The sequence below is a fragment of the Candidatus Thiodictyon syntrophicum genome (assembly GCF_002813775.1).
In the GTDB taxonomy this organism is placed as follows: Bacteria; Pseudomonadota; Gammaproteobacteria; order Chromatiales; family Chromatiaceae; genus Thiodictyon; species Thiodictyon syntrophicum.
Genome location: NZ_CP020370.1, coordinates 897,501 through 1,127,098 on the forward strand (window position 1 = coordinate 897,501; position 229,598 = coordinate 1,127,098).

The window sequence follows — 229,598 nt, forward strand, 5'->3', positions numbered from 1 at the left end:
TAGCTTTGCACTGGACTTTGAACCTACTTGTGTAGGATAGGTGGGAGGCTGTGAAGCGGCGACGCCAGTTGTCGTGGAGCCATCCTTGAAATACCACCCTGGTATGTTCGGAGTTCTAACCTCGACCCGTGATCCGGGTCAGGGACAGTGCATGGTGGGTAGTTTGACTGGGGCGGTCTCCTCCTAAAGTGTAACGGAGGAGCACGAAGGTACCCTCAGCGCGGTCGGAAATCGCGCGATGAGTGCAAAGGCATAAGGGTGCTTGACTGCGAGACAGACAAGTCGAGCAGGTACGAAAGTAGGTCTTAGTGATCCGGTGGTTCTGTATGGAAGGGCCATCGCTCAACGGATAAAAGGTACTCCGGGGATAACAGGCTGATACCGCCCAAGAGTTCATATCGACGGCGGTGTTTGGCACCTCGATGTCGGCTCATCACATCCTGGGGCTGAAGTCGGTCCCAAGGGTATGGCTGTTCGCCATTTAAAGTGGTACGCGAGCTGGGTTTAGAACGTCGTGAGACAGTTCGGTCCCTATCTGCCGTGGGCGTTGGAGACTTGAGGGAAGCTGCTCCTAGTACGAGAGGACCGGAGTGGACGTACCCCTGGTGTTCCGGTTGTCACGCCAGTGGCATTGCCGGGTAGCTATGTACGGACGGGATAACCGCTGAAAGCATCTAAGCGGGAAGCCCCTCCCAAGATGAGGTCTCCCTGGACCCTTGAGGTCCCTGAAGGTCCGTCGAAGACCACGACGTTGATAGGCGGGGTGTGGAAGCGCGGTAACGCGTGGAGCTAACCCGTACTAATTGACCGTGCGGCTTGACCATATAACACCCAAGTGCTTTGGGTGACAGCGCAACGCGCCATTTACGATCACACGAAATTGGGTCATGCCGCCGGCGGCGGGGTGACTGACGTTTTTCCTGGCGGCCATAGAGCACTGGAACCACCTGATCCCATCCCGAACTCAGAAGTGAAACGGTGTATCGCCGATGATAGTGTGGGGTCTCCCCATGCGAAAGTAGGTCACCGCTAGGGCCTTTTCCTGACAACCCCCGCGCCTCACGGCCCGGGGGTTTTCTTTTGGCGGCGCCGCAGCGCGCGGCGGCGCGGGTTGTAAGTGCGGCGGCGCGCCGCCAGTCCAGCCTGGCCTGGGATCGCCGCACCCCAGTGCGGAGCGATTTCGCAGATAGCCCGGGCGGTATGGGTTGAGCAGAGGCCGCGCCGCACTGGGGTGCGGCGCTCCCAGTAGCCGTTGCAAATGGCAGTGACGCGGAAGCAGGGGCATGCACTGCGGGATTTAGGTTGACCACGTCGCCGCCGGTGGGTGCGCCGTGCGCACCTTGGGGCTGCCCGACACACTGATTTCGGCGCTGCCTCTGAAGGTGCGCGCGGCGCACCCTACGCCCAATGGTTTGAACCATTGCGGGCGATGATACTAGTTCAATTCCTGGTTCATCGCTGGGTGTATCGGTTCAGTTCGCTGCGGCCTGGCTTGCGGGTCGATCACATACCAGCCTGACCCGAGTAGGGCCACGAGAAGCCAAAGGGCGAATTTCGGCCTTGAGGCGAAGGGATTTTTCAATCTCATGGCTGGCCTCCCGGTGACCTGGGTCATGGCAAAGGCGTCCAGGGAGCGATGCTTAGACTAAGCGGGCTTCATGCTGCTTATCCTATCCCAAGACGATCCGCCGTGACCTGATGTCCGCGTCAGAAGGTCAACTATCGGCGATAGACGGCGCGTTGCGTCGCCGGGTCCCGCGGGTCAGGCGTGGAGTATGCCGCCGTCTCGCTCGGTTGTTGGTCCGAGCTATTCAGCCTTGGCGGTCTTGGCCCCGGGCTTTGCGGCCTTGGCGTCGACCTTGGCGATCTTCGTCACGGGCTTTGCGGCCTTGGCGTCGACCTTGGCGGTCTTTGCCTCGGGCTTTGCCGCCTTGGCATCGGCCTTGGCGGTCTTTGCCTCGGGCTTTGCCGCCTTGGCATCGGCCTTGGCGGTCTTTGCCTCGGGCTTTGCGGCCTTGGCGTCGACCTTCGCGGTCTTGGCCACGGGCTTTGCCGCCTTGGCATCGGCCTTGGCGGTCTTTGCCTCGGGCTTTGCGGCCTTGGCATCGACCTTGGCGGTCTTGGCCTCGGGCTTTACCGCCTTGGCATCGACCTTGGCGGTCTTCGTCTCGGGCTTTGCCGCCTTGGCGTCGACCTTGACGGACGCTACCTCAGGTTTCGCGGCCCCCCGAGCGGCCGTCGTCTCGCTCCTGGCCGCGGGCTTAACGGTCTTGGCTTGTTGCGTCTGCGTCGGCCTTTGCTCCAGCCGCGCGCCCTCCTCGCGGACCTTGGGTCCGGGTGTCTTGGGCTCACGTTCCGACGTGCCCAGTCCACGGCAGGCGCCGTTCTGACATTTCAGCAGATAACTGTCGGAGCCGACACAGGACACCTTGAGAATCTCGCCGTCGGCGCCGCTGTTGATCAGCTGAGCCCCCGCGTCGGTCACGTTGCAGCCGCGCAGACGCGCGTACTGTTCCGCGTAGTAGGCCCAGACCCCGGTCCCGTCGGTTTGATTCAGGCTAAGCATGTTGTCTTTTGGTTCAACCGGTTCGGGGGTCGGCTGCGACGGCATCGTTCGCTCCGCCGGGCGCGGATCGGGGACTGAGTTGCTGCCATCGACCACCGGCGCCGGCGACGGGGTTGACGGCCGTGGGGCGGGCGTCGGCTGGGATGGGGAGGGGGCCGTCAGTGTGGTCGCTGCCTGATCCAGTCCCGGTGCGGGTGGCGTGGCGGTCGGGAAGGTGGACTCGCGCGGCTGAGTTGGTGCGCGAGAGGGCGTGGGTGCGGGGACGGGGTCGGCTGCCTGTTTCGGCGCGGTCCCGTCGGCCACCGTCTGGCCCCATGCCTGCACGAGGGGGGTGTTGTTACCCGCGTCGGTGCCGGTGGCGGGCGGCCCTGTGTTGGGTGATTGCGTCGGCATCGAGTTGGCGACCCGCTGCCGGTTGCTGGTCCAGTTCGAGCGCAGCGATGCGAGTGATTGCTCCAGCGCGTCCCGATAGTTCTCAGTATAGTCCACCCGTTTGGGTGACGGCTCCCCTGGGGGCTGGGAGATCAGCGTTGCGGCCAAGGCAACATTGACCCCGCCCGACTGCTCCGCGAAGGCGGAGGTAACCTCAATGACCGGCGGCACGGCGCTCTTGGCGACGCCCAAGGCCAGTGCCGATGGGGAGGCAGGGTCCAAGGGGCGCTGCATGACCAAGCGGTCGTCGGTGGAGGTGACGATGTTCCAGCCCTTGGCCCGTGCGGAACCCATGGCTAAGCCCTTGACCTCCGAGCGGGTCGCCCCTGGTATCAGGACCTGTGGCTGGTTGCCGGAAGCAAAAACATCGGAACGCATCTGGTTGCCGGCACATCCGGCGAGTAACCAGATGCCGAGCACGCACCAGCTGACAATCGTGAACCAAGGCCCCTTCACCTCTACCTCCCGCCGAACGACCAGCGCAGAACCTAATGAGTGCCGAGACACGGCACCCCAAAGCCCTGAATCTTATCACAGTGGGCGCGTCGGCAGGGCGTGCGGGGAGGGCTGTACGCCAACGGCACGGCGGTGGGTTATACCGGTTGCCAGCTGCCGGGGCCTGGCGACCTCTGCACCGGCCGCCGACGCGGCAGCCGGTGGCTGGCGGCCCCGGTGAGGCGGGTGCACCCCGGCGTGGACAGTTGGACGGGGCCTATCGCGCTGGCGCTCAGGTTTCGTCCCAAGAGCCGGAGAGTCCGTCCGTGGTCCACCAGACGATTGCCAGGAGCCCGCCTAAGACGACGGCCGTGAAGAGAGCAAAAAGTGTCCAGATCATGTGCGTCTACCCTAGGTTATTGGACTGGCGGAGCGTGCCACCGCGGTGGGGATGGTCGTCTGAGGCGATGCTCGGGTCGGCCCGGGCGCCGCTATCGATGCGTCTTCGCGCTGTGGCAATACTGGACAAAATGTCGACACACTTCCGAGGACTGGTTCGCAAAACCGGGGGCGAAGTGTGACTTAGTTCGCGGTGTGGCGAAGTGTTCGTTGTGGGCCTGGTTAGTCAGGGAGCTTGCGTCTGGTCAGCACTTGGCGGTGCCGCGGTGTTAGCATTGAGGTTTCTGGCGACCACAGAGAGAACCGTAAAGATGGCCTACGAGAAAATCAAAGTCCCGGCGGATGGAGCAAAGATCCGGGTCAACGCGGACCTGTCCCTGTCCGTGCCCGACCAGCCCATCATCCCGTACATCGAGGGCGACGGGATCGGGATCGACATCACCCCGGTGATGATCGCGGTAACCGACGCCGCCGTTCACCGCGCCTACGGCGGGAAGCGCCGGATCACTTGGATGGAGATCTACGCCGGCGAGAAGTCCACGCGCATCTATGGAGAGGACGTGTGGTTGCCGGCGGAGAGCCTGCGGGCGGTCAAGGAATTCGTGGTCTCCATCAAGGGACCCCTGACCACCCCGGTGGGCGGCGGCATCCGTTCGCTCAACGTTACCTTGCGCCAGGAGCTTGACCTCTATGTCTGCCTGCGGCCGGTACGCTACTTCACCGGGACCCCGAGTCCGCTCAAGGAGCCGCAGCACACCGACATGGTGATCTTCCGTGAGAACGCGGAGGACATCTACGCCGGCATCGAGTGGCAGGAGGGAACCCCCGAGGTCAAGAAGGTCATCGAGTTCCTGCAGCGCGAGATGGGTGTCACCAAAATCCGCTTCCCCGCGACCTCCGGGATCGGCATCAAGCCGGTCTCGCGGGAAGGGACCGAGCGGCTGGTCCGCCGGGCCATTGCCTACGCCATCGACAACGATCGCGCCTCGGTGACCCTGGTCCACAAGGGCAACATCATGAAATTTACCGAGGGCGCCTTCAAGCAGTGGGGTTATGATCTGGCAAAGTCCGAGTTCGGCGCGGTGGAGATCGAGGGCGGACCCTGGTGCCGCTTCAAGAACCCCAAGACGGGCCGCGACATCGTGGTCAAGGACGTCATCGCGGACGCCTTCCTCCAGCAGATCCTGCTGCGGCCCAAGGACTATTCGGTGATCGCCACGCTCAACCTCAACGGTGACTACATCTCCGACGCCCTGGCGGCGCAGGTTGGGGGTATCGGGATGGCCCCAGGGGCCAACCTGTCGGACTCGGTGGCTATGTTCGAGGCGACCCACGGTACCGCTCCCAAGTACGCGGGCAAGGATCAGGTTAACCCCTGTTCCCTGATCCTGTCCGCCGAGATGATGTTGCGGCATATGGGCTGGACCGAGGCGGCCGACCTGATCATCAAGGGCGTAGAGGGCGCGATCGCCGACAAGACCGTAACCTATGACCTGGAGCGGCTGATGCCGGGGGCCACCAAGCTGAGTTGCTCGGCCTTTGGCGCGGCGATGATCGCGAAAATGTAGGGTGCGCGCGGCTGGTCCCGCGCCGCCCGCACGCGGCGAGGCGGGCGTGCCGATCGGTCGGCACGCCCGGTGGCGCGGCGTCGGCCCCGGCGCCGCGAATCGCGTCGGGTGGGCGCTTCAGCCCACCCGGTGGACCTGGGCGGCGTGCAGGCCCTTGGGGCCCTGGGTCACTTCAAATTCAACTTTTTGCCCTTCTCTCAAGGTCTTATATCCGTCCATGTCGATTGATGAGAAGTGCACGAAGACGTCTTCTTCGCGACCGTCGGGCTTGACGAACCCGTAACCCTTCGCGTTGTTGAACCATTTCACAATACCGGTGATCATTTGGGGCATACTCCTCCGGGAGGCTCCGAGGTGTGCTCGGTGTAGTCTTTATCGTGTCGTCCGGCGCCATACCTTGATTCCGGCGAGCGGCGCCATACGTCGCTAGTATAGTGGGCTGATTTGTCTGGTCAAACCGGCCCGGCGCCGGGGTCCCTGGCCACGCCCGGTCGCGCCCTTGCCCGCGAGTCCGGTCCCCGCCGACGGCGGCGGCGAGGGCGGGGACGGATGACTGACCGTAACAGCGCGACCAGCGCGAGTCACACTCAGACGAAATATGTCCAGAATCCCGAACCATGAGTGATCAGATCCCCAATGAGGAGCGAGAGTCCGGGCTGGCCGTGCAAGAGGCGCGGCCCAAGCTGCGTCGGCCGCCGCTCTTCAAGGTCATGCTGCTGAACGACGACTACACCCCGATGGAGTTTGTGGTGCAGGTACTGGAGACCTTTTTTGCGATGACCCGGGAGAAGGCCACCCAGATCATGCTGCATGTGCACACGCGGGGCGTGGGTGTGTGCGGCGTCTATACGCGGGACATCGCCGAGACCAAGGTCATCCAGGTCAACGATTTTTCTCGCAGTCATCAGCATCCGCTGATGTGTACTATGGAGGAGGCATGAAGCAGGTCGGCGCTGTCGGCGCGAATGCCCTGGAGTCCCGCGCGCGGCAGTGGTCCACAAGTAACGCCGCGCCCGCGTCAAAGCAGATAGAATCGGTTTCCTTAACCCCGCTTGGACGAGTCCGATGCTGAGTAAAGAGCTTGAGTTCACGTTGAACCGCGCGTTCAAAGAGGCGCGTGAGAAGCACCACGAGTACATGACCGTGGAACACATGCTCCTGTCCCTCCTGGATAATCCGGCGGCGGCCAAGGTCTTGCGCGCCTGCGGTGCCGACGCGGAGCGGCTGCGCCGGGAGATTACGGCCTTCATCGACGAAACAACGCCGTTGATCCCGGCCAACGAGGACCGCGACACCCAGCCGACCCTGGGCTTCCAGCGGGTGCTTCAGCGGGCCGTCTTTCATGTGCAGTCCGCGGGTAAGAAGGAGGTCACGGGTGCCAACGTCCTGGTCGCCCTGTTCAGCGAGCAGGACTCGCAAGCGGTGTACCTGTTGAACCAGCAGGACATCACCCGGCTCGACATCGTCAACTACATCTCGCACGGGATCTCGAAGGTCCCGGGTGAGAGCGCGGAGGACGAGGGTCACGGGGACGCGGACGAAATGCGCGGGGACGAGAAGGGGGGTTCCAGTCCGCTGGAGAGCTTCGCCACCAATCTCAACGAGATGGCCCGTCAGGGCCGGATTGACCCACTGATCGGACGGGCGGCGGAGGTCGAGCGCACCGTGCAGATCCTGTGTCGTCGACGCAAGAACAACCCGTTGTTCGTGGGCGAGGCCGGGGTCGGCAAGACCGCTATCGCCGAGGGTCTGGCCAAGAAGATCGTGGATCGGGAGGTCCCCGAGGTGCTCAAGGATGCGGTGATCTATGCCCTCGATCTGGGTGGGCTGGTGGCGGGCACCAAATACCGGGGCGACTTCGAGAAGCGCCTGAAGGCCGTCCTCGCCCAGCTCAAGCGGCTGCCGCGCGCCATCCTGTTCATTGATGAGATCCACACTATCATCGGCGCCGGGTCGGCCTCCGGCGGGGTCATGGACGCCTCCAACCTGATCAAGCCGGTCCTCGCCTCGGGCGATTTACGCTGCATCGGCTCGACGACCTATCAGGAGTACCGGGGCATCTTTGAAAAAGACCGGGCGCTGGCCCGGCGCTTTCAGAAGATCGACGTCGAGGAACCGAGTGTGGAGGAGACCATCGAGATCCTGAAGGGGCTCAAGTCTCGCTTCGAGGCCCACCACCAGGTCACCTACACCAATCCGGCCCTGCGTGCCGCGGCGGAGCTCTCCAACCGCTACATCAATGATCGGCACCTGCCCGACAAGGCCATCGACGTCATCGACGAGGCCGGGGCCAATGTGCAGTTGATGAGCCCGGCGAAACGCAAGAAGCGCATCGACGTGGCGGACGTCGAGTCGATCGTCGCCAAGATCGCCCGCATCCCGCCGAAAAAGGTCTCGGTGTCGGACACCGAGTCGCTGCGTAATCTGGACCGGGACCTGAAGATGGTCGTCTATGGGCAGGAGGCGGCCATCGACGCGCTGACCTCGGCCATTCGCATGAATCGCTCCGGGCTGGGGCACGAGGAGAAGCCGATCGGCTCCTTCCTGTTTACCGGCCCCACCGGGGTGGGCAAGACCGAGGTCACCCGCCAACTCGCCCGCATCCTGGGGATGGAACTGATCCGCTTCGACATGTCCGAGTACATGGAGCGGCACACGGTATCACGCCTGATCGGCGCCCCGCCCGGCTATGTCGGTTTCGACCAGGGCGGCCTGCTGACCGAGGAGGTCAACAAGCACCCCCACGCGGTGCTGCTGATGGACGAGATCGAAAAGGCCCACCCGGACGTTTTCAATCTGCTGCTCCAGGTGATGGACCACGGCACCCTGACCGACAACAATGGCCGCAAGGCGGACTTCCGCAATGTGGTGTTGGTGATGACCACCAACGCCGGCGCTGAGGAGACCGCGCGCCGCTCCATGGGCTTTGCCGAGCAGGATCACTCCACGGACGGTCTGGAGGCACTCAAGCGCTACTTCACCCCCGAGTTTCGCAACCGGCTCGACGCGGTCGTGCAGTTCAGTCCCTTGAGTGCGGAGACCATCAAGAGCGTGGTCGACAAGTTTATCTTTGAGTTGGAGCATCAACTCCTGGACAAGAAGGTCTTCCTCGCCGTAGATACTGACGCCCGTGCCTGGATCGCCGCGAAGGGCTATGACCCGCGCATGGGCGCGCGCCCGATGGCCCGGGTGATCCAGAACCACATCAAGAAGCCCCTGGCGAACGAACTCCTGTTCGGATCGCTGGTCGGTGGGGGCTCGGTACGGGTCTTCGTGGAGGACGGTGAACTGGGCTTTGCCATCGATTCGGCCAAGGCCCTGGCCTGATCATCCGCGCGCGCCATTTGCGCGCGAGGCATTCATTCTTTCCAATATACCCAAGGCGGCAGCCTCAGGATATTTTTCAGGTATGTGCTATTGGGTATCGCGTTTTTCGCTTTCGACGACTCGCAGAGATCATGGATCTCCTTGATGTCGGCTTTGGCAAAGATGCGCAAAGTGTAATCTTTTGACCAGTAAACATCGCATAGTTCCATAAATCCCTTCTTTTTTCCCCAATGGAGGATTGCTTGTTGGTGATAGTCGCCAAGACGGATTGCGTCGGGCTGCGCGTGGAGCGCAATCACATCGAGATTGTATTCGTCCAGCAGTGCGGGATCGATCCCTCGTTCAGTAACCTTGGCGCTGCCAAGTCCGACATTGTCAAGCGCGATCAGGCCGGAGTGATAGGCCGCCATGCCTGCATCGCCAAGCGAAAAGCTCCTGATACCCTCGTTTTGCGAAATGCGATGTAATAGTTTTCCGAAAGCGGCGTGTGAGTCAAGGGCGCGCGGGTAGTAAGCAGCGATGGCGGCTGCTTCGCGGATACTCAGGCTGGTGCTCGCGAAAACCGCAATATAAAGCAATAACATGGCGTTGATCAGATAGCGAATCGGCACCAAGAAGGCGGGCGGTCCGTTTTCCCTTTCGGACACAAAAAAGACGCGGTTGCCTTGCAGCGAGGACAGATAGGCAACAAATAAGAACACTGGGGCGAAAATATGGAAAAGAAACCTGCTCGAATAATTCATCTGGAGGTTTGATGTCGAGTAATTGAGGATGATTATCCCAAAGGTTGCGACCAGCCAAAGAAGCAACACTCGTCGCCCATAGATAGCAAGAAGCAAGAGCGGCATTAAGAATGCAAAATAGGTGAAGAACGTGGTAAAATTGAAATGATGGCTGGCTTTTGCATAGAATGTATTAGGGAGAACGTTCCCGAAGTGGATGAAGTTAAGGACAAAATACAGCGATAAGGGTATGCCCAGCCATAACAGTGCGGTTGCGGATCGCTGCCATGTCAATGAGATGCCTGTCGGGTGTCGATTCATCCGATAACAATTGAAAGGGTGCGTTGCTGATTTCTCATCAATCAGGTAGTAGGTTGGCACCAGGGCCACCAATATCCATGACTCGGGCCTTGTGAGAAAGAGCAACAGCGTTACGGCCAGCGATGACTTCAGGTCTTGTTCGTACATTGAAATCATAAGCGCGGCAAGAAGGAAAACGAAGAGAGTCGTTTCTAAACCTCCAAAGCCATGAATCATCGTCGCAGGCAGGGCAAGAAAGACAATCAATAGCAGCCACGAGGCTCTTGCCTGGAAATAAAACCATAAGCAGAAAGCGCCGACGACAAGCAGGGAGAAAACCTTGAAAAATAGAACGACGTCGAGGTTCAGTGCGCTGGGTAAGGTGCTCAGCAACGCGTACAGCGGATTCGTATACGCCTGAGTCAGATCGATAGCGGCGGGATTATAGTTCCATACGCCTGCATCGACCAAATTCTTGCCGTATCGCCAGGCGAGAAAAGCGTCATCGACCGTAAATCTTGAAAATACCCAGAAGGATGTAACTGCGGCGGCGGGAAGGCAGATAATAATTGCCAAGTACGCAGTTTTCGGTATTTCCAGTCTAGCGATGCTTGAAGTCACAATTGAGCGCCGATTCCAGCATGCCGGGCGAGTCGCCAGAGTTTACACCAGCGGCAGGTCATCGACGGCCAGCGAAGTCGCAGTATGTGGCGACCAGCGCCAGGATCAGGAGGAGATTTTTCGCCCACTGATGGGGCGGCAAGACCTGCGGCAGGGGCGTCGCGCGACCCCGTTCGGGTGCGAAACCCCGCTCCCTCTCGGCGGGCCTGCCGCCAAGTTCGTGCGTCCGTCACGCGATAGTGTGGCGGCCGCTCTTGTCCCGGCGGGCGGCGACCGGTTCGGCCGCCTTGGTTTCGCCCTTGACTTCGCGCCCCGCATCGCTCGCCAATATCGCGTCGAACTGACAACCGCGCGCGATCCGCCGGTCCGGCGAGCAACGCCGCCACGCCCGTCGCTGGCATCACCGGGCCGGAGGACTGAACTGGTCCGTCGGGTCGCGATCCTCGGGCGGCGGTCGCAGACTAGCGCGCCCGATAGACGATGCGGCCCTTGGTCAGGTCATAGGGTGTGAGTTCCACCGTCACCTTGTCGCCGGTGAGGATTCGGATGTAGTGCTTGCGCATCTTGCCGGAGATGTGGGCGGTCACGATGTGACCGTTCTCCAGTTGTACTCGAAACACTGTATTGGGGAGGGTCTCCGTGACCGTCCCTTCCATCTGGATAACGTCGTCTTTAGACATAGTTCATGTGTACTGGAAAGCAGTTCCGGTGTCGTAAAGGGCTGGAAGTATAGCACAGGGCACCCCTACGGGCCCGGTGGCAATGACTGGCGCGGCGCCGTGACGGCCGGGCGGTCCCGCCTCAGGTGAGATCGGGGTCGCGCGCGGCGTCCAGGCCCGTCCAGCGGCGGCCATCCCAGGCCTCCATCGGCCTGAATGTCGCCTTGTAGGCCATTTTTCGTGACGCCTCAATCCAATAGCCAAGATAGACATAGGGCAGTCCGAGCCGTCGCGCGGTCGCAATCTGGGCCAGTACCGCGAAGGTTCCCAGTCCCCGCGCGGACAGCTCGGGGTCGAAGAAGGTGTAGACCGCCGACAGCCCGTGGGGGAGCAGGTCGGTGACGGCGATGCCGACCAGACGGCTGCGCAGGCGCAACTCCAGAAAGCGGGTCTCCCCGCCCCAGGGATCGACCAGGAACCGGCGGTAGCTCTCGATGCTGGCGTCGTCGGCCATACCCCCATCCGGGTGCCGGTGCGCGAGATAGCGCAGATACAGGGCAAACTGGTCCGGGTCGAAGACCGCCGGGGTCTCGATGACGGCCAGTTCCGGGGCATTGCGCGCCCAGTTGCGCCGTTGGGAGCGGTTGGGCCGGAAGTCACCGACCGGCAGGCGCACCGGCACGCAGCGGGCGCAGCCCCGGCAGGCCGGGCGGTAGACGTGGGCGCCGCTGCGGCGGAACCCCTGGTCTACCAGGGCCTGGTAGGTGGCGACGTCAATGCGGGCCAGGGGATCGACGAAGAGGGTCCGGGCGCGCCGTCCATCCAGGTAGGAGCAGGGGTGCTCGGCGGTCAGATAGAGTGCGAGTTGCCGCTCGCGATTCCCCTCGAACCCCGGGTTCATGGCCGCCCCTGCCGCTGCTGTCGCGGTGCGTCGGGCGGGCGATCCACGGGGAAGTGCAGCGCTCCGTCGTCCCAGGTCCCGATATCCCCGGGGGCGTCGCAGTAGCGCCCCAGCCGGGTGACGAACTCGGCGCGCGGCAACTCCAGCGCCCCCAGGCTCATCAGGTGCTCGGTGCGCAGTTGGCAGTCGATCAGCCCGAAGCCGCGTCCGGCAAGGAACTGGCAGAGATAGACCAGGGCCACCTTGGAGGCGTCCGCGATGCGGCTGAACATGGACTCGCCGAAGAACGCCTGACCGATGGCCACCCCATACAGGCCCCCGACCAGGAGCCCGCCATCCCACACCTCCACCGAGTGGCTGATCCCCAGGCGGTGCAGGTTTTCATAGGCGTCGATCATCTCCGGCAGGATCCAGGTGCCGTCCGAGCGGTCATCCGCGCCGCCGCCCCCGCGGTGGCGCGCGCCCGCGCAGGCGCGGATGACGGCCGCGAAGTCGCGATCCATGGTCACCCCGAACTGGCGGCGCCGCAACCGCTTGGCCAGGCTACGCGAGATGTGGATGTGCCCCGGCAACAGCACGGTGCGCGGGTCCGGGGACCACCACAGGATCGGGTCCCCGACGCTGAACCAGGGGAAGACGCCGCGCCGGTAGGCGCTGGTGAGGCGCCCAGGGCTCAGGTCCCCGCCGACCGCGAGCAGCCCGTTGGGGTGACGCAGGGCGCGCCGCACGTCCGGGAAGGGCCGCGGGTCATCGGGCGTGAGCAGCGCGATCATGAGCTCAATCAAGGGCAGCCAGCGGCCGGTGGGCGTCCGTAGCCGGCGGCTCGCGAAACGGGCTGTGGGCGTGCATCTCCTGGTGGTACTCGTTCATCCCCTGGGTCTCCTGGGCGAGAAAGCGCCCGATGGCCTCCCGAAAACGCGGGTCCGCGATCCAGTGAGCGGACCAGGTCGGCGTCGGCAGGAAGCCCCGGCTGACCTTGTGTTCACCCTGGGCGCCCGGCTCGAAGCGCGTAAGCCCCGCCGCGATACAGTGCTCCAGGCCCTGATAATAGCAAGCCTCGAAATGCAGACTGTGAAAGTCCTTGAAGCAGCCCCAGTGACGCCCGAACAGTGAGCGCTCACCCACCAGATTGAAGGCCGCGGCGACGACCTCGACTCCCCGCTGCGCGAACACCAGGAGCAGGTTGCGCCCCATGGTCCGCGCGATCTCCTGAAAGAAGGGCAGGGTCAGGGTCGGGACCCCACCGTGCTTGTCGAAGGTATCCCGGTAGAGGCGATGGAAGGTCGCCCACTGCGCCTCGCTGACCTCATCCCCGGGGATACGCCGGATGCTGACCCCGGCCTCCTGCACCCGGCGCCGCTCGCGCTTCACCTTCTTACGCTTCTGCGCGGTGAAGGTCGCCAGAAAGTCGTCGAAGGAGCGGTAGCCCGGGTTGGTCCAGTGGAACTGGCAGCCCACCCGCCGCATCAGCCCCCGTGCCTCCAACAGATCGGTCTCCGCGGCGGTGGTAAAGAGCCAGTGCAGCGATGATACCCCCAACTGCTGCGCCACCTGTAGCGCCCCGTCCGCCAGTGCCTGGGCGAACTGAGTCCGCGCCGGGGTGTCCCCGATGAGCAGCCGCGGGCCCGTCGCCGGGGTATAGGGTGAGCCCAGGACCAGCTTCGGATAATAGGCCAGCCCGTGGCGGCGGTAGGCGTCCGCCCAGGCCCAGTCGAACACGAACTCGCCGTACGAGTTGAACTTGAGATAGCAGGGGGCCGCCGCGACCAGGGCGCCCGCCGCGTCGCGCAAGGCCAGGTGCCGCGGGACCCAGCCTTGGGCCTCCCCCACGCAGCCGTGCCGCTCCATCGCGCTGAGAAACTCATGGCGCAGGAAGGGCGTGTCGGGGTCCGCGAGGCGGTTCCAGTCCGCGGCCGGAAGCTCGTCGATAGCGTCGTGGGTGCTGAGGCGGTACATGGGCCCGGGCCAGTGGTCGGTCGGTAGCGGGGAAGATGTGGGCGCATCGGCACGGTAAAACCGGTCGGATAGACGGGGGCATAGACCGTTGGGCCCATGCCTGCAGCGCCGCCGTCTCCCACCCGGGCGCAACCGTTGCGCCCCCCGACCGCCGCCCGCCGCGTCGGCGCAACCCGCTGGTCTTCTTTGACCGTGAAAGTCGCGCAGCGACGCCGTGGGAGCGGCTTCAGCCGCGCCGGGTCGCCCCGGGAACGCAACGTCCGCGTTCCCCGCGGCCTCGCATCGCGGTCCCAGGCCATAACGCTCGACCTGTGCCGCCGGCGTCAGATCCTCTGCCACCAAGACCCGGCCGCCGGCCCTATACCAAGCCCCAATCGACCCTTATTTTCGCCTGGGATTTGACCTGGATCAACCAAGCTTGACGAGAACATTCCGACTCGACTGATCGCCGACCTCGCGGCATTGGGTCACGAGGCGGACTCCGTGATGCAAGAGGACCTCACTGGACATCCCGACCCCAACGTCTGGTTCGACGACCAGGAAAGCGGTCGGCTATTGATCGCCCAGGATCTTGCTTTGTTCTGATATCCGGGACTTTCAACCGGGAACTCACTGCGGCATTGTCTTGGTTCGCCCGAGAAAACCAGGCCGTAGAGCGGTGACCCGGCGCGTACTTGCCTTGTCCATGGCTAAGGCAAGACCTTACCCCCTGTTCTCACTTACCCAAAATTAGCCTATGACTCGGTCGTCTGACCGTTGAAGTGTTCGTGGTCCGCCTGCGCGTCGGCGCGGGTGTGATGGATCACGCCGTCGCGATGATTCGGCGGTGCATAGAGGGTATAGAGCTTTAGTGCAACGGTGCCGGTATTGATAATGTTGTGCTGGGTCCCGGCGGGGACGAGTACCGCAAAACCCGGGCGGATAGCCGTGGAAACCCCATCGACAAGGGCCACGCCCGACCCTTCTTTTACATGAAAGAATTGATCCAACTGGTGCACCTCCATGCCGATATCCTCCTTTGGTTTCAAGGCCATGACAACGAGTTGACAGTTCTTCGCCGTGTAGAGCACCCGGCGAAAATCTTCGTTTTCGACAGCGACGCCTTCGAGGTCTTTGACATAGCCTTTCATAGCAGTTCTTTCAGTTCACGGCGACCTGCTGCAACAAGGTTCAGCAGTTCGGCTGCGGGTTTCGGATCGACGTGCATGGTGCGCCTGAGAGCATCGCCTTTCTGTTCGCTACCGCACTGAGCCGTTTCGGTTTTCGGTGTAACGTGCCGCGGTAGCGGTGGAAACACAGATTCCACGCCCGGGTCATGACCAGCGTGGTTATGGCTCAATACACTGAAGGAGACTCTCATGAACAAAGAACAAGTCAGAGGCCGCGTCGAGGAAGTGAAGGGCAAGATCAAGGAAGTCGCCGGACAGGTCGTCGGCAATAAAGACCTAGAGGAGAAGGGTAATAGCCAGAAGAACGCCGGTAAGGTGCTGGCGGATCTCGGTGATTATGCTGTGGATGCCAAGCGCCACCACTAAGACGGCACCGACAAGGGTCGGTAACGGACCGCCTATCGAGGATCGGTGATGACGATGCATCAACGACCGAACGCCTGGTAACAACGGCCTCCGCCCATATTGACCGATCCCTTGTTGCGTGTGCTGCATGCCGTCGGCCGCGGGCTCCGCCGCCTGGCTGTTGGCTCGCTGGCGCTGCTGATGTCTGTTCGGGGAATGGGGTTGAGGGGGGACAGGTCTTGCCTTTTGCCTCCTGTCAGGTAAAAGGCAAGACCTGACCCCTGTCCTCTGACCCCCTGTCCTCCTGAATGGGCAGAGCGGCAGCGATGCCCATCATCTCGGGGTCGCGGCGGGTTGATGGGCATCGCTGCGCTCTGCCCGCCCTACGAACTGCGCATCATGCGATCTTTCTTTGTGTCTCCGTGTCTTTGTGAGAGAACCTCTTTCTTCGAGCGATGGGGTATAGATAACGCCGTCCGAGCGGGACCCGGGCGCTAACCCGCGGCCCGCAACTGGGTCACCTTGTCCTTGGTCTCGATGAGCTCCGGCTCCGGGGCGGGCTCCAACTCCGGCCCCTTGCCCTTCAGAATGCGCTCGACGTTGCGGGCATTGCGGGCCAGGTAGATAGTCAATTCCTCCAGGTCGTGCTCGGCGAGCCCCGGCAGGACCCGGTCGCGGCGCAGGAGGTCGGCCAGGCGTTCGGCCGTCTCAAGGGCCCGGTCGTAGGCGTCCGCGGCCTTTTTGTCGGTGGTGCGCAATCTCTCGATCCCCTTCTGGTCTCTGACGACGTATTCGATCTCGATCACGGTGCCGGGCTCCCGATGCGTTGAGGCGGCGCGCGGCGAACTGCCGCGAGCGGCGCCGACAAGGGGTCAGTGTACTGTCGATAAAGTCAGTTTGAAAGTGGGGACGATGGGTTTCGCCGCGCTCTACCCATCCTTCGGGGATACCTGGCCGCTCGCTGGGGCGGCGCCTGTCCCCATCCCAACAACGCGGCCGCCGCGCACCTGTCGGATTGTCGACAACCCACCCAAGGCCCAGGCGGCAACTGCAAAAAAAACAGGGGCTTCGTTGCCCCTGCCAAACCCGGCACGAGGTTTGCTGTAGTCACTCCAGAGTCAGTTTGAAACCCACGGGCCGGGCGCCCGGGACTTCTGGAGACATGCGATGGCGTTGAAGGTCATAGGTCCAGGTGCAGGCGCACCCGCCGCGGGTGGCTGCGCGTCGAGCGGTTGCGGCGGCAGTTCGGATGCGCTTGCGCACCTGCCGGAACATATCCGGGCCAAGGTCCACAACCACCCCTGTTACTCGGAGGAGGCCCACCATCACTATGCCCGAATGCATGTGGCGGTGGCCCCCGCGTGCAATATCCAGTGTCACTACTGCAACCGTAAATACGACTGCGCCAATGAGTCGCGCCCGGGGGTGGTCTCCGAGGTGCTGACCCCGGACCAGGCGGTGAAGAAGGTGATGGCGGTAGCGGCCAACATTCCGCAGATGACGGTGCTCGGCATTGCCGGACCCGGCGATCCACTGGCCAACCCCGGGCGCACCCTGGATACCTTCCGGCAGCTGTCGGAGAAGGCCCCGGACATCAAGCTGTGCGTTTCGACCAATGGGCTGGCGCTCCCCGAGACGGTGGATGAACTGTGCGCGCACAACATCGACCATGTGACCATCACCATCAACTGCGTGGACCCCGACGTGGGGGTCAAGATCTATCCCTGGATCTTCTGGAAGGGGCGTCGGGTCAAGGGCCGCAAGGGGGTGGCGATTCTGATCGAACAGCAGCAGAAGGGGCTTGAGATGCTGGTCGCCCGCGGGGTGCTGGTGAAGGTCAACTCGGTCCTGATTCCCGGGGTCAATGATGAACACCTGAAAGAAGTCAGCCGCGTGGTCAAGGCCAAGGGGGCCTTCCTGCACAATGTGATGCCGCTGATCGCGGAGCCGGAGCACGGGACCTTCTATGGCGTCATGGGCCAGCGCGGGCCGACCCATGAGGAGCTGCAGGCGCTCCAGGACGCCTGCGCCGGGGATATGAATATGATGCGCCACTGCCGCCAGTGCCGGGCGGATGCGGTGGGGATGCTCGGGGAGGATCGCGGTCACGAGTTCACGCTCGATAAGATCGAGACCATGGAGATCGATTACGGCCAGGCCATGGAGCGGCGGCGCCAGGTCCACGCCGCTATCGAGGCCAATCGGGAGGCGCAGCGCAAGAAGAGCGGTGAGACCTTCATCTCGCCGGCATCGATCAAGCGGACCAGAAAGGAGACGCGCCCGGTCCTGATGGCGGTGGCGACCACCGGGGGCGGGGTGATCAATCAGCATTTCGGTCACGCCCGGGAGTTCCTGATCTATGAGGCGGGCGCGGCCGACGTGCGCTTCATCGGGGTGCGCAAGGTCGATCTGTATTGTGCCGGCGGGGATTCCTGCGGGGATGCGCAGACGGCGCTGGCGAAGACCATCCGTACCCTGTCCGGCTGCGAGGCGGTGCTGTGCTCCAAGATCGGCTTCGAGCCCTGGGGGCAACTGGAGGCGGCGGGGATCGCCCCCAACGGCGAGCACGCCATGGAGCCCATCGAGGAGGCGGTCGCAGCGCTTTACCAGGAACTGGCCGCGGCCGGGCGCCTGGAACAGCAGGCACCCGTCGCGGAACGGATGCGCGCCTGAGGCCGCGACCGCGGACCGACCGTCGCAAGATGACCCATCTTCTTGCGGCGGCCTTAGACGCCACCCGACCCCGAACCCCGCTACGCCGCAAGATTGAGGAGATTGACCGATGGCATTCCAGATCGTTGAAGGCTGTGTGAACTGCTGGGCCTGCGAGCCCCTGTGCCCGAGCCAGGCCATCTTCGCGGCCAAGCCCCATTTCCTGATCGATGCGGCCAAGTGCACCGAGTGCGAGGGCGACCACGCCGAGCCCCAGTGCGCCGGCATCTGCCCGGTCGAGGGGGTCATTCTCGATGCGCTCGGGGTGCCGCTGAACCCGCCGGGGTCGCTGACCGGCATCCCCCCGGCACGCTTGGCGGCGGCCATGGCCGAAATCAGGGCGCGCTGATCATGGCCACTTTCGCCCTGACCGCACCCGCTGAACTGGTCTTCTACGAGAAGCCCGGCTGTCTCTCCAATGCCCGCCAGAAGGCCCGGCTGGTCGCGGTGGGGCACTGTCTGGAGGTCCGCAACCTACTCGCCGAGGGCTGGACGGCGGAGCGTCTGCGGCCCTTCTTCGGCGCCCGGCCGGTGGCGGAGTGGTTCAACACCTCGGCACCGCGGGTACGCAAGGGCGAAATCCATCCCGAGGCGCTGTCCGAGGCGCAGGCCCTGGCCCTGATGGTTGCCGATCCGCTCCTGATCCGCCGGCCCCTGATCGAGACCGCGGGGCTCTGCGACTGCGGTTTCGAGCCCGGCCCGGTGCTTGCGGCCCTGGGCGTCGAACTGGAGGCGGGCGAGGACCTGCAATCCTGCTCGCGGGGCGGGGAGGCACCGACCTGTCCGGAGGTTTCCACCTCGCAGTTGAACTCGGGGCGCAGCCCCGCGGGGGTGCGCCTGTGACCGTCGGCAACGGCGTCGCCACGGCCCCGGCCGCTGGCCAGGGCGGGGTCCAGATCGCCCCCGGCGTGCATTGGATCGGCGCCCTGGACCCGACGCTGCGCACCTTCGACATCATCCTGCGCACCGCCAACGGGACTACCTACAACTCATTCCTCGTCCGCGGCGATGAAGGGGTCGCGGTGGTGGATACGGTCAAGCTCGAATTCGCCGACGAGTTCTTCCGGCGCCTGGAGTCGGTCGCGGACTATGCCGAGATCCGGGTGATTGTCCTCAACCACCTGGAGCCGGACCACAGCGGCGCGCTCCCGGAACTGATGCGCCGCGCACCCCAGGCGCGACTCTATATCTCGAGTCGCGCCACCTCCATGCTCAAGGCGCTCTTGAAACCCAAGGAGGAGTCACGGCCCTTCGAGTACGAGACGGTCGGCACCGGTGACGAGGTATCGCTCGGCAACCGCACCCTGCGTTTTCTGCATACCCCCTTCCTGCACTGGCCCGACACCCAATGCACCTATCTGGTGGAGGAGGGGGTGCTGTTCTCCGGGGATATCTTCGGCTGCCACTATTGCGACAACCGGCTCTTCAACGACCGGGTCGGCGATTTTCGCTTCTCCTTCGATTATTATTATGCGCATATCATGAGGCCCTTCAAGGCCCATGTGGTCGAGGCCCTGAAGCTCATCGAGCCGCTGGCGCTCAAGATCGTGGCACCCACCCATGGCCCGATCCTGCGCGACCGCCCGCGCCGGTATGTGACCCACTACCGGGAACTGTCCACCTCCAGTCTGGTGGATCAGATCGGCAATGAGGAGCGCTCACTCGTGGTGTTCTATATGAGCGCCTACGGCAGCACCGCGCGCATGGCGGAGGCGATCCGCACCGGGGCCGAGGAGGAGGCCGGGGTGCGGGTTTCGCTCTATGACCTGGAGGGCGGCGAGACGGCGCCCTTCGTGGACCTGATCGAGGAGGCCGACGCCCTCGCCTTCGGCTCGCCCACCATCAATGGCGATGCGGTCAAGCCAGTGTGGGACCTGCTGTCCTCACTGGCGGTGATCAATCTCAAGGGCAAGCTCGGTGCCGCCTTCGGCTCCTACGGCTGGAGCGGGGAGGCGGTGCGCATGATCGAGGACCGGATGCGGGGGCTGAAGATGCGCGTGCCGGTGCCGGGGCTGCGGCTCAAGCTGATCCCCACCGATGATGAACTCATCGAGTGCCGCGAGTTCGGCCGTAAGCTCGCCAACGCCCTGGTGGGGGGCGAGCAGGGGCGGGTGATCGATTTCTCGGAGCTTGGGTAGTGGGCTGGAACTCGATCATCATTCCGGCCGCTCAGGTCATTTCGAGGTTGTCGGTCCGCGCTACGGCACTCGTCGCGTCGTTGTCGTTGTCGCTGTCGTAATCGAGGTTATCGTAGCGCCCCGGATTCTCTCGCATGCTGAATTGCATCGCTTCTACGATTACGACAACGACAACGACAACGATTGTGTTGGGTTCAACTTGTTCTTGACGCGTACTAACCACTAACCACTAACCACTAACCACTGACCACTAACTACCGGAGTCTGACACATGGCAAAAGCGAAGGTCACTTTCGAGGATATCAACCAGACGGTCAACGTGCCGGCCGGCACCCGGGTCATCGAGATCTCGGAGAAGATCGGGGCCGGGATCATCTATGGCTGCCGGGAGGGCGATTGCGGCACCTGCATGATGCATGTGATCGAGGGCTGGAACAATCTGACCGAGCCCTCCGTCCTGGAGGAGAAGGTCCTGCGCGAGAACATGGCCAACCGTCATGACCGCCTCGCCTGTCAGGCGCAGGTCCTGGGGGACTGCAAGGTCAAGCCGGCCTGATGGCCGGCGTCACTCTCACTACGCACACATTGCCGGAGTAAAACTATGGCACTCGTTACTTTTTCAAGCCCCGAATACAAGGACAAGACCGTTTACGCCGTGGCCGGGAGCCACACCGAGACCCTGCTGAAACTCGCCAAAGAGAACAAGGTCCCGGTCCACCACGACTGCCAGGACGGTGAGTGCGGCAACTGCGTGGTGCGCGTCACCAGCGTGGACAGCAAGAACCAGCGCATGGGCGGCCTGCTGACCGAGAAGGAGAAGGTGGTCCTGCGCCAACTGGGAAAGATCACCCCGGAGGATATCGATCGGATGGCGGTGGATGACCTGCCCTCCGAGTGGCGCCTGGCCTGCCAGATGATCGTGCGCGATGAAGACATCCTGGTGCAGTATTGAGTCAGGCCCAGGCACCGGTTGAGCCGCGATGCTCGTCTTGGACCTGAGCACTGAACTGATCGGGGCCGCCGTCCCCGCCGACCGGCTCCGGGCGCGGGCGGCGGGCGCCTATCTGGGGCTCGCCGTGGGGGATGCCTTGGGTGCCACGGTCGAGTTCCTGATCCCCCGGGAGATCCTCGAGCAATACGGGGTCCATCGGGAACTCCTGGGTGGCGGCTGGCTCAAGCTGCGCAAGGGCCAGGTGACCGACGATACCGAGATGAGCCTGGCCCTGGGTCAGGCCATCCTCAGCGCCGGTACCGTGGCGGCGGGACCCATCGCCACTGCCTTCAGCGACTGGATGAGGCGCAAGCCGGTCGATATCGGCAACACGGTGCGGCGCGGCATCGCCCACTACCGCCAGACCGGTGAGACCCAGGTGCCGGAGAGCGACTATGACGCCGGCAATGGTGCCTGCATGCGCGCGCTCCCCATCGCACTCGTCACCCTGGGCGCGGACCTCGAACAGGTCGCCGCGGCCAACCGCATCCAGTCGCACACCACCCACCACAACGCCTTGGGGGACGCGGGGACCCTGACCGTGCTGCGCATGGTCCAGGCCGCTCTGCAGGGCGGCCGGCGCGATCACCTGAAGGACCTGGCCGACGCCCTGGTGGCACAGGCGCCGGCCTACCGCTATGACCGGCGGCGCATGGAGAACCCGGGCGGCTTTCTGGTGGAGACCCTGCGCGCCGTCTTCCAGTCGCTGTTCGCCACCGATTGCTTCGAGGGGGCCCTTATCGACGTGGTCAACCGCGGCGGGGATGCGGACACCACCGGGGCCATCCTCGGCATGATCGCCGGCGCCCTCTATGGCGTCGAGCAGATACCGCGACGCTGGCTCGCGGCCCTGGACCCCAAGGTCGCCGCCGCCTGCCGTAGCCAGGCGGGCGCGCTGCTCGCCATGTCGCCCCAGTGTCGGGGCTGATGAGCGTGGGCCGCCCGGTGCGGGCCTGATGGTCGTCGCGGCCGCCCTCCTGGAGCGCCGCACCCCCCAGTGCGGCGCGGGCTCTGCTCAATCCGCACCGCCGGTTCACTTGCGGGATCGCGCCGCACTGGGGGGCGGCGCTCCCAGCCGGGCCGGGCTTAACGTAACGGCATTGGGGGCACCTGCCCCGTTCGGCGCTGGGCGGCGATGCCTGGCTTCGCGCCGACCGGACTTCCAGGCGAAAAAAAGCCCCGCCGAGGCGGGGCTTCGTGCATTCAGGAGGCGATTGACTTACGCGCGGACTCGCCGACGCACGGCGCCCAGGCCCAGCAGGCCGATGCCCATGAGCGACAGGATGCCCGGAATCGGGGCGTCGTTCGAGAAGGCCGGGGTACCCCAAGAGAACGAGGCGGAGATGTTCCCGCCAATCTCCTGTGCGGTCATGCGCCACGATGCGGTCGCGGGATTGGCTTGGTCGCTGAACGGAGCCGCAGTACCGAGAGCGGTTTGCGTAAAGGTGCCAATGCCATAGAGGTCCATGGCGCCCGGCGAGGTGGGATTGCGGACCAGAGAGGTCAGACTGAATTGGAACGCGGCGCCGTTTTCGCCAACCCAGTTCATGAAGTTGGCGATACCGGGCGCGGGGGTGATCGTCAGGGCTGAGGACCAGATGTTGCCGATGGTCTGAGATCCAAACGTATCGTCCATCTCGTTGCTGATGAAAAAATCGTTGGGCGCAGCACCGGTGCCGGGATTGTAAGTCGCCGGTACGTTGCTCGTCTGCCATAGCCCGGTCGTGAAGGTGATCGAGCTGGCGTTATTCAGGTTGTCCCCCAAGGGGATCGTAACGATGCCGCCGACGGTGGCGGCGAAGCCCGCGTTGGGGTCGAAATTGGCGGAGGCGTTGAGGGAGACGAGGGCGCTGGCGCCCAAGACCAGCGCGGCGAGGAACCTTTTCATGAATTTCTCCGGTTGACGAGCTGAAATCGTGAAGAACTGGGTATGGTATCTGTCGAGCGATTATTTCGCACGAATCGTGCCAAAACAAAATACCGCAAATAAATAATTACTTAACATGAAGGCTCTTTTGGAAGTGTAAAATTTCCTGACACCTGTCGTTGGGTCTGCGGGAGGGAAACGGGGGCCCAGCGTCCGGCGCCTGCGCTCGCCAACGGCGTCCGCCCGGCCGGATGGCCTTGCGCCTGGGCGTTGTCACGTGGGCTCGCGCCGCGGGGCGGCTTTAAAGCGGGGTCGGCCCCGGGCTAACGTAGCCTACGCCGTGCGGGGGCGCGCGGCAAGCCGCTCGCGCGTCAGGGGCTAAGGCCGGCCTTCGGGCATCCCCGCGCCCATCGATCTCTGCCCCTGCGCTGCTGGGCCAGGTGCGGTTCGCGGCGGCGCGCGGCGAGCTTGATGCGGCCCGGGCGCTCCTGACGGCCGCCGGCCAGGCCGGCAGCAACCCGGATGCGGCCTGGTTGGCGTTGGGCTTCCTGGAGTATAGCCACCACCGCTACGCGGCGGCCGAGGCCGCCTATACGCGGGCGGCCGAGCACGCCACGGACCGCTGGCAGGCCTAATCTGCGGCGCGCCGAGGCGCGCCTGGACGGCGGCGCTGGCGGCCGAGGACCCCGCCACGATGGCGCAGGAGGCCGCGCTCGGCTTTGAACGCGACCCCCGGCATCCGCTGGCCATGCCGACGGTCCTGCGGGTCTATGCGGCGCTCACGGACCCGCAAGCGCAGGCGGCGTTCATGGCGCGGCTCAAGGCGGTGGTCCCGCACGATGTCGACCTGGCACTGGTCGAGGCCCGGTCACTGGCCGCTGCCGACGATCAGGCGCGAGCGCTGCAGCGGCTCGCGGACCTCCATCGCTCCTCCCCGCAACACCAGGGCGCCTACCATGCGCTGGTGCAGGGCCAACTCGGGCAGGGGGACCTGGTCGCGGCGACGCGCACGGTCTAAGGAGTGGCTGGTCCAACACCCGCAGGACCTCGAATCCATGGCAGTCCTTCCCCGAGAAGGATCAGGCCGCGGCGCTGCTGGGCCGGCTTTCCCGCTAGGCCGGGACGGCGAGCGGGGTGGGCTTCTTGGGATTGGCGCGGTAGAGGACGGCGATGTTGCCGATGCGGGTGACGAGCGTTGCCCCGGTGCGCTCGACCAGCGGCACGATGAGCGCGTCGCGCAGTTCACGGTCCCCGGCGCTGACCTTGACCTTCAGCAGTTCGTGGTGGTCGAGTGCCAGGTCCAATTCGGCCAGCACCGCCTCCGTGAGCCCGGCTTGGCCGACCATGACCACGGGTTTGAGTGGATGGGCCTCGCCCTTGAGCCAGCGGCGCTGCTTGTTGGTAATGGGTGGGTGGTTCGCCATGGTCTGTCGTTCCGGGGGTCGTTGGGGTGTGGTGCGGTCGCCGCCGGGCATTCTAGCGCCTAAACCCAGGGCCGAACTTACTCTGAAGGTCGCGCCGCGACGCTGTGGGAGCGGCTTGCGCCGCGACGGGCCTGGGGGCGCCGCCGCGGCCTTGCAGGTTACCGCGGCGTCGCGTCGCGGCTGAAGCCGCTCCCACAGGCCCGGCGTCAGCGGTGCCTGGCCCCTAACCCCTTGTGTGATCGGAGCGGAGCCGGGCAAGTCGCGGTTTACCCAGCGGTCCCGGGGGGCTAGAATGCCCGGCTTTCCCCCCCATCCCATCGCGGCCCCCCCGGAGCATTCTTGGATTCCCAGCCCGACCTTCGATTCCTGGTTACCCCCGCTGCCGCCGGGGTCGGCCTGCGCGGGCGGCTGCGGGTCCCGGGGGACAAGTCCATCTCGCACCGCGCCATCATGCTGGCGGCGATCGCCACGGGTGAGACGCGGATCGAGGGCTTCCTGGAGGGCGCCGACGCGCTGGCGACGCTGCGCGCCTTCCGCCGCCTGGGGGTCGCGATCACGGGGCCGGACGCGGGCCTGGTGCTGGTGCAGGGGGTGGGGCTCTCCGGCCTCAGGGCCCCCGACGGGCCGCTCGACATGGGCAACTCGGGTACCTCGATGCGCCTGCTGGCGGGGCTCCTGGCCGGGCAGTCGTTCGCGACCACGCTCATCGGCGATGAATCGCTGTCCCGACGCCCGATGCGCCGCGTCACCGAACCATTGGCACTGATGGGGGCGCGGATCGAGACCAACGCGGCCGGTACCGCACCGCTGCACATACTGCCGACGGCCGGCCTACAGGGGATCGAGTATCGGATGCCGGTGGCGAGCGCCCAGGTCAAGTCGAGCCTGCTCCTGGCCGGGCTCTGCGCCGCGGGCGAGACCTGCGTGACCGAGCCGGCGCCGACCCGCGACCATACCGAGCGGATGCTGACCGCCCTGGGCTACCCGGTGCGGCGCACCGGCCCGCGCGTCTGCCTCACCGGAGCAGGGTCCGGCGGCGGCCAACTGACCGGCGGCCGGATTGCGGTGCCGGCGGACCTCTCGTCGGCCGCCTTCTTCCTGGTCGGGGCAAGCATCGCCGCGGGCTCGGACCTGACCCTCACGGGGGTCGGCATCAACCCGACGCGCCTGGGCGTGATCGACATCCTGCGCGCCATGGGGGCGGATATCGCGGTGCTCGATGAGCGCCTGGCCGGGGCCGAGCCGGTGGCTGATCTGCGGGTGCGCGCGGCGCCGCTCAAGGGTATCCGCATCCCCGTGGAGCAGGTGCCGCTGGCTATCGATGAGTTCCCCGCCATCTTCATCGCGGCCGCCTGCGCGACGGGCGAGACGGTGCTGACGGGGGCCGAGGAACTGCGGGTCAAGGAGAGCGACCGCATTGCCGTGATGGCCGCGGGCCTGTCCACCCTGGGGATCGAGGCCGAGCCGCGACCGGACGGCATCCGCATCGTCGGCGGTTCGCTCGGGTCGGGCACGGTCGCAGCCCACGGCGATCACCGCATTGCCATGTCCTTTGCCATCGCCGGGCTGCGCGCGAGTGGACCGATCGAGATCCGCGACTGCGCCAATGTGGAGACGTCCTTCCCGGGCTTTGCGCGGTTGGCGGGGTCGGTGGGGTTGGGGATCGAGGAGCTTGGGGGATGACGGCCGGCGACACGACGGATGCCCAGCCCGGCGGTGGGCTGGCCCCGAACGGGGACCCGGCGGTCCCGGTGATCACGATCGACGGCCCCTCGGGGACCGGTAAGGGCACCCTGGCAGCGCGCCTGGCCGCGCACCTGGGTTGGCACTGCCTGGACAGCGGGGCACTGTATCGCGTGCTGGGTCTGGCCGCCGGGCGGCGCGGGATCGACCTGGACGATGAGGCGGCCCTGGCCGGGCTCGCCGCCAACCTGGGGATCGGCTTCGCCGCGGGCCGGGTCCTGCTCGAGGGTGAGGACTTGGGCGACCTGATCCGCACCGAGACCGCCGGCCTTGCCGCGTCGCGGGTGGCCGTCCATCCGCTGGTGCGCGCGGCGCTCTTGGACTGGCAGCGGCGCCAGGCGCGCCCCCCGGGCCTGGTGGCGGATGGCCGCGACATGGGGACCCTGGTGTTCCCGCGGGCAGGGCTCAAGGTCTTTCTCGATGCCAGTGCCCAAGAGCGCGCCGGGCGTCGATATAAACAGTTGATGGGAAAGGGGTTGGATGCTAATCTTCCCGACCTCGTGGAGGCTGTCCGCCAACGGGACGCGCGTGATCGCGACCGGCCGGTGGCGCCGCTGCGGGCGGCGACGGGGGCGGTGCTGGTCGATTCCACCGCGCTGTCCGCCGATGACGTATTTGAATTGGTCCTGGAAGAGGTGAGGCGCGTCTTTCCGGATCAGTTCCATCAGGCGGCCGCCGATTGAATCGGCGGCGGTCTGGCAGCGGTGCCCGGTTCATCCCGGCGCACCATCGGAAGGACCGGCGCGGTGCGCGCCGGCCTTGAGTTCAACCCACTTCCCCCCCGCCCCGGAAGGGACGGGACAGCGTGCCTCCCCCAGGTAAACAGTTTCCCATGACCGAAAGTTTTGCTGATTTATTCGAACAAAGTCTGAGTGCCACCCAGCTCCAGCCCGGGACCATCGTCATCGGCACCGTGGTGGAGATCACCAGCGACAGCGTGGTGATCAATGCCGGATTGAAGTCCGAGGGCGTGATCCCCAAGAGCCAGTTCATCGGCCCCGATGGTCAACTGGAAGTGGCGGTCGGCGATGAGGTACAGGTCGCGCTCGATGCGGTGGAGGACGGCTTCGGGGTCACCCGGCTGTCGCGCGAGAAGGCCAAGCGCTTCGCCGCCTGGGACTATCTGGAGAAGGCGTTCGAGGCCGGCGATACGGTCAAGGGCCTGATCAACGGCAAGGTCAAGGGCGGCTTCACGGTCGAATTGGGTACCGTGCGCGCCTTCCTTCCCGGCTCCCTGGTGGACGTGCGCCCGGTGCGCGATACCACTTACCTGGAAGGCAAGGAGCAGGAATTCAAGGTCATCAAGCTGGACCGCAAGCGCAACAACGTGGTGGTCTCCCGCCGCGCGGTCGTGGAAGAGGAATACAGCGCCGAGCGTGACCAGCTCTTGAAGAACCTGGAAGAGGGTCAGGAGGTCACCGGTGTCGTCAAGAACCTGACCGACTACGGCGCCTTCCTGGATCTCGGCGGCATCGACGGACTGCTGCACATCACCGACATGGCCTGGCGGCGCGTCAAGCACCCCGCCGAGGTGGTCGAGATCGGTCAGGAGATCCAGGTCAAGGTTCTCAAGTTCGACCGCGACCGCCAGCGTGTCTCGCTCGGTTTGAAGCAGATGGGCGAGGACCCCTGGGTCAATATCTCGCGCCGCTATCCCGAGCACACCCGGGTCTTCGGCAAGGTCACGAACATCGCCGATTACGGCTGCTTCGTGGAGATCGAAGAGGGTGTCGAGGGCCTGGTGCACGTCTCCGAGATGGACTGGACCAATAAGAACATCCACCCCAGCAAGGTCGTCAATCTGGGCGACGAGGTGGAGGTCATGGTGCTGGACATCGACGAGGAGCGTCGCCGCATCTCGCTCGGCATCAAGCAGTGCGCCATGAATCCCTGGGACGAGTTCGGCGTCACCCACAAGAAGGGCGACCACGTCTCCGGCAAGATCAAGTCGATCACCGACTTCGGCATCTTCATCGGCCTGGACGGCGGGATCGACGGCCTGGTGCATCTCTCCGACATCTCCTGGGACGAGCCCGGCGAGCAGGCCCTGCGTCGCTACAAGAAGGGCGACGAACTGGAGACCGTGGTCCTGTCCGTGGACCCGGAGCGCGAGCGGATCTCCCTGGGCGTCAAGCAACTCGACCGCGACCCCTTCTCCAGCTTCGTGGCCATCCACGAAAAGGGCAGCTTCGTCGTCGGCGCCATCACCGAGCTCGATGCCAAGGGGGCGACCATCGCCCTGGGCGACGGGGTCGAGGGCTACCTGCGCTCCTCCGAGATCTCGCGTGATCGGGTGGAGGACGCCCGCGCCGTGCTCAAGCTGGGCGATGAGATCGAGGCCAAGTTCATGGGCGTAGACCGCAAGAACCGCACCATCTCGCTCTCCATCAAGGCCAAGGATCAGGATGAGGAGCAGGCGGCGATCAAGGGCTATGCCCGCGACATCTCCGGCGGTGCCACGACCTTGGGCGACCTCCTGAGAGAGCAGATGGAAGAGGCCGGGCGCGACTGATACGTGCCGGGTCCCTTCAGGTCTGAATCGGGGGGGCCGCTCGGCCCCCCAGATTTTCCCTGGTGACCCCCGCCGGTTTTCCGCGGGCTACCTTCACTAAAAGGAATCGACACCATGACGAAATCCGAGCTGATCGACGTGCTGGCGGCCGAGCAGGATCACCTGCCCTATAAAGACGTGGAAGAGGCCGTGCGTAAGGTCATCGACCGCATGAGCGCGGCCCTGGCCGGCGGCGAGCGGATCGAGATCCGCGGATTCGGCAGCTTCTCACTGCACTTTCGCCCGCCGCGGATCGGCCGCAACCCCAAGACCGGGGACGCCGTTTCCCTGGCCGGCAAGCACGTCCCGCATTTCAAGCCCGGCAAGGAACTGCGCGATCGCGTCAACGATGCCTTCGAGGCCGGCCGCGAGGACGAGTCACCGTCACCGACTGAGCCCAAGCGCACCGCCGCCGCGCGCGGCTGAGGCCGCCATTGCCAGGGAGAGGCCCGATCATCTTCAGGAGTCCAAGGCTTCGAGCCTTGGCTCCCCCCATCCAAGGCGCAAGCCTTGGACTCCATTGCGCCGTCAGACGCCCGGACGCCGCTAACAGGAATTCAAGGGTTCAGCTTTGCGTACCTGGTGTCCGTACTCCAAGATCCGCCGGGCTGTCATCTTGGCCGGGTTGCTCGACACCAAGCTCCCCGCGCGAACATTGGTAGCTAATCGACCGGTGGCGCGGCGGACGCCGCGCAGCGACATGACCTACCTGGCGTCGCACCCGCGATGATACTGCCGTGCCTTCCAATTCATCCCCTGATCCCAAGACCTTGGCTGTTCTCACGGAGTTTCGTGAGCGCTTGGCGGTGCGCTTTGGTGAGCGGTTGCGCGGACTGGGGCTTTCGCGGAACCTTGGCGCGACCCGACCGCAGCCGGGCTCTACCCCTCTTAGAGTCAGTGTGTTCCGAGGGCGTTTCGCTTTACCCCCCGGGCGTCTGCGGTACCGCGGTTATGCGCCCGCTGCCGTTCGCCGTGCCCGACCAGCCCGGTAGGTAGGGGTGACGCAGGAACCCCAACAGGCGCCGGCCTTGGGGTTCGGCGTTCCTTCGTCACCCGAAAGGACTGCTCCACGAGTCAGACCAGGTCGTAGCCGGACGTCGCTCGCAACCGGTCGTCCGGCGTCCAGGGCGGCGGCTATCACTTGGCCGCGCTCGAAAAACGCCTCTACCGTTCCTGTCCCGATGCCCGCTGTGGCGAGGGTGAAATCCCGGGGTTGGTCTAGCGGCCCTGGGCCCTTAGGCCGGTCAGCGTCAGCGGTCGCAGCGGCTGTCGTAGAGTGCGCGAAATTCGGACTCGAAGCGGCTTTCGATCTGCTCATAGTTCTCGAACTCTACCTCTGATCACTCCCCGAGTGTCTCAGTTACCGCGGTCATGCGCCCACTGCCGCTCGCCGTGCCCGGCCAGCACACAATTTGGCAACCTACGGACTTGGCTTGTCCCTCCAAGGCTGAAGCCGTGGACTCCAGTCCGCCCCGCCGACCTTGCCCGCCGCCCGCGGCGCGGCTATGCTCGCGCTTCTAACAAAGGTCGACAGCGACGAGGAGCGAGACGATGAAATTTCCTGTCCTGATGCTGGGCCTGGCCCTGTCCATCGGCGCACTGACCGGCGCCGACGCCGCCGAGCCGCCGATCGTCATCAAGTTCAGCCATGTGGTGGCGGCCGATACGCCTAAGGGCAAGGCGGCCGACTTCTTCGCCAAGCGTGCCGCCGAGCTGACCGGGGACAAGGTGAAGGTGGAGGTCTACCCCAACAGCGCGCTGTACAAGGACAAGGAGGAACTGGAGGCGCTCCAGATCGGCGCGGTGCAGATGCTGGCGCCCTCGCTCGCCAAGTTCGGCCCCTTGGGTGTCAAGGATTTCGAGGCCTTCGATCTGCCCTACATCTTCGGCGACTATGACGATCTGCATACGGTGACCCAGGGTCCGATCGGTGCGGCGATCCTGAAGAAGCTGGAGGCCAAGGGTATCGTCGGACTGGCCTTCTGGGACAACGGCTTCAAGTCGTTCTCGGCCAAGTCCCCGATCAAGACGCCGGCCGACATGAAGGGCAAGAAGTTCCGCATCCAGTCATCCAAGGTGCTCGAGGAGCAAATGCGGGCACTCGGCGCACTGCCCCAGGTCATGGCCTTCTCCGAGGTCTACCAGGCGCTCGACACCGGGGTGGTGGACGGCACCGAAAACCCGCCATCCAACATGTTCACCCAGAAGATGCATGAGGTGCAATCCAATCTGATCATGACCCAGCATGGCTATCTGGGTTATGCGGTGATCGTGAATAAGAAATTCTGGGATGGTCTGCCGGCGCCGCTTCGCGGCCAACTCGAACAGGCCATGAAAGAGTCGACGGACCTGGCGAACCGGATCGCCCAGGAAGAGAACGACAGGGCACTGGAAGGCATCCGCGCCAGCGGCAAGACCGCTATCTATGAGCCGACCGCCCAAGAGAAGCTGGCCTTCAAGAAGCAACTGGTCCCGGTGCACAAGACGATGGAGGGTCGGGTCGGCAAGGACCTGATCCAATCCATCTACGAGGTCACCGGCTTCAAGCCCGACTCTTTATAAACCGCGTCCCGTCTTACCGGTGAGGTCTATGCATCGGTGCAACCTCGCCTGAACCAACAGGCCTCATCGCTGACGCGGTTTATGTTGTCAACTGCTTTCATTTTTTGAACCGCGTCACGCCGGGCGCTTCCGGGGGTACTGAGGCCCAGGCCACTTACAACCACGAATGTCACTCCGGACGCGGTTCAAAAAATGAAAGTGCTGGATCGTCTTGAGGAATGGCTCATCGTTCTGCTCATGGGCGGGGCGACGGCGATCGTGTTTGTCGCGGTGATTCACCGTTATACCTCCGGCTTGGCCATTCCCGTGGTGCAGGACTGGCTGCTGTCGCTCAACTTCGGTTGGACGCAGGAGCTGTGCATCATCATGTTCGTCTGGATGGCCAAGTTCGGCGCGGCCTACGGGGTGCGCACCGGCATCCATGTCGGGGTGGACGTGATGGTCAACCGCCTGGCGGACAAGAACCGCGCCCGGGTGATCCTCTTCGGCCTGCTCTCGGGCGCGCTCTTCACCGGCATCGTCGCCACACTCGGCGCCCGCTTCGTCTGGGAAAACGGCGCGCACTACGGCATTTTCAATCTCTTGGGTCTGAGCACCGGCGATCTCCCGGAGGGCCCGACGACCCCTGACCTGGAATGGCCGACCTGGGCGGTCTATCTCGCGGTTCCGCTGGGCTCGGGCCTGATGTGTTTCCGCTTCCTGCAAGTGGCCTACGCCTTTTTCCGCACCGGCGCCCTGCCGCAGCACGACCACGGCCATGTCGATGGTCTTACCGAAAAGCCGCTGCCGGTCGATGTCAATATCTATGATATGGACGACAACCTGCATTTCCGCGATTTGACTCACCGGCAGTTGGGCAAATCCGCCGAACAGGACGCGGCCGACCGCAAGGACGGTCAATCATGAGCGCGGCGATCATCTTCGGGCTGCTGCTGGCGCTGATGCTGACCGGGATGCCGATCTCCATCGCGCTCGGCCTCACGGTGCTGACCTTCCTCTTCACCATGACGCAGGTCCCGCTCGAGGCGGTGGCGCTCAAGCTCTTTACCGGCATCGAGAAGTTCGAGATCATGGCGATCCCCTTCTTCATCCTCGCCGGCAATTTTCTTACCCACGGCGGGGTGGCGCGACGCATGATCGCCTTTGCCTCGGCGATGGTCGGGCACTGGTACGGCGGGCTCGGGCTGGCCGGTGTGGCGGCCTGCGCACTCTTCGCGGCGGTCTCGGGCTCCAGCCCCGCTACGGTGGTGGCCATCGGCTCCATCCTGTTGCCGGCGATGATCAAGGCCGGTTTCCCCAATCGGTTCGGGGCCGGCATCGTCACCACCTCCGGGGCCCTGGGGATACTGATCCCGCCGTCCATCGTCATGGTGATGTATTCGGTGGCGACCAATACCTCGGTCGGCGCCATGTTCATGGCCGGCGTCGTCCCCGGTATCGTGCTGGCCGGCGTGCTGGGCGGCGTCACCTGGTGGCGGGCGCGCAAGTTCAATTACCCGCGTCAGCCTAAGGCGAGTCTCGGCGAGCGCCTGCGGACCTTCAAGGATTCGCTGTGGGGCCTCCTGCTGATCGTCATCGTGATGGGCGGCATCTATGCCGGGCTCTTCACCCCGACCGAGGCCGCGGCCATGAGCGCGGTCTATGCCTTTGTCATCGCGGTCTTCGTCTATAAGGACCTGCGTCTTACGGACGTGCCGCGGGTGCTGCTCAACTCGGCGAACATGAGCGCCATGTTACTCTATATCATCACCAACGCCGTGATGTTCTCCTTCATCCTGACCAACGAGAACATCCCGCAGTCACTCGCCGACTGGATGCTGGCCCAGGGACTGGGGCCGATCGCCTTCCTGCTGGCGGTCAATGTGCTGCTGCTCATGGCCGGCAACTTCATGGAGCCCACCTCGATCGTGCTGATCTTCGCGCCCATCCTCTTCCCGGTGGCGATCAAGCTGGGGATCAACCCGGTGCATTTCGGGATCGTCATGGTGGTGAACATGGAGGTCGGTATGTGCCATCCGCCGGTGGGTCTCAACCTCTACGTGGCGTCCGGGATCACCAAGATGGGCATCACCGAGCTGACCGTCGCGGTCTGGCCCTGGCTGCTCGCGATGCTGGGCTTTCTGATGGTCGTCACCTACTGGCCGGGCCTATCCATCTGGTTCCCGCGCTGGCTGGGGATGATGTAGCTCTCAGTAACGAGTCAAGAACAAGTCAAACACAGACACAATCGTTGTCGTTGTCGTTGTCGTTGTCGTTGTCGTTGTCGTAATCGTAATCGGAGAAGCGATGCAATGTGGCGTGCGAGAGGGCCTTGATCATAACTCCGGCCATAGGTCCTTGCAGCAACCCGTCGCGGCTAGGGGGCAGCTCCTACGGCGTAGGAGCGGCCCCCCGGCCGCGACGGACGTCACCCTCGAGGTGGGCGGAATAATGATCAAGGTAGGTGAGAGAATCCGGGGCGCTACGATAACCTCGATTACGACAACGACAACGACAACGACAACGACAACGACAACGACGTGATAAGCATTCGCTAATGAACTTGTTTAACTCATTAGTGAGCCGTCCTACGATCCCGACTCAATCGACTAAAGGCCCGCCCATGACGTCCGACCCCCTCTCGCACCTGCTCTCGACGCTCGACTTCGCCTGGCGGCATGAGCCGCCGGGTGGACCCGCGCTGACCGACATCCAGTGGCGCGCGGATACCTGCGGCCCCGGCTCGATCCTCTTCTTTCAGCGCTTCGACGATGGACGCAGCGACGCCGAGGTCTTCGAGCGCTATCTGGCGGCCAGTCCCTTCGCGGTCCTGGTCACCAACCGCATGCTCGACTGCTTCGATCGTCTGCCCTTCAAGGGAATCTATGTCACTCGGGCGGATGCCTGGCCCCAGGTGGTGGGCCGGTTCTGCGACCTGGTCTACCCCTTGAAGACCGCCGGCCTGCGCTTCATCGGCGTGACCGGGACCAACGGCAAGACCACGACGGTAAAGTACCTGGAGTCGATCCTGGCTGCCAATGGGCAGCGGGTGCTCAGTGTCGGCACCCTGGGGGTCTCGCTCGACGGGCAGCCGCTCGCGACGACCGGCTTCACCTCGCCGCCCCAGATCGAGTTGCGCCGCCTGCTGTTCGCGCGGCAGGACCAATGCGACGTGGTGGCGATGGAGGTCAGCAGTCACGCACTCGACCAGGGGCGCACCTTTGGCCTGCCCTTGATGAACGCGGGCTGGACCAATTTCACCCAGGACCACCTGGACTATCACGGCGACGAGTCCGCCTACTTTGCCGCCAAGGCGCGCATCCTGGAACTCATCCAGGACGGCGGCCGGCTCTACTGCACCAGCCCCGAACTGGCCGGGCGGCTCGCGGCGCTGGGGGCGCCGCGGGTGCCGGTCGAGACCCTGGACGCCGCACCGCTGGGGCCTGAGGCGATCGGGGCCAAACCCTTCCTCGCCCTGGAATACAATCGCTTGAACTATGCCCTGGCGACAGCCCTGGCGGACGGCGTGCTGGGTCCCGGGCCGCGCGAGGACTGGCGGCATCTCACCCCGGTCGCCGGGCGCTTCGAGTGTCGCACCTGCGCCAACCGGACCATCGTCATCGACTTCGCGCACACCCCGGACGCACTGGAGACCATCCTTGCGGCGATCCGCACCGGCTTTCCCGGCTATCGGGTCCTGACCCTGTTCGGCTGCGGCGGCGATCGCGACCGCGCCAAGCGCCCCCTGATGGGGGCCGCGGTGGCGCGCCACTGCGACCACACCATCGTCACCTCGGACAACCCCCGTCACGAGGACCCCGAGCGGATCATCGGCGATATCCTTGCCGGGATGCCGCGGGAGGGCCGGGAGGTGGTGGTGGACCGCCCGGCGGCCGTCGCGCGCCTCTTCGACCTGCTGGCCCAACGCCCCCCGGAGGAACCCTGGGTGGCCCTGATCGCCGGCAAGGGCCATGAGCGCTACATCGACCGCAATGACCGCAAGACCTATTACAGCGACCAGGACGAGGTGGAGCGCAATCTGCGGCGGCTCGGGTGGACTTGAGGCCAGCCCTGTCGGGGGAGGCGTGCGGTTGCATGGAGATCGAGCTGCTCGATCAGGTCCCGGGGCAGACCGGCAGGCGCTTCGATAAGGACGCGAACGAGGTCCTGAACGCGGGGCTGCACCTCATGGAGCAGCATGAGCAACAAGCAGCGGCGAAGGTGTAAGCCCTGCGGTGTCGGCTGGACGCGGCCGAACGCGATCTGGCGGCTGGCGATGTGGTCGACTACACGCCGACACTGCTCGACGAGATCGACGCGCAGGAGCAGGCCGCCTACGTGGACTCCCAGGGCCGATGAGTGCGGTACGCCTCACCAGAACCGCACGGTCGGACATCGCGAGTATCCTGCGATGGAGCGAGCAACGGTTTGGGGGTTCAGATGCGCGCCCGCTACCGGGCCTTGCTCGACCAGGCCTTTTGCGATCTGGCCGACGATCCGGCCGCATCGGTGTTCAGGGAATTGATGATATTCGCGCTGGATACCGCCCCTACCCCGGCCGCCAATTCACATCGATCTTCCCATCGACAATCCCGATCCGCCGGTCCGCCGCCGCGGCAAAGGCGGGGTCATGCGTGACGGCGACCACGGTCTTGCCCAACTCGTGCGCCAGGTCGCGCAGGATCTGGCGTACCGTGCCGCCGGCGGCGGAGTCGAGGTTGCCGGTCGGCTCGTCGGCCAGGACCACCAGCGGGTCATTTGCCAAGGCGCGGGCGATGGCGACGCGCTGGCGCTGGCCGCCGGAGAGTTGGTGGGGGTGCTTTCCGGCCTGGTCGGCGACCCCCAGGCGGTCCAGCAGGTCCAGGCCGCGCGCGCGGGCGGCGGTCTCGTCGAGCCGGCCCAGGCGGCGCATGGGCAGCGTGACATTGTCGAGCACGGTGAATTCGGCGAGCAGGAAGTGGAACTGGAAGACGAAGCCGAGCTTCGAGAGGCGCCGGTTGGCCAGCGCATCCTCCCCGTAGGCGCTGGTGTCCTCGCCGTCGAGCCAGACCCGCCCGGCGGTCGGGACATCGAGCAGGCCCAACAGATAGAGGAGCGAGGACTTGCCGGAGCCCGAGGGTCCCATGATGCAGATGAACTCGCCCCGCTCGATGGTGATGCACACGTCGTCGACCAGGGTCACCGGGACCTCGCCGGGCAGGATGCGCACCAGGTGCTCGGCGCTCAGGATGGTGCTCACGCGGCCCCCCGCAGGATCTCGACCGGGTGGACACGGCCCGCACGGCGCGCCGGCAGGTAGGCCGCCAGTAGACAGGACGCCATGGCAAAGGCGGCGGCGAGCGCGAACTGGCCCGCCCCCCACCAGATGGGCAGAAAGACCCGGTCGGTGACGCCGGGCGGTTTCAATTGCACCTGCGAGAGGGCATACATGAGCCCGGCCCCCAGGGCCAGCCCGAAGAGGCTGCCGATCACCCCGATGATCAGGCCCTCGAAGAGGAAGATGAGCCGCACGTCGCGGGCGTGGAAGCCCATGGATTTGAGGATTGCGATGTCGCGGGTCTTCTCCAGCACGATGGTGGAGAGGGTGTTGTAGATGCCGAAGGAGGCGACCACGAGGATGGCCGAGACCACGCTGTACATGATGGTGTTGCGCACTACCAGCACGCTCAGGATGTCCTCGGACGCCTCGACCCAGGAGACCGCCTTGTAGCCGATGACCGCCTCGATCCGCTGGGCGAGGGCGCGGGCGGCGTAGGCGTCGTCGAGCTGGATCAGGAACCGGTTGACCCGGTTGGAGCGCCCGAACAGGACCTGGGCGCGCTTGAGCGCGGTGAAGGTCTGGCTCTCGTCGTAGTTGGCATTGCCGGTTCGGAAGATGCCGACCACCTTCATGGCGCGGGTGCCGCCGCCCGCGGCCGTCACGCTGAGATTACGGCCCAACCCCAGGTTGAACTTCTTGGCGAGCCCCTGGCCGATGATGATCCCGTTGGGATTGGCGTCCAGGGCGCCGAGCGACCCCGCGATCATCTTCTCCTTAATGGTCGATACGCTCTCCAGCGACTTAGGCACCACGCCCCAGAGGGTCACGCCCTGCTCGCGCCCGGCAAAGGTGAGCACGGCGGAGCCCGCCAGTACCGGCGCCGCCCGCAGCCCCGGGAGCGACTCGACGAAGGCGAGCTTCTCGCGGTAGCCGCGGATGCCGCGGGTTTCGGTCTGCGGCTTTACGTTGCTGATGCCCACCGCGCCCGCGGCCCAGCGCAGTTCCGCCGGCTGGGTGCGCGGCCGGCGATAGTCGTCGGAGACGGTGACGTGCGGGCTGTTGTCGACCAGCCGCTTGATGAAGTCGCGCTCCGAGCCGGCCATCAGGGATGAGACCGCCAGGAAGAAGGCGACCCCGAGCACCACGCCGGTGAGCGACACCAGCGTCTGGCGCCGCCGGCCGGTGAGGTGGGTGAGTGCGACCTGGAGTTGGATCATCATTCATTGGCGTTCATTGGCGGCTGATCCTCTTTCATGGGTCGGGCGGCGGCGCCCTCGCGCAGGGTCTCGGTGGGCACGGCGACGACCCGGGCATCCGGTGCGAGCCCGTCCAGGACTTCGGTCCGCACGGCGCCGGCGACCCCGGTCCGCACCTTTTGGCGGTGTAGCCGACCGTCCGTCAGGACCCAGAGGTTGCCATCGACAAGGGCGCTGGAGGGCACCAGCAGGGCGTCCCGGCGCTCGGTGACGATCAGGTTGGCATCCACCGTCATGCCGATGCGCAGCCGCGCCGGGTCGGCGAGCCTGATCCGCACCCGAAAGCTGCGCGCCACCGGGTCGCCCTTGGGGGTGATGGCGGCCACCTCGCCGTCGAAGACCTCCCCGGGCAGGGCGTCGGCGTGCAGCACCGCCTTCTGACCCACCCGCACCCGGGGGATGTCCTCCTCGTCCACCTCGGCCGTGACCCGCAAGGGCGCGCAGCAGGAAAAATAGAACAGGGCCTGCCCGGCCGGGATGAACTGGCCGACCTCCCCGTCGCGCCGGATGATCAGGCCGTCGGCCGGGGCCGTCAGCGTCATGAAACCGCGCAGCGCGGTGGCGCGCTTCTGCGTCGCCTCGGCCGCCTCCAGGTCGGCGCGCGCCTGGTCCAGATCGGCCTTGGCGAGCCCGTTGCGCCCGGCCAGTTCCTGCTTGCGCTGGAGATTGAGCCGGGCGAAGCGCACCCGCGCGTCGAGTTCCTCGATCGTATTGCTGAGATCCGCGTCGTCGAGCCGGGCCAGTGCCTGTCCCTTGCGCACACTGGCGCCTTCATCCACATTGATCTCAGCCAGCTTGGCCCCGGTACGCGGGGCGATCGGCAGCATGACGGTCGGCTCCACGGTGCCGGTGGCATAGACCGCCTCCACCGCCGGGCCGCGCGTCGGCGTCACCAGGGCGAGGGTCAGCGGCGCCGTGCGCCACCACAGCAGGGCGGCGCCCGCCAGTGCGCCCACGCCGAGCACCCACAGCCATCCTTTTCGCATCATTTGGTCATGTCACTGGTCTTGCCCGTGAAAGTCGCGCAGCGACGCGGTCCTGTCCGCGCGGCCGCTGGTCCGCACAGCGGACCCTACGGGCGCGCGGCCGTAGGGTCCGCTGTGCGGACCAGCGAGCCCTCCCCAAGGAGGGAGGCCGCGATCATGATCGAAACCGCTCAGCGCGAAGGCCTCTCTCGCCCGCGGGCCCGTGCGGATCGGCCGCCTCGGCCGTCTGTGCGTCACCCGCGGCCGGCTCCGCAACGTAGGTGAGTTGCCCCCGCGGCACCTGTTCCTCCAGCCACTCGCGCCACACCGCCAGCAGCACGGCGATGACGATGGGGCCCAGGAAGAGCCCCAAGAGGCCGAAGGCACCGATGCCGCCCAGGACCGCGAACAGCACCAGGAGGTAGGGGATGCGGGTGGAACTGCTGATCAACATGGGGCGCAGCACGTTGTCGATCTGACTCACCACCAGGGCGCCCCAGAGGGCCAGCCCGAGGCCGGCCCAGGTGTGGCCGCTGGCGACCAGCCAGATACTTACGGCCCCCCACACCAGGGGGGTGCCGAAGGGGATCAGGGCCAGGATGGCGGTCAGCACGCCCAGCAGCACCGGGGCCTGGACCTCGGTCGCCCAATAGCCGAGCCCCGCCAAGACCCCCTGCGCCAGCGCGGTCAGCACCAGGCCGTAGAGGACCGCCCGGGTGGTGCTGCCGATGGCGAACAAATAGGCCCCGGAGCGGGCGCCGATCAGGCCGTAGAGCAGGCGCCGGACCTGGTCCAGCAGGGACTCGCCGTCGCGGTAAAAGAAGAAGGCGGTGAACAGGGCGAAGATGAACTTGAAGGCCGTGGCCCCGATGTTGCCCAGGATGTCGAGTGACCCATCCACCCAGGGCTTGCCGAACTGCGCCACCTCCTTGCGCAGGGTCGCGGGGTCCTCGGCGGAGAGTGCCAGCACGCGCTCCACCTCGTCCCCGAGCCAGGGGATGCGGGCGATGGCGGGCGGCACCGCGTCCGGCCCGCTCAGGAGGATCTCGACCGCGCGGTTATAGGCGGCCGGCACCTCCGCGCGCAGCATGGCGACCATGGACAGGAGCGGCAGCGCAAAAGTGAGCATCAGAAAGAGGGTCATCGCGAGCGCGCTGAGGTTGACCAGGCCGCCGAAGAGGTCGCGCAGCCGGCGGTAGATGGGCCAGGTGACATAGACCAGGATGGCGGCCCAGGCGACCGGGACCAGGAACAGGCTCAAGACCCGGTAGCTCAGGAACAGCAACCCGGCGAGGAAGAGTCCGAGCGCGATGCGGGCGCCCAGGATGTTGGTGAAGTTGGTTTTTTTCATTTCTTTCTAATGACCTAGCCGGGACGTGCGGGTGAGGGCGGAGAAGCGCACCCCCTTGAGTCCGCCGATCGTCTGGCTCAGGCGCTCGATCTGCGCCGGCAGACCGCGCAGTATGATGGTTTCCAGACAGTTGTGATGGTCGATGTGGACGTGGGTGCTGGCCACGACATGGACGTACTCCTGGTGCTGGACCTCGAGAATGTGCTGGGTCAGTTCCCGCTGATGATGATCGTAGACGATGGTGAGGACGCCGGCGACCTCCTCGTCGCCGCGCTCCCAGGTCTCCTCCACCAGCCGCTCGCGGATCAGGTCGCGCACCAGTTCGGAGCGGGAGGCGTAGCCCTTGCCGACCACGCGGCGGTCCAGTTCGTCGAGCAGCGGGCGGGGCAGCGAGACGCTGAAGCGGATGGTTTCTTCTGGGGTGGACATGGGGTTTCCGCGGATCTAAGGATGGGCTCGTTAGGGGTTTAAGCATAACGCTGGAGCGACCAGGTGCGCCGCCGGGCCTTAGGCCCCGCCCCTGATACCGTACGGCGGAATCCCCAATACTACTCTGACAATCGAGCAAGACCCAAGAAATTAGATAGGATTAACAGGATTTTGCAGGATTAACAGGATGAGCAGGGTGCGCTGTGCATCAACGAGACACCTGTTAATCCTGAGAAATCCTGTTAATCCTGTCCAATTTTCCTCAAACTGCTTGATCGTCTGACTGATATTGGGTTTCGCTTCGCGGCACTAAAACCACCCGCCGCGCCGGAAGCGCCACAGCATATACCCGGCGATCGACAGGCAGAGGCTCCAGAACACGGCATAGCTGTAGTCCCAGTGGTTTTCCGGGATATACATGTTCATGCCGTAGACCCCGGCGAGGAAGGTCAGGGGGATGAAGATGGTCCCGATGATGGTCAGCACCTTCATGATCTCGTTGGTGCGGTTGGAGAGCATGGACACATGCATGTCCGCCACGTCGGAGGCGATCTCCCGGTAGGTCTCGATCAGGTCGATGATCTGGACGCAGTGGTCATAGACGTCGCGAAAATAGGTCTGGGTGACCTCCGAGAGGCACTCGTGCCGCTCGCGCTGGAGATCGGAGATGAGTTCGCGCATAGGCCAGGCGACCCGGCGCAGCAGGATCAGACCGCGCTTGATCCGGTGGATGGAGTGCAGGGTCTGGGGTTCGGACTGATCGATGGCCGCCTCCTCGGCCTCCTCCAGGTGTTGCGACGAGTCTTCCAGGATCGGGTACATGCCGTCCACGATGGTGTCCAGGATGGCGTAGAGCAGGAAGCTCGCGTCGTTCTCGCGCAGGCGCGAGTGCGGGCCCTCCAGGCGGCGGCGCACCGTCTCGATGGCCGGACAGGCGCTCGACTGGAAGCTCAGGAGCGTGTGGCGCCCGAGGAAGAAGTTGACCTGCTCGGCATGCAGGTCGTCGTCGCGCAGGATGACGCGCCGCGCCACCACGAACAGCCGTCCGGGCAGGTCCCCGGAGCCCGGGTAGTCGTCGACCTTGGGCCGATGCTGACCATCGAGCACGTCCTCGATGGCCAGCGGGTGCAACTGGTACTTCTCCGCCAGGGCGCGGATGGTGTCGTTGTCCCCGAGCCCCTCGACATGGATCCAGCGTACCTCCGACCAGTCCGGCCGGTGCACGGCGAGGAAGGCGGCCATGTCCGCCACCTTCTGGACCTCCCAGCGGTCCGGGGCATAGTCAGTGCAGGTGATCTGCGCCGCGCCCGCGCCCGGCGCCTGGACCAGTTCGTGGTACTCGATCCCCGCGGGGGCGCCCGGCGGGCGCCGGTGCAGCCGCGGCAGCTTCGCCTTGGGCGTGACCAGCGGACGGCGCCGTCGGGCGTGTTTGGGGGCGGCCGGGCGCGGGTAGACCGCGGCGGTCTTGGCGGGCGCCGCCGTGGCGTCGGTTGCGGTTCGCGCAGCCGCTGCGGGATCGGGATCAGGACGCGGATGCGCCGCGCCGGCGGGACGCGTCGAGGTCTCGGACGGTTGGGGGTCCTGCATGGCCTGGTTCCGGTGGTGGACGATGTTGTCCCACTATCGGACCGCGGCCGGTTTTGGGCAAGGGGCAGTCGCGGACCTCGACTCGCAGCGGGTACTGGAATCTGACGATAGAAGAAAATGTCACTTCGATCGGTTGACAGTGTCTGGCCTGTGAACCACACTCAGGCAGGTCCAAGTCCCGGCGAACTGAGATGGATGACCTTGATGAATATCGACCTGCGCACGCTTGCGATTCTCTTGGCCCTGACCAATCTCCTGCAAGTCCTCGCCCTCTTTGCGCAATATCGGTTGAATAACAGCTACTCCGGGCCGGGCTGGTGGACCGCGGGCACTGCTCTCGTGGCGCTCGGGTTCGCCTCCGCTTTCCTGCAGGATAATTCCACCATCGGGTCCATTGCGATCGTCGCTGCCAGCGCCCTGTTCTCGTCCGGCATGGCGCTGTACTATGTCGGCCTGTTGCGTTTCCTGGGTCGGCGCGAACGGCCTTGGCCGCTCATCCTATTCTGCACGGCCGTCACCCTGGTCGCTGCCTATTTCACTTACATCGACGTCAATGTGGCTGCGCGTCTGATCAATCTTGCGCTTGCCATGGCCCTGTTGTCATTCCTGAACGTCCATGCGATCTTAGCCAATAGAACCCGTTCGATCGCAACCTCTGCCTATTCCGTCGCCCTGGTATTTCTGGTCCAGGGCCTGGTCCTTATCGGTGTCGCCCTGGCGGCCGCCTTCAGTGATGCCGAGGGTCTCTATATCGCCTCGCCGGCGCACACTGCGCTGTATCTGGACGGACTCATGGTCAGCGTTCTGCTGACGGCTTATTTCATTATCATGATCAATCAGAGGCTGAATGCCGAAACCCGGGAAGCGAAAGAGACTGTCGAGTTTATTTTCAATGCCAGCCCCGATCCGGTTGTGCTCACGCGTTTGGCCGACGGTGCGGTGGTCACCGCCAACGACGGATTTGCGGCACAGAGTGGATATGCCGGTGCGGAGGCGATGGGTATGACAACCCTGGAGATGAATCTCTGGAAAAACCCAGTGGATCGCGAGAGGCTTGTCGGCGCGCTTCACGAGCACGGTCATTGCGACAATCTGGAAGTCGTTCTCTTGCGCAAAGACGGCAGTGAATTCACCGGGTTGCTGTCTGCCAAGATTACACAGATGAAGGGGGTTCCCCACATTGTCACGGTCATCCGTGACGTCAGTGCCCGCAAGCGCGCGGAAGAGGCGCAGCGTAGAAGTCAGGAGCTCTTGACACTCTTTATCCGTCAGTCACCGATCTACGCCTTCATCAAGGAGGTAACGCCCACCGGGAGCCGCGTGCTGCACGTCAGCGATAACTTTCAACAGCTGCTCGGTAGTTCCGTCAGCGATATGTTGGGAAAGACCATGTCGGAGCTGTTTCCGCCCGAATTTGCCGCGACGATGACCGCTGACGACCGGGCCGTCATAGCTAATGGCTTGGTGCTGAAACAGGATGAGGATTTCAATGGTCGTCACTATACCTCGATCAAGTTTCCGATCATCCAGGGAGAACGGGTGTTATTGGCGGGTTACACCATTGACATCACCGAGCGCAAGCGCCTCGAGGCGCAGTTGCGGCAACAGGCAACCACTGATGATCTCACCGGAGTGGCCAATCGGCGTCATTTCCTGGAACTGGCACAGACCGAAACCAGCCGCGCGCTGCGTTATCAGCACCCGCTGGCGCTGGCCCTGATCGACATCGATCATTTTAAGAAGATCAACGATGCCCATGGGCATGCGGCAGGCGATCAGGCGCTGTTGCTACTCGCTGACATCTGCCGGAGGAACATCCGCGACATCGATGTATTCGCGCGCTTCGGCGGCGACGAATTCGCAGTACTCTTACCGGAGACCAGTCGCGAAGAGGCCGGTGCAGTCATGCAGCGCGTCTGCCTCGCCGTAGCGGCCCGGCGGCCTGACCTTGGCCGCGGTCCCGTTGCAATCACCATCAGTGCCGGCATCGCCGGTCTGGCAAGCGACGGGGATTCACTGGACGCGCTTCTGCGGCGGGCCGATCAGGCGTTGTACCAGGCGAAAGAGGCAGGGCGCAATCGGGTGATGACTGAACCAGCGTCGGAATGAGCATTGGTGCTTCTGCTATCGTCCCATCCGGGTTAGGAACGGTTCGCTAATAGATTAAACAAGTTCATTGGAGAATGCTTTTTAGCGTCGTTGTCGTGATCGAGGTTATCGTAGTGCTCCGGATTGCATCGCTTCTCCGATTACGACAACGACAACGACAACGATTGTGTTTCACTTGTTCTTGACTCGCTACTCAGCAACCACCGGCCACCACCCCCTTGACCCAACGAGAGGTATCCCCATGGCCCCAGAGACCCCCGCCGACCGCCAGTTCATGGACCGGGCGATCGAGACCTTCATCCGCCTCGCCCTGATCGCGATGCTGGCCGCCTGGTGCTTCGATATTGTGCGGCCCTTCATCGTGCCCTCCCTGTGGGGCCTGATCATCGCCATCGGTCTGCACCCGCTGCATGCGCGACTCCGCGCGGCCTTGGGCGGCCGGCCCGCGCTCGCGGCGATCCTGCTGTCCCTGCTGACCTTCGCGGCCCTGATGGTCCCGGCGGCCTTGCTCAGCGGCTCCGTGCTGGACGGCGCCCATGTACTGATGCGCGATTATGAGGAGGGGATGCTGGCGGTTCCGCTGCCGCCCGACTGGGTGGCGGGCCTGCCGCTCGTGGGCCAGTCCATCGACGGCTTTTGGCGCGATGCCTCGGACAACCTGGCGGACGCCCTGCGCCGCGCCCTGCCGGAGATCAAGATGGCCCTGCACTGGCTGGGCGGGGTCGCGGCGGGGGCGGGGGTGGGCATCCTGCAATTCGTCTTCGCCATCGCCATTGCCGGGGTGTTGCTGGCGCACGAGGGCGCCGGACGCCGGGCGGCCCTGACCTTCGCCCGGCGGCTCGCCGGGGTCCGGGGGGTGGAGTTTGCGGAGCTGGCGACGGCGACCGTGCGCAGCGTCACCCGGGGCATCCTGGGGGTGGCCATGATTCAGGCGATCCTGGCGGGGCTCGGCTGGCTGGCGGCCGGGATCCCGGCGGCGGGGCTCTGGGCGATCCTGGCCCTGCTGCTGAGCGTGGTGCAGGTCGGTATCTTTCCGCTGGCCATCCCTATCCTCATCTATTGCTTCTTCACCGCCAGTACCCTGACCTTCGTGCTCCTGCTGATCTGGACCCTGCTCGTGGGCAGTATCGATAATGTCCTGAAACCCATCCTGCTGGGTCGCGGGGTGGAGGTGCCGATGGCGGTGATCTTTGTCGGGGCTATCGGCGGCTTTCTCGGCGCGGGCATCATCGGGCTCTTCGTCGGCGCCGTGGTGCTGGTGCTGGGCTACAAGCTGTTCGTCGCCTGGCTCGATGAACGGCCGGAGCCGGCGGCGGAGTCATCGGATGCCCCGGCGTCTTGATCAGCAGAAGATCATTCAGCCGCAAATGAACGCAAATAAACGCGAATGGGATGATGCGCCGCACCTGGAGTCTTCGCCGTGAAACGTCGTTCCATCCTTGTGCTCGGTGCGCTGGCCGCCGTGACGCGGGTCCTCCCGGTCGCTGCGCAATCGGTGGTGATGATCGGCGGGCCCATGGCGGGCAGCGTCTTTTTCACCCGTGACGATCCGGGCCTGTGGGCGAGCGAGATCGACCGGCACCTGCCGGAGATCAAGACCGAGGCGGCGCCCGGGTCGACCACGTCCGTCAGCATCCGCACGCCCCACCCGATGGACGGCTTCAAGCACTACATCTTAAAGCACAAGCTCCTGGACGCGCGTTTCCGGCTCCTGAGTCAGAAGACCTTCAATCCGGAGCGCGACCAGCCGTTCTCGCGCCACGTCCTGCCCGCCGGTTACCGCGGCCCGGTCTATGCGGTGAGCATCTGCAACCTGCACGACACCTGGATCGAGGGCGTGATGATCGAGGGCGACGGGCTCTCACCGGCCCGCTGAGATGCGCGGGCGAGTATTCGCCGCACCCTGCCGTAGCCCGGATGCAGCGCAGCGGAATCCGGGTCAGGTCACACCGACATGAAATCGTTTGTTAAAGCGAAGACCTGGATTCCGCTGCGCTCCATCCAGGCTACGGGGATGGCGTCACGGAACACTTGTCCAGCCTAGCAGCAGCATTACGAGCGCGAAGTGGAGTGCTGTTCGGCGCCGCTCGGCAGCATTGTCTCCCGGTGCCAGGTGCCATCGCGATGGACCAGCACCTCGCCGCGGTCGTCGTGCCATTCGGCCAGAACGGTGCGCCTGGCGGCCTGACCCTGGTGCGTCAGTGTGTGATCCGCCGGGCGATGGGTATGCCCGTGGATCAAATGGACGGCGCGGAAGCGGGTGAGGTAGTCCGTGACGGCGCCCGGATCGGCATCCATGATGGCCGCGCTCTTGTCGGTCTTGGCGGTGCCGCTTTGGCGGCGGTAACCCTCGGCGAGGGCCCGGCGCGCCGCCAATGACTTCCATAAAAACATGGCTTTCACCAGTGGGTTGCGCACCCGGCGACGGAAGCGCTGGTAGTCCAGGTCGGCGGTGCAGAGCAGGTCCCCGTGCATCAGCAGGGTCGGGACACCGGCGAACCTGGTGAGGGTCGGGTCCCGCCCGAGTGTGCAGCCGGTGTCGCGGCAAAAGGCGCGCCCGAGTAGAAAGTCCCGATTCCCGGGCAGGAGCGTGCAGGCGGTGCCGGCACTGGTGAGGCCGCGCAGCCCGGCCCGGATCGCCTGATAGGGCGCGCTGTCGTCGTCGTCGCCGATCCAGGCGTCGAACAGGTCGCCCAGGATGTAGAGGTGCCTCGCCCGGCGTGCCCGGCCGTCCAGAAACTCAAGGAACAGGCGGATCGTCTCCGGGCGCCCCGGCGTCAGGTGCAGGTCGGAGATGAACAGGGTCTCCCCGTGGTCGGCTGCCCCCGCGGGGTGGCGCGGTGGCGGCCCGGCCGTGTCGCCCCGGCGGGTCCAGATCACGGCGCGCCCCCGGCCTAGTCGGCGAGGACCTTGGCGTGCTCGATCAGCACGTTCTCCTCGGGGACGTCCTGGTGGCCATGGTGACCGCCGGTCTTGACCGCCTTGATGGCGTTGACGGTGTCCATCCCATCGACGACCCGGCCGAAGACGCAGTAGCCCCAGCCATCCTGCCCCGGGTGGTCTAGAAAGCCGTTGTCCGCGACATTGATGAAGAACTGTGAACTGGCCGAGTGCGGGTCCATGGTGCGGGCCATGGCGACGGTGCCGCTCAGGTTTTTGAGCCCGTTGGCGGCCTCGTTCTGGATCGGGGCGCGCGTGGGCTTGGGCAGGAAGTGCTCGCTCACCCCGCCGCCCTGGATCATGAAGCCATTGATGACCCGATGGAACAGGGTGCCGTCGTAGTGACCATCGCGCACATACTGCTCGAAGTTGGCGCAGGTGAGCGGGGCCCGCTCGTGGTCGAGAGCGATCAGGATGGGGCCGAAGTTGGTAGTGAGCTTGATCATTGGGGGTCTCCAGTGGCGTCCCGGGGCCCGCAGGGGGCCGGTCGACCGGGCCTGCGGTTGGCATAGCGGCCATGTTACGGGCTTTGCCGGTGTCCGCAAAGCCGGGCGGGACCCGCGGCGGCGCGGACTCGGCCGCGATCATCGTTCCAGCCGCCGCCCAGGCGTCCCACACTGGAGGTCGAGGCTTAGCCGGACCAGAGCCGCGCCGATGGGATTTCGATCGGCTAAGCCTCGACCTCCGGTCTTCTTGCGGTCGCAACGACGATCGAGGCCGCGGATTCTTCGCGTACGCCCGGATCCGCCTTTGTTACCATGATGGGCTAAGACCGTCCTGACCCTTGGGACCACTCGGAACCGTGGGTCCCCCGGGTCCCGGGTGCGGACCGAACCTTCTACCCGGAATGCGTTGCGATGCTTGAGATCTATAACAGCCTGACCCGTGAGAAGGCGCCCTTCACCCCGCTCGTCCCCGGCCAGGTCGGGATCTATGTCTGCGGCATGACCGTCTACGACCTCTGCCACCTGGGCCACGCCCGGGTCATGGTGGTCTTCGATGTCGCCTACCGCTACCTGCGCCACCTCGGCTACCAGGTCAACTATGTCCGCAACATCACGGACATCGACGACAAGATCCTGCGCCGCGCCCAGGAGCGGGGCGAGCCCTTCACGGCGCTGACCGAGCGCTTCATCGCCGCCATGCACGAGGACGCGGCCGCCCTGGGCTGCCTGGCGCCCACCGCCGAGCCCCGCGCCACGGCGCACATCCCCGAGATCCTGGCGATGATCGGGACCCTGATCGGCCGCGGCCTGGCCTATGCCGTGGACAACGGCGATGTCTACTACTCGGTCGGCGCCTTCCCCGGCTACGGCAAGCTCTCCGGCAAGGACCCGGCGGATCTGCGTGCCGGGGCGCGGGTGGAGGTGGACGAGGCCAAGCGTGATCCGCTGGACTTCGTCTTGTGGAAGGCCGCCAAGCCCGGCGAGCCCTCCTGGGACTCGCCCTGGGGGGCAGGTCGCCCCGGCTGGCACATCGAGTGCTCCGCCATGTCGACCTGCTGCCTGGGCAATCACTTCGACCTGCACGGCGGGGGGGCGGACCTGCAGTTCCCCCACCACGAGAACGAGATCGCCCAGTCTGAAGGGGCCACCGGCGAGCCCTTCGTCAATGTCTGGATGCACAACGGCTTTGTGCGGGTGAACGAGGAGAAGATGTCCAAGTCGCTGGGCAACTTCTTCACCGTGCGCGAGATCCTGGAGCGTTACCAGCCCGAGGAGGTGCGTTATTTCATCCTCGGCAGCCACTACCGCAGCCCGCTCAATTACGACGACGAGCACCTCAATAATGCCCGCGCCGCCCTGACCCGTCTCTACATGGCTCTGCGCGGCCTGCCGAGCGCCGCGCCGGCGGGCGGGGAGAGCTTCAGGGAACGCTTCACCGCCGCCATGGACGACGATTTCAACACCCCGGTGGCGCTCGCGGTGCTCTTTGATCTGGTGCGTGAGATCAATCGCGTGCGGCCCCAGGACGAGGTCGCCGCCGCGGGGCTGGGGGCGGTACTGCGTTCATTGGGTGGGGTGTTGGGCATCGTCCAAGGCGATGCCGATGCATACTTGAAAGCCGAGTCAAGGAGTGTGGTAACCCCTCCTGGCCTCATGACATCGGACGTCTCTCTGTCTGGTTCGGCGGTAACCGGTCCTGGGCTTTCAGAACAAGCGATCGAGTCCCTGATCGCCGAGCGCATCGCCGCCCGCAAGGCCAGGCAATGGGCGCTGGCCGACCGGATCCGCGAAGACCTGGCTGCCGCCGGCATTGTGCTGGAAGACGCGCAGGGCCGGACCACTTGGCGACGGGGCTGAGCCCAAAGGAGTCCAAGCATGGCGGTGTTGCTGGCCTACCTGCTGAAATGGCAGTCTCAACCGCGGCGGCGGGGCAGCAGTTGGCAAGGCACCAACCTCGGCAAGCAGGGCGCTTGTCCCTCAGCCCTTGGGCCCGAACAGTAACCACAGGATCAGCCCGAGTACGGGCAGCAGCAGGATCAGCACGATCCAGATGACCTTGGTGGCGGTACCGGCACCGCTCTGGACGATCTTGACCATGGCATAGACCGTCAGGATCAGATGGAGCAGCCCGAGCAGGCCGCCGACTTCGATGCTCATGGAGGGTCCCCAGTTGGTCTGCAGCCACCCGGGGGTGTGCTGAGACCATTGGAAGTTGATCATTGGCGGCCCTGAGGGGCCGACCGGCGGCGCGCCCGTCCGGGCAGCGCTTCGCCGGAGCGGCGGCGGGGCTTGGTAGCGGGGTCAGGCGGGCGGCTAGAACACGACGTTGATACCGAGCTTGAACAATCCAAAATCGTTGTTGCCAGTGACGCGGTCGGTGTATGAGTAGTTGCCGTTGGTAACGGTGAGGTCGCCTTTGAGTTCGAGGGCCGTGTAGCGGTATTCGAGGAACAGTTCCACATGGTCGGCAAGCCTCAGGTTGAGTCCGCCCCCGAAGTGGCCGCCGAAGGCGTCGTCCAGGTTCGCGCTGGCGTGCCATCCCGGACCATAATACCCCGGGTCGAGCGTGACATGCGTATTCGGCATATTGTAATCGAGACCGATGAGGCCATAGCCGCCGAAGCGCTGGTTGAACTGGCCCCGGAAGACCATCGAAAGACCGATCGTGGTGAGGTCCTGCGTGATCTCGATGCCGTCTTGCGTCGAGTCGTCACTGAACTGATCGACCGCCAGTTCGATCCCGAAATTGCGGTTGATGGCGAACTCGCCCTGCGCCCCGAAGCCCCCTTGGGGGTTCTGGACCTCGCCCCCCGTTGAATAGGAGCCATTGACCCCGATGCGGTTCGTACCGATGGTATCGGCCTGGGCCGCCAGGCCGAGGATGACGAGAGGAAGTCCGGCCAGCGCACACAACCTATTCATTTCGTTCACCATTATGCTAAGAGAAATTGAAGAAATCCGCGCCCGGGCTAGCGCCCGGCTGCCCCGGCTGCTGCCGCGGCCCTGATCGAATCGCTTACCGATCCACCCCCGTTGGACGAATGGTGATCCGAGTCCGATTTGTGCCGCTGCGGGCAATCGCGCGACGACGAGTATGAGGAGGAACTGTAACTGGAGCCGGAGTAGCCGGAACCGTAGGAAGGTCCCGAGGAATATCCCGAGCCGTAGGCCGGACCCGAATAGTATCCGGGGTTGTAGACATTGCCCGACCTCGCTTCGCTTGCCGCGGGTTCAGGGGTCAATGCACAGCCGGCCAGGCAAGCGAGCGTGACACCAGCGATGATCGCGACGACGGATCTGAACATCTGAACCGCTCCGAATGAATTTTAGGCGTAGGCGTTCTTCTGTCTATACGCGAGAACAACCGTCGCGGGTCTTGATCACAATTGCGGCCACCGGGAGCGCCGCACCCCAGTGCGGCGCGGTCTATCCGCAGAACGCAACGCTGCGGTCGCTTGCGAGGCCGCGCCGCACTGGGGTGCGGCGCTCCCAGCGTCCGAGCGGGCAAAAACGCGTGCGCTCGCCGGTGCGACTTGGCCGGGGTTATGATCAAGGGCCCCCCGTCCGGGGCCTGGTATCGTAGCGCTCTATTGTCCGCCCGGTGCGCCCGGTGCCATTGTCTGATCCGCTCCAGCGTCCTGCGGGGCCGCGCCTTCATTGGTCTCTTCCGGGGCGGACGCGTCATCCAGGTCCACCGCGGCGGCCGCCTGTTCGGCCTCCCGCTGGGCCTCGGGGTCCTGCGGGGTCTGCGCATCGGCCGCGGCGGCGTCTTCCCCCGCTGCCGCGTCGTCCGTCTCCTGGTCCTGGTCGCCCGCGGCGGGCGGGACGGCCGGCGGGGTCAGCCCCAGGAGCCGGTCGCGGTCAAGACCCGCGATCCCCTCCAGGTCAGACGCGGAGAGCTTGAAGTACCAGGGCCGGTCCGCGGCCTTGAGGATCGAGTCCTTGCTGTCCTTCGCCGGGGAGATCCGATAGACGCGGTTGCCGCCGTCGGCCAACTGCACTGTCAGTTCCAGGGTGGGGGCGGCCTGATTGTACTCCGGTTTGTCTTCGGTCCCCAGCACGCCGCGGTAGCCCAGGGCGCCGATCCGGCCCAACAGGTTGATGACGGCCGCGGGGTCCGGTTTGTCCGTGGTGCCCGCAAGACTCCAGGCATCCTTCTCCTTGGTCAGCGTCCAGTCGGCGGTGGCGACGCCGGTGATCTGATCCTGATCGACCTGGAGCAGGTCGCGCCGCAGCCAGTCGTCCCGGCGGTTGCCGACCTCGAAGAGCGGCAGGTCCAGGTCATAGACCGCCGGGTCCCCGGCCGGGCGGGCGAACTGGCGCTTGAAGCCCGGTGAGTCGCCGAGCAGCAGGGTGGCAAGGGTCTGGTCCCCGGCCTTCAGGGTGACCTTGCGCTCGAAGCCGTCGTCGGCCACCTTGTGGCGCTGCTGGGCCGCCGCGCTGGTGGCCACCGGGCTCACGCGCTTGAGTCCGGCGAGCCGGTCGATGAGTGCCGTGACCTTGGCCCCCTCGGCGGGGAAGTCGGCCAACTCCGGGATCAGCCAGTCCTGGCCCTTGCGGGCCAGGGTCACGGACTCGCCGGCGCCTTCGATGCGCAGGCTGGTGACGGCCTTGGGGTCGAAGGCGAGCAGGGGACCCTGGGCGGCGCCCGGGTCCAGGGTCCCGCGGGCGGCCCAGGTCAGGGCGATGGCCAGGACGATCTGGAGGCCGAGCAGGATGGCCGGGTAGAAGGCGGCCGGGGTGCGCAGGGCGAGGAGCCAGGCGCGCGTGGTAGTGCTGGTATGGTGGTCCATGGATCAGGCCCTCCCTTCGGGATTGGTGAGGTAGCGCGCCTGGGCCAGGTCGCGGCGGGTGCGCGCCCGGCGGGCGAGCCAGTACATGAGCCCCACGCCGCCCAGGGCCAGGGCGTAGTTCAGATACTCATAGAAGATCCGCCCCTGACGGCTCAGCGGGACCAGGAGTCGGCTGAACTGGCCGCGCCCGCGCAGGGCCAGCAGGCCCCGGTCCTCCAGCGACCACTCGACCGCGTTCTGGATCAGCTCGATGGGTTTGTCATAGCGGGTCTGGGTCGCCTCGCTGGCGAGCCCGATGGCGGTGTCGGTGAGGAAACTCGCCGAGCCCAGCAGGATCAGCCGCGCCGAACTCGGGGACGACTCGATGACCCCGGAGACCACCGCCGGCTGGGCGTCCGGCTTAGCCGGTGTCGCCGCGGCCTCATCCGGTGCGTCCGCCAACGGCTGCTTGTCGTCCGCGGCGGCCAGCAGGGGCGAGGGCTGGCCGGCGAAGGCCGAGTTGAAACGCCCCTCCATCACCAGCCCCAGGACCTTGGTGCCGCGGTCCTTGCCGCGCGCGAAGCCCAGGTCCCCATGGGCCTTGAAGTCCGGCTGCATGGCGGCCGAGTCGCTGGTCCAGGCGCCGCTGGAACTCCGGATCAGGGGCGTGACGGTACGCCCCTTGGTTTTGTCCTGGTCGATCTGGATCGGGGAGGACCAGTTCATGGTGATCTGGCCCAGGTTGCTGGTGATGCCTGAGTCGGCGGCCAGTCCGCCCTCGCGCACGTCCGGGAAGTAGGGGTAGTCCAGCGTCTGGACCTCCTCCACCAGGTAGCCGCCCAGGTTGCGCTGGACCGGAATCGGGAAGGGGGTGTTCTGGGGGTCGAGCACCAGTGACTTGCCCAGGGTCAGCCCCTGGGTCGCGAGCCAATCCTCCAGCCCGGTCGCCTGGGGCCGGGCGCTGATGCCCCCGCGGCCCAGATCGACCTTGAAGGTCGCCGCGGCAACCAGCGCCGTGCCCCCCTGCATCAGGAACTGGTCGATGGCGAACTGCTGTTTCTGGTCCAGGTTCTCGGGTCCCAGGACCAGGAGCAGGTCCGCGTCCCCCGGCACCTGGCCGGACTTGAGATCCGTCTCCTGCAGGGTGAAGCCGTCGCGCAGGCGCTGCTCCAGTTGGCCATAGGCGGGCCCGCGGGCCGCCGGCATCCCGAACTCACCCCCGGCCTGGGGTGGGGTGTAGACCGCGAGCGTGCGCAGGACGCCGGGGGCGAAGCGCTTGATTCCGGCCTCGATGGTGCGTTGGAGCCCGGCCTTATCCAGTGACTCGGGCAGCGGCACGGACTCGGTCCGTCCATTGGACTCCAGGGCCAGATAGAAATAGAAGGGGGTGGGTTTGAGCAGGTCGACCACCAGCGGCTTGAAGCCATAGCGTTCCTCGATTGCGCGCGCCAGGGCCTTGTCCGCCCCCGGGTCCTGGACCTCGAAACTGAAGCGGCCATTGGACTTGGCCTGCAGCTCATTAAGCAGCGCCTCCAACTCGGTGCGCAGTGTCGGCAGCGGGTCGGGCAACTGGGCCGGGGCGGAGACGAAGGCGCGCAGTTTCACCGGCGCCTTGAGCCCGGCGAACAGGTCGCCGCCGCCCTGATAGCCGTAGAGGACCTTCTTGACGGCGCGGGTCAGGTCGTACTCGGGGTTACGCAGGCGCACGTCCAGCTCGGTCTCCCCGCGCACCTTGACCTCGATCAGGTCCTGGAAGCCCAGGTGCTCGAACTGGTCGCCGTACTTCACCACCAAATCGAAGTAGGAGTTGACCACCCCCGCCTGGTACTTGCTCGCGGTCTGGAAGGCGACCGGGTGGATGCCGTACTGCTCGCCGGCCTCGCGCTCCAGGTCCGGATGGTCCGCCGGGTCGACGAATTCGACCCGCACCCGGCCGCCGCCGGCGATCTGATATTCCTTCAGCAGGTCGCGGATCTGCGGCACCAGGGGGCCAGCAGGGGATGGGTCTGGGCGCTGAAATAGCCGCGGATCAGCAGCGGTTCCTGGAGTTGGTCGAGATAGGTCCGGGTGGCGTCCGAGATGCTGTAGACCCGGCCCTGGGTCAGGTCGGTGCGCGCCCCGTCCACGCCGTTGAGCCACAGGTTGGCCGCCAGCAGGTTGGCGACGGCCAGCCCCGTGATCAGCGTCAGGCGACGGTGACCCTCCGGCCGATCCGTGTCCGGGGCCCAGCGCAGCCGCTCCAGGCTATAGACGGTGAGCGCCAGGAAGGTGCCGACGATGCTCAGATAATAATAGAGGTCACGCAGGTCGATGACCCCGCGGGTGATGGAGTCGAAGCGCGACCCGCTGCCCAGCAGGCGCAGGACCTCGCCGCCGCGGTTGCCGAAGAGGTTGGTCAGGGCGTCGGAGCCCAGCAGATAGAACAGCGCACACACCAGCACGCTGCCGATCAGGGCCACGATCGGATTGTCGGTGCGTGACGAGACGAAGAGCCCGATCGCCAGATAGGCCGCCGCCAGCATCAGGGTCGCTACATAGGCGCCCACCACCGGACCCCAGTCGAGCGGTCCGAGCACCGCCACCGTCAGCGGCAGCGGCAGCGTGAGTGCCAGCGCGATTGCGACCAGCGTCAAGGCCGCCAGGAACTTGCCCGCCACCAGGCGCCAGGTGGGCACCGGGAGCGTCAGCAGGGTCTCGAGCGTCCCGGCGCGCCGCTCCTCGCTCCACAGGCGCATGGTGAGCGCGGCGCACAGAAAGATCAGCAGCACCGGCATCCACTCGAAGAGCGGGCGGGTGTCGGCGATATTGCGGGCGAAGAAGGCCGAGACCCAGAAGAAGACGAACAGACACACGGCCAGAAAGCTGCCGATGAAGATATAGGCGACCGGAGAGCCGAAGAAGGCGGCCAGCTCCTTGCGCGCGATTCGCAGGATGTCAGACATGGACGGCCTCCGTGGGTGCGGCGGTGCCCGTGAGGGCGGCGGAATCGGAGACGGCCCGGAACAGGGCCTCCAGGTCGCGGCGCTCCGGCTCCAGGGCGAACAGGTCCCAGCCCTGGGCCCCGACGGCGCGGGCGACCGCCGGGGCCGCGGCCCCGGCATCGGCCACCGTCAGTGCAAAGCGGTGCCGCTGCGCGTCCGAGTCGAGCAGGGTCACGCCGCTCACGCCGGGCAGCGCGCCCAGCATCGGCCGCGCCTCAACCGCGGTGCGGTCCAGGGTCACCAGGAGGCGCGGGCTGCGCCCGACGGCCGCGAGTTGGCTGTCGAGCGCCAGGCGCCCGCCGCTCATGATCAGCACCCGGGCGCAGACCGCCTCGACCTCCTGGAGGATATGGGTGGAGACGATGACGGTGGCGTCCCGGGCCAGTTCCTGGATCAGTTCGCGCATGTGCTGGATTTGGGTCGGGTCCAGGCCGTTGGTGGGCTCGTCCAGGATCAGGATCTTCGGTGAGTGCAGGATCGCCAGGGCCACCCCCAGGCGCTGGCGGTAGCCGCGCGACAGGGTTGCCACCTGGGCACTCGCCTTGGCCTCCAGGGCCGTACGCTCCACCGCCCGGCGGATGGCGGCCGGGCGCGCGTCGCTGGGAAGGGCGTGCAGGACCGCCTGGTACTCGAGCGCGTCCAGCACCGTCTGCTCCGGGTACAGGGGGCAGTTCTCCGGCAGGTAGCCGACCCGGCGCTGGACCTCGCGGCGGTGCTCGGCGATGTCCAGGCCGTCGATGCGGATGGTCCCGCCGCTCGGCTCAAGGTAGCCGGTCAGCATCTTCATGATGGTGGTCTTGCCGGCCCCGTTGTGGCCGAGCAGCCCGACGATCTCACCGTGGTCGATGTCGAAGGAGACCCCCGACACCGCCTTGAGGTCGCCGTAGCTGCGACTTAAGTTCCGAACCTCGATCATGTTGACTCCCGTGTCTGGTTCTTTTGATGGATGGCCGGGTCCGCGGGACAGACCGGCCGCGACTGTAAGGGGGCATAGCGTCAACAGCAGGGCGGGCAGGGTCAAGTGACCAAATGTTCAGGTTCCCCGCCCGGCGTCCCCCGGGTCCAGGTCGGCGCCCGTGGCGGCGGCGAAAGGATTGCGGACGCGCAATTGCCCATCCAGGACCTGGCCGTCCTGGACAAGATGACATTGGTGTCGAAAAAGTCCGTCTCGGTAGTCACCCGCGGCCCTCGTGGGCATCCAGCCGGTCGAACCGGAAGTCTGCCGGCAGCCGCCCGCGATAGGCGCGCAGCCGCTCCAACAGTTCGGCCGGGGTGGGCTTGCGTTGAACCTCGAAGCGGCGCCCGGCGGCCACGACAATCTCGATGTCGTCGCCCTCCTTGAGCGCCAGCGTGTCGATCACCGCCGCGGGTAGACGCACGGCGAGGCTGTTGCCCCATCTGGAGACGCGCATGGACCTGAATCGCGCTTGGATAGACGTGCATCAGAGTGTATATGCAGGTGCGGTCCGTGTCAGCGGGCAGTAATGCCGCCGGATGGCCGTCGACAAGTCCCCAACCCAAGCCTTCGGGCTGGCCGGAACTTGGGGAGTTGGATCTTCCCGCGTTCGGCTTACCAAGCTGGGAGTGACATCCGTCGCGGCCTGGGGGCCGCTCCTACGCCGTAGGAGCGGCCCCCAGGCCGCGACGGGTTGCCGCAAGGGCGCGTGGCCGGAGCTACGATCAAGGCCCCACGATGGCTGCCAACAGGCATTTAGACAGGATTAACAAGATTTACAAGATGTTATTCGTTTTCAATCTTGTGAATCCTGGCGAGCTTGGCGCCTTGGCGTGAGCAACTGCCGGATTTACCGTGACAGTCGCGCAGCGACGCTGTGGGAGCGGCTTCAGCCGCGACGGGCCGCGCGGGGAACGCGGCAGCGGCGTTCGGCGCGGCGCCGCATCGCGGCCGCAGTCCGCTCCCACCAGGGGCTTTCATGTTTCGGGGTGACGGACGAGCCTTCATGGCCGTCAGGTTGAGACCTCCGGCGCTGCGGCGCGGGCGGCGAGGTGCTGTTGGAACTCGCCATGGATGGGCAACCAGCCGCCGCCCGCGCGTTGCAGCAGGATCAGGCCCGCGCCGCTCCTGCTCCACCGCGAGCCGCGTCAGCCAGCGCCGGGTCTGGGCCTCGGTATAGCCCCGTTCGGGCAGGTAGTCCTTGCGCCGCAGGGCCTCGTTCAGATAGGCATCGCACACCGCGGCGTGGTGGCCCTGCACCTGGTCCGTTCCGGCCGGCGCGGGCAGGGTGGCGATGACCTGCGCGACCGTCTGGTCGCGGTACGCGAGGCCCATGGCACGGAGCCAAAAGGGGGAGGTCGCCATCTCGGCCAGCCAGCGGTCTTGCGCCATGGCCTGGCGCAGCCCGTCCAGGGCCGGGCTCGCGCCCTGCAAATAGCCCTCGATCTGTGCGTGCTCCAGCGGCAGCAGCCGGATCGCGTCCCCGTGCTGGAGTGCGCGGGGCAGCTTCCGGTACTCGGCGGTGCGGCAGGTGACGACCAGGCTGACCCCGGGGTGTTCCACGCGAAAGGCGTCGATCGCCTCGGCGCAGGCCGCCCGGTGCGCCTCGGCCACCTCGTCCAGCCCGTCGAGCAGCGGCAGCAGCCGGCCGCGGGCGAGCCAGTCGGCACCGACCCTGGCGGTAATGCCGTAGAGCCGTTGCACCTCAGCCGCGATCCATTGCCCGAGGGGCAGGCGCTTTTCGTCCCAGGACGAGAGGTACAGCAACACCGGTGCGCGCGCACTGGCGCTGGTTATGGCCGCGGCCGTCGCCGCCGGGCCGGCGCCGGCAGGGTCCGCCGACCCCGGGCCGCGCTGGGCCGCCCGCGCCCGGGTGAGCAGCGACCGGGCCAGCAAGACGACCTCGACCGACTTGCCGGCGCCGGGTTCGCCGAGGATCAGCAGTAGGCTGCCGGGACCCGCGATGAATCGCTCGGTCGGCTCATCCGCGGCCACCGGGACCGCGGGCGCCGCCCCGCGCGTCAGCTCCCGCCGCCAGGGGCGCTGGATGGCCGTGGGGTCCGACACCCGGCGGATCGCAAGCTCCGCCTTCAGGTGCAGCGTGTCCGCGATTCGATCGTTCACATGGCTGTTGACGTGGTCCAGAAGAACGGCGAAGTCATCCTCTTCCGCGGTCCGTGGCGGGGCGCCGGCGGGGGTCGCGCCGGTCCGGCGCCGACTGGACCGCTTGAACCATCGGACAGTTCCACCGACGGCGGCGGCGACCACCCCGCCAATCACGGCCAGGGTTTGGATATCGGTTCCATTGGCTTGCAGCCAGGTATGGAAGGGTCCGCTGAGCCAACTGACCACGGGCACCCCATACCAATCCCAAACGGACGGTACCCACCAGAACGCAGTGAGTATCAGTGTCAAGGCCAATACGAGCAGGGCGACGAGTATCCAGCGCGAGCGGTGCGGGTTAAACATCCGGCGAATCCTGCGGGTTGAGCGCGAAGGGATCGCGTCACCGGCGGGTGCCGGTCCGCGCTTCAGGTTTGGATAACAGTTCTCGTGCGGCCCGACGGTGAGCCTGCACTTGCCTGGCCTGTACCACTATACTTTGGACCTCAAGGCCCAGCCCACCAGGAGCCATCGCAATGGCCGACGAAATCCAACGTCTTGTCCTGCCCATCCTGCGCGACATCCAGGCGCGGCTCGGCCGCGTGGAAGGGCGCATGATCGACCTGGAACCGCGCATGACCGCACAGGAGCAACACCTGGGCGGCTTGCTGACGAGCCTCCCCGCCAGCCACGATCGGATCGACGACCTCACCCGGCGACTGGAGCGGGTCGAACGCCGCCTGGAACTTGCCGAATCGGTTTGAGCCGGTGCCGTCCTCACGCCGCGGCCGGTGGTAGGTCCCATCCGCAGGCCCCGCCGACCGCGGCGCGGGGTCGACCGGCTGAAGCCTCGACCTCCGGTGGGGCTGACCGGCCCCCTCAACCGGAGGTCGAGGCTTCAGCCGGACGGGCCCGACGACCCCACCAGGCTCACGGAATCCCCGGCGTCAGCCGATCCGGATGCTCGAGCCAGGTATCTTTTCGCATCCGATCAGTACCCCATTCCACCTTCTGTTGCATACCGACCCCAACGGGGTCGAATAGACCAGCCCAGGGCAACGCCCTGGGTTAGCGTTGTTGTTTCGGTCCAGCCCTGAAAGGGCGTGACACAACGGCGGGATTCGTTATGTCACGCCCTTTCAGGGCTGGGGTCTGTTATCCGTCATACCCAGGGCGTTGCCCTGGGCTGGTATGTCGCGCCCCTGCGGGGCTTGAGCGGCGCAAGATTGCGCGAAACAACGTACGAAGGCGTCGGGGTAATCCGCCGCTTGGAGGTGGTGGTGACGTGATGGGCCAGCGCGTAACACGGTTTGGTGCAGCCGTTATCGGGCGTGGGCGTGATCGCGACCGCGAGGTCGGCAATGGCAAGGTGGGCATCCTCTGCCAGGGGCACGAGGATGAGGTTCGGATAGGTGTCGTCGAACAGACCACGATCCTCGACCACGACGGCGGCGCGGCGCTTGCTGGGCTCCTTCGGCAAGGCGTCGCGCCAGTCCACCAAGACGATCTGCCCCGCGTCAAAGCTCACTGTGTTTCGCCGCTACTAAAAACCTATGAAAATCTCACAGGTCTGTATACGCCGTCACTGCCGCTGCCATGAAAGGGATTCAAGGTCTTACGCGACTCTTGCGTACGGATTAACGTCCAGCCGTAACGTGTCTGGACGGTCTTTGCAGGCGGTATCAGTATAGCCGAACAGCGAGTTTTCATCAACGATCTGTAGAAATAACAGTAGATTTTTATAGGTAAACAGAGATTTTAGTAAACAGTTATGAGCCCTCGCCGGAGGGAATCCCCCAGTCCGAGTAAAACTCCCGGGCCTCGGCGCAGGCCTCGACATAGGCGCCGACGGTCCGGCTTTGGGCGCGGATGCGCTCGCGCCGCAGACGCTTGGCCTCAGTCGCCGCCACCTCCCGCAGATAGGTGGACAGGCCGACGCCGCGTTCCCGCGCCGCGTCTTCCAGCGTCAACTGGGTGTCTTCGTCTAACCGAACTGAAATCGGATGGCCCATGGTCTTCCCCCAAAGCGGCTACTTCAGCATAGGACAGGCGCGCGCTACCTGCCCGTAGTGATCCCCGTCGACCGCACCGGTTCCACGCGACCACGCATTCATGGGATAACCAGCGTCAACCCCGGCGTCAGCCGATCCGGATCGGCCAGGACGTGCCGGTTGGCCTCCCGGATCGCCCGCCAGCGCGCACCATCACCATAGATACGGTTGGCGATCAGGACCAGGGTATCGGCCGGCCGCACCTGGTAGACGCTGTGTGCCTCGGCCACCTGCGCGGCGGTGAACTGGGCGCGGTGCAGGGCCTGCTGCGCCTCCCGCACCGCGCGCTTGAGTTGGGCGTCGCCGCCGGCCTCGGCCCGGGTGAGTGCGTTGCGCAGGGCGGCGGCGGCAGTGGCCGACCGTGCCTGCGCCGCCTCCAGGGTGAGGGCGCCGCCCGCGGGGGTCGGGACCAACGCACTCAGGGTCTTGAGCCGTTCGTCGAGGGCGTCGCGCTGCGTCTTCACGGCCCCCAGTTCGGCGTTCAGGCGGGTCAGGTTCCCTTCGCGTTCGAGCAATTGGGCGCTCAGGCCGGCTTGGGCCTCCTCGGCTGCGCGCAGGCGCCCCAGGAAGTCCGCCTCGTCGCGGCGCTGCTCTTGCCTGTGCTGTTCGAGTTGGCGCTCCAGGTCCGCGCCGCGCTCGGTCTGGGCCGCGGCCGCAGTGGTAAGGTCGCGTACCTGATGCGCGGTCGCCGCCAGTTGCGCGGCGGTGTCGGCGTTTTGCTCCTGTGCGCGCCTGAGTTGGGTCTCCAGGTCGGCCTTGGCCTCGCGCAGCCGGACGAGCTCGGCGCTCAGTCGGGCGGCCTCCTGGGTGCCCTCCGCCAGGCGCCGTTCCGCCTCCATGCGCGCCTGATCCGCGGACTTGCGCGCCGCCGCGGACTCCTTGAGCTTGCCCTCGATGCCGCGCATCCGCTGGGTGAGGATATCGACCTGGGTCGCCGGATCGACCGGCGGCTCGACCTGGGCCTGGACCCGCTCGGGTGCCGGGGGCGCCGTCCCCGCGGGCGCGGCGGTGCCGCCGACCGGCGCCTCATCGGCCCAGGCGTCGACCGGCACCGGGGGTGTCCCCGGCGCCAGGGCGAGCAGCACCAGCCCCAGGGTCAGGGTGCCCCAGCGCCGGGGGAGGCCCCGCCCGCCGCCCTGCGTCAGGCGGCGGGCGGGCGGGTGGTGCCCGGTGTCAGCCAACCGACGGCAGCCCGGCCAGGGCCATGGCGACCTCGGACTCGGCATAGACCAGGTCCTTGAGCTTGCCGCCCAGGTAGTCCGTGTAGGCCTGCATGTCGAAATTGCCGTGACCCGACAGCATGAAGAGGATGGTCTTGGCCTCGCCGCTCTCGCGGCACTTCTCGGCCTCCTCGATCGCCGCGCGTACCGCGTGATTGGCCTCGGGGGCCGGGATGATGCCCTCCGCCTTGGCGAACTGGAGGCCGGCGGCGAAGCACTCCAATTGGTTGTAGGAGCGCGGGGCGATATAGCCCAACTTGGCCAGGTGGCTGACCTGGGGCGCCATGCCGTGATAGCGCAGTCCGCCCGCGTGGAAGCCGGGGGGCACGAAGCTGGAGCCCAGCGTGAACATCTTGCACAGGGGGGTCAGGTGGGCGGTGTCGCCGAAGTCATAGGCGAACAGGCCCTTGGTGAGCGTCGGGCAGGCGGAGGGCTCCACCGCGATGAACTCGATGTTGCCGCCCTCGCGCAACTGCTTGCCCAGATAGGGGAAGGCCAGCCCGGCAAAGTTGCTGCCCCCGCCGGTGCAGCCGATGATCATGTCCGGGTGGGCCCCGGCCATCGCCATCTGCTCCATGGCCTCGATCCCGGTGACCGTCTGGTGCAGCAGGACGTGGTTCAGCACGCTACCGAGCGCGTACTTGGTGTCGTCGCGCTGGGCCGCCACCTCCACCGCCTCGCTGATGGCGATCCCCAGGCTGCCGGTGCTGTCCGGGTGCTCGGCCAGGATGGCGCGCCCGGAGGCCGTGGTGGTGCTGGGGCTCGCGATGCACTGGGCGCCGAAGGTCTCCATGAAGGCGCGCCGGTAGGGCTTCTGGTTGAAGCTGACCTTGACCATGTAGACGACGATCTCAAGGCCAAAGAAGGACCCGGCGAGCGCGAGCGAGGAGCCCCACTGGCCGGCGCCGGTCTCGGTGGCGATGCGCTTCACGCCCTCGATCTTGTTGTAGAAGGCCTGGGGGATGGCGGTGTTGGGCTTGTGGCTGCCGGCCGGGCTCACGCCCTCGTACTTGTAATAGATTTTAGCCGGGGTGTTGAGCGCCTTCTCCAGGCGGCGGGCGCGAAAGAGCGGGGAGGGGCGCCACTGCCGATAGACCTCGCGTACCGGCTCGGGGATCGCGATTTCGCGCTCCGTGCTCATCTCTTGCTCGATCACCGCTCGCGGGAAGATCACCGCCAACTCGTCCGCCGTGATCGGCTGCTGGGTGCCGGGGTGCAGCACCGGGTCCAGCGGGACCGGCAGGTCCGCGTTGATGTTGTACCAATGCTTGGGCAGGTGTTCTTCGTCGAGCTGGTACTTGACCGTGTCGCTCATGGTGCTCTCGGGCCTCGTGGGTGCAGGAGTCGGAGGCGGGTGCCGGTGACTCGTCGGATCTGCCCAGTTTGCCAGGTTCTTTGCGCGCGCGCTTCATGGGCTGTCCGGACGGCAGGGCTCCGTCGAGTTCACCCGTAGCCCCTTGAGCTTGTGACCGATGTTCGCAGAACTGGATTTTCGGCCCGAAATGTCTTACAACAGTCGGCATGGCCGAAATTCCTTGCCAGTCCTGCCGCCCCGCGTCGGAGTTACTCCGGCGTCTGGAGGTCCGCCTGATCCTGCCCGGGGAGCGGGACGCGTGGGATGCGCTGGTCGAGGCGCATCATTACCTGGGCCTACGCTCGTTATTCGGCAAGACCTTACGCTACGTTGCCACGCTTGATGGGTGCTGGCTGGCGCTGCTCGGCTGGCAGGCGGCGGCGCTCAAGTGCGCGGCCCGCGATGCCTGGATCGGTTGGCCGCGGGTGCTGCACTATCAACGCCTGCATCTGCTGGCCAACAACGCCCGGTTCTTGATCCTCCCCGCCACCGGGCGCGTCCCTAATCTGGCCTCGCGCATCCTGGCGCTGAACCTGCGGCGCCTGTCCGACGATTGGCTGCGCGTCCATGGTCACCGCCTGTTGCTGGCCGAGACCTTCGTCGATCCAACGCGTTTTACCGGTGCCTGTTACCGCGCCGCCAACTGGCAGGTGGTCGGCACCACGCGCGGCTTTGCGCGCTGCAACGGCCGCTATACCCCCCATGGCGAACCCAAGCAGGCACTCGTCTATCCGTTGCACCCACGCGCCCGGGCGCTGTTGTGCGCCCCCGTGCTACCCGCCCCTTGGAGCACGCCAATGCAATCCGTCACCCTGACCACGGCCCAGATGCAGGACCTGCAGCAGCGTCTGCGCGCGCTGCCCGATCGGCGCCGTCCGCGCGGTAAACGCCATCCCCAGGCCACGGTGTTGAGCATCGGCCTCGCCGCCGTACTCGCCGGCAACCGCGGCTATACCGCGCTCGCCGAGTGGGCAGCGCGCCTGACCCAGGCCCAACTCAAGCGTCTACACGCCCGCTACAATCCCCGCACCGAGCGCTTCGAGCCACCCTCCGAGCCGACCTTGCGCCGCGTCCTGCAAGCCAGCGACGTTGCCGCCATTGATGCCACCTTGAGTGACTGGCTGCTCGGCCTCGTCGCTGCCGACGATGCCGTGGCCGTCGATGGTAAGGCCCTGCGCGGGGCGGTGCGCCCCGACGGCACCCAGGTGCATCTGCTCAGCGCGTTCCTCCAAGATCAGGGCGTGACCGTGGCGCAGCGCGAGATCCCGGCCAAGACCAACGAGATCCCGGAGCTCAAACCGCTGCTCGCACCCTTGGACCTCACGGGACGGGTGGTCACCGCCGATGCGCTGCATACCCAACGCGAGACCGCGCGCTTCCTGGTCGAGGAGAAACAGGCCCACTATTTTTTCACGGTCAAAGAAAATCAGCCCACCCTCTATGCCGACCTCAGCGCCCTGACCGAGGCGCATTTCCCCCCTCTGCACCACGACCCTCGATAAGGGCCATGGGCGCCTGGAGCAGCGCCGCTTGATGGCCTCCACGGCCCTCAACGACTACGTCAACTTCCCCCACGTCGCCCAGGTCTGTCGCATCGAACGCGCCGTCACCGAACTCACGTCGGGCAAGCAACGCGACGAGACGGTGTTCGCCGTGACCAGCCTGCCACCGCAGTTGGCCGACCCGCCGCGACTCCTGCAACTCAACCGCGGCCACTGGGGCATCGAGAACCGCTCCCATTATGTCCGCGACGTCACCTTCGACGAGGATCGCTCGCGCGTGCGCGTCGGCCACGGACCGGCCATCATGGCCAGCCTGCGCAACTTCGCCATCGCCTTGGCTCGTCTGCACGGCTTTACCAATATCGCCAGCGCCCTGCGCGCCTTCGCTCACCAACCGCGCCGGGCCCTGGCCGCCATCGGCGTCTGACACCCGACGCCGCTGACGCTGACGCACGGCCGCTCCGGCGGAGGCTGGCGCTCGCCTGCGCCCGCGCACTTCCCCTTCGCGCGCCTCGCCCAACCCCGCGATCGTCTTCGCCAGATCTACCGCCCGACCGTCACCCGCGCGCTTCGCATCGCCCGAGGCCCCCGCCGCTACGTCAAGCCCCCGGACTTTGACGGGACCCTGGTCCGGACGGCTGGTGTGGCGGATGGGGGCAGGCTTACCGGCCGCCCCGGGCCGCAGTCCAAGGCTTCAGCCTCGGAGGTACAGAACCAAGGCTGAAGCCTTGGACTCCAGAGGGTGGCCGCCGGCCGGAACGCCGAGCCGGAAAGGGGTCGCGAAGTCGCCGATCAGGGACCTGGGTCAGTGCTCAGCGGTCGGCCTCGTGATGGGCGGGGAACGATTACGCTGCCCGGTCGGCCGCTCCCTCACTCGCGGCGCCCGCTGCCCTGAGCAGGTCCGGGATGTCGGCCGCGATGATCTCGATCCCTAGACGCTCGCAGAAACGCTGCTCCTTCTGGGTCGGCTCCGGGATCAGGGCCCAGCCGGGGGGCGCGGCGGCCGCGTAGATCATGTCCGACATGACCATGCGGTCGGTATCCCTCAAGAATCGCAGACCCAGGAAGGCATAGCGCCGGCCCTGCCGGTAGGTCTTGAGGAAGGAGGGGATGGCGAAACCGCCCATCAGTTCGGTAATGTAATCCACATAATCGGCGTCGGAGGCGATGTAGGTCGCGTCCGGGCGCGGGCTTCCCATGGGCTTGAAGAGGACCGGCAGGGCGGGGTCGACGGCGTCCTGCTCCAGTTCACGGTAGGTTTCGCCGTCATAGTGATCGAGGCGGAAGCGGTAGTCGGTCCCGCCGATGCGGCTGATCCCGCGCACCAGGGTGTGGGGGCGCGCGGCGTAGGAGTCCTGGAGTTGGGTGTCGCGGTTGATGTCGATCACATAGGGCGGCAGGCAGGATTGGAGCCAGTCGTGCAGGGGGGCGCGGGTCCAGGCGCGCTGTCCGTAGGTCGTGTCCAGGAAGCGATGGACGGCCTTGCGCCCACGCTTGAGTTCCACGTCCATGGCCGCCCGGGGGAATTCCCACATGAGCCGGGCAGACATGGGTTTGCCGTTGTTGAGCGCAATGATCAGGCTGTCACTGTCGGCCGGGATGGGTTCCCCGTTGGCGGGGTCGCGCACCCCGGCGAGCGCCCCGGGGCCGAGATAGGGGACGATGTCGCCGGCGGCGATGCCGCGCGCCAGTGTTTTCAGTTGTTCTGTGACCATGATCAGTCGCTCGTTGCTGCCGTTGGTCCAATACTTAAGCAAAACTGATGCCAGGTGGGGTGTTCGGCGGCCGACGATGCTAACCAGCCGATTTATTTGCGCTCATGTGCGTTCATTTGCGGCCAAATACTCTTTTTGGGTTAAAGTACTTCCCAAGCCGACGATGAGTCTGCGACGGTATCGGGGGCTGCGCCTCGCGCTGCCAGGTCCGTCCCGGATTGCCGCGCCGACAGGCCGCGGGGGGCGCGACCCTCTCAAGCGCCTTGTCGTCTTCCGGACAGGCCGGGGTGCGATCAGAACTGATGTTTTAACGCATATATCGTAGGGTACGCCGCGTACCCGCCAAGCTGCCACGACCGCCGGAGCCGGGTACGCGATGCGTACCCGACAGCTACGGGACGTTCTCACGGACGGGGCGTCGTTGTCGTTGTCGTTGTCGTTGTCGTTGTCGTAATCGTGGTCGGATTATTCGATTACGACAACGACAACGACAACGACAGCGTACCCGGGATCTCGGTCACCACATCAGTTTTGACCGCACCCGACAGGCCGGGGCGGTTGCAGGGGCCTGATGTCCTGTGCTTTCGTGTACATCGGCGCCCGTCCGGCGGCGGGAACGGCCGTGGTTGGCGCAGGAAATATGCGCTTAGGGTGATCTGAGTCAACGTTTCGGTCTCTTTCGGCGTTAAACTGAAAGCAGACGTGCTCGCTGAACACCGGGGGGTCGCGGACCCGCCCCCCGTCAATTCGCAACGATTACGATGCCGCCGGCGGACCTCGGAGTGGGGCCGACCAGCGCTCCAGGCGCCCTCATGCACAGCGATTCAACCAATCGTGCGGCCCCGGCCCCCTCTGTTGCCTATTTTGGTAGCGACGCCGACCTGCCGCACCGGATTCGCCCCTTGCTCGAACGCGCGGGCATCGCGTTGCGCACGGTCGGGGGGCCGGGGGAGGCCCCGTCCGTCCCCGCGGACGCGGGCGGCTGCACCGTCCTGATCCTCGACACTGCCTTGCTCGGCGCCGACCAGACGATCAAGGCGTTCGTGGACGCTGTGCAGCCACCGACGAGCAGGCCGCCGCTGCTGGTGGTCATCGCCCATTCGCGCGCCATCGAGTGGCGTCTCCAGGCCATGCGTGCCGACGCCGCGGCCTTTTTCGTCGCGCCACTGGCGGGCGGCGAATTGGTCGAGCGGCTGATTACCCTGTGTCGGCCCGGGCACGGGGAGGCGTCGCGGGTCCTGGTGGTGGACGACAGCGCGACCCAGGCCCTGCTCACCGAACGCGTGCTGATGGCCGCGGGTTTTGTCGTACGGACCCTGATCGATGCCGCCCGGGTGCTGGACGTCGTCGCGGCCTTTGCGCCCGATCTGATCCTGATGGACCTGCACATGCCGCTGGCCAGCGGCGCCGAGTTGGCCGCCATCATTCGCGACGAGGCGGCCTGTCGCTGGGTGCCGATCCTGTTGTACTCGGTCGAGCGTGACCCGGAGCGTCAGGCCGGCGCCCTGAGCCTGGGCGGCGATGCCTTCATCTCCAAATCGATCCGGCCGGCCCTCCTGGTCCGTGCCGTGACCCACCGAATCGAGGTCAATCGAACCCTGCGCCGGACCTTCGGTGATGCCGATCACCTGGACGCCGAGACGGGCCTGGCGACCCGCCGCCATTTCTTCAGTCACCTGGAGCGGGCCCGCACCGAGTCGGACGCCCCGCCGCCCGGCCAGGGGCTCTTGGTGGTTACGCTGGAAGGGGCGGGCCGGCTCGATGAACAACGCGGTACCGGGGCGGCGCTCCTGGCGACTGACCGCATCGGCAGCCTGATCGTCGAACGCCTGGAGCCGGCTGACCTGGCGGTCCGGCTGGACGACTATCGTCATGCGCTGTTGGTCCGGCGTGAATCGGACGAGGCCCTGCGCACCCTTGCCGAGGGGTTGCGGGCGGCGGTCGCGGCGACGCCCATCCAGGTCGCGGGCAGTAGCGTGACGAGCGGCGTCAGCGTCGGGGTCGCTCTGTTGCGATCCAACCCGGTGGATGCCGTCGCCCTCATCGCCCGGGCCGCGGACGCCTGTGACCGCGCCCTGGCGGCCGGCGGCGGCTGCACCCTGGCCGACGAGCCGCCGGCCGCGGCGCCGGTGGACGAGGTTCACGAGGGACGCATCACCGCCATGGTCGCACGCGCGCTGGGCGGTGCCGACCGCGCGAGCGGCTTCCGCCTCTTCTACCAACCCATGGTCGCCGTGCAATACCAGGAGCTGCGGTTTGTGGAGGTCATGCTGTGCCTGGCGGCGGGCGACAGTGCCCTGATGGCCGCGGCGGACTTCCTGCCGAGCGCCGAGCGTGCCGGGCGGGTGGCCGAGATCGACCGTTGGGTCATGGTGCGCGCGCTCACGGTCCTGATGCACCAGTGCCATGCCCAGCCGGGCTTGCGGCTCTTCGTCCGCCAGCACATGGCGAGCCTGACCCAGGACGGCTGCGTTGCCTGGTTGCGCGCCCAGGTGCTGGCGCACGGTCTGTCCCAGCGCCGCCCGATCCTGCAACTGAGCCTGGACGACCTGTTCAGTCACCGTCAGACGGGCGCCCTCCTCGTCGGTGTGCTGCGCAAGATCGGGATCGAGGTCTGCGTGACGGACCTGACCGACAGTCCGGCCGCCCTGGACCTGATATCAGAAATCCGGCCGCCCTTCGTCAAGCTCGCCGCCGCCATGGCGCGGGAGACCAAGCCGGCGCGTCTGACCGAACTGGTGGGGCAACTGACCCGTGGCGGTGCCGAGGTGATTGCCTCCGGGATCGACGCCCCGGCCCTGGTCGGCGCGGTCTGGGCCAGCGGCGTACGCTTCGCCCAAGGCGCGGCGATCCAGGCGCCGCTGCCCGAACCGGTGTTCGATCTGGGGGAGGTGGAGGCGGGGTAGGGGCTCCAGTACGGCGCAGCGCAGTGGCCGGATGGGTATGACGCCGATGCAATGCGGCGACCGGGACCGGCCCCTCACCCCAACAAAGTGACCAGCGACCACAGGCCCAGCGCCAGGGTCAGCACCCCGACCCCCGCACGGAGCCAGGTCTGTGGCAGGTGATCCACGCCGAGCGTCGCCCAGGGCACCGCCAGCAGTGCGCCGCCGGCCAGGGGCAGGGCCAGGGTCCAGTCCGGAGCGCCCTTCACCGCGACGTAGCCCATCAGCACGACCAGGCAGGTGAGCGCCTCCGCAATGGAGGTGATGGCCACCGCCTGGCGGGCGGGCATTCCGCAGACGATCTGCCCGGAGGTGACCAGGGGCCCATAGCCGCCGCCACTCACCCCCTTGCTGAAGGCCGCCATCAGGGCGATGGCGAGGATGCCCCAGCCGCGGAAGCAGGCCGGTTGCCGGGCCTTGGCGAGGGTCAGCAGGCCCAGGACGAGGACGACCGCGACACCCCCGAACGCGAACCACCGACTCCCGAACTGGATCCCGAACAGCACCGCGGCCACGGCGCCCGCCGCGCTCAGCGTCGCCAACAGGATCAGGGTGCGGCGGGCACGCCGGTCGCGGATCAGGTCGATATTGCCGTCGTAGCGATGCAGGAGGCCGGCGGCCAGGCCGGTCACGAGTTCGGAGAAGAGCACCGCCGGGACGATGTCCTGGGGCTCGAATCCAATGATCAGCAGCAACGGCGCCATCAGGGTGCCGAAGCCCATGCCCAGGCCGGTGTCCACGAATTCACACAAGAGTGCTGCGGTAAAAACCATGAGCACGGTGCCCGGGACCAGGGCGACGGGATAGGGGGCGCCCGTCCACTCGGCCAGCCAGACGCCCTCCCAGCGGCCTTGGGTCAGCAGCAGGGCTAGCGAGATGCACAGCAGCGTGAGCCACAGGAGCACGCGGCGCAGATGCGCCGGGGCGAAGGGTGCGGGGCGGTCCATAGGCGGTTTCCGGATGGGCGGGCGGCACGCGATTATGCGCAAAACGAGGTCCGAGCGCGCCGGGTTTTCATCCTGGCCGCATCAGGAGCGACGCTGGTTGGTCACCGCAAACAGGGCTTGGCATGGGAACGCGAGAACGGGTAAGATCGGAAGCGCCGACAGAGTGGAACAACGCATCAGCATATAAGTTATAGCTAATAGCTGGGCACCACTCAACGTCTGCTTATATTCTAACGTAAATCGGTCTTAATCATACTGCCGGCCAACCGCCTGGGGCCGCGGCCGTGCACCCGCGCGGCCTGGGGCGCAGCCCATGGAGCAGTGGGGCGCAACGATGATCAGGACCGGCAGGATACGGAGGAAACATTCAGTCTCACGATAGACGGGCATCCCAACCTCAGTCACATTCGGAGTCTACATATGGCGCGTATCGTCATCCTCGGCGCCGGTATTGCCGGCCACACGGTGGCCAGATACCTGGGCAAGTGGCTCGGCAAGCAACACCAGGTCATCGTGGTGTCACCGCGGCCGACCTGGAACTGGGTCCCCTCGAACATCTGGGTGGGTGTGGGTGAAATGACGGAGCCGCAGGTGAGCTTCGAACTGGCCCCGCTCTACAAGAAACTCAACATCGATTTCCGCCTGGCCGGGGCCCTGTCCATTCACCCGGAAGGCGACGGCGAGCACGCCAAGCCCTTTGTCACGATCCAATATGCAGACGGCGCGCGCGCCGGGCAGACCGAGGCCGTCGAGTACGACTACCTGGTCAATGCCACCGGACCCAAGTTGAATTTCGCCGCCACCCCCGGGCTGGGCCCCGAGACCGGCTACACCATGTCCGTCTGCACCCCACCGCACGCGCTGGAGGCGAATCGCCGCCTGCAGGCCGCCATCGCGGCGATGAAGAACGGTCAGGACCAGACCTTCGTCATCGGCACCGGACATGGCATGTGCACCTGCCAGGGCGCGGCCTTCGAGTACATCTACAATGTCGACCACACCCTGCGTCAGGCCGGGGTGCGGGAACGGGCGCGCCTGATCTGGCTCAGCAACGAGTATGAGCTGGGCGACCTTGGAATGGGCGGCATGCACGTCGCCAACAGCGGCTATGTGACCAACAGCAAGCTCTTCGCTGAGTCGCTGATGGCCGAGCGGGGGGTGGAGTGGATTACCCGCGCCCATGTCACCAAGGTCGAACCCGACAAGATCCACTATGAGCAGCTCGACGGCACCTACCACGAACTCCCCTTTGATTTCGCCATGCTGATCCCGCCCTTCGCGGGGGTTGGGCTCAAGGCCTGCGACCGCGCGGGCGCGGACATCACCGCCGCGGTCTTCGCCCCCAACGGCTTCATGAAGGTCGACGCCGATTACACCGCCAAGCCCTTCGAGGAGTGGCGCGCACGCGACTGGCCGCGGACCTACCAGAACCCGAACTACCGCAACCTCTTTGCCGTCGGCATCGCCTTCGCCCCCCCGCACGCCATCAGCAAGCCGATGAAGAGCCCCAACGGCACCCCGATCAACCCAACCGCACCGCGCACCGGCATGCCCTCGGCCGCGATGGGCAAGGCGGTGGCGGCGAGCATCCGCGACATGCTCAAGGGGGCGCCGGCACCGACCCACACCGCCTCGATGGCGGAGGCGGGCGCGGTCTGTGTGGCCTCGACCGGCGCCCACCTCTTCAAAGGCAGCGCCGCCAGCATTACCGTCTTCCCCGTCGTGCCCGACCGCGACACCTATCCCCAGTATGGACGCGATGTCGATCTCACCTTCTTCGAGGTCGGGCTCGCCGGGCACTGGATGAAGTTCCTCCTGCATCATGTCTTCATCTATCAGGCCAATCTCCGTCCGGGGTGGTCCTTCCTCCCCGATTGATGCGTCCCCTGTCCACACCAGCGAGGCACCATGCAATGACCGGCGAAACCCACGAGCCCTACCGCCAGGATTACTATCCCCCGATCCCCACCGGCTTCACCAAATACCGGCGCAACTCCATCATCTGGCAGTTCTTCCGTTTCATTGCCATCAATGTCAAGATCCTCAGGGTCATGACGAAATCCATCCAGACGAGCGGGAGTCAGCGATGACCGGCGGGGCCGGCGCGGCCGGCAACGCCCACCAGTAAGCACCGGCCAGCCCGGCCGCTGCGAAGTTGCGCCGGGTCTTGATCATCGCTGCGGCCACCGGCCCTTGCGGTAACCCGTCGCGGCCGGGGGGCCGCTCCTACGGCGTAGGAGCGGCCCCCCGGCCGCGACGGATGTCACCCGCAGAACCGCGGAACTCGCGGCGTAATCGGCGAGATTGATCCCCGCATGCAGATCAATCATTAGTAAACGGCCCTCGGAATTCGCGGAATTTGAATGCCGGGATGCCCTCCTGATATTACCTCCTGCGACGGCAAGAATGGCCTTCCCCTGCACTGGGTTGTCATGCACACATCGCATGCATTCAACGTGACAGCGGTGGTCAGCACCCAAACCACCCGCTGCATAAGCCTGCTTTCCGGTTCACGGCGCTCGCTCCTGCTCATATCGCTGAGTTCCTCCAATAAATGCTCGAGATCCGATTCCGCGTAGCGCCCGGCGCGCAGGATCTCGGCGGAGTGACCGCGCCGACTAACCGACAGTCTCGCCGACCCGTCGATCCCTTGCAACACCTACCGTTTGATTTGCGATTGTTTGCGCCCAGTTGCGGGCAAGCCCCTTCCTGATCTTCGTGACAAGCCCCGGAGACCCCGATGTCCAGTTGGTTCCCCGACAACGCCCGCTCGATCGGTCACACCCCGCTCGTACGGCTCAACCGGGTCGGTGACGGCGCCCCGGCGACCATCCTCGCCAAGATCGAGGGGCGCAACCCGGCCTATTCGGTCAAGTGCCGGATCGGCGCCGCCATGGTGTGGGACGCCGAAGAGCGCGGCCTGCTCGGGCCCGGCAAGGAGTTGATCGAGCCCACCAGCGGCAACACCGGCATTGCCCTCGCCTTCGTCGCCGCGGCGCGGGGCCTCCCGCTGACGCTCACCATGCCCGAGACCATGAGCATCGAGCGGCGCAAGCTCCTGCTGGCCTACGGGGCCAAGCTGGTACTGACCGAGGGCGCCCGCGGCATGAGCGGCGCCATTGCCAAGGCCGAGGAGATCGCCGCGTCCGACCCCGCGCGCTATGTCCTGTTGCAGCAATTCAAGAACCCGGCCAATCCGGCGATCCATGAAGCGACCACGGGCCCGGAGATCTGGGACGCCACCGACGGCAAGGTGGACATCTTCGTCTCCGGGGTGGGGACGGGCGGGACCATCACGGGCGTTGCGCGCTATCTCAAGCACACCCGCCAGGCGCCGGTGTTCACGGTCGCGGTGGAGCCGGCCGCCAGCCCGGTGCTGTCGCAGGCCCGCGTCGGGGAGCCGCTCAAGCCCGGCCCGCATAAGATCCAGGGGATCGGTGCCGGTTTCGTCCCGGACGTGCTCGATCTCTCGCTGGTGGACGCCATCGAGACCGTCACCAACGAGGACGCCGTCCTCTTCGCCCGGCGCCTGGCGCGCGAGGAGGGCATCCTCGCCGGCATCTCCTGCGGGGCGGCGACCGCGGTGGCGGTGCGCCTGGCCCAACGCCCGGAACACGCCGGCAAGACCATCGTCGTGGTGCTGCCGGACTCCGGTGAGCGCTACCTCTCCTCCGTCCTGTTCGAGGGGACCTTCGACGCCCAGGGGCTGCCGATTTGAGTGACCTCGTATCCGGTTCAACCCAGCTATGCTTTGATCGGCGGACCGTGCGGCGCAATGCCTGACCCTTTAAGGAGCAAACCATGCTGATCGGCGTCACCCGAGAGATCAAACCCCAGGAGTTCCGCGTCGGGCTGACCCCCGAGTCGGTGGCCGAACTGGTCCATCACGGCCATCGGGTGCTGGTGCAGACCCAGGCGGGTGCCGGCATCGGGGCGCAGGATCAGGACTATCAGGCGGCCGGTGCCGAGCTCGCAGCGGACGCGGCGACGGTATTCGCCCGCGGCGAACTGATCGTCAAGGTCAAGGAACCCCAGGCGGCGGAGCGGGCCTGGCTCAGGCCCGGCCAGGTGCTCTTCACCTATCTGCATCTGGCGCCCGACCCCGAGCAGGCGCGTGACCTGCTGGCGTCCGGGGCCGTGTGCATCGCCTACGAGACGGTGACCGATGCCCAGGGCGGCCTGCCGCTCCTGCGGCCGATGAGCCAGGTCGCCGGCCGCCTGTCAGTGCAGGCCGGGGCCTGGGCGCTCCAGGCGGGAAACGGCGGGCGCGGCCTGCTGTTGGGCGGTGTCCCCGGGGTGGCGCCGGCCCGGGTCCTGATCCTGGGCGGGGGCGTGGTGGGCTTCAACGCCGCGCAGATGGCGGTGGGTTTGCAGGCGGACCTGACCATCCTGGACCGCGCCCCGGCGGTGCTGGAGCGGCTGGCGAACCATTTCGGGGCGAGTGCGCGGGTGCTCTTTTCCAGCCGCGCGGTGCTTCAGGCGCAGGTGGCGGCCGCGGATCTGGTCATCGGCGCCGTCCTGATCCCGGGGGCGGCCACGCCGCGGCTGGTGAGCCGCGCCCAACTCGCGACCATGAACCCGGGGGCGGTCCTGGTGGACGTGGCGATCGACCAGGGCGGCTGCTTCGAGACCTCCCGGCCAACCACCCATGCCCAGCCGACCTATGTGGTCGACGGCATCGTGCATTATTGCGTCGCCAACATGCCCGGGGCGGTGCCCCGCACCTCCGCCTATGCGCTCAACCACGCGACCCTGCCCGCGGTCCTGGCCCTGGCGGACCAGGGCTGGCGCCGCGCCCTGGCGGATGATCCACACCTGCGTGCCGGGCTCAATTGCTGCGCGGGCCGGGTCACCCACCCCGCGGTGGCGGCGGCCCTGGGCTATGACCTGACCCCGGCGCAGACGCTGCTGGGGGAGGGCTGACATGCCCCACATCGACACCCTCCTGGCCCAGGCCGGACGCGGGCAAGACCCGCGGACCGGGGCCATCAGCACCCCCATCTATCAGACCTCGACCTATGCCCACCCGGGGCTCGGTCAGAGCACCGGCTTCGACTACAGCCGCACCACCAATCCGACACGCGGTGCCCTGGAGGAGGCCATGGCGGCGCTCGATGGCGCCGCCGCGGCCTGCGCTTTCGCCAGCGGCCTGGCGGCCCTGACCACCCTGCTGTGTCTGTTCAAACAGGGCGATCACCTGGTGGTGGCGGAGGGTTGCTACGGCGGCACTTACCGGCTGCTCGATCAGGTGATGGCGCCCTTCGGGCTCACGGTGACCTATGTTCCGGTCCTGGATGCGGCGGGTTACCGGGCGGCCCTGCGGCCCCAAACGCGGGCCATCCTGGTGGAGTCCGTCTCCAACCCCTGCCTGCTGGTCCCGGACCTGCCGGTGCTGGCGGGGATCGCGCGGGCGGCCGGGGTCCTGCTGGTGGTGGACAACACGCTCCTCACCCCCTATTGGCAGCGACCCCTGGAACTGGGGGCGGACCTGGTGGTGCATTCCGCGTCGAAATACCTCGCGGGGCACAACGACTGTATCGGCGGGATCATCGCGGTGCGCGATGAGGCCCTGGCCGGGCGGCTGAAGTTCCTGCAGAACGCCGTGGGTGCGGTGCTGGGACCCCAGGACGCCTGGCTCACGCTGCGCGGCCTCAAGACGCTGGCCCTGCGCCTGGAGCGGCAGCAACGCAATGCACTGGTGATCGCCCGCTGGTTGCAGGAGCAACCGCAGGTCAGACAGGTCTATTACCCGGGGCTCCCGGACGACCCCGGACATGCGACCCTGGCGCGCACCGCCAGCGGTCTGGGTGCCGTGCTGTCATTCGAGGTCGCGGACCGCCCGACCCTGGAGCGCCTGATCGCGGGCGTGCGCCTCATCGCCTATGCCGAGAGCTTCGGCGGCGTAGAGAGCCTGATCACGGTCCCGGCGGTGCAGACCCACGCCAACCTCGCTCCCGGGGAGCGCCAACGCCTGGGCGTCACCGACACCCTGGTGCGCCTCTCGGTCGGGATCGAGGACCCGGGGGACCTGATCGCCGACCTGGCGGCGGCCTTGGGTGATCCGGCGGTCATCCCCAAGACCCCTGTATCACATCACGTCACGAGGCGATAGGCGTGAGGACAGCTATCGTGCTGACGGCGACCGGCGGATGTTTCTCAGCCTGCTCGCCGATGTCTGCGAGCGCTTCAACTGGTGGGGCCACGCCTACTGCCTGATGACCAACCATTACCACCTGTTGATGGAGACGCCGGACGGCAACCTGTCGAAGGGCATGCGTCACCTCAACGGCGTCTACACCCAGCGCGTCAATGACGTGCATAGCCGTTGCGGGCACGTTTTCCAGGGCCGCTATAAGGCGATTATTGTCCAGGAGGAGGCCTACCTTAAGGAACTGGCGAGGTACATCGTCCTTGACCCGGTTCGGGCGCAAATGGTCAGCCAGCCGGAGGATTGGCCTTGGAGCAGCTTCCGCGGCACTAGCCACATCGGCAAAATTGTTTATCGGACATAGCGCACTGCTTGTTCCAGAGAGTGAAGGGATTGGTCGGAAAGCAGACCCGCATTATTCAATTGCTGCGCATACTCAAAAACCTGTGGAGTCACTATATTCTGCATCGACCGGTTGAGGTTTGACGGCGTGAGCCGGAGGTTAGCCAGCACAGTTCCGATTTCGCCCGACAAGTCAATAATTTGGCTATTGCCCAGAGAAATTTTGATGGGTACGAGGTGATCAATATCAAGCTTCAAGCCGTTAAGATCGAGTGTCGCGGAAAAGCCAAACTTCATCCGTATTAAATTCCAATCGGTAAACACATTCGCTTCACGAACCCTTTTCCAGTTTTCCACCAAGTTTCGGAGCGCAAGCTCTTTTGCCGGGCCTGTGTAACCATTCGCGTCCAAGGCGGCCGACAACATTTCTGCTGCTTTGCCGCCTTCCTTCCTTTCGATCACTTCAAGTTCATAAACGATTTTGTTGATCCTGGCATTGGCCCCCCGCTCTTGGTTGCGCAATTTCGATAGCTTTTGTAAGTCGGTGAGTGTCTCAAGCCGCTTATTGACTATGGCGTTTGCAATTGCAATATCCTCAGCCTCCTCGGCAACAACCAGTGTTGGCGCAAGCTGCCGTTCCAACAGGGAAGGGGTCTTGGAAACGAGGTTCTTTAATTGTGCAGCCCCTGCTTTTAGGACGGTTTTTCCCGCCACGCCAGCAAGTGCTTGGGCCTCGCCAAGCAAGGTATCCCTTATCAACCTAAGCCCGGCATCCGGCGAGGCAGCCATGTTGTAATCGCTCTTGATTTGGTCGGCCATTTGTTGGGTGACCGCCTCGCCTGTGATTAATGCCTGCTCTAATCCAGGGAATTTATCGACCACATAATTGATTGCATCGACTACCGGGCGTAATGCACCACGTTGGTTGGTGGCTCCCCTTTGTCCTTGGGCGTTGTTAGCGGTTTCGCCGGCTTGGGTGTTGGTGTCACAACCTATGCCACCTTCTGGGGTAACCCGACAGCCCAAGGGTTTGAGCTCACCAGTTTCAGAGGGCACCCCCGGACAGCCGGGAGGTGGTGAAGGATTGAGGCAGGGATCATAACCGCCGGGGACGCGCGGTGTATTGTCGCTCCAGCGTGGGGTCCTGCTGGATTTGCACCAAATTTCGCCATTGCCCCGAATCACGCAACCGCGCTCCGACATTTGCTGCTTCAAAGCAGGAGGCCAATTAGGAGGAAATCCGCCCGAATTCAAATCCAGCGTATTAGCCCCGGTGTTTCCTGTCGATGATCCACTGTATTCATCCTGATTGACTTGGGGGCTTGGGTCGCGTGAATGCGGCGCACCTTGCCTTGAACTTGACTGCACGATGGCTTCGTCCGTGCAATTGGCTTCTTGCGCAATCAGTGCATTCGCGGACTCGTGATGTCGTTTGGCCTGTTCGAGTGGGCCTCGGCTCGCGGGATGCCCCCGCATTCGGTCGGCTTCAAGATAAAGCGACGATGCCGTTTCCATTTCCCGTCTGGCAGCATCGACCAAGCTCCAGCATTCCTCGACAATTGCCTTGACGGCAAGATTAAGCGGTTTTATTTGCCGATATTGATCACAACTTTTCAATATTTCAGCGGCATGATAGGGCCCACCACTTGCATTGCGCAAGCTATGGTCACAGCTCATCAATGCCCTCACAGCCGGGTCGGTGGCAATCCCGCTCCACTCTCCATAACCGCCATGGTATTGGACGCCGCCACGAAGTGGGCCATTCGAACCCGAACTGAACACCTCGCCTGATTTTGGCGTTGGGTTTTGCGCCGACACCGATAGGGCAAAAAACGTTGTGAGGGCAAAGCTCATAACTACGAGAATGGAAAAGATGCGCAACGGATAGCGTTCTTTGTTTCGCATGAGCATTGCCTTGGGAAGTGTGACAAAGGATTTGTCAGTTCTTGCAATGGTGCCGGTTTATCAAAGCTCGTCAGCCTTCTCATTACCAGCCATCACCCGTTTATCTGTTACGGATTGGGCAGACTATCTATCGATCAGGTTCGCATTGATGTCTTTGCGGGAGATAAGCCCCGCTCTTCTGTAAGATCTCGATCTGATCAACAGGGTCTTGGAGGGTGATGCTGGCAGCTCTGGCGTTATTATCCGACGCATCCACAACCAAGCCAGTCGCGCAGGCAACACTGCCGTACAGCTTAGCAACGTCAGTTTGAGGGGTAGCGTAAACGCGCAGACTGTTTCCGATCACGAAGGTGTGGTCTTTGAGATTGAAAAAACCCACTCTTCCACAGGCGGAGACGGTTTTCCCAATGTAATTCAGTATCTGGCTGGAATCGATTTTACCGCATCCGTAGTCAACGCCATTTTGGGAAGCGGCCGACGTGAATCCGTATGACACCGGACAACTCATGAGAAGCGCTAGTGCCAAGAATCGGCGAGACAGAAAGACCATGATAACCTCCTCAGGGGCGAGTGAGTGTTTTTTGCAATCAACCGATGCGAAACCATTCGCTTGACTTGGTAGAGGTTTCTCTGCTGGATTAACACATCCAGCATGGTTCTTGTACCTACGTCAAAACCCGCCGCAATGGCATCCAAGACACTTTGAACGGATAGGAAATTCAACCACGCGAAACCAGATATGGTCCGGATCTTGGCCGCGCGGAAGGTGCCTGTCAAGGATCGAGCGACGCGGCTGGTGGGTGAGTCGAGCGGTCTGAGGGTGGGACGGGAGGTGCAGCGAGACCGGCAGCGGGGTGGCGCGTGACGATCGGCGTTGGGGCGCCGTGGAGTGGCGCAGCCGGGGTCGTCCGGCGCCGTGTCGGCGGTGGCGGACCCGTGGCAGTGCTCACCAGGAAATGCGCTGATCGAACTCGAACTCCGGTGCGGGTTGCGCCAGCGCGTCCCAGTCCGGCAGCGGTGCGAGGAGATCATCCCAGGCGGGCGGTCCGCGGGCCGGGGCGATCCGTGGGGGCTGGGCTGGCTCGCCCAGGTGCGTCAGGATACGTGCCACCGGCTCGGTGGCGGTGACGAAGGCGATCAGGCGCAGTTCGGCGCCGCACTGTGGGCAGCGCAGCGGGAAGGTCGCGAGCCGCTCGCGCAGTGCCAAGGGGGTGAGGGACAGCGCGGTGCGGCCGTCGGGATCAGGTTGCGCTCCCGGGATCAGTCGTGATAACGGCAGGCGATGACGGTCAGGAGGGCTGCATCGACCGCGCAGACGAGCCGGTTGCTGTCGTCGATACGGCGCGACCAGAAGCCGGAGAGGTTCTCACGCAGGGGCTCGGGCTTGCCGATCCCGGCGAAGGGTGTGCGCAGGGCATCCGCGATCAGGGCGTTAACGTCTTGACTCAGGCCACGGCCGCCTTCGCGCTGCGCCACAAGGCCGTCCTGGACACCCAGACCCAGGCCATCCGCGCCGAGCGGGGCCGCCTCTTCACCGCACTCACTGCCATCCCCGGCGTCCACCCCTACCCGAGCGACGCCAACTTCATCCTGCTGCGCCTGCCCGCCGGCCGCGCCGATGCCGTCTTTGCCGGCCTCAAGCGGCGCGGCGTACTGGTCAAGAACCTCGATGCCGCCCACCCCATGCTGCACGACTGCCTGCGGGTCACGGTGGGGCTGCCGGAAGAGAACCAGGCCTTTCTGGCGGCGCTGACGGCGGAGTGCTGAGGCTCGCAGAAACAGTGGCGTAGGATGGGCAGAGCGGGAGCGATGCCCATCATCAAGGGTCGCGGCAGCCGATGGGCATCGCTGCGCTCTGTCCATCCTACGAACTCGTCACGGTGTCGGCATCGGCGTCGGGGGACTGCGGCAAACCCCGACCGACGGCTCGCGTGAACGCCAGCCCAGTTCCCCCACCCCAGCCCCAAGCGCAAACCCCTTGCATGAAGGCCCGCCCCGGGTACACTCGCGCAAACGCCAAGAACCACAGGGGAGGCCGCCAGGCATGGCCGGAACACCGCGGGTCTTCATCAGCTACAGCCACGACTCGGACCACCACCGGGCGCGGGTCCTCGCGCTCTCCGAACGCCTGCGCGAGGACGGCATCCCGACCGACCTGGACCGCTACGTCAACGGCACCCCACCCGAGGGCTGGCCGCGCTGGATGCTCGATCGGCTGGACGAGGCCGACCGGGTCATCCTGGTCTGCACCCGGACCTATTACCGCCGCTTCCGCGGCCACGAGGAGCCGGGCAAGGGCAAGGGCGTCGACTGGGAGGGCGCCGTCGTCACCCAGGCGATGTATGACGCCCGCAGCCGCACCACGCGCTTCATCCCGGTCTTGTTCGACCCGGCGGACGAGCCCTGCATCCCCGAACCGGTCCGCGGCCAGAGCTTCTATCGCCTGGACTCGGAACCGGGCTATCTGGCCCTGTACGACGCGCTGCTCGAACAGGCCGGCGTCGAGCCCGCGCCGCTCGGCCCGCCCAGGCGCCGGCCGCGCGACCAGGCCCAGCCGCTGCGCTTCGCGGACCCGGGCGGCACGGCCCCGGCGCCCCGGATCGACCTCTCCAAACTCCCCGCCGGCGCCCCGGACTTCCTCGGCCGCGGGCCTGAGCTTGCCCTGCTCGACGCCGCCTGGTCCGGCGACCAGTCCGGCGCGGACCTGCAGATCCTCACCCTGATCGCCCCCGGCGGGGTCGGCAAGACCGCGCTCGTCAAGCGCTGGCTGGACCGGCTGCGCGCCGACGGCTGGCGCGGGGCGGAACTGGTCTTCGGCTGGAGCTTCTACAGCCAGGGGACCGGTGAGGACCGCCAGGCCTCGGACGACCTGTTCCTGAGCGAGGCGCTCACCTGGTTCGGGGTCGCGCACGACCCGGCCGCCTCGCCCTGGGACAAGGGTCGACTCCTGGCCCAGGCGGTGGCCGCGCGGCGCACCCTGCTGGTGCTCGACGGCTGCGAGCCGCTGCAATACCCGCCCGGACCGCTCGCCGGGCAACTGCGCACCCCCGGGCTCAAGGTGCTGCTCACCCAACTCGCCGGCGCCGGCCAACCGGGGCTGACGCTCCTGACCAGCCGCGAGGCCGTCGCAGACCTCGCCGAATACGCCCGCGGACCCGAAAACCCGCGGGGCCCGGTCCTGACCCACGACCTGGGAAACCTGAGCGACCGCGACGGCGCCCAGTTGCTGCACCGGGTGGGCTGCGTCCGGGCCGGGGCCGCCGCCATCGGGCCGGACGACGCGGAGCTGTGCGCCGCCAGCCGCGAGGTCCGCGGTCATGCGCTGACGCTCAGCCTGCTCGGGCGCTATCTGGCGGAGGCGGAAGGGGGCGATTGCCGACGGCGCGATACCGTGGACCTGATGACGGCGAACGACGGCGCGGGCGGGCATGTCGCGCGGGTCCTGGCCGCCTATGAACAGTGGCTTGGTCGCGCGGGCGACACCGTTGAACTGGCCGCGCTGCGGTTGCTCGGGCTCTTCGACCGGCCGGCCGCGGCCGGGTGCATCCGCGCCCTGCGGGAGGCGCCGCCCATCCCCGGGCTCACCGAGCCCTTGCTGGACCTGACTCAGGCCCGGTGGAACCAGGCCCTGAGCCGGCTCGCCGCGTGCGGTCTCATAGAGCGCCCTGGGCCGAGCGGAACCGGAGACGGTAGCCCGGATGCAGCGCAGCGGAATCCGGGGGCGACCTCTCAGATACCCGCGGCATCAGCGGATTCCCGCGGGGACCTGGATTCCGCTGCGCTCCATCCAGGCTACGCCTTGCGCTCAGTCCCGGCCACCGGCACCCCCGGGCTGGCCGGGTCCGGCGCGCTTGACGCCCACCCGCTGGTGCGCGAGTACCTGGGCAGGCGCCTGCGCGAGGCGCACCCCGACGCCTCGCGCGAGGGCCACCGGCGACTCTACGAATACCTGAAGTCCAGCGTCCCCTGGTGCCCGGACGGGATGACCGGGCTCCAGCCGCTCTACCAGGCGGTCGCGCACGGGTGTCTGGCGGGGTTGCAGCAGCAGGCGTGCAAAGAGGTCTATTTTGACCGCATCGGCCGCGGCGCCGAATTCTATTCAACCAACAAACTTGGTGCATTCGGCGCCGAGTTGGGCGCGGTCGCCTGCTTCTTCGACGAGCCCTGGCGGCGGGTCTCCGGCGCCTTGACCGAGCCCGACCGGGCCTGGCTGCTCAACCAGGCCGCCTTCCGCCTGCGCGCGCTGGGCCGGCTGACAGAGGCGTTGGAGCCGATGCGGGCGGGGCTGGAGATGCACGTCGAGCAGAAGAACTGGAAGAACGCCGCTGCCAGTGCGAACAACCTCAGCGAACTGGACCTGACCCTGGGCCTGGTGTCGGACGCGCTAGCGGACGCCGGGCGGTCGGTGGAGTACGCCGACCGCAGCGGCGATGCCTTCTTGCGCATGACGATGCGCACCACCCTGGCGGATGCGCTGCACCAGCAGGGCGAGCGGGGGCCGGCACTCGGGCGCTTCCGCGAGGCCGAGACCATGCAGGCGGAGCGTCAGCCCCAATACCCGCTGCTCTACTCGCTCCAGGGCTACCAGTATTGTGACCTGCTGCTGGCCGGACCCGAGCGCGCCGCCTGGCGAGCCTTGCTCGCCCTGTGGGAGCGGCTTCAGCCGCGACGCGAGGCCGCGGCAACCGGCGAGGCCCAATCGCGGCCGGAGGCCGCGCCCACAGGGCCTCGGCGTGACCTTGGCGGTCAGGGGTCGGCCGGGTCCGTCGATTGGGCTGAGGAACGAAGCCCAACAAACACCCCCGCGGACGTAAGCGCCCCGTTGGGCTTCGTTCCTCAGCCCAACCTGCGGGCTCAGCCAATCGACGGGCAGAGTGCGACGCGGTGGCAAAGCGGGCGGGGCAGACGCTCGATTGGTGTCTAAACCACTTCACCAATGCCAATCTGCTCTCGGCGGCCCTCGACCACCTCACCCTCGGCCGCGCCGCCCTGTTCCTGGCCCTGCTGGACCCCGCCGGTCCGACCTGGCCCGCGCTCGACCGGGCCGCCCGCGACCTCACCGCCGCGGTCGACGGCCTCCGCGCCGCCAGCCAGCAGCAATACATCCCGCTGGGCCTCCTCCCCCGCGCCCTTCTCCACACCCTGCTGCAATCCCCCGCCGCCGCCCGCGCCGACCTGGACGAGGCCGAGCAGATCGCCTCCCGCGGCGGCATGAACCTCTTGCTGGCCGACTGCCACCTGCACCGCGCCCGCCTCCTGCGCGACCGCGCCGAGCTGGCCCGCGCCCGCGCACTGATCGAGCACTGCGGCTACCGGCGCCGCCGCGAGGAACTGGAAGACGCCGAAACCGCCGCCCCGGGCTGGTCGTGACCTAAGGATGGGCAGAGCGGGAGCGATGCCCATCACCACAGGGCACTGAACTGGTGCGCCCACCCTCGGTGGAGCCGCTGAAACCGCGGACTTGCACTACGTTGATGCGCGTCGCCCCATGGCATACCATGCCGCACCCGCGTGGTGCGCAGCGGTCCGGGCGACCGGCCGCCCGCGTCCGGCGGGTCCGGCGTGCGAGGGCCCCGGTCGGCCGCGTGGCGGCCGCATCGCGGTCTCGCAACGATCCCGTTCCCGGGGATCAGGCCCCGCGCCAGGCGGCCAGGCCGTTGCGCGTGCGGCGCAGGCCGTGCCGACGGGCGCGGGCGCGTTCCTCTCCACCACGACATGCGCGCAATGAGGCAGAACGATGTACGAAGCACCCAAGCAGAACGATGCCCTGGGCACGACCAATCGGGGCAATCCCTGCGAATCCGGCCTCTGTACCCTGTGCAGCAGCGAGTGCAAGGGCAAGTGTGAGACCTGGCTCTCCTCGCTCTTAGGCCGCAAGCTCCTCTACCCGCGCGACTTCGGTCAGACCACCGCCGGGTCCGCGAATGGCGGCGCCGAGGGGGTCGGCTATTACTCGCTGCGTATTCAGGGCTACGCCTATGGCGCCAAGGGTCTGACCGAGCGGCTGTCCACCTCGGCCGACGATCGGATCTTTCCGAACGTCGATATCAGCACCACGTTCGGGCGCGACGTCAAGACCACCTGCCGGCTGCCGATCATGACCGGCGCCCTGGGTTCCACCTTCATCGCCGCCAAGTATTGGGACGCCTTTGCCGTCGGCGCCGCCCTGTGCGGCTTCCCGATCGTCATCGGGGAGAACGTGGTGGGCGTCGACAAGGCGGCGGTCATCGACAATGGCCGCGTCACCTCCTCCCCGGAGCTGGACCGCCGGATCGATATCTTCAAGCGCTATTATGACGGCTACGGCGCCATCATCATCCAGATGAATGTGGAGGACACGCACAATGGCGTGGCCGAATATCTCATCGACAAGTATGGCGACGACCTCATCATCGAACTGAAGTGGGGCCAGGGCGCCAAGTGCATCGGCGGTGAGATCCAGGTGAGCGATATCGACTATGCCTGCTTCCTCAAGGCGCGCGGCTATCTGGTGGACCCGGACCCGACGGACCCGGCCGTGCGGACCGCCTTCCAGCGCGGGGCCATCACCAGCTTCGCCCGCCACAGCCGGCTCGGCGCCACCGATCTGAGCTCGGCCGCCCAGGTGCGCGAGTCCTTCATGGACGAGGTGGCACGGCTGCGCGCCCTGGGGTTCCGGCGGATCTCGCTCAAGACCGGCTCCTACGGGATGGAGGCCCTGGCCATGGCGATCCGCTTCGCCGCCGATGCCCGGCTCGATCTGCTGACCATCGACGGCTCCGGCGGCGGGACCGGCATGAGCCCCTGGAATATGATGGATCACTGGGGCGTGCCCTCGCTGCCGCTGCACGCCAAGGCCCGCGACTACTGCGAAATCCTGCGCGCACGCGGCATCACCCCGCCGGATATCTCGCTGGCGGGCGGCCTGGCACGCGAGGACCACGTGTTCAAGGCCCTGGCCCTGGGGGCGCCCTTTACCCGCCTGGTGTGCATGGGCCGGGCGCCGATGATCCCGGGCTTCCTGGGCAGCAACATCGAGGGCGTGCTGCGGCCGGAGCGCCGGGCCGCGGTCAACGGCAACTGGGACACGCTGCCCGCCACGGTCAAGAGCATCGGTGAGACCCCGGAGTCGATCTTCGCCGGCTGGGAGGCCGTGCGCAGCAAGGTGGGCGAGGCGGAGATGGCCCGGGTGCCGTTCGGCGCCGTGGCGATGTACGGCTATGCCGACAAGCTCGCCTGCGGGCTTCAGCAATTCATGGCCGGGGCGCGTAAGTTCTCGCTCGACGAGATCTCCCGGGAGGACCTGATGTCAGCCAATCACGAGACCGCGCAGGTCACCGGGATACCCCATATGATCGAGGCCCAGGAGGAACAGGCGATGGCGGTTCTGAACGCCTGAGCCGCCACCCCGGGCGCCGGGCCCGGCGCCCGTCACGGGCGCCGGGGTGGGGCACGCCTCGCCCCTGACCCTGACCCTGACCCTGGCCCCGGCCGTCCTCTTGGTTACGAGCCGGCCAACACGAAGATCTTCCGTGCAGCATCGATCGCCTGGCTGAGCTGCCAACTCCCCTTTAGAGCCGGACTGCGGTCCAGCTTCTCCAGCTACGCATCCACCGCGGCGGGGGTCTGCCCGGCCAGGCACCGGTCGGGATGGGGCGCGCTGTACTGCTCGGCGCGGCGCACCATCCAACGGTCGAAGGGGCCTTCACGCTTGAATCGCTGACCATTTCTGTGTGGCGGCGCCGGCAGGAGCCAACTTTCTCCTCGTAGCTTGACCGGTTGTAGGGTATGTACTAAGCTGCGTGAGGACCTGCGGGGGCCAGCAGGTGGGCGCCGATCCTGACAGTGCGGAAACTGGACAGGATCTGTCGGTTATACTCTAAATTGAAATTATTTGAGATTTTCTAATGCGCTGAAACTTTAAAGAAAACAGGGTCTTCATTTCGCTTTTGCATTGAGCGTTCGCATCGCTCAAGCAGTTTGATATTGCGCTCTTGAATTTCGGAAAATCCTCGTAATATTTTGAATAAAGTGCTTTTTTCTTTACGTATCTCCATAATCTTTCGATCAGATTAAGATTTGGTGAGTAGGGAGGTAGATAAAGCAGATCGATTTTCAGCTCTTGTGCAAGCTCAGCCACAATGCGACATTTTTGGTATTTTGCATTATCTAAAATCAGTGTGATGGCTTCGCCAATGTGACATGCAGCAATCTTACGTAGGAGCGCGCAAACACTGATCGCGTCAATATATGTATCATTGGTGACCGTGACGATATCATGGGTCACAGCATTCAGGGCACCCAAGACATTAAATCGCTTACGGCCAGCAGGCGCTTTGATAAATAGGCGCGTAAATGACCACAGGAAACCCAAAAATGGAGCAAGTACAAAATGGGCGGCATCAACGAAATAGACGTGACGATTCCCGGCTATCGCCTCATTCAGAATTGGTTGTAACTTGTTGTTTATAAATGCTTCCTGTTCGTCGGGATCACCTTTTGCTGGAACCATCCCGACTTTTCTCCGATACATGCCGATAGAAAGCAAGAAGGTGCGAACGCTACCGAGACTACGCTTGATACCGGTTAGTTTTTCAATTTCAGAAGCGGTCTCCTTTAAGCTGCCAGGCGGATGTTCAGAAAAATGTTTCTTTAGGAGATAACGGTGGTCTTGTAATTCGCTTTGAGGGCGATACGGTCGCCGCTTCATAACTTTGTCGAGCCCACCATCTATATAGCTACGAATCGTGGTTATAATCGTATTTCCAGAAGCACTGCTAAGCCGAGCGATTTCATGATTAGAATATCCAAGTGACTTATACCAAAGAATACTCATGCGCTTGCGAATTACCGGAGATGAATCGTAGAGACGAGCCTTCTCAATGATATCCTTATCTCGATTAGGGAACTCGCAATTGTACATGTCATGGCTCCATAAGAATTCAAAGATTGGGAGGGGCTACCTCCCTAGCTTGCTCGGGCAGCAGGGAAAATGCTATTTATAATACCGCAACCTATGCCTATAGCAAGTATACCCCAACAGCCTGACGTCGCCGTTCGTCCAAGATAAGGCGTAAGCCTCATAAAGAGCCCGAATACGAATCGGGTATGAACCGAAAGTCAACCGGGGTGATATTCCATGCTGAAGAAGCTATTGTTCTATGTCAATGCCGGCATTGTGCTGATGCTGGCGTCATCGAGTGCTTTTGCACTGACTTGCCAGATCAGTTTTCAATTATCCGGCGGTGGCAGCGGCGTCGTCACTTACTCCGTGGCAACACCAACCTGTGAATTGCCGACATCCTATATCAGCACGCTCGCTGGTTTCACTGCAACATTCACCGTCGGTTCGACAACATGGACGCAAGCGCAACTGACTGCGAAGTACGGGCCCGCGCCGTTTGGTAGTCTGTACTTCAGTGGAGCCCCCAATGATGTATACTGGGATGACCCTGACAATGGCAGTGGCGATACTGATATTGCAATATTCACCAACGGAGCAAACGTCCTGACCTTCGATGAGGGTGACTTGGGTTCGCGCGTTTACCGAGTCAATGGACAAGCTGGTACCTATACCGCCCAGCTTGCACAGCAACAGAGCCCGGGAGTTGCCGCGGCAATCCCGACCTTATCGCAGTGGGCACTGGTACTGATGGGGTTGCTGGTGGGGAGTCTGGCTTGGCGCCAGTTGCAACGCAATGGACGAACGCCGCCATTCAGCTGACCCCGGTCAGAGGGCACGAGCAATTTGCTCGTGCCCGAACACGCTGGTCGTCATGCCGCGCGGCGCTGGGCCGTTACAGGCGCCCCGTCGGTTCTCTTCAGAAGGAAAAGGGGTCCGGAAAAGAGGGTCAGTACCTGACCCGGCGTTTCCTTCTTTCAATAGCGGGCGTTATTAATTGTTCCGGCGATGTCTTTCACCGCACCCAATCCCCGCGAGGGTGGACGCAACCCCTATGTTCCAGCGCGCTGGCCTCAGCGATGAGCACAGCCGGCCGCGTCGGCATATAAGCAGCCACTAATAAAGACCGCCGATTAGTGTTTCCGATATGGTGTTTGGCTGTCGGCGGACCTTTGACCACGCGGCCAAAACCAATCAGAGCCAGCATCTCTGGGCTCAGACCATCGTCACCGTCGGCCTGCCGCAGGTGATTCATGGCCGGTGGATCTGCCTGCCCTTGGCCTTCGCCTTCTATTTATTACGCCGCTTGACGCGAGGTCCGCGCTGCATGCGGGTGCGCGGCGTAGCACTGACCTTTGAGACCAAGTTTGCCCAAGGGGTCGCCCTGATCCGGGGGCTGACCGCCGTTCTCCCCCTGGTCCCAATCCTCGTGGTCTGCGATAGTTGGTTTGGTAGCAATGGGTTACTCCCTTTCTTGGCTACATTTGCAGACTGCCCAACAAACTCGTGGAACATCGCCATGCGCCGAGTCGTCTTCAATCAGAAAGGGGGGGTGGGCAAGTCGACCATCGCCTGCAACCTCGCCGCCATCAGCGCCGTGCGGGGGCGGCGGACACTCCTGGTCGACCTGGACCCGCAGGCCAACGCCTCGCGCTATCTGCTGGGCAAGGCGCTGGACACGCAGGCGAAGACGCTCGCCCACTTTTTCGACGATATCCTGGGCTACCGGATCTTCGGCGCCCGGCCGGTCGAGTATGTGGTGCCGACGCCCTTTCCCAACCTGAGCGTGCTGCCGTCCGATCCGCGGCTGGAGGAACTGCAGGTCAAGCTGGAATCGCGCTACAAGATGTACAAGCTGCGCGAGGCGCTCGATACGCTCAAGGACTTCGATGAGGTCTTCATCGATACGCCGCCGGCGCTCAATTTCTTCACCCGCTCGGCGCTCATTTGCGCCGACACCTGTCTGATCCCCTTTGACTGCGATGATTTCTCGCGCCGCGCACTGGTGACGCTGATGGACAGCGTGCGCGAGATCCAGGCCGATCACAATCGCGCCCTGCGGGTCGAGGGTATCGTGGTCAACCAGTATCAGGCGCGCGCCAACCTGCCGTTGCGCCTGGTCGATGAATTGCGTGCCGAGGGGCTGCCGGTACTGGACGCCTTTCTGTCGGCCTCGATCAAGATCCGTGAATCACACACCCAGGCCTTGCCGATGATCCATCTGGATCCCCGGCACAAGCTCAGCCGGGAATTCGAGGCACTGTACGATCTGCTGACCGCCTGAGCCCGGGGCCGGCGCCCATTAGTAGCGACTCAATAATCAAAAACAACCCAATCGTTGTCGTTGTCGTTGTCGTTGTCGTAACCGAATAAGCGCTGCAATTTGGCGTGCGAGAGAATCCGCGGCGCTACGATAACCTCGATTACGACAACGACAACGACAACGACAACGGCGCCGAAGGCACTTCCTAACGGACTTGTTTCACTTATTAATGAATCGTTCCTAAACGAGGCATTCCCATGCGCAATGTACCTGATCCCAACATCGTCGTGCGCATCGCGCAGACCCTGCGCCGCGCCCGCCGCCTGCTGTTCATCACCGGCGCCGGCATCTCGGCCGACTCCGGCCTGCCGACCTATCGCGGTATCGGCGGCTTGTACAACAACCAATTGACCGCGGAGCAGGTGCCGATCGAGACCGCGCTGTCCGGGGCGATGCTGGCGGCCAATCCGGCCATCACCTGGAAATATCTGCATCAGATCGAGGAGAGCTGCCGCGGGGCCCAGTTCAACGACGCCCATGCCATCATCGCGCAGTGGCAGGAGCAGTTCGAGGTCTGGGTGCTGAGCCAGAACATCGACGGCTTCCACCGCGCCGCCGGCAGCCGCAATCTGATCGAGATCCACGGCGATATTCACGACCTGTTCTGCACCCGCTGCGACTATGAGACCAGCGTGCCGGATTATGCCGGGCTCAGGCTGCCGCCGACCTGCCCGCGCTGTCATGCGCCGGTGCGCCCGCGGGTGGTGCTGTTCGGCGAGAACCTGCCGCCCGCGGCGATTGCGCAGTTGTATCGGGAACTGGAGCGGGGCTTCGATCTGGTGTTCAGCATCGGCACGACCAGCGTCTTCCCCTACATCGCGGGACCGGTCGTGCAGGCAAGCCGGCGGGGCGTCCCGACCGTGGAGATCAATCCCGCCGACACGACCGTCACCGACGTCGTCGACTACAAGCTCGCCGCGGGCGCGGCGGTCAGTCTGCGGGCGATTCACGAGGCGTATCTCAAGGCCGCGTCCCGGTAAACCCAAATAAGAGCAGTTTAGCCGCAAATGAACGCAAATTGACGCAAATAATCAGAGACGTGGCCTTTACTGTATGTTCACTGTCCGGGTGACGCCCGCGACGATGCTAACCAGCAGATTTATTTGCGCTTATTTGCGTTCATTTGCGGCCAAATACTCTTTCTGGGGTAGAGGGCCCGCCGGCCGCGTCCAAGTCAGACCGGATCAACAGGGCGTTCCCGGACCGACCGGATCCAGGATGACGGTCAGCACCCCCGGCCCCTGACCGGGACGGTGGGCCAGGGCGCGGACCCAGGGCAGGCGCAGACGTGCCGCGAGCAGGGGCGGCAGCGGATGGATGGCGGCGGCGGGCAGTCGCACCCGGGTGACCGGCTCCTGGACCCGGATGCGCAAGGTCCCGTCCGGCCCCGCGACCAGCAACAGGCGCATCAGGCCCGGCGCCGCGGCGGGTAGTCCCAGCAGGTCGCCGATCGACGGCTGGCACGGGTCCCGGTCCGCCTCCAGCGCCTGCACCCGGTCGCGCGGCAGCGCCAGTTCGAGGGTGCCCCAGCGGAACAGGACCAACTCCAGCGCGCCTTGCGGGCTCATGGTCCGTCGCGCCAAACCGTGAACAGGCGCTCCAGGTCCAGGGCCAGGACCGCGCGGGCGCGGTGTTGGAAGACCCCGGTGACGAGCCCCGGCAGGCGTCCGGGAAGGTCGGGGGGCGGGGCCAGGATGGCGTCGGGGGCAAGGTCGAGCACATCGTCCACCGCATCCACCCGCAGGCCGCTCTGCATCGCGGCGGCGCGCCCGAGCAGGATCGCGTTGCGGCGGGTGACGGGTCCGGGTGCGGTCTCCAGCAGTTCGTCGAGCCGCAGCACCGACCAGATGGTGCCGCGGACCTCGATCACCCCTTCCAGGGCCGGCGGACAGCCCGGGACGAAATGGATGGGCGGCGTCTGCAGGATCTCGAGCACCTGCCGACCGGGTAAGGCGAAGGGTCGCTCACCGATGCAGAAGACGACCCACTGCGCGGTGACGGCGGCGACGGCGACACCTGCCCCCCCGTCATGGGTGCGTTGGTCGAGGATGGCGTCCAAGGTCGCGGCTGGGGTGGGCGGATCTGCGGGGAGGGGCGGGCCGGGCTGGTGCGCGGCGCTCCCCGGCTGCGCGGCGTTCCCGGTGTCCCCGGTGTCAGCGCCCATCCGCACCCTCCCGCCCACCCGGCGCGAAATCCGCGGCGGTGGCGAGCTCGACCCGGTCGCGCCCGCCCCGCTTGGCCCGGTACAGCGCGAGATCCGCCGCCTCGACCAGGGTGTCGGCACCGGCAAAGCGGGGAAAGGCGGCCACCCCGGCGCTGAAGGTGCAGGTGAAGGTGGCGTCCCCGGCGTAGAACAAGACCTCGGCGAAGCTCGTGCGCAGGGCATCGAGGATGACCCGGGCCTGGTGCTCGTCGACCCCGGGCAGGACCACCGCGAACTCCTCCCCGCCGTAGCGCCCGACCACGTCGGACTCGCGCAGGCGCATCCGCAGGCCCCGGCTGAGCGCCATCAGGACCTGATCGCCGGCCGGATGGCCGTAGGTGTCGTTGACCCGCTTGAAGCGGTCCACGTCGATCATGGCAAAGCACATGGGGCGCCCGTCGCGCCGGGCGTTGGCCACGCCCAGCTCCAGGAACTGCATGATCGTGTTGTGATTGAATAGCCCCGTGAGCCCGTCACGCACCATCAAGGCGTGCAGGGTGCGCATCCGCTCGGCCCGCAGGCTGACCTCGGCGACCAGCCGGCGCGGCTCCACCGGCTTGGTCAGGAAGCCGTCCGCACCGACCTCCAGGGCCTTGAACTGGCGCTCCCGATCGGTCTCGGAGGACAGGAAGATGATGGGCAGACTCACATGCCCCGGCATCTGGCGCAGCACCCGCGCCAGCTCGGGCCCGGAGCACTCCGGCATATACATGTCCATCAGCACCAGGTCCGCATTGAACCCCTTGAGCAGGGTGACGACCTGCGCGGGGTCGGTGGCAACGGCCGTGGTCATGCCCGCCTCCTCCAGGATCAGGGCGTGCAGGGAGGCGATGTTCGGCTCGTCGTCGACGACCAGGACGTGGAAGGGGGTCGCCAGCTCCCGATTGGTCAGGGTGTCCAGAAACTCGACCATCTCGGTGGTCTTGACCGGCTTGGTGCAGTAGGCGCTGCCGCCGGCCTTGACCGCCTGCAGGCGCGCCTGGAAGTCGTCCCGACAGGAGATATAGAGGCTCGGGATGGACTGCCCGGTCGCGGCGCTCAGGGCCGCGAGTGCCGCGGGACCGGCGTGCTCGCCCTCGGGGAACATGACATCCATGATGATCGCGGCGGGCGGGTGCGCGCGCACCGCCGCGCGCATCTGCTCCAGGCTGGTCAGGGCCGTGACCGGGTAGCCGAAGCACGCCAGTTGGGCGCACAACTGCTGGGCCAGATCGCCGTCGTCGTCGCACAGATAGACCAGCTTGTCCCGCCGCTGGGTGCCCGGCTCGGCTGCCCCGTCCGTGGTCGGCCGCGGCGCCTGGGCCGCGGCCCCCGGGGCCGGCGCGAGCGGCGCCGACAGCGGCTCGAAGCTGAAGTGCTCGGCCTGATCAGCGGGAGCCGCGGGTCCGAGCGCCAGCGCCTCCAGACGCTCCAGGACCGCGGCCAGGGCCGCGCTGAGCCCCGGCGGGGGCGGGGCGTCGGCGGTCAGGGTGGCTTGGAGCAGATCATCGCCCTCCCGTGCCAACTCGCTGATCGCCGTCAGACCGAAGGAGGCGGCGCTGCCCTTGACGGTGTGCAGCGCCAGGTGCAACTGCACCAGGCCCGCCCGGTCCCCGGCGTCGGTCGGCGGCGCCGTCAACAGGGCGCGCGCGGCGTGCAGGCGCTGGGGCAACTGCTCCAGGAAGGCGGCTCGCAGCCGGGCCTTGCGCGCCTTGAAGGTTTCCGGTGGGACTGGTGCCATGGTCGTCGAATCGCCGCTTGAGTGCTGGGGAACGGTTCACTGATAAATTAAACAAGTCCATTAGGGAATGCTTGTTGCGCCATTGTCGTCGTTGTCGTTGTCGTTGTCGTAATCGTAATCGGAGAACCGATGCCATTTGGCGTGCGAGAGAATCCGGGCCGCTACGATAACCTCGATTACGACAACGACCACGACCACGACCACGACCACGTTTGCATTGTGTTTAACCCGTTTCTGACTCTTTACCAGGTCTACACGCCGCGCCGCGCCAGCCCCTCCACCAGGGCGGGGAGCGACTCCTCCAGTGCCTCGTCCTTCATCAGCACCGCGCAGAGCCCCGGCGTCCGGGCCGCGATGGGCGCGGGGTCGTCCCCGGTCAGGAGGATGAAGGGCTGCATGTGACCGCGCTCGCGCAGTTCCCCGAACAGGTCTAGGCCGCTGATCAGGGGCATATTGAGATCCGAGATCACCAGCGTAATCCCGGCGTCCGCGGCCAGTCGCTCCAGGGCCTCAAGTCCGTTCTCGACCCAGCGGCAGGCGTGGCCCAGGTCCTCGAGCAGGGCCGCGACCAACTCGCCGGCCAGCGGATCATCATCGACGATCAGTATGTTCAAGGGCTGGCCCTCGGGTGTCTGGCGCGGTCGGGGCGAGCCCGACGGTTGGGTGAAGGTTTCCGCGGCCCCGCGGTCGGCTGTCACGCCCTTTCAGGGCTAAGAGTATTCCTGGGCACCACCCAGGGCGTTGCCCTGGGCTGGTATATGTGACCCCGTTGGGGTCAATTCTCCCGCCCAGACGCCTGGGTTTCGTGCGCCGGGAATACCTGCTATCGCGGCGACCCTCAAGCCCCGAAGGGGCGCGACATACCAGCCCAGGGCAACGCCCTGGGTGGTTTGTTGTCAAGGATACTAGCCCTGAAGGGGCGTGACATCGCCAGGCCGTGGTGGCTGGCTGAGTTTCGGCGCTAATCACCTTTCCTCCAATCAGGGTTGTTTTCAAATGGTATCGGAGATTTGATCTTCGCGGTACTGGGCTTCGGTTCACTCCTGTTCACCCAGGAGGTTGCGCAGGGTGTCGAGCAGGCCGGCCTGGTCGAAGTCACCCTTGACGATATAGGCGTCGGCGCCGACCTCGATCCCGCGGCGCTTATCTTGCTCCGTTTCCCGCGAGGTAATGATGACGATCGGCGTGGTCTGATAGTGCGGGTTGGTGCGCAGCCGGGCGGTGAGCGCAAAGCCGTCCAGGCCGGGCATCTCCACATCGGTCAACACCGCGTCGAAGCGCCCGCCCAGGGCCTTCTGCCAGCCGGCGAGCCCGTCCTCGGCCGTGGTGACGCGATAGCCATAGGCCTCGAGCACCTCCTTGACGATCTCGCGGGTATTGAGCGAGTCGTCCACCACCAGGACCTGCCAGGGCGCGGCCCGCTCCGCATGGGTGCGCGCGCGGGCCGCCCCCGCGGCGGCCGCCGCGCCGCGGGCACGCCGCGCCGCGTCCAGGAGGCCCGCGGCCTGCAACACACTCACCAGTGTATCGTCGTCGGTGACCACGAGCCCGGCGACCAGGCCGGTACCCGACCCGGCCCCGCGCAGGTGTTCGGGCAGCGGCTTGATCACCATCGCGCGCTCGTCGACCAGGCGCTCGACCAGGAGACCGAGCTTGGCCTGGCGCACCCCGATCACCACGGCCAGGGCGGCGGCCCCGGTGACCCGTTGGTGGTCCGGTCCCGCCGGGCGCGGCGCCAGCCCCAGCAGTTCCGCCAGGGGGATCAGCGGCACGAACTCGTTGCGCAGCACCAGGGCCGGCCGCCCGGCCAGGGTCACGGTGTCATCCGCACCCACCCGGATCAGCTCCACCACATGCTGGGCGGCCAGACCGAAGCGCTGACCGCCGCTCTCGAACAGGAGCACGCGCATCACCGCGAGCGATAGCGGGAGCCTGAAGGTGAAACTGGTGCCCGCGCCCGGGCGGCTGACCAGCGAGACGGTGCCGTGCAGGTCCGCGCCGATGGTCCGGCGGATCACGTCCATGCCGACCCCCCGTCCGGACAGGTCGGTGATGATTTCACTGGTGCTCAGGCCCGGGGCGTAGATCAGCTCCCAGACCTGATCGTCGGTCAGGGCTGCCGCCCGGGCCGGGTCGATCAGGCCCTTGGCGAGCGCCCGGGCGATGATGCGCTCGCGGTTCAGGCCGCGCCCGTCGTCGCTCACCTCGACCTCCACCCCGCCGCCGGCATGACGCGCCGCGATGCGCACCTGTCCGAGCGGCGGCTTGCCGGCGGCCCGGCGCCCGGCCGGGTCCTCAAGGGCGTGGTCGACGGCGTTGCGCAGCACCTGCACCAGGGCCTCGCCCAGGCCCTCGATGACCTGCCGGTCGAGTTCGATCTCACCGCCCTGGACCTCGCACCGAACCTCCTTGGCCGCGGCGCGTGCCAGTTCCCGGACCATCCGCGTGGCGGGCTCGAAGACCGTGGTCAGCGGCAACATGCGCAGCTTGAGCGCCCGCTCGTTGAGCCCGGCGGCGAGTTGCTCCTGGGCCAGCAGGTCGTCGCGCAGGCCGCGGACCAGGTGATGCAGGGCCTGGGCCTGGGTTTCGGCCTGGGTCTCGGCCGGGGTCTCGGCCGGGGTCTCATCAGGCCGCCCCACCGCCGCGGGGGTCCCGGCGGACGCGAGCGCCTGGGCCGTCCGGTCCAGGGCCTGGGCCTGGGCGAGGCGCCGCCGCTGTCTGGCCTGGACCCGGTTCACCTCCCCGATCAGGCGGATCAGCTCATCGAGCCGGGCCAGCGGCACCCGCACGCTCTCGCGGGCACGCGGGCGATCAACGGGGGCGGCCGCCGCCGGTTGCGCCGGCCGCGCGGGCGCTTGAGTTGGCGACGGCTGGGTCGGTGCCGGAGTGGGCGCCGGCGCGGCTGCCGGTGTCTCGGCCGCGTCCGTCGGCGCAACTGCACCCGCCGCCGCCCTGGCCAGGGCCGCACACAGGGCTGGGTCCGCCGGCGGGTCACCGCCGTCGGCCGCGACCCGATCGAGCTGCGCGGCGATGGCGTCCACCCCTTGCAACAGCAGGCCGATGCCGGCGGGCTCCGGGCGGTATTGGCCGGAGCGCAGCGCCCCGAGCAGGTCCTCCATCCGGTGGGCCGTCTCGCAGATGCCGGAGAGCTTGAGCATCCGCGCCGAGCCCTTGATGGTGTGGGCGGAGCGAAAGAGCGCGTTCACCGCCTCCGGGTCGTCCGGCGCCCCCTCCAGCGCGGCGAGCCCGGTCTCCAGCCGGGTCAGATGATCGCGCGCCTCGCCGCAGAAGCGGTCGATGAACTTGCGCAGGTCCAGGGCCATGGCGGGCCTGCCTCAAGTCGGCTCGCCGAGCCGCGCCAGGCGCGCCCGGCACAGGTGCCGCAGGTCGGCGACGGGCAGGGCGGCGGGCAGAGGGCCGGTCTGATCCGCTGTCGGACCCGCCTCCCCCAAGAGCCGCAGCGCGATCCGGTACTCGCGGCGGGCGGCCTCGGGATGGCCGTCGGCGGCGCGACACTGGGCCAGTTCGAGATGGGCCGGCCAGTGGTCCGGACGGGCATAGATGGCCCGGCGCAGGTGGGCGACGGCCTCCCCCAGGTCGCCCTGGGCGCGGGCGATGCGCCCGAGCAGCACCAGTGCATCCACCGACCAGGCATCCAGGGCCAACACCCGCCGCGCCGCCGCCGCCGCCCCCTCCTGGTCGCCGCCTTCGAGCAGGAGTTGGGCCAGCAGCCGCAGGTGCAGGGGGAGCGCCCGCGGCGCGGCACACAGCGGGGCCAGGACCTCCAGGGCGGCGGCGAAGCGCTCGGCCCGGGCCAGGGCCAGGGCCTGACGGTAGGACTCCTCGTGGTCAGAGCGGTGCGCCTCCCGGCGTGCCTCGTCGAGGATCGGCGCGGGGACGCCGGCGGCCTGGGGCAGGGTATCGCGGGCGGGACCCGGGTCGGCGGGAAGCGGCACCATCGCGGGCGCCGGGGGCGCGACGGGGGGCGGACAGCGGTCCGCGGTGCCGGGACCCGCGGTCGGCAGCGTCGGCGGGGGCGGGGGCGAGGCCTCCGCGGCTGCGTTGGCGAAGTACCAGACCCCCTCCCGCTCACAGAGGGCGAAGATCCCGAAGCCGTTGGCCAGGGTCTCGGCCAGGCCGACGATCAGGTAGCCGCCCGGTCGCAACAGGGTGCGCAGTCGGCGCAGCACCGCCGCGCGGGTGGCCGCGTCGAAATAGATCGAGAGGTTGCGATAAAAGATCAGGTCCTGGCCGTGCAAGGCGTCCGGATAGGGGTCGGCCACCAGGTTCAAGGGGCGAAAGGCGACCCCCTGGCGGATGGGTTCGGTGACCTGGTGGGTGCCGTCGGGCGCCGGGGTGAACCAGCGTGCCTTAAGGTCTGGGTCCAGGGCGCGTAAGGCGTAGGGCCGATAGCGGCCGGCGCGGGCGCTGGCGATGGCCTGGGGGTCCAGATCGACGGCCTCGATGCGGAACAGCCGTGCCGCCGATGCCGCGTAGCGCTCGCGCAAGGCGATGGCGATGGAGTAGGGCTCCTCCCCGGTCGCGCAGCCCGCCGAGAGGATGCGCACCGGTACCCCCGCGGCGCGCCCGCGCAGCAGCAGCGGGGCCAGGTGCCCGGTGAGCAGGCGCAGGTGTTGGGGCTCGCGATAGAAATAGGTCTCCTTGATGGTCAAGAGACCGGCCAGGGCTGTAAGCTCGGTCGCGTCGGTGTGCAGCTGTGCCAGATAGGCGGGGCCGGCGTCCATCCCCAGCGCCGTCATCCGCTGTTGCACCGCCCGCTGCAATCGGGCCTCGTCCTGGCCCTCCAAGCGCAGCCCCAGCCGCACCTGGAGCAGCCCGCGGGCGGCCTCCAGGTTCACGCCTCGAGCCCCAGGTCGCGACCGGCGGCGACCCCGGGTCCGGCCGCGACCAGTCGCACCAGTTCCGCGGCGATCGCGTGCAGCGGCAGCACCCGCGCCACGGCGCCGCTTGCGATCGCCTCGCGGTTCATCCCGAAGACCACCGAACTGCCCTCGTCCTGGGCGATGGTGGTGCCGCCGGCGGCGGCGATGGCGGCGATGCCGCGGGCGCCGTCGCGGCCCATGCCGGTCAAGATGACACCGATCGCCCGGCGGCCGACCACCGCGGCCACCGAACACAGGAGCCGGTCGCAACTCGGGTGGTAGAGATCGCTCGCGGCGCACGGGGAGAGGCGCAGACGGCGCCCCGGCAGCAGGTCCAGATGGGTGGCGGAGTCGGCCAGATAGACCCGGCCCGGCAGCAGGACCTCGTCATCGCGGGCGAGGCCGACCGGGAGCCGGCACAGGGTCGTCAGCCAGGCCGCCATGCCGGCGGCGAAGCCGTCGCAGATGTGTTGGGCGATCAGCACCGGGGCCGCGAGCCCCGCGGGCAGGGCCGGCAGCAAGGCCGCCAGGGCCGCCGGCCCGCCGGTGGAGGCGGCGATGGCAATCACGGCGCCGTCCGGCGGGGTCGGCGCGCGGCCCGGGTCCGGCGGCCGGGCGGGGGGGACGGTGGGCGCGCCGAGGGTCCGCGCGGCCGGGCCGCCGGTCTCGCCGCGGGCGCGCAGATGCCGGATCACCGGGACCCCGGACAGGAGATAGAGCCGATCGGTAAAGGCGGCCCCATCGGTCAGGCCGGGCTTGTAGGTCGCGTCCAGGGCGCCGCCGGCCACGGCGGCCATCGCATGGGCGGCATCCGCGCAGTCGGAGACCACCAGGATGCGGGTCGCGCACTGGTCCATGATCTCGGCGATGGCCCCCAACCCATCGAGCACCGGCATGCTGAGATCCATGGTGATGAGCGCGGGCCGCAGCCGCTGTGCCTGTTCCACGGCCGCCCGGCCGTCCGCCGCCTCGCCGCAGACCGTCAGGCGCGGGTCGTCCTCGATCAGGGCGCGGATCAGGTCCCGGGCGGTGGCGCTGTCGTCCACCACCAGGACCCGGACCGGCGCCGGCACCGGGGGCAGACTCATGGCGAAGCCGCCGCCTGAGCATTCGGCTGGCCCGGCGGCTCGGTGTGCGCCGGCGCCAGCGTGAAGAGGCCCATGCGCTCATCGAGCGCGGCGGCGAGCCGCGCCATCTCGGCGGCGATGTCGGCGATGCGCCGCACCGAGGCGGCGGTGTCGGCGCTGGCCGCGACGATCTCGCGCAGGGCCATCACGACCTGGTTGCTGGCGGTGCGCTGTTGCTGGCTGGAGAGGCTGATCTGCTGCGCCGCACGGGTGGTCTCGCCGGCCCCGTCCACCATGGTGTCGAGCAGCCGCGCCGTCGCGGCGGACTCCTGCATCCCCTGCTCGATCCCCGCGGTGCCCTTCTCGGAGGTCACCACCAGGCGGCTGATGGACTCCTGGGTCTCGGCGACCTTGCGGGCGATCTCCCCGGTCGACTCGCTCACCGAGTCGGCCAGGCGCCGGATCTCGGTCGCGACCACCCCGAAGCGCCGCCCGGCCTCACCGGCGGAGACGGCCTCCAGGGCGGCGTTGAAGGCGATCAGCCGGGTCTGATCCGCCACCGTATCGATGATCTCCATCACCCGGGAGATCTCCTTGGACTTGCGGCCCAGGTCGAGGATCTCGTTTAAGGCCCGCTGGCTGTCCCCGCCGATGTCCGCCATCCGGGTCACCAGCCGCTGCATCGCCTGGGCGCCCTCGCGGCTGCTGTCGAAGGTGCGCCCCGCCACCCCCACCACCGACTCCGAATACTCGGCGATCTGGCTCGAGGAGGCGGACAACTCCTCCATGGTCGAGGTGATTTCGGCCACCGATGCCGACATCTGGGTCGAGTTGGCCGCCTGCCCGTCGACCGCCTGCGCGATGTCCTCGGCCGCCCGGTGGACCGCGCCGGCCTGGGTCTCGACCTCGGTCACCAGCACCTGCAGGCGGCGGCGCATCTCGTTGGCAGCCCGCGCCAGCCCCGCCAACTCGTCGTGCCCGTCCTGCGGGACATCACGGCTCAGGTCGCCCGCCGCTACGCGCTCCACCCCCGCGGCCAGGCCGCGGATGCGCCGGCTGAGCGGGCGCGCGGTCAACTGCGCAATCGCCAGGCTCAGGAGCAGCGCCAGACCCCCGATCAGCCAGGCCTCGCGGGTGGCGGCGCGCACCGCCGCCTGGTAGGTCGAACTGTCCTTGGCCACCTCCACCACCCCCAACGGGGCGCCCGAGTAGTCCCGGATGACGGCGGCATAGACGGCCAGCGGTCGGCCGTCCTGTTGCATCTGTTCAAACTGGGGTGTGCCGGCCAGGGCCGCCCGCAGCGTCGCCGCGTCGAGAAGCGGCCGCTTGCCGAGGGTCCCGGCAAAGGTCTCGAAGGCCTCGTTGCGCAGCACATGCAGGCCGGCATCCACCCCGAAGCGCGCCTTGAAGGCGTCGAAGAAGGGTTGGCCGAAGGACATCCCGAACTCGACCACGCCCAGGTGCCGGTCGGCCTCGCCGAGCGGCACCATGCCGCGCACCCCGAGCCCCGCAACCCCGACCTCCAGACCCTCCTGGGGCTTGCGGGTCCGGTTGGCATCCACCACCGAGTGGCGGATCGCGGACAGGTCGTCGCCGAACTTCTCGGGCAGGTGCAGGCGCAGGAAGGAGGTGGCCGGCGGGGTGTGGAACTGGAACTGCACCGCCCCGTAGTCCTTCGCCAGGACCTGATAGGCCGGCAGCAGCGTCGCCTGCAGCCAGGCCCGGTCGCCTGCCGCGAAGCGCTGCCGCACCTCCGGGAGGTTGGCTACCAGCGCGCTCAGGGTCTCCGCCAGCCGCGCCTGCCCCGCCACCGCCGCCGTCAGGCTTTCCATCGACTGGTGCAACTCCGCCCGCTCCGCCTCGCGCACCACCGCCCGCAGCCCGAGCAGACTCGCGTAACTCAGGCCCCCGATCGCCAGCAGGATCGCGAGCCCCATGCCCAGCATGATGTTGGCCCAGAGGTGCAGGTTCTTGAACATCGTGGCAGCCTTGGTTCGGGGGGACCCGGTAAGTCTAAGCGATCCGCGCCCGCCGGGCATGGGGAGCGGCGACATCGGGTACGCCTCCCCGGTCCGGGCCGCGTCGGCGGCGACCGGGCTTCAGGCCCGGCTGTCGGCGCTCGCGGGCTCACAGGGCCAACGCCAGCACCACCGCGTCCTCCCGCCCGTTGCGCGCGGGGTAGTAGCCGCGGCGGGTGCCGATCTCACAGAAGCCCTCGGCGGCATAGAGCCCGCGGGCGCCCTGGTTCGAGACCCGCACCTCCAGGAAGGCGGTGTCGGCGCCGCGCCGCCTGGCGAGCCCCAGGAGCCGCCGCAGCAGCCGCCGCCCGTAGCCCAGGCCCTGTAAGTGCGGATGGACGCAGAGATTGAGTATGTGGCACTCGTCGGCCCCCACGGACATGACGCCATGGGCGACCACCACCCGGCCCAGCTCCGCGACCCAGCAGTTGTAGCCCACCCGCAGACATTCCACGAAGACCTCCTCCTGCCATGGGAACTCGTAGTTGGCCCGCTCGCACGCCATCACCGCGTCCAGATCGGGGGCTTGCATGGGACGCAGGTGCAGGGTTGGGTCCACGGCGGCGTTCATCCTGGGAAGGCCTGTTGACAGGCCAATAAGCCATTGTTTTCAATCTGATCAACGGCGGTGGGCGAGTGGCCCGCCGGGTGTCTGGAAGAGCGCGGGCACGGTGTTGTCGTTCTTTGCATCTTGGCGTCTTGGCGGATTGGCGCGGCACGACGGCCGCGGCGGTGACCGGTGCGCACCTTAAGCCACCGGATAAAGATCGCGCCAGCCTGCAATTTTCCGCCGAACCGGCGTGCGACGGCGCCCCCCGCGGGCGACTTTCGGTTTATAGTTCCCCACCAAATTTTTGGGGGACGTGGATCGTCGTCCGCCCCCTCGCCCCGGTCCTTCCACACTTACGAGAGCAAGCGATGTCGCAATCTGCTGAACTGGTCACCCTCGACGGTAACGAGGCTGTCGCCTATGTCGCTCACATGACCAACGAGGTCATCGCGATCTACCCGATCACCCCCTCATCGAACATGGGTGAATGGGCGGACGAGTGGTCTGCCCAGGGGGTCAAGAACCTCTGGGGCACGGTGCCGTCGGTGGTGGAGATGCAGAGCGAGGCGGGCGCCGCCGGGGCCCTGCACGGCGCCCTGCAAGGGGGGTCGCTGGCGACCACCTTCACCGCCTCCCAGGGCCTGCTGCTGATGATCCCCAACATGTACAAGATCGCGGGTGAGCTGTCCCCGGCGGTCATCCATGTGGCGGCCCGCGCCCTGGCGGCCCAGGGGCTGTCGATCTTCGGTGACCACTCGGACGTGATGGCGACCCGCGCCACCGGCTTTGCGATGCTCTCCTCGGCCTCGGTCCAGGAGGCGATGGACTTCGCCCTGATCGCGCAGGCCGCCACCCTGCAGAGCCGCGTCCCCTTCGTGCACTTCTTCGACGGCTTCCGCACCTCCCACGAGGTGGTCAAGGTCGAGCGCCTGTCGGTCGAGACGGTCCGCGCCATGATCGACGAGGACCTGGTGCGCGCCTGCCGGGACCGCGCCCTGAACCCCAACCACCCGATCCTGCGCGGTACCGCCCAGAATCCGGACGTCTATTTCCAGGGTCGGGAGACGGTCAACGGCTATTACTCGGCCGTGCCCGCCATCGTCCAGCAGACCATGGACAAGTTCGCCCAACTCACCGGCCGTCAGTACAGCCTCTTCGAGTATGCCGGGGCGCCGGACGCCGAGCGGGTGATCGTGATCATGGGCTCCGGGATCGGCGCCACCGAGGAGACGGTGAACGACCTGGTCGCCCGCGGCGAGAAGATCGGGCTCATCAAGGTGCGCCTCTACCGCCCCTTCGATCCGTCCTACCTGCTGGCGGCCCTGCCGGTCACCGCCCGGCGCGTGGCGGTGCTGGACCGCTGCAAGGAGCCCGGCGCCGACGGCGAGCCGCTCTACAAGGACGTGGTCACGGGTCTCGCGCAGGCGCTGGCGGACGGGCGCATGGCCACCATGCCGCGGGTGATCGGCGGGCGCTACGGACTTTCCTCCAAGGAGTTTACCCCGGGCATGGTCAAGGGGGTCTTCGATGAACTCAAGAAGGACACGCCCAAGAACAACTTCACCATCGGCATCCACGACGACCTGACCCACCTGAGCCTCACCTGGGACCCGAGCTACCGCCCCGACGCCCCCGGTGTCACCGCCTGCGTGTTCTTCGGCCTGGGCTCGGACGGGACCGTCTCGGCCAACAAGAACTCGATCAAGATCATCGCGGAGGAGACGCCCAACTACGGTCAGGGCTATTTCCAGTACGACTCCAAGAAGGCTGGCGCGGTCACCATCAGCCACCTGCGCTTCGGTGCCAACCCGATCCACAGCAACTACCTGGTCGGCGATGACGAGGCGAAGTTCGTCGCCTGTCACCAGCCCAATTTCCTCAGCCGCTACGCGATGCTCAACCACGCCTGCCGCGGCGGCGTCTTCCTGCTCAACTCCGCCACCCCGGCGGATCGGGTCTGGAACGACCTGCCGCGCACCATGCAGCAGGCGATTCTCGACAAGCAGTTGAGCTTCTATGTGATCGACGCCTACGGCATCGCCGAGGCGACCGGCATGGGGCGGCGCATCAACACCATCATGCAGACCTGCTTCTTCGCCATCTCCGGCATCCTGCCGCGCGAGGAGGCGATCGAGCACATCAAGTATGCGGTGAAGAAGACCTACGGCAAGAAGGGCCAGCGCCTGCTCGACCGTAACTATCAGGCGATCGATGCGACCCTGGCGGGGCTGCATCAGGTGCAGGTCCCGGGCCAGGTGACGAGCACCTTCGACCGCCCGGCGACGGTCCCGGGCAACGCGCCTGAGTTCATCCGCAACGTCACCGCCTGCCTGATCGAGGGCCATGGCGACAGCCTGCCCGTGAGCCTGATGCCCGTCGACGGCACCTGGCCGACCGGCACCACCAAGTACGAGAAGCGCAACCTGGCGCTCAAGCTCCCCGAGTGGGATCGGGACCTGTGCACCCACTGCGGCAAGTGCCCGCTGGTCTGCCCCCATGCCGCGATCCGCGCCAAGGTCTTCCCGGAGGCGCTGACGGCGGATGGCCCGGCCACCTTCCAGCACGTCCAGATCAAGGGCAAGGACTTCCCCGCCGGGATGCACATCAGCTACCAGATCGCCCCGGACGACTGCACCGGCTGCGGGCTGTGCGTCGACGTCTGTCCCATCCGCGACCGCAAGGACCCCAACCACAAGGCGCTCAACATGGTGGACGCCCATGAGCGTCACGCCATCGAGCAGGCCAACTGGGACTTCTTCCTGACCCTGCCGGAGTACGATCGCCGCGAACTGGACCCGACCAAGATCAAGCACGCGATGATGCTCGAGCCCCTGTTCGAGTTCTCCGGGGCCTGCGTGGGCTGCGGTGAGACCCCCTACATCAAGCTCGCCACCCAGCTCTTCGGCGACCGCATGATGGTCGCCAACGCCACCGGCTGCTCATCGATCTATGGCGGCAACCTGCCGACCACCCCCTACAGCAAGAACCCGGACGGCCGGGGGCCGGCCTGGAACAACTCGCTGTTCGAGGACAACGCCGAGTTCGGGCTGGGGATGCGGCTCGCGGTCGACAAGCAGGTGGAGCAGGCGCGGGAACTGATCAAGACGCTGGCGGAGCCGATCGGTACTGAACTGGTCACGGCCCTGCTCGCCGCGGATCAGAGCACCGAGGCCGGGATCTTCGAGCAACGCGAGCGCGTCGCCCTGCTCAAGACCCGCCTGGCCGGGATCGACCGGATCGAGGCGCGCATCCTGGAGGGCATCTGCGAACAGCTCGTCAAGCGCAGCGTCTGGATCATCGGCGGTGACGGCTGGGCCTATGACATCGGCTACGGCGGCGTGGACCATGTCCTGGCCTCCGGGCGCAACGTCAATCTGCTGATCCTGGACACCGAGGTCTATTCCAATACCGGCGGCCAGAACTCCAAGTCCACGCCCATGGGTGCGGTCGCCAAGTTCGCCGCCGGCGGCAAGGCGTCATTCAAGAAGGACATGGCGATGATGGCCATGGCCTATCAGAACGTCTATGTCGCCTCGGTCGCCTTCGGTGCCAAGGACGTGCAGACCGTGCGCGCCTTCCTGGAGGCCGAGAGCTATGACGGCCCCTCGGTCATCATCGCCTATGCCCCCTGTATCGCCCACGGCGTGGATCTGTCAAACAACCTGCGCCAGCAGGACCTGGCGGTCAACTCCGGCCATTGGGGCCTGTTCCGCTATGACCCGCGGCGCACCGCGGCCGGGGAGAATCCGCTGCTGATCGACAGCAAGGCGCCGAGCATCCCCTACCGGGACTTCATCAACACCGAGACCCGCTTCTCGGTGCTGACCCGCACCCACCCGGATGCCGCCGAGCACTTCCTGCAACTGGCGCAGAAGCATGTGAAGACCCGCTTCCAGCTCTATGAACAGCTTGCGCACCTCGCGGTGCAAGAGGCGGGCGTCACGGAAGGGGCCAAGCCCAAGGAATAAGAAAGCCAACCGCAAAGGCGCAAGGCCCGCAACCCATGCCGACGAGACCCCCGGCGCACCCGACAGCGAACCGGGTCCGGGGTCCCGCCGACAGCCCGTTGCGCAGCCCTGGCGCTCTTTGCCTCCCTTGCGGTTAACCCTCATCACACCCACTTCGGAGTAATTGCCGTGGACCTGACTACCAAATACCTGGGCCTCGACATCAAGAACCCCCTGGTCCCCTCCGCCTCGCCGCTCACCCGGAGCATTGCGATGGCGCGTGAATTGGAAGACAACGGCGCCGCTGCCGTCATCATGTGGTCGCTCTTCGAGGAGGCGGTCACCGCCGAATCCGAATCCATGGTGCGCTTCCTCCACCACCAGGACACCGGCTTCGGCGAGGCCGAGGCCGGCTTCCTGCCCGCCTGGAGCGACTTCGAGAACGGTCTCGACCTCTATCTGGAGAACGTGCGCCGTCTCAAGGAGTCGCTGGCCATCCCGGTGATCGCGAGCCTCAACGGCGTCACCCCCAGCGGCTGGATCAGCGCCGCCAAGGACCTGCAGCAGGCCGGTGCCGACGCACTCGAGCTCAATGTCTATTACATCGCGGGCGATATCGCGCAGACCGGGCCCCAGGTGGAAGACCGCTATCTCACCCTGTTGCGCGAACTGCGCGGCCAGGTCGCGCTGCCGATCAACATGAAGCTCTCCCCCGCCTTCAGTTCACTCGGCAACACCATCAAGCAGATGGCCGCCGCCGGGGCCAACGGGGTGGCGCTGTTCAATCGCTTCTACCAGCCGGACATCAACATCGAGGGCCTGCGCCTGCAGCCCAGCCTGCAACCCTCCACCTCCGCCGATGCCCTGCTCGCCATGCGCTGGATTGCCATGCTCTACGGGCGCATCGACGGACTCTCGCTCGGCGCCACCGGCGGCGTGCATACGCCCGAAGACGCCATCAAGCTCCTGCTGGCCGGGGCCGACGTGGTCCACCTGTGCAGTTCACTGCTCAGCCGCGGCCCCGGGCACCTGTCCCACATCTTAAGCGGCCTCACCGAATGGATGGAGGAGCAGGGCTTCGAATCGCTCGACGACTTCCGCGGCCGGGTCAGCGCGCTCGCCGTGCCCAACCCCGCCGAATTCGAGCGGGCGAACTATGTGAACGTCCTCGACAGCTTCAGTTTCTCGGCGGGGGTGATGGTTTAGCAGGCGGCGCCGCCGGCGGTTGCAGGCGGTACGATAGGGATGGGTCGCCGCCGCCTTAGGGACCGCGCACAGCGCGGTCCCTGCCTTTGCCGCAGATCCTAATCAAGGCGGTGGTGGCTTGGCGCAACCGGCGTCGCTCGGTTAGTATCCGAAACAATGAAACACCGATTGCTTGCCCTGCTCTGCGGTTTCCTGTTACACCCATTGCACGCAGCCGAAGTGTATAAATGTATCGATGACAATGGGCGCCCGGAATTCAGTCAGAGGCCCTGCTCCCCCGACGCCACTACCACCAACTTGTCACCCATCCCGCCCATCGACGCTGGGGCAGCCCGGGAGCCGGGTATCAGTGAGCAGTACGACACCGTCACTGCGAAACTTGATGATCGTATAAACAAAGCGAGCATTGCGACCGCGGAAGATGACATCAATGCCTATATCAAGGAAAGGGACTTAAAGATCAGTGTCTATGAAAAACAATGGGTCCCCGAAGGTGGTGACCGCGTTTACCATGCCTTCGCAGTTTCGCGCAATCGGTGGTTACGCGATCAGATCAGGGACCTTTTCTCCCAATACGATAAGCAAATCGCTGCCAAGACAGCGGAGATCCGGAAATTGCAGAAAAAACTGCACACTCCGGATCCCGACTCCGATCGGCCCCCGGGGATGCTGGATACGCCCGCAGAGTGGAATAAGAGATATCGAATAGAGTCGGGTACTTGGCGACGCAGCAATTAGGTGATCGAACCAAGACCACTCTCTAACTTCGCTACGACCAGCAACCAATTAAGCCAAACCTGGTTGGAGACAGCGAAGTCGAGCACCGGCTCGGGCAGCGGCGTCTGAAGTGCTGCGCCGTGGGCAAGGCGGCTGCGTTTAGCGCACTTTATCACTCACCCCTGAACCGCACCGAACGCATCTTCCGACTGCACGCCCTGCGCAATGACAAACCGCGCCCGCTCGCGCGGCTGCAAGAGGAGCTGGATACGTCGCGGGCCACGGTGGTACGCGATCTGGCCTACATGAAAGACTTCATGGGCGCGCCGAGCGAATACGACCGCGCCACCAACGGCTATCGTTACCGCAGCACCGAGGCCGGGTTCCAACTCCCGGGACTCTGGCTCAATGAAAGCGAACTCTATGCCCTGCTCGCCAGCGAGCGCCTGCTCGAGCAGATGCAACCCGGGCTGCTGTCGCCCTACGTCGGCCCCTTGCGCTCAGGTATCCGCGCCGTGCTGGCGCACAGCGGCCATAGCGCGGCCAGCGTCAGCGAGCGCATTCTGATGGCGGGGGTCGGCGGTTCGGGGATACGTCCATTAATCCGTGATGCCGAAAGGCGTTGAGCACACGAGGGGCTGAGGGTGCGGCGCAGCTACGGCGGGTATCTTGGGCGGGGGCGGCGGTCAAGCCCGCGCCGCCCCCAAGACGCCACTGCCCGCGCATCCTTGCGGATACGCGGGCGGTATCTCGACCGCTCCCGGGTCTTCAGGCCCCGGGCATCAGGCCCGGAGCCGGTCCCTCATCAGGCCTTCGCCGCCAGCGGCGCCGCATGGGCTGCGGGAAGTCTCGCCACCGGCATACGCGGACCCTAGGAGGACATATCGTCGAGCCGGATCATGTCGCAGAAGGCGATGGCGGCCGGGTGGTCGCCGTGCTCGCCGCAGACGCCGACCAGGAGATCCGACTTGACGGAACGGCCCCACTTGACCGCCAGTTCCATCAGCTTGCCCGGACCCTTCTCGTCCAGGACCGCGAAGGGGTTGTCCTTCTTGACGTACAGGACGTTCTCGCCGGTGCCGGGGTCGCGGGTGAAGCCCACGCCGGTGCCGGAGTCGCCACCGCGGTTGCCTGACTCCGAGCCGCCCAAGCCGTCCGGCGACCACGACCGGACCTCGGCGGCTAAGGCGCGTCGAACACGTCCTCGGGGGTCGCCGCGCTCAGGATGCGCGTCAGCCAGAGGTCCAACTGAGCCGGCTCGGCGGCTTGGACTCGGGACTCGACCTCCGGTGTCGGCGGGCCGAACTTGACTTGCAGCAGTCGCAGCACGGCCTTGGCCTCGCCTTCCTGTACGCCTTCCTCGCGCCCTTCCTCGCGGGCGAACCGTTCCCAACTCGTGACATAAGACATCTTGGTTTGCTCCTCTAAGTCAGCCAGTTCTTGACGCAGTGCAAGCTCCAGGGGGCGCGGCAGGCGGATCAGCCAGTCGATGCCTCGACGCTAACCGAAACGGACCCACTTACGCTAAAGAAAACGGACCCACCCAGTGCGCACTGGATGACTGCGGCGATGGGTTGGTTGCGGGCACGACAGACCGCCGCCGTCGTGGTCGGGTTTCCCAAGAAACCGGACCACGACGGAAGGCCCAACTCCGGGAGTGAGTCAGCGGGCGGGAGGGACTCTCGACCGGCGCCTCAGCGGGGCGCATGGACGGCCGGTCAGGGTACGGTGTGATGCGGTGATGCCGCAGGTGGTGGAGCAGCGCTTCGACCAGGGCTTGCGGAGCAGCGCTTACCACTGCGTGAAGTCGAGATTGGGACTGAGTGAGCGAGGCTTTGTTGTCGATGCTTATCGCTGCCTGGCCAAGCCTGCCGATCGTTGGTAGATAACGTCGGCAACTAATACCAGAACTTCGGCCTATCCTGGCAGGTGACCAGGCAGTCGCTCATCATGCTGCGATAACGCAGAACATAAGATATTGCAAATAAATATTTTTTGCTAAGCGGTAGCGATCTGATGCCCAGCGGTGTGCGTTTTCGGCACCGTGGTTCGGGTGTCCCAAGTCGCACACGCTAAGATGAATCGCCGCAAATGGGCCAGCGCGCGGTCCTGGTGGTTATCCCGCGGTGGATGTGGTAGGTAGCCAATTCCCGGCGATGGACAGCGACCTAAAGCCACATTCAAGTCCCGGGTGCCGCCCGTGTTGGCGCGCGCCAACACCATCAACCCTCGGCCGCAGCGCGGCACTGGTTCAGTTTAATTCCTGTTTACAAGACATTGAAATATATGTAATATATCTAGTTCGGCGCGGGTTTCCGTCACTTTTTGAATAAGTGAGAACTTCTTGAACGGACAATGGACATGCCCTCATTGCAATTCACAGAATTGTCGGCATCACAAGACGTATCAAACCGGTCATAACGGTACGCGTTTGCTGTGGCGATGTCAAAGTTGCAATAGGCTCTTTTCCGAGACCAAAGCCACCCTTATCGAGGGGCTCAGGAAACCGACCAGCTTCATCATTCAAGTGCTCAAAACGCGCACTGAGGGGATCGGCTTGAACGCCGCCTGCCGGGCCTTCGCGATTGCGAAGAATACGTTGCTCCTATGGGAGCGTCGCCTGGCCGATTGCAAGGATGTGCTGGTCATATATGCCCTGACGCACACCTTTATTGAGCAACTGATCGAAGGTGATGAGCTTTATACGAAAGTGAATAGGAATGTCCCCCCGGAGGATTGTGAAGGCTGGACGATCGTACTGATGGAAAGGGCAAGTCGATTTATCTGGGCGCTTCAGTGCGGGAAAAAGGATCGCAGCCTATTTTCATATGCCATACAAATACTTAGAGATGTCATCCTGCGTACTGGCGATATCACTCTAGTCACCGACGGGGAACGTCGGTATGGCAATCTCCTGTTTGAAATTTGCCACGAAGTATTGCGAACCGGAAAACGCGGCCGCCCACCGAAAGTGCTTCGTCGCGGTGTGAAGGTGCGCCTTAAGAATAAAGGGAAAGGAACTGATAGAACGGGGCACTCGCGTCCCAAATACGAAACCCCTCATCCGGAGCATCCAGAAACCGATCAAGATGTGACGCCAGCCGATATTCATGCTAATCATTTGGAAGCATCGAACGCTTCATTTCGGCGAAAGAATTCTGCTTATCGCCGCCGAACGAATACGTACGCGAAGAGCATTTCTGGTTTGCAAAGAACATTGGATATGTTGTGGATTGTCCATAACTTTATTCGCAGCCACTTCACGACAAAACAGGTTCCTGCGGTGGCTCTGGGGATTCTCCAGCAGGGACTCTCGTGGGATGAGGTCCTTAGAGTTCGACAGCCCAGGTTATAAAAATACTACAAAAACATAAGGATAAGGAAGAACCAAACTGAACCAGTGCCCGCAGCGCCTATCTGCAAATAATCCTTTGGCGGACTGACTCCTGTCAAGGCCAAAATAGCGGCGGCAGCAGCGCCAGACTTCAACCGGTGCACACGCGCTCACGGACCGGCCTACGAACAGTCATTGTAGGCAGGGAGCTGGGGACGGTCTAGAGGGATCTTTTCGTTTAGCGCAGATGGTTGGGAACTAGGGGGTGGGTCCCAATTCTTAGCAGAAGGCGGGTCCATTCCACTTAGCGTTGAGGGTCGATGAAGCGCAAGAGCATCAGCACGTCGTCGCGGGCATAGCGGTAGCGGTACAGCAGGGCGATGATTTCGCCCTTGCGCACCTTGCGCTCAGGGTCTCCGACGCGTCGATGGGCTGCCAGTTGGGCCAGGGCAACGACGGCGAATGGGTTGATCTCCGCGCGCCGGGTGAGTTCGTCCTCGTTCCAGTCCGGCAGCGCCTGGACGCGAAAGCAGAAGCGTACACCGAAGCCGTCGTGTTCGCGGCGGTAGACACCGGAGTCGGGCCCCGCGCGGTCGTTGGTCAACAGCGCGAGACTGACGATCTCCACCGCCCCGAAGCGATCATAGATCCGGTAATAGTATTGGAACATGCGCTCGGGAAACCGGGCGTCGGCCTGGGCCTGCACCTCGATGTGAAGAAACAGCCACAGTTCGGCCCCCTCGCGGCTGTAGACCTTGACCAAGCGATCGGCATAGCGGCGGCCTATCTCGGAGTCACCCGTGATCCGTTGCAGTTCGGCATCCAGGAATTCATAGGGTCGGGTCCAGTCGATCCGGTCGTGCACGGTGGGGAAGAACAGTGCCATGAAGGGCTGGAAATAGGCGTCGATTGCCTCCTTCCAAGGGGAATCGAAGTCGGCGGCGCGGGGCTCGCTTGGATTGGGGTCGCGGTCGTCAGTCATGGCTTACCCGGGTTTCGTCAAGGTTTCGCACAGGGTTGCCGGAACGGACCCGGAGTGCGCATGTCGGGCGGGTCGCTGTAACCCGCCCGCGCACGGCGAGCGGCTCCCGAGATGGAACCCGCTGCGGCGATCACAGGGCCGGACCTTCGTCGCGTTGGGTGCCGAGTCGCAGGGAGTGGCCTCGTGTGCCGCGAATGCCGATCGGCAGGCTGGCGCCAGTCTAGCCGCATCGCCTGACCGCCCGCCAGCCCCGCGCAGCAATCGACGGGCCTGTCCTCGCCAGGGCGGCGGCCGTCCTTGCACCTCGGCCAGCCTTGGTCATCATTCCCAGGCTGTCGGGGGCGACGCGCAACAGGGCCTGCGCCTTGGTGATGATGCCTTGCTTCTCCATCTCGACCGGTCAGTGCAAACGGTCTTGGGTTCCTGCGTGCGCTAAACCGGAGATCCTGGTGCCGACCGGGGATGCCGGAACTGGCGCGGGGTCTCCTGGCCGGCACGGCAACAGGCCGACCGCCAGAGTCGCCCGCAGTGGCGTTAGGCCCAACCGCAGCTGTCTTCCTTGATTTGCCGTACCCCGATGCAAGGGGTATGCTCGGTGGAGTCAAGCGCACCGCCGACGACCATGTCCGACCTACTCGACCCAAAAAACGACTACGTCTTCAAGCGCCTGTTCGCTGACGCACCCTTGCTGCTCGCGGCCCTGATCGACGCTATCCGCCCGCGGGCGGCACCGATCGCGCGGGTGACGGTCAAGAACCCGACCATCGACGCGGAGGAGTTGCGCGGCAAGTACATCGTCCTTGACCTCCTGGCCGAAGACTCCGACGGCGTCCAATACGATATCGAGATGCAGGTCCGCCGCTACCGGGCTTGGAGTGCGCGTAGCGCCTATTATTTGGCCAAGCTCGTCAGCGGGCAGTTGGTGGCCGGCGACGACTATGGTGGGCTCAAGCCAGTTATCGGCATCCACCTGCTCGACTTCGATCTGTTCCAAGACCCGGCGCATCGGGAGCAAGCCATCTGGTGCTTTGAGATGCGCGATGCCGAGACCCCGACGGTTACTCTCGGTCAAGAGTTGCAACTGAACCTGATCGAATTGCGCAAGGCCGATCGGCTCCAACGGGCGACGGGCGCACTCGCCGCCTGGATTGCGCTCTTTGAACACTGGCAAGAGGACCAGACCATGTCCCAAATCGCAAACGAACCCGTCCGCGCGGCGCTGGACAAGCTCAAACACCTGAGTGCCGACGCCGAGACCCGCCGGCTCGCCTTCGTGCGGGAGCGGGCGCTACGCGACGAGCGCAGCCTGCTCAAGGATGCGCGGGAGGAAGGCCGGGAGGAAGGCAGGGAAGAGGGCAGGGAAGAAGGCAAGGCAGAAGCGCTGCGCCAAACCGCGATCAACCTGATTCGATCCAGCAGCCTGGACGACGCCACCATTGCGGCGGCCACCGGCCTGAGCGTGACCGACATCGGCGACTTGCGGCAACAGTCGCGGTAAACCGCTCAGCTCCCAAAGGTGTCGGGCGGGTCGAATGCTCTGCCCGGCTTCGCGTGTGACCATAGCGATCACGAAACGATGTCAAGAAATTGACCAAAGTAGCAATTCGCTCGACGAGAGCCTGATTTGACCCTGAACGCCAAGTCCTAACAGTATCCACTCGCTTCATCATCCAGCGGCGGAACCACTGCGCGTTCCGCCCTACCTGGGCAGCCCCGGGTTTCCGCATCCCGGAGTGCGCTATTACTTTCGGTCAAAAGACCGAAAACGTTCCCGCCAGAGCATTCTTGATCGCATCTCTTTGATCGCTTCAGGCGAGAACGCCCCCTCGCTGACCGGGTTCGCACGGCAAGCAAACGCCCACTCTGCTTCCGTCGGGAAACGAAAGCCACCCCCGCAATGGCGGTTCATGGTATCGATATAGCGCTTGGCATCCTACCAGCCCAGATAGTTTATCGGGTAATCGTCAAATGAACTGGGGTACCCATAATGCCTGGTCTTAGGGTCTCCCTTACCCAGACGCCCTGGCATCAGGCGACGCCACTGTTGCTCAGTCACCGGATGCTTACCCAACCAAAACCCCCGGGTCAAATTCACGCGGTAAATCTTGTCCTGCGAGTGTTCCAGACCCATAAGAAAGCGTCCAGGCGGCACCCAGAGGAATGCCATGCCGGTGACCGTCTCAATCCATTCCTTACCCGGCTTGTTCCCCGGCGCCGGGCGCGGTCCTGTAACAATCTCCGCGAGTGCCGGATCGGGGACGCTGGTGCGCCTTGCGCAGACCTTCGCCCGTCGCCAGCGGGTGCCCGCAGGGTGGTCCGCGACGGGGCGGGCAGCGCGGCGGCAATGGCGGAACCGCTGCACGTTCGACCGTCGCGGGCTATTCTGCCAGTTCAGGTACATCGCAGTCCTCATACCGCTCGATCAGAACCCCCACGATCTCCATCAGAGACGCCAGGGGATGGGACTCGTCCTCGCCCACCTCGTCGATCAGACGATCCAGGAAGGCCACCAAGTGTTCGTAATCTTCCTCGGTATGAGGGACGCAAAGCAGCGGCGACAGCATCGGCCAGGACCCGAGCGCCGCGGTGATTTCGTTGGTCTGCATCGCTTACTCCTCCCGCCACTTGCCGTGGTCGTACTCCGCATGGGTCAGCACCGCACGGACATAGATCCTTGCGCAGTTGTAGTGGATGGCGGCAATGAGCCGCACCTTGTTGCCGCCGACATTGAAAACGGTCAGCTTGCCAACCTGGTCGGCTGCAGGAAAGACCTTACGCAGGTCGACGAAGGACGAGAAATCGTGCCGCTTGGCGAGGCTGTACCAGTGCGCCAAGGCAGACCTGCTGTCCGGGTATCGGTCGGCGAACAGGTTCAGACGTTTGCGGCTGATGGTCTGCATGATAGCGGTTGAGCCACTCCACGCAATAGTCGGTGAAACAAAAAAGCCCGCGGGTCCGGAACCGAACCTGCGGGCCTTGGGGAACGGGGTGTCCCGCCCCCGACGCCGGGGCGAGACGTCCCGGCTCCTATTACTTCGCCAGCAAGGCCGCATGAGCGGCGGCAAGTCTCGCCACCGGCACGCGCGGCCCCGAGCAGGACACATAGTCGAGCCCGATCTTGTCGCAGAAGGCGATGGCCGCCGGGTGGCCGCCGTGGTCGCCGCAGATGCCGACCAGCAGGTCCGACTTGACCGAGCGGCCCCACTTGACCGCCAGTTCCATCAGCTTGCCCAGGCCCTTCTCGTCCAGGACCTCGAAGGGGTTGTCCTTCTTGACGATGACCTCTTCCACCAGCATCGGGTCGAGCTGGCGGCGCAGGCCATCGACATCGGCGCGGACCTTGTCCGAGGCCTGCATCAGGGTCATGGCCGCACCCAGTGCGGTCAGGCCATGGGCGTTCCTTGAAGCTGGTGTCGCCGACGATGGCGATGCGCTTGTCGACATCGACGTGGATGCCCTCGGCACCGGCCACGCAGCACTTGCCCATGCCGCGGGCGACGACCGCCGCATGCGAGGTCTTGCCGCCGCGCGAGGTCAGGATGCCCTCGGAGGCGAAGAAGCCGTGGATGTCTTCCGGCTTGGTCTCTTCACGGACCAGGATAACCTTGAACCCCTGCTCCTTGCCGAGCATCTCGGCACGGTCGGCGTCGAACACCGCGATGCCGGAGGCGGCATCGGGGGAGGCCGGCAGGCCGGAGGCGACGGCCGTGACCTTGGCCTTGGGGTCCAGACGGGGGAACAGCAGCTGCTCCAGGCTCTCGGGGGCGACGCGGAGCAGCGCCTGCTTCTTGCCGAACGCCATGGTGCAGATGTTGGCCGCGGTGCCGTTGGCCATGGCCGGGGTAATGTTGAAGCTGACTCAACTGCCGCTGCAAAGTTGGTGCATAATAAGTGCATCGAGATCGCACGCCATCAAAGTCAAACCATGACAGCCGTCAACCATCCCCTTCCAGCCTTCACCCGAGACTTCGAAGGCTTTCTCGGCTTCCTGCGGGATCGGGAAGCCGGTACCCCCGTCCTTTCCCCCAAGCGTTTCAGCGAGGTGCTCAGCATCGATCTCCAGACCCTGGCAACGCAGGCGCACGTTCACCGCAACACCATCAATCGAGCGCCCGCTTCCGAAGGCGTGCAACGCTTCCTCCGCGAAGCGATGCGCATCATCCGCGCAGCGGCAGACCGGTCGGGGGACCTGGACCGAGCGCTCTTCTGGTACCGCAACGAACCCCTGCCGCCCTTCGGTTACAAGAGTGCCGAGCAACTCGTGAGCGAAGGCCGCACCGAAGACCTGCTGCGCTACATCGAGTCCCTAGACACTGGGGCAGCGGGATGATTCTGACCCAGTTGGAGGCCGTGACCGTATACCGGATGCACACACCCAAGTGGGCAGTCGCGCCAACCAGCGGGGCGGGCGCAGCCCAACACGGCGGACGTGTCAACAGACCGGGCGTAGCGGCGCTTTATCTGGCGCTGGACGTCGAGACGGCAGTCAAGGAATACCAACAGGTCTCCAGCCTGATGCCGCCCGGCACGCTGGTCAGCTACCAACTGACCGCGGGACCGATCGCGGATTTCCGGTCGCCATTCGATACGTCCGCTGGGGCCCCCTCTGGGAAGATTTCTATTGCGATTGGCGCGAGATCTGGTTCAATCAGCGCATCGAGCCACCCAGTTGGATCGTCGGTGACGAAACAATCGACGCCGGTGTCAAGGGCATTCTCTTTCAATCCCGACTTTCCGCGGCGGGGACCAATCTGGTGCTGTATCCCGAGATTTTCGGTACCGGGGATTCGCTCACGGTATTCGATCCGGGCGCATCCTTGCCTAAGAACCAGGATTCCTGGGTCTAGCACGATCCCGCGGGTTGGGGCAAGAGCCCGATCCGATGCACTACGCCGACCACGCTTGGATGCCCTTTCATGAACGCGATCCAGGCGTTGGTAACCAGCAGATAGCCGCTCACTCCAGCGACTCACGGGGCGCATCCCGGCCCAGGTCGGCCGCATCGACGTCATCGGGGAAATCCTCGCCGAGGCTGCCGGCAAAGCGTTCGATGAAGCCCTGGGTGGTCAAACGCGGGGCGGCCGGTGCCAGGCCGTAACGCGCCTCCAGAAAACCGATGAAATCGAAAGTCTCCCGCTGCAGGTCGGGCGGCAGGGCGTTGATATGGGTGTAAATGGTTTCCGCCAGATTCATGGGTTGGCTCCGACTTGGCTTGGTTCGCAGGGGTGCGGTTGGCGGTACACGCGAGCGCGGCGAGCGGCTCCAGGTCCAGGCGGTCGCTGCGCGACAGCGACCGCCCCATTGCTTGACCTTGGCCGTGGCACGCGCCGAGTTGCAGGGCGCGGCCTCGTGTGCCGCAGACGCCGATCGGCAGGCTGGCGCCAGTCTAGCCGCATCGCCTGACCGCCGGCCAGCCCCGCGCAGCGATCGACGGGCTCGACCACACGCCCCGGCCGCGTGGCTGAACCCGGGTCTTGCGCGCCCGGACGCAGCGGCTATGCTCGGTTCAGCCCAGCGCCGCCGCCGCCCAGCGACCTGAGTGGTACACGCGGGTGCTCGCGTATTTCCGTCTCAGACACTTGAGTGCTGACGCCGAGACGCGTCGGCTCGCCTTCGTACGCGAGCGGGCACTGCGCGACGAGCGCAGCCTGCTCAAGGATGCGCGGGAGGAAGGCCGGGCTGAGGCATTGCGCCAGACTGCAACCAACCTGATTCGATCCAGCGATCTTGGCGACGCTGCCATTGCAGCGGCTACCGGGTTGAGCTTGACCGATATTGGCGCCTTGCGACAACAAGTGGAAACAAGGTGAGGGCAATGGATATTCGTCCGATCTGGACCGAGCCGGATTACGAAGCGGCACTCGACGAGATCGCCACGCTGATGGGTGACGATCCGCTGCTTGGCACTCCTGAGGGCGACCATTTGGACGTACTGATCACCTTGGTACAGGCGTATGAGGCACAGTATCATTCCGTGCCGCCACCCGATCCGGTCGCGGCCATCAAGTTCAACGTCTTTCAGACACCAGCAGGGCACGGATGACCACCGGGAAGGGCGACATGACCTCGAACAGGGCCTTGAAGTCCTTCTGCTGCAGGGGCAGCAGACGGTCGAGCGCTTCCTGACGCTCTTCCTGGGTGTCGGCACGGTCGGCGTCGAATACCGCGATGCCGGAGGCGGCGCCGGGGGAGGCCGGCAGGCCGGAGGCGACGGGGGTGGCCTGGGCCTTGGTGATGATCCCTTGCTTCTCCATCTCGACCGAAGTGCGCACCTGGGCCACGGCGTTCATCTTGCCGTACAGGACGTTCTCGCCGGTGCCGGGTTCGCGGGTGAAGCCTGCGCCGGTGCCGGAGTCGTCACCGCGGTTGCCGAACTGCCGCCGCTCAAGCCTGTCCGCGCTATCGGAAAAGCTCCTCCGGGGTCGCAGCGGTCAGGATGCGCGTCAGCCAGACCTCCAGTTGCGCCGGTTCGGCGGTCTGAACGCGCGACTCGATGTCTGGAGTCATTGAGCCGTTAGCGATGTCCGTAACCCATTGACAGAAAAAGCCGCGCGCTGCGGGGAAACTTTCGTTTACCCCAACCTGGAGCCAGTGTGGAACGAACGATCAGTGAGTTGCGTGCGCGGCGTCGGGCGCTGGGCGAAAAGTCACCCCAACGCGCGCGGGGCCCCGCGTGATCAAACGTCCAGCCACCGTCCTGGCTGCGGCCCGTCGCGGTCGGGGGCCGCTCCGACCGGGGTCGCAGCGCCCCCCGACCGCGACGAATGTCACCCGCGAGGTCGCCGAAATAGCGATCAAGGCCATGCGGGGACGTGCAAAAGGGTGGCCGCCAAGGGATCATATCGTTATCACGACGATCCTTTGCAGGAGACCCCATGGCGGCCATTGAACTGAGCTTATTTGACTGGTGCGATGTTGAAGCGCGCAGCGATCTGGATCGCTTCTACCTGGTGCGCGATCATCTCCCAGACGCGCGGTTGGTGCAATACCTGGAGGTCATGCGCGGGCAGGGACGCGATGACTATCCGGTGCCGGCGATGTGGAACGCGCTCCTGGCCGGGGTAGTGTTCCAGCACCCCTCGAGCGAGGCCCTCCTGCGCGAACTCGGGCGCAATCCGGCGTTGCGCCAAGCCTGCGGCTTCGCGGTGTTGCCGTTCCAGAAAAAACCCCTGGCGCAGTTGCTGCCGGACGCCGCCACGGGGCGGCTGACCATCGTCTATGCGGCGCCGCCAGCCGCCCACGCCGCGGTGCCCAGCAGTTGGAATTTCTCGCGTTTTCTCGCTAACGTCATCGAACTGGAGGAGACGCTGGGGATGGTGACGGAGATGATCACGACACTGCGTGAGCAACTGATGGAGGTCTTACCGGAATTCGGGTGCCACCTGGGCTACGACGGCAAGGCGATCGACAGCCACAGTACCGGGCGGATCAGTCGCACGACCGGGGCGACCTCCGATCCCGATGCCGACTGGGGCAAGCACGAGACCAGCGGGGTCGACGCGCGCACCGGTAAGTCCTGGAACAAGATCAAGAGTTGGTTTGGCTATGGCGTGCACCTGATCGCCGACACCCAGTATGAAATCCCGGTGGCGATGCACCTGACCCCCGCCTCCCATTCCGAGCAGATCCAACTGCGCGTCATGCTCAAGGAGACCTTCGCCGAAACGCCCGACTTGGCTGAGCGCTGCCGTGACTTCAGTGCCGATCGCGGCCTCGACAGTGCTGAGACCAAGACCCTGCTGTGGGACACCTACGCCATCCGCCCCCTGATCGACACCCGCGAACTGTGGCGCGAGGAGAAGCAACACCCCGACTACGATCCCGGCAAACCCATCACCCGTCCGCTGTTTCCGGCGCGGGTCGACACCATTGTCCATACCGAAAAAGGCAGCGTCCACTGCATTTGCCCGCAGACCGGAGAACAGCGCGATTTAGCCTTCCAGGGCTTCGAGGCCGATCGCAATGCACTCAAATACCGCTGCCCGGCCGCCGCCTATGGACTGGAGTGCCAGGGTCGGGAACGCTGAGGCCGGCGGGGTCACGCCCGGGGACTATGGGCGCATCGTACGGATCAGCCTCGACGACCATGATCGGCGCATCTTCGTGCCGACCCCGCATGGCAGCCCCAGTTGGCACCGCGGTTACAACCGGCGCAGCGCCCTGGAGCGGATCAATAACCGCATCGACAACAGCTTCGGCTTCGAGCGGCATTTCATCCGCGGCCTGGCGAAGATGAAAACCCGGGTCGGCTTGGCCCTGGCGGTCATGATGGCCATGGCCCTGGGACACGTCAAAGAAGGCCGCATCGGGCAGATGCGCTCGCTGGTCCAGCCCATCCCGGCCACCGGCTAACCCGCCCCTCATCGTCGTTTCCGGTCAGGCCGCTGGCGCGTCGCCTGCGGGCGCGGCTGTCCGCGGGGCGTGTTTATTGAGAACTCTTCTCATTCGAGTGCTGCGGCGACCCGATTTTGCGCGCACCCGCGCGGAAATCCTGCGCCTCAGGCCCGCCTGAAGCCGATCGCGCCCCGGTGGCGCCCGCGAGAAACGCCACAGCGCAAATGTCTCTCATTGGTCCGAACTTGACTTGAAGCAACCGCAGCAGGGCCTTAGCCTCCCCGCGCTGCTCGCCTTCCTCGCGGGCGAACTGCTCCCAACTCGTGACATAGGACATTTTCGTCTGCTCCTCTAAATCAGCCAACTCTTGACGAAGTGTGCGCTCCAGGGCGCGGGGTAGGCGGATCAGCCAGTCGATGAAGCGCAAGAGCATCAGCACGTCGTCGCGGGCATAGCGGTAGCGGTACAGCAGGGCGATGATTTCGCCCTTGCGCACCTTGCGCTCAGGGTCTCCGACACGTCGATGGGCTGCCAGTTGGGCCAGGGCAACGACGGCGAATGGGTTGATCTCCGCGCGCCGGGTGAGTTCGTCCTCGTTCCAGTCCGGCAGCGCCTGGACGCGAAAGCAGAAGCGTACACCGAAGCCGTCGTGTTCGCGGCGGTAGACACCGGAGTCGGGCCCCGCGCAGTCGTTGGTCAACAGCGCGAGACTGACGATCTCCATCGACCCGAAGCGATCATAGATCCGGTAATAGTATTGGAACATGCGCTCGGGAAACCGGGCGTCGGCCTGGGCCTGCACCTCAATGTGAAGCAGCAGCCACAGTTCGGCCCCCTCGCGGCTGTAGACCTTGACCAAGCGATCGGCATAGCGGCGGCCTATCTCGGAGTCACCCGTGATCCGTTGCAGTTCGGCATCCAGGAATTCTAGGGTCGGGTCCAGTCGATCCGGTCGTGCACGGCCGGGAAGAACAGCGCCATGAACGGCTGGAAATAGGCGTCGATCGCCTCCTTCCAAGGAGAGTCGAAGTCAGCGGCGCGGGGCTCGCTTGGATTCGGGTCGCGGTCGTCAGTCATGGGTTGCCGGGTCTCGACAAGGGTTTGCACAGGGTTGCCGGAACCGACCCGGAGTCCGCGCGTCGGACCGGTCGCTGTCACCGCCCACGCTCGGCGAGCGGCTCCCGAGATGGAACCCGCGGTAGCGATCACCGGGCTGGACCTTCGCCGCGCTGGGTCCCGCGTCGCAGGGCGCGGCCTCGTGTGCCGCGGACGCCGATCGGCAAGCTGGCGCCAGTCTAGCCGCATCGCCTGACCGCCGGCCAGCCCCGCGCAGCGATCGACGAGCCTGTCCTCGCCATGGCGGTGGCTGGCATCCTTGCACCTCAGCGGCAAGAACCTGATGGTCTCCAGAGACGTGGGGAGCGACTCGCCCCGATCTTCTGCCCGGGACGGCGATGCACCGTTCCACATCGACGTGGCCGCCCTCGGCACCGGCGACGCGGCACTTGCCCATGCCGCGAGCAACGACCGCCGCGTCGGAGGTCTTCCCGCCGTGCGAAGTCAGGATGCCCTCGGAGGCGACGACGCCGTGGATGTCTTCCGGGTTGGCGTCCAAGGACCAGGACGGTCTTGAGCCCCCGCTCCTTGCCGAGCATCGCGGCGCAGTCGGCGTCGAACACCGCGATGTCGGCGGCGGCACCGGGGAGGCCGGCGGGCCGGAGGCGACGGGGTGACCTTGGCCTTTGGGTTGAGGCGCGGGAACAAGCACCGCGACCGGCTCGCGTTCCGAGCGACCGATTGTCGTACCATGTGTGGGGGTCGCGGCGGACCGTGACAGCCGAAACCCCAGTCGCGGACCGTTTCCGCCCCCATTTTAGGACCGCCTTCACGCCGCATCGCGCCCCACCGACATCGATTCTTTCATTTTCTCTTTCATAACGCAGATCGACATAGGATTGACTGTGAACAAGAAGGCACTGACCGAAGCAGACATTCGCACCAAATTCATCACGCCCGCCCTGGTTGGCGCGAACGGCGAAAAATGGGACCTCATGACGCAGGTGCGCGAGGAGGTCTACTTCACCAAGGGTCGGGTCATCGTTCGCGGAAAGTCGGTGAAGCGTGGCGTGGCGAGAAGGGCCGACTATATCCTCGTTTACAAGCCACAGATCCCGCTGGCCCTCATCGAGGTAAAGGACAACAACCACGCCGTCGGCGACGGCATGCAGCAAGCGCTGGATTGCGCCGAAATGCTTGATATCCCGTTCGTCTACAGTTCCAACGGCGACGCCTTCCTGGAACACGACCGCACGGTGACCGCCGGGGCCGTGACCCGCGAGATACCGCTCGATCAGTTTCCCTCTCCGGAAGAACTCTGGGCGCGCTACTGCAAGGCCAAGGGCTTGACCGGATCACAGGCCGCCGTCGCTACCCAGGACTATTTTGATGACGGCTCAGGTAAGACGCCCCGTTATTACCAACTCATCGCCATCAATCGCACGGTAGAGGCCGTTGCCCGCGGCGAAAACCGCATCCTGCTGGTCATGGCCACGGGTACTGGCAAGACCTACACCGCCTTCCAGATCATCTGGCGCCTGTGGCGATCGGGCACCAAGAAACGTATCCTGTTCCTGGTCGATCGCAACATCCTGGCCGACCAGACCAAGACCAACGACTTCAAGCCATTCGGTCAGGCCATGACCAAGATCACCAATCGGACGGTGGACAAGTCGTTCGAGATCTATCTCTGCCTCTATCAAGCGGTGACCGGTACCGACGAGGAGCAGAACATCTATAAGCAGTTCTCGCCGGATTTCTTTGATCTGGTCTTTATCGACGAGTGCCACCGGGGTAACGCCGCGGATGATGCCGCCTGGCGCAAGGTGCTCGAGTATTTTTCCAAGGCGACCCAGATCGGGATGACCGCCACCCCCAAGGAGACCAGGGACGTATCCAACATCGACTACTTCGGCGACCCCCTCTACACCTACTCCTTGCGGCAGGGCATCGCGGACGGCTTCCTCGCGCCTTACAAGGTGGTACGGATTGGGCTTGACCGGGACCTGGACGGCTGGCGGCCGGAACTGGGGCAGGCCGACAAGTTTGGTCATGCCATTCAAGACCGCGAATACAATGACAGCGACTACGACCGCAACCTCATACTCGAACAGCGCACCATCCGGGTGGCTGCCAAGATCACCGAGTTCCTCAAGGCCACGGATCGCTTCGCCAAGACGATCGTCTTCTGCCAGAACATCGACCATGCCGAGCGTATGCGCCAGGCCCTGGTCAATGCCAATCCGGATTTGGCCGCCGCCAACAGCAAATACGTCATGCGCATTACCGGCGACAACGACGAGGGCAAGGCCCAACTCGACAACTTCATCGACCCGGAATCCACCTTTCCGGTCATCGCTGTAACCTCCCAGCTCATGTCGACCGGTGTGGATGCCCAAACCTGCCAGTTGATCGTGCTCGACAAGCGTATCAACTCTATGACCGAGTTCAAGCAGATCATCGGCCGCGGCACCCGCATCAACGAGGACTACAACAAGCTGTACTTCACCATCATGGACTTCAGGCGGGCCACGGCGCTCTTCGCCGATCCGGAGTTCGACGGCGATCCCGTGCAGATCTACGAGCCGGGTCCCGATCAGCCGCCCATCCCGCCCGAGGATGAGCCCCCGGCAGGGGACGGTGAGGCCGGCGGCGAGGGCGACGCTGATCCCTTCGATGGCCAGAACGACCCTCGTGGCCCTGGCGTCAGACGCTACTATGTCGATGACGTCGAGGTCCGCGTCGTCACCGAGCGCGTCCAGTATCTCGATGCCGACGGCAGACTCATCACCGAGTCACTCAGGGATTATTCGCGCAAGACCCTACGGAAGGCTTACGCCTCCCTGGATGCCTTCCTGACCGCCTGGAACGATGCCGACAGAAAACAGGCCATCCTGGAGGAACTTGCCGCCAAGGGTGTATTTCTCGATGAGTTGGCCGACCAGGTGGGCCGCGATTACGACGCCTTTGATCTGGTTTGCCACGTCGCCTTCGACCAACCACCCCTGACGCGGCAGGAGCGCGCCGCGAGGGTGCGTAAGCGCAATTGCTTCGGCACCTATGGCGACAAGGCCCGCGCCGTCCTTGATGCGCTGCTCCAGAAATACGCCGACGCCGGCATCCGCAGCGTCAAGTCCCTCGACATCCTGAAGGTGGACCCGCTACCTACCCTGGGTACCCCGGTGGAGATCGTCAAGCTCTTTGGCGGCAAGAGCGCCTATCTCGCCGCCGTGCGCCAACTCGAAACCGCCCTGTACCAGAAGGCCGCTTAAGCCAATGCCGAATGTTTCCAACCTCGTCAAGACCATCCAGGACATCATGCGCAAGGACGCCGGCACCTACGGCGATGCCCAGCGGCTCGAACAACTCGGCTGGATGTTCCTGCTCAAGATCTTCGACGACCGCGAGAAGGAACTGGAACTGCTGCGCGACGACTACCGCTCCCCGCTCCCGGCCAACCTGCGCTGGTCCAATTGGGCCGCGAACGACGAGGGCATCACCGGCGACGCCCTGCTCGACTTCGTCGATGACAGTCTCCTGCCGCGGCTCAAGACCCTGACCGGCGGTGGCGACCGGATCAGCGGGCTCATCCGCATGAGCTTCGAGGATGCCAACAACTATATGAAGAACGGCACCCTGATGCGGCAGGTGATCAACAAGATCAATGGGATCGATTTCAACGCCTCCGATGACCGCCACCTGTTCGGCGACATCTACGAGAAGCTGCTGAAGGACCTGCAATCCGCGGGCAATGCCGGGGAGTTCTACACCCCGCGCGCCGTCACCCAATTCATCGTCGAGCAGGTCGACCCCCGCCTCGGCGAGACCATCCTCGATCCCGCCTGCGGCACCGGCGGCTTCCTCACCTGCACCATCGAGCACCTGCGCAAGCAGGCCAGGACCGAGGCCGACGAGCGGACGATCCAGGACTGCTTCGCCGGGATCGAGAAGAAGCACCTGCCCCATGTGCTGTGCATGACCAATCTGCTCCTGCACGGCATCGACGTGCCTTCCAACGTCCGCCACGACAACACACTCGCCCGTCCCCTGCGCGACTGGGGTCCGAAGGAGCGGATGGACGTCATCGTCACCAACCCGCCCTTCGGCGGCATGGAGGAGGACGGCATCGAGGCGAATTTCCCGGCCGAATTCCGCACCCGCGAGACCGCCGATTTATTCCTCGTGTTGCTGATGAAGATCCTCAAGCCCGGCGGACGCGCCGGTCTGGTACTGCCCGACGGCACGCTCTTCGGCGAGGGTGTCAAGACCCGCATCAAGGAGGCCCTGCTCACCGACTGCAACCTGCACACCATCGTGCGCCTGCCCAACGGCGTATTCAATCCCTACACCGGCATCCGCACCAACCTGCTCTTCTTCACCAAGGGCGCGCCCACCACCCACGTCTGGTATTACGAGCACCCCTATCCGCCCGGCGCCAAGAGCTACAACAAGGGCAAGCCCATCCGGATCGAGGAGTTTGAGGGCGAGCGCGCCTGGTGGGGAACGGCCGCGGACGGCTTCGCTGCCCGGGTGGAAAACGAGCGGGCCTGGCGCGTCTCACTCGACCAGATCAAGGCCGGCAACTTCAACCTCGATCTCAAGAACCCGCACAACCCGGACACCGGACCAGGGGACCTGGACTACCTGCTGCCGGAGTACGAACGGCTGCTGGCTCAGATCGCCGAGACGCGCGCAGAGTTGAAGGCGCAACTCATGGAGGCCCTGACGCGATGAAGACACAGGAACTCGCTATCTACCGCGACCTGCTCGGCGACATCAAGACCCGCCTCCGCCAGGCCCAGCATCGCGCCGCCCTCTGCGCCAACGCCGAGATGATCCTGCTATATTGGGACATCGGCCGCATGATCGCCGCCCGGCAGCAGCAGGAGGGCTGGGGCGCGGGTGTCATCCCGCGACTCGCTCTCGATCTCAAGAACGAGCTACCTGAGCAGAAGGGATTTTCCGAACGGAACATCAAGCGGATGGTTCAGTTCTGGTCGGCCTATCCAAACCTGTTTCAGATTGGGCCACGGGTGGTGGCCCAATTGCTTCCACTTGCGAAGACGCCTGTTGCGACGCTGACGCCCGATATGGCTGCGAAGGACAACCTCGGGCCACAAGACTTGGCCCAATTGAGTTGGGCACACAACATCGTGCTCCTTCAGATCAAAGACCTATCCACGCGCCTCTGGTATGCCCGGCAGACCCTGGAGCAGGGCTGGAGCCGAGACACGCTCACGGTGCAGATCAAACACCGGACGCACGAGCGCCAAGGCGTCGCCGTGACCAACTTCGCCAGCACATTGCCGGAGCCGCACGCCAGTCTCGCCCAGGGCCTACTGAAGGACCCATACCTCTTCGATTTTCTGACCCTGGAAGAGCCCTTCCACGAGCGCGAACTCGAAACCGGGTTGCTCGCTCATATCCAGAAATTTCTGATCGAACTCGGGCGCGGGTTTGCCTTCGTGGGTCGCCAATATCGATTGGAAGTCAGTGATCGCGAGTTTTACCTCGATCTGCTGTTCTACCACCTGCACCTGCGCTGCTTCATCGTAGTCGATCTCAAGAAAGGCGACTTCAAGCCCGAGTATGCCGGGAAGATGAACTTCTACTGTTCAGTCGTCGATGACCAACTCCGTCACCAACACGATGCCCCTACCATCGGTCTCATCCTCTGCCAGACCAAGGACCGCATCCTTGCCGAGTATGCGCTGCGCGACATCAATAAGCCTATTGGTGTTGCTGACTACGAACTGACGCGGGCACTGCCGGCGGCATTGGCTAGCACGTTGCCGAGCATTGAGGACATCGAGGCGGAACTCTTGCAAAGTATGAAGGATGAAGGTTGAAGTATGAAAGCCGATCCAACTGCCCCATCATCCCTCATCCTTCATACTTTCTTCGAGCATTTCGACCAGTTTGCCGACGCGCCCAACGGTGTAAAGAGGATGCGTGAACTGGTGCTTCGCCTTACGTTTTCTGGTGGACTTATCGGCAAGCGCCCAACTGACGACGGTGCGCCTAATGGCTGGGAGAGACGCACCATTGAATCGATTTGTGAGTCAATCTCGTCGGGTTTCGCGTGCTCAAGAAGTCATCAAAAGCCGAACGGTCACGTTCATCTTCGGACTCACAATATCTCCACTCTCGGAACGCTGAACTTCAACCTCTTGGTGCGAATCGATCCGAAAATGGTAGATCCGCAGAAAGCCTCGATGCGCGCGGGCGACATTCTATTCAACAACACCAACAGTCAGGAGCTTGTCGGAAAGACCAGCCTCGTGGACCGCGACTACGACTACGGCTTCAGCAATCACATCACCCGGATGCGTCTGAAGGACGGCATATTTCCCGGCTTCGTTGTCTTCTACCTTACGCTACTTCGCAACAGCGGTTACTTCGCACGTCTCTGTACCCGCTGGATCAATCAGGCGGCGGTCAATACCAGTACCTTGAAAGAACAAACGATCCCACTACCACCCATCGCCGAGCAGAAGCGGATCGTGGCGAAGGTGGATGAGTTGATGGCGTTATGTGATCGGTTGGAGGCGCAGCAGCAGGAACGGGAGACGCGGCACGCCGCGCTCGCCCGCGCGTCGCTGGCCCGCTTTGCCGACGCGCCGACTCAGGCGAACCTCAACGGCCTGTTCCATGACTCCTTTACCATCGCACCCGCAGACCTTCGCAAATCCATTCTCACCCTCGCGGTTCAGGGGAAACTCGTCGCACGAAACCAAGAAGATGAGGAAATACGAGCGGTGCCTATGGAAGAGCTTGTCGGGCGAAAGAATCTGAAGAATGGGCTCTCTTTGTCTCCCGTTGAGGGATCGTCAGATTTTGTGTGTCTTCCACTGTCTGCAATGAAAGGATCGACGATTGACTGTAGTTTCGGCAAGCCGATTGCTCTTACCTCTGAACGCGCAGAGCCCTATTTGGTAAAGCCAGGCGACATATTCATCATTCGCGGGAATGGCAGCAAAGATCGTGTTGGTATTGCAGGCATGGCCCGGTCAACTCCACCGAATGTGCTCTTTCCCGATCTTTTCATTCGTGTGCCACTTCCACCGAACAAGATTGACAGCGACTATTTCCTAATCGCATGGAACAGCCCTGTGACCCGCGAGATACTGGAGGGTCTCGCAACGACGACCTCAGGTATTTGGAAAGTAAATCAGGGACACATTTCAGAATGCGAAATTCCACTCCCCCCACTCTCCGAACAACGCCGGATCGTAGCCAAGGTGGAGCAACTAATGGCCTTGGTGGACCAGTTGGAAGCCCAACTCGCCGCCTCCCGCGCCACCGCCGCGAACCTCCTTGATGCCCTCGTCGCCGAACTGACCACTCAAGAAGAAAGGATGAAGGATTAAGGTTGAAGTATGAAATACGATCTCGCTCATCCTTCATCCTTCATCCTTCATCCTTCATCCTTCATCCTTCACAGACCGGCCCCACTTGACCGCCAGTTCCATCAGCTTGCCCAGGCCCTTCTCGTCCAGGCCCTCGAAGGGGTTGTCCTTCTTGACGATGACCTCTTCCACCAGCATCGGGTCGAGCTGGCGGCGCAGGCTGTCGACGTCGGCGCGGACCTTCTCCGGGGCCTGCATCAGGGTCATGGCCGCACCCAGTGCGGTCAGGCCGCGGGCGCTCTTGGCCAACTACTGCGGCTCGGCGATCTCGCGCACCAGCCCATTCTCCCCATCACGGCCTCGTTGGGCAGGAACTCGTGGATCGGCGGGTCGAGGAGCCGAATGACGACCGGGAAGGGCGACATGACCTCGAACAGGGCCTTGAAGTCCTTGAACCCCTGCTCCTTGCCGAGCATCTCGGCCCGGTCGGCGTCGAACACCGCGATGCCGGAGGCGGTGCCGGGGGAGGCCGGCAGACCGGAGGCGACGGCCTTCACCTTGGCCTTGGGGTCCAGGCGGGGGAACAGCATCTGCTCCTGGGCCTCCTTGTTGCGTCATTCCCACCACGGGACTAAGATCAGTCCATGAGAATTGTTGCTTTGAAAACCTTGCGCGAGTTCTGGGCACGACATCCAGATGCGGAACAGCCACTACGCGCCTGGCATGATGAGGTCAGCCGCGCCCAATGGTCCACACCGGCAGACCTCAAGGCGCAGTTCGGCAATGCCAGCATCCTCAAGGGACGCCGCGTGGTTTTCAACATCAAGGGCAACGACTATCGCCTTGTCGCGGCCCTGGCTTATCATACAGGACTGGTGTTCATCAAATTTGTCGGCACCCATGCGGAGTATGACCGCATCGATGCCGAAACGGTGGAAAGAAGGTGACCGCAATGGATATTCGTCCGATCCGGACCGAACCTGATTACGAAGCGGCGCTGGACGAGATCGCGTCGCTGATGGGTGACGATCCGCTGCTGGGCACCCCGGAGGGGGACCGCTTGGACGTGCTGACCACCTTGGTACAGGCATACGAAGCGCAACATCATCCCGTGCCGCCACCCGATCCGATTGAGGCTATCAAGTTCCGGATGGAGCAGCAGGGCCTGACGGTGGCCGATATGAAACCCTATATCGGCCCGCCCCATCGGGTCTATGAAGTGCTGGCGCGCAAACGCTCGCTGAGTCTGGCGATGATTCGGCGATTACATCGGGGGCTAGGGATTCCGGCGGAAAGCCTGATTGGTCCCTGATGCCGGTTCGCACGCGGAGTGTCCCCTCGTTACACCGCTCTGCGGTGTAACGCATCCTCTGGCGCTCCGCGTACGTAGCGACAAGCCCCGTCAGCCGTACCCCTGCGGCGCAAGCCCGGAATCCGCGATTCCGTGGTCTGTCCCCGGTTCGCCGATTTGACCCTGAACGCCAAGTCCTAACAGTATCCACTCGCTTCATCATCCAGCGGCGGAACCACTGCGCGTTCCCCTGGGCAGCCCCGGGTTTCCGCATCCCGGAGTGCGTTATTACTTTCGGTCAAAGGCGACGGGAGTCGCGTCTAACACTCTCTCGCTACGCGGAAGCCAACACCTTCTCCCCCACTGCCATAAGGCGAACAGCCTTTACTCCCGCGTACCGACGGGGTCGGCATTCGCTCTCTATTGTAAGATCCGCGCAAGACTTTTTGCCAAGATGTACCTGCGACTTCCGGACCCCTTGGATTGGTCACGTTGTCCGGCAGTTCCTCACTATACCAATCCTGGACCCATTCTTCGACCAAGCCGAGCATATCATGAAAACCCCAGTCGTTCGGCTTACGCTGCCCGATCGGCCAAGTCCCCAACTCGTCGTAGCCCCAGCGTGCGCGCGCCTTCAGTTCCTCAAAGTACTTGGTCTGACCCCAACCGAGAAACCGAATACGTTCCTGCCAGAGCATTCTTGATCGCATCTCTTTGATCGCTTCGGGCGAGAACGCCCCCTCGCTGACCGGGTTCGCACGGCAAGCAAACGCCCACTCTGCTTCCGTCGGGAAACGAAAGCCACCCCCGCAATGGCGGTTCATGGTATCGATATAGCGCTTCGCATCCCACCAGCTCAGATAGTTAATCGGGTAATCGTCAAACGAACTGGGGTACCCACGATGCCTAGTCTTAGGGTCGCCCTTACCTGGGCGCCCCGGCATCAGGCGACGCCACTGTTGCTCCGTCACGGGATGCTTACCCAACCAAAACCCCCGGGTCAAATTCACGCGGTAAATCTTGTCCTGCGAGTGTTCCAGACCCATAAGAAAGCGTCCAGGCGGCACCCAGAGGAATGCCATGCCGGTGACCGGCTCAATCCATTCCTTACCCGGCTTGCTCCCCGGCGCCGGGCGCGGTCCTGTAACAATCTCCGCGAGTGCCGGATCGGGGACGCTGGTGCGCCTTGGAGTGAGTGCAGTTAGTGCATTATCCGACTGGCGGAGGACTCTGAAGCCAATATCATGCCCCTTGAAGTGCTCTGGAACGAAATCACGCAGCGTTGATCGGATAGTCGAATCACCATAACGAAAGCCGCCCCCCCGAGTAATGCGCCCCCCGGTATCTGAGTCCGGCCCGGCAGGGTCGATCCAGCGATCTTGAGTATAATTGTCGTACCAATCGCCGACCCATTCCTGGACATTCCCGAGCATGTCGTATAAGCCCCAGTCGTTGGGTAATTTACGGCCGACTCCCAGGGTAGACTGGCTGTCTTCGTCGTTGAATCTATTGAACCATGCGTAATCGGGCAGTTTCTCCTTGTCGCCCTCGAAGCCATAATCGCCGGTATGTCCGGCACGGCAAGCATATTCCCATTCGGCCTCGGTCGGCAGGCGGAAGAGACCGCGGGAACGCGCGTTCAACTTCCGGATGAATTCCTGCGCGTCCATCCAGGACACCTGCTCGACGGGCCAGTCGCTGCCGAATTGGCTGAAATGCGAGGGGTTCGCTCCCATAAGCCGCTGCCATTCGGCCTGTGTGACCGGGTACTTGCCGAGCCAGAAGCCATGACTGATCTCGACTTCATGAGCCGGATATTCGGCAATATGGGTGGTGTTGCTGCCCATGATGAACCGACCCGCTGGTATCCAAACGAACACCATGCCGCTCGCCGGATCGGACCACTCGTCTCCAGCCCGCGGCTGCTTTCCGTTATGATTCTGACTCATACCAGTGCCCTCATCGCCAGTGTCAGTGCCTCGGCAAACGCCTTAACACCTATTGGAGGCTCATAGCCGCGGCCAACGGAATCGCGAAAATCCGTGCGCAGACGTTCGCCCGTCGCCAGCGGGTGCCCGCAGGGTGTTCCGCGACGGGGCGGGCAGCGCGGCGGCAATGGCGGAACCGCGGCACGTTCGACCGTCGCGGGCTATTCTGCCAGTTCAGGGACATGCCAGTCCTCATACCCCTCGATCAGGAACCCCTCGATCTCCATCAGAGACGCCAGGGGATGTGACTTGTCCTCGCCCACCTCATCGATCAGGCGATCCAGTGCGTAGGTCGGGTTAGCAAAGCGTAACCCGACACCCCCGCGAGCACAATGTTGGATCGGGGGCGCCAGAGCGGCAGACCCGAAACCGGGCGGGTCGGCAGTGGGCATCGCAGGGACGAAATAGACCCCTCAATCTCATCAATGGGAACCCCTATGCTGTCCCGCGCCGAAAGGCAGATAGATTCGAGCCTCGCGCAGCCCCGCGACGATCTCGGCAACCGACGCAATGATCCCGCGCTGCTCCGCGAGGCGGAGCACGTCAGTAGTGAACGCGCACTGGAGCCCCAGGGCAGCGGCCTCATTCCTCGCCTTCTTGTCGTCCATCAGCAGCAGATCGGCGCGCCGCTCCAAGGCCAATGCGAGAACCCCTTGTTCCCCTTGGCCGAGGTTACGCGAGAAACTGTGAGTGATCGTGGGCGTCGCAACGGCGATGAAGTCATCGCAAGCGGATTGAATGCGGCGTTGCTGGGCCGGAACGGGACATTGATCAACGGTCTCCCGGAAAACCGCAGCGGGTATCAGCACCCGGCCGAACAGCGCCTTTAATACGTGGAGGGAGTCTGCCTGCGCGAGCGCCAGCAATGGGCTGGCGTTGGACACGACGATCATGCCTTGTCCATCAGCTCAACAAATCGACGATAGCTCTCGTCCAGGTCTTGAGGGCTTGCGTTGATTGGGCTGAGCCCTTTGCCGCCGAGCAGGTCCAAGAGTTCGGGGTAGCTCAGACCCAACAACTCCGCCGCCTTGCCCAGGCTGATTGCGCCGCGTTGGCGCTGCTCGATGACGAAATCCTCGAACAGCGTTCGCCGGATGGCCTCGGGGGTGTCGAAATTGGCCGCAAGGTCATCTGGGATTTCGACGGTAATCGCAAGCATGAATCGGCTCCGAACAAAGGGCCGAGATTGTCGTTCCGGCCGCTGATAGACGAGACGCGCAGCGCCGCAAACATGCGTGGCACGGCTGGAGTAGTGTCGGGAGAGCAAGGCCCGGGGACATGAGTCTCGCGGATAGTATACCCGAGCGTCTTGGGCGGAGGCGGCGATCAAGCCCGCGCCGGACCCCAAAACACCACCGCCCGCGCATCCTTGCGGATACGCGGGCGGTGTCACGACCCCTCCCGGGTCTTCAGGCCCCGGGCACTAGGCCCAGGCCCCGTCCCTCATCAAGCCTTCGCCGCCAGCAGCGCCGCATGGGCGGCGGCCAATCTCGCCACCGGCACGCGCGGCCCCGAGCAGGACACATAGTCGAGCCCGATCTTGTCGCAGAAGGCGATGGCCGCCGGGTGGCCGCCGTGCTCGCCGCAGATGCCGACCAGCAGATCCGGCTTGACCGAACGGCCCCACTTGACCGCCAGTTCCATCAGCTTGCCCACGCCCTTCTCGTCCAGGACCTCGAAGGGGTTGTCCTGCAGGACCTCCGACTGGGTGTAGAGCGGCAGGAACTTGTTCTCGGCGTCTTCGCGGGAGAAGGAGAAGGCGGCCTGGGTCAGGTCGTTGGTGCCGAAGGAGAAGAACTCCGACTGCTCGGCCAGGGTCTCGGCGCGCATACAGGCCCGGACGACTTCGATCATGGTGCCGAACTGGAACTTGACCGGCTTGCCGGTGCGGGCCTTGATCTCGTCATGGATGGCATCGACCCACTTCTTGACGATCTTGAGCTCTTCGGCCGTACAGACCTGGGGCACCTTGATCTTGGGGTGGACCTCGATGCCTTCGTTCTGGCACTCGGCGGCGGCTTCCAGGATCGCCCGGATCTGCATCTGGTAGATCTCGGGGAAGCTGATGCCCAGACGCACGCCGCGATGGCCGAGCATGGGGTTGGTCTCGAACAGCGACCGGACCTTGCGCAGCATCCGCTCCTTCTTGACGATGACCTCTTCCACCAGCATCGGGTCGAGCTGGCGGCGCAGGCCGTCGACGTCGGCGCGGACCTTGTCCGAGGCCTGCATCAGGGTCATGGCCGCACCCAGTGCGGTCAGGCCGTGGGCGTTCTTGGCCAACTGCTGCAGTTCGGCGATCTCGCGCACCAGCGTGTTTTCGTTCGGCAGGAACTCGTGGATCGGCGGGTCGAGGAGCCGAATGACGACCGGGAAGGGCGACATGACCTCGAACAGGGCCTTGAAGTCCTTCTGCTGCAGGGGCAGCAGACGGTCGAGCGCTTCCTGGCGCTCTTCCTGGGTGTCGGCGACGATCATGTCGATGACGATCGGCAGGCGCGCCGGGTCATTGAACATGCGCTCGGTGCGGGCGAGACCGATGCCGACGGCGCCGTACTTCAGTGCCCGACGCGCATCGACCGGGGTGTCGGAGTTGGCCATGACCTTGATCCGGGCGACTTCGTCGGCCCAGGTCAGGAGGGTGACCAGCTCGTCGGTGAACTCCGGCTCCACGGTCGGGATCTCGCCCAGGTAGACCTTACCGGAGGTCCCGTCCAGGGTGATCATGTCGCCTTCCTTGAAGCTGGTGTCGCCGACGATGGCGATGCGCTTGTCGACATCGACATGGATGCCCTCGGCACCGGCCACGCAGCACTTGCCCATGCCGCGGGCGACGACCGCCGCATGCGAGGTCTTGCCGCCGCGCGAGGTCAGGATGCCCTCGGAGGCGAAGAAGCCGTGGATGTCTTCCGGCTTGGTCTCTTCACGGACCAGGATGACCTTGAAGCCTTGCTCCTTGCCGAGCATCTCGGCACGGTCGGCGTCGAATACCGCGATGCCGGAGGCGGCACCGGGGGAGGCCGGCAGACCGGAGGCGACCGCGGTCACCTTGGCCTTGGGGTCCAGACGCGGGAAGAGCATCTGCTCCAGGCTCTCCGGCGCCACGCGCAGCAGGGCCTGGGCCTTGGTGATGATGCCTTGCTTCTCCATCTCGACCGAGGTGCGGACCTGGGCCACGGCGTTCATCTTGCCGTTGCGGGTCTGCAGGCAGTACAGGATGTTGCGCTCGATCGTGAATTCGAAGTCCTGCACTTCCTTGTAGTGGCTTTCCAGGCGGTCGCGCAGGGCGTCGAGCTGCTTGGCCATCTCCGGCATGTCGGCCTTGAGCGAGGTCAGCGGCTTGGGGGTGCGGATGCCCGCGACCACGTCCTCGCCCTGGGCGTTGACCAGGTACTCGCCGTACAGGACGTTCTCGCCGGTGCCGGGGTCGCGGGTGAAGCCCACGCCGGTGCCGGAGTCGTCACCCCGGTTGCCGAACACCATGGTGCAGATGTTGACGGCGGTGCCGTTGGCCATCGCCGGGGTGATGTTGAACTGGCGGCGGTAGTCGACCGCACGCTTGCCGCCCCAGGAACCGAACACGGCCTTGATGGCAATCAGGAGTTGCTCGTACGGGTCCTCCGGGAAGGGCCGGCCGGTCTGCTCCTGCACCACGCGCAGGAAGCGCTCGGCGGCGTCCTTCAGATCGGAGGCGGACAGGGCCACGTCTTCCTTCACGCCGGCGGCCTTCTTGACCAGCTCGAACTGCTTGTCGAAGTAGGCGTCGTCCACGTTCAGCGCGATCTTGCCGAACAACTGGATGAAGCGGCGGTAGGCGTCGTAGCCGAAGCGCTCGTCACCGGTGGCCTTGATCACGCCCTTCAGCGTCGTGGCGTTGAGGCCCAGGTTCAGGATGGTGTCCATCATGCCCGGCATGGACATGGCCGAGCCGGAACGCACCGAGACCAGCAGCGGCTCGTCCGCCGCGCCGAAACCCTTCTTGGTCTTCTTCTCCAGGGCGGTCATCTGCGCCTGGACCTCTTCCCACAGGCCCGGGGGCAGGTCCTTGGTCGGGGAGGCCAGGAAGTCCAGGCAGGCCTCGGTGGAGAGCACGAAGCCGGGCGGGACATTGAGGCCGATCTGGGTCATCTCGCACAGGTTGGCACCCTTGCCGCCCAGGAGGTGCTTGTTCTTGCCGTCACCCTCTTCGAAGGCGAAAACGCGTTTCTTGCTGTCGGTTGCCATGGCTCTTGTGAACCCCTCAGTTCTAGTGTTGTGATGATCCGGGTGGTAACCCGAGCGGATTGTCGGGCGCTATTGTCGCAGAGAATGCTGAAAATTGCCGGATTGATGAAAATACCCTCGTGGGCAACGTTCCGCCCGCCAGGGAGACAGGAGGTCGAGGCTTCAGCCGGTCGGCCGCGCGTCCGCGCGGCCCATCCCTCAGGAGGACCCGCCCGCCGTCAGGCCCCCGCCGCGCAGCAGTTGGTTCACCAGGTCCGCGGTGTCATCCGGTCCCGCGGCGCCCTCGGCGGGCGTCCAGGACCAGTCCGACTCGAGCCGGTAGGAGCCGACGAACCCGTGGGGCGGGCGCCCGCCCCAGTCCGCGGGCGACAGCATCGAGAAGAAGGCCCGCCCGTCCGCCTTGCGGTACAGGTGATAGGTCCGGCCCGGGATCCGTTTGAAGGCGCACTGCGCCTGACTCAATGCCTGCTCCTCCCGGGCCTCCTCCAGGACCCGCAGCGCCGCCTGTTGCAGCGACTTGATCTGGTCCGCGAGCACGCGCAATTTCGCCCCCGTGCGGGCGCTGAGCAACTGCTCGGCGCGTGCCAGCTCCGCCGCCAGGTCCGGGTTGTGAAAGGCCGGCGCCAGCCGACTCACCGGATAGGGCGCGCTGTGGTCCGGCCCCTGGTGCAGGCGCGGGGCCCGGTCTGATTTCTCTTCTTCAATCATCGACATGCAGCGGGGGCCTCGGGGGTCTGGGGCGTCCGGGCGGCGGCCATGGTAGCAGATGCGCCGGTGCCGCTTCACGCGTCCGCACGACGCGCCGAGAAAAGCACGCCTTGGCGGTAAGATGGGGCAATTGCCACTCATCACCAGGTCCGGAGCCTCTCCACTTGACCCCGCCCACCACGGATGCCGCTCGTTTCACCCAGATCGCCGACGCCCTGGCCGACCCCGGCTGGTGCCTCACCCCCGACTTCCTGTCCGGTCCCGAAGTCCAGTCCATCCGCGCCGCTGCTGCCTCGCTGGAGGCCCAGGGTGCCTTCGCCCCCGCCGGTGTCGGCCGCGGCCGGGACCTGCTGGTCCGCGCCGCGGTCCGCTCCGATCGCGTCTGCTGGCTCGACCCCGCCGCCCGCGACGGGGCCATCGGCGCCTACCTGGCCCGGCTCGAAGACCTGCGCCAGGCCCTCAACCGCGACCTCACCCTGGGCCTCTTCAGCTTCGAGGGGCACCTGGCCAGCTACCCCCCGGGCGCCTGCTACCGCCGCCACGTGGACCAGTTCCGCGGGGTCGAGCTGCGCACCCTGACCGCCATCCTCTATCTCAACCCCGACTGGCAGCCGGCCGACGGCGGCACCCTGCGCCTCTACACCGACCCGGACCGCCCGGACCACTACGAGACCATAGCCCCGCGCGGCGGCACCCTGGTCACCTTCCTGAGCGTCCGCTTTGAGCACGAGGTGATGGCCGCTACGCGGGAGCGGCTGAGCCTGACCGGGTGGTTCAAGCGGCGGGGGTGAGCCCCGAGTACCGGGGGCGGCCCCGACGCGCCCGTCGCACCCCGGAGCGTACCGCCGCGCCCGGTTGGTGTGCCCTTGGCTACTGGGCTATTATCGCCCCCTCGTTGTCGATGTACCGGCGCTGGAGACCCATGAACGACGCGACCACGCTGCGCATCGCCCTGGAGCTGGACCCGCGGGACTGGACCCTGACGCTGCGGGTCAACTCCGCGCTCTGCGGCCAGGAGCGGCTGGGGCCGATCGCGCTGCCGTTCAGCGCCGCCGACCTTTCCATCATTGAGCGCGCGCTCGATCTCAATGACGATTCGGGGCTAAAGCGCGCCTTCGCGGTGCCTGACCTGGAGCGCCTGCACGCCTGGGGCCTGTTGCTCAGGCCAACTGTCGAACACGCGGGCGCCCCCCTCAGCGGCCAGTCCATCCGCCGCGACCGGCTGCGTGACCAGGTGCGGACCTGGTTGGCGGGGCTGCTGCTCGACCCGCTCGCGCAGCAGCTCAACCAGCACTTCGCCGTGCAGCGCGAGCGTACTGGCGGTCAGCGCCCCTTGCTCTATCTGCGTTTGGAGGGCTGGCCCGCCGACCTGCCGCTGTGGCGCCTGCCCTGGGAACTGCTGCACCGTCACCGCCTCGCGCAGGGCGACATCCAGGTCGGCCGTTACATCCTATACGGCAACGCCCCCGGTCTGCCGCCGCCCGCGTCCGGTCTGCGCCTGCTGGTCCTGCACAGTGATCCGGCGGACGCCGCGCTGCCCCGGCTCCATCTCAAGGACCGGGAGCGGATCGACGAGGGCCTGCAAGGAACCCCCGGGGCGTCCCGAATCCAGGTCCAGACCCTGGCCCCGGCGAGTCTCACCGCCTTTCAGGAGGCCCTGCGCGCCGACCCCGCGCGCCCGACCATCGTCCACTTCGCCGGACACGGCGATTTCGGCTGGCGCTGCGGCCGGTGCGGCCGGATCTCGGTGGCCCCGGACGACCGGCCCTGCGGCGATCCGGACTGCGGATTCGAGCGCCACGGCCCGCCCGCGGGCCTGCTCGCCTTCACCGACCCGCGCACCGGTGCGGCCGACTGGGTCGGCATCGACGGGGTCTGCGAGGCGCTGGGTCTGGCGCGCGACCTGCGCCTCGTCGTGCTCAGCGCCTGCCAGTCCGCGACCGCCCGGGGCGGTACCGATGTCTTCAACGGCATCGCCCAGCGCCTGATGGACCTGGTCCCGGCGGTCATCGCCACGCCCTATCCGCTGGAGAGCGGCGCCGCCGAGGAGTTCGCGCGCTGCCTCTATCGTGCCCTGGGGGAGGGGTTGAGCCTGGTCGAGTGCCTGCACCAGGTGCGGCTCCTGATGGCGGAGCGGTTCCCGGACGAGTGGTATCGGCCAGTGCTCTATCTGCGCGCCAGTCAGGGCGATGGCGGGCGCCTGCTGGACCTCCCCGCGCGGGCGGACAGGGTACCGGGGCACGACACGCATCCCGTGGTTGCAGCGCCTGATCCTCGGCGGGAGGCGCTGGCGCGGGCCTTGGCCCAGTTGGTGCCCCAGTACCAGGCGGCCTTGTCGCAGAGTGTCACTACATCCGACGCGGTGGCCGCCGTTCAGGCCGGGCAGCGGGCGGAGGAGATCGAGCGCACGATGGCGCAACTGCGGCAGAAGATCGACCGGCTCGCGGGGCGCGCCGCATGAGCGACTGTTACGACGCGCAACGCGCGGCCTTGCAGGATGCCTTGGCGCAGTTGGTGCCTCAGTATCAGGCGGCCCTGATCCAGAGTGTCAGTACCCCCGACGCGGTGGCCGCCGTTCAGGCGGAGCAGCGGGCGGAGGAGATCGCGCGCCGGATGGAGCTGTTTCAGGCGCGCCTCGACCGCCTCCCACGCTCGCGCTCTGCCGCCTGCCTCGACTCCGGCCCTGATCCGCGGGGCCTGCACGACTACTTGCGCGACAAGGTCCACCTGGTCGATTTCAAGCGCGTCCATGCCGCGCTCGAAACCCTGCTCGCTGCCGAGGTCGGCCGGGTTCGGGCCGGTCTGCTGCTGCTGCGGCGGTGCTCCGAGATGAATGGCCGTCTCTGCGCGGCACGGGTCCGGGAGTCCCTGCGGGAGCGGACCGGGGTTGGCCGGTTCGTGCACTATCCGATCGAGTTTCGCGCCGCGCTCTGACCGCCGCCCAAGTGCACCGCTACCGATCGAGGACCCCACCATGACCATCCCCTTCGACCTCCCCGCCGAGCGCCGCCCCCCCGGCGGCCGCCACCCCGACGCGCCCAAGGGGCCGGTGCCCTATATCGCCACCGCCGAGCTGATCGAGGCCGTCAACCTGGCCATTTTCCTGAACCGCCCCCTGTTGCTGGAGGGCGAGGCCGGCAGCGGCAAGAGCCAGCTCGCGCGCCATGTCGCCGATGTGCTCGGGCTGCCCTTCCACCCCACATCCAGTTCCCGGCCGACCCCGAGCGGCTCAAGGCGATCATCGCCGCCCATGAGGCGGCGCGGCCGGCACCGGCCGCGGCCCCGCACGCCGACCTGATCGAGGCCGCGGTCGGGCGTTTCCTGGCCCTGCGCGAGAAGGATGACCTGTTCAAGAAACCCGGGACCAGCGAACTGCTGGACTGGCTCCGCGCCCTGGGCCGGGACTGGGCGCGGCGCCTCGCCGCCGCGGGCGATCCGGCGCCCCTGCTCGCCGCCCTGCGCGACCCCGCGGCCCTGATCCCCTTCCCCGAACTGCTCTTCAAGCTGCGCGCCGACTGGCAGCGCTACGCCTCATGCCCCTGCCGGTGCGCGCCCCCGCGGCCCCGCCACCCGGCGGCACCGATCCGGACCTGGCGAGCGACCACCCCGTCACCCGCCGGACCATGGCCTATACCTGGCGCTACCTGCGCCGACCGATCAAGGACGGACCCTGTGATCGGGTCGACCTGCCGGCCACGGTGGAGCGCGCCGCCCGCCAGGGATTCTTTGTTCGGCCGGTCCTGCGGCGCCGCGCCACCGACCACGGTCATCTGATTTTGTTGGTCGACCAGGGCGGCTCCATGGTCCCCTTCCACCGCCTGACCCGCGACCTGGTGCAGACCGCCGTGCAGAGCGGGCTGCGGGTGGATCTGGGCTATTTCCAGAACGTCCCGGCGACGCGGGTCTATCTGGACCCGCACCGCACCCGCCCGCTGGCCCTGGAGCGGCTGCTGGCCGACTGTACCGCCGAGACCGGCGTCCTGCTGGTCAGCGACGCCGGTGCCGCCCGCGGCGGCGCCGATCCGCGCCGCCTCCAGGCGAGCGCGCGCGTCCTGGTCGGGATCAGGCGCCGGACCGGGTGCGTCGCCTGGCTCAACCCGGTCCCGTGGGACCGCTGGCCCGGCACCGGCGCGGCGCTCATAGCGCTCTTGGTGCCCATGTTCGCAATGGACGAGGACGGCTTCGGCCACGCCGTCGAGGTCCTGCGCGGCCAGCCGGTCGGGGGCGGCCCGTGACCGACACCGCCCGCGCGCAGATCGCCCGCGAGCGCCTCGAGCGCTTCGTCGGGCGCTTCGGTGAGCCCTACCGGCGCCTCGCCTGGTATGCCGCGCTGCCGTTGATCCTGACCCCCGAACTGCTCGGCTACCTGCGGGCGCAGTTCCTGCGCGGGCGCGACGGCGTGCGCTGGATCGCGGAGGCGGACCTGCTCCTGTCGGACCTGTGCCGCCCGGTCGGCTACGAACAATACGCGCTCGACCAGGACCTGCGCGCCCTGCTGGTCGCGCAGATGGGCGCGGTGCTGGGTCCGGAGCCCATGCGTGAGGCGGCACGCCTGCTGTTGCGCTATGTCCGGCACCTGGGGCGCGCCGGGGCCGGGCTCGGTCCCGCTGAACTCCAGGCCGAGCAATGGTCCGCCATGGCCTATCTGGAGGAGCACCGCGGCGAGGCGGCCCGCCAGATCGCCGAGGCCTTGGCCGCGGGGCTGACCCGCGCCGCCCCCGTCGCCGGACCCCCGGGCATCTGCGCCGCCGAACTGGCGCGCCTGGTGCGCCTTACCGACGAACTGGCGCCCAATCTGGCCGACCATCGGGAACTGCTCGACTACGCCGGTGAGGTGGCGCGGCTGTTGCGCTCCCCCAAGGAGCTTCAGGCGCTCGGGGAGCGTCTGGCCGCCGGGGATCTGAGCGGCGCGACCCGCCGGGTCGAAGGGGTGGCGGTTCCGGACCTGTCCGGTCGGGCTGGACCGACCGACGGCGCATCGGGCCTGCCCGAGTCACCCAGGCCCTTCCGCGACCCGTTCAAGGACGCGTCGGGCGATGGCCCCGCGATGGTCTGGCTCCCCGCCGGCAGTTTCCGGATGGGCAGCCCGGAGGGTGTCGGCGAGGACCGCGAGCGCCCGGCCCACGCGGTCAGGCTCGGCGATTACGCCATCGGTAAGTTCCCGGTCACGGTCGGGGAGTTCCGGCGCTTCGTCACGGCGACCGGGTACCGGACCGAGGCAGAGACCGGCGACGGCGCCTGGGTCTGGAACCAGGGCAAAGACTACGGGCAGAAGCGCGACGCCAGTTGGCAGAATCCGTACCTGGAGCAGGACGACCGACACCCGGTGGTCTGCCTCAGTTGGAACGACGCCCGTGCCTACTGCGACTGGCTGAGTTCTGAGACCGGCCAGACCTACGGCCTGCTGACCGAGGCGCAGTGGGAGCACGCCTGCCGCGTCGGTAGCGATGCGCTCTATTGCTTCGGCGACGATGCGGCGGGGCTCGGCGCCTATGCCTGGTACGCCGATAACGCGGGCGGGTCCACCCATCCGGTCGGCGAGAAGCTCCCCAACGCCTGGGGCCTGCATGACCTGCACGGCAACGTCTGGGAGTGGTGTCAGGACTGGTACGCGGCGGACTACTACGCCCGGTTCGGGAAGGCCCCCGTAGGGTCCGCTGTGCGGACCGGCGCCCCCGAAGCCGACGCGGCGTCCGGTCCGCACAGCGGACCCCACGGCGACTCAGCGTCCACTGGCGGTTCTGCGAGTAGCTCTGCAGTAGCCGCGAGCAACGGCGAGCAGCCACTGGCCGAAGACCCGAGTGGACCGGAGTCGGGCTCCGACCGGGTTTGCCGGGGCGGCGCCTGGCTCAACGACGCCGACCACTGCCGTTCGGCGTTCCGCGACTTGGATGCGCCGTCCGTCCGCTACGGCCTCCTCGGCTTCCGCCTCTCGAGGACTGGCCCTCTTCACTCTTACCCTTTTACCCTTGGCGCGCCCGAGCCCGCGCCCGCACCCATCCCCAATCTACGCGATCCACTGCGCGACGGGCCCGCAGGCCCCGCGATGGTCTGGCTCCCGGGCGGCACCTTCACCATGGGCCAGGACGACAGCCAATGGGATGACGAGAAGCCCGCCCACCCGGTGCGTCTCGGCGCCTTCTCCATCGGGCAGTATCCGGTCACCTTCGCCGAGTTCGACCGCTTCTGCGCGGCGACCGGGCGCACCCAGCCTGAGGATCGAGGCTGGGGCCGCGGCGAGCGGCCCGTCATCAACGTCGACTGGGAGGACGCCAAAGCCTACTGCGGGTGGCTGAGCAAGGAGACCGGCGAGACCTACCGCCTCGCCTCCGAGGCCGAATGGGAATATGCCTGCCGTGCCGGCACCAAGACCCGCTGGTCGTGCGGTGATGATGAGTCACGGCTCGAAGACTACGGCTGGTACGCCAAGAATGCCGGGGACCAGACCCACCCGGTCGGCGAGAAGCGGCCCAACGCCTGGCACCTGCACGACCTGCACGGCAATGTCTGGGAGTGGTGCCGGGACTGGTACGCGGCGGATTACTACAAGCAGTCCGTAGAGTCCGCTGTGCGGACCGATGATCGCTACGGACCGTCCGTAGGGTCCGCTGTGCGGACCGATGATCGCGATGTCGGCGCGGCCGGCGGTCCGCACAGCGGACCCTACGGCGACTCACAGTCCATTCGCAGTGCTGCGAATGGCGCTGCAGTGGTTACCAGTGGCGGCGAACAGCCAATGGCAATAGAACCCAATGGCCCCCAGTCGGGCTCCAACCGGGTTTGCCGGGGCGGCGCCTGGGACAACGACGCTGGCTACTGCCGTTCGGCATACCGCCTCATGGTCGCGCCGTCCGACCGCTCCGGCTACCTCGGCTTCCGCCTCTCGAGGACTGGCCCTTGGCACTCCTACCCTATTACCCTTGGCCGCGCGGTACCCCCCAGCCAGGACCCGGAGCAGCCGTCCGGGCCAGCCGCGCCGGGACCGCGGACCGGCAAGCGCCGCTATGCCCCCCGGGAGACCTTCCGCGACCGCTTCGTCATCGTCGGCCGGGACGGCAGCGAGCGGTCCCTGGACGCCCCGGACCTGGTCTACCTGCCCGGCGGCGACTTCCGCATGGGCGACGCCCGCGGTTCCAAGGACGAGCAGCCGGTACACCAGGTCCGGCTCGACGCCTTCGCGATCGGCCGTACCCCGGTCACCTGGGCCGAGTACCGCCGCTTCTGCGAGGCGACGGACGGCCACTGGCCGGAGTGGCTGGAGCCGGGCAGCTAGTACCATCTGGACACGGGGAGCGAAAAATACTATCCAAATCGCGGCGTCGGCCGCGAGGCGCCGGACCTGCCGGTGGTGGGGGTGTCTTGGGACGATGCCGCGGCCTACTGCGCCTGGCTCAGCGAGCGGACCGGGGAGGGCTACCGACTGCCGACCGAGGCGCAGTGGGAATACGCCTGCCGCGCCGGCACCGACACCCGCTGGAGTTGCGGCGACAATGAACGTGCCCTAGACGCCTACGCCTGGTATTCGGCCAACGCCGGCGGCAAACTGCACGCCGTGGCGCAGAAGCGGCCGAACCCCTGGGGGCTCTACGATATGCACGGCAACTGCTGGGAGTGGTGTGCTGATTGGTATGCGGCGGACTACTATCAGAAACTCGTCGATACACTCGGGGTTATCCCCAATAGCCCGCCAGCGAGCGCGAGTGGCGGCCAGCAGGCATCGGGCTGGCGAGAGCGTATTGCGCGCGTGTTCGGCATGGGCGCCAGTAGCGCCGCAGTGGCCGCCAGTGGAAGCGCGGTAGGTGCCAATAGCGTGCAGCAGGCGGCCAGTGAGAATCCCAGTGGCCCCGAGTCGGGCTCCGCCCGGGTTGTCCGGGGCGGCGCCTGGAGCCACGATGCCGACCGCTGCCGTTCGGCGTACCGCTCCGGGCGCGAGCGGTCCAGCCGCAACGGCAGCCTCGGCTTCCGCCTCTCGAGGACCGCATAACTCGGCACTGTTGCCGTCTTACCCTTGGCGCCCCGCATCCCATCCGGCTGAAGCCTCGACCTCCGGTTCGCGCCTGATCGGCCAGGAGGTCGAGCCTCTACCGTGAAAGTCGCGCGGCGACGCCGTGGGAGCGGCTTCAGCCGTGACGCGACCGCGCAAGCCGCCGCGGCCTCGTCGCGGCTGAAGCCGCTGCCACGGGGGGCTTTCCGGCCGGCCGGCGCCTGGGCCCCGTCCGGGACCTTTTCCCCGGCCCCGCCGAGGCCCGGCGACGCACTTGAGGTGTGGGGCGCGGAAATTCCCCCTTCCGCCCGACCCGGCCGGCCTTTATCATCCCTGTGCCCACTGGGAGCGCCGCACCCCGGTGCGGCGCGGCCATGGCGCAACACCCAAGGCCGCGGTCGCTTTGTGAGAGCAATTCCCGGATTCAGGATCGAGGACTCATCATGACGTTACGTCGGTTGTACTCGGTCCCCGTCGGCCTGCTGCTCGGCATCGCGCTGGCGCTGCTGTTCCCCGCGGGGGCGCCCTATGTCGCCTGGCTGGGTCAGGTCTTCGTCTCGGTGCTGAAGCTGCTGATCCTGCCCCTGATCCTGGTCTCCATCTATGCCTCGCTGGCCGGGAGTGCGCAACTGCGGCAAATCGGCGGGCGGGCGCTCGGCTACTATCTGATGACCACCACCGTGGCTGCCACCCTGGGCACCCTCATCGGTGTGGCGTTCTCCCGCGGCCTGCCCGTCGGCCTGCTCGACCTCCCGGCGGCGAGCGCCGCCGACGCGGTCTTCAGTCTGGAACGGCTGATCGACAACTTCATTCCGAGCAACCTGTTCGCCTCGCTGGCCGCGGGCAACGTGCTCCATATCGTTTTCGTCGCGGTCCTTGCGGCCCTGGCCTCCCGCCGGATCGCCGCCGGCCATCGCGCGACCCTGCTGGGCGGTGCCCATGCCCTGGACGCGCTGCTGATGCAGACGCTGGGCGGCGTGCTCAAGCTCGCCCCCGTGGGGGTGGCGGCCCTGGTCTACGCGGGCCTGGCGGGGATGGACTGGGCGGGGGTCTTCCAACTGCGCACCTTCGTGTGGGCCGTGGGGCTGGCCGCGTTCCTGCACGCGCTGGTCTTCCTGCCGATCCTCTACCGCGTCCGCGCCGGGCGTGCGGCCTGGCCCTTCGCCATCGCCTGCCGGGAGCCGCTGTTGACCGCACTCTCGACCGCTTCCAGCAGCGCCACCTATCCGGTCTCCAAACGCGCCCTGGAGGCGACCGGAATCAGCGAGCGGGTCACCAGCCTCACCCTGCCCCTGGGTGCCACACTCAACATGGACGGTTCCGCGCTCTATCAATCCATCCTGCTGATCTTCATGTCCCAACTGGCGGGGGCGGATTTGAGCCCACTGCAGGCCGTCTATATCGTCCTGCTCACCATGGCCTCCTCCGCCGGCACCGCCGGCATCCCCGGCGGCGGCATCGCCATGATGGCCTTCATGCTTAACCTGCTGGGCTTACCGCAGACCTATCTGGCCCTCTATCTGGTCGTCGACCGGTTCTTCGACTATCCCATCACCGCCATCAATGTCTGGGGCGATCTGGTGGTGGCCGCGATCGTCGATCGGGAACTGCGGCGCGACGAGGCGGCCGCCGCCGCATGAGCGTTGGACGCGCCGTACTGGTGGGCCTTGATCACGATTCCGGCCACCCCGAGGGTGACATCCGTCGCGGCCGGGGGCCGCTACTACTGCGGTTCGTCCGGTTCGGGCTCGAGCGTCGCGCCCCTATACCAGGACTCGACTTCGGCACGGCTCGCGGGTGGACTGAATGAGTGCGATGCAACCGACCCGTCGCGGTGCCTGATCAGCCACCGGTAGCGGGGCGAATCGGGACTCGCCCAGTCGAGCGGCGGGAGATCGCCGACGGCGAAGTCGATGAGAGGGTAGGGGGTCATTGCGTCACCTTCTCCGGTCGGGCGTCGTGCCGGGCCGCGCTCAGGTCTTGGGGACTTTGGCGCGCTGGGGTGCTGCCGAAAGACCGCACGGCCAGGGGTTCGGCCGCGGGTTGCCGCGTGCTTGTCTCAAAGCCGTCTTGATCAATCATAGGTGGCGACTGATGCCTGCACGAATGGACCTTTCTAAGTGCTTAATCATAATGCATAACAAACTGAGATAGCGAGAAAAAAATTTGCCGTGCGGGTACGTCGGCAGGCCGCTGCCGCGGGGTCGGCAAACAGGGCGACGCAGCGGGCCGCCGACAGTTGGTGCGAACGCAGCACTCCGAAAGATTATCATCCATAAAGTCAAAGACTTCTGATTTACTCCAACCATGTAGCCGCATGCTTCACCAGCCCAATGCCTGACTGCTGCCAGGGTCTGGCGCGTTGTCTATTGCGTGGCGGCAGGGTCGATCAGGCCTGACTTGTCGAGCCGGCGCCGGCGCTCCCGGTCGCCAGAGCCGCCCGTCCGGGCTACACTCGCGGGACCCCGATCCACCTACCCCTGGTTTCGATGCTAGCGCCCAACTCTTTACCTGCCCTGCTGGCCCTGGCCCTGTCGCTCGCCGGGTTCCTCCTGCCGTCTGCGGCCCTGACCGCCCCTGGCTGTCGCCAGGACGATCAGGTCCGGGTCTGGACCGCGCCGCTGCGGCCCCGGCCCGGGGCGGGGCTCACGGTCATCGCGGTCGCGACCGACGCCGCCCTGGATCAAGTGCAGGTCACCGATCCGGCGGGGGGGCGCGCGACGCTGCGCACCGCTGCGACCGGCGGGCCGCCCTGGGGCCTCACCGGCAGGGTCGCCGGGCCGCGTTCCGGGACCTACCGGATCGAGGCCCTGCGCGGCGGTCGGGTCGCCGCCTGTGCCGAGGTCCAGGTGGGGGGCGGGGAGGCGCCGCGCGGGGGCGGGGACTGGGACCTGGCGACCACGGCCCTCTATTCGGCCTGGGTCGAGCGCCTGTTCGACGCGCCGCCCGAGCAGTCGATGAGCTTCGACTCGCTGGGCCCGGTGCTGCGTAACCCGGAGCGCAATTTCCTGTACGATTTCCTGGGCGCGGGGGAGGACGGCCGTCTCAACGCCGAGCCCGACTGTGCCGATCTGCCCTATTACCTGCGCGCCTACTTTGCCTGGAAGCTGGGCCTGCCCATCGCCTATCGCCAGTGCAGCCGCGGCAGCAGCGCGAGCCCACCGCGCTGCCAGGGGCCGGCGATCGACAGCGCCCTGGCCGGGTCCCCGGCCGCGGCGGCCGAGTTCCGCGGGGTGACCCGGCGCCTCATGGACAGTGTCCATTCCGGCAGCGCCCGCACCGCGCTGAGCGACGAGTCCACGGACCTCTACCCGGTCCCCCTGACCCGTGCGGCCCTGTGGCCCGGGACCGTCTATGCGGACCCCTATGGTCATGTCCTGGTGCTGGTCAAGTGGATCGCGCAGCGTCCCGGGCAGCCCGGGCTGCTGTTCGCGGTCGATGCCCAGCCGGACAACTCGGTGGCGCGCAAGCGCTTCTGGGAGGGGACCTTCCTGTTCGCCGCGACGCCGAGTGCCGGGCCCGGTTTCAAGGCCTTCCGGCCCCTGGTGCGGACGGGCGGCGCGCCGCGTGAGCTGTCCAACGCGGCCCTGGGGGGCGGTACCGGCCTGCCCCCCGCGTCACAGGAGCAGGCGCGGCTCACGCCGGCGGACTTTTACGCCCGCATGGAGCGCCTGATCAACCCGCAGGGCCTGGAGCCCGCGGCCGCCTATCAGGCGACCCTGGACGCGCTGATGGAGCAGCTCGAGACGCGGGTGGACTCGGTCGCCAAGGGCGAGGCCTATATGCGCGCCCATCCGGGGACCACCATCCCCATGCCCAGCGGCCCGGCGATCTTCGAGACCACCGGCCCCTGGGAGGACTTCGCGACCCCGTCCCGGGACATGCGCCTGCTGATTGCACTGAATGTGCTGGCCGGACTGCCGGAGCGCATCCGCCGCTATCCGGACCTCTATGTGCTGCGCGGCGAGCGCCCGGCGGAGGCCGCCGCGGGGATCGAACGGCTCCACGCGGGGCGCCTGGACCAGCAGTTCGTCACCTATACCCGCAGCGACGGCGCTCTGGAGCGGCTGAGCCTGCGCGACATCTACGCCCGCCGGGCGGGCCTGGAGGTCGCCTACAACCCCAACGACTGCGTGGAACGGCGCTGGGGTGCCGCCCCCGACACGGCCGACTACGTCAGTTGCCGCCGCCAGGCCCCGGCCGACCAGCGCGCGCGGATGCAGGAATATCGGCCCTGGTTCCACGAGGCCCGGCGCCCGCCGCGTTGATCGGCCGCCGACGGCATGGCGGGCGCTGTAACCAGGAAAAAGCAGTTTAGCCGCAAATGAACGCAAATTAACGCAAATAATCAGAGACTTGACTTTTTCTGCATGTTCGTCGTCCGGGCGGTGCCCGCGACGATGCTAACCAGCAGATTTATTTGCGCTTATTTGCGTTCATTTGCGGCCAAATACTCTTTTCGCGGCACTGCGGGGCCAGGCCCGTTTTCCTAACGTCAATTCCGGATGTCTTTTGCAGGAGTTCTTCCCGTTGTCGATTGATTCCATCACCCCGGCCTGGTCAAGGCTGGTTCTGATCCTCGCCCTGGGTCTGGGCCTGAGCGCCTGCACCACGACCGGGGACAAGCCGGCCGCCGGGGGCGCGACCTGGGGCGGACGCCCCATCGGTGCGCCGCCGGCCCCCAATCCCGGCCTCAAGCGGGCGATCCTCAAGCGCGCGCTCGGTGAGTGGGAGTATTTCGGCCGTCAGACCGTGGTCTTCCGGGGCAGTGAGGAGAGTATCCCCCACGTCGGTTCCTGGGAGGACGACAACGCGACCTACAGCGACCGGGTCGGCATGTACTGGCGCGCGGCCGGCAAGGCGGGGCTCAACGGCATGGACTGCCGGGAGCCCTGGTCCGCCGCCTTCATCAGTTATGTGCTGCAGGGCGCCGGGGTGCCCGGGTACCAGTTTCGCCCGGCCACCGCCCATTCGGTCTATCTCGCCAATCTCATCGACGAGTCCTACGTCCCCGGCCGCTGGTTCGTCCCGCGGCGGGTGCGCGACTACAGCCCCAACCCGGGCGACCTGATCTGCGCACCGCGGGGCGCGTCGCGTCCCGCGAGCTTCGATGGTTATCTGACGCCGCGCAGTCTCCAGGGCGCCAACACCCACTGCGACCTGGTGGTCGCCAAGTCCGGCCGGACCCTGGAGAGCGTCGGCGGCAATGTCCGCAACTCGGTGTCGCGGACCACCCTGGAACTGGACGGGCAGGGGCACCTGCAACAGGTCCCGCGGCGGCCCTGGTTCCTGATCATGGAGAACCGTCTGTAGCTTGGCGGGGTGCGCATGAAGAAGGCGATCATCGTGCTGTTGCTGCTGGCCCTGGGTGCGGGCGGCTGGCTGCTGTACCGGGCCCGGGTCGCCGGGGTCGCGGACCCGGGGCGACTCACGCTTTACGGCAACATCGACGTGCGCCTGGTGAATCTGGCCTTCCAGGTCAGCGGGCGGATCGCGGAGCTGGCGGTGTCCGAGGGCGCGCTGGTGGTGCCGGGGCAGGTCCTGGGGCGGCTCGATGACCGGGGCCTGAGCGAGGCGCGCAACGTCGCGCGGGCCCAGGTGCAGGCGCAGCGCGCCGAGCTCGACAAGCGCATCGCCGGCACCCGGGCGCAGGACCTGGCCAAGCTGCGGGCGGACCTGGAGGTGGCGCGGGTCGAGTCGGTCAATAGCGCCCGCCGCGCCGAGCGCGCCCAGGACCTGTTCAAGCGCAAGCTGGCCTCCCCCCAGGATACCGACGACGCCCTGACCCTGGCCCAGTCCGCCGCGGCCAGGCGCAATGCCGTGCAGGCTGCCCTGGATCTCGGCCTGGCCGGCAGTCGGGCCGAGGACATCGCCGCCGCCGCCGCCCAACTCGCCGCCCTGGAGGCGGGGCTGGCGGCGGCCCAGTTGAACCTGGGCTATGCGACCCTGACCGCCCCGGTCGGCGGCATCGTCCAGAACCGCATCCTGGAGGTGGGTGACATGGCCTCGCCCGAGCGTCCGGTCTTTACGATCACCATCACCGAGCCGCTCTGGGCGCGGGTCTATCTGGCCGAGCCGGACCTGGGCCGGGTCCGGCAGGGTCAGCCGGCGCGCGTCTCAAGCGACAGTTTTCCCGGCAAGTCCTATCCGGGCTGGGTCGGCTACATCGCCCCCAGTGCCGAGTTCACCCCCAAGACGGTCCAGACCACCGAACTGCGCGCGGACCTGGTCTATCAGGCGCGGGTCTATGTCTGCAACCCGGCGGGCGAGCTGCGCCAGGGGATGCCGGTGACGGTGGAACTGGACCTGAATGCCGCGCCGCTGGGCGGGCCGGGCTGCGCCCCGGCGGTGCCGTTCGGCCAGGGTCCGGCGCCGGATGCGACGAAATTGAGCCCCAAAGGGGCGTGACATACCAGCCCAGGGCAACGCCCTGGGATAGTGTGTTTTAGTCCCGGAGCCCTGAAAGGGCGAGACATATTGGTTTGAGCGATTAACGGATAGCCTATGTCACGCCCTTTCAGGGCTGGACTCGATTTGATACACGAACCCAGGGCGTTGCCCTGGGCTGGTATGTGTGACCCCGTTGGGGTCATCCGCCAACCTGGGAGCGATTCACAAATAGGTTAGACAAGTCCATTAGGGAGCGCTCTTGGCGCGAATATCGTCGTTGTCGTTGTCGTTGTCGTAATCGTATTCGTAATCGAGGTTATCGTACGACCCCGGATGCTCTCGCAGCCCGAATTGCATCGCTTCTCCGACAACGACAACGACAACCATGAATTCCGGATACCACGATGTCTGCATCGGCGGGAAATACGTCGAATAACGGCGCCGTGCGCAACGGCGATCCACCGCTGCGCGCCATCGGCCTGTGCAAGACCTTTAAGGTCGCGACCCGGACCTTGACGGCCTTGGACGATGTGACCCTGAGCCTGACCCCCGGCGTGGTAACCGGACTGATCGGCCCGGACGGCGCCGGCAAGACCACCTTCATGCGCCTGGCCGCCGGGCTTCTGGCCCCGGATGCGGGGTCCATCGAGGTCCTGGGTCTGGACGCAACCCGCGACGGCCTCGCGGTGCAGTCGCGCATCGGCTATATGCCCCAGCGCTTCGGCCTTTACGAGGACCTGAGCGTCCAGGAAAACCTGGACCTCTACGCGGACCTGCAGGGCGTGTCGCCGGGCGAGCGCCCGGCCCGCTATGCGCGGCTGATGGAGATGACGGGCCTGGCACCCTTCGGCCGACGCCTGGCGGGACGGCTCTCCGGAGGCATGAAGCAAAAGCTCGGGCTCGCCTGCACCCTGGTCAACCCGCCGCGCCTGCTGCTGCTCGACGAGCCCACGGTGGGGGTGGACCCGGTCTCGCGCCGGGATCTCTGGGCCATCGTCTATCAGTTGGTGGCGCAGCAATCCATGAGCGTGCTGCTCTCCACCGCCTATCTCGACGAGGCGCAGCGCTGCGCCCAGGTGATCCTGCTGCACCAGGGGCGGGTGGTCGACCAAGGCCCCCCCGCACACTTCAGTGACCCCTTGGCGGGCCGCACCCTGCGCGTGACCGGCGCGGCGGCGACCCGGCGCCGGCTCCAGAGCGCGCTGGCGCGCCGGCCCGGCGTGCTGGACGCGGTACTGCAAGGCGAGTCGGTGCGGGTGGTGATGCAGGAGGGGGCGGCGCTCGATTGCGCGGCCCTGGGCGAGCCGGTCCGCTGCGAGTCGGTGCCGCCGCGCTTCGAGGACGGCTTCGTCGCCCTGCTCCACGGCGACCGGGAGGCGATCAGGCCCCCCCAGGTGCGGGTGACCCCGACCTTCACCGGGGACGCCATTGTCGTGACCGACCTGACCAGGCGCTTCGGCGGATTCGTCGCGGTGCAGCGGGTGAGCTTCGCCGTGCGCCCCGGTGAGGTCTTCGGACTCCTGGGGGCCAACGGGGCCGGCAAGACCACGACCTTCCGGATGCTGTGCGGCCTGCTGGCCCCGAGCAGTGGCGAGGTGCGGGTGGCGGGCCTGGATCTGCGCCGCGCCGCCGCCCGGGCGCGCGGGCGCATCGGCTACATGGCGCAGCGCTTCTCGCTCTATGCCAATCTCTCGGCGCACCAGAACCTCGCCTTCTTCGCCCGCGCCTATGGCCTTGCGGGCGCGCGGGCCGGGGAGCGCATCGCCTGGGCCCTGGATGCCTTCGAACTCGGGGACCTGGCGGGGGTGGAGAGCGGCACCCTGCCGCTGGGCTACAAACAGCGCCTCGCCATGGCCGCGGCCCTGCTGCACGAGCCGGACATCCTGTTCCTGGACGAGCCCACCTCCGGGGTCGATCCCCTGGCCCGGCGCGAGTTCTGGTCGCGCATCAATGCCCTGGCGGAGGGCGGGGTGACGGTGCTCGTGACCACCCACTTCATGGAAGAGGCCGAGTATTGCGACCGCCTCGCCATCATGGCCGCAGGCGAGGTCCTGGCCATCGGCACCCCCGCCGAGATCAAGGCGGCGGCCGCGCGCCCCGGGGAGGCGCCGCCGGAGATGGAGGAGGCCTTCATTGCGCTGATCCAGGCGCGGGAGGGATGATCAAGGCCATCACGGGAGACTTGACCGCCGTCTCCCGGGCGACTAGGCTTGCTGGTAACCAGCCGCATAACAGTTGAACCTGGAATCGGTGTTCATCTGTGGATTGTCGGTTGAATCTACTATCTGCCCGAGCGTTGCGAGGTGAGCGATGAACGAAAGGGATTTTAATATTGCGCGAGAATTGAAAGGCAGGCTTTCCGGCATGGTTGAGCTTCTGGATTTCCGCATCTTCGGTTCCCGTGCGCGGGGTGATGCCGATGAATATTCAGACATGGATGTATTTGTCGAGGTTGAACGTCTGGATAAGAATTTGAAAGACATGATTCTGGACATTGCCTGGGACATCGGTTTCCATAATCTCATGGTGATTGCTCCCCTGATTTTCACCCGGAACGAGTTGGAGAACACGTCGCTACGTGCGTCGCCGATCGTCAATGTTATCTTCGCGGAAGGGGTTCAGGTTTGATGGCAATGCCGTTGAGTTAAACACAGTCGTTGTCGTTGTCGTAATCGTAATTCGGAGAAGCGATGCAATTTTGGGGTGCGTAGAGAATCCGGGGCACTACAATGACCTCGACAACGACAACGACAACGACAACGACAACGACAACGACAACGACAACGACAACGACAACGACAACGACAACGACGGGATGAACATTCCCTGGGGGACTTGGGCCTTGATCGTAAATCCGCCCAGCCCGCCCCCTCGTGACACCGCTCTAGCGGTGTCACGCATGTGTTGGGCGCTCTGCGCCGCGAGGCCGGCGGGCGGAGTTTCGACCAAGGCCGAGGACTTGTTAAACTTATTATTGAACTGTTCCCTATCGGGCATCCGCCAAGACCTACCGCATACCATCTTTACGAGGTCCTTATGAAAGCAATCATCATGGCATCGCTATTGGTATTGACAGCCTCCGCGGCAACCTACGCCGGGGATGATGTCTGCTTTGGGCGGGTAACCGGCATCAGCGACCGCTACAATCCGGCCAAGGGTTCGGGATTCCTGGCGTTGCGGGCCGGACCCACCCCCTCGGCCACGCAGTTGGGCGAATTGTTCCAGGGGGATCGTGTCGTCGTGCTCAAGCGGCGCGGCGGCTGGCTCAATATCATTGCGGACAATCAGCAGCAGGGCTGGGTCTCATCCAAGTACATCAGCAGCTCCTGCAAATGACTGCCGAACACCGGCCGGCCCTGAGGAACACCAGGGCACCATGGCCCGGGGTGGTGGCGATCGTGCTGACGGTCCTCGGCGGGCTGCACGGCAATGCCTGCGCTCAGGCCCCGCAACCCACCGCGGCGCGTTCCGGCGATGCGCGCGATGCCGTCATCATCGACAGCCGGACCTCGCTGGAGTCCGAGCGCCAACTGGCGCTGGCCCGCGGCTTTCCGCCGGCAATCGTGAACCGCCAATCCCTCGTCGAGGTCAGCTATATCTCGTTTGACGGGAAACTCCATCAGGGACAGATTTTGGTCGACAGCCGCCTGGCGGGCGACCTGCAGGTCATTTTTCGGAAAATTCGTGAAGACCGTTTCCCCATCGGTTCGGTGATCCCGATCTCCCGCTTCGGGTGGGACGATGCGAGGAGCATGGAACACAATAACAGCTCCGGATTCAATTATCGCAAGATCAAGGGCACGGACACCTGGTCAAACCATGCCTTTGGTCAGGCCGTCGATATCAACACGGTCCAGAACCCCTATGTGCAAGGGCGCCATGTTTCCCCGAAAGGCGCCCGCTATGATCCCGCGGCACCCGGCACCTTTTCCAGCGGCTCGCCCGTGGTCAAGCTGTTCAAGGAATTGGGATGGAGTTGGGGTGGGGATTGGCAAGGCAAGAAGGATTATCAGCATTTCGAGAAAGTCCTGCGCTAGCGCAAGTCGTTCGGGTCGACCCCGAGCGCCCTTAGTCGCTGCGCAAGCTGCTCGGCGCGCTGGTGCTCCTGCTCGGCGCGCTCCTGCGCCTGCTCGGCACGCAGCCGCTCCTGCTCGGTACGCAGTTGCTCCTGCTCGGCGCGCAGCCGCTCCCGCTCGGCGCGTTCGTCGGCCTGCTCGGCGCGCAATCGCTCCTGCTCGGCTTGCCGTGCCAACTCGACCGGACTGCGGAAGGGACGGCCCGCCGGGTCGAAGATCTCCAGGGTTTCCGGGCGCACGGCAAAGCGAATCCCGAGCCGCGGGCTGGTCCAACCGTTCAGGTGGGACATCTGCCGCAGGCTGCCCCCTTGGCGCAGCCAGACCTCCAGCCGATTGTGCTCGGGGTCGTAGACATAGTATTCCTCGACCCCAAAGGTGTCGTAGAACTCCAGCTTGTCGCGCATCTCCTTGACGCTGTTCGACGGCGACATGATCTCGAAGACCACCTGGGGCGCGATGCCGCCTTCCTCCCATTGCCGGTACGAGCCGCGCGGGCCCTTGGGCCGGCCGAAGGCGATCATGGCGTCCGGTGCCACGGGGCCGATGAGCCGCCGGTCCGGCACCGGGTACCAGAAGAGATCCCCGGCGACGAAGACATCGGCCCGATCCGCGAACAGGATCTCCAGGTTCTCCTTGATCTTGACGATCCAATCGAACTGCAGCGTATTCTCCGCCATCGGTGCTCCGTCGCTCTCCGGGTAGGGGTCATCCGGGTCGATACGTAACAAGGGGTTCATGGTGCTGGCTCCGGGCCGGTGTGGCGGCCCCAGGGGTGGTCCGGACTGCCGGCTGCGCCGGCACGGTCAATCATTCCAAGAAGCGTCGCTGGGCGCAAGCCGCGCTGCGCAAAGAAACCCCCGGCGGAGCCGACCCGCTCGCCGAGCATGGCGTTGCGTAGAGCAACTTCGAGGCCCTGTAGGGGTCCGTAGAAGGCCGCGCTGACAGCGGTGTTCCAAGTGTAGAGCCGGACGGCTTGCTCGCGGTCCCCGCCAGCCGCGTTGACATATATCGCTAATCTTTCAGGGGAAAGAGACGTCTCGAGCGCATCGAGTACGCATCCTTCAAGGCCGAAAATCTTGACACTTGTGGACTGCGCCATATACTCCTCACCCGTAAGCCCCGGACTGGCCTCTGCTTCGGCATGCGACCGGGGCTCAGCTTTTTATGGGATGCCTGATTTTACAGGCTTTCGCCCGACCACGGCCCGTCCGGGCGATATTCTGTCGCCAAGATTTACCCCCCGACCCCCGGGAATCACGGCAGATCTGCACGCCCCGGGGTCGCGGACGCACCAATCCGGCATCCTCGACTCGGAGCGCTTTTCCGCTGCACTCCTAGCCGCGCGATCACCTAGTTGAGCGTGCATGGGTGAATTTACCTCATCCGTGCATGCGATCCTCGGCTCACCGGCAGCATTCTATCACCCTGGGTCGGCGGATCGGCGAGAAGTCCCCTCTGACACTCGCCATTAGAAAAGAAGCCGTCTACCGGGGGAAATAGCAGAGAAGCGACCTCGCAGATTGCTCAGGGATAGCGATTCCGTGGTACGTCCACTATTTCCCGTAAGCTTCCTGCAAACCATATGCTTTACTGTCGGCTTGGCGGCTTGGCGGCCTGTGCGGTCTGGAGTTCCCCCGGCTTGAGCGCCTGACGCAGGAGTGCGACGATCGCATCCGGGGCGTTAGTCATGGTATAGATAAGTACTTCAACGGATTTTTTGGGCTTCAATTATACTAAGTTGCTGGTTTTTAATAGCGTTTTCGTGCCTATCTGATTTCCTACAATCCATTGTGTTGATGTACTTACAGGAAGAAAGCGTGGGGGTACCTGAGGTCCGAAGCTAATGAAGTCATCGATTCATTCGAATGTCAACGTTGCTGGTTGGCACTACTAACCTTAGCGAAGCAAGCAGATGTTCGATGTTGCCAATTCGTTTCCAAGAACCTCTTGCTATCTCATCTAAGAGTGCGCCGTATTTCTGGTATTCTGATTCTGTGCCTGTCCTGTCTTCCCGCTCCAGCCAATGAACCGCATTTTCGGCTATCGACTGAAACGGAGTGAATTGAATATTTGGTACCCATTGGTTCAATAAAGTTGTATCAAGGATTCGATCACAGGCAGTCGCCTGCCAGCCCCAGTTGCTGTGACAGATTATTTCCCTTGGTATGCTCTCTATTAAAACCTCCCTTCCCAAAATTGCTGCCAGTCTCTCGTAATAGCTCACGCCGTCTAGTACCTCGGAAGCTGCGCAATTTGCGACAACATTACTCTTTTCTCCTAGTCGCGCCCAATGCAAGCATACTTCTGCCAGATCCTCTGGGCAGACATAGCTGAAACGCACTTGTCCCGAATTCACCAATACAAGCGGTTTTCTATCGAGTATCCTTTTCAGGAGAAACGCATCGCGATTGTGAAGCGGCAGTGCACCGACGAGACTTCCCTGTCCCAAAATATGGGGTGCACGTAAGATTAGATTGCCACCGTGTGCCTGATCAAACTCTAAATATGCAGATTCCGCTCTTACTTTGCCTCGGACATAATCATTCCTTAGCGCCTTTGCTATGACACCAAATTTTTCGCTTATCGGGGATGCTTGGTCACAGTCATATACGAGTGACGTACCTAACAAGACCCGGGCGCCGCAAATATCACGAGTAGCATTCAGCAAAGATAGGGCCTGATTGGCTGAGAAACATACCGTATCGACGACCAAATCCCAAAATGTTCCATCCCGAACTGCAACACTTAGATCACTGACTGAGTTCCGGTCGCAAATAACATGGCGCACAATTCTGTTGTCTACTGGGAACGTGCCACGACCATCGGTCAGTATCGTAACGCGGCACTCTAGGTCTAGCCATCTCGCAACCATGAGATGGCTAACGACCCCCGTTCCTCCGATCACCAGAATTTTCATTAGATTATTCGCGTTCTGCGACAAAGCTTACAAGTCCATTTTCTTCAAATGGTATGGTGAATCCTATTACCTCCTTGCTACCCAATAAACCTTCTATAGGCGTAACGTATTTGCTTCCCGGTCCTCTTCTTGCACCAAGCAAACGACTTTCCGCATGCGATTCAATTACTGTTTGACCTGATCGAGTAATCATATAAGTGCGAACTGCGTTGCCCATCGAGTGGCTTTTCAGGAATAGCTCAGGTTGCTGGATATACTGCGAAAACATTTCGACGACGCATTGAGAATCTGATGTTGCTTTTTGAGATGCGAGCCTCAGGAGGACGAGATACGTGTGTATCACGTCCGGGCGCCATGCTGACGATTCTTTGGATAATGAAAATGTGCTTACGCGATCCTCTCTAGGCACGAGCACAACGATTGAGTCCGACACTAGGAGCGCCGCATTTACGTCATGAAGCGCAAGAACTGCAATTCCCTGGAAATCATCGACCATCGTTCGGCATTGCTCGAGAACCCAAAGCGTCATGCCTGGATCAAGCGCCGAGACAAATTCATCGCCCACTAATACTGCTGGTTTAAGAAGGATCGCTTGCGCCAGTGCTGCACGTTGAACCTCTCCTCCCGATAATTCTCCAACGGTGGCGTTAAATCGATGTCCTAGATTTAGCGATTCTAATACTTCCGCGACCCTTTGCTTCTTGTTGTTCCGAGGCGCTCCACGCGGAGTAGGTGGAGTATCGAAAGGTAGTTTGCAAAGAAAGCGTCCAATTTCCCAGTTGGGATTGAACGGCATTGTTTGTGGTATATAGAGAGCTTTAGGAAGTATTTGACCTGCCGCAAGTCGGGTGTCGCGAAAATACCTATTGCCACTTGTAGATATTCCTTCCTCGTGAAAACCTAGTAAAGCCAGCAGTAAAGTCGTTTTCCCAATTCCTGATGGCCCCATAAGAGTTACGATACGCCCGCTGCTCACTGATAGTTCTAAGGGCCCAACAATCAAATGTGAACCTCGTATTATTCCAAATTCACGCAGCTTTAACATAACAAGTTACCTTAAAAAGCTAATTCCTATGAGTCGGCGGCTCCACCAAAGAGTTGAGCAAACCAAATAGTCTAAAAGAATGCCGAGAAGGCCCAACCATATACATGATGCCAAGACGCGTGCCTCACTATCAGTAGCCAGATACTGTTTGCTAATGAGGAATCCTAATCCATTCGAGAAAAAGGTGCCGTCATCCCATAATCCTTGCCACTCTCCAATGACCACGACAACTAACGCAATAGAAACGCCCAAACGAGCTGCCGCTCCTAGCGTAGCACCAAGGTGTGGGAGCAATCCGTACGCAATTAGAGAAATCCCGCGAAATCCAACTAGGCGCAAAGCAAACGTCTCCCGAGCGTTAAGGGACTCCGCTCTGTGATGAAGAACAAGCCACGTAAAAGTAAAGACTACCGTTGCAGCCAACGAAACCGACATCGCTAGACCTAGCCCAAGTCGCGAACTCACAAAAACATGCACTAACGCTACTGCCGGTATTTTTTGCAGTAGTAGTAGAAGAAAGAAAAACAATATCCATCCGATTCGAGATCGTCCAGTAATCAAACAAAATGCTAAGGCTAGCGAGAATCCAAAGAAAACGGCAAGAATCGCTCGAGTCCCTGTGGCGAGGAAGTCGATATAAGTAGTTATGCCAATTGTTGATTGGCCAAAGTACTTAAGCACCAATGCAAGGGGCGGCCATCCTAGTGGCAGAAGGAGTACGTGCCAGAGCACTGCCAGCGATATACATGACCCGGCCACACCAAGCAATATTATCCGAAGTTGTTCTTTCATGGTGTGACTCGCTCCGGCCAGATCTCTTTCAGTAGCGAGTCGTCAACGAGTGCGTCGACCGAAGCCGGGGCTCGGAGTTGATCTGGATATCTGGTGACAAGGTAATTAATTTCGTTTTCCAGATTTTTTCTTAGAGTAGATGCGCTAAGGCCGAGACGTAACGGTTGGAGCTCAAACGTGACCATTCTAGGTAGCCGGTCCGGTACATCGTTTGTGCGGCGGCCCCAAACCTGCTGGATAAACTCATTCTGATCCACGAGTGCCGCCAACTGGTGGTCAATGTCTTTAAATGATCGAAGCAATTCGAGTAATGCTGGGCGAATAGTCGCAAGGTCCGCGCGACGGACGACGATACTGTAGTAAAGATTATAAAGCCCTCCTTCTCCCAGGGTGTACTCTTGTGGGTTGCCTGTAAGGATGTTTGTGATGAATGGATCTACCAACAAGCCAAATGAGAGTGCATCGGGGGATTCGCTTTCTTTCGTAAGAAGCGATACAATCATGGGGAATCCAGTTTTTTCGACCTTCGGGACGGCTACATCTTCACGCCGTAAGTGAAGTCTTTCCAGAAGCTTATCATAGGCAAACTCAATGCTGCTTCTTGGAATATATAGGCTTCTGAGTGGCTTCTTTTCCCAGTTATTTCGAAAAACCGGTCGTATAACTTGGTCGGATACGTATACCGTGCCGATGATAACTAAATCTTCACCTTTTGTTACCAGTCCTGCGACGACACCTTGCGTGCATAAGACAAAGTCAGGCCGATTGGTCGATCCGCCACCAGCGACAAGGAGCGCACCGGACTCGCTTCCTGATGATGTCCAAACCATTCTATTGGCATCGGAGCGTCGCGCCCAGAGCATTGCAAACGCGTCGTAGGGCGTGTAAGACGATGCGCCTTTGAGTGTTCCCGTCTTTGTAGTGGGTGGCGGATTGCCACATGCGGATAACAGTAAACAAACAGCCACGAGTACGCTTTTATAGTTTGGCATGTGGGGCTCCGCCTGTATGGCATTAGTCGTTGTAGGGCTCGTATAAAAAAATACGGGTTATATTTGATCGGGTACCGGGTCGGGGGTAAAATTGAGATTACTAGAATACTTCGGTTGAAATGAAAATAGAGCTAAAGTAGGTATAAAGCAAAAGAATTGCCCAAGAGCATTCATTGGCAGGTTGATCTGGTACTTTTAGCATGCGTTGAGTGATTGACGCTAGCGTTTTCTGGAGAAAACGATCTGGAAGGCGTACAACGTTACCTTCGCGGCCTCGAAGATATGCGGTCCATAGGGAGGTTAGGCGTTCTGCGCCCTCTGATGTCTTGTAAAGAATATTCAGCGATTTCCGTATGCATAGAGCAGTGTCGTTGGTTGTAGAGGGAAGGTCCTTCGGATCGGGGCGAAGATGACCGATGATATGCTCTATTTTGCCAAGAAAGCGTGCAAAGTCTTGGATAAGAAGAGACATTCCGGCTTGGTTGTGTAACGCGTTACTGCCCTGAAGGTGTGTCGCTATAAGAGACGGAAACAACGCATCCAACTCTTCATGAGTGAAGACATTTAAGTCGTACGCGCTCTCGCGATCTATTCGGAGATAGTCCTGGCGGTGAGCCCACTCGAGGTCTCTCGGAAAGTAGGACAGGACCAGATCAGGTCGATTATCGGTAAAACGGAGCTTTAGATGTTGGGCTGCCGTTTCTCCCCAAGTACCTTTCTCATATACCGCAGTAAGCGTCCGTTCGTGTGGATGCCTATTCTCTAAAGTTTGGTGGCTTAATGTCTCACGGGCGGAGGAGGATATAAATACGGAGGGAAAGATGTCGCAGACCCCAGAAATAGAAATATAGGTGCAAAGGGAGTGAGTACTTCTCACTCTCCGTTCGCCAGGCCTTTGTGCACGACGGGGGATCAGCAATGGAGGAGACCAACTCGAACAGAATGCCGAACTCTCCGCTATCGCATCAATGTCGACGGTCTCCCATTGCTGGAGCGACTGGCTCTCCGAGACTCTAGGGTGCTGGGCAACTTCGGCAAGGGCGTTGTCAGCAACAGAAAAGGGGTAAGGCATGTTGCAAAACTCCCCCTTGCTGTGGTTTATATCTATAAAAATCATCGATTTATGATCTATATAAGGGCCTATGCGTGATTGCGGGGTTTCGCTATCGATCTGTTTATTAACGACTTCGCGCCATTCGGGATCAGCAAAGAACCATAGGGGCCACAAGACACCAACCGGTGTGGCCAATACCTGTATATAGCGATTGTTATATAAGTGGATAGCTCTGCTTGCGACTGGGGCAGTCATAGGTCTAGATACACTAGCGGGTGAGCGATACTTCTCTGGCTCCATTATGTCGCTAAATTTCTGGATCGCACAGAATTTATTCCAACCGCCATTTGCGCTTACAAGATCCAGAGCATATTGTCCCCATTCTGTAGCGTGTTTGTCGTAAACGGCTACTGGCCCTCCACGTTTGCGCGTTGATATGGTACTTTTGACTTCATCGACGGATAGCCCATGTAAGGCTTGCAGCAGTTTCCCATATCTAACGGAAATGTTGTTAGCATGTGGGTATCCATAAAAAGGTGCAAGTGAATAGGGGGATAAAATCGTAGCGGATCCGGTTCTTGTAGGGGCATTAGCTGAAGCAAACGAACCAGTGATAACTTCGGTGTACGCTGCAAAACGCAATGCTTTTGCATAGTGAGCGATGTCATTATCAGTTAAAGACGCATTTGGATTCACTGGCGTATCAAAAAGTGGGCACTGGTTCAGTTTGGTTCTTCCTTATCCTTATGTTTTTGTAGTATTTTTATAACCTGGGCTGTCGAACTCTAAGGACCTCATCCCACGAGAGTCCCTGCTGGAGAATCCCCAGAGCCACCGCAGGAACCTGTTTTGTCGTGAAGTGGCTGCGAATAAAGTTATGGACAATCCACAACATATCCAATGTTCTTTGCAAACCAGAAATGCTCTTCGCGTACGTATTCGTTCGGCGGCGATAAGCAGAATTCTTTCGCCGAAATGAAGCGTTCGATGCTTCCAAATGATTAGCATGAATATCGGCTGGCGTCACATCTTGATCGGTTTCTGGATGCTCCGGATGAGGGGTTTCGTATTTGGGACGCGAGTGCCCCGTTCTATCAGTTCCTTTCCCTTTATTCTTAAGGCGCACCTTCACACCGCGACGAAGCACTTTCGGTGGGCGGCCGCGTTTTCCGGTTCGCAATACTTCGTGGCAAATTTCAAACAGGAGATTGCCATACCGACGTTCCCCGTCGGTGACTAGAGTGACATCGCCAGTACGCAGGATGACATCTCTAAGTATTTGTATGGCATATGAAAATAGGCTGCGATCCTTTTTCCCGCACTGAAGCGCCCAGATAAATCGACTTGCCCTTTCCATCAGTACGATCGTCCAGCCTTCACAATCCTCCGGGGGGACATTCCTATTCACTTTCGTATAAAGCTCATCACCTTCGATCAGTTGCTCAATAAAGGTGTGCGTCAGGGCATATATGACCAGCACATCCTTGCAATCGGCCAGGCGACGCTCCCATAGGAGCAACGTATTCTTCGCAATCGCGAAGGCCCGGCAGGCGGCGTTCAAGCCGATCCCCTCAGTGCGCGTTTTGAGCACTTGAATGATGAAGCTGGTCGGTTTCCTGAGCCCCTCGATAAGGGTGGCTTTGGTCTCGGAAAAGAGCCTATTGCAACTTTGACATCGCCACAGCAAACGCGTACCGTTATGACCGGTTTGATACGTCTTGTGATGCCGACAATTCTGTGAATTGCAATGAGGGCATGTCCATTGTCCGTTCAAGAAGTTCTCACTTATTCAAAAAGTGACGGAAACCCGCGCCGAACTAGATATATTACATATATTTCAATGTCTTGTAAACAGGAATTAAACTGAACCAGTGCCAAAAAGTGGAGCAAGGTCGAATTCCGGAAAATCGACTTGGCGATCATGTTTCCGGCGGGCGTTCTGTGTAGGTTGCTGAAAAATATTTACCATGTGGGCCAAAGTTGCTGCCCATACACAGTGCGAGTGGACTGCGGCGTATCCTGGAAATGCCATAACGGTTTAGTCAGGTTTGTTGTGGCAGAAGGTATCTAGTAACTAACCAACTTAACTTAAGACGGAAAATTCCCTGTCTCTGTCTGGGGCGCCAGCTTGATATTTCGGGCACTTAATGATCATCGCGCCATGCTCCAGTAGTGTCCAGACAATCCTGATAAAGAGCGACTGGCTCTTTTTTGATCACTAGGTCTACTCGTTCGTGTGTGACCTTGCTCTCGTAGCTCGTCTATGCCGATCAGGATTGGGTTTACTTAAAGAGGGAAGAAACCGAAATGCCTTGTATCTATCGGTGTTGGGGGCGTCGCTGCTGGCTGAACCCCTGCACTAAAATAAAATTCAGCATCTTTATGATAGTTCGCAGCCTAAAGCTCAGAAATTCAGATCCACTTCAGAAGAAGTATAAACCAAAGCGACGGAGATGTCGCGCATAGCTGTGGTCATGGTGAGGGCGTGATCGGGAATATGCCGCCGGCTTCCTGTTATTGGTCTGCAGCGCCTATAATCTGCGAGCGAAATCAGTAGAGTGCTTGAAAGTGCAATTATCGATGCGGCGATTACATTATCCCAGAACGGATCAAACTATCGGTTGAAGGTCGAGCCAACTGACGACGATTGCACTTTAAATTCCTTTAACGTGTAAATGGTGTTCGCTTTCATATAATTCGCCGGAACGAAAGTCAAGTTTAGCTGGGCAGCAATAAGCATTCTGGCCCGTTGTGATTTGAGCGATGAGCAAACTATCGGTGTGGGATAATACGAAATACTCTGGTCGCTTGATTACGGTTGAGAGAAAACTTCTTAATAGCAATGGCTTGTCGTTGCGCGTTTCAGTGTGTATTCTGTTTTTCGAGGGATCTAGACAAAGGGCTTGCGGCTCGTTGATATGGCGAGCGGCCGGTGTTTGGCAAATTGCAAATGAGGTGAAAATATGCACGCGCTATTGAATGTCCTGCATGTGCTTGTCGTCGTCTTGACTCTGGTAATTCTGGCATTGGAGGGCTGTAATGGGGCTGGCAAAGAGCCCATTTCAAAGGTGATCCCTGCCCCGTTGGATAGGCATCCCCCGAAGACCTCACCGCAAGACGATCACTCATAGCTTTATGGAACTTGCGTCTGGCGTCGTCTTAGTTACGATAATGGCAAGATGGACAAGGACGTCCAGACAGGGGTGCGCCAGCAGCCAATCGAGTTGTGCCTTGATGGGGCGCACCAACTGCTCTCCTCTCATTATCAATAGGGCAGTCACCATAGTCGTAAATTGTTGCTTTAGTTGTACTTCTAGACATCTGTTAGGGGTGCGAGCGAAGGTGCCGCAGTCGGCCTATCGACGGGTTGCGCTGGAATCCCATGACTGATGTTGTCTGGCAACTGAAACGGTAGTGGATACAACGGCCCCGCTCGGGGCCTTCCTGTTTTTGGTGTCGGCGGTGGTCCTGTCTGGATTCGCGCCCCCGATTGCTAGTATAACCCCGACGGTCTCCAGGCACTCACCCTGGTCGATCCGCTGCGCTACTACCTGGTGATCCTGCGCGGGGTCTTTCTGGAGGGGGCCGGATTCGACCTGCTGTGGGGGCAGATGTGGCCCCTGGCCCTGATCGCGCTCGCCACTCTGGGGGCGGCGGGGTGGCTGTTCCGGCATCGGATGGGGTAGGGCGCCCGCCCATTGAGGACGGTTGTATTTTGAGGGGCAACGCCTACAATGTAGAGACACGTATATCCAAACGGGGTTCCCATGCGATTACAGGTGGCCAAGTGGGGCAACAGTCTGGCCGTTCGGTTGCCGGTCGACTATCTGCGGGCGGCGGGTCTCAAGGAGGGTGACGAGCTGGAGGCGCAGGTGACGGCCATGGGTGAGATCCGACTCAGTCCGATGCAGCACTTCGACAAGGTGGCCTTTCTGGAGCGCGTGGCGCGGTTGCGGGCAGGTTTGCCGATGACCGCGACGACCGTCGAGGCGATGCGTCAGGAGGAGCGGTACTGATGGTCTATCTCGACACCAGCGCGGCGGTTGCACTGTTCGTTCCGGAATCGGCGAGCGAGCAGGTTGCGGCCTGGTTTGCCGCTTGCGCCGAGCAGGTCGTCGCCGCGGACTGGATTTTGACGGAGTTCGCCAGTGCTCTCTCGCTCAAGCAACGGCGCGGCGAAATCAAGGCTGAAGATGCGCAGGTCCTGTGGAGCGAATTCAAGGCGTTCTGCGGCACCGGGTTACGCTTGATCCCGGTGACCCGTGTGGCTTTCGAGGAAGCCGCGCGCATGGTGCGGGATGCCGACAGCGGCCTGCGTGCGGGCGATTCCCTACATTTGGCGGTGGCGCTGGAGGTGGGCGCGACTCGTCTCGTCACCACGGATGCGACGCTCGCGGTGAACGCGACCAGGAAAGGTCTTCAGACTGTTCCGTTGTGATGGCGCCTGGACTCCTCGCCGGGTCCCGCCCCCGCGCCGCCCCCGGGTGTGGCCGCGGCTCTGGTAGAATCTTCAGCCTGTCCCCTGCCCAGGAAGTCCCGCGCGACCATGACCGTCCGTACCCGTTTTGCCCCGTCCCCCACCGGTTATCTGCACGTCGGTGGTGCCCGCACCGCGCTCTTCTGCTATCTGCATGCCCGCAAGCATGGGGGGCGGTTCGTGCTGCGCATCGAGGACACGGACCTGGAGCGCTCCAGCGCCGAGTCCGTGAACGCCATCCTGGAGGGCATGAGCTGGCTGGGACTGGACTACGACGAGGGGCCCTTCTATCAGACCGAGCGCTTCGATCGGTACAACGCCGTGATCCTGGAACTGTTGTCGCGCGATCTGGCCTACCGCTGCGACTGTCCCAAGGAGCGTCTGGACGGGCTGCGCGAGCAGCAGATGGCCGACAAGCAGAAGCCGCGCTATGACGGGCATTGCCGGGCCCGCGCGATCGATCCGGCGAGCCCCCATGTGATCCGCTTCCGCAACCCGCTCGAGGGCGCGGTGGTGGTGGACGACCTGATCCGCGGCCGGATGGTCTTCAGCAACACCGAGCTCGACGACCTGATCATCCGCCGCACCGACGGCTCGCCCACCTACAACCTCGCGGTGGTGGTGGACGATGCCGACATGGCCATCAGCCACGTCATCCGCGGCGACGACCACATCAACAACACTCCGCGTCAGATCAACATCCTGCGCGCGCTGGGAGTGGAGCCGCCGCGGTACGCCCATGTCCCCATGATCCTGGGCGACGATGGGGCGCGGCTGTCCAAGCGCCACGGGGCGGTCAGCGTCATCGCCTACCGGGACGCGGGCTACCTGCCGGAGGCCCTGCTCAACTATCTGGTGCGCCTGGGCTGGTCACACGGCGACCAGGAGGTCTTCAGCCTGGACGAGATGATCGCCCTGTTCGACATCACGGACGTGAACAAGGCCGCCTCCAGCTTCAACACCGACAAGCTCGATTGGCTCAATCAGGAATATCTCAAGCTCGCGGACCCGGCGCGGGTCGCCAACCTGCTGCGCACCCACTTGGGCGCGCTGGGCATCGACCCCACCCAGGGACCGGACCCGGAACTGGTGGTCGCGGCCCAGGCGGCCCGCGCCAAGACCTTGGTGGAATTGGCCGCGATCAGCGCCTTCTGTTACGAGGACTTTGCCGACTACGATCCCGACGCGGCCAAGAAGCACCTGCGCCCCGTCGCCCGTGAGGCCCTGACCCGCCTGCGCGCGGCCTTCGAGATGATGGCGTTGGAGGATTGGACCCCGGAGTCCTTGCACCGGGCGGTGGAGCGGGTGGCGGAGGAGTTGGACGAGAAGCTCGGCAAGGTCGCCCAGCCGCTGCGGGTGGCGATCGTCGGGCGGGCCGCCTCGCCGGGGATCGACGTCACCCTGCAACTGGTGGGCAAGGAGGCGACGCTACGCCGTCTCGACCGCGCGCTGGCCTTCATCGCGCAGCGCGAGGGGCAGGCCGGGGCCTGACCCCTCCGGCAGGTCGCGGCCCGGCCGATCCGCTATGATGAAAGGTTGAGCACCACCAGGGACCAAGATGACGTGAACCAGCCCCCTAAACGATGCGATCAGTCTGCCGAGGGCCCGGCCGGGCGCCATTTCCGGCCTGTGCTGGCGGGCCTGTGTGTGTTGTCGGTCTTGAGCGGTTGCGCCTCGCTTGGGTCCTTCGGCGGCGGTTCCAAGAGCGCTCCCGCGCCGCCCGCCGTCGCGGCCGCCAAGGGCACCCGGACGGGTCAGCAGACTCCAGGGGCGACGCCGTCCAAGGTCCAAGGTGCCCCGAAGGCTGCGGCCCCAGCCCCGGACCTGACCACACCGCCTGAGCCCCAGTGGCGTACCACGGGCGAGGTCCTGGGCCTGAACCCACCGGCGCAGCAACCGGTCCCGGTGGGGCAGGGCAGTCCGGCCTTCACCCCCTTCAGTCCAGACCTGCCGGATTTGCGCCGGGAGGTCGCCTTGATCTGCGGCTCGGCCCGGCTTGGCAAGCAAAAGGACTATCTGGCGCCCCTGGTGACTGACCTCTTCCTGTCCAACGCGGACCCGGCCTTCGCCACCGAGGCCCTGATCCAGGGCGACTGCGGCCCGCTTGCCGAGGTGGTGCGCGAGCTGGTCGCCCAGGGCGGCAACGAGGTGGTGTCGGCGGTGGTCAATCGCGCTTTGTTCCTGGGCGGTCCGCGGGCCGAGGGGACCATCCGGGCGGCCGCCTCCAGCGGCCTGAACCGGGACCTGGTGTCGCCGCTCCAGCGCTCCGAGCCGACCGGCGACGCCGGCTCTCTGGCCTATGCCATGGCCTATTTCCCCTCGCGCGGGGCCGAGACCGGGGTCGCGACCGCCACCGCCATCAACACCCTCTACAGCAACGCCACCCCGGGTTATGGCGTCTATACCTTCGTCCTCCTGGGCGCCGGCTTCGATCCCGCCAAGGACGCCGACCGCGCCCGCTACGCGGAGTTGCTGCGGGTGATTGAAACCTATGTCCTGGCGGGCGACCAGGGCGCCCGCGGACCCCGCGCCGAGGCCCACGCCTTCCTGATCGCCATCCGGCCGGACCGCAAGGAGGCCAAGCTGAGCGAGCAGACCGGCCCCGAGTTCTCCGCGGCCATCCGCCAGGACCTGATCCAATACCTGCGGCGCAGCAATCAACCGGACCTGGCCCGGCGCCTGGAGACGCTGCCCGGGCCCTTCCTGATCTCCGGCCTGGAACCGCGCCTGCTGCCCACGAGCCAGGCCGCCCCGCGCCTGGTGAGCGACCTTTCGGGCCTGGGCGCCGAGTACCTCTATGCCGTGGTCGACGCCTATGACCGGCCCATCCCGGCCGAACAGCAGGGCCGACCGGAGGGACTCGCCGCCATCCGCGAGCGCCTGCTCGGGCTCTTCAGCCGCAAGGTCGCGACCGAAGAACTGAGCCCGGCGCTCAAGGACGCCTGGGTCTTCCGCCTCGGCGACCCCCTCGTCCCCAAGCCCCAGGACGCCACGGCGCCGGCCGCGGCCGGGTCGACTCCGGGCGAGTCCGCGTCCCCCGATCAGCCGGCGGCCCAGACCGGCCCCCAGCCCGCAACCCAGGCCGCCGGCCCCACCCCCGCAGTGCGCAAACGCGCCCCCAAGAAGGCAGTCCGCCGCTCATGACCATCACCAGTCTCTCGACCCTGCTGCGTTACCTGCTCGGCATCTTCCTGCTCCAGGGGGTGACCGGGCTCCTGGTCTATACCGCGTTGCGCACGGATTGGCAGACCACCTGGCCGCTCTTCGCCGCCGTCGGGGTCGCCGTGGGTACCATGGCCGCCTTCTGGTTCAGCACCATCGCCGGTGCCGGCCGCCACCATGTGGTCGCCCGGGCCGCCGAGCGCTTCTCCAAAGAGCGCGAGCAACTGCGCCTCAAGGCCGAGCAGCAGCGGATCAAGGAGGTCCGCAGCAGCCTCAAGGCGGCGCGCGGCCTGGGCGCGGGCATGAGCCTGAAATCCGCGGTGGTGGTCGGCGGTGCCGTGAGCCTGGGGTTGACGATGATGCTCACCCAGTTCATCACGCTGGGGCTGCTCACCATCGCCTCCGCCGGGGGCGCGGCCCTGGGCTACGGCGTGCGGGTCCGCCAGGAGAAGCTGATCGCCAAGCGCGAACTGCTGGGCGAGGAGCGGGCGCTGCGCGTCATTGAGGTCCAGGACGCGGTCCCGGCCATTACCAGCCGTCGGCGCAAACCGCGCTCGCGGCCCGATGAACCGGCCGATTCGACGGGTTGATCGGTCGCAAAGGAGCCGGGGCGTCCCGCCGCGCTGGCGAACGTCTCGGGGTGGATGCGGCGCGATGCAGCGCCGTGCCTAGTTCGCGGCGCGGTGCCGCGCGCCCCTCTCGTTCCCACGCTCCAGCGTGGGAATGCAGTGCGGGCGCTCCGCGTCCCGTCTGGTTACTGGACGCGGAGCGCCCGCACTTGCTCCCACGCGGGAGCGTGGGAGCCAGCAGCGCTTAAACTTAGGCGGTTTCCGGAAAACCTTGTACTAAAGGACGGGGAGCCTCGTGGATAAGGCGTGCGCGAGGACCTTGCAGGCCGGGCACAGCGCTTGATCGCGCCGCATCCACCAAGCCTCTGCTGGATTTAGGTTGACCGCACCGCGACCGTAGGGTGCGCCGTGCGCACCATGGCGCCGACCGAAACCCTGGCCACGGCGATCAACCGCAGCCTCTCAAGGTGCGCACGGCGCACCCTACGTCAATGGTCAAGCAATTGCGCCAGGTGGTATCAGTCTGTCGTTCCGTTCACCGCACACCAATCCGCCTGCACCAGATTGCGCGCCGTCCGCTCGAACACCAGCCCGACCTCGAACAGGCCCTTGCCCGGCAGGCCGCGGTATTTGTCGCTATAGCCGCGGGCGCGAAGCTGCGCCAGGGCCGGGTTGGCGGCGCCGTCCCGCGCCGGCTCCGGCGCGCCCTCATCCCCGATTGATTCCGGCGCCGTCGGCGGGCGCCGGGCCTGGCGCGGTGCCAGCTTGATCTCGATGACGTAGATATAGTCGGCCAGCTTGATGGTCAGGTCCACCTGGCCCTGGTTGCTCACGTCCTCGGGAATGATCTCGGCATTGAGGCTGGCGAAGAAGGCATAGAGCACACTGGCGTAATAGCCCTCGGCCTCGGGGAGATCGTTGCCGGTAAAGTTGCGCCAGGGGATGCCGGCGAACAGTCGCTGGATGGCGGCGATCAGGCCAGCGACGTCGCCTTGCGTCAAGGGGTCGTAGATGGCCTGTTGCCAATTCAGGCGTTCGCTCGGCAGGCGGCCCGTATAGGCATCGACCAGGTGGTTGGCGAGCGCCTGGCGCACTTCCTGGTTGGGGACGCGCAGTTTGAACAGCCATTGGTCGAAGGACTGGCGCGCCTGGTCGATGGTCAGATAGCCGGTCTGAAACAGCAGCGTCACCGGGTCGATCCGCTCGATGTCGAACGAGTCCAGGATTTCCTCGCTGGCCTCGATTCCTTCCAATGCGGGCAGGAAGGTCTGCCGGCGCTGCAAGAGCTTGAGCAGAAAGCTTGGGCTGCCCGTCTCGAACCAGTAGTTGCGGTACATCTGGCCTTTACGAATGAACAGGAGAATATCGAAGGGGTTGTAGACCGGCTCGCCGAGAAAGTTGTAGCCGTTGTACCAGCGTTTGAGTCTGTCCCAATCGACCCCGGCCAGATGCCCGCCAAAGGTGGTCGTAAGGTCCGCCTGGGTGTAGCCGCAGAGGGTGGCGACCCGCGCATCCAGCGTCAGGTCTTCAAGCTGGTTCAACCCCGAAAACAGGCTGACCTTGCTGAATTTGGTCACCCCGGTCATGAAGACGAACTGGATATGGGCATCCTGTGTCTTCATGGTCGAGTAAAGATTCTTCAGCCCCTCGCGCAACACCGCGATACGCTCCGGATGCTCGATGCTGTCGAGGATCGGCTTGTCGTACTCGTCGACCAGGATCACCACGCGCCGGCCGCCGGCCTCATGGGCGCGGATGATCAACTCGGCAAAGCGGCCGGCGATGCTGGTGGACTCGCAGTGGATGCCCAGACGACGCTGATTGAAGCCCAGCAACTCGTGGATCGTCTCATCCAGACCCTCGGGGCTCTGCACCACCCCCCCGGCAAAATCGAGCCGGATCACCGGATGGCGGCGCGACCAGTCCCAGTGGGGGTGGATGTCGAGCCCCCGAAACAGGGCCTCGCTGCCCTCGAACAGTTCCTTGAGCGTATCCAGAAACAGGCTCTTGCCGAAGCGGCGCGGGCGCGACAGAAAGTAGTATTTGCCCCCGTTCGCCAGGGCCAGGGCGTGCGCCGTCTTGTCGACATAGGTGTAACCCTCGGTGATGATCTCGCTGAAGGTCTGGATGCCGATCGGGAGTTTTTTGAGGGGCGGATTCATGGTATCTGTAGCGAAAGCGGGCGCAGGATGGTTCCGAGTCTAGACCCAGCCGCTGGCTATCGCCAGCCACCCGATCCGCAGCTTCCGGTAGGATACCGCTTGCCGTCACCACATCGAGCGCCAGGACCATGAGCACCGCAACCCCGCGCTGGGTCATGCACCTGGACATGGACGCCTTCTACGCCGCGGTCGAGCAGCGCGACGACCCGACCCTGCGGGGACGCCCGGTCGTGGTCGGCGCCCAGCCCGGCGGGCGCGGGGTGGTGGCCACCTGCTCCTACGAGGCCCGGCGCTTCGGCATCCACTCGGCCATGCCCATCAACGAGGCCCACCGGCGCTGTCCGGACGCGGTCTACCTGCGTCCGCGCATGGCGCATTACCTGGAGGTCGCCCGCCAGATCCGCGCGGTCATGGCCGCCTGTGCCCCGGTGGTGGAGGCGATCTCCATCGACGAGGCCTTTCTCGACGTGAGCGGGCTCGGGCACCTGGTCGGCCCGCCGGAGACCATCGGTCGGCGGATCAAGGAAGCGATCCGCGCCGCGGTCGGCCTGACCGCCTCGGTCGGGATCGGCCCGAATCGGCTGGTGGCCAAGATCGCCTCGGACTTCGGCAAGCCGGACGGGTTGATCGTGGTGCCCCCGGAGCGGGTGCTGGACTTCCTGGGCGGGCAGCCGGTCGGCGCCCTGCGCGGGGTCGGCCGCCGGACCCTGCCCCTGCTCACGCGGCTCGGACTGCGCACCGTCGCCGACCTGCGCGGGTTGTCGCTCACCCGGTTGCAGGCCGAGTTGGGGCCCCGCGCCGCCACCAGCCTTTATCAGCAGGCGCGGGGCATCGCCTCCGATCGGGTCGGGGAGTGCGCCGCCCGCAAGTCGCTCTCCAAGGAAACCACCTTCGGGGTGGACGTCGCCGATCCCCAGGTGTTGCGCGACACCCTGCGCGACCTGGCGGCCGAGGTCGCCGCCGCGGCCCGGCAGGAGGGGATCGCGGGGCGCACCGTGACGCTGAAGATCCGCTTCTGCGGCTTCGAGACCCATACCCGACAGCGGCGGCTGCCGCGGCGCAGCGACGACGCCCGCACCCTGTTCACCGCCGCCTGGTCGCTGTACGAGGCTGGCCGCTGGGAGGGCAAGCCCGTGCGCCTGATCGGGCTGGGGATCGCCGATCTGGGGACCCCGGAGCCGGTCCAGCCGGACCTGTTCGACAGCGCGGCCGAGCGCCCCGCGGACAGCGACCGGGAGCGGCGTCTCACGGTCGCGGTCGAGCGTATCCACGCGCGCTTCGGCGCCGGTGCCTTGCGCCGTGGGATGTCCGCAACGGACCAGATGGACCCGACCCGATGTCTGCATCAGACACCGGAGGGTCCGCAATAGCCTTGACCAAAGCCGACCGTGTGGGGGCCAGGGCGGAGGCATGAACTGGCCGGAGTCGCGGTGTCCGACCCGCGTCCGGTTCGGCCTCGTCAATATCCGATCGTTATGGTAGGAAATAACGATTTCAGCTCTACTCCGGCGCAACCTATAGTTCAAACCGTAGGCAGGCGACAAGGAGTCGGAGTGCTGATCCTCACGGATCGACCCCCGCAACCCCTGGTCCAGCTTGCTACACGAACCACAGACACGGCCCAGCCATCTGATTTGAGGTTACTGACATGAGTGACGCGACCCTCCGTTCCAAGACCAACACCGCCATGTGGATGGCTGTCGCCATCTGCCTCGTTCCCCTCGTGCCCTATGCCCTGGGTGGCATGGGCGGATAACCGCGGACTTCGTGGAACTGAAGAAGGCGGCGCGAGCCGCCTTTTTTTTGCGTGGGTCAGTTCAGACGAGGGCAAACAGGCGCAACATATTTTCGTCTGGCGAAAAATCAGGTGCTGCGGTGAGTTACTGCGAGATGCTGTGCGTTATGGTGGGCTACGGTGAAGTGTTGTGAGGCGCCGATAGGTAATACCCAGGCAGGCGTTCACGGCAGACGAAAAATTATAGCGCCAGCGGCCCTAAAAGGCACTGGTTCAGTTTGGTTCTTCCTTATCCTTATGTTTTTGTAGTATTTTTATAACCTGGGCTGTCGAACTCTAAGGACCTCATCCCACGAGAGTCCCTGCTGGAGAATCCCCAGAGCCACCGCAGGAACCTGTTTTGTCGTGAAGTGGCTGCGAATAAAGTTATGGACAATCCACAACATATCCAATGTTCTTTGCAAACCAGAAATGCTCTTCGCGTACGTATTCGTTCGGCGGCGATAAGCAGAATTCTTTCGCCGAAATGAAGCGTTCGATGCTTCCAAATGATTAGCATGAATATCGGCTGGCGTCACATCTTGATCGGTTTCTGGATGCTCCGGATGAGGGGTTTCGTATTTGGGACGCGAGTGCCCCGTTCTATCAGTTCCTTTCCCTTTATTCTTAAGGCGCACCTTCACACCGCGACGAAGCACTTTCGGTGGGCGGCCGCGTTTTCCGGTTCGCAATACTTCGTGGCAAATTTCAAACAGGAGATTGCCATACCGACGTTCCCCGTCGGTGACTAGAGTGACATCGCCAGTACGCAGAATGACATCTCTAAGTATTTGTATTGCATATGAAAATAGACTGCGATCCTTTTTCCCGCACTGAAGCGCCCAGATAAATCGACTTGCCCTTTCCATCAGTACGATCGTCCAGCCTTCACAATCCTCCGGGGGGACATTCCTATTCACTTTCGTATAAAGCTCATCACCTTCGATCAGTTGCTCAATAAAGGTGTGCGTCAGGGCATATATGACCAGCACATCCTTGCAATCGGCCAGGCGACGCTCCCATAGGAGCAACGTATTCTTCGCAATCGCGAAGGCCCGGCAGGCGGCGTTCAAGCCGATCCCCTCAGTGCGCGTTTTGAGCACTTGAATGATGAAGCTGGTCGGTTTCCTGAGCCTCTCGATAAGGGTGGCTTTGGTCTCGGAAAAGAGCCTATTGCAACTTTGACATCGCCACAGCAAACGCGTACCGTTATGACCGGTTTGATACGTCTTGTGATGCCGACAATTCTGTGAATTGCAATGAGGGCATGTCCATTGTCCGTTCAAGAAGTTCTCACTTATTCAAAAAGTGACGGAAACCCGCGCCGAACTAGATATATTACATATATTTCAATGTCTTGTAAACAGGAATTATACTGAACCAGTGCCTCCCTCCCTCCCTCCCTGCAAATCTATTCCCAGCCGCTGGCTGACCAGGCCCGCGTACTCCGACCATTCCGCGTCGTCGAGCCCGGCGGCCATGCCCAGCCGGCGCAGGTTCGCGCGCAAGTCGGCTTCGGCTGCGATGTGGGCCAGGGGGCCGGGCTCGCCCTTGGGGCGGGCGAGGACGTGGCCGTCGGGGGTGACGACCAGCTCGGCGAGGGCCGGGGTGGTGAACTGGCGCTCCAGGACGAAGCCGAGGATGGCGGCGAGCTGGAGGCTCATGTTGGGAAAGCGGGTGGGGGAGAGCTTGTCGGGGAGGGTGATGGTCATCAGGTCTTTCTCTCGCCGTCTAAGGCGGTCTCCAGCAGGAACAGTGCAACCGCTGCCATGGCGTTAATCGCGAACCTCGCATGAACGGGTTTGAGCGGGGTACGGTCGTCGGTTTGCCCGTGTGCCGCTCCATACTTGGTCCGCAGGGTTCCGACGGCGGCAGAGATGTTGCTGACCGCCCCGAGGATGCGCTTCATTTCCACTTCGGCGGCGACTTCCGGAGCAAGATTGAGTGCTTTCGTTGTCTCTGTGATGAGAGACTGGATAGCCTGATTCGAGGGGATCGCTTGGCCGACCTGGGCCAGAATCGCCTTGCATACGCTCTCCAGCGTGGCGCATGCGCTCGCAATCGCTTGGGCGGGATCGCTCGCCACGCTGGAAATCGCACGGTCCAAGTCGCGCCGACACGCGATCAGCCCGCCCTGGCTCAAGACCCCGTGCAACGCTTCGGCGGCGGGAGCTAGGTCGAGCTCATCGGCGGCCATCTCGCCTTCGTAAGTGAGGGAATTTATTATTGCTGATAGATATTTCAGGTGGGGACCATCACTACCCATCATTAGATGCAAATCATTATGCGGTATCAACCCCCTGTTCTTCATTGCTATTAGACACTTCGCATCGAGATCAAACTCGCGAAGATCTTCCGTCGACTTACCCGCGGCTTGGAATTCTTTCCGACCTCCGCGAATGTCCCGCAACAGCCGTTTCATCCGATCATCGAGTCCGAACGTGCTCATTGATGCGTCTCCTGCTCCTGCGACCGCTCCAAATTCAGCGCCAGCAACCGCCGCAAAATCTCCTCCTCCGCCATCCCCGCCCCGTAGTCCCCCCACCCGTAGGCCGCCGCCACGGCCGCATCAAGCGCCTGGTGAGCGTGGTCCAGCCAGGTCGGGCGGGCGTTGTAGAGGTTGGTGAGGGTGCGCTTCTTCAGGTCGGCCGCGTGCTCGGGCTTGGGGATGATCCGGTCCGGGTAGCCGTCGACGACTTCGGGCACTCGGTCCACCCAGCCCGGCGGGTTCAGCCAGGCCTCGCGCAGGGCGTTGAGCCGGTAGGCAGCCTCGGCGATGCCCAGGGCGGCGGCGCGGCGGTCGGGGGCTTCGGGCGGGAGGATGACGCCGGAGTCAAGGGCCTCGGTGGGGCCGGCGGTGTCGGCGGGGTTGAGGCCGGGGGGGAAGGGGAAGGTCTCGAAGGTGGTGGTTGGGGTGTAGCGCGGGCGATCCTCAAGGCTCGTGCCCATCCTTAAGGACCAAAGCTCGTGAAACCGCGAGTGCAGGATGCCGAAGGTCGTGTCGTCGGACCGGGCAATGACCACCAACTGCTTGTCCGGGCAGAAGGAGCAATCCAACCACTTAAAAACCCGGTACTTTGCTAAAGTTGGAGTCACGATAAAGCGATTCAGCCGAGCAATCGCGGCACGCATTCCCGGCCTAGACTCTGCATGTATCCACCACCTCTGTCGGTAGGCCTCGCGCCTATTCGAGGAGCGAAAATTCTCGACATTTTCTTTGAGATAAGCGAAGGGCATTTCATACAAAGAGGCGTTATCCAAAGGAAGGTCGGTTCCAAAATCGACAATCCAGAGATCGGAAGGTCTTTTGGTTATGTTAATGCCATTTGCCCAAGGCTGCAAAACATCGCTATTTGATCGGTCGTGAGGATTGGGAAGTCTGAGCCAGGCCCGCGCAACGTCGCCATGAATCTCGAACTTTCCGTTTTTCTGAGTACCCAGAAAAGCGACCCCGAGGTTCTCTGGAATCGCCTTACTCCGGATTATCGTCGATTCTTTCTCATCGTGTCCGGCTGTAAGATCGGCATGAATAATCATGACCTGCTGACCATTCAGCATCGCTCCCTGCCTCTCATCGGTCTCTATCAGAGAGGGCTCAAGAGCGCCGATCAAGCACACCAGGCTAACCCTTACCGCCGCTCCCTCATTTACCCAAGGCTCGTCGCTCCAGGCGTTGAAGATCCGCCCACTCTCGCAAATCCGCCCCAGCACCTTGCGGTTAGCACCTCCCCGGATGCTGTTAGTCGCGACCAGACCCGCATAGCGCGCACGCCCGACCTCAAGCTCTGCGCGTGCCTTCTCGAACCAGTAGGTGACCAAATCAGCCCCGCCCGGAACACGCCCTTGGTAAAGCGACCGCAGGCGCGTGACGTACTCCTCTCCCAGACCGCCGAGCATCTTCTTATCACCCAGAAACGGCGGATTCCCCACGATGACATCCGCCACCGGCCACTCCGGTTCCGTCCCGTCCGGGTTCACCACCGCGTCCCGCTGCTCGATGGTATTCAGCGGCTTCAGGATCGGGTTCTTCGAGAGGTTGAATCCGTGCGACAGCATCCATTGGATCTCCCCAATCCACACCGTCACCCGCGCCAACTCCGCGGCGTAGGGGTTCAACTCGATCCCCAGGACGCACTCCGGCCCGACCATCGGGAAGGCCCTCGACAGCCCCAGAGTCTCAGCCTCGAGGATGACCTGGTGCTCCAGGTCCTTGAGCCCCAGCAGCGACAGCAGCAGGAAGTTGCCGGACCCGCAAGCAGGGTCCAGGACCCGGAAGTGAGCGAGCCGCGCGAGGAAGCCCTGCAGGACCCCGTGCGCGTCGTTCTGGGCCTTGGTCCGCGCCGAGGCCGACTTCGCCGCACCGGCCTTCGCCATCACGGCCTCGATCTCCCCTTTCCTGGCGGTCCACTCGTCCCGCAGCGGATCGAGCACCACCGGGTCGACCAGGCGCATGATCGAGCCGCGGTCGGTGTAGTGGGCCCCGAGCTGGCTGCGCTTGTCCGGGTCCAGGCCGCGCTCGAAGAGGGTGCCGAAGATGCTCGGCTCAATCGCTGACCAGTCCAGCGGGGCCAGCGCCCGCAGGGTCTTGATGTCGTCTAACTCCAGGGGCAGGGTGGCGGTGGAGTCGAATAAGCCGCCGTTGAACCAGTCCACCGGATCGAAGCCGACGCGCCCGCCCTTGGCCATGGCGCCGAACAGGTCTTGCAGCATCCCGGTGAGGCTGGCAGGGTCCTTGAGCCCCGCATCCAGCAACCGGGTGAACATCTGCCGGGGCAATAGCTCGATGTGCTCGGCGAACAGGCAGAACAGGACCCGGATGCAGAAGTGCCCCACCGCCCAGGGGTCATGCCCGCGGGCGCGTAGGGCCTGCGCCAAGCCGCCGAAGCTCCCGGCCGCGGCCTCGGTGAGTGCCGCCGTGGTCTGGTCTGGCCGCAACCGCTCGGGCTCGGTGAAGGCCCACTTCAACAGCCGGCGCTTGCCGGCGTCGCGCAGGTCCTCCAGGAGCAGGACATGCACGTCCGGCACCGTGCCCGTGAAAGCCGTATGGATCTCGATCCGGTCCATATCGGAGACGATCAGGAGCGGCGGGTACTCCAGCGCCGGGGTGTAATTCTGGAGTTGCTGGAAGGCCTTCTTGAGGTCTTTATGCTTTCCCTTGTACTCCCAGCCGAAGCAGTTCCTCCGCCAGACATCGGCCCAGCCGTCACCACCGCCGGCTTTGGCCGCGCCCTTCTCGAAGCAGTACCAGGAACCGGTCGGATCGGCCGCGGCCGGGCTCGGCTCCTCCAAGAGGCGGCAGAGGTCGAGGAAATGCTCCTGGGAGCCCGAGCGCTCCTTGAGGGTCGCGTCCTTCCACTTGTCGATGAACTGGTCTGGCGTCACGGGGTGCTGTCTTCTCGCTTCTCACCGAGGGCGTAGCTATTTTGGTTGCTGACTGCGGAGTATCTTTTCGTTAGCGAATCCTTTTTCTTTCGCCAGAAAGAGGAAAAACTTCCGGACAGCGGTTTTGACTTCACCTTCTGTCGCGCTCCCTATCTTGCTGGCAAACCATCGCCTGAAGCCACTGTTGACCATGCCTACGGTGAGATCGTCGAAATTTCTCACTCCGCAATCAAAACATAAGAAGTCCACCAGCGCCGCAAGAATAAAGATATGCTTACGAATCGTTCGCTGTGACAGCGTATCCGCCAAGCTGGCCTCGAAGTCTTTTATGAGCGGATCAAAGTAAAGCCGACAAGGACCGTCGTCAGGAATATCGCTGATAGTGAAATACTGTGGCAATTTCATATCCCGTACCAAGTGGTCGATGTATTCAAGCGTGCATTTATCAAATAGATCATCGATTCTCTTGTGCGTCAGCACCGGTTTGATCTTAGCTGGTGACATGGCTGATTTTTTGGCCTCGATCATAATCCCGGCCACTGGGAGCGCCGCACCCCAGTGCGGCGCGATCTCGCGAGCGACCGCAGCGTTGCGTGCTGCGGACAGGCCGGGCCGCACTGGGGTGCGGCGCTCCCAGTCGGTCGGCCTGAAGGCCAACCGACACACCGCGGTGGCCGGAACGATGATCGAGGCCGATTTTTTCAGTTGCTATCGCTACAAATACTTGAATTTTTTCTTCCGGAGACAGGGATATGAGCGGCGATTCAATCATCGTCAGTGCTCCGGTTGCAGGTCATTCGCAGCGCATAGCGTGGGGTGAAAGCACTTCAGGGGTGCAGTACGGTCAGGGCACCAGGGTTGGCCTCGACAATCCGCAGCAGCGCCCTGGCCGGTCCGGTCGGACGCACGCGATGCTGCTCCCAGTTCTGCAGCGTCTTGGGCTTGACGCCGATCAGGTAAGCAAAGCGTGTCTGGCTGAGGCCGGTGCGCTCGCGGATCAGCTTGACATCGGGGTCCGGAAATTCGCGCACCCGTGTTTTGGCCACGGTCTCTCCGCGCATATGGCGACCCATGTCGCGGACGCTCTCCAGCAACTCGTCAAACTGCTGGTTATCCATGATTTATCTCCTCATCAATGACAGCGGCCAGCCGGTGCAGTTGTTCCTTGCTTAGGTCGGCCGCCGCGTTCTTTGTAAAGGCATAGACCAGATAGCACTGCTCCTTACTGAGCCAGTGGTAGTAGATCACTCGCGCACCGCCGCGTTTTCCACGCCCCTGCAGTGGCATTCTCACTTTGCGGAGACCGCGACCACCGGGAATCAGGTCCCCCGCCGTCGGGTTTTCGAGCAGAGTGCGCTGCAGTTCCGCGAGGTCTTCATCCGAGAAGATATTGGCGGCGCAACGAACGAAAATCGGCAGTTCGATGAAAACCATGGTCCCATTATACGCTAGCAGCGGAGTTTGGATTATCATCCTTGGGGCCATGGGCACCCGTAGGTCCGTGTTCCGGTCGACCAGGCACCGCGGGTCCCCCGCGAGGCCGGGCTTGGCCTGAAGCGCAACGTCCGCAAGACGACGCGTGGCGTCCGCGCTGCCCGCCCCCCTTGGTCCCAGCCCCCGCTTGCCGCATCATGCACGGCTGACCCCCGCCCACCGGACTGAGCATGACGGACACCCTGATCTACAACGCAGAAGGCCTGGAGCGCCAGCCCCTGGCCGTTTTTACCGAGAAGGCGTACCTGGACTACTCCATGTACGTGATCCTGGACCGCGCCCTGCCCTATGTGGGCGATGGGTTGAAGCCCGTGCAGCGGCGCATCCTCTACGCGATGTCCGAGCTGGGCCTCTCGGCGGCGGCCAAGTTCAAGAAGTCGGCGCGCACCGTGGGCGACGTGCTGGGCAAGTTCCACCCGCACGGGGACAGCGCCTGCTACGAGGCCATGGTGCTGATGGCCCAGCCCTTCAGCTACCGCTATCCGCTGATCGACGGGCAGGGCAACTGGGGCTCGCCGGACAACCCCAAGTCCTTTGCAGCCATGCGCTACACCGAGTCGCGCCTGACGCCCTACGCGGAGCTGCTGCTGGGCGAACTGGACCAGGGGACGGTGGACTGGCAGCCCAACTTCGACGGGACCCTGGAGGAGCCCAAACTCCTGCCCGCGCGCCTGCCCAATCTGCTGCTCAACGGGGCCAGCGGGATCGCGGTCGGCATGGCGACCGACATCCCCTCCCACAACCTGCGCGAGGTGGCGCGCGCCTGCATCCACCTGCTCGACCACCCGGACGCGACGGTCGCCGACCTGACCGTCCATGTCCCCGGTCCTGATTTTCCGACCGCCGGTGAGATCATCACGACGCCCGCGGAGATCCTCAAGATCTACGAGACCGGCAACGGGAGCCTGCGCCAGCGCGCCCGCTACGAGGTGGAGCAGGGGGATGTCATCATCACCGCGCTGCCCTATCAGGTCTCGGGCGAGCGGCTGATGGAGCAGATCGCCGCCCAGTTCAACGCCAAGAAGCTGCCGATGATCGAGGACTTCCGGGACGAGTCGGACCACGAGTTCCCGACCCGGCTGGTCATAGTCCCGCGCTCCAACCGCGTGGACATCGAGCGGCTCATGTCGCATCTGTTTGCCACCACGGATCTTGAGCGCAGCTACCGGGTCAATCTGAACCTGGTGGCCGGCAACGGTCGGCCGCGGGTCATGGATCTCAAGGAAATCCTGGCCGAGTGGCTGACCTTTCGCACCGCCACCGTGCGCCGCCGCCTGGAACATCGGCTCGGCAAGGTCCTGGACCGGCTGCACCTGTTGGAAGGCCTGCTGATCGCCTATCTCAACATCGATGAGGTGATCCGCATCATCCGCACCCAGGACGAGCCCAAGCCGGTCCTGATCGAACGCTTCGCGCTCAGCGACACCCAGGCCGAATACGTCCTCAACACCCGGCTGCGCCAGCTCGCCCGCCTGGAGGAGATGAAGATCCGCGGCGAGCAGGCGGAACTGGCCGCCGAGCGCGACCAACTCCAGGGCATCCTGGGCGACGAGTCACGGCTGAAGCACCTGATCCGCGACGAGATCATCGCCGACGCGGCGAAGTACGGCGATGCGCGCCGCTCCCCCCTGGTCGCGCGCACCGCCGCCGCGGCCCTGGACGAGACCGAGGTCTCCCCGAGCGAGCCGGTGACCGTGGTCCTGTCCGAGAAGGGCTGGGTGCGCGCCGCCAAGGGCCACGAGATCGACGCCGTGGCCTTGAGCTACCGCTCCGGCGACCAGTTCCTCACCGCCGCCCGGCTGCGCAGCAACCAGACGGCCGTGTTCCTGGACAGCACCGGGCGCAGCTACTGCCTCCCGGCCCACACCCTGCCGTCGGCCCGCGGCCAGGGGGAGCCCCTGACCGGGCGGCTCGACCCGCCCAAGGGAGCGAGCTTCGTCGCCGTGTTGGGCGAGCCGCCCCAGACCCGGTTGCTGCTCGCCAGCGACGCCGGCTACGGCTTCATCGTGCGGATGGAGGAACTCTACGCCAAGCCCAAGGGCGGCAAGGCGGTGCTCACCCTGCCCGCAGGCGCCCGGGTGCTGCCGCCCATGCCGATCCCGGACCTGCCGAACCCGCGCCTGGCCGCCGTCACCAACAGCGGCCACCTGCTGGTCTTCCCGGTCTCCGACCTGCCCGAGATGCCCCGCGGCAAGGGCAACAAGATCATCAGTATCCCCGCCGCCAAGGGCGCCGAACGGCAGGACTGGCTGGTCGCCGCCGCGGTGGTGCGCGAGGGCGGCAGCCTCATCATTGCGTCGGGCAAGCGGACCTTCACCCTGAAGCCCGCGGATCTGGACCTCTACCAGGGCGAACGCGGGCGGCGCGGTAAGCCGCTGCCGCGGGGGTTTCAGCGGGTGGATGGGTTGACGGTGGACTGATGGCGCGGTGCCGCGTCAATAGCCCCGCGTGGTGGGACGCGGATGCGGCGCGTTGGGTGAGGATGAAACAGGCGCAGATATCCGCCGGCGCAATGCACTCACCCGCGCGGTCGAGATGCGTCAGGCTGTCGGGGAGGCCGTCTATGACCGCACGGACCCGCGGCTCACGCCGGTCTTCGAGGAATCGATGGTGCCGGCAGGGACCGGTCGCCTGCTGCTGATGGAGGGCAAGGCCCCGCCCACCCTGGCCGAGCAAGGCGAATCCGTGCTGGTCCGGTTCCGCAAACAGCCCATCTCCGCCCCCTTCCGGCTCTTCGTCGCGGACGAGGGCAAGGCCGGTCGCGTCCTGAGCGTGGAGCACTTGCTGGTGCTCCATCATCTGCTCGGGCATCCGGAGCTGGACACCGCCTCAGTGTCTTGAAGGATCGGGCGCGCCGTGGCGGGGCTGGACTCAGCAACCAGGAGATCCGGCAGATCACCCACTACGACCGAAACCAGGTGGTGCGCCCGAATGCGCCTGGCTAGCCGAGCCGGTGCGAAAGGTCGACGCGTAACGCGACTTCAATGCGCTCCAACGCATCCAAGGCCAATAGCCGCAACCTCTTGTCGAAGACCTACAGGTTGACGGCATTCTCGAAGGTCGCGCCAGACGCGAAGGTATCGAGTGCGAGGGTCTGCACCTTGATCCTGGATTTCGGGGGCTTGCGCCCAAACTCGTCCACCGGTCACTCTCTCCACACCTCCGCAGCCAGCGGCAGATCGTTGAGTTCGGCCCGGGCCTCGCGCCAGGTCGGGTAATGCTCCCCCAGGATGGCCGTGAAGTGATCGCTATGGGTCGGTTCCAGCAGATGCACCATCTCGTGCACGATCACGTATTCCAGCAGGTGCTTCGGCTTCTTCACGAGTTCAGTGTTTAGGCGGATGTGTCCGGCGGTGTGATTGCAGCTCCCCCACCGAGTCTTCATGCGTTGCAGGAAATACGCGGCCACGCGCACCCCAAGCCGCGGCTCCCACTTGGCGATGAGCGAGGGGACGACTTCGTGCAGCAGGGCCTTGTGCCACTGGTGCATGACCTCGGCGCGCTTCGCCGGGTCGCTCCCTGGGCGTACGGTCAGGTGGATGCGCTTATGGTCGAGGGAAACGCCTGGCTTGCAGTCCCGCTCAACGACCGTTAGGAGGTGACGGCGCCCCCACAGATAATGACTCTCACGCTCGACGAACTCGCGCGGCGTTTCGCGCGCCTGGGCTTGCAGTCTCGCCTGCTGGCGCCGAATCCAGCCCAGCCTTGAGATGGCATAGGCCCGGGCCACCTCCAGACGCGTCCCGGTCGGTGCAACCAGTGTGACCCGGCCAGCGGGCGGGTGCACCGAGAGGTGAACCAGCTTCACGTCCTTGCGCGTCACCGCGATGTCGATCTCGCCGAGCTGGATCGTCTCGGTCATCAGTACCCCGGCTGGTTCTTGATGATATCGAAGAGGGCCTGGGTGGCCTGCCGGTCGCGGTCGAGCAGGGGATAGAGCACATTGAGCACCTGGGCCTCCCGGGCCTGATCGCCCCGCCAGCCCGCCGGGGCGTGGTCCCGGACGGCTTGGTCGATCTTGAGCCCCAGCGCGGCCCTGTCCTCATCGTCCCTGGGGTACTGAAAGCGGTTCGCCGGAATCGAGCCGAGATTGTTGTACAGCACGGTGGCCTCGGGTTTGCCGTGCAGAGCGGCAGGCACCTCGGCGTCGGGCTGCCGTGACGCCAGCCGTCTGACCAGCTCCTCGGCCTTGCGTAGGAATGTCTCATAGGCCGCCGCATCCGCCCGACTCTGTTTGATCAGGTCATCGAGCAGTTTCGACATCTGATCGTAGAACCGCAGATCGGCGAGTTGGTCGCGGATGATCGTCTTGCGGACGTTGTTGATGATCCCCTCGGCGATGGCGTTCCGGGAGAGCTTGCCGGTCGCGTTGAGCTTCCTGGCGATGGCGTCGTGAATGCCGGTCTCGATGATCATTTCGACCAGGGAATAGTCGTCCAGGGTCCCTTGCGCGGCGGCCGGATCGGCCTGGATGTAGGTGTTGATGAGGTGGCGCATGTCGCCCTCGAAGGGCTTGGTGTCCAGCTCCTCACCCGAGTGGTGCTTAATGGCGGCGCGGATGTCGCTATAGAGATCGGCCTCAGCCTGCAAGGTAACTGCCTCGGCGTCCATATAGCCCGCCTCGGTCAGGTATTGCGCGATGGCGGCAAAGGCGCGCACGAAGGCGGCGACCGCCTTATAGAACGCCACCCGCAACGGCTCGGTCTCGCCAAGTGCCGCGGGATTGGCCGCGTCCCCGCAAAAATACCGCAGGAATTGCTCGACCTCACGCGGCGCTGTGACCGGTTCGCAGAGATAGCGCAGCGCCTCACGGGCCTCCTCCAGCCGATTTCTGCCCTCCTCCAGCCAGTCCTTGAGATGTACATTGTTGTCGCCGCCGCTGCCCTGGTCCGGGTCCAGCTCGTCCGAGCTATAGACGGCGATGGCCTGCTGCACGTCCCCGAACAGTTCCTTGAAGTCGACGATATAGCCGTAGTCCTTGTCGTCCCCATCGAGCCGGTTGGTCCGGCAGATGGCCTGGAACAGGTTGTGGTCGCGCAGTTCCTCGTTGTCGAGATAGATGCAGGTGCAGCTCGGTGCGTCGAAGCCCGTCAACAGCTTGCTCACCACGATCAAGAGCTTGAGGTTCGCCGGCTCCGCGACGAAGCGGCGCTTGATCTCCTCCTCATAGGTCTTGGCCTTGGTCTTATCGGGCTTCGCCACGATGTCTTGTAAGAGCGCAGTATAGGTATCGAACTTGTAGCGCTCGTCGCTGTCCCGTGGGTCACGGGAGATGGCGTTGTGGTTCGGCTCGAAGGATGTGATGATCCCGCAGTAGCGACCGAAGCTTTTGTTCTGGAACAGCCGGAAATAGTGGCAGGCGTCGTAGATCGAGGCGGTCACCAGGATGGCCGTGCCGCGGTCGTTGTTGAGGCGGGGCTTCAGGCTGAAGTCCTCGATGATGCTGGCGATGATGCGCTCTTTGCGCTCCCCCGAGCTCATCAGATCTTCCATCGTCGCCCACAGCTTGCGCAACACCGCCTTTTGGAAATTGTTGAGCGTCTTGGTATGCTGCTCAAACCACTGATCGATGGCCGTCTGCGAGCCGAGCCGTTGCGGCACGTCGCGGGCCTCGTATTTGAGGTCGAGCACCACTTTGTCGGCCACCGCCTGGTGAAATTTATAGGTGTGGATGTAGGTGCCGAAGACATCGCGTGTCATCCGCCGGTCCTTGCGCAACAGGGGCGTACCGGTGAAACCGATGAAGATCGCGTCCTTGAGCCAGCGCTTCATCTGCGTGTTCATGTCGCCACCCTGGGTGCGGTGGCATTCATCCACGAAGACGTAGAAGCGACCATGGATGGGCGGCGCCGGACCCTTCAGGTCGGCCGGATCGAACTTGTGGATGAGGGCGCACAGGAGGCGCGGCGTGGGCGATCCCAGCTTCTCGACGAACTCCGCCCGCGAGCCGATGCGCGGCGAGGGCGAGTCGGCGCCGATGACCCCGGCGCTCTTCATCACCCCCTCGATTTGCTTGTCCAACTCGTCGCGGTCGGTAATGATGAGGATACGCGCATCGGGGTCGTGCTCCAGCAGCCACTTGGCGATGAGCACCATCAGGATGCTCTTGCCGCTGCCCTGGGTGTGCCAGATGACACCGCCCTCGCCTTGGCCGATCCGCTCCTGCGCCGCCTTGACGCCCTGGAACTGGTGCGGACGCGGCACCTTCTTGTGGCCCGCGTCGAAGATGACGAAGTTGTGGATCAGGTCGAGCAACCGGGTCTGGTTGCAGAGTTGCGCGAGCGGCCGATCGAGCAGCGCACCGGCCGCGAGTGCCGTGCCCGCCTCGGGGGCGGCCTCGTCCTTCCACCGGACGAAGAACTGCTCCGGCGTCCCCGTGGTGCCGTAGCGCAGGCCCTGCGAGTCGCTGCCCGCCAGCAGCAATTGCACGGTGCTGAAAAAGCCCTGATTGAAGATCGGCTCCTGATTGGTTATGAGCTGGCGCACGCCGTCGGCCACCTCCACGGAACTGCGCTTGAGCTCGATCATCGCGACGGCGATGCCGTTGATATAGAGCACCAGGTCCGGGCGCCGCTCATAGCCGCCCTTGAGCGTCACCTCCTCGGCCAGCCCAAAGTCGTTATTCTCCGGGTGATCCCAGTCGATCAGGTGCACGGTATCGAAAGCCTGGCCGGCGACGATCTGCACTTGCACCCCGTAACGCAGCAATTGATAGGTGCGCAGGTTGGCCTGATAGAGCGTGATGCCCGTGACATCCGCGGCCAGCTCCAGCTTGCGCAGGGCGGCACAGATATGCGCGTCGGAATAGCCGCGCCTCATGAGGTTTGCGCGCAGCAGCGCTGTCTCAATGGGGCGGTTATTGTGCCGCTTGCTCCAGTCGCTGAGGTAGCTGAAACCCAGTCCACCGCGCTCGATCGGCTTGGTAAACAGGGCGATCACGCGGTTCTGGGTGCGGCGTTCGGAGCGGGCTTGTTCAGACATCGGAATCTCCCTGGGAAACGAGCCATACCCTCCTGATGAGGCGTAGCGGTGGTAGCGGATTGGATACGGGGAGCCTGCTCATGACCTCGGCGGCTTCGATGGTCTTGGCCTTGACAGCTTCTTCACCGCCTTCGCTGCCTGCTCAAACTCTGCGTCCACGCGCTGCGGCTGCGCATCCAGTAACCGACGATAGCGCACATACTCCAACTCGGCCTTTGCCCTGGCGGATTCGGCGGAAATCGTGCCCGCGTGATTCAGCAGTTCGCGGCCGGAGATCTTCAGAAACTCATCCAGTTTCGAGACCCAGTCCCGCATGGTCATCGGCCTGCGTTCCAGCGCCTGCAACTCCGCATATTCGAGGTAGAGATTCACGATGCGGTTCAACACCTGCAGTTCGTCCTCCGTGAGGAAATTCTTGGCCACGGCCACGTCATCCTTGCGCACGATGCCGCCGGGCCGTGTCGCTTGCAGGCCCATAAAGGGCTTCGCCGCATCCGCGCGCTCGGCGATCACCTCGGCAGCCGTGTGACCGTGGGTCGCCCAGTGCATCTTGTTCTGCACCGTGGCGAAGAAGCGCTGCGAGGTCTCGTCGTCGGGCGTGTAGTCCACGCTGGTCGCGTAAATGTCCAGGACCTTCTGATAAAATCGCCGTTCGGACGAGCGAATGTCCCGAATACGTTCCAGCAGCTCGTCGAAGTAGTCCTGCTGACCCTTGCCCGGCGGGTTCTTGAGCCGCTCGTCATCCATGGCGAAGCCCTTCACCAGATAGTCGCCCAAGCGCGCCGTCGCCCATTGGCGGAACTGGGTACCGCGATGGCTGCGCACCCGGAAGCCCACGGCCAGAATGGCCTCCAGCCGGTAATGGCGCAGGCTCCGTGTCACCTCCCGGCCACCTTCGACCCGAACTTGTAAGTAATCCTTACAGGTTGCCTCCACCGCCAGTTCGCCTTCGGCAAAGATGGCCTTCAGATGCAGCGTTACGTTCTGGGGCGTGGTCTGGAACAGTTCGGCGATCTGCGCCTGCGTCAACCACAAGGTATCGTTCTCCAACCGGCACTGGATGCGTGTGCGCCCGTCCTCCGTCTGGTAGAGCAGGATTTCGGATTGCGGCAAGGGTTCGTCGCTCATTCCTTCACCTGCGCGTGCACCGCGTCTTTGGGTGCGACCAATCGCGTGCGGCCGGTGAGCAGTTCCTGCATCATGGCCTGCTTGAGGGCGCGGGTCTTGGTGCGGCGGGACTCCAGTGCCGCGAGCTCGGCGTCCATGTCGGCGAGGACGGCGGCGATGGCCGTTTGTTCGTCTTTAGTCGGAGGGAGTCGCATCTCGAATGTTTGGAAAGTCGGAAGGCGTAGAGAGTCAACTGTCGCCTTAACGGTGTTCTGCATGGCCCATACGCCGAAGTGCATTGCCATGTAAAGATAAACGAACTTCGCTGAGACCTCTGGTTCGAACTGAGTGATGGCGTAAACGCGCTGATGCACGTCGAAGCGCCCCCTAATGTAGTGGAAGATGCTCCCGATTCGGCCTTCCCCAGGTACAAGGATAGCCTCACAGTCATGGGAATATGTATCAATCCGCTCAATGACGTCGGAGCGCACGAAAAACGGATACTTTCCGCCCTCGATTTTGTCCTCGTTGTTTCGGCTTCCGGTCTTGATGTGCGCAACGTTGCCCAAACAATTTACTTCCCAGGCGCCGTGGAATCCGGGCAGGCGGGTTCGGCCGGTGAGGAGTTGCTGCATCGCGGCCTGTTTGAGGTTGCGCTTCTTGGCAACGAGTCGGTCCAGCCCGCCCAGCAGCGCATCCACATCACCCAAGGCCATCGCGATAGCTTCTTGCTCGGCAAGGGGGGGAGAGCGACAGGTAGCTGGCCAATAGCCGTCTTGTTGATCGTGGCCAAGTTTGTTGTCTGCTTCCCAGCCACAAGGAAATAGCGTCGCGCTTGAGTGCCGCCGGTCCAAATATTCAAATATTCATGTGATAGAGTCGGCCGGCATCGGACAACAAACACATGGTTCTGGTGAACGCATGGGCTGAGCTCGCCATGCCAACAAGACCCGCGCCCCAACTTGTCGAGGTCTCCCCCTTCATTCATCAATACGTCCCCGGGCAGGACGGCGTAGCGCGCGATGTCGTTACGCGACACCTCAATCTCGCTCATCTCCGTGAGATCCAAGAAACCATCTTGAACATTTGCCACTCGAAGATAATGCACAAGGATCGGATCGGGAACCGAAACATTAGCGTTCTTCGCAATACCTGACCTGATTTCAGCAACATTGCAAAGGGGCATTACCTCCCAATCAACCGGAAGCACGCCGGCAGCCGTCTGCTTGTAACCATGCGGAATCAATGGAGAATCGAGAGTGGGTAATTGAGAACGATTATGGCGATGATTTTCCATTTTCAATTCTCCATTCTCCATTATCATCAAGCCCCGCTCCCTCCGCAGCCTCAACCAGCGTCCGCTCCAACTCCCGCCGCAGCTCCTCGCGTTCGGGCAGGTAGAGCTGATATTTCTGCACGAAAAGCTGACTGTTCATTTGGTAGGTAGCATACTCGACCAACAGCTCGTCTTTGTCGCGGGTAAGGATAATACCGATGGGCGGGTTGTCGCCCTCGGTGTTTTCCTCCGCAGCGAAATAACCCAGGTAGAGATTCATCTGGCCGATGTCGTGGTGCTCGACTTCGTCAATCTTGAGGTCGATGAGGACGAAGCAGCGTAAGATGCGGTGGTAGAAGACCAGATCGACGCGGTAGTGGCGGTTGTTGATCGTAATACGGTATTGCCTGCCGACGAAGGTGAAGCCTTTCCCCAACTCCAGTAAAAAAGGCTGCAAGTGGTCGCACAGCAGGGTTTCAAGGTGGGTTTCCGAGGGGCGATAGGGCTCGGGTATCTTCAGAAACTCAAAGACGTAGGGCTCGCGCAGGAGATCGGCGGGCTGCTCGATGACCTGGCCTTCGTTCGCCAGTTGCAGAATGCCGGCCTTGTCTTTGCTGACCGCAAGTCGCAAGAACAAGGAGGCGCTCTTTTGCCGCTTCAGTTCCGGGACCGACCAACGTTCGGCGATGGCCTGCCGTTCGTAAAACTGGCGTTCAAGCTCGTCGTCCAGCTTGAGGAGTTCCACATAGTGCGACCAACTCAATTGGTGAGAAGGCTTCTGACTTATTGGATAACGTAGGTACAGCAGCCGCATGTACACGAGGTTGCTGCGGCTGAAGCCCTTGCCGTGACGCACCCCAAGGTCGCGCGCCAATTGGCTCAACAAGGCCCGGCCGTACTCGGCTCGAATATTTCCTGCTTGCTCATATTCGACGATGTACCGCCCGACCCGCCAATAGGTGTCGAGGAGATGTACGTTGACGGCCTGTACCGCCTGAACCCGGCCGTGGGTATAGGTATCCGAGATCTGTTCCAGGAGATGTCGGTAGCCATCGCTTCGGGCTAAGTCCATGACGCCCCCATTCGCCTGAGATGTTCATCGACCCGCTCGGCAAGTGTCGCCACTTCGTCGATGATTTGGGGCAGCGGTTCCGCGTAGCGTTCAGCCAACTCCCGGATGCGCCCGGTAAGTGTCTGCGACACGCGCTCCAACTCGCCCTGGACGGCCGCATCGATCCGCGCCATCCATTTGTCGTCCACCACCAGCGCCTTGATCTCGGCCTCGCTGAGCTTGGGATACTTGGCATCGATCTTCTTGTCCAGTGCCTCCTGGGCTGCCTTGCGCTTGGCCTTGGTCTCGCCCTGGCGATCCAGCAGGTCCGCGTAGGCCGCAAGCGCTTCCCGCTCCTCCGCGTATAGCGGGTCCTTGCCGATCTCTTTCAGCCGCGCCTTCACGGCCTTGGCGGTGATCTTCTGCCGGTCAGCCTCGCCCTCGACGACCTCGGCGAGCAGCCCGTCCTCGCCGCCCTGCTCCTCGCGCTGTTCATCGAGTGCCTGCTCCAGCCGAGCGAGTTCGTTGTCGAGCGCTTCGATGGCATCGCGCTCGGCGACAAAGTAGTGGGCGACCAGGATGGTCGCGGGGATCAGGTCGGATTTGAAGCGGCGCCGGCCCTTCAGGTAGTCGTGCGGCTCGGGCCAGACCAGCTTGTTGTCGCGGTTCCTGACCTGGACGACCTCACGGGGGTGCGCGCCCTCGATCCAGCCGTCGACGGCGATCAGATAGGTGTCGTCCTGCATGGCCTCGGCCCAGTAGTCCAGCAGGTGCTGATAGACGTCGTAGGCGTCCAGCAGCGGGGCCTGGCGGAAGGCGGCGAGCAGGTCCTCGGCGATGCGCTCGATCAGGGCCTTGGGGTGGCCGTCGATGCCGAATGCCATGAGCCGTGTGGTCGTGGATGTGCGCCACTCGGTAAAGAGCCCGGTCGCGGTCGTGTTGAAGGCGGTGAACTCGGGGTGCCCGAGGATGGCCGGCTTGACCTCCGGCAAGGGGCGCCGCAGGCGCGCATAGCCGGGGCGGCCGGCGGACTCAAAGAGTGCGGCACGCCCGCCCGGGAGGACCTGCCAGTAGTCGGCCAGCGCATCGAGGTCGCGCTCCGGGATGCCGCCGGCCAGGTGGGCGGTGATGTCGTGCAGGTCCTCCGGCTCCGCGCTGTCGATATAGCGCGGCAGGTTGAGGTTATAGTCGTTGGCGGTGCTGCCGATCTCGGCGAAGGGCACCAGGCGGGCATAGCGCGGGGTCTCGGTCTGCCGGTTGAAGGTGTCGATGATCCGGTGGATGTCCTGCTCGCGCAGTCGATTCTTGTTGCCGTCCTTGATGAAGCCTTTGGAGGCGTCGATCATGAAGACGCCCCGGCGGGCGGCGGCGTTCTCCTTGTCGAGCACCAGGATGCAGGCGGGGATGCCGGTACCATAAAACAGATTGGCGGGCAGGCCGATGATGCCCTTCAGGATACCGGAGCGCACCAGTTGCCGGCGGATGACGCCCTCGGCATTGCCGCGGAAGAGCACGCCATGGGGCAGGATGCAGGCGCCCCGGCCTGTGCCCTTCAGCGAGCGGATGATGTGCAGCAGATAGGCATAGTCGCCCTGTTTGGTCGGCGGCTCGCCCCAGGCAAAGCGCTGGTAGGGGTCGTCGGCGGCAGCGACGCCGGTGCTCCAGGTCTTGTCGGAGAAGGGCGGATTGGCGACGACATAGTCGTAGGTACGCAGGCGTTCGCCGTCCTTGAACTTGGGCGCGGCGAGGGTGTCGCCGCAGAGGATGGTCGCGGTCGGGAAGTCGTGCACGATCATGTTCATGCGGGCCAGGCCCGCGGTGGTCACGTCCTTCTCCTGGCCCTTGATGGTGATGCGCTTACCGGCTTCGGCGGCGACCTTGAGCAGCAGTGAGCCTGAGCCGCAGGTGGGGTCATAGGCGGTGGTCGAGGCCCGGGCGTTGTATGGCCCGATGCCGATGACCTTGGCGATGACACGGCTGACCTCGGAGGGGGTATAGAACTGGCCCTTGCTCTTGCCGCTTTGCGTTGCGAAGTGACGCATCAGGTATTCGTAGGCGTCGCCCAGGATGTCGTCGTGCTCGGCGCGGTGCTGCGAGAAGTCGAGCTCGGGCTTCTGAAAGATGCCGATGAGGTTCGACAGTCGCTCGACCATCGCCTGGCCTTCGCCGAGCTTGTTGGGGTCGTTGAAGTCGGGGAAGTCGCTCTTCGACAGGCGGGCGTTGGCTTCCACCAGGGGGGTGATGATGTGCTTGTTGATCCGGTCGCCGATGTCGCTCTTGCCCTTGAGGGCGATCATGTCCCTGAAGCTCGCGCCCTTGGGGATGTTGACGGGCGGGGCGAAGTCGTCGCTGTCGGCGTACTTGTCGCTGACGTACTTGATGAACAGCATGAACAGGACGTAGTCCTTGTACTGACTGGCATCCATGCCGCCGCGCAGTTCGTCGCACGAGGCCCAGAGGGAGGAGTAGAGATCGGATTTCTTGAGGGCCATGGTGCGATTCAGTCGTGCTGGTCTAGAGGGTCCGCAGCGGCCCCGGATCAAGGCCCGCACCGGTGCGCCGACGGCGCGAGGCGGGCGGGCGGCGCCCCGTCAGGTCGGGCGCGGTGCGCAAGATCGGCGTGGACGTCGTGGCCCGCTGCTCGGCGGTCATGCGGGGAGGCTACGGCAATATAGCGTAAAGCGCGTGCGCGTCGGTCAGATCGGACGGAACGACATGCGGACCCGGAAACACCGACGGCGCCATCCGGATGGCGCCGTCGGTGTGATTCAGAGAGGAATTTGGCGCGCCCGACAGGATTCGAACCTGTGACCCCAGCCTTCGGAGGGCTGTACTCTATCCATCTGAGCTACGGGCGCTTGTGACTCGATTGACCCTCAAGGTCGTAAGTCGCGGCGTTGGCGAGGGACCCTTGCGGTCTGCTCTACGCGACTTGTAAGGATACAGGGGCCGGGGCGGTGCGTCCATATCCGCGTGGCGGACGCCGCCGGGGGCCGGGCGGGCGGACCAGGGCCGGCCCGTCCGGCCGGAGACCCTGAGGGTCGCGCAGCGACGCGGTGGGAGCGGCTTCAGCCGCGACGCGACCTCGCAGGCTGCCGCGTAGTCTCGTCGCGGCTGAAGCCGCTCCCACGGGGACCCGCGGGTTCCGGGCGACGGACCACTCTTCGCGGCCCACCGGCTGAAGCCTCGGCCTCCGGTGGGGGGGACCGCGGGAGGCTAGCCCAGGATGCCGCGCAGGTTGGCCAGATGCGCCAGGCCGCGGGCGCGGCCGGCGGCGGGGTCGGCCGCGCGCTGGTCGTCGCGCTCCAGGGCGCCCTCGGGCAGTTCGGCGAGGAAGCGGCTGGGTTCGGTCTGGATCAACTCACCGAAGAGTTTGCGGCGCCGCGCATAGCTGAAGGTCAGGGCGCGCCGCGCCCGGGTGATGCCGACATAGGCCAGGCGGCGTTCCTCCTCGATGCTGTCCTCCTCGATGCTGGTGCGGTGGGGCAGGATCTCCTCCTCCATGCCGACCAGGAAGACCTGGGGGAACTCCAGCCCCTTGGCGGCGTGCAGGGTCATCAGGTGGACGCGGTCGCCGCCGGTCTCCTCGTCCTGGCGGTCGAGTACGTCCATCAGGGTCAGGTGGCTGACCATCTCGCCCAGGGTCTTGGCCTGGTGGTTACCCTTGTTCAGGCTGCCGAGCCATTCGATCAGGTCGTGGACGTTGTCCATGCGCCGGTCGGCCACCGCCTGGCTCGAGGCGTTCTCGCGCAGCCAGCCCGGGTAGTCGATGGCCTCGGCCAAGGCGCGCACGGCGGTGACCGGGTCGGCCGCGGCGCGTTCGGCGAAGGTGCCCATCAGGTCGGTGAAGGCCTGGAGCCGCTCGCGTTGGCGCTCCGCCAGGTGCTCACCCAGGCCCAGTTCCCCGCAGGCGGCGAGCAGGCCGACCCCGCGCCCACGGGCATAGGTTGCGAGGTGCTCCAGGGTGGTGGGGCCGATCTCGCGGCGCGGGGTGTTGACCACCCGCAGGAAGGCGGCGTCGTCCTGCGGATTGGCGAGCAGCCGCAGATAGGCCATCAGGTCCTTGACCTCGGTGCGGGAAAAATAGGAGGTCCCGCCGCTCAGGAAATAGGGGATGCTGTGCTCGCGCAGGGCCTTCTCGAAGGGGCGCGCCTGGTGGTTGCCGCGATAGAGGATGGCGATGTCGCCGAAGGGGACGCCGTCGGTGAACTTGCAGTGGAGGATTTCGGAGACGACGCGCTCGGCCTCGTGGGCCTCGTCGCGGCAGCTCAGGACGCGCGGGGCCTCGCCGGGGCCGTGGTCGCACCACAGGCGCTTCTCGAAGACGTGGGGGTTGTGCTTGATCAGGTGGTTGGCCAGCGCGAGGATGCGCGCGCTGGAGCGGTAATTCTGCTCCAGGATGATGACCTTGAGCGTCGGGTAGTCATCCTTGAGACGGGCCAGGTTCTCGGGCCGGGCGCCGCGCCAGGCGTAAATGGACTGGTCGTCGTCGCCCACTACGGTGAAGGCGCCGCGGGGGCCGGCGAGTTGGCGCACCAGTTCATACTGGGCGCCATTGGTGTCCTGGTACTCGTCCACCAGGAGATAGCGGATGCGCCCCTGCCAGCGCTCCAGGACCTCCGGGTGGGTGGCGAAGAGGCGTGCCGGTCCCAGGATCAGTTCGTCGAAGTCCACCGCGTTGTAGGCGCGCAGGCTGCGCTCATAGTCGGCATAGAGCCCGGCGAGTTGGGCCTCGAAGGCGTCCACGGCGAGCAAGCGGGCCTGATCCGGGTCGATCAGGTCGTTCTTCCACGCCGAGATCCGGTGCGCCACGGCCGCCGGGTTGAAGGCGTCCGCGTTGGGGATGCCGCGCAGGTGCTCCTTGACCAGCGATTCGCTGTCCTGGCCGTCCAGCAGGGAGAAGCCGGGGCGCAGGCCGACCGCGCTGTGCTCGCGGCGCAGGATGTCGAGCCCCAGGGTGTGAAAGGTCGATACCCGCAGGCCCCGGCTGTCGCGGCCTTTGAGTTCCTTCAAGGCGCGCTCGCGCATCTCGCGCGCCGCCTTGTTGGTGAAGGTGACGGCGCCGATGTGGCGGGGCGCGATGCCGCAGGTACCGATCAGGTGGGCGATCTTGCGGGTGATGACCCGGGTCTTGCCGGAGCCGGCACCGGCCAGGACCAGCAGGGGGCCGGCGGTGTAGCGCACGGCCTCGGTTTGGTTGGGGTTGAGGCCGTTCATGGCACCGCGCAAAGGGGAGGGAGAGGGCTCGATTATCCGGGAAAGGGCAGCCGGGCGGAAGCGACCGGGCGCGCCCACGCGCTGTATCAGGCGTCCGCTTCACTGCCGTCAACTGAAGCCGCGCTCGCGGCCCAGGCCGCCTGCCACTGGAGTCCAAGGCTTAACCCGGTGGTGGGCGCCTGCTGGGGGTGCCCGCCAATACGGCCCCAAGGGCAGACCCGCGACACTCAGCCCCGGTTCGCCAGTTCCGCCTTGAGGCGCGCCAGCGCGTCCTCGGCTTGGGCGCGCGCCGCCTCGGCGGCTTCCCGGGCCGCGATGGCCTGCTGCATGCCTTGCTCGGCCACGGCCCGCGCCTGTGCCTCGGCTTGCGCCTGCGCCTGCGCTTGCTGCATGGCCGCCGCCGCCCGTTCCTCGGCCTCACGCCAGCCGGGCAGCACGAACTGTGCGTAGACGGGGTCGTGGCGCATGGCCTCGGGGCTGGGCTGGGTCAGCAGGTCGTCCAGACGGAACTGGAACCCCGGCAGGACGCGGGAGCCGATCACCCCGGCCACGGGCACGATGGGCACATAGATCCCGGCGGCCGTACGGGCGTAGAAGACCTGACGCTCGGGCTCGCGGTGCAGGATGTAATACTCAGACACGCCGCCGGCCGCGTACTCGGCCCGCTTGGTGACCGCGTCCCGCGCGATGCCGCGACGATCCTTGTCCGACAGGGCCTCGATACAGAGATCGAAGACCCCGCGGTAAGATGCGTCCAGCGGCTGGAGCGGCACCGGATTGCCGTCGCGCAGGACGCCCAAGTCCGGCTTGCGGATGACGGTGCCGGTTGGCAAGGCCAGCCGGAAGCCCATCTCCAGGGCCACCATCCGCGCGCCGGGGCGGGCGCGCAGGAAGTGCCGCAGCAACTCGGTGAACCAGGCATAGACGAGAAAGGTCCCATAGTCGGACACCGGCTTTTCCTCCAGGCGACCGTTGTTCCACTCGTAATGGACGTCTGACTCGAAGTAATAGTCGCGCCAGTACTCCTCCTCGGTGACCTCGCGGCCGTCTTGAGAGACCGGCTCGCTCACCAGCGGCATCGCCGGTGGCCGGCGCACTCTGGCTCGGGCGCTGGTAGTCCTGGGCATGGGTCGACCTCGCGACAGTTGGTGGCGGGACTGGTCAAAGGTTAGCACTTCCGGGCGCGGGTGCAGCCGACAGTCGTCGCACTCGTTCGCAAGGTCCCCCTGGGAACACGGTCCGCGAAGCCCCGCTTCGCGCGTACTCCGAGTCCGGAAGCAGGGCTTCCGTGATCTGATTCGCCAGAGCATGACGAAGGCGGTGAGTTGCAGGGTCCGCTCCAGCGTCTTGAAGATCTGGTCGAGCCGGCCGCGGTACCGGTCGCAGGCCGGGGCGACCTGCCGCAGGCGGGCCCGGGCATCCATCCCGTCCGGAACTTCAGGCGTCGGTCGGCAAACCCCGGCAGCCACACACATCCCGGAAACCGTTCCGGACAGGCCCATACCCCGTCCGGCGTGGGCTGCATGGGGGAAACTTGCAGTGGCATCAGGCCAGAGAAACGGCGCCCGGGAACGCGCCGTTTCTATCCGCGGCCGTTCGTAATACCATGGCGGTCTCCTCCGCCCACGGTGACGCCGAGCACTCGATGAAGTTTTTTGCCGCCCCTGCCTTGCTGCTCCTGGCCTGCGCGCTCCCCGTGCTGGCAGAAGACCCGCCGCCGCCGCCGGCCACCCCCCCCGCGCCCGGCGCGGGCGGATTCCTGGAGTCGCCGTCGGTGGCTCCCTCGCCCGTGACCGGGGACCCGGTCGAGCCCGAGATCACCATCCGGGAGGGTGCGAACGAGACCATCTACGAGTACCGGGTGCGCGGCCGGCTCTACATGACCAAGATCCAGCCCCAGATCGGCCCGGCCTATTACCTGATCGACAGCAACGGGGACGGGTCCCTGGACCAGCGCAGCAGCATTCCGATGGACATCAACGTCAATCAGTGGCTGCTGTTTTCCTGGGACTGACCGCAGCCGCCTGGTGCGCACGGCGCACCCTACGCCTGAGCGCCGGTGCGACCGCGCCCGGCACACCGGCGGGGCGGCGATGGTCTGCCACCCGCACTCCAGGACCCTGGCCTGGCAACGCGGGTGGTCCGGTCAGCCTAGTCGTGCAAGCGCGCCAGCGCGGGAGCCGTCGCGGCGGCGGCGCGGCCCAGGGTCGGCGGCGGGGACATCAGGGGCTCCAGTTGCGTCAGCATCGCGTCCAGCGCGCGATCCAACCCCAGGTCCAGCTCCGGCTGGACCTCACGGAATTTGACCCCGACGCCGGCGGGGCTGCGGTGTACCACCGCCGCCTCCAGGCGCCACGGCTTCCCCACACACTCCATTTCCAACTCGACCCGGGTGCCGACGGGCAGGGTCAGGTTGCGTACATTGAGATACATCCCCTGAGTCGACAGGCTGCGTCCACGCGCCGTGAAAAATCGCCGGCCGTGGTACAGGATTTGCACCTCGATGTCGATCGGGTGTCTGACAGGGTCGTGGCGCTCGGCCATCATGGTTTGCTCCTCCTTTGGTTTATCGACGTTCTTTATTATGTTAGGAACAATAGTTCATCGCGTGGTTGAATTCAAATGACAATCGTGTGAACCGGACCTCCCGACCGGGACGGCGGCTGCAAGCGACGCGCAAAAAGAAACCCCGAAGGTCCGGGGGTGGGCTTTCGGGGTAATTGCTTCCCCGGCTGGGATGGCCGGGGACAAGGGAGCCGCACGGGGGGGAGGATCGGCGGCTCCGAGCAGAGGAGACTTGCTATATCAGAGTTTCACGGTCGGAAAAAGTTCCGAGACCGGATCCGACCGTTCGTCGGCGCCACGGGGTCAGTGGGCCTGATCCCAGTCGGCGCCGACACCGAGGTCCACCACCAGCGGGACCGCCAACTCCGCCGCCCGCTCCATGTCGCCGCGGATGCGCCCGCGGACCGCGTCCACGGCTTCGGCGACGACCTCGAAGACCAACTCGTCGTGGACCTGCATGATCATGCGCACGGGCGGGCGCTCCTGCTCGATCCACCCATCCAGGCTGATCATGGCCCGCTTGATGATGTCGGCCGCCGTGCCCTGCATGGGGGCATTGATGGCGGTGCGCTCGGCGGCGGCGCGGCGCGCCTGGTTGCTGTGGCCGATGTCCGTGAGATAGAGGCGGCGGCCGAACAGGGTCTCCACGTAGCGGTCCTCGCGGGCCTGGGCGCGGATGCGGTCCATGAAGGCGCGCACCCCGGGGTAGCGGGCAAAATAACGATCGACATACTCCTGGGCCGCCCCCCGGTCGATGCCGAGTTGACGGGCCAGGCCGAAGGCCGACATGCCGTAGATGAGCCCGAAGTTGATGGCCTTGGCGGAGCGGCGCTGCTCGGTGGTGACGGCCTCCGGGCTGAGCCCCAGGACCTCGGCGGCGGTCGCCCGGTGGATGTCCTGGCCGCTCGCGAAGGCGGCCAGCAGGCGCTCGTCGCCGGAGAGGTGGGCCATGATGCGCAGCTCGATCTGGGAATAGTCGGCGGCCAGGATGCGGTACCCGGGCGCGGCGACGAAGGCCTGACGGATGCGCCGCCCCTCCTCGGTGCGGATGGGGATATTCTGCAGATTGGGGTCGCTGGAGGAGAGCCGACCGGTGGCGGCGACCGCCTGGTGATAGGAGGTGTGGACCCGCCCGGTGTCCGGGTTGATCATCTTGGGGAGCTTGTCGGTGTAGGTGGAGCGCAGCTTCGACAGCCCCCGGTGCTCCAGGATCAGCCGCGGCAGCGCATGGCCCTGGTCGGCGAGCTGCGCCAGGACCTCCTCCGCGGTCGAGGGCGCGCCGGTGGGGGTCTTGACCAGCACCGGCAGCCCCAGTTCCTGGAAGAAGATCTCACCGATCTGCTTGGGAGAACCCAGGTTGAAGCGGCGCCCGGCGGTGTCATAGGCCTGCTGCTCGAGGTCGTGGATGCGCTGGGCCAGTTCCCCACTCTGCACCGCCAGCAGGTTGGGGTCGATGCGCACGCCGGTGCGCTCCATGCGCGAGAGGACCGGCACCAGCGGCATCTCGAACGCCTGGTAGAGCGCCGCCAGCCGACCGGTGGCCTGCAGGCGCGGCCACAGGCTTTGGTGCAGGCGCAGGGTGATATCGGCGTCCTCGGCCGCGTAGTGGGCCGCGGGCTCCAGCGGGACCTGGTCGAAGGTGATCTGTTTGGCCCCCTTGCCGGCGATGTCCTCGAAGTGGACGGTGTCATAGTCCAGGTATTTCTTGGCCAGGGAGTCCATGTCGTGACGGCTGGCGGTGCTGTCGAGCACATAGCTCTCCAGCATGGTGTCGTGGGCGATGCCGCGCAGGGTCACGCCATGGCGGGCGAGCACGCTCATGTCGTACTTGAGGTTCTGGCCGACCTTGGCGCGGGACTGGTCCTCCAGGAGCGGTTGCAGGCGGGCCAACACCGTCGCGCGGCTGAGCTGGTCGGGGGCCCCGGGGTAGCAGTGGGCGACCGGCACATAGGCGGCGCGGCCGGCCGCTACCGCGAAGGAGACGCCGACCAGGTCCGCGCTCATGTAGTCGAGCCCGGTGGTCTCGGTGTCGAAGGCGAAGAGGTCGGCGGACTCCAGGCGGGCGACCCAGTCCGCGAAGGCGTCCGCGGTCAGGACCAGATCGTAGTCGGCGGCCGGGCGACTGGCGGGCGGCGCAGTGGGCAGGACCCCAGCCGCGTCATCCAGGGTGGCGAGCAGGCGCCGGGCCTCCAGACGCTCATACCAGTGGCGCAGGGCGACTGTGTCCGGTGCCGCGGGGATCAGGTCCCGGGGCCCCAGGTCGAGCGCCACATCCCGCTTGATCGTGGTCAATTGGCGGGCGAGCGGGAGTTGCCCGAGCGCGGCACGCAGATGCTCCCCGACCTTGCCCGTGATCCGCCCGGCGTTGGCGACGACCCCGTCCAGGTCGCCGTACTCCTTGAGCCACTTGGCCGCCGTCTTCTCGCCGCACTTGGGCACCCCGGGGACGTTGTCCGCCGCATCGCCCACGAGGCTCAGATAATCGACGATAAGCCCCGGTGGTACGCCGAACTTGGCGCTGACCCCATCCGGGTCGAGCAGGGTATCGGTCATGGTGTTGACCAGGGTCACATGGTCATCCACCAGTTGGGCCATATCCTTGTCCGCGGTGGAGATCAGGGTCCGCAGGCCCTGCGCGGCGGCGCTGGTGGCCAGGGTGCCGATCACGTCATCGGCCTCCACCCCCGGGATCACCAGCAGCGGCAGGCCCATGGCGCGGATCACCTCCTGCAGGGGCGCAATCTGCGCGCGCAGGTCCGCAGGCATGGGCGGGCGAGTGGCCTTGTAGGCGGGATAGAGGGCGTCGCGGAAGGTCGGACCCGCGGCGTCGAAGACCACCCCGATAAAGTCGGGCTGGTGCTGCTCGATCAGTTTGCGCAGCATGGCGAGGACCCCTATCAGGGCGCCGGTTGGCTCGCCCTGGGAGTTGGTCAACTTCGGGAGCGCGTGATAGGCGCGGAACAGATAGCCTGAACCGTCGACCAGAATCAGTGGATACTTGGCAGCCATGGGCGGTCTCGTCGCAGGGAGAGGGGCAGGGCAGGGGGAAGGCAACGGTAGCACGGCGGCGCCGGCTAATTGAGGCCGCTGTCCGGGGGCGCGGGCGGGTCGCCCGTCGGCTCCTCGATCAGGAGCCGGACCGGGGCCAACTCCCGGTAGAGGATCGGCAGCGGCGCCCGGGCGCTCAGGGTGAGTATCCGGGTGCCCGAGGGATAGATGAGGTGATAGGTCTGGTAGAGGTGCAAGGGTCCTGGGCGGCCGATCAGTTCAAGGATCTGCGATAGCGGCGTGGGCGCCGCGCCGACCAGCGGGATCAGGGTCGTATCGATCACGAGCCCGTCGGGCCGCAGCATGGCCGTGGGCGCGGCCAACTCGGATCGGTACAGGAACAAGGGATACAGCAGGCGCTTGAGGCCAGGATTCAGGATCAGTCCGACCTGATCGTCGCCGACCAGCCAGCGCATCCCGGCGGCGGGGTCCCCAAGGCTGCGGTGTTCCCCAAAGGCTTGGGCCCAGCCGCGAAAAAAGGCGGCGTAACGTTGGATCATGCGCTCGGCGGTCACGGTCGCCCCAGGGGTTGGCTGTCTTGACGAGAGTATGGGCCAGGACGGACACAATTTCCGCGACATCCGCCCGCGCAGCGGGGCGTCCCCGCCAGGTAAGATGCGGGACTGCCCGCAGATCTGCGGAATCCAGAACCAGGCAACACTCCCGCGGGGAATTGCGGCCTAACATCGTCACTAATGTCTCATATCCGATCCCAGACTGGCCCCCGATGCGCGCCCCCCTTCTCCTACTGATCCTGGCGGTCGTGTCGGCATCCGCCGGCGCCGCCGCCCCGGACGCGGTCCCCGACGGCGCGGCCGGCACTGCGACGCCCGCCGGGCGGCGCGTGCCCACCGACGGGTTCTGGTCGGATGAGCCGCAACTGCAGATCATCAGCGCCACCCTGGAGCCGAAGACGCGACGCCTGACCATTATCGGTGAGAACTTCGGCGGCCATCGCCTGCCCACGGTCAAGCTGGACGCGGCGGTCCTGAGCATCGCCAACGCCACCGAGACCCGCCTGGTGACCGACCCCCTGTCGGCCGACCAGGCCAGCATCGGCACCCATCTGCTGACGGTGATCGCCGGCAATGACCGCACCCGCTTCGCTGTCTACACACTGGTCATAGGCCCGCCGCCCGGCCCCGGTACCGGCGACAACGGCGGCGCCCCCCGCCCGGCCGGCCCCGCGTCCAATCAGGTTCAGGTCATCGACCGCGGCGGCGACGTCGGCTGGTCGACGTCCATCGCGGTGGGCGCCGACGGCAACCCCCTGATCCTGTATCTCGACTACACCAATCGGGACCTGAAGCTCGCGCGCTGTCGGGACCCCTCCTGTACCAGTGCCGCCCTGCGGGCCATGGATACCGAAGGGGATGTGGGGTGGTCCAACGCCCTGATCGTCGGCGCCGACGGCCTGCCGCGCATGAGTTATTTCGACAACACCCGCAAGGACCTCAAATTCATCCGGTGCGAGGACCCCGAGTGCCTGACCTTCAAGGCGCAGACGATCGATACCGAGGGCCAGGTCGGACAGCATACGTCGCTGCTTCTGGGGCGTGACGGTCTGCCTGTCATCAGTTATTACGACAAGACGCGGGGCGATCTGAAGGTGGCCCATTGCCTCGACCAGGATTGCGCCGCGTTCGAGCGCGCCACGGTCGACAGCGTGGGCAATGTCGGCTGGTACACCAGCATCGCACTGGGTGCCGACGGCAATCCGGTCATCAGCTATTTCGACGTGACCCGGCGCGACCTCAAGTTCGCCCGCTGCACCAGCCCGTCCTGTGCCTCCGCCCGGGTGACGGCCGTGGATATGGGCGGTGTGGGCCTGGGGACTGATATCGTGGTCCCCGACGACGGTCTGCCCCTCATCGCCTACTGGGACTTTTTCAACGACAACCTCAAGCTCGCCCGCTGCACCGACGCCGACTGCACCAAGGCCGAACTGGCGGTCATCGACGGCGGCGGCTCGGTCGGCTCCAACGCGGCCATGGCCTTAGGCACCGACGGCAATCCCGTCATCAGCTATCACGACCACACCCACAGCAAACTCAAGATCGCCCATTGCAGCGACCGCGCCTGCACCAACGTACGCCTCACGGCACCCGATGCCAACGGCTCCGTGGGCTGGCATACGAGCATCGCCATCGGAGCGGACGGACTACCCATCGTCAGTTACTACGACGAGACCAATGGGGATCTAAAATTCCTGCACTGCGGTGATCCCGCGTGCAGCCTGGTTGAATAGTCCGCGCCGGTCTCACCTCCTCCAGACCGGGCAGTTGCGCTGGATATCAGCCCTGACGACATCGAGATGCTCTTGCTTGATTTGAGTGGGACGGATTGGATCGAACGATTCAAACGGGGTGCCGAAATGCGTGACCAGGTTGGCGTAAACAATAATCTTCAGTGCGGAGAGCGCCGGCTGGGCCAGGAAGAGTACCGTCAGACGCTCTTCGCGATTGTTTTCAAACGCACGCCCGGGGCGGATGCGACGGGCAATCACCTGGTAGTCGTCTTGCGACGCGATCTGGTAGCCGCGCGAGACGATGGCGTTCGTCACGAGCTCACGCGCACAGTCGCGCCGGATGTGAGCCACCGTGATTTCCAGATTCCCGGATGACGTATCAGCCGGCGGGCCTCCCGCGCAAGCGCTGAGGAGTACAACGCAAAGCATGCACAGCGCGCGTTTCATGTCTCACCCGCCCTCAGGTCGACAGGCCGAGGTCCGCCCACAGGCGCAACGTCGGGCCGGACTGGTTCATGGTGTAGAAGTGCAGTCCCGGGGCACCGCCGTCGAGCAGGTTCCGGCAGAGGCGCAGTACGACCTCGTGGCCGAAGGCGCGCAGGGACTCCAGGTCGTCCCCGTAGCCTTCCAGCCGCCGCCGCGCCCAGCGTGGAATCTCGGCCCCGCAGGCGTCGGAAAAACGGGCCAACTGGGTGTAGTTGGTGATGGGCATGATGCCGGGGACGATGGGGATCTCCACCCCCAGCGTGCGGGCGGCATCGACGAAGCCGAAGTAGGCGTCGGCGTTGTAGAAGTACTGGGTGATGGCGGAGTCGGCCCCAGCCTGTACCTTGCGCTTGAAATTCTCCAGATCCCGCGCCGGATTGGGGGCCTGGGGGTGGTACTCGGGGTAGGCGGCGACCTCGATATGGAAATCGGCGGCGTGCTCGGCGCGGATGAACTCGACCAGTTCATTGGCATACCGGAAGGCGCCGGCGGACCCGGTCCCGGTGCCGGAGGGCAGATCCCCGCGCAGGGCGACGATCCGGTGGATGCCCTGGGCGCCGTAGCCCGCGAGCAGGGCGCGGACCTCATCGGGGTTGGAGCCGATGCAGGCAAGGTGCGGGGCGGTGTCGAGACCCTGGCGGCGCAGCCAGGCGACGGTCTCGAAGGTGCCCGCGCGGGTCGAGCCCCCCGCACCGGAGGTGACCGAGAAGAACTCCGGCGCGACGGCCGCGAGCTCGGCGATGACGGTCTTGAGCTTCGCGCTTCCCTCCGGCGTCTTGGGGGGGAAGAGTTCAAAGCTGAAGGCGGGTCGGTGTTGATCAGTGGCGTTCATGCTGGTATTGCCCTGGGCCAGATTCCGGCCTCCCGGCCGGAGTCACGGTAGCGTTTGCCTACCGACCCCAACGGGGTCGAACCTACCAGCCCAGGGCCAGGCCCTGGGATAGCGTCGTTTAATCGGCATGGCCCTGAACGGGCGTGACATACGGACCCAGAGCCTTATGTCACGCCCTTGCAGGGCTTAAGCAGGTCGCGAGACAGGGCGCAGCGCCCTGTCAGTAGCGGTAATGGTCGGGCTTATAAGGCCCATCCACCGCTACACCGATATAGTCCGCCTGGGTGCGGGTCAGGGTGGTGAGATGCACCCCGATCTTGCCGATGTGCAGGCGCGCGACCTCTTCATCCAGGGTCTTGGGCAGGATATAGACCCCGATCGGGTACTTGGCCGTGTGGGCATAGATCTCGATCTGGGCCAGCACCTGGTTGGTGAAGCTCGCGGACATGACGAAGCTCGGGTGGCCGGTGGCGCAGCCCAGGTTTACCAGACGCCCTTGAGCGAGCAGAATGATCCGCTTGCCGTCGGGAAAGATGACGTGATCGACCTGGGGCTTGATCTCTTCCCACTGGTACTTGCTGAGGCCGGCCACGTCGATCTCATTGTCGAAATGACCGATGTTGCAGACGATGGCCTGGTCCTTCATGGCGGCCATGTGGTCATGCGTGATGATCCGCAGGTTACCGGTGGCGGTGACGAAGATGTCCGCCAGCGGCGCCGCCTCCTCCATGGTCACGACCCGGAAGCCCTCCATCGCCGCCTGCAGGGCGCAGATGGGATCGATCTCGGAGACCCAGACGGTGGCGCCCAGGCCGCGCAGTGATTGGGCGCAGCCCTTGCCCACATCGCCGTAGCCGCAGACCATGCCGATCTTGCCGGCGATCATGACATCGGTGGCGCGCTTGATACCGTCCACCAATGACTCGCGGCAGCCGTAGAGGTTGTCGAACTTGGACTTGGTGACCGAGTCGTTCACGTTCATGCCGGGGAACAGCAGGGTCCCGGCAGTGGCCATCTCATAGAGACGGTGCACGCCGGTGGTGGTCTCCTCGGTGACCCCCTTGATGCCCGCCGCGGCCTTGTGCCAATGCTCGGGGTCCCGCTCGAAGGTACGCGCGAGCAGGCCCAGGATGGCGGTCCATTCCTCGTTGTCGTCTGCCGTGGGGGCGGGGACCGCGCCGGCCTTCTCATACTCCACGCCCTTGTGGACCAGGAGCGTCGCGTCGCCGCCGTCGTCCAGGATCATGTTGGGCCCGGCGCCGTCGGGCCAGTTGAGGGCCTGCTCCGTGCACCACCAGTATTCTTCCAGGGTCTCGCCCTTCCAGGCATAGACCGGGATGCCGACGGCCGCGATGGCGGCGGCGGCGTGGTCTTGGGTCGAGAAGATGTTGCAGGAGGCCCAGCGGACCTGGGCGCCCAGTGCCGCCAGGGTCTCGATCAGGACCGCGGTCTGGATGGTCATGTGCAGGCTGCCGGTTACCCGGGCGCCGGCCAGCGGTTTGGTCGTACCGAACTTCTTGCGCAGGGCCATCAGGCCCGGCATCTCGGTCTCGGCGATGCGGATTTCTTTGCGGCCCCAGTCGGCCAGGGACATATCCGCCACTTTGTAGTCGGTGAACTCACTCATGGGTTTAGCTCCGGAGTTAAACGTGAGTGAGCGCCGTTGTGAGGTCGACCCGGCCACCGAGCCTGGCCTGGGGCGCCCCCACGATCGTGGGTCCCCCAGGTCGCAACGCTCCTCGGTAGCGAGGTTTTGGAAAGACGATTCAGCCGCAAATGAACGCAAATTGACGCAAATCAATACGGTGGACGCGGCTCGCTGGAGAGATTGGCCCCGGCTCGGCGGGTCGGGAGGTCCGGGTCAGGCCGTCAGCGACCGGGTATCATCCTCCTCATTTGCGTCCATTTGCGTCATTTGCGGCAATATTTCTTAGATGCCGGCCGCCGCGCGCAGGGCCGCGGCCTTGTCGGTGCGCTCCCAGGTGAAGCCCGGTTCGCTGCGCCCGAAGTGGCCGTAGGCGGCCGTCGTGCGGTACTTGATCAGGTCCTTGTCGCCGAGATTCAACATGCGGATGATCCCGTAGGGCCGCAGGTCGAAGTGCTCGCGGATCAGCTCGATGATCCGGTGCTCGCTGACGTTGGCGGTGCCGAAGGTGTCGATCGACACGGAGGTCGGCTCGGCCACCCCGATCGCGTAGGAGACCTGGATCTCCAGCTTGTCCGCCAGGCCCGCGGCGACGACATTCTTGGCCACGTAGCGCCCGGCATAGGCGGCGGAACGGTCCACCTTGGACGGGTCCTTGCCGGAGAAGGCGCCGCCCCCGTGACGGGCCATGCCGCCGTAGGTGTCGACGATGATCTTGCGCCCGGTCAAGCCGCAGTCACCCACGGGGCCGCCGATCACGAACTTGCCGGTGGGGTTGATGTGGTAGCGGGTATCGGCCTTGAGCCAACCGGTCGCGCCCAGCACGGGCTTGATGATCTCCTCCATCACCGCCTCTTGCAGCGTGGTGAGGCTCACGTCCGGGCTGTGCTGGGTGGAGAGTACCACCGCCTGGATCGCCACCGGCCGATCATCCTCGTAGCGGAAGGTGATCTGCGACTTGGCGTCCGGGCGCAGCCAGGGCAGGGTGCCGTTCTTGCGCACCTCGGCCTGCCGCTTGCAGAGCCGGTGGGCATAATCGATCGGGGCCGGCATCAGGAGATCCGTCTCGTTGGTGGCGTAGCCGAACATCAGCCCCTGGTCGCCGGCCCCCTGCGCCTCCTCGGTCTCCCGGTTCACGCCCATGTCGATGTCGCGGGACTGCTCGCCCAAGGCTACCAGCACACCGCAGGTGTGACCGTCGAAGCCGACCTCCGAGTTGTCGTAGCCGATCTCGTTGACCACCTGGCGCACGACCCGCTCGTAGTCGATCTTGAGATCCGCGTCCGTGAGGGTGATCTCCCCCGCCAGCATGACGAAGCCGGTCTTCACCAGGGTCTCGCAGGCCACCCGCGCCTTGGTGTGGTTAGGGTCGCGACGGTAGATCTCGTCCAACACGGCATCGGAGATCTGATCCGCCATCTTGTCCGGATGGCCCTCGGAAACTGACTCGGAGGTGAAGATATAGTCTTTGCTCATGACCTTGAAACTGGCGGTTGCGGCTGGGGTACGGTAGACCAAGCCGACTAGGATAACGATTCGTCGGCAGAGATCCTAGCCCCCAGCGACCGGGTATCGCGCCGTCGGCCGCGCACGCACGACCGCCCCCCCCGGTTTTGGTGAATCAACGCGGCGATCAAGCCGGTGCCGCGATGCCGTAACTTGTCGTCTGTTCGGCGCTTGACCGTTCGGCAAGCATCAGGTTCGGACCAAGGCGCAGCGACATGACCGCAGCACCGGGAGCTTTGCGGATGGCGAGGGGGACCGCAACGCCCCGGCGCGCGGGGCGCCGTCGAGGAGTCATAAGGATTGTTCTAAGTCGCGGATAAGTTTCCCTGATTAGTCGATGCTTATGATTGTGTGCAATAATCCTCGTTTGCGCTGATGGGCGCAGCGCGGATCGCCCAAGACGTCGGCCGGCAACTCGTCGAGAAATCGATCGTATGTTGAATCCCGGTCGGCGGCTGGACGCCGGCGAGCCAAGCCCCTGACCCCGACCGCTAATCCCAGACCCCGGAGGTCCCAGATGGCATCGCTGCAAACCCCTGTCTGTGCGTTCGACACGCCGGCCCCGGACTTCTCCCTCCCCGGCGTGGACGGCCGGGTCTGGACCCGCGATCAGTGCCGTGGCGTGGGCGGACTGCTCGTGATGTTCATCTGCAACCATTGCCCCTACGTCAAGGCGGTGCGTGAACGACTCGTGCGCGACGTGAAGGACCTCCAGGCGCTTGGGATCGGCTGTGTCGCCATCATGTCCAACGATCCGGCTGACTATCCGGAGGACTCGTTCCAGGACATGCAGCGGGTGGCCCGCGAGTTCGGCTACCCCTTCCCCTACCTGTACGACGAGACGCAAGGCGTCGCCCGCGCCTACGGGGCCGTCTGCACACCCGACTTTTTCGGCTACAACGCCGCACTCGGGCTCCAGTACCGTGGTCGGCTGGACGAGAGCCGCAAGGAGGCGGCGGCGCCGGACGTGCGCCGCGACCTGTTCGAGGCGATGCGCGAGGTGGCACAGACCGGCCGCGGGCCGGCGGAGCAGGCCCCGAGCATGGGCTGTTCGATCAAGTGGCGGGCGGGCTGACCAGCGTCCGGTAAGCACGCCCGATCGATGGGGGCAGGACGGCCTCCGACTGATTCTCAGTATCCGGCAATTGACAAGGCTCTCGCTTTGCGGGCATAAGCTCGCTTTGATTTTCGGGGGTACGCGCCCGGAATCCGGCCGGACGAGCGAGGCCCCGGAAACGCACGGGCGGGCGGACCCTGACCAGGTGCGTTCCCGCGGTGGTGGAGACCCGCCACACCGTGCCCCCGGCAACCGCGCCACCGCGCACCGCAGTACCGCCGCCCGGTCTTGGACCGGTTCGCGGCGGATCGCGCAACATACTGGTCTTAAAAAATATTCAGGAGGGGCCATGTCCTCACGCAGAGAACTTGCCAACGCCATCCGTGCACTGAGCATGGATGCAGTCCAGAAGGCCAACTCGGGCCACCCCGGGGCGCCCATGGGCATGGCCGACATCGCCGAGGTCCTGTGGAACGACTTCATGAAGCACAACCCGGGCAACCCCCACTGGGCGGACCGGGACCGCTTCGTGCTCTCCAACGGGCACGGCTCGATGTTGATCTACTCCCTGCTGCACCTGACCGGGTACGACCTGGGGATCGAGGACCTGAAGCAGTTCCGCCAACTGCACTCCCGCACCCCGGGACACCCGGAGTACGGCTACGCGCCGGGGGTGGAGACGACCACCGGCCCCCTGGGCCAGGGGATCACCAACGCGGTGGGCATGGCCCTGTCGGAGAAGGTCCTGGCCGCCCAGTTCAACCAGCCGGGTCATGAGATCGTCGACCACCACACCTATGTGTTCCTGGGCGACGGCTGCCTGATGGAGGGGATCTCGCACGAGGCCTGCTCGCTCGCCGGCGCCCTGGGCTTGGGCAAGCTGATCGCGATCTACGACGACAACAACATCTCCATCGACGGCGAGGTGCGCGGGCACGGCAATACCCCGGGTTGGTTCCTGGACAACACCCCCAAGCGTTTCGAGGCCTACGGCTGGCACGTCATCCCCAAGGTGGACGGCCACAACGCCGAGGCGGTCAAGGCGGCCATCGAGGAGGCGCGCGCGGTCGAGGAGCGGCCCTCGCTCATCTGCTGCCAGACCATCATCGGCTTCGGCTCACCCAACAAAGAGGGCAAGGAGGAGTGCCACGGCGCGGCCCTGGGCGCGGAGGAGATCGTCCTGACGCGCGAGAAGCTGGGCTGGCCCTACCCGCCCTTCGAGATCCCGGCCGACATCTATGCCGGCTGGTCCGCCAAGGAGACCGGCGCCAGCGCCGAGGCGGCGTGGAGCGAACGCTTCGCCGCCTATGCCGCGGCCTATCCCGTCGCGGCCGCCGAGTTCAAGCGCCGCATGGCCGGCGAATTGCCGGCCAACTGGTCGGCCGACGCCGACGCCTTCGTCGACGCCGTGGTCGCCAAGGCCGAGACCATCGCCTCGCGCAAGGCGTCCCAGAATGCCCTGAACGGCTTCGGTCCCCTGTTGCCCGAGTTGCTGGGCGGCTCGGCGGATTTGGCAGGCTCCAACCTGACACTCTGGAAGGGGTGCAAGGGGATCGGTAAGGTCGAGACCGACGGCAACTATGTCTACTACGGCGTGCGCGAGTTCGGCATGTCCGCCATCATGAACGGCATCGCCCTGCACGGGGGCTTCATCCCCTATGGCGCGACCTTCCTGATGTTCTCCGAGTATGCCCGCAATGCACTGCGCATGGCGGCCCTGATGAAGATCCGGACCATCTTCGTCTACACCCACGATTCCGTGGGCTTAGGCGAGGACGGCCCCACCCACCAGCCGGTGGAGCAGATCCCGACGCTGCGCATGATCCCCAACATGAGTGTCTGGCGCCCCTGCGACGCGGTGGAGTCGGCCGTGGCCTGGAAGCTCGCCATCGAGCGTGAGCACGGGCCCTCCTGCCTGATCTTCTCGCGCCAGAACTTAGCCCACATGCCCCGGACCCCGGACCAGCTCACCGCCATCGAGCGCGGCGGCTATGTGCTGCGCGATTGCGCCGGCACCCCGGACGCCATCATCATCGCCACCGGCTCCGAGGTGGAGTTGGCGATGAAGGCGGCCGAGGCCCTGACCGGCAAGGCGGTGCGCGTGGTCTCCATGCCCTCCACCGATACCTTCGACGCCCAGGATGCGGCCTACCGCGAATCCGTCCTGCCCCGCGCCGTGACCGCGCGGGTGGCGGTGGAGGCCGCCGTCACCGCCGGCTGGTGGAAGTATGTGGGCACCAACGGGGCCGTGGTCGGCATCGACCGCTTCGGCGAGTCCGCCCCGGCCGGGGCCTTGATGAAGGAGTTCGGCTTCACCGTCGACCATGTAGTCGCCACGGTGAAGGGCGTCCTCTGACAGCGCGCGGGGCCGCAGGGCCCCCGCCACCCATTCAAACCTCGCGCGCCCGCGCCGAGGCGTGATTTTTACCACTCGACAGGAGCACACGCATGACAATCAAAGTTGGCATCAACGGTTTCGGCCGTATCGGGCGCATGGTCTTCCGGGCCATCTCCAAGGACTTCCCCAGCATCGAGGTGGTCGGCATCAACGACCTGCTGGACCCCGAGTACCTGGCCTATATGCTCAAGTACGACTCGGTCCACGGTAACTTCCCCGGCGACATCGCCGTCGACGGCACCACCATGATCGTCAATGGCAAGTCCATCCGCCTGACCGCGGAGAAGGACCCCGCCAACCTGAAGTGGGGCGAGATCGGCGCGGACCTCATCATCGAGTCCACCGGCTTCTTCCTGACCGAAGAGTCCTGCCAGAAGCACCTCGCCGCCGGCGCTAAGAAGGTCGTGCAGTCCGCCCCCTCCAAGGACAGCACCCCGATGTTCGTCTTCGGCGTCAACCACAAGACCTACGCCGGTCAGGCCATCATCTCCGGTGCCTCCTGTACCACCAACTGCCTGGCGCCGGTCGCCAAGGTCCTGCACGACAACTGGGGGATCAAGCGCGGCCTCATGACCACGGTCCATGCCGCCACCGCCACCCAGAAGACGGTCGACGGCCCCTCCTCCAAGGATTGGCGCGGCGGTCGCGGCATCCTGGAGAACATCATCCCCTCCTCCACGGGTGCGGCCAAGGCCGTCGGCGTGGTGCTGCCGGAACTCAACGGCAAGCTGACCGGCATGGCCCTGCGCGTGCCGACCTCCGATGTCTCGGTGGTCGACCTCACGGTCGAACTGGTCAAGGGCGCCTCCTATAAGGAGATCTGCGCCGCCATGAAGGCCGCCTCCGAGTCCGGCGACCTCAAGGGCGTCCTGGGTTACACCGAGGAGAAGGTGGTCTCCACCGACTTCCGCGGCTGCAGCACCCCGTCGATCTTCGATGTCGGGGCCGGCATCGCGCTCGACCCGACCTTCGTCAAGGTCGTCTCCTGGTATGACAACGAGTATGGCTATACCTGCAACATGCTGCGCCTGGTCGAGCACGTCGCGAAGTAAAGCGGTCGATGGCTGGTGGTCGGTGGGACCGTCCCACCAGCCACTAGTACCGCCAAGAGCCAAGAAATTGGACAGGATTAACAGGATTTTGCAGGATTAACAGGATAAATACGGCGCGACGTGCATCAACAGCACATCCTGTAAATCCTGAGAAATCCTGTTAATCCTGTCTATTTCTCACGCTCACGACTGATCTCGAATGGTATCGGGATTTGCACTTTACGGCACCAGCCACATCCAGAGTCCTCCGGAAAGCCCCGCGGTTTTCCCGACGGCTCTATTAACTACGCACGAGAGGGTTGCCCCATGTCCTTCATCAAGCTCACCGATCTCGACCTCGCCGGTAAACGGGTGCTGATCCGCTCGGATCTGAATGTCCCGGTCAAGAACGGCAAGGTCACCTCGGACGCGCGTATCAGCGCCTCCATGCCCACCTTCGAGCACTGCATCAAGGCCGGTGCCAAGGTGATGGTCATGTCCCACCTGGGGCGGCCGGAGGAGGGCGTCTTCTCCGAGGCCGACTCGCTCGCACCGGTCGCCGCCGACCTGGCCGTCAAGCTGGGCCGCCCGGTGCGCCTGATCCGTGACTATTTCGAGAATACCCCGGTCATCGCCGACGGCGAACTGGTCCTGCTCGACAACGTCCGCTTCAACAAGGGCGAGGGCAAGGACAACGAGGAACTGGCCAAGAAATATGCCGCCCTGTGCGACGTCTTCGTGATGGACGCCTTCGGTACCGCCCACCGCGCCCAGGCGTCCACCCACGGCGTCGGCAAGTTCGCCCCCACCGCCTGTGCCGGCCTGCTGCTGGCCGCGGAACTGGACGCACTGAAGAAGGCACTGGCCAACCCGGCACGGCCCATGGTCGCCATCGTCGGCGGCTCCAAGGTCTCGACCAAGCTGACCGTGCTCGAGGCCCTGTCCGAGAAGGTGGACCAGCTCGTGGTCGGCGGCGGTATCGCCAACACCTTCCTGGCCGCCAGCGGACACGGTATCGGCAAGTCGCTGTGTGAGCAGGATCTGATCCCGACCGCCAAGGCCCTGATGGCAAAGATGACCGCCCGCGGCGCGACCATCCCGATCGCGGTGGATGTCGTGACCGGCAAGAACTTCGCGGAGAGCGAGCCCGCCGTGGTCAAGGACGCAGGCTCCGTGGCCGACGACGACATGATCTTCGACATCGGCCCCAAGTCCGCCCAGCAGTTGGCCGATATCATCGCCAAGGCCGGCACCATCGTGTGGAACGGCCCCGTCGGCGTCTTCGAGTTCGACCAGTTCGGCGGCGGCACCAAGACCGTCGCCATGGCCATCGCCAACGCCGCGGGCTTCAGCCTGGCAGGCGGCGGCGACACCATCGCGGCGATCCAGAAGTACGGCATCTACGACAAGATATCCTACATCTCCACGGCGGGCGGGGCCTTCCTGGAGTATCTGGAGGGCAAGACCCTGCCGGCGGTCGCCATGCTCGAATCCCGCGCCAAGGGCTGAGAATGCCCAGACGTACCAAAATCGTCGCGACTCTAGGGCCCGCCACGGACACCCCGGCGGTGATGGATGCCATCATCGCCGCGGGCGTCGATGTGGTCCGGCTCAACCTGTCCCACGACACCCACGAGCGTCACCGCGAGCGGGTGCGCCTGGTGCGTGAGCGCGCCGGGGCCGCCGACCGGGAGATCGCCATCCTGCTGGACCTGCAGGGTCCCAAGATCCGCATCGGGCGCTTCACCGATGGCGCCATCACCCTGACCAACGGCGACCCCTTCGCCATCGACGCCGCCTGCCCCCTGATGGACGGCGACTGGACCCAGGTCGGCACCACCTACCCAGAACTGGCGGCCGACGTGCGTGCGGGTGACATCCTGCTGCTCGACGACGGGGCCATCGAACTGCTGGCCGACGCCGTGACCGACGGGCGCATCGACTGCACCGTCGTCGTCGGCGGCAAGCTCTCCAACAACAAGGGCATCAACAAGAAGGGCGGCGGACTCTCGGCCCCGGCCCTGACGGAGAAGGACAAGGAAGACATCCAACTCGCCGCGGAACTGCAGACGGACTATCTCGCCGTCTCCTTCGTGCGCAGCGCCGCGGATGTCGAACTGGCCCGGGAACTGCTGCGCGCGGCCGGCGGCCGGGGCGGCATCGTCGCCAAGATCGAGCGGGCGGAGGCCCTGAACGCGGTCGATGAGATCATCGAGGCATCCGATGTGATCATGGTCGCCCGCGGCGACCTGGGTGTGGAAATCGGCGACGCCAAGCTCCCGGCGGTGCAAAAGCACCTGATCCATCGCGCCCGGGAACTCAACCGGGTGGTCATCACCGCCACCCAGATGATGCAGTCCATGATCGACAACCCCATCCCGACCCGGGCCGAGGTGTTCGACGTGGCCAACGCCGTGCTCGACGGCACCGATGCCGTCATGCTCTCCGCCGAATCATCGGTCGGGCGCTTCCCGGCCCAGGTGGTGGAGGCGCTCGACCGCATCTGCAGCGAGGCGGAGCGGCAGGTCACCCGCTCGGGGCATCGCATCGACTCCGTGTTCGGGCGGGTCGACGAGGCCATCGCCATGGCCTCCATGTATACCGCCAATCACCTGGGCGTGAAGGCGATCGCTGCCCTCACCAAGACCGGCTCCACGGTTCGCTGGATGTCCCGGATCAGCTCCGGCATCCCTATCTATGCAATGGCAGGCGCGCCCGAGACGCGCCGTAAGATGGCGATTTTCCGTGGGGTCTACCCGGTACAGTTCGACGCGTCGAGCAAGAACGTCCACGAGGTCAACATGGAGGTGGTCGAAGACCTCAAGCGGAGCGGCACCGTACAGGACGGCGATCTGATCATCATCACCAAGGGAGATCGCTCCGGTGTCGAAGGCCAGACCAACATCATGAAGATTATGCGCGTCGGCGAGCACAAGCTCTTGGTGCACGACTAGGCCCCGGTGACATTCACGCCGGCCGACTGGTCGAACAGGCCAACGAGCCAACGAGCCATCAAGCGGTATGACCCCAACGGGGTCATACATACCAGCCCAGGGCAACGCCCTGGGTAAGCGGTTAGGCCTATTGACTCAGCCCTGAAAGGGCGTGACATAAGATATAGCGCACGCCATCCATCAACCACCATCACGAACCCTGATCACACAACGAGGAGAACCCCATGGCCTTGATTTCAATGCGTCAACTGCTGGACCACGCCGCCGAGCACGGCTACGGCGTCCCGGCCTTCAACGTCAATAACCTGGAGCAGATGCGCGCCATGATGCAGGCCGCCCACGAGACCGACTCCCCGGTCATCGTGCAGGCCAGCGCCGGCGCCCGCAAGTATGCCGGCGCCCCCTTCCTGCGCCACCTGATCCTGGCCGCCATCGAAGAGTGGCCGCATATCCCGGTGTGTATGCACCAGGACCACGGCACCTCCGCCGCCATCTGCCAGCGCTCCATCCAACTGGGCTTCTCCTCCGTCATGATGGACGGCTCACTGCAGGAAGACGGCAAGACCCCCGCCTCCTACGACTACAACGTGGACGTGACCAAGACCGTGGTCGCCATGTCGCACGCCTGCGGCGTCTCGGTCGAGGGCGAACTGGGCTGTCTGGGATCGCTTGAAACCGGCCAGGCCGGCGAAGAAGACGGCGTCGGCGCCGAGGGCACGCTGGACCACAGCCAGTTGCTCACCGACCCCGAGGAGGCCGCTGACTTCGTCGCCAAGACCAAGGTCGACGCGCTCGCCATCGCCATCGGCACCTCCCACGGCGCCTACAAATTCACCCGCCCGCCCACGGGTGACATCCTGGCCATCCAGCGCATCAAGGAGATCAACGCCCGCATCCCCAACACCCACCTGGTCATGCACGGTTCTTCGTCCGTGCCCCAGGAGTGGCTCGCCATCATCAACAAGTTCGGCGGCGACATGGGCGAGACCTATGGCGTACCGGTCGCCGAGATCGTCGAAGGCATCAAGCACGGCGTGCGCAAGATCAACATCGACACCGATCTGCGTATGGCCTCCACCGGCGCCATCCGCCAGTTCTTCGCCGAACACCCGAAGGAATTCGACCCCCGCAAGTACCTGGCCGTCGCCACCAAGGCCATGTACGGCATCTGCAAGGCCCGCTATGAAGCCTTCGGCACCGCCGGCTGGGCCAGCAAGATCACGCCCCTGTCGCTGGAGGTCATGACCAACCGCTATGCCAAGGGCGAGTTGGACCCCAAGATCAACTAGACCTTTTTTCGGCTAGCGCCGAAAAAAGATGGGGGCGCCTGCGGGCGCCCTTTTTTTTGCTTGAGGGTCGCGTCCTGCGCTTGTGGCGCTGCTGCGGTTGCATACCGACCCCAACGGGGTCGAACATACCAGCCCAGGGCAACGCCCTGGGTTAGCGTTGTTTTTTTCGGTCTAGCCCTGAAAGGGCGTGACATAACGGCGGAATTGCCTATGTCACGCCCTTTCAGGGCTGGGGTCGGTTATCCCTCATACCCAGGGCGTTGCCCTGGGCTGATATATCGCGCCCCTTCGGGGCTTGAGCGGCGCAAGATCAGGCGAAATAAGGTACTGGCCGCTTGACCTCGAGGTGTGACACACTTTGCTGCGTCACGAAGCCATGACCGAGCGAGCACCATGCAGCCCACCGCCGACAACACTCGACCGCCCTTCGACTTCAGCAAGCTCAAGGCCCGGTGGGCGCGGGAGCAGGCAGAAACCAGCGCCGAATCCAGTCGGCTGCGTGACCAAGTCAGCCGCGAAGTGCCGCCGATCCTGCGTCGCTACGGTGTGGGCCGCGCCTATTTGTTTGGCTCCATCGCCGAAGGTCGCGCCCATGCGCGCTCGGACGTCGACTTACTGGTCATGGATGTCCCCGCGGCGATCTACTGGGACCTGCGGCACGATCTGGAACAGGCCCTGGGCCGACCGCTGGACCTGCTGACCCAGGACGATGACCCGGTGTTGGTCGGAAAGATCATCGCCCGCGGAGAGTTGATCGATGGCCCGCACCCCTGAACTGCTGTGCGCCGATGTCCGCGACGAACTGGCCAAGATCGCGCGTCTGGAACAGATCTTCTCCAGCGCCGAACACTATCTGATCTGCGAGGCGCAGGCAGTGGGCGACTATGATCGCGGCGCCATCGGGTACCTGCTGCACAACTTCTACAACGGCTGCGAGAACATCTTTCGCGCCATTGCCGCCTATTTCGAGAACGACCTCGGCCGCGACACCTGGCACGCCGACCTGCTGCGACGCATGCGCCTTGCGGTCCCCGGCCATCGCCCGGCGGTCATTGACGACGAACTCTATCGCCTGCTGGACGACTTCCGCGCGTTTCGCCACGTCTTCCGCAATTGCTATACCTTTGAGCTCGACTGGGAGCGGGAGCGCCTGGTCGCCTCCCGCTTGCGGCGCGCCGCGGCCCTGCTGCATGAGCAGGTCAACGATTTCCTTGCCGGGATCGAGGGACTGGAACCCTGACTCGACCCCGGACCGTCTCAGGATTCCGCACGCGCGATGTCCGTCTGGGAAAAGTCATCGCCTCGCGCTCAGGTTCCCTGAAGGTAATGGCCACGACAGCGGAGGTATCGACAACGATCATTGCGGCAGCCCGTGCTCGTCCCATGCGAGCGGGTCCCAGGCGTCCACCCGGTCCGGAATCCGGTCGATCTGCGTCAGCAATGCCGCCATACGGCCAAAGGCTTCAATGTCCCCTTGCGCCTGGCTGATCAGAGCGTTGCCCTCTTTCAGCGGTGCGCCGGAGAGTGCCTGCGCCAGTTCTGCACGCAGGCGCGTATGGTCCTCGTCGAGGGCACGCAGCCGCTCAAAGAGGGCAATGTCGATGAGTGCCGCGACCCGCTTACCACTCTTCGTTATCACCACCGAGTCACCGCGGTACTGGATCTGGTCGAGCAACTCCCCGAGATTCTGCCGGACCATCATCGCCGGGGCCTCACGGACCATATCAATTACCTCAATCGCTGTGATTGCGCCAATCATAGACGCCGCCTTACACCGGGGCAAGTGACGTACTGCGACCCCGGTCGCTCAAGCGGTGCCGCGCAGGTGGTCGCCCAACTGGAAACCGGATCGGCGCAGGGTTCGCGCCACGCGGCCTTTCTTGCCGACCGCAAGGCGCGGTGCTAACGTGCCATCGAACAGGGCGAAGACGCGAGACCGCTACGGGCCTCTCGTTCCCGCGCTCCAGCGTGGGAATGCCGCGCGGGCGCTCCGCGTCCCGTTTGGTTACTGGACGCGGAGCGCCCGCTCTTGCTCCCCTGCTTCCGCGTGGGAGCAAGCAACGCTTAACTTAACGGCATTGGCTTGTAGCCTAGGTCCGGCAGTTGCTCACGCCAAGGCGCCAAGCTCGCCAAGAAATACAATAGGGTAGCTCCAGCACCCAGATCGCCCGCCGGGTGAATCGCTCGGCGAAAACTCAACCCAACGTTGTAAGGTAACCGTCCATGCTGACCATTGTTGCCGTCAGGGCGATTCCCCCAGCGACCATTGAATTGGACCTCTCCGACGGGAAAACCCTGACCATTGATGCGACCGGGATCATCGGCTCCAGCGGCTACGAACCGCTGACTGCTCCCGACCAGTTTGCGGCTGTTGTCGTATCTGACTGGGGTCACGGCATCGAATGGCAAGCGATCGACCAGGGGCTCTCCATCGAGGCATTGATCCGCCTGGCTCGCGAGCAGTCCGGCACCGCCTTCCCCACGGCCGATTTCAATACCTGGATGAAGCGCAATGGACTCACGCTCACTACCGCCGCCCAAGCCCTGGGCCTCTCCCGCCGCACCATCATCTATTACAACACCGGCCAGAAGCCCATCCCCATCTATATCGGATTAGCCTGCGAGGGATGGGAGGCACGCAACCGCCGCCAGGCCGCATAGACCCGGCCCCTCCTGCTTTTCCTATGCGGCTTCCAGTACGCGCATTTCGATATGCAAGCCGGCCGCCGAAGCCATATTGACCAGGGCATCCAGACCGAACAGGTCGATCTTACCGCGCACCAGGTCCGAAACGCGAGGTTGCGTGACACCGAACAGCTTGGCGGCCTGCGCCTGACTCATGCCGGTGCGGGCAATATGTTCTTTCAAAGCCATCATCAGAGCCGAGCGGAGCTTCATGTTTTCGGCTTCCGCAGGGGTGTCCTCAATGGCATCCCATACGCTGGAAAATCGTTCCCTCGGCCAGTGATCTAAATGAGCCTCAGAATCGTTGATCTGTTGGAATTTCAGCGAGATAGAGTTAAAATGGCGCATTCCTGAGACTCACTCCGCAGGTGACATGGTGCGACGGCTCATCATTGCGAAATCCGAGGCTGATTTTACTTCCCACGCGGGATTGGGACTGATCGGGATGGCGATTAGTCAGCACACCGACCTGGCGAAAGATGCGACCGCAGCGGCGCCGGCCCGGAGCGATGCCATACCGCATGTCAAGATCCTGACTAGCTACATCGGGCTGCTGTGTTTGGGCAAGAGCGATTTTGAAGCGATCACGGCGTTCCGGCACTGGTTCAGTTTGGTTCTTCCTTATCCTTATGTTTTTGTAGTATTTTTATAACCTGGGCTGTCGAACTCTAAGGACCTCATCCCACGAGAGTCCCTGCTGGAGAATCCCCAGAGCCACCGCAGGAACCTGTTTTGTCGTGAAGTGGCTGCGAATAAAGTTATGGACAATCCACAACATATCCAATGTTCTTTGCAAACCAGAAATGCTCTTCGCGTACGTATTCGTTCGGCGGCGATAAGCAGAATTCTTTCGCCGAAATGAAGCGTTCGATGCTTCCAAATGATTAGCATGAATATCGGCTGGCGTCACATCTTGATCGGTTTCTGGATGCTCCGGATGAGGGGTTTCGTATTTGGGACGCGAGTGCCCCGTTCTATCAGTTCCTTTCCCTTTATTCTTAAGGCGCACCTTCACACCGCGACGAAGCACTTTCGGTGGGCGGCCGCGTTTTCCGGTTCGCAATACTTCGTGGCAAATTTCAAACAGGAGATTGCCATACCGACGTTCCCCGTCGGTGACTAGAGTGACATCGCCAGTACGCAGGATGACATCTCTAAGTATTTGTATGGCATATGAAAATAGGCTGCGATCCTTTTTCCCGCACTGAAGCGCCCAGATAAATCGACTTGCCCTTTCCATCAGTACGATCGTCCAGCCTTCACAATCCTCCGGGGGGACATTCCTATTCACTTTCGTATAAAGCTCATCACCTTCGATCAGTTGCTCAATAAAGGTGTGCGTCAGGGCATATATGACCAGCACATCCTTGCAATCGGCCAGGCGACGCTCCCATAGGAGCAACGTATTCTTCGCAATCGCGAAGGCCCGGCAGGCGGCGTTCAAGCCGATCCCCTCAGTGCGCGTTTTGAGCACTTGAATGATGAAGCTGGTCGGTTTCCTGAGCCCCTCGATAAGGGTGGCTTTGGTCTCGGAAAAGAGCCTATTGCAACTTTGACATCGCCACAGCAAACGCGTACCGTTATGACCGGTTTGATACGTCTTGTGATGCCGACAATTCTGTGAATTGCAATGAGGGCATGTCCATTGTCCGTTCAAGAAGTTCTCACTTATTCAAAAAGTGACGGAAACCCGCGCCGAACTAGATATATTACATATATTTCAATGTCTTGTAAACAGGAATTAAACTGAACCAGTGCCGTATTTCGCTGAGGCGTTGGATGTCGACCAAGTTCCCTCGGCCGTCACGTTGCGCCAACGCCTTGATACCCACGCGGCGGCGCTCATGGCGCCGATCATCGAGGCATCCATCGCGTTTCTGCAGCGTATCGCGGCACCGATTACGCCCCTGGCCAATGGTCTGGTCGCACTGGATGCGGATGTCACCCCGTTGAACAACGCCAAGACCAAGAAAGAGGGGGTGTCGCGCACCTACAAGGGTGACGACGGGTTCGCCCCGATGGCCGCCTATCTGGGCCAGGAGGGGTACTGCTTGGAGTGGGAGTTGCGGGCCGGTAGCCAGCACTGCCAGAAGGACACCCCCGCGTTGCTGGAGCGGGTGCTGACGCGGGCCCGCCGGCTGACCGCGCTGCCGTTGCTGCTGCGCCTGGACAGCGGCAATGACGCGCTCGACAACATCGCGACGGTCATCGCGCACAATGAGGCGCACCCGGACGCCGCCCCGGTGCACTACCTGATCAAGTGGAACCCGCGCCAAGAAAGTCCAACGCAGTGGCTGACTTACGCCGAGGAGTACGGCGACTGGAGCACGCCGCGCCCGGGTAAGCGGGTGGCCCTGTTCGAGGTGCGCGACACCCGCTTTCTGGACGGATACGAATACCCGCTGCGCCGCGTCATGCGCGTCATCGAGTGCACCATCGACAAGCATGGTCAGCACCTCCTGATTCCCGACATTGAAATCGAAGGCTGGTGGAGCAGCCTGGAATTCGATGAGGAAACCATCATTGCGCTCTATGCCGACCATGCCACCTCCGAACAATTCCACAGCGAATTTAAGACCGACCTGGACATTGAGCGACTCCCCTCAGGAAAGTTTGCGACCAACGCACTGGTGTTAGCCTGTGCCGCATTCGCCTACAACATCCTGCGCTGGATCGGTCAGACCGGTCTCTTGGGCCCGGATGCCCCGCCCCGCCACCCGGCGAAGCGGCGACGCCTGCGCACCGTGATGCAGGAACTGATGTACGTTGCCGCCCGCCTGATCGTCACCGGCCGCCGCCTCAAACTGGCCTTCGGCTATGGTTGCCGGATCGTCCCTGTCTTCCGTCGCTTGTACGCCCAATTGGCCGGTCCCTAATCCCTGCGACGGATGCAGTGCGGCCCGCTTGCCGCCGTGCGATGCGCGCGGTGGACTCACCCTATTGGTTAACGTATGCGGTCGATCCCCGGCATGCGTCACTCCAGCTCAAAATTGACGCAGCGGCGACCCTCTCGCGACCGCTGGCCTACTGTTACGCCGCGAATCTCGACTCCAACCCCTTTGGTAGCCGTTTGTCGGAGTAGGGCACCGTACTAGTTCACGGATTCAGGCGTTCCTTAATCATAAATTCAGCTCTTTCAGCAACTTCCGGTAACGTTTCTCGGCTAAGTCCAGGTCCGGCTTGCTGGTCTTCTGCGTCTTCTTCTGGAAGCAGTGCAGCACATAGACCGCGTCCGCGAGCTTCACCACATAGACGATCCGGAACGCGCCGGCAGCGTCCCGAACACGAATTTCCTGCACCCCAGGTCCGATAGTTGTTATCGGCTTCTATTGTCTAAGCCCGGCGCCAGGCCATGGCCCTGGAGGCGGCTCGAGTGGCCAAAGCTGGCGCCTTGCTGTACGTCGCCAAACATATTTCCTAGCCGAACTATACAATATTTTCCCTCGGCCAGTGATCTAAATGAGCCGCGGAATCGTTGATCTGTTGGAATTTCAGCGAGATAGAGTTAAAATGGCGCATTCTTGAGACTCACTCCGCAGGTGACATGGTGCGACGGCTCATCATTGCGAAATCCGAGGCTGATTTTACTTCCCACGCGGGATTGGGACTGATCGGGATGGCGATTAGTCAGCACACCGACCTAGCGAAAGATGCGACCGCAGCGGCGCCGGCCCGGAGCGATGCCATACCGCATGTGAAGATCCTGACTAGCTACATCGGGCTGCTGTGTTTGGGCAAGAGCGACTTTGAAGCGATCACGGCGTTCCGGCAGGACCCGTATTTCGCTGAGGCGTTGGGTGTCGACCAGGTTCCCTCGGCCGTCACGTTGCGCCAGCGCCTTGATGCCCACGCGGCGGTGTTCATGGCGCCGATACTCGATGCATCCATCGCGTTTCTGCAGCGTATCGCGGCACCGATTACGCCGCTGGCCAATGGGCTGGTCGCGCTGGATGCGGATGTCACCCCGCTGAACAACGCCAAGACCAAGAAAGAGGGTGTCTCGCGCACCTACAAGGGTGACGACGGGTTCGCCCCAATGGCGGCCTATCTTGGCCAAGAGGGGTACTGTTTGGAGTGGGAGTTGCGGGCGGGTAGCCAGCACTGCCAGAAGGACACCCCCGCGTTGCTGGAGCGGGTGCTGACGCGGGCCCGCCGACTGACCGCGCTGCCGTTGCTGCTGCGCCTGGACAGCGGCAATGACGCGCTCGACAACATCGCCACGGTCATTGCGCACAATGAGGCGCACCCGGACGCCGCCCCGGTGCACTACCTGATCAAGTGGAACCCGCGCCAAGAAAGTCCAACGCAGTGGCTGACTTACGCCGAGGAGTACGGCGACTGGAGCACGCCGCGCCCGGGTAAGCGCGTGGCCCTGTTCGAGGTGCGCGACACCCGCTTTTTGGACGGGTACGAGTACCCTCTGCGCCGCGTCATGCGCGTTATCGAGCGCACCATCGACAAGCATGGTCAGCACCTCCTGATTCCCGACATTGAAATCGAAGGCTGGTGGAGCAGCCTGGAATTCGATGAAGAAACCATCATTGCGCTCTATGCCGACCATGCCACCTCCGAACAATTCCACAGCGAATTTAAGACCGACCTGGACATTGAGCGACTCCCCTCAGGAAAGTTTGTGACCAACGCACTGGTATTGGCCTGTGCCGCATTCGCCTACAACGTCCTGCGCTGGATCGGCCAGACCGGTCTCTTTGGGCCGGATGCCCCGCCCCGCCACCCGGCTAAGCGGCGACGCCTGCGCACCGTGATGCAGGAACTGATGTACGTTGCCGCCCGCCTGATCGTCACCGGCCGCCGCCTCAAACTGGCCTTCGGCTATGGTTGCCGGATCGTCCCTGTCTTCCGTCGCTTGTACGCCCAATTGGCCGGTCCCTGATCCCTGCGACGAATGCAGTGCGGTCCGCTCGCCGCCGTGCTATGCGCACGGTGGACCCACCCTATTGGCTGGCGTATGCGGTCGGCCCCTGACATGCGTCTCCCCAGCTCAAAATTGCCGCACCGGCGACCTTGTCGCGACCGCTAGCGCAGTTCTGCGCCACAAATCTCGACTCCAACCCCTTTGATAGCCGTGTGCCTGAGTACGGCACCGTATTAGTTCACGGATTCAGGTTTTCTATATCATGCGGCTTGCAGCAGGAACTCGACTTTCACCGCGTCGAACGGGAACTCGATGCGGTCATCCGGTGCATGGCTCAATACCCCGGCTTTGAGTAGCGCGGTCACGTCGCGATGAACCGCCTTGGTGTCCCGCCCGACGCAGTGCGCGGCCTCCCGGATAGACACGGGGCCGGCGCCGCACAGCGCCTTGAGAAGCTCCCAGCGCCTTACGGTCAGCACCTCCCATAGCAGTTCGGGTGTCGCGAAAGCGATACGCGCCTCGGGCTGCGAACACCCCGTGTCCATTGCGCGCGCGGCCTCGGCCAGGGTTTCTTTGAGGGAGCGCACTTCAAGAATGACGGTTTTCACGATTCCACCTCGCCACGTCGGCTTCAAAGTCGGACATCAGACGATCCGGTGTCAGAAAAACATAAGGCGCTTCGGCTGTTTCCGAGTGCCGATGGTCACCCTTTCCCCGTTCGTTGTCATAGCGCAGCACGCAGCGATCGTCAACGATGTACGCAAGCCGGTACTTGAAGCGATGCAACGATGGCGAAACCGGTATGGGAACTTGCCAGATGACTACCTCGACGAATGCGTCGGCAGCAATGGCCACCCGGCGGCGAACGAGAGGCAAGGCCTTCATCTTGGAAACCGTGGTCTGTCCCTCATTGCTGCGGCACGCCACGTCCAGTGAGGTACAGCCCACCGATGTTGTATTGCGGGTCAGCATTGTCTTGGTCAGCGGCCTTGCGGTACCAAGCGGCGGCTTGGGCATAGTCCTGAGGTACGCCCTGCCCTTTGAGGTACATCCAACCGAGTTTGGATTGCGCGTCAGCATCGCCTTGTTCGGCTTTCGCCAGTTTTTCTTCGATCATTCCAGCTGCGGACGGCTCCGCGGAAACTCCACCGACGCCTAGCGCCGCACACAATAACAAAGCAGTAAAAGTCCGCATAATTGCCCCGCTGTTTCCGTTATCCCAACCACGGCGCTAAAAGAACAAAAAACGGGCCTTGATCATAAATCCGGCCAAGACCTAGCGTAGGGCTTGGTTAACCCCCACTGGAGAGCGGCAGGACCCGCGAAATTGTGTACCCTTGGAAGTGCAAACAAACCGAGGGAGAAGCACGATGTTCGAAGGTCCTGCCGGGATCGACTTTAGCGCAGACATCGGGTCGACGCCATCGGGCGTGGTCCGGCGGTCGGCCGGCGGTGGGTCGTGAAGCACCGCTCGCGCCTGGAGCGAGCCGAACAGCGCGGGGCGGCCGTGGCCCGCTTGGCGACGGGGCAGCCGCAACGCCACGTCGCCGCCGAACTGGGCGTGGCGCGCAGCACCTTGCAGGACTGGTGCAAGCCGACCCCGGTCGGCGCGGCCCCGGCGGTGTTGGCGGCCTTCGTGGCGACCCCTGAGGGCGTGCAGTGGCTGCACCAAGTGGTGGTGGCGGCGCACTTCGTCATCACGCTGCACGGCGGTGCCGGGGTGCGGATGGTGTGTGAATTCTTGAAGTTGAGTGGGTTGTCGGCGTTCGTCGGCGCGAGCTATGGCACCCACCAGGCCCTCAATGCGGCCTTGGAGGAGATGGTGGTCGCCGTGGCGCGTGAGCAACGGGCGGCGTTGGCGGTGGGCATGCCGCACCGCGCGATCACGGCGTGCGAGGATGAGACCTTTCATCCGCAGATTTTGTTGGTCATGTTGGAGCCGGTGTCGAACTTTCTGCTGCGCGAACAGTACGCCGCCGATCGCACGGCGGCCACCTGGACGCAGGCGTTGCGCGCGGGTCTGGACGGCTTGAACGTGACCGTGATCCAGGGCACCAGCGACGAGGCCACAGCGTTGCGCCGCCATATCCAGACGGATTGTGCGGCCCATCATTCCCCGGACCTGTTTCATGTGCAACAGGAGGTGTCCAAGGGCACCAGCCTACACTTGGTCCGCCACGTGAAACAGGCGGGCGCCAGCGTCGCGGCCGCCCAGACGTCGCTGGACGCTGAGCGGGCGACCGCGCAGGCCTATGACGCCCAATCCCCGCGTCCGCGCGGGCGCCCACCGGCGTTCGCGCCCCGCATTGAAGCCGCCCTGGCGGTCGTGGTGCAGGCCGAAGCCGATCAGGTACAGGCGCAAGCGCGTCAGGCCGAGGCCCGTGAACTGGTGCGTGAGTTGGGGACCCTCTATCACCCCTATGAGTTGGAGCAGGGACAGGCGCAGCCCGTGGCGCGCATCGCGCAACGCTTTGCCGACGTGTGGACGCGGCTGCAACAGCTGGCCGACGCGGCCGATCTGCCAACGCGCGCCCGTGAGCGCCTGGCCAAGGCGCAGTGCCTGACGATTCAGTTCCTTGCCACCATTACCTTTTTCTTTGCGACCGTGCAGGCCAAGGTCGAGGCGCTGAATCTGCCGCCCGCCGTGGAACTGGCGTTGCTCACGCAGCTGATTCCGGCGCTCTACCTCGAGCGCGTCGCCAATCGCAGCACGCTCGCTGAACCGCGCCACCGTCTGCACGCCCTGAGCCGGCAGTTGCTCGAACCGCTGCGCCAACGCGATCATCCGCTCCAGGCCCTCCCAGAGGCCGAGCGCGCGCGCCTCGAACAGGTGGCCGGTGACTGCGCCGACCTGTTCCAGCGCAGCAGTTCCAGCGTGGAGGGGCGCAACGGCCAACTGTCCCTACATCACCATGGCCGACATCGCCTGAGCGACCGCAAGCTCGAGGCACTGACCGCCGTACATAACTTCCACCTCCGTCGCCCCGACGGGACCACTGCCGCTGAGCGCTTCTTCGGCCGGGCCCACGAAACGCTGTTCGCGCAGGTGCTCCAGCGCATGCCGTTGCCCCCGCCGCCAGCGCGCCGACGACCGCGCCCGCCCAAGCCGCCCGCGCTCCTGCCGGTAGCGGCGTAACGGGGGTGGCCGGAACGATGATCAAGGCCAAAAAACGCGGAGCGATTCGCACCTTTTGTTATTTAGTCACCGACTTGTAAAGCATTAACCTCGCTAATCCCAGCAGCCGCACCATGGCTTCAAGGGCTTTGATGCGCAGACTCGATTGATCCGCCCCCATCATCTTTCCTACCGCCCTTCTTTGCCTGGCGTTCGGCAAGCAGCGACGCTCCTTTAATTTCCCATTCTTCCCAGCGTCGGGGGTCTTCGACTTGGGCAAGCCCGAGCAAGGCCCCGAGCAGCGCGGCCGGCTTGCGGGCAAGCTCCCCGGTCTTGGTGTCGAGCAGTCCGGCGAGACCCAGCAGCCCCGCGGCCTGGAACATCTTATGATCGCGGGCAGCCTTCGCCGATGCGGGGTCTTGAGTGACCAGCCGGAATTTCTCCTCGCTTTTCTGGCGTGTGGAGTTTACGCCCAGGCGCTTGGTCCGGGTAGCACCCGCCTTTCTCGATCCGCCAACCCGGCAGATCGC

201 protein-coding genes, 1 tRNA gene, 2 rRNA genes, 8 pseudogenes and 1 riboswitch (1 of these 213 only partly in view) are annotated in these 229,598 nt (G+C 64.8%); of the genes and pseudogenes, 104 read left to right on the forward strand and 108 right to left on the reverse strand.

What is annotated here, in order from left to right; translation table 11 throughout:
- Nucleotides 1-824, forward strand: a 23S ribosomal RNA gene (locus tag THSYN_RS03940) (it extends 2,063 nt beyond the left edge of the window).
- Between the two features lie 95 nt (nt 825-919).
- A 5S ribosomal RNA gene (gene rrf / locus THSYN_RS03945) occupies nt 920-1,035 on the forward strand.
- Nucleotides 1,036-1,807: 772 nt separating this feature from the next.
- Here rrf and THSYN_RS03950 read toward each other — a convergent pair.
- On the reverse strand, nt 1,808-3,190 hold the full coding sequence (locus THSYN_RS03950) for a ribosomal eL19 family protein (protein WP_172965227.1): 1,383 nt from the start codon (nt 3,188-3,190) through the stop codon (nt 1,808-1,810).
- 953 nt (nt 3,191-4,143) lie between these two features.
- On the opposite strand from THSYN_RS03950, the gene icd reads away from it, so the two are divergent.
- Entirely contained in the window at nt 4,144-5,400 is a 1,257-nt protein-coding gene (icd, locus tag THSYN_RS03955) for an NADP-dependent isocitrate dehydrogenase (RefSeq protein WP_100917992.1), read from the forward strand.
- A gap of 117 nt (nt 5,401-5,517) precedes the next feature.
- On the opposite strand, the gene cspD is transcribed toward icd, so the two are convergent.
- Nucleotides 5,518-5,724 (reverse strand): cold shock domain-containing protein CspD, encoded by a 207-nt coding sequence (cspD, locus tag THSYN_RS03960; RefSeq protein ID WP_100917993.1) that lies wholly within the window; start codon nt 5,722-5,724, stop codon nt 5,518-5,520.
- A 293-nt stretch (nt 5,725-6,017) separates the two neighbouring features.
- On the opposite strand from cspD, the gene clpS reads away from it, so the two are divergent.
- Nucleotides 6,018-6,341, forward strand: a complete 324-nt coding sequence (gene clpS, locus THSYN_RS03965) for an ATP-dependent Clp protease adapter ClpS (protein ID WP_100917994.1) — start codon at nt 6,018-6,020, stop codon at nt 6,339-6,341.
- Between the two features lie 124 nt (nt 6,342-6,465).
- Complete coding sequence (gene clpA / locus THSYN_RS03970; protein WP_100917995.1) at nt 6,466-8,727, forward strand: ATP-dependent Clp protease ATP-binding subunit ClpA; 2,262 nt, start codon at nt 6,466-6,468, stop codon at nt 8,725-8,727.
- 32 nt (nt 8,728-8,759) lie between these two features.
- On the opposite strand, the gene THSYN_RS03975 is transcribed toward clpA, so the two are convergent.
- From THSYN_RS03975 to THSYN_RS03995, 5 genes are all read right to left on the reverse strand, one after another.
- Nucleotides 8,760-10,325 carry a hypothetical protein gene (locus THSYN_RS03975; protein ID WP_157817442.1) on the reverse strand — a complete coding sequence of 522 codons (1,566 nt, stop codon included), beginning with the start codon at nt 10,323-10,325 and terminating at the stop codon, nt 8,760-8,762.
- A 506-nt stretch (nt 10,326-10,831) separates the two neighbouring features.
- Complete coding sequence (gene infA, locus THSYN_RS03980) at nt 10,832-11,050, reverse strand: translation initiation factor IF-1 (RefSeq protein ID WP_100917997.1); 219 nt, start codon at nt 11,048-11,050, stop codon at nt 10,832-10,834.
- Between the two features lie 121 nt (nt 11,051-11,171).
- Nucleotides 11,172-11,930, reverse strand: coding sequence for an arginyltransferase (locus tag THSYN_RS03985; protein ID WP_100917998.1), 759 nt, complete (start codon nt 11,928-11,930; stop codon nt 11,172-11,174).
- The gene (gene aat, locus THSYN_RS03990) at nt 11,927-12,703 is read right to left on the reverse strand and encodes a leucyl/phenylalanyl-tRNA--protein transferase (protein ID WP_100917999.1); all 777 of its coding nucleotides are present in this window, start codon (nt 12,701-12,703) and stop codon (nt 11,927-11,929) included. The genes THSYN_RS03985 and aat overlap by 4 nt, the downstream gene beginning before the upstream one ends.
- Nucleotides 12,704-12,707: 4 nt before the next feature.
- Nucleotides 12,708-13,886, reverse strand: coding sequence for a GNAT family N-acetyltransferase (locus THSYN_RS03995; protein ID WP_100918000.1), 1,179 nt, complete (start codon nt 13,884-13,886; stop codon nt 12,708-12,710).
- Nucleotides 13,887-14,348: 462 nt separating this feature from the next.
- Between THSYN_RS03995 and THSYN_RS34730 the strand changes: the two genes are divergently transcribed.
- The gene (locus THSYN_RS34730; RefSeq protein ID WP_236848791.1) at nt 14,349-14,471 is read left to right on the forward strand and encodes a hypothetical protein; all 123 of its coding nucleotides are present in this window, start codon (nt 14,349-14,351) and stop codon (nt 14,469-14,471) included.
- Nucleotides 14,472-14,620: 149 nt separating this feature from the next.
- Here the strand turns inward: THSYN_RS34730 and THSYN_RS04000 are convergent, their stop codons facing one another.
- Nucleotides 14,621-15,016: a cupin domain-containing protein gene (locus tag THSYN_RS04000; RefSeq protein ID WP_100918001.1), complete on the reverse strand. Its 396-nt coding sequence runs from the start codon at nt 15,014-15,016 to the stop codon at nt 14,621-14,623.
- 228 nt (nt 15,017-15,244) lie between these two features.
- Between THSYN_RS04000 and THSYN_RS04005 the strand changes: the two genes are divergently transcribed.
- Nucleotides 15,245-15,421 (forward strand): CsbD family protein, encoded by a 177-nt coding sequence (locus tag THSYN_RS04005; protein WP_100918002.1) that lies wholly within the window; start codon nt 15,245-15,247, stop codon nt 15,419-15,421.
- Nucleotides 15,422-15,894: 473 nt separating this feature from the next.
- Here THSYN_RS04005 and THSYN_RS04010 read toward each other — a convergent pair whose 3' ends face one another.
- Nucleotides 15,895-16,206, reverse strand: coding sequence for a YebG family protein (locus tag THSYN_RS04010; protein WP_100918003.1), 312 nt, complete (start codon nt 16,204-16,206; stop codon nt 15,895-15,897).
- Nucleotides 16,207-16,567: 361 nt separating this feature from the next.
- Between THSYN_RS04010 and nifB the strand changes: the two genes are divergently transcribed.
- The 7 genes from nifB (at nt 16,568) to draG (ending at nt 22,169) form a co-directional block, all read left to right on the forward strand.
- Complete coding sequence (nifB, locus tag THSYN_RS04015; RefSeq protein ID WP_100918004.1) at nt 16,568-18,073, forward strand: nitrogenase cofactor biosynthesis protein NifB; 1,506 nt, start codon at nt 16,568-16,570, stop codon at nt 18,071-18,073.
- A 109-nt stretch (nt 18,074-18,182) separates the two neighbouring features.
- Nucleotides 18,183-18,461 (forward strand): 4Fe-4S dicluster domain-containing protein, encoded by a 279-nt coding sequence (locus THSYN_RS04020; protein WP_100918005.1) that lies wholly within the window; start codon nt 18,183-18,185, stop codon nt 18,459-18,461.
- A gap of 2 nt (nt 18,462-18,463) precedes the next feature.
- Nucleotides 18,464-18,955 (forward strand): ArsC/Spx/MgsR family protein, encoded by a 492-nt coding sequence (locus THSYN_RS04025; protein ID WP_100918006.1) that lies wholly within the window; start codon nt 18,464-18,466, stop codon nt 18,953-18,955.
- Complete coding sequence (locus tag THSYN_RS04030) at nt 18,952-20,250, forward strand: FprA family A-type flavoprotein (protein ID WP_100918007.1); 1,299 nt, start codon at nt 18,952-18,954, stop codon at nt 20,248-20,250. Before THSYN_RS04025 ends, THSYN_RS04030 begins: the two co-directional genes overlap by 4 nt.
- A 271-nt stretch (nt 20,251-20,521) precedes the next feature.
- Nucleotides 20,522-20,806, forward strand: a complete 285-nt coding sequence (locus tag THSYN_RS04035) for a 2Fe-2S iron-sulfur cluster-binding protein (RefSeq protein ID WP_100918008.1) — start codon at nt 20,522-20,524, stop codon at nt 20,804-20,806.
- A 45-nt stretch (nt 20,807-20,851) separates the two neighbouring features.
- A complete protein-coding gene (locus THSYN_RS04040; RefSeq protein ID WP_100918009.1) occupies nt 20,852-21,202 on the forward strand; it encodes a 2Fe-2S iron-sulfur cluster-binding protein in 351 nt (116 codons plus the stop codon).
- Between the two features lie 28 nt (nt 21,203-21,230).
- Nucleotides 21,231-22,169 (forward strand): ADP-ribosyl-[dinitrogen reductase] hydrolase, encoded by a 939-nt coding sequence (draG, locus tag THSYN_RS04045; RefSeq protein WP_100918010.1) that lies wholly within the window; start codon nt 21,231-21,233, stop codon nt 22,167-22,169.
- A gap of 291 nt (nt 22,170-22,460) precedes the next feature.
- On the opposite strand, the gene THSYN_RS04050 is transcribed toward draG, so the two are convergent.
- Nucleotides 22,461-23,129 (reverse strand): hypothetical protein, encoded by a 669-nt coding sequence (locus THSYN_RS04050; protein WP_100918011.1) that lies wholly within the window; start codon nt 23,127-23,129, stop codon nt 22,461-22,463.
- Between the two features lie 419 nt (nt 23,130-23,548).
- Here THSYN_RS04050 and THSYN_RS04055 point away from each other — a divergent pair, with 419 nt between their 5' ends.
- Nucleotides 23,549-23,743 (forward strand): hypothetical protein, encoded by a 195-nt coding sequence (locus THSYN_RS04055; RefSeq protein WP_100918012.1) that lies wholly within the window; start codon nt 23,549-23,551, stop codon nt 23,741-23,743.
- A 59-nt stretch (nt 23,744-23,802) separates the two neighbouring features.
- The gene (locus tag THSYN_RS04060) at nt 23,803-24,126 is read left to right on the forward strand and encodes a hypothetical protein (RefSeq protein ID WP_100918013.1); all 324 of its coding nucleotides are present in this window, start codon (nt 23,803-23,805) and stop codon (nt 24,124-24,126) included.
- A gap of 94 nt (nt 24,127-24,220) precedes the next feature.
- Here THSYN_RS04060 and yhbY read toward each other — a convergent pair whose 3' ends face one another.
- Entirely contained in the window at nt 24,221-24,532 is a 312-nt protein-coding gene (gene yhbY, locus THSYN_RS04065; protein ID WP_100918014.1) for a ribosome assembly RNA-binding protein YhbY, read from the reverse strand.
- 339 nt (nt 24,533-24,871) lie between these two features.
- Between yhbY and aroA the strand changes: the two genes are divergently transcribed.
- The 9 genes from aroA to THSYN_RS36605 all read left to right on the forward strand — a co-directional run bounded on the left by aroA (nt 24,872) and on the right by THSYN_RS36605 (nt 35,594).
- Entirely contained in the window at nt 24,872-26,215 is a 1,344-nt protein-coding gene (gene aroA, locus THSYN_RS04070; protein ID WP_100918015.1) for a 3-phosphoshikimate 1-carboxyvinyltransferase, read from the forward strand.
- Nucleotides 26,212-26,958 (forward strand): (d)CMP kinase, encoded by a 747-nt coding sequence (cmk, locus tag THSYN_RS04075; protein WP_100918016.1) that lies wholly within the window; start codon nt 26,212-26,214, stop codon nt 26,956-26,958. Before aroA ends, cmk begins: the two co-directional genes overlap by 4 nt.
- 149 nt (nt 26,959-27,107) lie before the next feature.
- Nucleotides 27,108-28,787, forward strand: coding sequence for a 30S ribosomal protein S1 (gene rpsA / locus THSYN_RS04080; RefSeq protein WP_100918017.1), 1,680 nt, complete (start codon nt 27,108-27,110; stop codon nt 28,785-28,787).
- A 114-nt stretch (nt 28,788-28,901) separates the two neighbouring features.
- Nucleotides 28,902-29,252, forward strand: coding sequence for an integration host factor subunit beta (locus THSYN_RS04085; RefSeq protein ID WP_100918018.1), 351 nt, complete (start codon nt 28,902-28,904; stop codon nt 29,250-29,252).
- A 1,125-nt stretch (nt 29,253-30,377) separates the two neighbouring features.
- Complete coding sequence (locus THSYN_RS04090) at nt 30,378-31,388, forward strand: TRAP transporter substrate-binding protein (protein ID WP_100918019.1); 1,011 nt, start codon at nt 30,378-30,380, stop codon at nt 31,386-31,388.
- 192 nt (nt 31,389-31,580) lie between these two features.
- Entirely contained in the window at nt 31,581-32,294 is a 714-nt protein-coding gene (locus THSYN_RS04095; RefSeq protein WP_100918020.1) for a TRAP transporter small permease, read from the forward strand.
- Nucleotides 32,291-33,574, forward strand: a complete 1,284-nt coding sequence (locus THSYN_RS04100) for a TRAP transporter large permease (protein WP_100918021.1) — start codon at nt 32,291-32,293, stop codon at nt 33,572-33,574. The genes THSYN_RS04095 and THSYN_RS04100 overlap by 4 nt, the downstream gene beginning before the upstream one ends.
- Nucleotides 33,575-33,990: 416 nt before the next feature.
- Nucleotides 33,991-35,430, forward strand: a complete 1,440-nt coding sequence (locus THSYN_RS04105) for a Mur ligase family protein (RefSeq protein WP_100918022.1) — start codon at nt 33,991-33,993, stop codon at nt 35,428-35,430.
- Nucleotides 35,431-35,462: 32 nt separating this feature from the next.
- On the forward strand, nt 35,463-35,594 hold the full coding sequence (locus tag THSYN_RS36605; protein ID WP_257791223.1) for a hypothetical protein: 132 nt from the start codon (nt 35,463-35,465) through the stop codon (nt 35,592-35,594).
- Between the two features lie 322 nt (nt 35,595-35,916).
- Here the strand turns inward: THSYN_RS36605 and THSYN_RS04110 are convergent, their stop codons facing one another.
- From THSYN_RS04110 to corA, 7 genes and pseudogenes are all read right to left on the reverse strand, one after another.
- A complete protein-coding gene (locus tag THSYN_RS04110; RefSeq protein WP_100918023.1) occupies nt 35,917-36,606 on the reverse strand; it encodes an ABC transporter ATP-binding protein in 690 nt (229 codons plus the stop codon).
- Entirely contained in the window at nt 36,603-37,007 is a 405-nt protein-coding gene (locus THSYN_RS37175) for an ABC transporter permease (protein WP_418219929.1), read from the reverse strand. The genes THSYN_RS04110 and THSYN_RS37175 overlap by 4 nt, the downstream gene beginning before the upstream one ends.
- A gap of 138 nt (nt 37,008-37,145) precedes the next feature.
- Nucleotides 37,146-37,847, reverse strand: a pseudogene (locus THSYN_RS37180) (ABC transporter permease); the annotation flags it as partial.
- Nucleotides 37,844-38,872 carry an efflux RND transporter periplasmic adaptor subunit gene (locus THSYN_RS04120; protein ID WP_100918025.1) on the reverse strand — a complete coding sequence of 343 codons (1,029 nt, stop codon included), beginning with the start codon at nt 38,870-38,872 and terminating at the stop codon, nt 37,844-37,846. The pseudogene THSYN_RS37180 and the gene THSYN_RS04120, both read right to left, overlap by 4 nt.
- A 151-nt stretch (nt 38,873-39,023) precedes the next feature.
- Nucleotides 39,024-40,199, reverse strand: coding sequence for an AI-2E family transporter (locus THSYN_RS04125; protein WP_100918026.1), 1,176 nt, complete (start codon nt 40,197-40,199; stop codon nt 39,024-39,026).
- Nucleotides 40,200-40,205: 6 nt separating this feature from the next.
- Nucleotides 40,206-40,628 carry a nickel-responsive transcriptional regulator NikR gene (gene nikR / locus THSYN_RS04130; RefSeq protein ID WP_100918027.1) on the reverse strand — a complete coding sequence of 141 codons (423 nt, stop codon included), beginning with the start codon at nt 40,626-40,628 and terminating at the stop codon, nt 40,206-40,208.
- Between the two features lie 309 nt (nt 40,629-40,937).
- The gene (gene corA / locus THSYN_RS04135) at nt 40,938-42,215 is read right to left on the reverse strand and encodes a magnesium/cobalt transporter CorA (protein WP_100918028.1); all 1,278 of its coding nucleotides are present in this window, start codon (nt 42,213-42,215) and stop codon (nt 40,938-40,940) included.
- Nucleotides 42,216-42,419: 204 nt separating this feature from the next.
- Here corA and THSYN_RS04140 point away from each other — a divergent pair, with 204 nt between their 5' ends.
- From THSYN_RS04140 to THSYN_RS04150, 3 genes are all read left to right on the forward strand, one after another.
- Entirely contained in the window at nt 42,420-44,324 is a 1,905-nt protein-coding gene (locus THSYN_RS04140) for a sensor domain-containing diguanylate cyclase (RefSeq protein WP_172965228.1), read from the forward strand.
- A 241-nt stretch (nt 44,325-44,565) separates the two neighbouring features.
- Nucleotides 44,566-45,666 carry an AI-2E family transporter gene (locus tag THSYN_RS04145; protein ID WP_100918030.1) on the forward strand — a complete coding sequence of 367 codons (1,101 nt, stop codon included), beginning with the start codon at nt 44,566-44,568 and terminating at the stop codon, nt 45,664-45,666.
- 78 nt (nt 45,667-45,744) lie between these two features.
- Nucleotides 45,745-46,200: a desulfoferrodoxin family protein gene (locus tag THSYN_RS04150; RefSeq protein ID WP_157817443.1), complete on the forward strand. Its 456-nt coding sequence runs from the start codon at nt 45,745-45,747 to the stop codon at nt 46,198-46,200.
- A gap of 176 nt (nt 46,201-46,376) precedes the next feature.
- Here the strand turns inward: THSYN_RS04150 and THSYN_RS04155 are convergent, their stop codons facing one another.
- Nucleotides 46,377-47,204, reverse strand: a complete 828-nt coding sequence (locus tag THSYN_RS04155; RefSeq protein ID WP_335582489.1) for a UDP-2,3-diacylglucosamine diphosphatase — start codon at nt 47,202-47,204, stop codon at nt 46,377-46,379.
- A gap of 14 nt (nt 47,205-47,218) precedes the next feature.
- Nucleotides 47,219-47,710: a peptidylprolyl isomerase gene (locus THSYN_RS04160; RefSeq protein ID WP_100918032.1), complete on the reverse strand. Its 492-nt coding sequence runs from the start codon at nt 47,708-47,710 to the stop codon at nt 47,219-47,221.
- Between the two features lie 411 nt (nt 47,711-48,121).
- Between THSYN_RS04160 and cysS the strand changes: the two genes are divergently transcribed.
- A complete protein-coding gene (cysS, locus tag THSYN_RS04165) occupies nt 48,122-49,567 on the forward strand; it encodes a cysteine--tRNA ligase (RefSeq protein ID WP_100918033.1) in 1,446 nt (481 codons plus the stop codon).
- A gap of 120 nt (nt 49,568-49,687) precedes the next feature.
- Here cysS and THSYN_RS04175 read toward each other — a convergent pair whose 3' ends face one another.
- From THSYN_RS04175 to THSYN_RS04210, 7 genes and pseudogenes are all read right to left on the reverse strand, one after another.
- Nucleotides 49,688-49,867, reverse strand: a complete 180-nt coding sequence (locus tag THSYN_RS04175) for a PLDc N-terminal domain-containing protein (RefSeq protein WP_100922291.1) — start codon at nt 49,865-49,867, stop codon at nt 49,688-49,690.
- Between the two features lie 156 nt (nt 49,868-50,023).
- The gene (locus tag THSYN_RS04180) at nt 50,024-50,632 is read right to left on the reverse strand and encodes an outer membrane beta-barrel protein (protein ID WP_157817444.1); all 609 of its coding nucleotides are present in this window, start codon (nt 50,630-50,632) and stop codon (nt 50,024-50,026) included.
- Between the two features lie 665 nt (nt 50,633-51,297).
- Nucleotides 51,298-52,503: a DUF4340 domain-containing protein gene (locus THSYN_RS04190; RefSeq protein WP_100918036.1), complete on the reverse strand. Its 1,206-nt coding sequence runs from the start codon at nt 52,501-52,503 to the stop codon at nt 51,298-51,300.
- Nucleotides 52,504-52,506: 3 nt separating this feature from the next.
- Nucleotides 52,507-55,424, reverse strand: a pseudogene (locus THSYN_RS04195) (Gldg family protein).
- Complete coding sequence (locus THSYN_RS04200) at nt 55,417-56,379, reverse strand: ABC transporter ATP-binding protein (protein WP_100918037.1); 963 nt, start codon at nt 56,377-56,379, stop codon at nt 55,417-55,419. Before THSYN_RS04200 ends, THSYN_RS04195 begins: the two are co-directional and overlap by 8 nt.
- A gap of 259 nt (nt 56,380-56,638) precedes the next feature.
- Complete coding sequence (locus THSYN_RS04205) at nt 56,639-56,875, reverse strand: AbrB/MazE/SpoVT family DNA-binding domain-containing protein (protein ID WP_100918038.1); 237 nt, start codon at nt 56,873-56,875, stop codon at nt 56,639-56,641.
- A gap of 329 nt (nt 56,876-57,204) precedes the next feature.
- Nucleotides 57,205-58,887, reverse strand: a complete 1,683-nt coding sequence (locus THSYN_RS04210; RefSeq protein WP_100918039.1) for an NACHT domain-containing protein — start codon at nt 58,885-58,887, stop codon at nt 57,205-57,207.
- Nucleotides 58,888-59,057: 170 nt separating this feature from the next.
- Between THSYN_RS04210 and THSYN_RS04215 the strand changes: the two genes are divergently transcribed.
- A complete protein-coding gene (locus THSYN_RS04215) occupies nt 59,058-59,285 on the forward strand; it encodes a hypothetical protein (RefSeq protein ID WP_100918040.1) in 228 nt (75 codons plus the stop codon).
- 398 nt (nt 59,286-59,683) lie between these two features.
- Here the strand turns inward: THSYN_RS04215 and THSYN_RS04220 are convergent, their stop codons facing one another.
- From THSYN_RS04220 to THSYN_RS04235, 4 genes are all read right to left on the reverse strand, one after another.
- The gene (locus THSYN_RS04220) at nt 59,684-60,049 is read right to left on the reverse strand and encodes a type II toxin-antitoxin system PemK/MazF family toxin (protein ID WP_100918041.1); all 366 of its coding nucleotides are present in this window, start codon (nt 60,047-60,049) and stop codon (nt 59,684-59,686) included.
- Nucleotides 60,050-60,290: 241 nt separating this feature from the next.
- Complete coding sequence (locus THSYN_RS04225; RefSeq protein WP_157817445.1) at nt 60,291-60,533, reverse strand: type II toxin-antitoxin system CcdA family antitoxin; 243 nt, start codon at nt 60,531-60,533, stop codon at nt 60,291-60,293.
- Between the two features lie 98 nt (nt 60,534-60,631).
- A complete protein-coding gene (locus THSYN_RS04230) occupies nt 60,632-61,753 on the reverse strand; it encodes a LysM peptidoglycan-binding domain-containing protein (RefSeq protein WP_157817446.1) in 1,122 nt (373 codons plus the stop codon).
- On the reverse strand, nt 61,746-63,107 hold the full coding sequence (locus THSYN_RS04235) for a TrpB-like pyridoxal phosphate-dependent enzyme (protein WP_100918044.1): 1,362 nt from the start codon (nt 63,105-63,107) through the stop codon (nt 61,746-61,748). The genes THSYN_RS04230 and THSYN_RS04235 overlap by 8 nt, the downstream gene beginning before the upstream one ends.
- Before the next feature lie 206 nt (nt 63,108-63,313).
- On the opposite strand from THSYN_RS04235, the gene THSYN_RS04240 reads away from it, so the two are divergent.
- The gene (locus THSYN_RS04240) at nt 63,314-64,648 is read left to right on the forward strand and encodes an ISAs1 family transposase (protein ID WP_216644545.1); all 1,335 of its coding nucleotides are present in this window, start codon (nt 63,314-63,316) and stop codon (nt 64,646-64,648) included.
- A gap of 31 nt (nt 64,649-64,679) precedes the next feature.
- Nucleotides 64,680-65,075, forward strand: coding sequence for a hypothetical protein (locus tag THSYN_RS36550; RefSeq protein ID WP_100917962.1), 396 nt, complete (start codon nt 64,680-64,682; stop codon nt 65,073-65,075).
- Nucleotides 65,076-65,493: 418 nt separating this feature from the next.
- Here THSYN_RS36550 and THSYN_RS04250 read toward each other — a convergent pair whose 3' ends face one another.
- On the reverse strand, nt 65,494-66,363 hold the full coding sequence (locus tag THSYN_RS04250; RefSeq protein WP_100922292.1) for an SIR2 family protein: 870 nt from the start codon (nt 66,361-66,363) through the stop codon (nt 65,494-65,496).
- Between the two features lie 812 nt (nt 66,364-67,175).
- On the opposite strand from THSYN_RS04250, the gene THSYN_RS04255 reads away from it, so the two are divergent.
- Nucleotides 67,176-69,269, forward strand: coding sequence for an EAL domain-containing protein (locus tag THSYN_RS04255; protein ID WP_172965229.1), 2,094 nt, complete (start codon nt 67,176-67,178; stop codon nt 69,267-69,269).
- Between the two features lie 74 nt (nt 69,270-69,343).
- Here the strand turns inward: THSYN_RS04255 and THSYN_RS04260 are convergent, their stop codons facing one another.
- Complete coding sequence (locus THSYN_RS04260) at nt 69,344-70,255, reverse strand: sulfite exporter TauE/SafE family protein (protein WP_100918046.1); 912 nt, start codon at nt 70,253-70,255, stop codon at nt 69,344-69,346.
- Between the two features lie 420 nt (nt 70,256-70,675).
- Here THSYN_RS04260 and THSYN_RS04265 point away from each other — a divergent pair, with 420 nt between their 5' ends.
- Nucleotides 70,676-72,133 (forward strand): NAD(P)/FAD-dependent oxidoreductase, encoded by a 1,458-nt coding sequence (locus tag THSYN_RS04265; RefSeq protein ID WP_100918047.1) that lies wholly within the window; start codon nt 70,676-70,678, stop codon nt 72,131-72,133.
- A 35-nt stretch (nt 72,134-72,168) separates the two neighbouring features.
- On the forward strand, nt 72,169-72,345 hold the full coding sequence (locus tag THSYN_RS34735) for a hypothetical protein (protein ID WP_172965230.1): 177 nt from the start codon (nt 72,169-72,171) through the stop codon (nt 72,343-72,345).
- Between the two features lie 239 nt (nt 72,346-72,584).
- Here THSYN_RS34735 and THSYN_RS04270 read toward each other — a convergent pair whose 3' ends face one another.
- Nucleotides 72,585-72,914: a DUF29 family protein gene (locus THSYN_RS04270; protein WP_100918048.1), complete on the reverse strand. Its 330-nt coding sequence runs from the start codon at nt 72,912-72,914 to the stop codon at nt 72,585-72,587.
- Between the two features lie 81 nt (nt 72,915-72,995).
- On the opposite strand from THSYN_RS04270, the gene cysK reads away from it, so the two are divergent.
- The 4 genes and pseudogenes from cysK to THSYN_RS04290 form a co-directional block, all read left to right on the forward strand.
- The gene (gene cysK, locus THSYN_RS04275) at nt 72,996-73,973 is read left to right on the forward strand and encodes a cysteine synthase A (protein ID WP_100918049.1); all 978 of its coding nucleotides are present in this window, start codon (nt 72,996-72,998) and stop codon (nt 73,971-73,973) included.
- An 83-nt stretch (nt 73,974-74,056) separates the two neighbouring features.
- Complete coding sequence (gene ald / locus THSYN_RS04280) at nt 74,057-75,178, forward strand: alanine dehydrogenase (protein WP_100918050.1); 1,122 nt, start codon at nt 74,057-74,059, stop codon at nt 75,176-75,178.
- Between the two features lies 1 nt (nt 75,179).
- Complete coding sequence (locus THSYN_RS04285; protein WP_100918051.1) at nt 75,180-76,367, forward strand: trans-sulfuration enzyme family protein; 1,188 nt, start codon at nt 75,180-75,182, stop codon at nt 76,365-76,367.
- Nucleotides 76,312-76,734 (forward strand): annotated as a pseudogene (locus THSYN_RS04290) (REP-associated tyrosine transposase); the annotation flags it as partial. The gene THSYN_RS04285 and the pseudogene THSYN_RS04290, both read left to right, overlap by 56 nt.
- A gap of 20 nt (nt 76,735-76,754) precedes the next feature.
- Here the strand turns inward: THSYN_RS04290 and THSYN_RS33410 are convergent.
- The 4 genes from THSYN_RS33410 to THSYN_RS35640 form a co-directional block, all read right to left on the reverse strand.
- Complete coding sequence (locus tag THSYN_RS33410) at nt 76,755-78,650, reverse strand: hypothetical protein (RefSeq protein ID WP_157817447.1); 1,896 nt, start codon at nt 78,648-78,650, stop codon at nt 76,755-76,757.
- 127 nt (nt 78,651-78,777) lie between these two features.
- The gene (locus tag THSYN_RS33415; RefSeq protein WP_157817448.1) at nt 78,778-79,200 is read right to left on the reverse strand and encodes a hypothetical protein; all 423 of its coding nucleotides are present in this window, start codon (nt 79,198-79,200) and stop codon (nt 78,778-78,780) included.
- A gap of 396 nt (nt 79,201-79,596) precedes the next feature.
- Nucleotides 79,597-79,857 (reverse strand): hypothetical protein, encoded by a 261-nt coding sequence (locus tag THSYN_RS04300; RefSeq protein ID WP_100918053.1) that lies wholly within the window; start codon nt 79,855-79,857, stop codon nt 79,597-79,599.
- 53 nt (nt 79,858-79,910) lie between these two features.
- Nucleotides 79,911-80,126 (reverse strand): Txe/YoeB family addiction module toxin, encoded by a 216-nt coding sequence (locus THSYN_RS35640; RefSeq protein WP_236848913.1) that lies wholly within the window; start codon nt 80,124-80,126, stop codon nt 79,911-79,913.
- Here THSYN_RS35640 and THSYN_RS35645 point away from each other — a divergent pair.
- The 4 genes and pseudogenes from THSYN_RS35645 to THSYN_RS04320 form a co-directional block, all read left to right on the forward strand.
- Nucleotides 80,082-80,417, forward strand: a pseudogene (locus THSYN_RS35645) (histidinol-phosphate aminotransferase); the annotation flags it as partial. The gene THSYN_RS35640 and the pseudogene THSYN_RS35645 overlap by 45 nt on opposite strands.
- Before the next feature lie 277 nt (nt 80,418-80,694).
- Nucleotides 80,695-83,574 carry a toll/interleukin-1 receptor domain-containing protein gene (locus THSYN_RS04310; protein WP_100918055.1) on the forward strand — a complete coding sequence of 960 codons (2,880 nt, stop codon included), beginning with the start codon at nt 80,695-80,697 and terminating at the stop codon, nt 83,572-83,574.
- Nucleotides 83,535-84,020 carry a hypothetical protein gene (locus THSYN_RS04315; RefSeq protein ID WP_100918056.1) on the forward strand — a complete coding sequence of 162 codons (486 nt, stop codon included), beginning with the start codon at nt 83,535-83,537 and terminating at the stop codon, nt 84,018-84,020. Before THSYN_RS04310 ends, THSYN_RS04315 begins: the two co-directional genes overlap by 40 nt.
- Nucleotides 84,021-84,387: 367 nt before the next feature.
- Nucleotides 84,388-86,028 (forward strand): glutamate synthase-related protein, encoded by a 1,641-nt coding sequence (locus tag THSYN_RS04320; protein WP_100918057.1) that lies wholly within the window; start codon nt 84,388-84,390, stop codon nt 86,026-86,028.
- Between the two features lie 480 nt (nt 86,029-86,508).
- Here the strand turns inward: THSYN_RS04320 and THSYN_RS04325 are convergent, their stop codons facing one another.
- Nucleotides 86,509-87,552, reverse strand: a complete 1,044-nt coding sequence (locus THSYN_RS04325) for an IS630 family transposase (RefSeq protein ID WP_100917916.1) — start codon at nt 87,550-87,552, stop codon at nt 86,509-86,511.
- Nucleotides 87,553-87,768: 216 nt separating this feature from the next.
- Here THSYN_RS04325 and THSYN_RS04330 point away from each other — a divergent pair, with 216 nt between their 5' ends.
- The 3 genes from THSYN_RS04330 (at nt 87,769) to THSYN_RS04340 (ending at nt 90,834) form a co-directional block, all read left to right on the forward strand.
- Nucleotides 87,769-88,353, forward strand: a complete 585-nt coding sequence (locus tag THSYN_RS04330; RefSeq protein ID WP_100918058.1) for an IPTL-CTERM sorting domain-containing protein — start codon at nt 87,769-87,771, stop codon at nt 88,351-88,353.
- A gap of 697 nt (nt 88,354-89,050) precedes the next feature.
- Nucleotides 89,051-89,815 carry a ParA family protein gene (locus THSYN_RS04335; RefSeq protein WP_100922293.1) on the forward strand — a complete coding sequence of 255 codons (765 nt, stop codon included), beginning with the start codon at nt 89,051-89,053 and terminating at the stop codon, nt 89,813-89,815.
- 236 nt (nt 89,816-90,051) lie between these two features.
- Nucleotides 90,052-90,834, forward strand: a complete 783-nt coding sequence (locus tag THSYN_RS04340; RefSeq protein WP_100918059.1) for an SIR2 family NAD-dependent protein deacylase — start codon at nt 90,052-90,054, stop codon at nt 90,832-90,834.
- 204 nt (nt 90,835-91,038) lie between these two features.
- On the opposite strand, the gene THSYN_RS04345 is transcribed toward THSYN_RS04340, so the two are convergent.
- From THSYN_RS04345 to rimI, 9 genes are all read right to left on the reverse strand, one after another.
- Nucleotides 91,039-91,422: a hypothetical protein gene (locus tag THSYN_RS04345; RefSeq protein WP_100918060.1), complete on the reverse strand. Its 384-nt coding sequence runs from the start codon at nt 91,420-91,422 to the stop codon at nt 91,039-91,041.
- Complete coding sequence (locus tag THSYN_RS04350; protein ID WP_100918061.1) at nt 91,419-92,018, reverse strand: chemotaxis protein CheW; 600 nt, start codon at nt 92,016-92,018, stop codon at nt 91,419-91,421. Before THSYN_RS04350 ends, THSYN_RS04345 begins: the two co-directional genes overlap by 4 nt.
- Entirely contained in the window at nt 92,008-93,777 is a 1,770-nt protein-coding gene (locus tag THSYN_RS04355) for a diguanylate cyclase (protein WP_100918062.1), read from the reverse strand. Before THSYN_RS04355 ends, THSYN_RS04350 begins: the two co-directional genes overlap by 11 nt.
- A gap of 251 nt (nt 93,778-94,028) precedes the next feature.
- Nucleotides 94,029-94,391 (reverse strand): response regulator, encoded by a 363-nt coding sequence (locus THSYN_RS04360; RefSeq protein ID WP_100922294.1) that lies wholly within the window; start codon nt 94,389-94,391, stop codon nt 94,029-94,031.
- Between the two features lie 423 nt (nt 94,392-94,814).
- Entirely contained in the window at nt 94,815-97,100 is a 2,286-nt protein-coding gene (locus tag THSYN_RS04365) for a hybrid sensor histidine kinase/response regulator (protein ID WP_100918063.1), read from the reverse strand.
- 12 nt (nt 97,101-97,112) lie between these two features.
- Complete coding sequence (locus THSYN_RS04370) at nt 97,113-98,636, reverse strand: CheR family methyltransferase (RefSeq protein ID WP_100918064.1); 1,524 nt, start codon at nt 98,634-98,636, stop codon at nt 97,113-97,115.
- A complete protein-coding gene (cheB, locus tag THSYN_RS04375; protein WP_100918065.1) occupies nt 98,633-99,748 on the reverse strand; it encodes a chemotaxis-specific protein-glutamate methyltransferase CheB in 1,116 nt (371 codons plus the stop codon). Before cheB ends, THSYN_RS04370 begins: the two co-directional genes overlap by 4 nt.
- Complete coding sequence (locus THSYN_RS04380) at nt 99,745-101,706, reverse strand: methyl-accepting chemotaxis protein (protein WP_100918066.1); 1,962 nt, start codon at nt 101,704-101,706, stop codon at nt 99,745-99,747. Before THSYN_RS04380 ends, cheB begins: the two co-directional genes overlap by 4 nt.
- 148 nt (nt 101,707-101,854) lie before the next feature.
- Nucleotides 101,855-102,316 carry a ribosomal protein S18-alanine N-acetyltransferase gene (gene rimI, locus THSYN_RS04385; RefSeq protein WP_100918067.1) on the reverse strand — a complete coding sequence of 154 codons (462 nt, stop codon included), beginning with the start codon at nt 102,314-102,316 and terminating at the stop codon, nt 101,855-101,857.
- A gap of 347 nt (nt 102,317-102,663) precedes the next feature.
- Between rimI and nifJ the strand changes: the two genes are divergently transcribed.
- The 4 genes from nifJ (at nt 102,664) to THSYN_RS04405 (ending at nt 108,791) form a co-directional block, all read left to right on the forward strand.
- Nucleotides 102,664-106,263, forward strand: coding sequence for a pyruvate:ferredoxin (flavodoxin) oxidoreductase (nifJ, locus tag THSYN_RS04390; protein WP_100918068.1), 3,600 nt, complete (start codon nt 102,664-102,666; stop codon nt 106,261-106,263).
- 168 nt (nt 106,264-106,431) lie between these two features.
- On the forward strand, nt 106,432-107,448 hold the full coding sequence (locus THSYN_RS04395; protein ID WP_100918069.1) for a dihydroorotate dehydrogenase-like protein: 1,017 nt from the start codon (nt 106,432-106,434) through the stop codon (nt 107,446-107,448).
- Nucleotides 107,449-107,616: 168 nt separating this feature from the next.
- The gene (locus tag THSYN_RS04400) at nt 107,617-108,186 is read left to right on the forward strand and encodes a DUF4124 domain-containing protein (protein WP_157817449.1); all 570 of its coding nucleotides are present in this window, start codon (nt 107,617-107,619) and stop codon (nt 108,184-108,186) included.
- Between the two features lie 119 nt (nt 108,187-108,305).
- On the forward strand, nt 108,306-108,791 hold the full coding sequence (locus THSYN_RS04405; protein WP_100918071.1) for a helix-turn-helix transcriptional regulator: 486 nt from the start codon (nt 108,306-108,308) through the stop codon (nt 108,789-108,791).
- A 245-nt stretch (nt 108,792-109,036) separates the two neighbouring features.
- Here the strand turns inward: THSYN_RS04405 and THSYN_RS04410 are convergent, their stop codons facing one another.
- Entirely contained in the window at nt 109,037-109,315 is a 279-nt protein-coding gene (locus tag THSYN_RS04410) for a hypothetical protein (RefSeq protein WP_335582490.1), read from the reverse strand.
- A 32-nt stretch (nt 109,316-109,347) separates the two neighbouring features.
- Nucleotides 109,348-109,575 (reverse strand): DUF4351 domain-containing protein, encoded by a 228-nt coding sequence (locus THSYN_RS04415; RefSeq protein WP_100918072.1) that lies wholly within the window; start codon nt 109,573-109,575, stop codon nt 109,348-109,350.
- 934 nt (nt 109,576-110,509) lie between these two features.
- On the opposite strand from THSYN_RS04415, the gene THSYN_RS04420 reads away from it, so the two are divergent.
- Entirely contained in the window at nt 110,510-111,520 is a 1,011-nt protein-coding gene (locus THSYN_RS04420) for an IS1 family transposase (protein WP_100918073.1), read from the forward strand.
- 283 nt (nt 111,521-111,803) lie between these two features.
- Here THSYN_RS04420 and THSYN_RS35165 read toward each other — a convergent pair whose 3' ends face one another.
- A complete protein-coding gene (locus THSYN_RS35165; RefSeq protein WP_216644674.1) occupies nt 111,804-112,481 on the reverse strand; it encodes an RpnC/YadD family protein in 678 nt (225 codons plus the stop codon).
- Between the two features lie 622 nt (nt 112,482-113,103).
- Here THSYN_RS35165 and THSYN_RS04430 point away from each other — a divergent pair.
- Complete coding sequence (locus tag THSYN_RS04430; RefSeq protein ID WP_100918074.1) at nt 113,104-113,979, forward strand: Rpn family recombination-promoting nuclease/putative transposase; 876 nt, start codon at nt 113,104-113,106, stop codon at nt 113,977-113,979.
- A 435-nt stretch (nt 113,980-114,414) separates the two neighbouring features.
- On the opposite strand, the gene THSYN_RS37185 is transcribed toward THSYN_RS04430, so the two are convergent.
- The 4 genes and pseudogenes from THSYN_RS37185 to THSYN_RS34740 form a co-directional block, all read right to left on the reverse strand.
- Entirely contained in the window at nt 114,415-114,894 is a 480-nt protein-coding gene (locus THSYN_RS37185; protein ID WP_418219905.1) for an SUMF1/EgtB/PvdO family nonheme iron enzyme, read from the reverse strand.
- Nucleotides 114,860-115,087, reverse strand: coding sequence for a hypothetical protein (locus THSYN_RS04435; protein WP_100918075.1), 228 nt, complete (start codon nt 115,085-115,087; stop codon nt 114,860-114,862). Before THSYN_RS04435 ends, THSYN_RS37185 begins: the two co-directional genes overlap by 35 nt.
- A 3-nt stretch (nt 115,088-115,090) precedes the next feature.
- Nucleotides 115,091-115,381: a type II toxin-antitoxin system HigB family toxin gene (locus THSYN_RS04440; RefSeq protein WP_100918076.1), complete on the reverse strand. Its 291-nt coding sequence runs from the start codon at nt 115,379-115,381 to the stop codon at nt 115,091-115,093.
- A 130-nt stretch (nt 115,382-115,511) separates the two neighbouring features.
- Nucleotides 115,512-116,271: pseudogene (locus tag THSYN_RS34740) on the reverse strand (PEP-utilizing enzyme); the annotation flags it as partial.
- Between the two features lie 135 nt (nt 116,272-116,406).
- Here THSYN_RS34740 and THSYN_RS04455 point away from each other — a divergent pair.
- Both THSYN_RS04455 and THSYN_RS37190 read left to right on the forward strand, forming a co-directional pair.
- The gene (locus THSYN_RS04455; RefSeq protein WP_100922295.1) at nt 116,407-116,811 is read left to right on the forward strand and encodes a DUF2384 domain-containing protein; all 405 of its coding nucleotides are present in this window, start codon (nt 116,407-116,409) and stop codon (nt 116,809-116,811) included.
- 35 nt (nt 116,812-116,846) lie between these two features.
- Nucleotides 116,847-117,401, forward strand: coding sequence for an RES family NAD+ phosphorylase (locus tag THSYN_RS37190; protein ID WP_418219930.1), 555 nt, complete (start codon nt 116,847-116,849; stop codon nt 117,399-117,401).
- Nucleotides 117,402-117,437: 36 nt separating this feature from the next.
- On the opposite strand, the gene THSYN_RS04465 is transcribed toward THSYN_RS37190, so the two are convergent.
- A complete protein-coding gene (locus THSYN_RS04465; protein ID WP_100918077.1) occupies nt 117,438-117,674 on the reverse strand; it encodes a DUF2281 domain-containing protein in 237 nt (78 codons plus the stop codon).
- A gap of 359 nt (nt 117,675-118,033) precedes the next feature.
- Between THSYN_RS04465 and THSYN_RS04470 the strand changes: the two genes are divergently transcribed.
- Together THSYN_RS04470 and THSYN_RS04475 are read left to right on the forward strand one after the other, a co-directional pair.
- The gene (locus THSYN_RS04470) at nt 118,034-118,291 is read left to right on the forward strand and encodes a hypothetical protein (protein ID WP_157817452.1); all 258 of its coding nucleotides are present in this window, start codon (nt 118,034-118,036) and stop codon (nt 118,289-118,291) included.
- Nucleotides 118,292-118,296: 5 nt separating this feature from the next.
- Nucleotides 118,297-118,524, forward strand: coding sequence for a helix-turn-helix domain-containing protein (locus tag THSYN_RS04475; protein ID WP_100918079.1), 228 nt, complete (start codon nt 118,297-118,299; stop codon nt 118,522-118,524).
- A gap of 97 nt (nt 118,525-118,621) precedes the next feature.
- On the opposite strand, the pseudogene THSYN_RS04480 reads toward THSYN_RS04475, so the two are convergent.
- Nucleotides 118,622-118,855: pseudogene (locus THSYN_RS04480) on the reverse strand (hypothetical protein); the annotation flags it as partial.
- A gap of 501 nt (nt 118,856-119,356) precedes the next feature.
- Between THSYN_RS04480 and THSYN_RS04485 the strand changes: the two are divergent.
- Both THSYN_RS04485 and THSYN_RS35650 read left to right on the forward strand, forming a co-directional pair.
- Nucleotides 119,357-120,508, forward strand: coding sequence for a transposase (locus THSYN_RS04485; protein WP_236848792.1), 1,152 nt, complete (start codon nt 119,357-119,359; stop codon nt 120,506-120,508).
- Nucleotides 120,477-120,833: a hypothetical protein gene (locus tag THSYN_RS35650; RefSeq protein WP_236848793.1), complete on the forward strand. Its 357-nt coding sequence runs from the start codon at nt 120,477-120,479 to the stop codon at nt 120,831-120,833. The genes THSYN_RS04485 and THSYN_RS35650 overlap by 32 nt, the downstream gene beginning before the upstream one ends.
- A 73-nt stretch (nt 120,834-120,906) precedes the next feature.
- Here THSYN_RS35650 and THSYN_RS35655 read toward each other — a convergent pair whose 3' ends face one another.
- The 3 genes from THSYN_RS35655 to THSYN_RS04495 all read right to left on the reverse strand — a co-directional run bounded on the left by THSYN_RS35655 (nt 120,907) and on the right by THSYN_RS04495 (nt 122,430).
- Nucleotides 120,907-121,674 (reverse strand): RpnC/YadD family protein, encoded by a 768-nt coding sequence (locus THSYN_RS35655; protein WP_236848794.1) that lies wholly within the window; start codon nt 121,672-121,674, stop codon nt 120,907-120,909.
- A gap of 68 nt (nt 121,675-121,742) precedes the next feature.
- Nucleotides 121,743-121,892, reverse strand: a complete 150-nt coding sequence (locus THSYN_RS35660) for a hypothetical protein (RefSeq protein WP_236848795.1) — start codon at nt 121,890-121,892, stop codon at nt 121,743-121,745.
- Nucleotides 121,885-122,430, reverse strand: coding sequence for a PEP-utilizing enzyme (locus tag THSYN_RS04495; RefSeq protein WP_236848796.1), 546 nt, complete (start codon nt 122,428-122,430; stop codon nt 121,885-121,887). Before THSYN_RS04495 ends, THSYN_RS35660 begins: the two co-directional genes overlap by 8 nt.
- On the opposite strand from THSYN_RS04495, the gene THSYN_RS35665 reads away from it, so the two are divergent.
- The 5 genes from THSYN_RS35665 (at nt 122,408) to THSYN_RS04515 (ending at nt 129,241) form a co-directional block, all read left to right on the forward strand.
- Entirely contained in the window at nt 122,408-122,548 is a 141-nt protein-coding gene (locus THSYN_RS35665; protein WP_236849003.1) for a hypothetical protein, read from the forward strand. The genes THSYN_RS04495 and THSYN_RS35665 overlap by 23 nt on opposite strands.
- A 228-nt stretch (nt 122,549-122,776) precedes the next feature.
- On the forward strand, nt 122,777-125,143 hold the full coding sequence (hsdR, locus tag THSYN_RS04500; protein WP_100918080.1) for an EcoAI/FtnUII family type I restriction enzme subunit R: 2,367 nt from the start codon (nt 122,777-122,779) through the stop codon (nt 125,141-125,143).
- A 4-nt stretch (nt 125,144-125,147) separates the two neighbouring features.
- Nucleotides 125,148-126,605 carry a type I restriction-modification system subunit M gene (locus tag THSYN_RS04505; protein ID WP_100918081.1) on the forward strand — a complete coding sequence of 486 codons (1,458 nt, stop codon included), beginning with the start codon at nt 125,148-125,150 and terminating at the stop codon, nt 126,603-126,605.
- On the forward strand, nt 126,602-127,720 hold the full coding sequence (locus THSYN_RS04510) for a PDDEXK nuclease domain-containing protein (protein WP_100918082.1): 1,119 nt from the start codon (nt 126,602-126,604) through the stop codon (nt 127,718-127,720). Before THSYN_RS04505 ends, THSYN_RS04510 begins: the two co-directional genes overlap by 4 nt.
- Before the next feature lie 3 nt (nt 127,721-127,723).
- Nucleotides 127,724-129,241, forward strand: coding sequence for a restriction endonuclease subunit S (locus tag THSYN_RS04515; protein WP_100918083.1), 1,518 nt, complete (start codon nt 127,724-127,726; stop codon nt 129,239-129,241).
- A gap of 54 nt (nt 129,242-129,295) precedes the next feature.
- Here THSYN_RS04515 and THSYN_RS36945 read toward each other — a convergent pair whose 3' ends face one another.
- The gene (locus tag THSYN_RS36945; protein ID WP_100918084.1) at nt 129,296-129,529 is read right to left on the reverse strand and encodes a hypothetical protein; all 234 of its coding nucleotides are present in this window, start codon (nt 129,527-129,529) and stop codon (nt 129,296-129,298) included.
- A complete protein-coding gene (locus THSYN_RS34745) occupies nt 129,505-129,810 on the reverse strand; it encodes a hypothetical protein (protein ID WP_100918085.1) in 306 nt (101 codons plus the stop codon). Before THSYN_RS34745 ends, THSYN_RS36945 begins: the two co-directional genes overlap by 25 nt.
- A gap of 69 nt (nt 129,811-129,879) precedes the next feature.
- Between THSYN_RS34745 and THSYN_RS04530 the strand changes: the two genes are divergently transcribed.
- Both THSYN_RS04530 and THSYN_RS04535 read left to right on the forward strand, forming a co-directional pair.
- Complete coding sequence (locus THSYN_RS04530; RefSeq protein ID WP_236848797.1) at nt 129,880-130,167, forward strand: type II toxin-antitoxin system HigB family toxin; 288 nt, start codon at nt 129,880-129,882, stop codon at nt 130,165-130,167.
- 5 nt (nt 130,168-130,172) lie between these two features.
- Complete coding sequence (locus tag THSYN_RS04535) at nt 130,173-130,532, forward strand: helix-turn-helix domain-containing protein (protein WP_100922296.1); 360 nt, start codon at nt 130,173-130,175, stop codon at nt 130,530-130,532.
- A 299-nt stretch (nt 130,533-130,831) separates the two neighbouring features.
- On the opposite strand, the gene THSYN_RS04540 is transcribed toward THSYN_RS04535, so the two are convergent.
- The 6 genes from THSYN_RS04540 to THSYN_RS04565 form a co-directional block, all read right to left on the reverse strand.
- Nucleotides 130,832-132,460, reverse strand: a complete 1,629-nt coding sequence (locus THSYN_RS04540; RefSeq protein ID WP_100918087.1) for a formylglycine-generating enzyme family protein — start codon at nt 132,458-132,460, stop codon at nt 130,832-130,834.
- A gap of 200 nt (nt 132,461-132,660) precedes the next feature.
- Nucleotides 132,661-132,891 carry a hypothetical protein gene (locus THSYN_RS04545; RefSeq protein WP_100918088.1) on the reverse strand — a complete coding sequence of 77 codons (231 nt, stop codon included), beginning with the start codon at nt 132,889-132,891 and terminating at the stop codon, nt 132,661-132,663.
- Nucleotides 132,892-132,921: 30 nt separating this feature from the next.
- On the reverse strand, nt 132,922-133,392 hold the full coding sequence (locus THSYN_RS04550) for a PIN domain-containing protein (RefSeq protein WP_100918089.1): 471 nt from the start codon (nt 133,390-133,392) through the stop codon (nt 132,922-132,924).
- A complete protein-coding gene (locus THSYN_RS04555; RefSeq protein WP_100918090.1) occupies nt 133,389-133,658 on the reverse strand; it encodes a UPF0175 family protein in 270 nt (89 codons plus the stop codon). Before THSYN_RS04555 ends, THSYN_RS04550 begins: the two co-directional genes overlap by 4 nt.
- Nucleotides 133,659-133,945: 287 nt before the next feature.
- The gene (gene ppdK / locus THSYN_RS04560; RefSeq protein ID WP_100918091.1) at nt 133,946-136,723 is read right to left on the reverse strand and encodes a pyruvate, phosphate dikinase; all 2,778 of its coding nucleotides are present in this window, start codon (nt 136,721-136,723) and stop codon (nt 133,946-133,948) included.
- 198 nt (nt 136,724-136,921) lie between these two features.
- Complete coding sequence (locus THSYN_RS04565; protein WP_335582491.1) at nt 136,922-137,437, reverse strand: DUF2452 domain-containing protein; 516 nt, start codon at nt 137,435-137,437, stop codon at nt 136,922-136,924.
- 158 nt (nt 137,438-137,595) lie between these two features.
- On the opposite strand from THSYN_RS04565, the gene THSYN_RS04570 reads away from it, so the two are divergent.
- From THSYN_RS04570 to THSYN_RS04605, 8 genes and pseudogenes are all read left to right on the forward strand, one after another.
- Nucleotides 137,596-138,222, forward strand: coding sequence for a 2OG-Fe(II) oxygenase (locus THSYN_RS04570; protein WP_100918092.1), 627 nt, complete (start codon nt 137,596-137,598; stop codon nt 138,220-138,222).
- A 131-nt stretch (nt 138,223-138,353) separates the two neighbouring features.
- Complete coding sequence (locus tag THSYN_RS04575) at nt 138,354-139,892, forward strand: CHAT domain-containing protein (protein ID WP_157817453.1); 1,539 nt, start codon at nt 138,354-138,356, stop codon at nt 139,890-139,892.
- Complete coding sequence (locus tag THSYN_RS04580; RefSeq protein ID WP_100918094.1) at nt 139,889-140,365, forward strand: hypothetical protein; 477 nt, start codon at nt 139,889-139,891, stop codon at nt 140,363-140,365. The genes THSYN_RS04575 and THSYN_RS04580 overlap by 4 nt, the downstream gene beginning before the upstream one ends.
- Before the next feature lie 40 nt (nt 140,366-140,405).
- Nucleotides 140,406-140,729, forward strand: a complete 324-nt coding sequence (locus THSYN_RS35170; protein ID WP_216644676.1) for a hypothetical protein — start codon at nt 140,406-140,408, stop codon at nt 140,727-140,729.
- Between the two features lie 235 nt (nt 140,730-140,964).
- Entirely contained in the window at nt 140,965-141,666 is a 702-nt protein-coding gene (locus THSYN_RS04590; RefSeq protein ID WP_216644677.1) for a VWA domain-containing protein, read from the forward strand.
- Nucleotides 141,667-142,508: 842 nt separating this feature from the next.
- Nucleotides 142,509-145,028 (forward strand): annotated as a pseudogene (locus THSYN_RS04595) (formylglycine-generating enzyme family protein); the annotation flags it as partial.
- Nucleotides 145,029-145,184: 156 nt separating this feature from the next.
- Entirely contained in the window at nt 145,185-145,415 is a 231-nt protein-coding gene (locus THSYN_RS35670; RefSeq protein WP_172965361.1) for a formylglycine-generating enzyme family protein, read from the forward strand.
- Between the two features lie 443 nt (nt 145,416-145,858).
- Complete coding sequence (locus THSYN_RS04605) at nt 145,859-147,055, forward strand: dicarboxylate/amino acid:cation symporter (protein WP_100918098.1); 1,197 nt, start codon at nt 145,859-145,861, stop codon at nt 147,053-147,055.
- Nucleotides 147,056-147,138: 83 nt separating this feature from the next.
- Here THSYN_RS04605 and THSYN_RS04610 read toward each other — a convergent pair whose 3' ends face one another.
- The gene (locus THSYN_RS04610; protein ID WP_100918099.1) at nt 147,139-147,348 is read right to left on the reverse strand and encodes a hypothetical protein; all 210 of its coding nucleotides are present in this window, start codon (nt 147,346-147,348) and stop codon (nt 147,139-147,141) included.
- 556 nt (nt 147,349-147,904) lie between these two features.
- Here THSYN_RS04610 and THSYN_RS04615 point away from each other — a divergent pair.
- The 7 genes from THSYN_RS04615 (at nt 147,905) to THSYN_RS04650 (ending at nt 155,842) form a co-directional block, all read left to right on the forward strand.
- On the forward strand, nt 147,905-149,683 hold the full coding sequence (locus tag THSYN_RS04615) for a hypothetical protein (RefSeq protein ID WP_100918100.1): 1,779 nt from the start codon (nt 147,905-147,907) through the stop codon (nt 149,681-149,683).
- A gap of 262 nt (nt 149,684-149,945) precedes the next feature.
- Complete coding sequence (locus tag THSYN_RS04620; RefSeq protein ID WP_100922298.1) at nt 149,946-150,728, forward strand: DUF2272 domain-containing protein; 783 nt, start codon at nt 149,946-149,948, stop codon at nt 150,726-150,728.
- 15 nt (nt 150,729-150,743) lie between these two features.
- Nucleotides 150,744-151,823 carry an HlyD family secretion protein gene (locus tag THSYN_RS04625; RefSeq protein ID WP_100918101.1) on the forward strand — a complete coding sequence of 360 codons (1,080 nt, stop codon included), beginning with the start codon at nt 150,744-150,746 and terminating at the stop codon, nt 151,821-151,823.
- A 386-nt stretch (nt 151,824-152,209) separates the two neighbouring features.
- On the forward strand, nt 152,210-153,967 hold the full coding sequence (locus THSYN_RS04630) for an ATP-binding cassette domain-containing protein (RefSeq protein ID WP_100918102.1): 1,758 nt from the start codon (nt 152,210-152,212) through the stop codon (nt 153,965-153,967).
- Between the two features lie 148 nt (nt 153,968-154,115).
- A complete protein-coding gene (locus tag THSYN_RS04635) occupies nt 154,116-154,433 on the forward strand; it encodes a nucleotidyltransferase domain-containing protein (protein ID WP_100918103.1) in 318 nt (105 codons plus the stop codon).
- Between the two features lie 408 nt (nt 154,434-154,841).
- Nucleotides 154,842-155,141, forward strand: coding sequence for an SH3 domain-containing protein (locus THSYN_RS04645; RefSeq protein ID WP_100918104.1), 300 nt, complete (start codon nt 154,842-154,844; stop codon nt 155,139-155,141).
- A 62-nt stretch (nt 155,142-155,203) separates the two neighbouring features.
- Nucleotides 155,204-155,842, forward strand: coding sequence for a M15 family metallopeptidase (locus tag THSYN_RS04650; RefSeq protein WP_157817456.1), 639 nt, complete (start codon nt 155,204-155,206; stop codon nt 155,840-155,842).
- Here the strand turns inward: THSYN_RS04650 and THSYN_RS04655 are convergent.
- The 6 genes from THSYN_RS04655 to THSYN_RS04675 all read right to left on the reverse strand — a co-directional run bounded on the left by THSYN_RS04655 (nt 155,839) and on the right by THSYN_RS04675 (nt 164,455).
- Nucleotides 155,839-156,618: a Uma2 family endonuclease gene (locus THSYN_RS04655; RefSeq protein ID WP_100918106.1), complete on the reverse strand. Its 780-nt coding sequence runs from the start codon at nt 156,616-156,618 to the stop codon at nt 155,839-155,841. The two genes, THSYN_RS04650 and THSYN_RS04655, sit on opposite strands and share 4 nt — an antisense overlap.
- Before the next feature lie 1,112 nt (nt 156,619-157,730).
- Nucleotides 157,731-158,798, reverse strand: a complete 1,068-nt coding sequence (locus THSYN_RS04665) for an NAD-dependent epimerase/dehydratase family protein (protein ID WP_100918107.1) — start codon at nt 158,796-158,798, stop codon at nt 157,731-157,733.
- A 4-nt stretch (nt 158,799-158,802) separates the two neighbouring features.
- Nucleotides 158,803-159,843, reverse strand: a complete 1,041-nt coding sequence (locus THSYN_RS04670; protein ID WP_100918108.1) for an ABC transporter ATP-binding protein — start codon at nt 159,841-159,843, stop codon at nt 158,803-158,805.
- Between the two features lie 788 nt (nt 159,844-160,631).
- Nucleotides 160,632-161,627: a substrate-binding domain-containing protein gene (locus THSYN_RS33435; protein WP_157817457.1), complete on the reverse strand. Its 996-nt coding sequence runs from the start codon at nt 161,625-161,627 to the stop codon at nt 160,632-160,634.
- Nucleotides 161,628-161,727: 100 nt separating this feature from the next.
- On the reverse strand, nt 161,728-163,377 hold the full coding sequence (locus tag THSYN_RS33440) for a hypothetical protein (RefSeq protein ID WP_157817458.1): 1,650 nt from the start codon (nt 163,375-163,377) through the stop codon (nt 161,728-161,730).
- 67 nt (nt 163,378-163,444) lie between these two features.
- A complete protein-coding gene (locus tag THSYN_RS04675) occupies nt 163,445-164,455 on the reverse strand; it encodes an IS1 family transposase (RefSeq protein WP_100917404.1) in 1,011 nt (336 codons plus the stop codon).
- Nucleotides 164,456-166,235: 1,780 nt separating this feature from the next.
- Between THSYN_RS04675 and THSYN_RS36610 the strand changes: the two genes are divergently transcribed.
- The 6 genes from THSYN_RS36610 (at nt 166,236) to THSYN_RS04705 (ending at nt 170,910) form a co-directional block, all read left to right on the forward strand.
- Nucleotides 166,236-166,367, forward strand: a complete 132-nt coding sequence (locus THSYN_RS36610; protein ID WP_257791224.1) for a hypothetical protein — start codon at nt 166,236-166,238, stop codon at nt 166,365-166,367.
- Between the two features lie 81 nt (nt 166,368-166,448).
- Nucleotides 166,449-166,697: an AbrB/MazE/SpoVT family DNA-binding domain-containing protein gene (locus THSYN_RS04685; protein ID WP_100918109.1), complete on the forward strand. Its 249-nt coding sequence runs from the start codon at nt 166,449-166,451 to the stop codon at nt 166,695-166,697.
- Nucleotides 166,697-167,119, forward strand: a complete 423-nt coding sequence (locus THSYN_RS04690; RefSeq protein ID WP_100918110.1) for a type II toxin-antitoxin system VapC family toxin — start codon at nt 166,697-166,699, stop codon at nt 167,117-167,119. The genes THSYN_RS04685 and THSYN_RS04690 overlap by 1 nt, the downstream gene beginning before the upstream one ends.
- Nucleotides 167,120-167,227: 108 nt before the next feature.
- Entirely contained in the window at nt 167,228-168,649 is a 1,422-nt protein-coding gene (gltX, locus tag THSYN_RS04695) for a glutamate--tRNA ligase (RefSeq protein ID WP_100918111.1), read from the forward strand.
- 72 nt (nt 168,650-168,721) lie between these two features.
- A complete protein-coding gene (locus tag THSYN_RS04700; protein WP_157817459.1) occupies nt 168,722-170,302 on the forward strand; it encodes a hypothetical protein in 1,581 nt (526 codons plus the stop codon).
- Nucleotides 170,299-170,910 (forward strand): hypothetical protein, encoded by a 612-nt coding sequence (locus tag THSYN_RS04705; RefSeq protein WP_100918113.1) that lies wholly within the window; start codon nt 170,299-170,301, stop codon nt 170,908-170,910. The genes THSYN_RS04700 and THSYN_RS04705 overlap by 4 nt, the downstream gene beginning before the upstream one ends.
- Before the next feature lie 497 nt (nt 170,911-171,407).
- On the opposite strand, the gene THSYN_RS04710 is transcribed toward THSYN_RS04705, so the two are convergent.
- A complete protein-coding gene (locus THSYN_RS04710) occupies nt 171,408-173,051 on the reverse strand; it encodes an ATP-binding protein (protein WP_100918114.1) in 1,644 nt (547 codons plus the stop codon).
- A 128-nt stretch (nt 173,052-173,179) separates the two neighbouring features.
- Here THSYN_RS04710 and dinB point away from each other — a divergent pair, with 128 nt between their 5' ends.
- Complete coding sequence (gene dinB, locus THSYN_RS04715) at nt 173,180-174,421, forward strand: DNA polymerase IV (protein WP_100918115.1); 1,242 nt, start codon at nt 173,180-173,182, stop codon at nt 174,419-174,421.
- 679 nt (nt 174,422-175,100) lie between these two features.
- Here dinB and THSYN_RS04720 read toward each other — a convergent pair.
- From THSYN_RS04720 to THSYN_RS04750, 7 genes are all read right to left on the reverse strand, one after another.
- Nucleotides 175,101-176,111 (reverse strand): IS1 family transposase, encoded by a 1,011-nt coding sequence (locus THSYN_RS04720; protein WP_100918116.1) that lies wholly within the window; start codon nt 176,109-176,111, stop codon nt 175,101-175,103.
- 84 nt (nt 176,112-176,195) lie between these two features.
- Nucleotides 176,196-176,537: a hypothetical protein gene (locus tag THSYN_RS04725; protein ID WP_100918117.1), complete on the reverse strand. Its 342-nt coding sequence runs from the start codon at nt 176,535-176,537 to the stop codon at nt 176,196-176,198.
- A complete protein-coding gene (locus tag THSYN_RS04730) occupies nt 176,537-177,274 on the reverse strand; it encodes an abortive infection family protein (RefSeq protein WP_100918118.1) in 738 nt (245 codons plus the stop codon). The genes THSYN_RS04725 and THSYN_RS04730 overlap by 1 nt, the downstream gene beginning before the upstream one ends.
- Nucleotides 177,271-180,207: a class I SAM-dependent DNA methyltransferase gene (locus THSYN_RS04735; RefSeq protein ID WP_100918119.1), complete on the reverse strand. Its 2,937-nt coding sequence runs from the start codon at nt 180,205-180,207 to the stop codon at nt 177,271-177,273. Before THSYN_RS04735 ends, THSYN_RS04730 begins: the two co-directional genes overlap by 4 nt.
- Nucleotides 180,208-180,243: 36 nt before the next feature.
- Nucleotides 180,244-180,864, reverse strand: coding sequence for a hypothetical protein (locus THSYN_RS04740; RefSeq protein ID WP_157817460.1), 621 nt, complete (start codon nt 180,862-180,864; stop codon nt 180,244-180,246).
- A 170-nt stretch (nt 180,865-181,034) separates the two neighbouring features.
- Nucleotides 181,035-181,325: a helix-turn-helix domain-containing protein gene (locus THSYN_RS04745; protein WP_100918121.1), complete on the reverse strand. Its 291-nt coding sequence runs from the start codon at nt 181,323-181,325 to the stop codon at nt 181,035-181,037.
- Complete coding sequence (locus tag THSYN_RS04750) at nt 181,318-181,641, reverse strand: type II toxin-antitoxin system RelE/ParE family toxin (RefSeq protein ID WP_100918122.1); 324 nt, start codon at nt 181,639-181,641, stop codon at nt 181,318-181,320. The genes THSYN_RS04745 and THSYN_RS04750 overlap by 8 nt, the downstream gene beginning before the upstream one ends.
- A 230-nt stretch (nt 181,642-181,871) precedes the next feature.
- Between THSYN_RS04750 and parC the strand changes: the two genes are divergently transcribed.
- Together parC and THSYN_RS04760 are read left to right on the forward strand one after the other, a co-directional pair.
- Nucleotides 181,872-184,121, forward strand: a complete 2,250-nt coding sequence (parC, locus tag THSYN_RS04755; RefSeq protein WP_100918123.1) for a DNA topoisomerase IV subunit A — start codon at nt 181,872-181,874, stop codon at nt 184,119-184,121.
- A gap of 115 nt (nt 184,122-184,236) precedes the next feature.
- Nucleotides 184,237-184,542, forward strand: a complete 306-nt coding sequence (locus tag THSYN_RS04760) for a hypothetical protein (protein WP_216644678.1) — start codon at nt 184,237-184,239, stop codon at nt 184,540-184,542.
- Between the two features lie 100 nt (nt 184,543-184,642).
- On the opposite strand, the gene THSYN_RS35675 is transcribed toward THSYN_RS04760, so the two are convergent.
- The 10 genes from THSYN_RS35675 to THSYN_RS04815 all read right to left on the reverse strand — a co-directional run bounded on the left by THSYN_RS35675 (nt 184,643) and on the right by THSYN_RS04815 (nt 198,412).
- Nucleotides 184,643-184,720, reverse strand: a complete 78-nt coding sequence (locus tag THSYN_RS35675; protein ID WP_335582510.1) for a hypothetical protein — start codon at nt 184,718-184,720, stop codon at nt 184,643-184,645.
- Nucleotides 184,721-184,846: 126 nt separating this feature from the next.
- Nucleotides 184,847-185,563, reverse strand: a complete 717-nt coding sequence (locus THSYN_RS04770) for a M48 family metallopeptidase (RefSeq protein ID WP_100918124.1) — start codon at nt 185,561-185,563, stop codon at nt 184,847-184,849.
- Nucleotides 185,563-188,682 carry a type I restriction endonuclease subunit R gene (locus tag THSYN_RS04775; protein ID WP_100918125.1) on the reverse strand — a complete coding sequence of 1,040 codons (3,120 nt, stop codon included), beginning with the start codon at nt 188,680-188,682 and terminating at the stop codon, nt 185,563-185,565. Before THSYN_RS04775 ends, THSYN_RS04770 begins: the two co-directional genes overlap by 1 nt.
- 78 nt (nt 188,683-188,760) lie before the next feature.
- On the reverse strand, nt 188,761-189,810 hold the full coding sequence (locus THSYN_RS04780) for a virulence RhuM family protein (protein WP_100918126.1): 1,050 nt from the start codon (nt 189,808-189,810) through the stop codon (nt 188,761-188,763).
- Complete coding sequence (locus THSYN_RS04785; RefSeq protein WP_100918127.1) at nt 189,807-190,505, reverse strand: restriction endonuclease subunit S; 699 nt, start codon at nt 190,503-190,505, stop codon at nt 189,807-189,809. The genes THSYN_RS04780 and THSYN_RS04785 overlap by 4 nt, the downstream gene beginning before the upstream one ends.
- Before the next feature lie 561 nt (nt 190,506-191,066).
- Entirely contained in the window at nt 191,067-192,137 is a 1,071-nt protein-coding gene (locus THSYN_RS04795) for a PDDEXK nuclease domain-containing protein (RefSeq protein WP_100918129.1), read from the reverse strand.
- On the reverse strand, nt 192,128-194,608 hold the full coding sequence (locus THSYN_RS04800; protein WP_100918130.1) for an HsdM family class I SAM-dependent methyltransferase: 2,481 nt from the start codon (nt 194,606-194,608) through the stop codon (nt 192,128-192,130). Before THSYN_RS04800 ends, THSYN_RS04795 begins: the two co-directional genes overlap by 10 nt.
- Before the next feature lie 289 nt (nt 194,609-194,897).
- Nucleotides 194,898-194,974, reverse strand: a tRNA-Arg gene (locus tag THSYN_RS04805).
- 358 nt (nt 194,975-195,332) lie between these two features.
- The gene (locus tag THSYN_RS04810) at nt 195,333-197,333 is read right to left on the reverse strand and encodes a UvrD-helicase domain-containing protein (RefSeq protein ID WP_100918131.1); all 2,001 of its coding nucleotides are present in this window, start codon (nt 197,331-197,333) and stop codon (nt 195,333-195,335) included.
- Nucleotides 197,334-197,560: 227 nt separating this feature from the next.
- The gene (locus tag THSYN_RS04815) at nt 197,561-198,412 is read right to left on the reverse strand and encodes a Uma2 family endonuclease (RefSeq protein WP_236848915.1); all 852 of its coding nucleotides are present in this window, start codon (nt 198,410-198,412) and stop codon (nt 197,561-197,563) included.
- Nucleotides 198,413-198,978: 566 nt separating this feature from the next.
- On the opposite strand from THSYN_RS04815, the gene THSYN_RS04820 reads away from it, so the two are divergent.
- Nucleotides 198,979-199,347 (forward strand): DUF2782 domain-containing protein, encoded by a 369-nt coding sequence (locus THSYN_RS04820; RefSeq protein ID WP_100918132.1) that lies wholly within the window; start codon nt 198,979-198,981, stop codon nt 199,345-199,347.
- Nucleotides 199,348-199,484: 137 nt separating this feature from the next.
- On the opposite strand, the gene THSYN_RS04825 is transcribed toward THSYN_RS04820, so the two are convergent.
- The 3 genes from THSYN_RS04825 to THSYN_RS04835 all read right to left on the reverse strand — a co-directional run bounded on the left by THSYN_RS04825 (nt 199,485) and on the right by THSYN_RS04835 (nt 203,446).
- The gene (locus tag THSYN_RS04825) at nt 199,485-199,880 is read right to left on the reverse strand and encodes a PilZ domain-containing protein (protein ID WP_100918133.1); all 396 of its coding nucleotides are present in this window, start codon (nt 199,878-199,880) and stop codon (nt 199,485-199,487) included.
- 321 nt (nt 199,881-200,201) lie between these two features.
- Nucleotides 200,202-202,907 carry a DNA polymerase I gene (polA, locus tag THSYN_RS04830; protein WP_100918134.1) on the reverse strand — a complete coding sequence of 902 codons (2,706 nt, stop codon included), beginning with the start codon at nt 202,905-202,907 and terminating at the stop codon, nt 200,202-200,204.
- Between the two features lie 65 nt (nt 202,908-202,972).
- A complete protein-coding gene (locus THSYN_RS04835) occupies nt 202,973-203,446 on the reverse strand; it encodes a hypothetical protein (protein WP_157817461.1) in 474 nt (157 codons plus the stop codon).
- Between the two features lie 227 nt (nt 203,447-203,673).
- Between THSYN_RS04835 and THSYN_RS04840 the strand changes: the two genes are divergently transcribed.
- The gene (locus tag THSYN_RS04840; protein WP_100918136.1) at nt 203,674-205,194 is read left to right on the forward strand and encodes a hypothetical protein; all 1,521 of its coding nucleotides are present in this window, start codon (nt 203,674-203,676) and stop codon (nt 205,192-205,194) included.
- 12 nt (nt 205,195-205,206) lie between these two features.
- Here the strand turns inward: THSYN_RS04840 and THSYN_RS04845 are convergent, their stop codons facing one another.
- The 4 genes from THSYN_RS04845 to metK all read right to left on the reverse strand — a co-directional run bounded on the left by THSYN_RS04845 (nt 205,207) and on the right by metK (nt 209,633).
- Nucleotides 205,207-205,641 carry a hypothetical protein gene (locus tag THSYN_RS04845; protein ID WP_100918137.1) on the reverse strand — a complete coding sequence of 145 codons (435 nt, stop codon included), beginning with the start codon at nt 205,639-205,641 and terminating at the stop codon, nt 205,207-205,209.
- 13 nt (nt 205,642-205,654) lie between these two features.
- On the reverse strand, nt 205,655-206,512 hold the full coding sequence (metF, locus tag THSYN_RS04850; protein WP_100918138.1) for a methylenetetrahydrofolate reductase [NAD(P)H]: 858 nt from the start codon (nt 206,510-206,512) through the stop codon (nt 205,655-205,657).
- Between the two features lie 220 nt (nt 206,513-206,732).
- Nucleotides 206,733-208,139, reverse strand: coding sequence for an adenosylhomocysteinase (gene ahcY, locus THSYN_RS04855; protein ID WP_100918139.1), 1,407 nt, complete (start codon nt 208,137-208,139; stop codon nt 206,733-206,735).
- Nucleotides 208,140-208,160: 21 nt separating this feature from the next.
- Nucleotides 208,161-208,259, reverse strand: a riboswitch (S-adenosyl-L-homocysteine riboswitch).
- A gap of 183 nt (nt 208,260-208,442) precedes the next feature.
- Entirely contained in the window at nt 208,443-209,633 is a 1,191-nt protein-coding gene (gene metK / locus THSYN_RS04860) for a methionine adenosyltransferase (protein WP_100922300.1), read from the reverse strand.
- A gap of 547 nt (nt 209,634-210,180) precedes the next feature.
- Between metK and THSYN_RS04865 the strand changes: the two genes are divergently transcribed.
- From THSYN_RS04865 to THSYN_RS04900, 8 genes are all read left to right on the forward strand, one after another.
- Nucleotides 210,181-210,738, forward strand: a complete 558-nt coding sequence (locus THSYN_RS04865) for a thioredoxin family protein (protein ID WP_100918140.1) — start codon at nt 210,181-210,183, stop codon at nt 210,736-210,738.
- 331 nt (nt 210,739-211,069) lie between these two features.
- On the forward strand, nt 211,070-213,076 hold the full coding sequence (tkt, locus tag THSYN_RS04870) for a transketolase (protein WP_100918141.1): 2,007 nt from the start codon (nt 211,070-211,072) through the stop codon (nt 213,074-213,076).
- A gap of 92 nt (nt 213,077-213,168) precedes the next feature.
- Nucleotides 213,169-214,170, forward strand: a complete 1,002-nt coding sequence (gap, locus tag THSYN_RS04875; protein WP_100918142.1) for a type I glyceraldehyde-3-phosphate dehydrogenase — start codon at nt 213,169-213,171, stop codon at nt 214,168-214,170.
- A 306-nt stretch (nt 214,171-214,476) separates the two neighbouring features.
- Entirely contained in the window at nt 214,477-215,658 is a 1,182-nt protein-coding gene (locus THSYN_RS04880) for a phosphoglycerate kinase (RefSeq protein WP_100918143.1), read from the forward strand.
- A 2-nt stretch (nt 215,659-215,660) separates the two neighbouring features.
- Nucleotides 215,661-217,103: a pyruvate kinase gene (pyk, locus tag THSYN_RS04885; RefSeq protein WP_100918144.1), complete on the forward strand. Its 1,443-nt coding sequence runs from the start codon at nt 215,661-215,663 to the stop codon at nt 217,101-217,103.
- 224 nt (nt 217,104-217,327) lie between these two features.
- Nucleotides 217,328-218,392 (forward strand): class II fructose-bisphosphate aldolase, encoded by a 1,065-nt coding sequence (fba, locus tag THSYN_RS04890; RefSeq protein ID WP_100918145.1) that lies wholly within the window; start codon nt 217,328-217,330, stop codon nt 218,390-218,392.
- Nucleotides 218,393-218,785: 393 nt separating this feature from the next.
- A complete protein-coding gene (locus THSYN_RS04895) occupies nt 218,786-219,166 on the forward strand; it encodes a nucleotidyltransferase family protein (RefSeq protein WP_100918146.1) in 381 nt (126 codons plus the stop codon).
- On the forward strand, nt 219,150-219,632 hold the full coding sequence (locus THSYN_RS04900; RefSeq protein WP_100918147.1) for a ribonuclease toxin HepT-like protein: 483 nt from the start codon (nt 219,150-219,152) through the stop codon (nt 219,630-219,632). Before THSYN_RS04895 ends, THSYN_RS04900 begins: the two co-directional genes overlap by 17 nt.
- Nucleotides 219,633-219,749: 117 nt before the next feature.
- Here THSYN_RS04900 and THSYN_RS35680 read toward each other — a convergent pair whose 3' ends face one another.
- A complete protein-coding gene (locus tag THSYN_RS35680) occupies nt 219,750-220,115 on the reverse strand; it encodes a type II toxin-antitoxin system prevent-host-death family antitoxin (RefSeq protein ID WP_100922301.1) in 366 nt (121 codons plus the stop codon).
- A 500-nt stretch (nt 220,116-220,615) separates the two neighbouring features.
- Here THSYN_RS35680 and THSYN_RS04910 point away from each other — a divergent pair, with 500 nt between their 5' ends.
- Entirely contained in the window at nt 220,616-221,053 is a 438-nt protein-coding gene (locus tag THSYN_RS04910) for a DUF2442 domain-containing protein (protein WP_100918148.1), read from the forward strand.
- 21 nt (nt 221,054-221,074) lie between these two features.
- Here THSYN_RS04910 and THSYN_RS36615 read toward each other — a convergent pair whose 3' ends face one another.
- Nucleotides 221,075-221,425, reverse strand: coding sequence for a helix-turn-helix domain-containing protein (locus THSYN_RS36615; RefSeq protein ID WP_100918149.1), 351 nt, complete (start codon nt 221,423-221,425; stop codon nt 221,075-221,077).
- 25 nt (nt 221,426-221,450) lie between these two features.
- On the opposite strand from THSYN_RS36615, the gene THSYN_RS04920 reads away from it, so the two are divergent.
- Entirely contained in the window at nt 221,451-221,729 is a 279-nt protein-coding gene (locus tag THSYN_RS04920; RefSeq protein ID WP_100918150.1) for a hypothetical protein, read from the forward strand.
- Here THSYN_RS04920 and THSYN_RS04925 read toward each other — a convergent pair.
- Nucleotides 221,724-222,734 (reverse strand): IS1 family transposase, encoded by a 1,011-nt coding sequence (locus THSYN_RS04925; protein WP_100917404.1) that lies wholly within the window; start codon nt 222,732-222,734, stop codon nt 221,724-221,726. The genes THSYN_RS04920 and THSYN_RS04925 overlap by 6 nt on opposite strands.
- A gap of 97 nt (nt 222,735-222,831) precedes the next feature.
- Here THSYN_RS04925 and THSYN_RS04930 point away from each other — a divergent pair, with 97 nt between their 5' ends.
- Nucleotides 222,832-223,953, forward strand: coding sequence for an IS1380 family transposase (locus THSYN_RS04930; RefSeq protein WP_100918151.1), 1,122 nt, complete (start codon nt 222,832-222,834; stop codon nt 223,951-223,953).
- Between the two features lie 243 nt (nt 223,954-224,196).
- On the opposite strand, the pseudogene THSYN_RS04935 reads toward THSYN_RS04930, so the two are convergent.
- A pseudogene (locus tag THSYN_RS04935) lies at nt 224,197-224,403 on the reverse strand (type II toxin-antitoxin system RelE/ParE family toxin); the annotation flags it as partial.
- Between the two features lie 221 nt (nt 224,404-224,624).
- Here THSYN_RS04935 and THSYN_RS04940 point away from each other — a divergent pair.
- Complete coding sequence (locus THSYN_RS04940; protein ID WP_100922257.1) at nt 224,625-225,971, forward strand: IS1380 family transposase; 1,347 nt, start codon at nt 224,625-224,627, stop codon at nt 225,969-225,971.
- 242 nt (nt 225,972-226,213) lie between these two features.
- Here the strand turns inward: THSYN_RS04940 and THSYN_RS04945 are convergent, their stop codons facing one another.
- Genes THSYN_RS04945 through THSYN_RS35690 form a run of 3 tightly spaced genes read right to left on the reverse strand, consistent with a single transcriptional unit; the run spans nt 226,214 to nt 227,070 of the window.
- The gene (locus THSYN_RS04945) at nt 226,214-226,561 is read right to left on the reverse strand and encodes an HVO_A0114 family putative DNA-binding protein (RefSeq protein ID WP_100918153.1); all 348 of its coding nucleotides are present in this window, start codon (nt 226,559-226,561) and stop codon (nt 226,214-226,216) included.
- The gene (locus THSYN_RS04950) at nt 226,542-226,838 is read right to left on the reverse strand and encodes a toxin-antitoxin system TumE family protein (RefSeq protein ID WP_100918154.1); all 297 of its coding nucleotides are present in this window, start codon (nt 226,836-226,838) and stop codon (nt 226,542-226,544) included. The genes THSYN_RS04945 and THSYN_RS04950 overlap by 20 nt, the downstream gene beginning before the upstream one ends.
- Nucleotides 226,839-226,860: 22 nt before the next feature.
- Entirely contained in the window at nt 226,861-227,070 is a 210-nt protein-coding gene (locus tag THSYN_RS35690) for a tetratricopeptide repeat protein (protein ID WP_269467350.1), read from the reverse strand.
- A gap of 342 nt (nt 227,071-227,412) precedes the next feature.
- Here THSYN_RS35690 and THSYN_RS04960 point away from each other — a divergent pair, with 342 nt between their 5' ends.
- A complete protein-coding gene (locus tag THSYN_RS04960; protein ID WP_100918156.1) occupies nt 227,413-229,089 on the forward strand; it encodes a DUF6399 domain-containing protein in 1,677 nt (558 codons plus the stop codon).
- A 119-nt stretch (nt 229,090-229,208) separates the two neighbouring features.
- Here THSYN_RS04960 and THSYN_RS04965 read toward each other — a convergent pair whose 3' ends face one another.
- Entirely contained in the window at nt 229,209-229,451 is a 243-nt protein-coding gene (locus tag THSYN_RS04965; protein WP_100918157.1) for a hypothetical protein, read from the reverse strand.
- Nucleotides 229,452-229,598 lie beyond the last annotated feature (147 nt).

What these genes read in the sequence shown, in the direction of transcription:
- icd (WP_100917992.1), top strand. Translation starts at nt 4,144, where the DNA reads ATGGCCTACGAGAAAATCAAAGTCCCGGCGGATGGAGCAAAGATCCGG.
- cspD (WP_100917993.1), bottom strand. Translation starts at nt 5,724, where the DNA reads ATGATCACCGGTATTGTGAAATGGTTCAACAACGCGAAGGGTTACGGG.
- clpS (WP_100917994.1), top strand. Translation starts at nt 6,018, where the DNA reads ATGAGTGATCAGATCCCCAATGAGGAGCGAGAGTCCGGGCTGGCCGTG.
- clpA (WP_100917995.1), top strand. Translation starts at nt 6,466, where the DNA reads ATGCTGAGTAAAGAGCTTGAGTTCACGTTGAACCGCGCGTTCAAAGAG.
- infA (WP_100917997.1), bottom strand. Translation starts at nt 11,050, where the DNA reads ATGTCTAAAGACGACGTTATCCAGATGGAAGGGACGGTCACGGAGACC.
- THSYN_RS03985 (WP_100917998.1), bottom strand. Translation starts at nt 11,930, where the DNA reads ATGAACCCGGGGTTCGAGGGGAATCGCGAGCGGCAACTCGCACTCTAT.
- aat (WP_100917999.1), bottom strand. Translation starts at nt 12,703, where the DNA reads ATGATCGCGCTGCTCACGCCCGATGACCCGCGGCCCTTCCCGGACGTG.
- THSYN_RS03995 (WP_100918000.1), bottom strand. Translation starts at nt 13,886, where the DNA reads ATGTACCGCCTCAGCACCCACGACGCTATCGACGAGCTTCCGGCCGCG.
- THSYN_RS04000 (WP_100918001.1), bottom strand. Translation starts at nt 15,016, where the DNA reads ATGAAAGGCTATGTCAAAGACCTCGAAGGCGTCGCTGTCGAAAACGAA.
- THSYN_RS04005 (WP_100918002.1), top strand. Translation starts at nt 15,245, where the DNA reads ATGAACAAAGAACAAGTCAGAGGCCGCGTCGAGGAAGTGAAGGGCAAG.
- nifB (WP_100918004.1), top strand. Translation starts at nt 16,568, where the DNA reads ATGGCGTTGAAGGTCATAGGTCCAGGTGCAGGCGCACCCGCCGCGGGT.
- THSYN_RS04020 (WP_100918005.1), top strand. Translation starts at nt 18,183, where the DNA reads ATGGCATTCCAGATCGTTGAAGGCTGTGTGAACTGCTGGGCCTGCGAG.
- THSYN_RS04025 (WP_100918006.1), top strand. Translation starts at nt 18,464, where the DNA reads ATGGCCACTTTCGCCCTGACCGCACCCGCTGAACTGGTCTTCTACGAG.
- THSYN_RS04035 (WP_100918008.1), top strand. Translation starts at nt 20,522, where the DNA reads ATGGCAAAAGCGAAGGTCACTTTCGAGGATATCAACCAGACGGTCAAC.
- THSYN_RS04040 (WP_100918009.1), top strand. Translation starts at nt 20,852, where the DNA reads ATGGCACTCGTTACTTTTTCAAGCCCCGAATACAAGGACAAGACCGTT.
- draG (WP_100918010.1), top strand. Translation starts at nt 21,231, where the DNA reads ATGCTCGTCTTGGACCTGAGCACTGAACTGATCGGGGCCGCCGTCCCC.
- THSYN_RS04050 (WP_100918011.1), bottom strand. Translation starts at nt 23,129, where the DNA reads ATGAAAAGGTTCCTCGCCGCGCTGGTCTTGGGCGCCAGCGCCCTCGTC.
- THSYN_RS04060 (WP_100918013.1), top strand. Translation starts at nt 23,803, where the DNA reads ATGGCGCAGGAGGCCGCGCTCGGCTTTGAACGCGACCCCCGGCATCCG.
- yhbY (WP_100918014.1), bottom strand. Translation starts at nt 24,532, where the DNA reads ATGGCGAACCACCCACCCATTACCAACAAGCAGCGCCGCTGGCTCAAG.
- cmk (WP_100918016.1), top strand. Translation starts at nt 26,212, where the DNA reads ATGACGGCCGGCGACACGACGGATGCCCAGCCCGGCGGTGGGCTGGCC.
- rpsA (WP_100918017.1), top strand. Translation starts at nt 27,108, where the DNA reads ATGACCGAAAGTTTTGCTGATTTATTCGAACAAAGTCTGAGTGCCACC.
- THSYN_RS04085 (WP_100918018.1), top strand. Translation starts at nt 28,902, where the DNA reads ATGACGAAATCCGAGCTGATCGACGTGCTGGCGGCCGAGCAGGATCAC.
- THSYN_RS04090 (WP_100918019.1), top strand. Translation starts at nt 30,378, where the DNA reads ATGAAATTTCCTGTCCTGATGCTGGGCCTGGCCCTGTCCATCGGCGCA.
- THSYN_RS04095 (WP_100918020.1), top strand. Translation starts at nt 31,581, where the DNA reads ATGAAAGTGCTGGATCGTCTTGAGGAATGGCTCATCGTTCTGCTCATG.
- THSYN_RS04100 (WP_100918021.1), top strand. Translation starts at nt 32,291, where the DNA reads ATGAGCGCGGCGATCATCTTCGGGCTGCTGCTGGCGCTGATGCTGACC.
- THSYN_RS04105 (WP_100918022.1), top strand. Translation starts at nt 33,991, where the DNA reads ATGACGTCCGACCCCCTCTCGCACCTGCTCTCGACGCTCGACTTCGCC.
- THSYN_RS36605 (WP_257791223.1), top strand. Translation starts at nt 35,463, where the DNA reads ATGGAGATCGAGCTGCTCGATCAGGTCCCGGGGCAGACCGGCAGGCGC.
- THSYN_RS37175 (WP_418219929.1), bottom strand. Translation starts at nt 37,007, where the DNA reads ATGTACAGCGTGGTCTCGGCCATCCTCGTGGTCGCCTCCTTCGGCATC.
- THSYN_RS04120 (WP_100918025.1), bottom strand. Translation starts at nt 38,872, where the DNA reads ATGATGCGAAAAGGATGGCTGTGGGTGCTCGGCGTGGGCGCACTGGCG.
- THSYN_RS04125 (WP_100918026.1), bottom strand. Translation starts at nt 40,199, where the DNA reads ATGAAAAAAACCAACTTCACCAACATCCTGGGCGCCCGCATCGCGCTC.
- nikR (WP_100918027.1), bottom strand. Translation starts at nt 40,628, where the DNA reads ATGTCCACCCCAGAAGAAACCATCCGCTTCAGCGTCTCGCTGCCCCGC.
- corA (WP_100918028.1), bottom strand. Translation starts at nt 42,215, where the DNA reads ATGCAGGACCCCCAACCGTCCGAGACCTCGACGCGTCCCGCCGGCGCG.
- THSYN_RS04140 (WP_172965228.1), top strand. Translation starts at nt 42,420, where the DNA reads ATGAATATCGACCTGCGCACGCTTGCGATTCTCTTGGCCCTGACCAAT.
- THSYN_RS04145 (WP_100918030.1), top strand. Translation starts at nt 44,566, where the DNA reads ATGGCCCCAGAGACCCCCGCCGACCGCCAGTTCATGGACCGGGCGATC.
- THSYN_RS04160 (WP_100918032.1), bottom strand. Translation starts at nt 47,710, where the DNA reads ATGATCAAGCTCACTACCAACTTCGGCCCCATCCTGATCGCTCTCGAC.
- cysS (WP_100918033.1), top strand. Translation starts at nt 48,122, where the DNA reads ATGCTTGAGATCTATAACAGCCTGACCCGTGAGAAGGCGCCCTTCACC.
- THSYN_RS04175 (WP_100922291.1), bottom strand. Translation starts at nt 49,867, where the DNA reads ATGAGCATCGAAGTCGGCGGCCTGCTCGGGCTGCTCCATCTGATCCTG.
- THSYN_RS04180 (WP_157817444.1), bottom strand. Translation starts at nt 50,632, where the DNA reads ATGAATAGGTTGTGTGCGCTGGCCGGACTTCCTCTCGTCATCCTCGGC.
- THSYN_RS04190 (WP_100918036.1), bottom strand. Translation starts at nt 52,503, where the DNA reads ATGGACCACCATACCAGCACTACCACGCGCGCCTGGCTCCTCGCCCTG.
- THSYN_RS04200 (WP_100918037.1), bottom strand. Translation starts at nt 56,379, where the DNA reads ATGATCGAGGTTCGGAACTTAAGTCGCAGCTACGGCGACCTCAAGGCG.
- THSYN_RS04205 (WP_100918038.1), bottom strand. Translation starts at nt 56,875, where the DNA reads ATGCGCGTCTCCAGATGGGGCAACAGCCTCGCCGTGCGTCTACCCGCG.
- THSYN_RS04210 (WP_100918039.1), bottom strand. Translation starts at nt 58,887, where the DNA reads ATGTTTAACCCGCACCGCTCGCGCTGGATACTCGTCGCCCTGCTCGTA.
- THSYN_RS04215 (WP_100918040.1), top strand. Translation starts at nt 59,058, where the DNA reads ATGGCCGACGAAATCCAACGTCTTGTCCTGCCCATCCTGCGCGACATC.
- THSYN_RS04225 (WP_157817445.1), bottom strand. Translation starts at nt 60,533, where the DNA reads ATGGGCCATCCGATTTCAGTTCGGTTAGACGAAGACACCCAGTTGACG.
- THSYN_RS04235 (WP_100918044.1), bottom strand. Translation starts at nt 63,107, where the DNA reads ATGAGCGACACGGTCAAGTACCAGCTCGACGAAGAACACCTGCCCAAG.
- THSYN_RS04240 (WP_216644545.1), top strand. Translation starts at nt 63,314, where the DNA reads ATGGCCGAAATTCCTTGCCAGTCCTGCCGCCCCGCGTCGGAGTTACTC.
- THSYN_RS36550 (WP_100917962.1), top strand. Translation starts at nt 64,680, where the DNA reads ATGGCCTCCACGGCCCTCAACGACTACGTCAACTTCCCCCACGTCGCC.
- THSYN_RS04250 (WP_100922292.1), bottom strand. Translation starts at nt 66,363, where the DNA reads ATGGTCACAGAACAACTGAAAACACTGGCGCGCGGCATCGCCGCCGGC.
- THSYN_RS04255 (WP_172965229.1), top strand. Translation starts at nt 67,176, where the DNA reads ATGCACAGCGATTCAACCAATCGTGCGGCCCCGGCCCCCTCTGTTGCC.
- THSYN_RS04260 (WP_100918046.1), bottom strand. Translation starts at nt 70,255, where the DNA reads ATGGACCGCCCCGCACCCTTCGCCCCGGCGCATCTGCGCCGCGTGCTC.
- THSYN_RS04265 (WP_100918047.1), top strand. Translation starts at nt 70,676, where the DNA reads ATGGCGCGTATCGTCATCCTCGGCGCCGGTATTGCCGGCCACACGGTG.
- THSYN_RS34735 (WP_172965230.1), top strand. Translation starts at nt 72,169, where the DNA reads ATGACCGGCGAAACCCACGAGCCCTACCGCCAGGATTACTATCCCCCG.
- cysK (WP_100918049.1), top strand. Translation starts at nt 72,996, where the DNA reads ATGTCCAGTTGGTTCCCCGACAACGCCCGCTCGATCGGTCACACCCCG.
- ald (WP_100918050.1), top strand. Translation starts at nt 74,057, where the DNA reads ATGCTGATCGGCGTCACCCGAGAGATCAAACCCCAGGAGTTCCGCGTC.
- THSYN_RS04285 (WP_100918051.1), top strand. Translation starts at nt 75,180, where the DNA reads ATGCCCCACATCGACACCCTCCTGGCCCAGGCCGGACGCGGGCAAGAC.
- THSYN_RS33410 (WP_157817447.1), bottom strand. Translation starts at nt 78,650, where the DNA reads ATGCGAAACAAAGAACGCTATCCGTTGCGCATCTTTTCCATTCTCGTA.
- THSYN_RS33415 (WP_157817448.1), bottom strand. Translation starts at nt 79,200, where the DNA reads ATGGTCTTTCTGTCTCGCCGATTCTTGGCACTAGCGCTTCTCATGAGT.
- THSYN_RS04310 (WP_100918055.1), top strand. Translation starts at nt 80,695, where the DNA reads ATGGCCGGAACACCGCGGGTCTTCATCAGCTACAGCCACGACTCGGAC.
- THSYN_RS04320 (WP_100918057.1), top strand. Translation starts at nt 84,388, where the DNA reads ATGTACGAAGCACCCAAGCAGAACGATGCCCTGGGCACGACCAATCGG.
- THSYN_RS04325 (WP_100917916.1), bottom strand. Translation starts at nt 87,552, where the DNA reads ATGTACAATTGCGAGTTCCCTAATCGAGATAAGGATATCATTGAGAAG.
- THSYN_RS04330 (WP_100918058.1), top strand. Translation starts at nt 87,769, where the DNA reads ATGCTGAAGAAGCTATTGTTCTATGTCAATGCCGGCATTGTGCTGATG.
- THSYN_RS04335 (WP_100922293.1), top strand. Translation starts at nt 89,051, where the DNA reads ATGCGCCGAGTCGTCTTCAATCAGAAAGGGGGGGTGGGCAAGTCGACC.
- THSYN_RS04340 (WP_100918059.1), top strand. Translation starts at nt 90,052, where the DNA reads ATGCGCAATGTACCTGATCCCAACATCGTCGTGCGCATCGCGCAGACC.
- THSYN_RS04345 (WP_100918060.1), bottom strand. Translation starts at nt 91,422, where the DNA reads ATGAGCCCGCAAGGCGCGCTGGAGTTGGTCCTGTTCCGCTGGGGCACC.
- THSYN_RS04350 (WP_100918061.1), bottom strand. Translation starts at nt 92,018, where the DNA reads ATGGGCGCTGACACCGGGGACACCGGGAACGCCGCGCAGCCGGGGAGC.
- THSYN_RS04355 (WP_100918062.1), bottom strand. Translation starts at nt 93,777, where the DNA reads ATGGCACCAGTCCCACCGGAAACCTTCAAGGCGCGCAAGGCCCGGCTG.
- THSYN_RS04365 (WP_100918063.1), bottom strand. Translation starts at nt 97,100, where the DNA reads ATGGCCCTGGACCTGCGCAAGTTCATCGACCGCTTCTGCGGCGAGGCG.
- cheB (WP_100918065.1), bottom strand. Translation starts at nt 99,748, where the DNA reads ATGAGTCTGCCCCCGGTGCCGGCGCCGGTCCGGGTCCTGGTGGTGGAC.
- THSYN_RS04380 (WP_100918066.1), bottom strand. Translation starts at nt 101,706, where the DNA reads ATGTTCAAGAACCTGCACCTCTGGGCCAACATCATGCTGGGCATGGGG.
- rimI (WP_100918067.1), bottom strand. Translation starts at nt 102,316, where the DNA reads ATGAACGCCGCCGTGGACCCAACCCTGCACCTGCGTCCCATGCAAGCC.
- nifJ (WP_100918068.1), top strand. Translation starts at nt 102,664, where the DNA reads ATGTCGCAATCTGCTGAACTGGTCACCCTCGACGGTAACGAGGCTGTC.
- THSYN_RS04415 (WP_100918072.1), bottom strand. Translation starts at nt 109,575, where the DNA reads ATGTCTTATGTCACGAGTTGGGAACGGTTCGCCCGCGAGGAAGGGCGC.
- THSYN_RS35165 (WP_216644674.1), bottom strand. Translation starts at nt 112,481, where the DNA reads ATGACTGACGACCGCGACCCCAATCCAAGCGAGCCCCGCGCCGCCGAC.
- THSYN_RS04430 (WP_100918074.1), top strand. Translation starts at nt 113,104, where the DNA reads ATGTCCGACCTACTCGACCCAAAAAACGACTACGTCTTCAAGCGCCTG.
- THSYN_RS37185 (WP_418219905.1), bottom strand. Translation starts at nt 114,894, where the DNA reads ATGAGGACTGCGATGTACCTGAACTGGCAGAATAGCCCGCGACGGTCG.
- THSYN_RS04435 (WP_100918075.1), bottom strand. Translation starts at nt 115,087, where the DNA reads ATGCAGACCAACGAAATCACCGCGGCGCTCGGGTCCTGGCCGATGCTG.
- THSYN_RS04440 (WP_100918076.1), bottom strand. Translation starts at nt 115,381, where the DNA reads ATGCAGACCATCAGCCGCAAACGTCTGAACCTGTTCGCCGACCGATAC.
- THSYN_RS04455 (WP_100922295.1), top strand. Translation starts at nt 116,407, where the DNA reads ATGACAGCCGTCAACCATCCCCTTCCAGCCTTCACCCGAGACTTCGAA.
- THSYN_RS37190 (WP_418219930.1), top strand. Translation starts at nt 116,847, where the DNA reads ATGCACACACCCAAGTGGGCAGTCGCGCCAACCAGCGGGGCGGGCGCA.
- THSYN_RS04465 (WP_100918077.1), bottom strand. Translation starts at nt 117,674, where the DNA reads ATGAATCTGGCGGAAACCATTTACACCCATATCAACGCCCTGCCGCCC.
- THSYN_RS04475 (WP_100918079.1), top strand. Translation starts at nt 118,297, where the DNA reads ATGGATATTCGTCCGATCTGGACCGAGCCGGATTACGAAGCGGCACTC.
- THSYN_RS04485 (WP_236848792.1), top strand. Translation starts at nt 119,357, where the DNA reads ATGGCGGCCATTGAACTGAGCTTATTTGACTGGTGCGATGTTGAAGCG.
- THSYN_RS35650 (WP_236848793.1), top strand. Translation starts at nt 120,477, where the DNA reads ATGGACTGGAGTGCCAGGGTCGGGAACGCTGAGGCCGGCGGGGTCACG.
- THSYN_RS35660 (WP_236848795.1), bottom strand. Translation starts at nt 121,892, where the DNA reads ATGACTGACGACCGCGACCCGAATCCAAGCGAGCCCCGCGCCGCTGAC.
- THSYN_RS35665 (WP_236849003.1), top strand. Translation starts at nt 122,408, where the DNA reads ATGTCTTCCGGGTTGGCGTCCAAGGACCAGGACGGTCTTGAGCCCCCG.
- THSYN_RS04505 (WP_100918081.1), top strand. Translation starts at nt 125,148, where the DNA reads ATGCCGAATGTTTCCAACCTCGTCAAGACCATCCAGGACATCATGCGC.
- THSYN_RS04510 (WP_100918082.1), top strand. Translation starts at nt 126,602, where the DNA reads ATGAAGACACAGGAACTCGCTATCTACCGCGACCTGCTCGGCGACATC.
- THSYN_RS04515 (WP_100918083.1), top strand. Translation starts at nt 127,724, where the DNA reads ATGAAAGCCGATCCAACTGCCCCATCATCCCTCATCCTTCATACTTTC.
- THSYN_RS34745 (WP_100918085.1), bottom strand. Translation starts at nt 129,810, where the DNA reads ATGCTGTTCCCCCGCCTGGACCCCAAGGCCAAGGTGAAGGCCGTCGCC.
- THSYN_RS04535 (WP_100922296.1), top strand. Translation starts at nt 130,173, where the DNA reads ATGGATATTCGTCCGATCCGGACCGAACCTGATTACGAAGCGGCGCTG.
- THSYN_RS04540 (WP_100918087.1), bottom strand. Translation starts at nt 132,460, where the DNA reads ATGAGTCAGAATCATAACGGAAAGCAGCCGCGGGCTGGAGACGAGTGG.
- THSYN_RS04545 (WP_100918088.1), bottom strand. Translation starts at nt 132,891, where the DNA reads ATGCCCACTGCCGACCCGCCCGGTTTCGGGTCTGCCGCTCTGGCGCCC.
- THSYN_RS04550 (WP_100918089.1), bottom strand. Translation starts at nt 133,392, where the DNA reads ATGATCGTCGTGTCCAACGCCAGCCCATTGCTGGCGCTCGCGCAGGCA.
- THSYN_RS04555 (WP_100918090.1), bottom strand. Translation starts at nt 133,658, where the DNA reads ATGCTTGCGATTACCGTCGAAATCCCAGATGACCTTGCGGCCAATTTC.
- ppdK (WP_100918091.1), bottom strand. Translation starts at nt 136,723, where the DNA reads ATGGCAACCGACAGCAAGAAACGCGTTTTCGCCTTCGAAGAGGGTGAC.
- THSYN_RS04565 (WP_335582491.1), bottom strand. Translation starts at nt 137,437, where the DNA reads ATGTCGATGATTGAAGAAGAGAAATCAGACCGGGCCCCGCGCCTGCAC.
- THSYN_RS04575 (WP_157817453.1), top strand. Translation starts at nt 138,354, where the DNA reads ATGAACGACGCGACCACGCTGCGCATCGCCCTGGAGCTGGACCCGCGG.
- THSYN_RS04580 (WP_100918094.1), top strand. Translation starts at nt 139,889, where the DNA reads ATGAGCGACTGTTACGACGCGCAACGCGCGGCCTTGCAGGATGCCTTG.
- THSYN_RS35170 (WP_216644676.1), top strand. Translation starts at nt 140,406, where the DNA reads ATGACCATCCCCTTCGACCTCCCCGCCGAGCGCCGCCCCCCCGGCGGC.
- THSYN_RS04590 (WP_216644677.1), top strand. Translation starts at nt 140,965, where the DNA reads ATGCCCCTGCCGGTGCGCGCCCCCGCGGCCCCGCCACCCGGCGGCACC.
- THSYN_RS35670 (WP_172965361.1), top strand. Translation starts at nt 145,185, where the DNA reads ATGGGCGCCAGTAGCGCCGCAGTGGCCGCCAGTGGAAGCGCGGTAGGT.
- THSYN_RS04605 (WP_100918098.1), top strand. Translation starts at nt 145,859, where the DNA reads ATGACGTTACGTCGGTTGTACTCGGTCCCCGTCGGCCTGCTGCTCGGC.
- THSYN_RS04610 (WP_100918099.1), bottom strand. Translation starts at nt 147,348, where the DNA reads ATGACCCCCTACCCTCTCATCGACTTCGCCGTCGGCGATCTCCCGCCG.
- THSYN_RS04615 (WP_100918100.1), top strand. Translation starts at nt 147,905, where the DNA reads ATGCTAGCGCCCAACTCTTTACCTGCCCTGCTGGCCCTGGCCCTGTCG.
- THSYN_RS04625 (WP_100918101.1), top strand. Translation starts at nt 150,744, where the DNA reads ATGAAGAAGGCGATCATCGTGCTGTTGCTGCTGGCCCTGGGTGCGGGC.
- THSYN_RS04630 (WP_100918102.1), top strand. Translation starts at nt 152,210, where the DNA reads ATGTCTGCATCGGCGGGAAATACGTCGAATAACGGCGCCGTGCGCAAC.
- THSYN_RS04635 (WP_100918103.1), top strand. Translation starts at nt 154,116, where the DNA reads ATGAACGAAAGGGATTTTAATATTGCGCGAGAATTGAAAGGCAGGCTT.
- THSYN_RS04645 (WP_100918104.1), top strand. Translation starts at nt 154,842, where the DNA reads ATGAAAGCAATCATCATGGCATCGCTATTGGTATTGACAGCCTCCGCG.
- THSYN_RS04655 (WP_100918106.1), bottom strand. Translation starts at nt 156,618, where the DNA reads ATGAACCCCTTGTTACGTATCGACCCGGATGACCCCTACCCGGAGAGC.
- THSYN_RS04665 (WP_100918107.1), bottom strand. Translation starts at nt 158,798, where the DNA reads ATGAAAATTCTGGTGATCGGAGGAACGGGGGTCGTTAGCCATCTCATG.
- THSYN_RS04670 (WP_100918108.1), bottom strand. Translation starts at nt 159,843, where the DNA reads ATGTTAAAGCTGCGTGAATTTGGAATAATACGAGGTTCACATTTGATT.
- THSYN_RS33435 (WP_157817457.1), bottom strand. Translation starts at nt 161,627, where the DNA reads ATGCCAAACTATAAAAGCGTACTCGTGGCTGTTTGTTTACTGTTATCC.
- THSYN_RS04685 (WP_100918109.1), top strand. Translation starts at nt 166,449, where the DNA reads ATGCGATTACAGGTGGCCAAGTGGGGCAACAGTCTGGCCGTTCGGTTG.
- THSYN_RS04690 (WP_100918110.1), top strand. Translation starts at nt 166,697, where the DNA reads ATGGTCTATCTCGACACCAGCGCGGCGGTTGCACTGTTCGTTCCGGAA.
- gltX (WP_100918111.1), top strand. Translation starts at nt 167,228, where the DNA reads ATGACCGTCCGTACCCGTTTTGCCCCGTCCCCCACCGGTTATCTGCAC.
- THSYN_RS04705 (WP_100918113.1), top strand. Translation starts at nt 170,299, where the DNA reads ATGACCATCACCAGTCTCTCGACCCTGCTGCGTTACCTGCTCGGCATC.
- THSYN_RS04710 (WP_100918114.1), bottom strand. Translation starts at nt 173,051, where the DNA reads ATGAATCCGCCCCTCAAAAAACTCCCGATCGGCATCCAGACCTTCAGC.
- dinB (WP_100918115.1), top strand. Translation starts at nt 173,180, where the DNA reads ATGAGCACCGCAACCCCGCGCTGGGTCATGCACCTGGACATGGACGCC.
- THSYN_RS04725 (WP_100918117.1), bottom strand. Translation starts at nt 176,537, where the DNA reads ATGACCATCACCCTCCCCGACAAGCTCTCCCCCACCCGCTTTCCCAAC.
- THSYN_RS04730 (WP_100918118.1), bottom strand. Translation starts at nt 177,274, where the DNA reads ATGAGCACGTTCGGACTCGATGATCGGATGAAACGGCTGTTGCGGGAC.
- THSYN_RS04745 (WP_100918121.1), bottom strand. Translation starts at nt 181,325, where the DNA reads ATGGATAACCAGCAGTTTGACGAGTTGCTGGAGAGCGTCCGCGACATG.
- THSYN_RS04750 (WP_100918122.1), bottom strand. Translation starts at nt 181,641, where the DNA reads ATGGTTTTCATCGAACTGCCGATTTTCGTTCGTTGCGCCGCCAATATC.
- parC (WP_100918123.1), top strand. Translation starts at nt 181,872, where the DNA reads ATGACGGACACCCTGATCTACAACGCAGAAGGCCTGGAGCGCCAGCCC.
- THSYN_RS04760 (WP_216644678.1), top strand. Translation starts at nt 184,237, where the DNA reads ATGCGTCAGGCTGTCGGGGAGGCCGTCTATGACCGCACGGACCCGCGG.
- THSYN_RS04770 (WP_100918124.1), bottom strand. Translation starts at nt 185,563, where the DNA reads ATGACCGAGACGATCCAGCTCGGCGAGATCGACATCGCGGTGACGCGC.
- THSYN_RS04775 (WP_100918125.1), bottom strand. Translation starts at nt 188,682, where the DNA reads ATGTCTGAACAAGCCCGCTCCGAACGCCGCACCCAGAACCGCGTGATC.
- THSYN_RS04780 (WP_100918126.1), bottom strand. Translation starts at nt 189,810, where the DNA reads ATGAGCGACGAACCCTTGCCGCAATCCGAAATCCTGCTCTACCAGACG.
- THSYN_RS04785 (WP_100918127.1), bottom strand. Translation starts at nt 190,505, where the DNA reads ATGGCCTTGGGTGATGTGGATGCGCTGCTGGGCGGGCTGGACCGACTC.
- THSYN_RS04795 (WP_100918129.1), bottom strand. Translation starts at nt 192,137, where the DNA reads ATGGACTTAGCCCGAAGCGATGGCTACCGACATCTCCTGGAACAGATC.
- THSYN_RS04800 (WP_100918130.1), bottom strand. Translation starts at nt 194,608, where the DNA reads ATGGCCCTCAAGAAATCCGATCTCTACTCCTCCCTCTGGGCCTCGTGC.
- THSYN_RS04810 (WP_100918131.1), bottom strand. Translation starts at nt 197,333, where the DNA reads ATGAACGGCCTCAACCCCAACCAAACCGAGGCCGTGCGCTACACCGCC.
- THSYN_RS04815 (WP_236848915.1), bottom strand. Translation starts at nt 198,412, where the DNA reads ATGCCGCTGGTGAGCGAGCCGGTCTCTCAAGACGGCCGCGAGGTCACC.
- THSYN_RS04820 (WP_100918132.1), top strand. Translation starts at nt 198,979, where the DNA reads ATGAAGTTTTTTGCCGCCCCTGCCTTGCTGCTCCTGGCCTGCGCGCTC.
- THSYN_RS04825 (WP_100918133.1), bottom strand. Translation starts at nt 199,880, where the DNA reads ATGATGGCCGAGCGCCACGACCCTGTCAGACACCCGATCGACATCGAG.
- polA (WP_100918134.1), bottom strand. Translation starts at nt 202,907, where the DNA reads ATGGCTGCCAAGTATCCACTGATTCTGGTCGACGGTTCAGGCTATCTG.
- THSYN_RS04835 (WP_157817461.1), bottom strand. Translation starts at nt 203,446, where the DNA reads ATGATCCAACGTTACGCCGCCTTTTTTCGCGGCTGGGCCCAAGCCTTT.
- THSYN_RS04840 (WP_100918136.1), top strand. Translation starts at nt 203,674, where the DNA reads ATGCGCGCCCCCCTTCTCCTACTGATCCTGGCGGTCGTGTCGGCATCC.
- THSYN_RS04845 (WP_100918137.1), bottom strand. Translation starts at nt 205,641, where the DNA reads ATGAAACGCGCGCTGTGCATGCTTTGCGTTGTACTCCTCAGCGCTTGC.
- metF (WP_100918138.1), bottom strand. Translation starts at nt 206,512, where the DNA reads ATGAACGCCACTGATCAACACCGACCCGCCTTCAGCTTTGAACTCTTC.
- ahcY (WP_100918139.1), bottom strand. Translation starts at nt 208,139, where the DNA reads ATGAGTGAGTTCACCGACTACAAAGTGGCGGATATGTCCCTGGCCGAC.
- metK (WP_100922300.1), bottom strand. Translation starts at nt 209,633, where the DNA reads ATGAGCAAAGACTATATCTTCACCTCCGAGTCAGTTTCCGAGGGCCAT.
- THSYN_RS04865 (WP_100918140.1), top strand. Translation starts at nt 210,181, where the DNA reads ATGGCATCGCTGCAAACCCCTGTCTGTGCGTTCGACACGCCGGCCCCG.
- tkt (WP_100918141.1), top strand. Translation starts at nt 211,070, where the DNA reads ATGTCCTCACGCAGAGAACTTGCCAACGCCATCCGTGCACTGAGCATG.
- gap (WP_100918142.1), top strand. Translation starts at nt 213,169, where the DNA reads ATGACAATCAAAGTTGGCATCAACGGTTTCGGCCGTATCGGGCGCATG.
- THSYN_RS04880 (WP_100918143.1), top strand. Translation starts at nt 214,477, where the DNA reads ATGTCCTTCATCAAGCTCACCGATCTCGACCTCGCCGGTAAACGGGTG.
- pyk (WP_100918144.1), top strand. Translation starts at nt 215,661, where the DNA reads ATGCCCAGACGTACCAAAATCGTCGCGACTCTAGGGCCCGCCACGGAC.
- fba (WP_100918145.1), top strand. Translation starts at nt 217,328, where the DNA reads ATGGCCTTGATTTCAATGCGTCAACTGCTGGACCACGCCGCCGAGCAC.
- THSYN_RS04895 (WP_100918146.1), top strand. Translation starts at nt 218,786, where the DNA reads ATGCAGCCCACCGCCGACAACACTCGACCGCCCTTCGACTTCAGCAAG.
- THSYN_RS04900 (WP_100918147.1), top strand. Translation starts at nt 219,150, where the DNA reads ATGGCCCGCACCCCTGAACTGCTGTGCGCCGATGTCCGCGACGAACTG.
- THSYN_RS35680 (WP_100922301.1), bottom strand. Translation starts at nt 220,115, where the DNA reads ATGGTCCGTGAGGCCCCGGCGATGATGGTCCGGCAGAATCTCGGGGAG.
- THSYN_RS04910 (WP_100918148.1), top strand. Translation starts at nt 220,616, where the DNA reads ATGCTGACCATTGTTGCCGTCAGGGCGATTCCCCCAGCGACCATTGAA.
- THSYN_RS36615 (WP_100918149.1), bottom strand. Translation starts at nt 221,425, where the DNA reads ATGCGCCATTTTAACTCTATCTCGCTGAAATTCCAACAGATCAACGAT.
- THSYN_RS04920 (WP_100918150.1), top strand. Translation starts at nt 221,451, where the DNA reads ATGGTGCGACGGCTCATCATTGCGAAATCCGAGGCTGATTTTACTTCC.
- THSYN_RS04950 (WP_100918154.1), bottom strand. Translation starts at nt 226,838, where the DNA reads ATGAAGGCCTTGCCTCTCGTTCGCCGCCGGGTGGCCATTGCTGCCGAC.
- THSYN_RS35690 (WP_269467350.1), bottom strand. Translation starts at nt 227,070, where the DNA reads ATGATCGAAGAAAAACTGGCGAAAGCCGAACAAGGCGATGCTGACGCG.
- THSYN_RS04965 (WP_100918157.1), bottom strand. Translation starts at nt 229,451, where the DNA reads ATGTTCCAGGCCGCGGGGCTGCTGGGTCTCGCCGGACTGCTCGACACC.